At 67.8% G+C, this 224,234-nt stretch carries 234 protein-coding genes, 1 tRNA gene, 3 rRNA genes, 2 pseudogenes and 1 riboswitch (2 of these 241 running past the window's edge); of the genes and pseudogenes, 113 read left to right on the top strand and 127 right to left on the bottom strand.

The annotated features are described in order from the left end of the window. The 3 genes in view from AC0L5F_RS01080 to pheT are tightly spaced (at most 50 nt apart) and all read left to right on the top strand, a layout consistent with a single transcriptional unit that may run on beyond the window. A protein-coding gene (locus AC0L5F_RS01080; protein WP_473314756.1) for a sensor histidine kinase crosses the window boundary here: on the top strand, positions 1-917 show its 3' portion. Its footprint begins 124 nt before the window's first position; only the last 917 of its 1,041 coding nucleotides appear in the window; its start codon lies off the left edge, out of view; the stop codon is at positions 915-917. Between the two features lie 50 nt (positions 918-967). Further along, entirely contained in the window at positions 968-2,044 is a 1,077-nt protein-coding gene (locus tag AC0L5F_RS01085) for a phenylalanine--tRNA ligase subunit alpha (RefSeq protein WP_473314757.1), read from the top strand. After that, positions 2,041-4,581, top strand: coding sequence for a phenylalanine--tRNA ligase subunit beta (pheT, locus tag AC0L5F_RS01090; RefSeq protein ID WP_473314758.1), 2,541 nt, complete (start codon positions 2,041-2,043; stop codon positions 4,579-4,581). Before AC0L5F_RS01085 ends, pheT begins: the two co-directional genes overlap by 4 nt. Before the next feature lie 19 nt (positions 4,582-4,600). Here the strand turns inward: pheT and AC0L5F_RS01095 are convergent, their stop codons facing one another. Next, positions 4,601-5,158, bottom strand: coding sequence for a LemA family protein (locus tag AC0L5F_RS01095; RefSeq protein WP_473314759.1), 558 nt, complete (start codon positions 5,156-5,158; stop codon positions 4,601-4,603). Between the two features lie 43 nt (positions 5,159-5,201). Then, entirely contained in the window at positions 5,202-7,013 is a 1,812-nt protein-coding gene (locus tag AC0L5F_RS01100; protein ID WP_473314760.1) for a DUF2207 domain-containing protein, read from the bottom strand. A 96-nt stretch (positions 7,014-7,109) separates the two neighbouring features. Between AC0L5F_RS01100 and argG the strand changes: the two genes are divergently transcribed. From argG to AC0L5F_RS01165, 13 genes are all read left to right on the top strand, one after another. After that, positions 7,110-8,558 (top strand): argininosuccinate synthase, encoded by a 1,449-nt coding sequence (gene argG, locus AC0L5F_RS01105; RefSeq protein ID WP_473314761.1) that lies wholly within the window; start codon positions 7,110-7,112, stop codon positions 8,556-8,558. Between the two features lie 20 nt (positions 8,559-8,578). Then, positions 8,579-9,643 carry an N-acetyl-gamma-glutamyl-phosphate reductase gene (gene argC / locus AC0L5F_RS01110; protein WP_473314762.1) on the top strand — a complete coding sequence of 355 codons (1,065 nt, stop codon included), beginning with the start codon at positions 8,579-8,581 and terminating at the stop codon, positions 9,641-9,643. Between the two features lie 199 nt (positions 9,644-9,842). Further along, positions 9,843-10,997, top strand: coding sequence for a bifunctional glutamate N-acetyltransferase/amino-acid acetyltransferase ArgJ (argJ, locus tag AC0L5F_RS01115; RefSeq protein WP_473314763.1), 1,155 nt, complete (start codon positions 9,843-9,845; stop codon positions 10,995-10,997). Positions 10,998-11,010: 13 nt separating this feature from the next. After that, positions 11,011-11,997 carry an acetylglutamate kinase gene (argB, locus tag AC0L5F_RS01120; protein ID WP_473314764.1) on the top strand — a complete coding sequence of 329 codons (987 nt, stop codon included), beginning with the start codon at positions 11,011-11,013 and terminating at the stop codon, positions 11,995-11,997. Continuing rightward, positions 11,994-13,184 carry an acetylornithine transaminase gene (locus AC0L5F_RS01125; RefSeq protein WP_473314765.1) on the top strand — a complete coding sequence of 397 codons (1,191 nt, stop codon included), beginning with the start codon at positions 11,994-11,996 and terminating at the stop codon, positions 13,182-13,184. Before argB ends, AC0L5F_RS01125 begins: the two co-directional genes overlap by 4 nt. Next, entirely contained in the window at positions 13,181-14,101 is a 921-nt protein-coding gene (gene argF / locus AC0L5F_RS01130) for an ornithine carbamoyltransferase (RefSeq protein WP_473314766.1), read from the top strand. Before AC0L5F_RS01125 ends, argF begins: the two co-directional genes overlap by 4 nt. Then, complete coding sequence (locus AC0L5F_RS01135) at positions 14,098-14,634, top strand: arginine repressor (protein ID WP_473314768.1); 537 nt, start codon at positions 14,098-14,100, stop codon at positions 14,632-14,634. The genes argF and AC0L5F_RS01135 overlap by 4 nt, the downstream gene beginning before the upstream one ends. Continuing rightward, complete coding sequence (gene argH, locus AC0L5F_RS01140; protein ID WP_473316122.1) at positions 14,634-16,037, top strand: argininosuccinate lyase; 1,404 nt, start codon at positions 14,634-14,636, stop codon at positions 16,035-16,037. The genes AC0L5F_RS01135 and argH overlap by 1 nt, the downstream gene beginning before the upstream one ends. A gap of 126 nt (positions 16,038-16,163) precedes the next feature. Next, the gene (locus tag AC0L5F_RS01145; RefSeq protein ID WP_473314769.1) at positions 16,164-16,805 is read left to right on the top strand and encodes a peptidylprolyl isomerase; all 642 of its coding nucleotides are present in this window, start codon (positions 16,164-16,166) and stop codon (positions 16,803-16,805) included. 67 nt (positions 16,806-16,872) lie between these two features. Then, complete coding sequence (locus AC0L5F_RS01150; RefSeq protein ID WP_473314770.1) at positions 16,873-17,292, top strand: VOC family protein; 420 nt, start codon at positions 16,873-16,875, stop codon at positions 17,290-17,292. After that, a complete protein-coding gene (locus AC0L5F_RS01155) occupies positions 17,292-17,849 on the top strand; it encodes a DNA-3-methyladenine glycosylase (RefSeq protein WP_473314771.1) in 558 nt (185 codons plus the stop codon). The genes AC0L5F_RS01150 and AC0L5F_RS01155 overlap by 1 nt, the downstream gene beginning before the upstream one ends. A 33-nt stretch (positions 17,850-17,882) precedes the next feature. Then, the gene (locus tag AC0L5F_RS01160) at positions 17,883-18,458 is read left to right on the top strand and encodes a hypothetical protein (RefSeq protein WP_473314772.1); all 576 of its coding nucleotides are present in this window, start codon (positions 17,883-17,885) and stop codon (positions 18,456-18,458) included. 14 nt (positions 18,459-18,472) lie between these two features. Continuing rightward, complete coding sequence (locus AC0L5F_RS01165) at positions 18,473-18,778, top strand: hypothetical protein (protein WP_473314773.1); 306 nt, start codon at positions 18,473-18,475, stop codon at positions 18,776-18,778. Between the two features lie 15 nt (positions 18,779-18,793). Here the strand turns inward: AC0L5F_RS01165 and AC0L5F_RS01170 are convergent, their stop codons facing one another. Genes AC0L5F_RS01170 through AC0L5F_RS01185 form a run of 4 tightly spaced genes read right to left on the bottom strand, consistent with a single transcriptional unit; the run spans position 18,794 to position 22,639 of the window. Further along, on the bottom strand, positions 18,794-19,744 hold the full coding sequence (locus AC0L5F_RS01170; RefSeq protein ID WP_473314774.1) for an SDR family oxidoreductase: 951 nt from the start codon (positions 19,742-19,744) through the stop codon (positions 18,794-18,796). Next, positions 19,741-20,655 carry a bile acid:sodium symporter family protein gene (locus tag AC0L5F_RS01175; RefSeq protein WP_473314775.1) on the bottom strand — a complete coding sequence of 305 codons (915 nt, stop codon included), beginning with the start codon at positions 20,653-20,655 and terminating at the stop codon, positions 19,741-19,743. Before AC0L5F_RS01175 ends, AC0L5F_RS01170 begins: the two co-directional genes overlap by 4 nt. Then, positions 20,652-21,950 (bottom strand): flavin-containing monooxygenase, encoded by a 1,299-nt coding sequence (locus tag AC0L5F_RS01180; RefSeq protein WP_473314776.1) that lies wholly within the window; start codon positions 21,948-21,950, stop codon positions 20,652-20,654. The genes AC0L5F_RS01175 and AC0L5F_RS01180 overlap by 4 nt, the downstream gene beginning before the upstream one ends. Positions 21,951-21,988: 38 nt before the next feature. After that, on the bottom strand, positions 21,989-22,639 hold the full coding sequence (locus tag AC0L5F_RS01185) for a DsbA family oxidoreductase (RefSeq protein WP_473314777.1): 651 nt from the start codon (positions 22,637-22,639) through the stop codon (positions 21,989-21,991). Between the two features lie 64 nt (positions 22,640-22,703). Here AC0L5F_RS01185 and AC0L5F_RS01190 point away from each other — a divergent pair, with 64 nt between their 5' ends. From AC0L5F_RS01190 to der, 26 genes and pseudogenes are all read left to right on the top strand, one after another. After that, positions 22,704-23,090, top strand: a complete 387-nt coding sequence (locus AC0L5F_RS01190) for a universal stress protein (protein WP_473314778.1) — start codon at positions 22,704-22,706, stop codon at positions 23,088-23,090. A gap of 35 nt (positions 23,091-23,125) precedes the next feature. Beyond that, positions 23,126-24,383: pseudogene (gene tyrS, locus AC0L5F_RS01195) on the top strand (tyrosine--tRNA ligase). A 527-nt stretch (positions 24,384-24,910) separates the two neighbouring features. Next, positions 24,911-26,428 (top strand): 16S ribosomal RNA (locus tag AC0L5F_RS01200). A gap of 313 nt (positions 26,429-26,741) precedes the next feature. Beyond that, positions 26,742-29,851 (top strand): 23S ribosomal RNA (locus AC0L5F_RS01205). 89 nt (positions 29,852-29,940) lie between these two features. Further along, positions 29,941-30,057: ribosomal RNA gene (rrf, locus tag AC0L5F_RS01210) — 5S ribosomal RNA — on the top strand. The 16S, 23S and 5S rRNA genes sit together here, the layout of an rRNA operon. A gap of 85 nt (positions 30,058-30,142) precedes the next feature. Next, the gene (locus tag AC0L5F_RS01215; RefSeq protein ID WP_473314779.1) at positions 30,143-31,099 is read left to right on the top strand and encodes a tetratricopeptide repeat protein; all 957 of its coding nucleotides are present in this window, start codon (positions 30,143-30,145) and stop codon (positions 31,097-31,099) included. Positions 31,100-31,188: 89 nt separating this feature from the next. After that, positions 31,189-31,548: a single-stranded DNA-binding protein gene (locus tag AC0L5F_RS01220; RefSeq protein ID WP_473314780.1), complete on the top strand. Its 360-nt coding sequence runs from the start codon at positions 31,189-31,191 to the stop codon at positions 31,546-31,548. Positions 31,549-31,557: 9 nt separating this feature from the next. Continuing rightward, positions 31,558-32,571 carry an HAD-IIA family hydrolase gene (locus AC0L5F_RS01225; RefSeq protein ID WP_473314781.1) on the top strand — a complete coding sequence of 338 codons (1,014 nt, stop codon included), beginning with the start codon at positions 31,558-31,560 and terminating at the stop codon, positions 32,569-32,571. Continuing rightward, on the top strand, positions 32,568-32,819 hold the full coding sequence (locus AC0L5F_RS01230) for a hypothetical protein (RefSeq protein ID WP_473314782.1): 252 nt from the start codon (positions 32,568-32,570) through the stop codon (positions 32,817-32,819). Before AC0L5F_RS01225 ends, AC0L5F_RS01230 begins: the two co-directional genes overlap by 4 nt. Before the next feature lie 10 nt (positions 32,820-32,829). After that, positions 32,830-33,678: a TlyA family RNA methyltransferase gene (locus AC0L5F_RS01235; RefSeq protein ID WP_473314783.1), complete on the top strand. Its 849-nt coding sequence runs from the start codon at positions 32,830-32,832 to the stop codon at positions 33,676-33,678. Next, positions 33,675-34,577, top strand: coding sequence for an NAD kinase (locus AC0L5F_RS01240; protein WP_473314784.1), 903 nt, complete (start codon positions 33,675-33,677; stop codon positions 34,575-34,577). The genes AC0L5F_RS01235 and AC0L5F_RS01240 overlap by 4 nt, the downstream gene beginning before the upstream one ends. After that, positions 34,577-36,286 carry a DNA repair protein RecN gene (gene recN / locus AC0L5F_RS01245; protein WP_473314785.1) on the top strand — a complete coding sequence of 570 codons (1,710 nt, stop codon included), beginning with the start codon at positions 34,577-34,579 and terminating at the stop codon, positions 36,284-36,286. The genes AC0L5F_RS01240 and recN overlap by 1 nt, the downstream gene beginning before the upstream one ends. Positions 36,287-36,398: 112 nt before the next feature. Beyond that, the gene (gene steA / locus AC0L5F_RS01250) at positions 36,399-37,577 is read left to right on the top strand and encodes a putative cytokinetic ring protein SteA (protein ID WP_473314786.1); all 1,179 of its coding nucleotides are present in this window, start codon (positions 36,399-36,401) and stop codon (positions 37,575-37,577) included. Beyond that, the gene (locus AC0L5F_RS01255) at positions 37,574-38,455 is read left to right on the top strand and encodes a copper transporter (protein WP_473314787.1); all 882 of its coding nucleotides are present in this window, start codon (positions 37,574-37,576) and stop codon (positions 38,453-38,455) included. Before steA ends, AC0L5F_RS01255 begins: the two co-directional genes overlap by 4 nt. Positions 38,456-38,608: 153 nt before the next feature. Next, the gene (locus AC0L5F_RS01260; RefSeq protein WP_473316123.1) at positions 38,609-40,246 is read left to right on the top strand and encodes a CTP synthase; all 1,638 of its coding nucleotides are present in this window, start codon (positions 38,609-38,611) and stop codon (positions 40,244-40,246) included. After that, positions 40,243-40,869 carry an NUDIX domain-containing protein gene (locus AC0L5F_RS01265; RefSeq protein ID WP_473314788.1) on the top strand — a complete coding sequence of 209 codons (627 nt, stop codon included), beginning with the start codon at positions 40,243-40,245 and terminating at the stop codon, positions 40,867-40,869. Before AC0L5F_RS01260 ends, AC0L5F_RS01265 begins: the two co-directional genes overlap by 4 nt. Further along, on the top strand, positions 40,866-41,789 hold the full coding sequence (gene xerD, locus AC0L5F_RS01270) for a site-specific tyrosine recombinase XerD (protein WP_473314790.1): 924 nt from the start codon (positions 40,866-40,868) through the stop codon (positions 41,787-41,789). The genes AC0L5F_RS01265 and xerD overlap by 4 nt, the downstream gene beginning before the upstream one ends. Positions 41,790-41,846: 57 nt before the next feature. Beyond that, the gene (locus AC0L5F_RS01275) at positions 41,847-42,695 is read left to right on the top strand and encodes a ParA family protein (protein WP_473314791.1); all 849 of its coding nucleotides are present in this window, start codon (positions 41,847-41,849) and stop codon (positions 42,693-42,695) included. Further along, the gene (locus AC0L5F_RS01280; RefSeq protein WP_473314792.1) at positions 42,680-43,075 is read left to right on the top strand and encodes a hypothetical protein; all 396 of its coding nucleotides are present in this window, start codon (positions 42,680-42,682) and stop codon (positions 43,073-43,075) included. Before AC0L5F_RS01275 ends, AC0L5F_RS01280 begins: the two co-directional genes overlap by 16 nt. Further along, positions 43,072-43,935: a segregation and condensation protein A gene (locus AC0L5F_RS01285; protein ID WP_473314793.1), complete on the top strand. Its 864-nt coding sequence runs from the start codon at positions 43,072-43,074 to the stop codon at positions 43,933-43,935. The genes AC0L5F_RS01280 and AC0L5F_RS01285 overlap by 4 nt, the downstream gene beginning before the upstream one ends. After that, on the top strand, positions 43,928-44,542 hold the full coding sequence (gene scpB, locus AC0L5F_RS01290; protein WP_473314794.1) for an SMC-Scp complex subunit ScpB: 615 nt from the start codon (positions 43,928-43,930) through the stop codon (positions 44,540-44,542). Before AC0L5F_RS01285 ends, scpB begins: the two co-directional genes overlap by 8 nt. Next, on the top strand, positions 44,535-45,275 hold the full coding sequence (locus AC0L5F_RS01295) for a pseudouridine synthase (RefSeq protein ID WP_473314795.1): 741 nt from the start codon (positions 44,535-44,537) through the stop codon (positions 45,273-45,275). The genes scpB and AC0L5F_RS01295 overlap by 8 nt, the downstream gene beginning before the upstream one ends. Continuing rightward, entirely contained in the window at positions 45,272-46,348 is a 1,077-nt protein-coding gene (locus tag AC0L5F_RS01300) for a prephenate dehydrogenase (RefSeq protein ID WP_473314796.1), read from the top strand. The genes AC0L5F_RS01295 and AC0L5F_RS01300 overlap by 4 nt, the downstream gene beginning before the upstream one ends. 16 nt (positions 46,349-46,364) lie before the next feature. Further along, positions 46,365-47,024 carry a (d)CMP kinase gene (cmk, locus tag AC0L5F_RS01305; protein WP_473314797.1) on the top strand — a complete coding sequence of 220 codons (660 nt, stop codon included), beginning with the start codon at positions 46,365-46,367 and terminating at the stop codon, positions 47,022-47,024. Further along, complete coding sequence (locus AC0L5F_RS01310) at positions 47,021-47,734, top strand: lysophospholipid acyltransferase family protein (protein ID WP_473314798.1); 714 nt, start codon at positions 47,021-47,023, stop codon at positions 47,732-47,734. Before cmk ends, AC0L5F_RS01310 begins: the two co-directional genes overlap by 4 nt. Next, complete coding sequence (der, locus tag AC0L5F_RS01315; RefSeq protein ID WP_473314799.1) at positions 47,727-49,067, top strand: ribosome biogenesis GTPase Der; 1,341 nt, start codon at positions 47,727-47,729, stop codon at positions 49,065-49,067. Before AC0L5F_RS01310 ends, der begins: the two co-directional genes overlap by 8 nt. Before the next feature lie 19 nt (positions 49,068-49,086). Here the strand turns inward: der and AC0L5F_RS01320 are convergent, their stop codons facing one another. Further along, the gene (locus AC0L5F_RS01320; protein ID WP_473314800.1) at positions 49,087-49,629 is read right to left on the bottom strand and encodes a DUF6434 domain-containing protein; all 543 of its coding nucleotides are present in this window, start codon (positions 49,627-49,629) and stop codon (positions 49,087-49,089) included. Positions 49,630-49,802: 173 nt separating this feature from the next. On the opposite strand from AC0L5F_RS01320, the gene AC0L5F_RS01325 reads away from it, so the two are divergent. From AC0L5F_RS01325 to AC0L5F_RS01345, 5 genes are all read left to right on the top strand, one after another. Further along, positions 49,803-49,876, top strand: a tRNA-Pro gene (locus AC0L5F_RS01325). Positions 49,877-50,015: 139 nt separating this feature from the next. Then, the gene (locus tag AC0L5F_RS01330) at positions 50,016-50,288 is read left to right on the top strand and encodes a helix-turn-helix domain-containing protein (protein ID WP_473314801.1); all 273 of its coding nucleotides are present in this window, start codon (positions 50,016-50,018) and stop codon (positions 50,286-50,288) included. Positions 50,289-50,375: 87 nt separating this feature from the next. Then, positions 50,376-51,488 (top strand): tyrosine-type recombinase/integrase, encoded by a 1,113-nt coding sequence (locus AC0L5F_RS01335; protein ID WP_473314802.1) that lies wholly within the window; start codon positions 50,376-50,378, stop codon positions 51,486-51,488. Then, positions 51,485-51,907: a type II toxin-antitoxin system RelE/ParE family toxin gene (locus AC0L5F_RS01340; protein WP_473314803.1), complete on the top strand. Its 423-nt coding sequence runs from the start codon at positions 51,485-51,487 to the stop codon at positions 51,905-51,907. The genes AC0L5F_RS01335 and AC0L5F_RS01340 overlap by 4 nt, the downstream gene beginning before the upstream one ends. A 1-nt stretch (position 51,908) precedes the next feature. Then, complete coding sequence (locus AC0L5F_RS01345; RefSeq protein ID WP_473314804.1) at positions 51,909-52,214, top strand: helix-turn-helix domain-containing protein; 306 nt, start codon at positions 51,909-51,911, stop codon at positions 52,212-52,214. Between the two features lie 1,341 nt (positions 52,215-53,555). Here the strand turns inward: AC0L5F_RS01345 and AC0L5F_RS01350 are convergent. The 6 genes from AC0L5F_RS01350 to AC0L5F_RS01375 all read right to left on the bottom strand — a co-directional run bounded on the left by AC0L5F_RS01350 (position 53,556) and on the right by AC0L5F_RS01375 (position 57,639). Then, a complete protein-coding gene (locus AC0L5F_RS01350; RefSeq protein WP_473314805.1) occupies positions 53,556-53,855 on the bottom strand; it encodes a hypothetical protein in 300 nt (99 codons plus the stop codon). Positions 53,856-53,985: 130 nt separating this feature from the next. Then, entirely contained in the window at positions 53,986-54,576 is a 591-nt protein-coding gene (locus AC0L5F_RS01355; RefSeq protein WP_473314806.1) for a hypothetical protein, read from the bottom strand. A gap of 15 nt (positions 54,577-54,591) precedes the next feature. Then, positions 54,592-55,002, bottom strand: a complete 411-nt coding sequence (locus tag AC0L5F_RS01360; protein ID WP_473314807.1) for a single-stranded DNA-binding protein — start codon at positions 55,000-55,002, stop codon at positions 54,592-54,594. A gap of 418 nt (positions 55,003-55,420) precedes the next feature. After that, positions 55,421-55,942, bottom strand: coding sequence for a GNAT family N-acetyltransferase (locus tag AC0L5F_RS01365; protein ID WP_473314808.1), 522 nt, complete (start codon positions 55,940-55,942; stop codon positions 55,421-55,423). A gap of 4 nt (positions 55,943-55,946) precedes the next feature. Then, the gene (locus tag AC0L5F_RS01370; RefSeq protein WP_473314809.1) at positions 55,947-56,255 is read right to left on the bottom strand and encodes a hypothetical protein; all 309 of its coding nucleotides are present in this window, start codon (positions 56,253-56,255) and stop codon (positions 55,947-55,949) included. A 4-nt stretch (positions 56,256-56,259) separates the two neighbouring features. Then, the gene (locus tag AC0L5F_RS01375; protein ID WP_473314810.1) at positions 56,260-57,639 is read right to left on the bottom strand and encodes an FAD-dependent oxidoreductase; all 1,380 of its coding nucleotides are present in this window, start codon (positions 57,637-57,639) and stop codon (positions 56,260-56,262) included. Positions 57,640-57,702: 63 nt separating this feature from the next. On the opposite strand from AC0L5F_RS01375, the gene AC0L5F_RS01380 reads away from it, so the two are divergent. Next, entirely contained in the window at positions 57,703-58,041 is a 339-nt protein-coding gene (locus AC0L5F_RS01380) for an ArsR/SmtB family transcription factor (protein WP_473314811.1), read from the top strand. On the opposite strand, the gene AC0L5F_RS01385 is transcribed toward AC0L5F_RS01380, so the two are convergent. Together AC0L5F_RS01385 and AC0L5F_RS01390 are read right to left on the bottom strand one after the other, a co-directional pair. Then, positions 58,038-58,784: a hypothetical protein gene (locus tag AC0L5F_RS01385; RefSeq protein ID WP_473314812.1), complete on the bottom strand. Its 747-nt coding sequence runs from the start codon at positions 58,782-58,784 to the stop codon at positions 58,038-58,040. The genes AC0L5F_RS01380 and AC0L5F_RS01385 overlap by 4 nt on opposite strands. A 20-nt stretch (positions 58,785-58,804) precedes the next feature. Beyond that, on the bottom strand, positions 58,805-59,071 hold the full coding sequence (locus AC0L5F_RS01390; protein ID WP_473314813.1) for a hypothetical protein: 267 nt from the start codon (positions 59,069-59,071) through the stop codon (positions 58,805-58,807). A 99-nt stretch (positions 59,072-59,170) separates the two neighbouring features. Here AC0L5F_RS01390 and AC0L5F_RS01395 point away from each other — a divergent pair, with 99 nt between their 5' ends. Next, complete coding sequence (locus tag AC0L5F_RS01395) at positions 59,171-59,611, top strand: MerR family DNA-binding transcriptional regulator (protein WP_473314814.1); 441 nt, start codon at positions 59,171-59,173, stop codon at positions 59,609-59,611. Here the strand turns inward: AC0L5F_RS01395 and AC0L5F_RS01400 are convergent. From AC0L5F_RS01400 to arsB, 3 genes are read right to left on the bottom strand one after another with little or no spacing between them, the layout of a single operon-like run. Beyond that, positions 59,608-60,048, bottom strand: coding sequence for an arsenate reductase ArsC (locus tag AC0L5F_RS01400; RefSeq protein WP_473314815.1), 441 nt, complete (start codon positions 60,046-60,048; stop codon positions 59,608-59,610). The two genes, AC0L5F_RS01395 and AC0L5F_RS01400, sit on opposite strands and share 4 nt — an antisense overlap. A 15-nt stretch (positions 60,049-60,063) precedes the next feature. After that, the gene (locus AC0L5F_RS01405) at positions 60,064-60,684 is read right to left on the bottom strand and encodes an arsenate-mycothiol transferase ArsC (protein ID WP_473314816.1); all 621 of its coding nucleotides are present in this window, start codon (positions 60,682-60,684) and stop codon (positions 60,064-60,066) included. Continuing rightward, entirely contained in the window at positions 60,681-61,775 is a 1,095-nt protein-coding gene (gene arsB, locus AC0L5F_RS01410; protein WP_473314817.1) for an ACR3 family arsenite efflux transporter, read from the bottom strand. Before arsB ends, AC0L5F_RS01405 begins: the two co-directional genes overlap by 4 nt. A 79-nt stretch (positions 61,776-61,854) precedes the next feature. Between arsB and AC0L5F_RS01415 the strand changes: the two genes are divergently transcribed. Continuing rightward, positions 61,855-62,523 carry an arsenate reductase/protein-tyrosine-phosphatase family protein gene (locus AC0L5F_RS01415; RefSeq protein WP_473314818.1) on the top strand — a complete coding sequence of 223 codons (669 nt, stop codon included), beginning with the start codon at positions 61,855-61,857 and terminating at the stop codon, positions 62,521-62,523. Between the two features lie 446 nt (positions 62,524-62,969). On the opposite strand, the gene AC0L5F_RS01420 is transcribed toward AC0L5F_RS01415, so the two are convergent. From AC0L5F_RS01420 to AC0L5F_RS01510, 19 genes are all read right to left on the bottom strand, one after another. After that, complete coding sequence (locus AC0L5F_RS01420; RefSeq protein WP_473314819.1) at positions 62,970-63,734, bottom strand: class I SAM-dependent methyltransferase; 765 nt, start codon at positions 63,732-63,734, stop codon at positions 62,970-62,972. Between the two features lie 83 nt (positions 63,735-63,817). Further along, entirely contained in the window at positions 63,818-64,468 is a 651-nt protein-coding gene (locus AC0L5F_RS01425) for a DsbA family protein (RefSeq protein ID WP_473314820.1), read from the bottom strand. Further along, complete coding sequence (locus tag AC0L5F_RS01430) at positions 64,465-65,379, bottom strand: cation diffusion facilitator family transporter (protein WP_473314821.1); 915 nt, start codon at positions 65,377-65,379, stop codon at positions 64,465-64,467. Before AC0L5F_RS01430 ends, AC0L5F_RS01425 begins: the two co-directional genes overlap by 4 nt. Beyond that, on the bottom strand, positions 65,379-66,101 hold the full coding sequence (locus AC0L5F_RS01435) for a cation diffusion facilitator family transporter (RefSeq protein ID WP_473314822.1): 723 nt from the start codon (positions 66,099-66,101) through the stop codon (positions 65,379-65,381). The genes AC0L5F_RS01430 and AC0L5F_RS01435 overlap by 1 nt, the downstream gene beginning before the upstream one ends. Beyond that, positions 66,094-66,459 carry an ArsR/SmtB family transcription factor gene (locus AC0L5F_RS01440; RefSeq protein ID WP_473314823.1) on the bottom strand — a complete coding sequence of 122 codons (366 nt, stop codon included), beginning with the start codon at positions 66,457-66,459 and terminating at the stop codon, positions 66,094-66,096. Before AC0L5F_RS01440 ends, AC0L5F_RS01435 begins: the two co-directional genes overlap by 8 nt. Before the next feature lie 341 nt (positions 66,460-66,800). Continuing rightward, complete coding sequence (locus tag AC0L5F_RS01445) at positions 66,801-68,480, bottom strand: type IV secretory system conjugative DNA transfer family protein (protein ID WP_473314824.1); 1,680 nt, start codon at positions 68,478-68,480, stop codon at positions 66,801-66,803. Beyond that, on the bottom strand, positions 68,477-68,998 hold the full coding sequence (locus AC0L5F_RS01450; RefSeq protein ID WP_473314825.1) for a hypothetical protein: 522 nt from the start codon (positions 68,996-68,998) through the stop codon (positions 68,477-68,479). The genes AC0L5F_RS01445 and AC0L5F_RS01450 overlap by 4 nt, the downstream gene beginning before the upstream one ends. Continuing rightward, entirely contained in the window at positions 68,995-70,050 is a 1,056-nt protein-coding gene (locus AC0L5F_RS01455; RefSeq protein WP_473314826.1) for a serine/arginine repetitive matrix protein 2, read from the bottom strand. Before AC0L5F_RS01455 ends, AC0L5F_RS01450 begins: the two co-directional genes overlap by 4 nt. After that, positions 70,047-71,588, bottom strand: coding sequence for an ATP-binding protein (locus AC0L5F_RS01460; RefSeq protein ID WP_473314827.1), 1,542 nt, complete (start codon positions 71,586-71,588; stop codon positions 70,047-70,049). The genes AC0L5F_RS01455 and AC0L5F_RS01460 overlap by 4 nt, the downstream gene beginning before the upstream one ends. Next, the gene (locus tag AC0L5F_RS01465) at positions 71,585-71,992 is read right to left on the bottom strand and encodes a hypothetical protein (RefSeq protein ID WP_473314828.1); all 408 of its coding nucleotides are present in this window, start codon (positions 71,990-71,992) and stop codon (positions 71,585-71,587) included. Before AC0L5F_RS01465 ends, AC0L5F_RS01460 begins: the two co-directional genes overlap by 4 nt. Before the next feature lie 499 nt (positions 71,993-72,491). Continuing rightward, entirely contained in the window at positions 72,492-73,958 is a 1,467-nt protein-coding gene (locus tag AC0L5F_RS01470) for an SCO6880 family protein (protein WP_473314829.1), read from the bottom strand. A gap of 6 nt (positions 73,959-73,964) precedes the next feature. Beyond that, positions 73,965-75,227, bottom strand: coding sequence for a TrbL/VirB6 family protein (locus tag AC0L5F_RS01475; protein WP_473314830.1), 1,263 nt, complete (start codon positions 75,225-75,227; stop codon positions 73,965-73,967). A gap of 27 nt (positions 75,228-75,254) precedes the next feature. Continuing rightward, complete coding sequence (locus AC0L5F_RS01480) at positions 75,255-75,566, bottom strand: DUF6112 family protein (protein WP_473314831.1); 312 nt, start codon at positions 75,564-75,566, stop codon at positions 75,255-75,257. Between the two features lie 94 nt (positions 75,567-75,660). Further along, positions 75,661-75,924 carry a DUF6112 family protein gene (locus AC0L5F_RS01485; RefSeq protein WP_473314832.1) on the bottom strand — a complete coding sequence of 88 codons (264 nt, stop codon included), beginning with the start codon at positions 75,922-75,924 and terminating at the stop codon, positions 75,661-75,663. Between the two features lie 43 nt (positions 75,925-75,967). After that, positions 75,968-76,816, bottom strand: a complete 849-nt coding sequence (locus AC0L5F_RS01490) for a M23 family metallopeptidase (RefSeq protein ID WP_473314833.1) — start codon at positions 76,814-76,816, stop codon at positions 75,968-75,970. A 255-nt stretch (positions 76,817-77,071) separates the two neighbouring features. Next, on the bottom strand, positions 77,072-77,752 hold the full coding sequence (locus tag AC0L5F_RS01495) for a hypothetical protein (protein WP_473314834.1): 681 nt from the start codon (positions 77,750-77,752) through the stop codon (positions 77,072-77,074). Between the two features lie 57 nt (positions 77,753-77,809). Then, positions 77,810-78,799 (bottom strand): ParB N-terminal domain-containing protein, encoded by a 990-nt coding sequence (locus AC0L5F_RS01500; RefSeq protein ID WP_473314835.1) that lies wholly within the window; start codon positions 78,797-78,799, stop codon positions 77,810-77,812. Further along, positions 78,792-79,628: a serine/arginine repetitive matrix protein 2 gene (locus AC0L5F_RS01505; RefSeq protein ID WP_473314836.1), complete on the bottom strand. Its 837-nt coding sequence runs from the start codon at positions 79,626-79,628 to the stop codon at positions 78,792-78,794. The genes AC0L5F_RS01500 and AC0L5F_RS01505 overlap by 8 nt, the downstream gene beginning before the upstream one ends. Before the next feature lie 358 nt (positions 79,629-79,986). Continuing rightward, complete coding sequence (locus tag AC0L5F_RS01510; RefSeq protein ID WP_473316124.1) at positions 79,987-80,904, bottom strand: bifunctional DNA primase/polymerase; 918 nt, start codon at positions 80,902-80,904, stop codon at positions 79,987-79,989. 552 nt (positions 80,905-81,456) lie between these two features. On the opposite strand from AC0L5F_RS01510, the gene AC0L5F_RS01515 reads away from it, so the two are divergent. From AC0L5F_RS01515 to AC0L5F_RS01525, 3 genes are all read left to right on the top strand, one after another. Then, entirely contained in the window at positions 81,457-82,719 is a 1,263-nt protein-coding gene (locus AC0L5F_RS01515; protein ID WP_473314837.1) for an ApeA N-terminal domain 1-containing protein, read from the top strand. A gap of 103 nt (positions 82,720-82,822) precedes the next feature. Continuing rightward, positions 82,823-83,287: a hypothetical protein gene (locus AC0L5F_RS01520; RefSeq protein WP_473314838.1), complete on the top strand. Its 465-nt coding sequence runs from the start codon at positions 82,823-82,825 to the stop codon at positions 83,285-83,287. A 251-nt stretch (positions 83,288-83,538) separates the two neighbouring features. Then, on the top strand, positions 83,539-84,432 hold the full coding sequence (locus AC0L5F_RS01525; RefSeq protein WP_473314839.1) for a hypothetical protein: 894 nt from the start codon (positions 83,539-83,541) through the stop codon (positions 84,430-84,432). A gap of 94 nt (positions 84,433-84,526) precedes the next feature. On the opposite strand, the gene AC0L5F_RS01530 is transcribed toward AC0L5F_RS01525, so the two are convergent. From AC0L5F_RS01530 to AC0L5F_RS01590, 13 genes are all read right to left on the bottom strand, one after another. Further along, complete coding sequence (locus AC0L5F_RS01530; RefSeq protein ID WP_473314840.1) at positions 84,527-84,739, bottom strand: hypothetical protein; 213 nt, start codon at positions 84,737-84,739, stop codon at positions 84,527-84,529. A 117-nt stretch (positions 84,740-84,856) separates the two neighbouring features. Continuing rightward, positions 84,857-87,889 (bottom strand): LysM peptidoglycan-binding domain-containing protein, encoded by a 3,033-nt coding sequence (locus AC0L5F_RS01535; RefSeq protein ID WP_473314841.1) that lies wholly within the window; start codon positions 87,887-87,889, stop codon positions 84,857-84,859. Between the two features lie 83 nt (positions 87,890-87,972). Continuing rightward, the gene (locus tag AC0L5F_RS01540; RefSeq protein ID WP_473314842.1) at positions 87,973-88,398 is read right to left on the bottom strand and encodes a TadE/TadG family type IV pilus assembly protein; all 426 of its coding nucleotides are present in this window, start codon (positions 88,396-88,398) and stop codon (positions 87,973-87,975) included. Continuing rightward, positions 88,395-88,835, bottom strand: coding sequence for a TadE family protein (locus AC0L5F_RS01545; RefSeq protein WP_473314843.1), 441 nt, complete (start codon positions 88,833-88,835; stop codon positions 88,395-88,397). Before AC0L5F_RS01545 ends, AC0L5F_RS01540 begins: the two co-directional genes overlap by 4 nt. Beyond that, complete coding sequence (locus AC0L5F_RS01550) at positions 88,832-89,173, bottom strand: TadE family protein (protein ID WP_473314844.1); 342 nt, start codon at positions 89,171-89,173, stop codon at positions 88,832-88,834. The genes AC0L5F_RS01545 and AC0L5F_RS01550 overlap by 4 nt, the downstream gene beginning before the upstream one ends. A 49-nt stretch (positions 89,174-89,222) precedes the next feature. Continuing rightward, complete coding sequence (locus tag AC0L5F_RS01555; RefSeq protein WP_473314845.1) at positions 89,223-89,408, bottom strand: hypothetical protein; 186 nt, start codon at positions 89,406-89,408, stop codon at positions 89,223-89,225. 44 nt (positions 89,409-89,452) lie between these two features. Then, positions 89,453-90,358 carry a type II secretion system F family protein gene (locus tag AC0L5F_RS01560; protein ID WP_473314846.1) on the bottom strand — a complete coding sequence of 302 codons (906 nt, stop codon included), beginning with the start codon at positions 90,356-90,358 and terminating at the stop codon, positions 89,453-89,455. Beyond that, the gene (locus tag AC0L5F_RS01565) at positions 90,355-91,209 is read right to left on the bottom strand and encodes a type II secretion system F family protein (RefSeq protein ID WP_473314848.1); all 855 of its coding nucleotides are present in this window, start codon (positions 91,207-91,209) and stop codon (positions 90,355-90,357) included. The genes AC0L5F_RS01560 and AC0L5F_RS01565 overlap by 4 nt, the downstream gene beginning before the upstream one ends. Continuing rightward, on the bottom strand, positions 91,206-92,696 hold the full coding sequence (locus AC0L5F_RS01570; protein ID WP_473314849.1) for a CpaF family protein: 1,491 nt from the start codon (positions 92,694-92,696) through the stop codon (positions 91,206-91,208). The genes AC0L5F_RS01565 and AC0L5F_RS01570 overlap by 4 nt, the downstream gene beginning before the upstream one ends. Further along, complete coding sequence (locus AC0L5F_RS01575) at positions 92,693-93,460, bottom strand: CpaE/TadZ family protein (RefSeq protein ID WP_473314850.1); 768 nt, start codon at positions 93,458-93,460, stop codon at positions 92,693-92,695. Before AC0L5F_RS01575 ends, AC0L5F_RS01570 begins: the two co-directional genes overlap by 4 nt. A gap of 3 nt (positions 93,461-93,463) precedes the next feature. Further along, positions 93,464-94,018, bottom strand: coding sequence for an SAF domain-containing protein (locus tag AC0L5F_RS01580; protein WP_473314851.1), 555 nt, complete (start codon positions 94,016-94,018; stop codon positions 93,464-93,466). Between the two features lie 143 nt (positions 94,019-94,161). After that, positions 94,162-94,638, bottom strand: a complete 477-nt coding sequence (locus AC0L5F_RS01585) for a hypothetical protein (protein WP_473314852.1) — start codon at positions 94,636-94,638, stop codon at positions 94,162-94,164. A 457-nt stretch (positions 94,639-95,095) separates the two neighbouring features. Further along, positions 95,096-95,719: a hypothetical protein gene (locus AC0L5F_RS01590; RefSeq protein WP_473314853.1), complete on the bottom strand. Its 624-nt coding sequence runs from the start codon at positions 95,717-95,719 to the stop codon at positions 95,096-95,098. A 344-nt stretch (positions 95,720-96,063) separates the two neighbouring features. Here AC0L5F_RS01590 and mobF point away from each other — a divergent pair, with 344 nt between their 5' ends. Both mobF and AC0L5F_RS01600 read left to right on the top strand, forming a co-directional pair. Further along, positions 96,064-99,603, top strand: coding sequence for a MobF family relaxase (gene mobF / locus AC0L5F_RS01595; protein WP_473314854.1), 3,540 nt, complete (start codon positions 96,064-96,066; stop codon positions 99,601-99,603). A 109-nt stretch (positions 99,604-99,712) separates the two neighbouring features. Further along, the gene (locus AC0L5F_RS01600; protein ID WP_473314855.1) at positions 99,713-100,042 is read left to right on the top strand and encodes a hypothetical protein; all 330 of its coding nucleotides are present in this window, start codon (positions 99,713-99,715) and stop codon (positions 100,040-100,042) included. Between the two features lie 374 nt (positions 100,043-100,416). Here AC0L5F_RS01600 and AC0L5F_RS01605 read toward each other — a convergent pair whose 3' ends face one another. From AC0L5F_RS01605 to AC0L5F_RS01675, 15 genes are all read right to left on the bottom strand, one after another. Then, positions 100,417-100,923 carry a DUF3152 domain-containing protein gene (locus AC0L5F_RS01605; RefSeq protein WP_473314856.1) on the bottom strand — a complete coding sequence of 169 codons (507 nt, stop codon included), beginning with the start codon at positions 100,921-100,923 and terminating at the stop codon, positions 100,417-100,419. Between the two features lie 525 nt (positions 100,924-101,448). Continuing rightward, positions 101,449-101,967, bottom strand: a complete 519-nt coding sequence (locus AC0L5F_RS01610; protein WP_473314857.1) for a DUF305 domain-containing protein — start codon at positions 101,965-101,967, stop codon at positions 101,449-101,451. A 110-nt stretch (positions 101,968-102,077) separates the two neighbouring features. After that, entirely contained in the window at positions 102,078-102,530 is a 453-nt protein-coding gene (locus AC0L5F_RS01615) for a hypothetical protein (protein WP_473314858.1), read from the bottom strand. Between the two features lie 408 nt (positions 102,531-102,938). Continuing rightward, positions 102,939-103,808: a ZIP family metal transporter gene (locus AC0L5F_RS01620; protein ID WP_473314859.1), complete on the bottom strand. Its 870-nt coding sequence runs from the start codon at positions 103,806-103,808 to the stop codon at positions 102,939-102,941. A 68-nt stretch (positions 103,809-103,876) separates the two neighbouring features. Continuing rightward, positions 103,877-104,722 carry a F510_1955 family glycosylhydrolase gene (locus AC0L5F_RS01625; RefSeq protein ID WP_473314860.1) on the bottom strand — a complete coding sequence of 282 codons (846 nt, stop codon included), beginning with the start codon at positions 104,720-104,722 and terminating at the stop codon, positions 103,877-103,879. Positions 104,723-104,760: 38 nt separating this feature from the next. Beyond that, the gene (locus AC0L5F_RS01630; protein ID WP_473314861.1) at positions 104,761-106,146 is read right to left on the bottom strand and encodes an NADH-quinone oxidoreductase subunit N; all 1,386 of its coding nucleotides are present in this window, start codon (positions 106,144-106,146) and stop codon (positions 104,761-104,763) included. 10 nt (positions 106,147-106,156) lie between these two features. Continuing rightward, the gene (locus AC0L5F_RS01635; protein ID WP_473314862.1) at positions 106,157-107,644 is read right to left on the bottom strand and encodes a complex I subunit 4 family protein; all 1,488 of its coding nucleotides are present in this window, start codon (positions 107,642-107,644) and stop codon (positions 106,157-106,159) included. A 2-nt stretch (positions 107,645-107,646) separates the two neighbouring features. Further along, on the bottom strand, positions 107,647-109,524 hold the full coding sequence (locus AC0L5F_RS01640; protein WP_473314863.1) for a proton-conducting transporter transmembrane domain-containing protein: 1,878 nt from the start codon (positions 109,522-109,524) through the stop codon (positions 107,647-107,649). After that, positions 109,524-109,826 carry an NADH-quinone oxidoreductase subunit NuoK gene (locus tag AC0L5F_RS01645; RefSeq protein ID WP_473314864.1) on the bottom strand — a complete coding sequence of 101 codons (303 nt, stop codon included), beginning with the start codon at positions 109,824-109,826 and terminating at the stop codon, positions 109,524-109,526. The genes AC0L5F_RS01640 and AC0L5F_RS01645 overlap by 1 nt, the downstream gene beginning before the upstream one ends. After that, entirely contained in the window at positions 109,823-110,395 is a 573-nt protein-coding gene (locus tag AC0L5F_RS01650; RefSeq protein ID WP_473314865.1) for a hypothetical protein, read from the bottom strand. The genes AC0L5F_RS01645 and AC0L5F_RS01650 overlap by 4 nt, the downstream gene beginning before the upstream one ends. A 28-nt stretch (positions 110,396-110,423) precedes the next feature. Continuing rightward, on the bottom strand, positions 110,424-111,353 hold the full coding sequence (locus AC0L5F_RS01655; protein ID WP_473314866.1) for a complex I subunit 1 family protein: 930 nt from the start codon (positions 111,351-111,353) through the stop codon (positions 110,424-110,426). Beyond that, on the bottom strand, positions 111,350-112,327 hold the full coding sequence (locus AC0L5F_RS01660; protein WP_473314867.1) for a hypothetical protein: 978 nt from the start codon (positions 112,325-112,327) through the stop codon (positions 111,350-111,352). The genes AC0L5F_RS01655 and AC0L5F_RS01660 overlap by 4 nt, the downstream gene beginning before the upstream one ends. Before the next feature lie 44 nt (positions 112,328-112,371). Then, positions 112,372-112,713, bottom strand: coding sequence for an NADH-quinone oxidoreductase subunit A (locus tag AC0L5F_RS01665; RefSeq protein WP_473314868.1), 342 nt, complete (start codon positions 112,711-112,713; stop codon positions 112,372-112,374). A gap of 16 nt (positions 112,714-112,729) precedes the next feature. Continuing rightward, a complete protein-coding gene (locus AC0L5F_RS01670; RefSeq protein ID WP_473314869.1) occupies positions 112,730-114,067 on the bottom strand; it encodes a multicopper oxidase family protein in 1,338 nt (445 codons plus the stop codon). Positions 114,068-114,435: 368 nt separating this feature from the next. Further along, a complete protein-coding gene (locus AC0L5F_RS01675) occupies positions 114,436-114,891 on the bottom strand; it encodes a hypothetical protein (RefSeq protein WP_473314870.1) in 456 nt (151 codons plus the stop codon). A 108-nt stretch (positions 114,892-114,999) separates the two neighbouring features. Here AC0L5F_RS01675 and AC0L5F_RS01680 point away from each other — a divergent pair, with 108 nt between their 5' ends. The 4 genes from AC0L5F_RS01680 (at position 115,000) to AC0L5F_RS01695 (ending at position 118,874) form a co-directional block, all read left to right on the top strand. Then, positions 115,000-115,323, top strand: a complete 324-nt coding sequence (locus AC0L5F_RS01680; protein ID WP_473314871.1) for a metal-sensitive transcriptional regulator — start codon at positions 115,000-115,002, stop codon at positions 115,321-115,323. A 32-nt stretch (positions 115,324-115,355) separates the two neighbouring features. Further along, entirely contained in the window at positions 115,356-115,562 is a 207-nt protein-coding gene (locus AC0L5F_RS01685) for a heavy-metal-associated domain-containing protein (RefSeq protein ID WP_473314872.1), read from the top strand. Positions 115,563-115,629: 67 nt separating this feature from the next. Then, on the top strand, positions 115,630-117,993 hold the full coding sequence (locus AC0L5F_RS01690; protein WP_473314873.1) for a heavy metal translocating P-type ATPase: 2,364 nt from the start codon (positions 115,630-115,632) through the stop codon (positions 117,991-117,993). Continuing rightward, positions 117,990-118,874 (top strand): ion channel, encoded by an 885-nt coding sequence (locus tag AC0L5F_RS01695; RefSeq protein ID WP_473314874.1) that lies wholly within the window; start codon positions 117,990-117,992, stop codon positions 118,872-118,874. Before AC0L5F_RS01690 ends, AC0L5F_RS01695 begins: the two co-directional genes overlap by 4 nt. 31 nt (positions 118,875-118,905) lie before the next feature. On the opposite strand, the gene AC0L5F_RS01700 is transcribed toward AC0L5F_RS01695, so the two are convergent. Both AC0L5F_RS01700 and AC0L5F_RS01705 read right to left on the bottom strand, forming a co-directional pair. Further along, positions 118,906-119,607, bottom strand: coding sequence for a ZIP family metal transporter (locus AC0L5F_RS01700; protein WP_473314875.1), 702 nt, complete (start codon positions 119,605-119,607; stop codon positions 118,906-118,908). A 138-nt stretch (positions 119,608-119,745) separates the two neighbouring features. Further along, the gene (locus AC0L5F_RS01705) at positions 119,746-121,050 is read right to left on the bottom strand and encodes an APC family permease (RefSeq protein WP_473314876.1); all 1,305 of its coding nucleotides are present in this window, start codon (positions 121,048-121,050) and stop codon (positions 119,746-119,748) included. Between the two features lie 56 nt (positions 121,051-121,106). Between AC0L5F_RS01705 and AC0L5F_RS01710 the strand changes: the two genes are divergently transcribed. The 4 genes from AC0L5F_RS01710 to AC0L5F_RS01725 all read left to right on the top strand — a co-directional run bounded on the left by AC0L5F_RS01710 (position 121,107) and on the right by AC0L5F_RS01725 (position 123,686). After that, positions 121,107-121,487, top strand: a complete 381-nt coding sequence (locus AC0L5F_RS01710; protein WP_473314877.1) for an ArsR/SmtB family transcription factor — start codon at positions 121,107-121,109, stop codon at positions 121,485-121,487. Between the two features lie 81 nt (positions 121,488-121,568). Continuing rightward, complete coding sequence (locus AC0L5F_RS01715) at positions 121,569-122,525, top strand: cation diffusion facilitator family transporter (protein WP_473314878.1); 957 nt, start codon at positions 121,569-121,571, stop codon at positions 122,523-122,525. Positions 122,526-122,677: 152 nt separating this feature from the next. Further along, the gene (locus AC0L5F_RS01720; RefSeq protein ID WP_473314879.1) at positions 122,678-123,412 is read left to right on the top strand and encodes an ABC transporter ATP-binding protein; all 735 of its coding nucleotides are present in this window, start codon (positions 122,678-122,680) and stop codon (positions 123,410-123,412) included. A gap of 25 nt (positions 123,413-123,437) precedes the next feature. Continuing rightward, entirely contained in the window at positions 123,438-123,686 is a 249-nt protein-coding gene (locus AC0L5F_RS01725; RefSeq protein ID WP_473316125.1) for a DUF6998 domain-containing protein, read from the top strand. 354 nt (positions 123,687-124,040) lie between these two features. On the opposite strand, the gene AC0L5F_RS01730 is transcribed toward AC0L5F_RS01725, so the two are convergent. The 18 genes and pseudogenes from AC0L5F_RS01730 to AC0L5F_RS01815 form a co-directional block, all read right to left on the bottom strand. Beyond that, positions 124,041-124,829 (bottom strand): class I SAM-dependent methyltransferase, encoded by a 789-nt coding sequence (locus AC0L5F_RS01730; protein WP_473314881.1) that lies wholly within the window; start codon positions 124,827-124,829, stop codon positions 124,041-124,043. Next, positions 124,826-125,674 (bottom strand): cation diffusion facilitator family transporter, encoded by an 849-nt coding sequence (locus AC0L5F_RS01735; RefSeq protein WP_473314882.1) that lies wholly within the window; start codon positions 125,672-125,674, stop codon positions 124,826-124,828. The genes AC0L5F_RS01730 and AC0L5F_RS01735 overlap by 4 nt, the downstream gene beginning before the upstream one ends. Positions 125,675-125,739: 65 nt before the next feature. Continuing rightward, positions 125,740-126,465: a cation efflux transmembrane domain-containing protein gene (locus AC0L5F_RS01740; RefSeq protein ID WP_473314883.1), complete on the bottom strand. Its 726-nt coding sequence runs from the start codon at positions 126,463-126,465 to the stop codon at positions 125,740-125,742. After that, entirely contained in the window at positions 126,458-126,826 is a 369-nt protein-coding gene (locus AC0L5F_RS01745) for an ArsR/SmtB family transcription factor (protein WP_473314884.1), read from the bottom strand. The genes AC0L5F_RS01740 and AC0L5F_RS01745 overlap by 8 nt, the downstream gene beginning before the upstream one ends. Positions 126,827-127,130: 304 nt before the next feature. Then, entirely contained in the window at positions 127,131-128,003 is an 873-nt protein-coding gene (locus AC0L5F_RS01750; protein WP_473314885.1) for an IS3 family transposase, read from the bottom strand. 118 nt (positions 128,004-128,121) lie between these two features. Further along, positions 128,122-128,286, bottom strand: a complete 165-nt coding sequence (locus AC0L5F_RS01755) for a transposase (protein ID WP_473314886.1) — start codon at positions 128,284-128,286, stop codon at positions 128,122-128,124. 219 nt (positions 128,287-128,505) lie between these two features. Next, complete coding sequence (locus AC0L5F_RS01760) at positions 128,506-129,501, bottom strand: cytochrome c oxidase assembly protein (protein WP_473314887.1); 996 nt, start codon at positions 129,499-129,501, stop codon at positions 128,506-128,508. Further along, positions 129,498-129,692 (bottom strand): hypothetical protein, encoded by a 195-nt coding sequence (locus AC0L5F_RS01765; protein ID WP_473314888.1) that lies wholly within the window; start codon positions 129,690-129,692, stop codon positions 129,498-129,500. The genes AC0L5F_RS01760 and AC0L5F_RS01765 overlap by 4 nt, the downstream gene beginning before the upstream one ends. A 153-nt stretch (positions 129,693-129,845) precedes the next feature. After that, positions 129,846-130,277, bottom strand: coding sequence for a hypothetical protein (locus tag AC0L5F_RS01770; protein ID WP_473314889.1), 432 nt, complete (start codon positions 130,275-130,277; stop codon positions 129,846-129,848). 743 nt (positions 130,278-131,020) lie between these two features. Continuing rightward, a complete protein-coding gene (locus tag AC0L5F_RS01775; RefSeq protein WP_473314890.1) occupies positions 131,021-131,428 on the bottom strand; it encodes a cytochrome c biogenesis ResB family protein in 408 nt (135 codons plus the stop codon). A gap of 214 nt (positions 131,429-131,642) precedes the next feature. Continuing rightward, positions 131,643-132,003: pseudogene (cmtR, locus tag AC0L5F_RS01780) on the bottom strand (Cd(II)/Pb(II)-sensing metalloregulatory transcriptional regulator CmtR). Positions 132,004-132,044: 41 nt separating this feature from the next. Beyond that, positions 132,045-132,704 carry a DsbA family protein gene (locus tag AC0L5F_RS01785; RefSeq protein ID WP_473314891.1) on the bottom strand — a complete coding sequence of 220 codons (660 nt, stop codon included), beginning with the start codon at positions 132,702-132,704 and terminating at the stop codon, positions 132,045-132,047. 23 nt (positions 132,705-132,727) lie between these two features. Next, positions 132,728-133,570 carry a cation diffusion facilitator family transporter gene (locus AC0L5F_RS01790; RefSeq protein ID WP_473314892.1) on the bottom strand — a complete coding sequence of 281 codons (843 nt, stop codon included), beginning with the start codon at positions 133,568-133,570 and terminating at the stop codon, positions 132,728-132,730. Between the two features lie 129 nt (positions 133,571-133,699). After that, positions 133,700-134,275, bottom strand: a complete 576-nt coding sequence (locus AC0L5F_RS01795; RefSeq protein ID WP_473314893.1) for a copper resistance CopC family protein — start codon at positions 134,273-134,275, stop codon at positions 133,700-133,702. Further along, entirely contained in the window at positions 134,272-135,765 is a 1,494-nt protein-coding gene (gene resB / locus AC0L5F_RS01800; protein WP_473314895.1) for a cytochrome c biogenesis protein ResB, read from the bottom strand. Before resB ends, AC0L5F_RS01795 begins: the two co-directional genes overlap by 4 nt. A gap of 91 nt (positions 135,766-135,856) precedes the next feature. Then, positions 135,857-136,603: a cytochrome c biogenesis CcdA family protein gene (locus AC0L5F_RS01805; protein ID WP_473314897.1), complete on the bottom strand. Its 747-nt coding sequence runs from the start codon at positions 136,601-136,603 to the stop codon at positions 135,857-135,859. Beyond that, entirely contained in the window at positions 136,603-137,124 is a 522-nt protein-coding gene (locus tag AC0L5F_RS01810; protein ID WP_473314898.1) for a TlpA family protein disulfide reductase, read from the bottom strand. Before AC0L5F_RS01810 ends, AC0L5F_RS01805 begins: the two co-directional genes overlap by 1 nt. Before the next feature lie 147 nt (positions 137,125-137,271). Further along, positions 137,272-137,694 (bottom strand): hypothetical protein, encoded by a 423-nt coding sequence (locus AC0L5F_RS01815; RefSeq protein ID WP_473314899.1) that lies wholly within the window; start codon positions 137,692-137,694, stop codon positions 137,272-137,274. Positions 137,695-138,360: 666 nt separating this feature from the next. On the opposite strand from AC0L5F_RS01815, the gene AC0L5F_RS01820 reads away from it, so the two are divergent. Together AC0L5F_RS01820 and AC0L5F_RS01825 are read left to right on the top strand one after the other, a co-directional pair. Further along, positions 138,361-139,056 (top strand): helix-turn-helix transcriptional regulator, encoded by a 696-nt coding sequence (locus tag AC0L5F_RS01820; protein WP_473314900.1) that lies wholly within the window; start codon positions 138,361-138,363, stop codon positions 139,054-139,056. A gap of 92 nt (positions 139,057-139,148) precedes the next feature. Beyond that, positions 139,149-139,556, top strand: coding sequence for a VOC family protein (locus AC0L5F_RS01825; protein ID WP_473314901.1), 408 nt, complete (start codon positions 139,149-139,151; stop codon positions 139,554-139,556). A 15-nt stretch (positions 139,557-139,571) separates the two neighbouring features. Here the strand turns inward: AC0L5F_RS01825 and AC0L5F_RS01830 are convergent, their stop codons facing one another. After that, entirely contained in the window at positions 139,572-140,561 is a 990-nt protein-coding gene (locus tag AC0L5F_RS01830) for a helix-turn-helix transcriptional regulator (RefSeq protein ID WP_473314902.1), read from the bottom strand. Positions 140,562-140,665: 104 nt separating this feature from the next. Here AC0L5F_RS01830 and AC0L5F_RS01835 point away from each other — a divergent pair, with 104 nt between their 5' ends. From AC0L5F_RS01835 to AC0L5F_RS01860, 6 genes are all read left to right on the top strand, one after another. Beyond that, entirely contained in the window at positions 140,666-141,133 is a 468-nt protein-coding gene (locus AC0L5F_RS01835; protein WP_473314903.1) for a VOC family protein, read from the top strand. Between the two features lie 151 nt (positions 141,134-141,284). After that, positions 141,285-142,709, top strand: a complete 1,425-nt coding sequence (gad, locus tag AC0L5F_RS01840) for a glutamate decarboxylase (RefSeq protein WP_473314904.1) — start codon at positions 141,285-141,287, stop codon at positions 142,707-142,709. Between the two features lie 2 nt (positions 142,710-142,711). Continuing rightward, entirely contained in the window at positions 142,712-143,386 is a 675-nt protein-coding gene (locus tag AC0L5F_RS01845; protein ID WP_473314905.1) for a hypothetical protein, read from the top strand. Positions 143,387-143,395: 9 nt separating this feature from the next. After that, the gene (locus tag AC0L5F_RS01850; protein WP_473314906.1) at positions 143,396-145,204 is read left to right on the top strand and encodes a 1-acyl-sn-glycerol-3-phosphate acyltransferase; all 1,809 of its coding nucleotides are present in this window, start codon (positions 143,396-143,398) and stop codon (positions 145,202-145,204) included. Between the two features lie 3 nt (positions 145,205-145,207). Further along, positions 145,208-146,647, top strand: coding sequence for an HAD-IB family hydrolase (locus tag AC0L5F_RS01855; protein ID WP_473314907.1), 1,440 nt, complete (start codon positions 145,208-145,210; stop codon positions 146,645-146,647). 22 nt (positions 146,648-146,669) lie between these two features. Then, positions 146,670-148,004, top strand: a complete 1,335-nt coding sequence (locus AC0L5F_RS01860; RefSeq protein ID WP_473314908.1) for an MATE family efflux transporter — start codon at positions 146,670-146,672, stop codon at positions 148,002-148,004. A 34-nt stretch (positions 148,005-148,038) separates the two neighbouring features. Here the strand turns inward: AC0L5F_RS01860 and AC0L5F_RS01865 are convergent, their stop codons facing one another. Beyond that, a complete protein-coding gene (locus tag AC0L5F_RS01865; protein WP_473314909.1) occupies positions 148,039-149,457 on the bottom strand; it encodes a dihydrolipoyl dehydrogenase family protein in 1,419 nt (472 codons plus the stop codon). A 19-nt stretch (positions 149,458-149,476) separates the two neighbouring features. On the opposite strand from AC0L5F_RS01865, the gene AC0L5F_RS01870 reads away from it, so the two are divergent. The 3 genes from AC0L5F_RS01870 to AC0L5F_RS01880 are packed head-to-tail and all read left to right on the top strand — an operon-like array spanning position 149,477 to position 152,068. Continuing rightward, the gene (locus AC0L5F_RS01870; RefSeq protein WP_473314910.1) at positions 149,477-151,075 is read left to right on the top strand and encodes an FAD-dependent oxidoreductase; all 1,599 of its coding nucleotides are present in this window, start codon (positions 149,477-149,479) and stop codon (positions 151,073-151,075) included. Between the two features lie 4 nt (positions 151,076-151,079). After that, positions 151,080-151,682 carry an LOG family protein gene (locus AC0L5F_RS01875; protein WP_473314911.1) on the top strand — a complete coding sequence of 201 codons (603 nt, stop codon included), beginning with the start codon at positions 151,080-151,082 and terminating at the stop codon, positions 151,680-151,682. Beyond that, a complete protein-coding gene (locus AC0L5F_RS01880) occupies positions 151,679-152,068 on the top strand; it encodes an NUDIX hydrolase (protein ID WP_473314912.1) in 390 nt (129 codons plus the stop codon). Before AC0L5F_RS01875 ends, AC0L5F_RS01880 begins: the two co-directional genes overlap by 4 nt. A 31-nt stretch (positions 152,069-152,099) precedes the next feature. On the opposite strand, the gene AC0L5F_RS01885 is transcribed toward AC0L5F_RS01880, so the two are convergent. Continuing rightward, positions 152,100-152,483 (bottom strand): RNA-binding S4 domain-containing protein, encoded by a 384-nt coding sequence (locus tag AC0L5F_RS01885; protein ID WP_473314913.1) that lies wholly within the window; start codon positions 152,481-152,483, stop codon positions 152,100-152,102. Between the two features lie 55 nt (positions 152,484-152,538). Here AC0L5F_RS01885 and AC0L5F_RS01890 point away from each other — a divergent pair, with 55 nt between their 5' ends. Further along, positions 152,539-152,730, top strand: a complete 192-nt coding sequence (locus tag AC0L5F_RS01890; protein WP_473316126.1) for an RNA-binding S4 domain-containing protein — start codon at positions 152,539-152,541, stop codon at positions 152,728-152,730. Here the strand turns inward: AC0L5F_RS01890 and AC0L5F_RS01895 are convergent. Then, positions 152,727-153,263, bottom strand: coding sequence for a GNAT family N-acetyltransferase (locus AC0L5F_RS01895; RefSeq protein WP_473314914.1), 537 nt, complete (start codon positions 153,261-153,263; stop codon positions 152,727-152,729). The two genes, AC0L5F_RS01890 and AC0L5F_RS01895, sit on opposite strands and share 4 nt — an antisense overlap. A gap of 38 nt (positions 153,264-153,301) precedes the next feature. Between AC0L5F_RS01895 and AC0L5F_RS01900 the strand changes: the two genes are divergently transcribed. Continuing rightward, on the top strand, positions 153,302-154,327 hold the full coding sequence (locus AC0L5F_RS01900; protein ID WP_473314915.1) for a Gfo/Idh/MocA family protein: 1,026 nt from the start codon (positions 153,302-153,304) through the stop codon (positions 154,325-154,327). Positions 154,328-154,330: 3 nt separating this feature from the next. Here the strand turns inward: AC0L5F_RS01900 and AC0L5F_RS01905 are convergent, their stop codons facing one another. Together AC0L5F_RS01905 and rocD are read right to left on the bottom strand one after the other, a co-directional pair. Continuing rightward, positions 154,331-155,293, bottom strand: a complete 963-nt coding sequence (locus AC0L5F_RS01905) for an alpha/beta hydrolase (RefSeq protein WP_473314916.1) — start codon at positions 155,291-155,293, stop codon at positions 154,331-154,333. A gap of 10 nt (positions 155,294-155,303) precedes the next feature. Continuing rightward, on the bottom strand, positions 155,304-156,515 hold the full coding sequence (gene rocD / locus AC0L5F_RS01910) for an ornithine--oxo-acid transaminase (RefSeq protein WP_473314917.1): 1,212 nt from the start codon (positions 156,513-156,515) through the stop codon (positions 155,304-155,306). A 45-nt stretch (positions 156,516-156,560) separates the two neighbouring features. On the opposite strand from rocD, the gene AC0L5F_RS01915 reads away from it, so the two are divergent. The 4 genes from AC0L5F_RS01915 to AC0L5F_RS01930 are packed head-to-tail and all read left to right on the top strand — an operon-like array spanning position 156,561 to position 160,296. Continuing rightward, positions 156,561-157,127, top strand: a complete 567-nt coding sequence (locus AC0L5F_RS01915) for a hypothetical protein (protein ID WP_473314918.1) — start codon at positions 156,561-156,563, stop codon at positions 157,125-157,127. Positions 157,128-157,150: 23 nt separating this feature from the next. Then, positions 157,151-157,852, top strand: a complete 702-nt coding sequence (locus AC0L5F_RS01920) for a YcnI family copper-binding membrane protein (RefSeq protein ID WP_473314919.1) — start codon at positions 157,151-157,153, stop codon at positions 157,850-157,852. Next, complete coding sequence (locus tag AC0L5F_RS01925) at positions 157,845-158,354, top strand: copper resistance CopC family protein (protein WP_473314920.1); 510 nt, start codon at positions 157,845-157,847, stop codon at positions 158,352-158,354. Before AC0L5F_RS01920 ends, AC0L5F_RS01925 begins: the two co-directional genes overlap by 8 nt. Next, positions 158,335-160,296, top strand: coding sequence for a bifunctional copper resistance protein CopD/cytochrome c oxidase assembly protein (locus tag AC0L5F_RS01930; protein WP_473314921.1), 1,962 nt, complete (start codon positions 158,335-158,337; stop codon positions 160,294-160,296). Before AC0L5F_RS01925 ends, AC0L5F_RS01930 begins: the two co-directional genes overlap by 20 nt. A 96-nt stretch (positions 160,297-160,392) precedes the next feature. Here the strand turns inward: AC0L5F_RS01930 and AC0L5F_RS01935 are convergent, their stop codons facing one another. After that, complete coding sequence (locus AC0L5F_RS01935; RefSeq protein WP_473314922.1) at positions 160,393-161,010, bottom strand: superoxide dismutase; 618 nt, start codon at positions 161,008-161,010, stop codon at positions 160,393-160,395. 161 nt (positions 161,011-161,171) lie between these two features. On the opposite strand from AC0L5F_RS01935, the gene AC0L5F_RS01940 reads away from it, so the two are divergent. The 10 genes from AC0L5F_RS01940 to gcvP all read left to right on the top strand — a co-directional run bounded on the left by AC0L5F_RS01940 (position 161,172) and on the right by gcvP (position 169,435). Next, positions 161,172-161,747: a CDP-alcohol phosphatidyltransferase family protein gene (locus tag AC0L5F_RS01940; RefSeq protein ID WP_473314923.1), complete on the top strand. Its 576-nt coding sequence runs from the start codon at positions 161,172-161,174 to the stop codon at positions 161,745-161,747. After that, entirely contained in the window at positions 161,744-162,517 is a 774-nt protein-coding gene (locus AC0L5F_RS01945) for a DUF881 domain-containing protein (RefSeq protein WP_473314924.1), read from the top strand. Before AC0L5F_RS01940 ends, AC0L5F_RS01945 begins: the two co-directional genes overlap by 4 nt. Continuing rightward, positions 162,514-162,846, top strand: coding sequence for a small basic family protein (locus AC0L5F_RS01950; protein ID WP_473314925.1), 333 nt, complete (start codon positions 162,514-162,516; stop codon positions 162,844-162,846). Before AC0L5F_RS01945 ends, AC0L5F_RS01950 begins: the two co-directional genes overlap by 4 nt. Continuing rightward, positions 162,839-163,522 carry a DUF881 domain-containing protein gene (locus AC0L5F_RS01955; protein WP_473314926.1) on the top strand — a complete coding sequence of 228 codons (684 nt, stop codon included), beginning with the start codon at positions 162,839-162,841 and terminating at the stop codon, positions 163,520-163,522. Before AC0L5F_RS01950 ends, AC0L5F_RS01955 begins: the two co-directional genes overlap by 8 nt. 23 nt (positions 163,523-163,545) lie before the next feature. After that, positions 163,546-163,929 carry a glycine cleavage system protein GcvH gene (gene gcvH, locus AC0L5F_RS01960; protein ID WP_473314927.1) on the top strand — a complete coding sequence of 128 codons (384 nt, stop codon included), beginning with the start codon at positions 163,546-163,548 and terminating at the stop codon, positions 163,927-163,929. Positions 163,930-164,023: 94 nt separating this feature from the next. Beyond that, the gene (locus tag AC0L5F_RS01965; RefSeq protein WP_473314928.1) at positions 164,024-164,473 is read left to right on the top strand and encodes an FHA domain-containing protein; all 450 of its coding nucleotides are present in this window, start codon (positions 164,024-164,026) and stop codon (positions 164,471-164,473) included. After that, on the top strand, positions 164,470-165,186 hold the full coding sequence (gene ftsR, locus AC0L5F_RS01970; protein ID WP_473314929.1) for a transcriptional regulator FtsR: 717 nt from the start codon (positions 164,470-164,472) through the stop codon (positions 165,184-165,186). The genes AC0L5F_RS01965 and ftsR overlap by 4 nt, the downstream gene beginning before the upstream one ends. A 1-nt stretch (position 165,187) precedes the next feature. Then, positions 165,188-165,655, top strand: a complete 468-nt coding sequence (locus AC0L5F_RS01975) for a bifunctional nuclease family protein (RefSeq protein WP_473314930.1) — start codon at positions 165,188-165,190, stop codon at positions 165,653-165,655. 141 nt (positions 165,656-165,796) lie between these two features. Continuing rightward, complete coding sequence (locus tag AC0L5F_RS01980) at positions 165,797-166,387, top strand: MerR family transcriptional regulator (RefSeq protein ID WP_473314931.1); 591 nt, start codon at positions 165,797-165,799, stop codon at positions 166,385-166,387. A 32-nt stretch (positions 166,388-166,419) separates the two neighbouring features. Further along, positions 166,420-166,509: riboswitch (glycine riboswitch) on the top strand. Positions 166,510-166,585: 76 nt separating this feature from the next. Then, entirely contained in the window at positions 166,586-169,435 is a 2,850-nt protein-coding gene (gene gcvP / locus AC0L5F_RS01985) for an aminomethyl-transferring glycine dehydrogenase (protein ID WP_473314932.1), read from the top strand. 33 nt (positions 169,436-169,468) lie between these two features. Here the strand turns inward: gcvP and AC0L5F_RS01990 are convergent, their stop codons facing one another. Further along, on the bottom strand, positions 169,469-170,236 hold the full coding sequence (locus tag AC0L5F_RS01990; RefSeq protein ID WP_473314933.1) for an alpha/beta fold hydrolase: 768 nt from the start codon (positions 170,234-170,236) through the stop codon (positions 169,469-169,471). Between the two features lie 34 nt (positions 170,237-170,270). Between AC0L5F_RS01990 and AC0L5F_RS01995 the strand changes: the two genes are divergently transcribed. From AC0L5F_RS01995 to AC0L5F_RS02005, 3 genes are read left to right on the top strand one after another with little or no spacing between them, the layout of a single operon-like run. Then, the gene (locus tag AC0L5F_RS01995) at positions 170,271-170,915 is read left to right on the top strand and encodes a hypothetical protein (protein WP_473314934.1); all 645 of its coding nucleotides are present in this window, start codon (positions 170,271-170,273) and stop codon (positions 170,913-170,915) included. After that, complete coding sequence (locus AC0L5F_RS02000; protein WP_473314935.1) at positions 170,912-171,487, top strand: hypothetical protein; 576 nt, start codon at positions 170,912-170,914, stop codon at positions 171,485-171,487. The genes AC0L5F_RS01995 and AC0L5F_RS02000 overlap by 4 nt, the downstream gene beginning before the upstream one ends. After that, positions 171,484-172,116, top strand: coding sequence for a hypothetical protein (locus AC0L5F_RS02005; protein WP_473314936.1), 633 nt, complete (start codon positions 171,484-171,486; stop codon positions 172,114-172,116). The genes AC0L5F_RS02000 and AC0L5F_RS02005 overlap by 4 nt, the downstream gene beginning before the upstream one ends. Here the strand turns inward: AC0L5F_RS02005 and AC0L5F_RS02010 are convergent. From AC0L5F_RS02010 to sigK, 3 genes are read right to left on the bottom strand one after another with little or no spacing between them, the layout of a single operon-like run. Then, complete coding sequence (locus tag AC0L5F_RS02010; protein WP_473314937.1) at positions 172,092-173,357, bottom strand: hypothetical protein; 1,266 nt, start codon at positions 173,355-173,357, stop codon at positions 172,092-172,094. The genes AC0L5F_RS02005 and AC0L5F_RS02010 overlap by 25 nt on opposite strands. Before the next feature lie 32 nt (positions 173,358-173,389). After that, a complete protein-coding gene (locus tag AC0L5F_RS02015; RefSeq protein ID WP_473314938.1) occupies positions 173,390-174,085 on the bottom strand; it encodes an anti-sigma factor in 696 nt (231 codons plus the stop codon). Next, positions 174,082-174,672, bottom strand: a complete 591-nt coding sequence (gene sigK, locus AC0L5F_RS02020; protein WP_473314939.1) for an ECF RNA polymerase sigma factor SigK — start codon at positions 174,670-174,672, stop codon at positions 174,082-174,084. Before sigK ends, AC0L5F_RS02015 begins: the two co-directional genes overlap by 4 nt. Before the next feature lie 165 nt (positions 174,673-174,837). On the opposite strand from sigK, the gene AC0L5F_RS02025 reads away from it, so the two are divergent. From AC0L5F_RS02025 to AC0L5F_RS02055, 7 genes are all read left to right on the top strand, one after another. After that, positions 174,838-176,016: an acyl-CoA dehydrogenase family protein gene (locus AC0L5F_RS02025; RefSeq protein WP_473314940.1), complete on the top strand. Its 1,179-nt coding sequence runs from the start codon at positions 174,838-174,840 to the stop codon at positions 176,014-176,016. 17 nt (positions 176,017-176,033) lie between these two features. Then, positions 176,034-176,675: an alpha/beta hydrolase gene (locus tag AC0L5F_RS02030; protein WP_473314941.1), complete on the top strand. Its 642-nt coding sequence runs from the start codon at positions 176,034-176,036 to the stop codon at positions 176,673-176,675. Further along, the gene (locus tag AC0L5F_RS02035; protein WP_473314942.1) at positions 176,672-177,037 is read left to right on the top strand and encodes a hypothetical protein; all 366 of its coding nucleotides are present in this window, start codon (positions 176,672-176,674) and stop codon (positions 177,035-177,037) included. Before AC0L5F_RS02030 ends, AC0L5F_RS02035 begins: the two co-directional genes overlap by 4 nt. Continuing rightward, on the top strand, positions 177,030-177,425 hold the full coding sequence (locus AC0L5F_RS02040) for a hypothetical protein (protein ID WP_473314943.1): 396 nt from the start codon (positions 177,030-177,032) through the stop codon (positions 177,423-177,425). Before AC0L5F_RS02035 ends, AC0L5F_RS02040 begins: the two co-directional genes overlap by 8 nt. 330 nt (positions 177,426-177,755) lie before the next feature. Beyond that, the gene (locus AC0L5F_RS02045) at positions 177,756-178,928 is read left to right on the top strand and encodes an RtcB family protein (RefSeq protein WP_473314944.1); all 1,173 of its coding nucleotides are present in this window, start codon (positions 177,756-177,758) and stop codon (positions 178,926-178,928) included. 99 nt (positions 178,929-179,027) lie between these two features. Next, the gene (locus AC0L5F_RS02050) at positions 179,028-179,171 is read left to right on the top strand and encodes a GPGG-motif small membrane protein (protein ID WP_473314945.1); all 144 of its coding nucleotides are present in this window, start codon (positions 179,028-179,030) and stop codon (positions 179,169-179,171) included. 35 nt (positions 179,172-179,206) lie between these two features. Then, the gene (locus AC0L5F_RS02055) at positions 179,207-179,830 is read left to right on the top strand and encodes an L-threonylcarbamoyladenylate synthase (RefSeq protein ID WP_473314946.1); all 624 of its coding nucleotides are present in this window, start codon (positions 179,207-179,209) and stop codon (positions 179,828-179,830) included. 31 nt (positions 179,831-179,861) lie between these two features. On the opposite strand, the gene AC0L5F_RS02060 is transcribed toward AC0L5F_RS02055, so the two are convergent. Together AC0L5F_RS02060 and AC0L5F_RS02065 are read right to left on the bottom strand one after the other, a co-directional pair. After that, positions 179,862-180,773, bottom strand: a complete 912-nt coding sequence (locus AC0L5F_RS02060; RefSeq protein WP_473314947.1) for a DNA-3-methyladenine glycosylase family protein — start codon at positions 180,771-180,773, stop codon at positions 179,862-179,864. Further along, positions 180,770-181,330 (bottom strand): DnaJ family domain-containing protein, encoded by a 561-nt coding sequence (locus AC0L5F_RS02065; protein ID WP_473314948.1) that lies wholly within the window; start codon positions 181,328-181,330, stop codon positions 180,770-180,772. The genes AC0L5F_RS02060 and AC0L5F_RS02065 overlap by 4 nt, the downstream gene beginning before the upstream one ends. A gap of 68 nt (positions 181,331-181,398) precedes the next feature. On the opposite strand from AC0L5F_RS02065, the gene AC0L5F_RS02070 reads away from it, so the two are divergent. After that, entirely contained in the window at positions 181,399-182,091 is a 693-nt protein-coding gene (locus tag AC0L5F_RS02070; protein ID WP_473314949.1) for an aquaporin, read from the top strand. 10 nt (positions 182,092-182,101) lie between these two features. Here the strand turns inward: AC0L5F_RS02070 and AC0L5F_RS02075 are convergent, their stop codons facing one another. Further along, on the bottom strand, positions 182,102-183,277 hold the full coding sequence (locus tag AC0L5F_RS02075; RefSeq protein WP_473314950.1) for an MFS transporter: 1,176 nt from the start codon (positions 183,275-183,277) through the stop codon (positions 182,102-182,104). Next, on the bottom strand, positions 183,274-184,062 hold the full coding sequence (locus AC0L5F_RS02080) for an alpha/beta fold hydrolase (RefSeq protein WP_473314951.1): 789 nt from the start codon (positions 184,060-184,062) through the stop codon (positions 183,274-183,276). The genes AC0L5F_RS02075 and AC0L5F_RS02080 overlap by 4 nt, the downstream gene beginning before the upstream one ends. Before the next feature lie 19 nt (positions 184,063-184,081). Between AC0L5F_RS02080 and AC0L5F_RS02085 the strand changes: the two genes are divergently transcribed. Beyond that, positions 184,082-185,362, top strand: coding sequence for a condensation domain-containing protein (locus AC0L5F_RS02085; protein WP_473314952.1), 1,281 nt, complete (start codon positions 184,082-184,084; stop codon positions 185,360-185,362). Positions 185,363-185,408: 46 nt separating this feature from the next. Here the strand turns inward: AC0L5F_RS02085 and AC0L5F_RS02090 are convergent, their stop codons facing one another. The 3 genes from AC0L5F_RS02090 to AC0L5F_RS02100 are packed head-to-tail and all read right to left on the bottom strand — an operon-like array spanning position 185,409 to position 187,166. Further along, positions 185,409-185,966 (bottom strand): GrpB family protein, encoded by a 558-nt coding sequence (locus AC0L5F_RS02090; protein ID WP_473314953.1) that lies wholly within the window; start codon positions 185,964-185,966, stop codon positions 185,409-185,411. Between the two features lie 22 nt (positions 185,967-185,988). Beyond that, entirely contained in the window at positions 185,989-186,615 is a 627-nt protein-coding gene (locus AC0L5F_RS02095; protein WP_473314954.1) for an RES family NAD+ phosphorylase, read from the bottom strand. Beyond that, on the bottom strand, positions 186,612-187,166 hold the full coding sequence (locus AC0L5F_RS02100; RefSeq protein WP_473314955.1) for a hypothetical protein: 555 nt from the start codon (positions 187,164-187,166) through the stop codon (positions 186,612-186,614). Before AC0L5F_RS02100 ends, AC0L5F_RS02095 begins: the two co-directional genes overlap by 4 nt. Positions 187,167-187,265: 99 nt before the next feature. Here AC0L5F_RS02100 and AC0L5F_RS02105 point away from each other — a divergent pair, with 99 nt between their 5' ends. After that, positions 187,266-188,558: an MFS transporter gene (locus AC0L5F_RS02105; protein ID WP_473314956.1), complete on the top strand. Its 1,293-nt coding sequence runs from the start codon at positions 187,266-187,268 to the stop codon at positions 188,556-188,558. On the opposite strand, the gene AC0L5F_RS02110 is transcribed toward AC0L5F_RS02105, so the two are convergent. From AC0L5F_RS02110 to AC0L5F_RS02120, 3 genes are all read right to left on the bottom strand, one after another. Further along, on the bottom strand, positions 188,555-188,848 hold the full coding sequence (locus AC0L5F_RS02110) for a Fe-S cluster assembly protein HesB (RefSeq protein ID WP_473314957.1): 294 nt from the start codon (positions 188,846-188,848) through the stop codon (positions 188,555-188,557). The genes AC0L5F_RS02105 and AC0L5F_RS02110 overlap by 4 nt on opposite strands. 86 nt (positions 188,849-188,934) lie before the next feature. Further along, on the bottom strand, positions 188,935-189,726 hold the full coding sequence (locus AC0L5F_RS02115; protein WP_473314958.1) for an alpha/beta fold hydrolase: 792 nt from the start codon (positions 189,724-189,726) through the stop codon (positions 188,935-188,937). Between the two features lie 23 nt (positions 189,727-189,749). Further along, entirely contained in the window at positions 189,750-190,640 is an 891-nt protein-coding gene (locus tag AC0L5F_RS02120) for an alpha/beta hydrolase (protein ID WP_473314959.1), read from the bottom strand. 35 nt (positions 190,641-190,675) lie between these two features. Between AC0L5F_RS02120 and AC0L5F_RS02125 the strand changes: the two genes are divergently transcribed. From AC0L5F_RS02125 to AC0L5F_RS02145, 5 genes are all read left to right on the top strand, one after another. Continuing rightward, positions 190,676-191,329 carry an MBL fold metallo-hydrolase gene (locus AC0L5F_RS02125; protein ID WP_473314960.1) on the top strand — a complete coding sequence of 218 codons (654 nt, stop codon included), beginning with the start codon at positions 190,676-190,678 and terminating at the stop codon, positions 191,327-191,329. Between the two features lie 15 nt (positions 191,330-191,344). Then, positions 191,345-192,895 (top strand): UDP-N-acetylglucosamine 1-carboxyvinyltransferase, encoded by a 1,551-nt coding sequence (locus AC0L5F_RS02130; protein ID WP_473314961.1) that lies wholly within the window; start codon positions 191,345-191,347, stop codon positions 192,893-192,895. Positions 192,896-192,931: 36 nt separating this feature from the next. Further along, positions 192,932-193,723: a glycerophosphodiester phosphodiesterase family protein gene (locus AC0L5F_RS02135; protein ID WP_473314962.1), complete on the top strand. Its 792-nt coding sequence runs from the start codon at positions 192,932-192,934 to the stop codon at positions 193,721-193,723. After that, positions 193,720-195,081 (top strand): MFS transporter, encoded by a 1,362-nt coding sequence (locus AC0L5F_RS02140; protein WP_473314963.1) that lies wholly within the window; start codon positions 193,720-193,722, stop codon positions 195,079-195,081. Before AC0L5F_RS02135 ends, AC0L5F_RS02140 begins: the two co-directional genes overlap by 4 nt. 92 nt (positions 195,082-195,173) lie before the next feature. After that, entirely contained in the window at positions 195,174-195,560 is a 387-nt protein-coding gene (locus AC0L5F_RS02145; RefSeq protein WP_473314965.1) for an RNA polymerase-binding protein RbpA, read from the top strand. Here AC0L5F_RS02145 and AC0L5F_RS02150 read toward each other — a convergent pair. Genes AC0L5F_RS02150 through AC0L5F_RS02160 form a run of 3 tightly spaced genes read right to left on the bottom strand, consistent with a single transcriptional unit; the run spans position 195,557 to position 198,842 of the window. Next, the gene (locus AC0L5F_RS02150) at positions 195,557-196,291 is read right to left on the bottom strand and encodes a polyprenol monophosphomannose synthase (RefSeq protein WP_473314966.1); all 735 of its coding nucleotides are present in this window, start codon (positions 196,289-196,291) and stop codon (positions 195,557-195,559) included. The genes AC0L5F_RS02145 and AC0L5F_RS02150 overlap by 4 nt on opposite strands. Further along, a complete protein-coding gene (gene lnt, locus AC0L5F_RS02155; RefSeq protein ID WP_473314967.1) occupies positions 196,291-197,769 on the bottom strand; it encodes an apolipoprotein N-acyltransferase in 1,479 nt (492 codons plus the stop codon). The genes AC0L5F_RS02150 and lnt overlap by 1 nt, the downstream gene beginning before the upstream one ends. After that, entirely contained in the window at positions 197,766-198,842 is a 1,077-nt protein-coding gene (locus AC0L5F_RS02160) for a M24 family metallopeptidase (RefSeq protein WP_473314968.1), read from the bottom strand. Before AC0L5F_RS02160 ends, lnt begins: the two co-directional genes overlap by 4 nt. A 40-nt stretch (positions 198,843-198,882) precedes the next feature. Between AC0L5F_RS02160 and AC0L5F_RS02165 the strand changes: the two genes are divergently transcribed. Next, positions 198,883-199,794 (top strand): 5'-3' exonuclease, encoded by a 912-nt coding sequence (locus tag AC0L5F_RS02165; protein WP_473314969.1) that lies wholly within the window; start codon positions 198,883-198,885, stop codon positions 199,792-199,794. A 192-nt stretch (positions 199,795-199,986) separates the two neighbouring features. Here the strand turns inward: AC0L5F_RS02165 and AC0L5F_RS02170 are convergent, their stop codons facing one another. From AC0L5F_RS02170 to dop, 12 genes are all read right to left on the bottom strand, one after another. Next, positions 199,987-202,704, bottom strand: coding sequence for a DEAD/DEAH box helicase (locus tag AC0L5F_RS02170; protein WP_473314970.1), 2,718 nt, complete (start codon positions 202,702-202,704; stop codon positions 199,987-199,989). 18 nt (positions 202,705-202,722) lie between these two features. Continuing rightward, entirely contained in the window at positions 202,723-203,562 is an 840-nt protein-coding gene (locus AC0L5F_RS02175) for a diacylglycerol/lipid kinase family protein (protein ID WP_473314971.1), read from the bottom strand. A gap of 18 nt (positions 203,563-203,580) precedes the next feature. Next, entirely contained in the window at positions 203,581-204,345 is a 765-nt protein-coding gene (gene tatC, locus AC0L5F_RS02180; protein WP_473314972.1) for a twin-arginine translocase subunit TatC, read from the bottom strand. Between the two features lie 44 nt (positions 204,346-204,389). Next, the gene (gene tatA / locus AC0L5F_RS02185) at positions 204,390-204,623 is read right to left on the bottom strand and encodes a Sec-independent protein translocase subunit TatA (RefSeq protein ID WP_473314973.1); all 234 of its coding nucleotides are present in this window, start codon (positions 204,621-204,623) and stop codon (positions 204,390-204,392) included. 40 nt (positions 204,624-204,663) lie between these two features. Further along, positions 204,664-205,617, bottom strand: a complete 954-nt coding sequence (locus AC0L5F_RS02190; RefSeq protein WP_473314974.1) for a helix-turn-helix transcriptional regulator — start codon at positions 205,615-205,617, stop codon at positions 204,664-204,666. After that, complete coding sequence (locus tag AC0L5F_RS02195) at positions 205,614-206,588, bottom strand: helix-turn-helix transcriptional regulator (RefSeq protein ID WP_473314975.1); 975 nt, start codon at positions 206,586-206,588, stop codon at positions 205,614-205,616. Before AC0L5F_RS02195 ends, AC0L5F_RS02190 begins: the two co-directional genes overlap by 4 nt. A 12-nt stretch (positions 206,589-206,600) precedes the next feature. Next, positions 206,601-207,518 (bottom strand): FKBP-type peptidyl-prolyl cis-trans isomerase, encoded by a 918-nt coding sequence (locus AC0L5F_RS02200; RefSeq protein WP_473314976.1) that lies wholly within the window; start codon positions 207,516-207,518, stop codon positions 206,601-206,603. Positions 207,519-207,579: 61 nt separating this feature from the next. Further along, entirely contained in the window at positions 207,580-208,941 is a 1,362-nt protein-coding gene (gene pafA, locus AC0L5F_RS02205) for a Pup--protein ligase (protein ID WP_473314977.1), read from the bottom strand. A gap of 20 nt (positions 208,942-208,961) precedes the next feature. Beyond that, a complete protein-coding gene (gene prcA, locus AC0L5F_RS02210) occupies positions 208,962-209,657 on the bottom strand; it encodes a proteasome subunit alpha (protein ID WP_473314978.1) in 696 nt (231 codons plus the stop codon). 18 nt (positions 209,658-209,675) lie between these two features. Continuing rightward, positions 209,676-210,497 (bottom strand): proteasome subunit beta, encoded by an 822-nt coding sequence (gene prcB, locus AC0L5F_RS02215; protein ID WP_473314979.1) that lies wholly within the window; start codon positions 210,495-210,497, stop codon positions 209,676-209,678. Then, entirely contained in the window at positions 210,494-210,688 is a 195-nt protein-coding gene (locus AC0L5F_RS02220) for a ubiquitin-like protein Pup (protein ID WP_473314980.1), read from the bottom strand. The genes prcB and AC0L5F_RS02220 overlap by 4 nt, the downstream gene beginning before the upstream one ends. A 47-nt stretch (positions 210,689-210,735) precedes the next feature. Continuing rightward, positions 210,736-212,235: a depupylase/deamidase Dop gene (dop, locus tag AC0L5F_RS02225; RefSeq protein WP_473314981.1), complete on the bottom strand. Its 1,500-nt coding sequence runs from the start codon at positions 212,233-212,235 to the stop codon at positions 210,736-210,738. Positions 212,236-212,345: 110 nt separating this feature from the next. Between dop and AC0L5F_RS02230 the strand changes: the two genes are divergently transcribed. Then, positions 212,346-213,518, top strand: coding sequence for a glycosyltransferase family 4 protein (locus AC0L5F_RS02230; protein ID WP_473314982.1), 1,173 nt, complete (start codon positions 212,346-212,348; stop codon positions 213,516-213,518). Here AC0L5F_RS02230 and AC0L5F_RS02235 read toward each other — a convergent pair. From AC0L5F_RS02235 to AC0L5F_RS02255, 5 genes are read right to left on the bottom strand one after another with little or no spacing between them, the layout of a single operon-like run. Next, positions 213,515-213,997 carry a GNAT family N-acetyltransferase gene (locus tag AC0L5F_RS02235; RefSeq protein WP_473314983.1) on the bottom strand — a complete coding sequence of 161 codons (483 nt, stop codon included), beginning with the start codon at positions 213,995-213,997 and terminating at the stop codon, positions 213,515-213,517. The genes AC0L5F_RS02230 and AC0L5F_RS02235 overlap by 4 nt on opposite strands. Continuing rightward, on the bottom strand, positions 213,998-215,716 hold the full coding sequence (gene arc / locus AC0L5F_RS02240) for a proteasome ATPase (protein ID WP_473314985.1): 1,719 nt from the start codon (positions 215,714-215,716) through the stop codon (positions 213,998-214,000). 27 nt (positions 215,717-215,743) lie between these two features. After that, complete coding sequence (locus tag AC0L5F_RS02245; RefSeq protein WP_473314986.1) at positions 215,744-216,616, bottom strand: tRNA (adenine-N1)-methyltransferase; 873 nt, start codon at positions 216,614-216,616, stop codon at positions 215,744-215,746. Continuing rightward, positions 216,613-217,524: a site-2 protease family protein gene (locus tag AC0L5F_RS02250; RefSeq protein WP_473314987.1), complete on the bottom strand. Its 912-nt coding sequence runs from the start codon at positions 217,522-217,524 to the stop codon at positions 216,613-216,615. Before AC0L5F_RS02250 ends, AC0L5F_RS02245 begins: the two co-directional genes overlap by 4 nt. 48 nt (positions 217,525-217,572) lie before the next feature. Beyond that, positions 217,573-218,214 carry an HAD family hydrolase gene (locus tag AC0L5F_RS02255; protein ID WP_473314988.1) on the bottom strand — a complete coding sequence of 214 codons (642 nt, stop codon included), beginning with the start codon at positions 218,212-218,214 and terminating at the stop codon, positions 217,573-217,575. Positions 218,215-218,413: 199 nt separating this feature from the next. On the opposite strand from AC0L5F_RS02255, the gene metH reads away from it, so the two are divergent. From metH to AC0L5F_RS02270, 3 genes are read left to right on the top strand one after another with little or no spacing between them, the layout of a single operon-like run. Then, positions 218,414-222,094 (top strand): methionine synthase, encoded by a 3,681-nt coding sequence (metH, locus tag AC0L5F_RS02260; protein ID WP_473316127.1) that lies wholly within the window; start codon positions 218,414-218,416, stop codon positions 222,092-222,094. 20 nt (positions 222,095-222,114) lie between these two features. Continuing rightward, on the top strand, positions 222,115-222,993 hold the full coding sequence (locus AC0L5F_RS02265) for a PAC2 family protein (protein ID WP_473314989.1): 879 nt from the start codon (positions 222,115-222,117) through the stop codon (positions 222,991-222,993). 3 nt (positions 222,994-222,996) lie between these two features. Next, positions 222,997-223,713 (top strand): DUF4184 family protein, encoded by a 717-nt coding sequence (locus AC0L5F_RS02270; protein WP_473314990.1) that lies wholly within the window; start codon positions 222,997-222,999, stop codon positions 223,711-223,713. Here AC0L5F_RS02270 and mshC read toward each other — a convergent pair. Further along, positions 223,703-224,234 carry the end of a cysteine--1-D-myo-inosityl 2-amino-2-deoxy-alpha-D-glucopyranoside ligase gene (mshC, locus tag AC0L5F_RS02275; protein ID WP_473314991.1) on the bottom strand. It continues 692 nt past the right edge of the window, so the window shows 532 of its 1,224 coding nt (coding positions 693-1,224); the start codon falls outside the window, past its right edge; the stop codon is at positions 223,703-223,705. The two genes, AC0L5F_RS02270 and mshC, sit on opposite strands and share 11 nt — an antisense overlap.

Genomic DNA, 224,234 nt, shown 5'->3' on the forward strand with positions numbered 1-224,234 from the left:
TGTCCGAGGCGGTTCCCTTCGACGACCTCAACGGCAAGTCCTGGTACGACTGCGTGCAGCCCTACGACGGGTTCGCGCTGCGCAAGCGGCTGTCGGAGTCAGCCTGGTGGTCGCCGCGCGGCAGCGAGTACCTCATCACGGCTTCGCTGGTGCGTGACGAGCCCCACGGCCCGGTGGTGCGGGTGGTGGTCAACATCCGCAACGCCCGCATCCGCAACCAGCGCGACCGCGAACGCTCCGACCTCGTCGCCACCGCGGCTCATGAGCTGCGTTCGCCCCTGACCGGCATCAAGGGCTTCACCTCGACGCTGCTCAGCAAGTGGGACAAGTTCAGCGAGGAGCAGCGCCGGTTGATGCTGGAGACGGTCGACTCCGACGCCGACCGGCTCACCCGGCTGATCACCGAGCTGCTCGACGCCGCCCGCATCGACGCGGGCCGTCTCACCCTGCGACGCGGACCGGTGCGACTCGGTGAGCTGGTCACGCGGGTGCTCACCAACGTCTCCGCGGGGTCGGGCACACCGTTCGTGGCCGACATCGATCCCGAGCTCGAGGTGATCTGGGGCGACAGCGATCGGATCATCCAGGTGGTGACCAACCTGGTAGAGAACGCCATGCGGCACGGCCACGGCCTCAAGCGCGTGCTCGTGCAGAACACGGTGCACCCCGACTTGCAGGGCGGGGTCTCGCTGCAGATCCATGACCGCGGGCCCGGCATTCCGCCGGAGGCGCGCCAGCGCGTGTTCAGCAGGTTCTGGCGAGCGGGTCCGGGACAGGGCAGCGGCCTCGGCATGTACATCGTCCGCGGCATCGTCGAGGAGCACGGGGGAGCCATCGACATCCAGGACTCCGAGGGCGGCGGTGCCAACATCCGGGTGTGGTTCCCCATCAACGAGCCCGACGCCCTCACCGACTGACCGCCGTCGATACACTCGCTCGGCACCCGCCACCGTCCCGAAAGGCCAGCATGTCCGCGCCCGCGACCCCCCATGCAGACGAGATCGACCGCTTGCGGGACGAGGCGTTGGCGGCCTTCGCGGCGGCGACCACGTCGGCCGACCTCAAGCAGGCGCGGCTCGACCACGCCGGCGACCGCTCGCCACTGGCACTGGCCAATCGCGCGATCGGGTCGCTGCCGGTCGAGGACCGCAAGGACGCCGGTCGGCTGATCGGCCAGGCGCGCGGGGCGGTCGCGCAGGCGCTGGCAGCGCGCACGGCCGAGCTCGAGGCCGCCGACGAGGAGCGCGCGCTCGTCGACGAACGGGTCGACATGACCCTGCCGTGGGACGTCGAGCCCGTCGGTTCCCGGCACCCGCTGACCACCATCCAGGAGCACGTGGCCGACATCTTCGTGGCGATGGGCTGGGAGGTCGCCGAGGGCCCCGAGGTCGAGGCCGAGTGGCTCAACTTCGACGCACTGAACCTCGGGCCCGACCACCCCGCGCGCACCATGCAGGACACCTTCTGGGTGAGCCCCGAGGACGCGGGGATGGTCCTTCGCACCCACACGTCGCCGGTGCAGGCGCGCACGATGCTCGACCGTGAGCCGCCCATCTACGTGATCTGTCCCGGCCGGGTGTTCCGCACCGACGAGCTCGATGCCACCCACTCGCCGGTGTTCCACCAGGTCGAGGGCCTCGCCATCGACGAAGGACTGTCGATGGCCCACCTCAAGGGCACCCTCGACCACTTCGCCCAGGCCATCTACGGCCCGGACATGGTCACGCGCTTTCGGCCTTCGTACTTCCCCTTCACCGAGCCGAGCGCCGAGATGGACCTGCTCTGCTACGTCTGCAAGGGCGAGCCCGGCGAGGTCGCGGCCTGCCGCACGTGCCGCGGCGAGGGTTGGGTCGAGTGGGGCGGCTGCGGCGTGGTCAATCCGCGCGTGCTGATCGCCTGCGGCGTCGATCCGGAGAGGTACTCCGGCTTCGCCTTCGGCATCGGGCTGGATCGCACCATCACCGGTCGTTACGACATCGCCGACCTGCGCGACCTGTTCGACGGCGACATCCGCTTCACCGAGCCGTTCGGAGTCGGACTGTGAGGGCCCCCGTCGGCTGGCTGCGCGACTACGTCGACCTGCCGGCCGACCTGACACCGGAGGACCTCGCCGAGCGCCTGACCGCGTTCGACCTCAAGCTCGAGGAGATCGTGTCGTCCGGCATCACCGGCCCGCTCGTCGTGGGCAAGGTGTTGGCGCTGGTCAAGGAGCCGCAGAAGAACGGCAAGACGATCAACTGGTGCCGCGTCGACGTCGGCGAGCACAACGACCCGAGCACGCCCGACGCTCCCGGCGAGGACGTGCCGTCGCGCGGCATCATCTGCGGCGCGCACAACTTCGACGAGGGTGACCTCGTGGTCGTGTCGTTGCCCGGCACGACGCTGCCTGCACTCGGGTTCGAGATCGGGGCGCGCAAGACCTACGGGCACGTGTCCGACGGCATGATCTGCTCGCTGGCCGAGATCGGGAAGACCGCCGACGCTCCGCACATGGTGCCCGGGTCCGGCGCGGACGGCATCATCGTGCTGGAGCCCGGCTCGGCGCAGCCGGGGGACGACGCGATCGGTCTGCTCGGCCTCGACGAGGTCGTGCTCGACCTCGAGGTGAACCCTGACCGTGCCTACGCCTTGTCGATGCGTGGCATCGCTCGTGACGCGGCCATCGCGTTCGGCGTCGCCTTCCACGACCCGGCCGACGTCGACGTCACGACCGACGGCGAGGCCTACCCGGTCCGTGTCGACGCCACGGACGCCTGCGCGGTGTTCGTGACCCGCGAGGTCACCGGTGTCGATCCCACCAGACCCAGCCCGGCCTGGATGGTCGATCGGCTGACCGCGGCGGGCATGCGCTCCATCTCGCTGGCCGTCGACATCAGCAACTACGTGATGCTCGAGCTCGGACAGCCCAACCACGCCTACGACCGCGCCAAGCTCACCGGCGACATCGTGGTGCGTCGACCGACGGTGGGGGAGAAGCTCACCACCCTCGACGACGTCGAGCGCGCCCTGGATCCGGCTGACCTCCTGATCGCCGACGACGCCGGTCCCATCGGTCTCGCCGGAGTCATGGGTGCCGCCCACGTGGAGATCGACGAGCACACCACCGACATCGTCATCGAGTGCGCCTGCTTCGATGCGCCCACGGTGTTCCGCACGGCCCGCCGACACAAGCTCAGCTCGGAGGCGTCCAAGCGCAACGAACGCGGAATCGACGTCACGCTGCAGCAGCGCGCGGCCACCAGGGTCGGCGAGCTGCTGGTCGAGCTCGGCGGCGGAACACTGTCACCCGGCATGACCGTGGTCGGTCAGTCGCCGACGATGCCGCAGATCACGCTGCCGGCCGACCTGCCCGCTCGCATCACCGGGGTCGCGATCGACGCGGCCACGTGTGTCGAGGCGTTGCGGGCCAACGGGTGCGAGGTCGACCTCGTCGGGAGCGGGTCGGAGGTCACGCTGACCGTGGTGCCGCCGCCGTGGCGCCCGGACCTGTCGGCCCCCTACGACGTCGTCGAAGAGGTCCTGCGCGTCGTCGGCTACGACCAGGTGCCGTCCATCCTCCCCGCGGCCCCCGCGGGACGCGGGCTGACCCAGGCGCAGGTGCTGCGCCGTCGCGTCGGCATGGTGCTGGCCGGTGCGGGGCTCGTGGAGGTCAAGACGTTCCCCTTCACCGGCCCTGCGGCCCTGGACCGACTCGGCCTGCCCGCCGACGACGCACGTCGTCGTCAGGTGCTGCTGGAGAATCCGCTGTCGGCCGAGGAACCCGGCATGACCACCACCTTGCTGCCCGGCCTGCTGAAGGCGCTCGCGCTCAACGTGGGTCGCGGTCACGCCGACGTGCAGATCGTCGAGATCGGGCGGGTGTTCCGTCCTCGGGCCGACGGTGCGCGAGCGCCGATCTACCCGGTCGACGACCGGCCCAGCCCCAGCGAGGTCGCGGCCTTCGCCGAGGCGCTGCCCGAGCAGCCGCAGCACGTCGCGTTCCTGCTCGACGGCGAGCGGGAGCGCGCTGGATGGGGAACGGCCGGTCGTCGAGCCTCCTGGGCCGACGCCGTCGCGATCGTGCGTCAGGTCGCCGAGACCCTCCACGTCGAGGTGGCCGTGCGCCAGGCCACCCACGCTCCGTGGCACCCGGGCCGGTGCGCCGAGATCCTCGTGGGCGAGGAGACGATCGGACACGTCGGCGAGCTGCACCCGCGCGTCGTGCGAGATCACGGTCTGGCCGGCGTGGTCGCCGCGGCTGAGCTCGACCTCGATGCCCTCATCGCCGCGGCGCCCGCGCTGGGCCCTCGGCCCGACTTCTCGGCCTACCCCGTGGCCAAGGAGGATCTCGCGCTGGTCGTCGCCGACGACGTGCCCGCCGAGACCGTGGCCGCCACCCTGCGTGGCGCTCACGCGTTGATCGAGTCGGTGCGACTGTTCGACGTCTACACCGGTGACCAGGTGCCCGACGGACATCGGTCGCTGGCCTTCGCCCTGCGCCTCCGCGCAGCGGACCGCACCCTGACCGACGAGGACATCACGGCGGCCCGCACGGCAGCCGTCGACGCCGCAGCAACCCTCGGCGCCACCCTCCGCACCTGATCGAGGGCTCAGCGAGAACCTAGCCGAAGGAGACGGTGGGGGGAGCGGCCTGGCCGTCGGGGGCGTCGTAGAACTCGCGCGGGCTGACGCCTGCCACTCCGGAGAAGAACATCCAGGGGATGGTCTTCACGAGGGTGTTGAGCGTGGCGACGGCGTCGTTGTAGTACTGGCGGGCGAACGAGATCTTGTTCTCGGTCTCGGACAGCTCGGTCTGCAGCGACTGGAAGTTCGCCGACGCCTTGAGGTCGGGGTACGCCTCGGCCACGGCGAGGACGTTGACGATGGCCTGGTCGAGCCGGGCGTTGGCGGCTGCCTTCTCCTCGACGGTGCCGTCCTTCGCGGCAGCCGCGACCCCGGCGCGCGCGTTGGTGACCTCCTCGAACACGCCCTTCTCGTGCGAGGCGTACCCCTGCACGGTGGTGACGAGATTGGGGATCAGGTCGGCGCGGCGCGTCAGCTGCACGTCGATGCCGCCGAGCGCCTCCTGGGCCTTGATGTCGGCCTTGCGCAGCAGGTTGAAGCCGTAGACGCCGAACAGCACGAGGGCCACGACGACCAGCAGGATGATCCAGATCATGCGATGTCTCTCTTCTGTGGGGGATTGATGTGTGCGCTGTCGGTCACCAGGAACCGCCGCCTCCGCCTCCGCCGCCACCTCCGCCACCGCCACCACCGCCGCCCCCACCGGACGACGACGTCTGGGTGGCGGCGTAGGCGCTGATCGACGAGGACAGCGAGGACTCGAAGCTGGAGAACGCGTCGCCGCCGCCGAACAGGCTGAAGCCCTCGTTCGAGGCGGTGCCGCCGGAGTACCAGACCGGAAGAGGCGCCGGGGATCCGGTGGTCATCTCGTACTTGTGCGCCCAGCGGTCGGCACAGTCGAACGCGACGGCGTACGGGATGAACGCGGTGTACAGGTCGGTGCGACCGCTGAAGTCGAAGCGGTCCTGCGCCGAGTCGGTCGAGAGCAGGCGACGGAACCCGCCGGCGTGCGACCAGAGCTCGCGGCCGAGGGGGGTGCGACGCCGGCCCACGCCGGGCAGGAACAGCCCGATCCCGCCGACCACGAAGGCGGCGAACGGGAGCATGTACATCCCCACCGGAGCGAAGATCGCGACGAGGGCGGAGACCACGATCGCCAGTCCGACCAGGGCCGTGCCGATCCACTCGGTGGGGGCCGACTGCTCGGCCTGGATGCCCTTGGCCCATGTGCGGGTGGCCGAGCCGATGCCGGACTGGGTCGACTGCAGGATCTCGCCGGCCTTCACGGCGTTCTTCTGCGCGATGAACGTTCCGCCCACGTGGGTGACGCCGAGTCGCTCGCCGACGTAGCGGGTGACGTCGTCGGTGGCCTGCCACGCCGCGGCGTCTGCAGCGCCGGTGACGGTCCACCGACCCTTGTCGCCCTGGGTCAACGTCGTCAGTCCCTGCTCGGCCTGGTACAGCAGGGTCGCGACGAGCGACCGCTTCGGGGTGCGCTCGTTCATCACGTAGGAGGTCTGCACCGGCCCCATCCCCGGCGGAGGCTCGTAGGCGACCCCGAATCCGGGTTCTTCCTCGCGCGAACGACGCTCCAGGACGTGGCCGACCGCACCGGCGGCCAGCGTCAGCACCATGACGACCCAGAACGCAGGGACGCTGCGGCCGAAGGCTCGATCGAATTCGATCGACCAAGGCACCGTCTGGCGGCCCGGCGTCGTGATCGGCAGTCCGATGCGCACCGTGACGGGAGTCCGGGCGGCGAGCGCTCCGGTCTCGACCGTGACGGCACGGCTTCCTCCACCGTCGATCGAGCATGCGCCGCTGGGGGAGACGGCTGTGCCGAATCCGGTGGTGCACTGCACCTTGCCCGACTCCGTCGGCAGCTCGACGGTGACCCGGGACCGGTCCATCGTCATGCCCCAGCCCGGTGCGACCACGTTCCAGTAGAAGACCGACTGGGCAGGCTGCTCGTCGGTCCAGCTCGACGAGGCGAACGACCCCTGGCCGGCCGTGGTGGGCGAGAGCGCACCGTCGATCCGGTACGAGATCGTGTAGACGTGCGACCCCTCCGACACGTAGCGATTGGCGTCGCCCACCTTGGCGACGCGGAATCGGCGACCGTTCTGCCACAGCAGCTCGAACGGTTCCGGACGGCCGTCGAGGGTCACCGAGATGTCTTGGGGCACCAGGCGCACGTGGGAGTCCGAGGGATCCCGCAGGTCCCAGTAGCGGAAGATGCCGTGCCGGCCGTACGGGAACTCCGCCGTGATGCGCTCGGTGGCCTGCACAGCGCCGTCGTCGCCGACCGAGAAGGTCGCGTCGTAGTCCGAGATGCGCACCGGGTCCGGGCCGGTGGATCCGCCAGCTGGTACCAGGCCGGCCAGGACCGGGATGAACAGCAGGAGGACCGTGATCACCACTGCGGTGATGCGCAACGCGATCCGGAGCATGGCCAGATCCTAGGGGCACCCGGTGCCGCGGTGACGAGATCGACGTGACTCCGACCCCGTCTGCAAGTTCTTGCAGCCGTATGCAAGAATGTGAACATGTCCAAGGTTCTCACCAGTCTTCCCGTCGGCCAGCGCGTCGGCATCGCCTTCTCCGGAGGTCTCGACACGTCGGTGGCCGTGGCGTGGATGCGTGACAAGGGCGCCGTTCCCTGCACCTACACCGCCGACATCGGCCAGTACGACGAGCCGGACATCTCCGGCGTGCCCGGACGCGCCATGGAGTACGGCGCCGAGCTGGCGCGTGCCATCGACATCAAGAAGCCGCTGGTCGACGAGGGCCTCGCGGCGCTCGCCTGCGGCGCCTTCCACATCCGCTCCGGTGGTCGCACGTACTTCAACACCACGCCGCTGGGCCGCGCCGTCACCGGCACGCTGCTGGTGCGCGCGATGCACGAGGACGACGTCAACATCTGGGGTGACGGTTCGACCTTCAAGGGCAACGACATCGAGCGGTTCTACCGCTACGGGCTGCTGGCCAACCCCGAGCTGTTGATCTACAAGCCGTGGCTGGACGCGGAGTTCGTCGCCGAGCTGGGCGGGCGCACGGAGATGAGCCAGTGGCTCACCGAGCGCAACCTGCCGTACCGCGACAGTCAGGAGAAGGCCTACTCGACCGACGCCAACATCTGGGGCGCCACGCACGAGGCGAAGACGCTGGAGCACCTCGACGTCTCGCTCGAGACCGTCGAGCCGATCATGGGCGTGAAGTTCTGGGACCCGGCCGTCGACATCGACACCGAGGACGTGACGATCTCGTTCGAGGCCGGGCGTCCCGTCGCGATCAACGGCGAGACCTTCGGCGGCGACGCCGTGGCGCTCGTGCACGAGGCCAACACCATCGGCGGCCGGCACGGACTCGGCATGTCGGACCAGATCGAGAACCGCATCATCGAGGCCAAGAGCCGCGGCATCTACGAGGCGCCGGCCATGGCGCTGCTGCACGTCGCGTACGAGCGGCTGGTCAACGCGATCCACAACGAGGACACCATCGCGAACTTCCACGCCCACGGGCGTCGCCTGGGTCGCCTCATGTACGAGGGGCGCTGGCTGGATCCGCAGGCGATGATGCTGCGCGAGTCGGTCGAGCGCTGGATCTCATCCCTGGTCACCGGCAGCGTCACGCTGCGACTGCGGCGCGGCGAGGACTACTCGATCCTCGACACCCAGGGCGAGAACTTCTCGTACCACCCCGACAAGCTGTCGATGGAGCGCACCGACAACGCGGTGTTCGGCCCGGCCGACCGCATCGGCCAGCTGACCATGCGCAACCTCGACATCGCCGACTCGCGGGCCAAGCTGGAGATGTACGCCGAGCAGCCGCTCGACCAGGGCCAGATCCTGGTCGAGAACGGCACCCTGTTCGGCGATCTGCCCGCCGGCGGCGCCATGCGGATCGAGGCCAATCCCGCGGTCGAGGGCGACGGGGATGAGAGTCTGGGTGAGCAGGCGCTGGACGCGGCGGCCATGGAGTTCGGCACCGACTGAACATGTCAGGACTGGGAACGATGATGACCGACACAACCTTTTCGGTGGCGGTGGCAGGTGCCAGCGGGTACGCCGGCGGCGAGGTGCTGCGGCTGCTGCTGCAGCACCCGAACGTCGAGATCGGGGCGCTGACCGCTGCCTCGAGCGCGGGCGACGCGCTGGTGGCGCACCAGCCGCACCTGACCGCGCTGCACGATCGCGTGCTGCTCGAGACCACCGCAGACACCCTCGGCGGGCACGACGTCGTGTTCCTCGGACTGCCGCACGGGCACTCCGGTGCCGTCGCGGCCGAGCTCGGTGACAGCTCGTTGGTCATCGACCTCGGCGCCGACCACCGCCTCGAGTCGGCCGACGACTGGTCCGAGTACTACGGGGGCGAGCACGCCGGCACCTGGACGTACGGACTGCCCGAGCTGTTCGTCACGTCGGCGCCGAACGGCCGCCAGCGCGACCTCCTCGCCGACGTCGACCGCATCGCGGTACCGGGGTGCAACGTCACCGCCGTGACGCTCGGGCTGCAGCCGGCGATCCATGCCGGCCTGGTGGACCCCACCGACCTCGTCGCGGTGCTGGCCAACGGCTACTCCGGTGCCGGCAAGGCCGCGAAGCCGCACCTGCTGGCGTCCGAGGGGCTCGGCGCTGCCGTGCCGTACGCCGTGGGCGGCACCCACCGTCACATCCCCGAGATCGCGCAGAACCTGCGAGCGGCTGGCGCCGGCGAGGTGTCGATCTCCTTCACGCCCACGCTGGTGCCGATGGCCCGCGGCATCCTGGCCACGTCCACTGCCCGGATCACGCCCGGAACCACGCTGGCGCAGGTGCGCGACACCTACGAACAGGCGTACGGGGACGAGCCGTTCATCCACCTGCTGCCCGAGGGGCAGTGGCCGTCCACGGCGTCGACCCTCGGGTCCAACGTGGCGCTGCTGCAGGTCGCGATCGACGAGAAGGTCGGTCGACTCGTCGTCACCAGCGTCATCGACAACCTGGTCAAGGGCACCGCCGGTGGCGCCATCCAGTCCATGAACCTGGCCCTCGGTCTCCCCGAGACCACGGGCCTGCCCACGACGGGAGTCGCCCCATGAGCACGCTCACACGTTTGCCCGGAGGAGTGATGGTTTACCAGCAGGCCACGGCAAACCTCACGATCGGCGACACTTCACCTGGCATCTCGTCACTCCTCCGGGCAAATTTCCCCAAGGACGTAAGCACTTTCCGTGGCCTGCTGGTAAACCGCAGGCCGGTCGACCGCACGCCGGTCACCCCCACGACGGGAGCCGCGTCATGAGCGTCACCGCAGCGCAGGGATTCAGGGCTGCCGGAGTGGCGGCTGGGCTCAAGAGCACCGGAGCGCCGGACGTGGCCGTGGTCGTGAACGACGGTCCCCGCCAGTCGGCCGCTGCGGTCTTCACCAGCAACCGGTGCAAGGCCAACCCGGTCCTGTGGAGCGAGGAGGCGATCAAGGGCGGCAGCGCCAAGGCCGTCGTGATCAATTCCGGCGGCGCCAACTGCTACACCGGTGCCGACGGCTTCGCGATCACGCACCGCACCGCCGAGCTGGCCGCGGAGAAGCTCCAGGTCGGAGCGATCGACGTGCAGGTGTGCTCGACCGGACTGATCGGCCTGCTCAACGACCGTGATGCTCTGCTCGGAGGGGTCGGATCGGCCATCGACGCCCTCAGCGCCGACGCCGGACACGCTGCGGCGACCGCGATCATGACGACCGACAGCGTCTCCAAGGAGGCCGTGGCTCGCAGCGACGCGGGCTGGACCGTCGGTGGCATGGCCAAGGGTGCGGGGATGCTCGCCCCGGCGCTCGCCACGATGCTGGTCGTCATTACCACCGACGCCGACGTCGACTCGGCCACCGCGGACGCGGCACTGCGTGCGGCCACCGCTGCGACCTTCGACCGCCTCGACTCCGACGGCTGCCAGAGCACCAACGACACGGTGCTGCTGATGGCCAGCGGCGCGTCCGACGTCACGCCCGAGGCCGACGTCTTCACCGACGCCGTCACCGAGGTCTGCCGTGACCTCGCGCTGCAGCTGCTCGCCGATGCCGAGGGTGCCGACCACGAGATCGCGATCAAGACGGTCAACGCGGCCTCGGTCGACGACGCGCTCGAGGTGGGTCGCTCCGTGGCCCGCAGCAACCTGTTCAAGTGCGCGATCTTCGGCAAGGACCCCAACTGGGGCCGCATCCTCGCCTCGGTCGGCACCACCACGGCCGCGTTTGACCCGGCCGACCTCGACGTCGCCCTCAACGGCGTGTGGGTCTGCCGCAACAGCGGGCCGGGGGAGTCGCCCGACTCCATCGACCTGACCGACCGCGCCGTCTCGGTGACGATCGACCTCAAGTCCGGCGACCAGTCGGGCACCATCTGGACCAACGACCTCACCCAGGCCTACGTCCACGAGAATTCCGCCTACTCCAGCTGACATGAGTGAAGACATGAGCAACGACGCCAGCCCCGACTTCCCCGATCCCGATCACGAATGGCATCCAGAGGACTGGAAGAAGGCGACGGACAAGGCCGTCACCCTGGCCCAGGCCCTGCCGTGGCTGAAGCGCTACCACGGCAAGGTCATCGTGGTGAAGTACGGCGGCAACGCCATGACCGACGAGACCCTCAAGCAGGCGTTCGCCGAGGACATCGTCTTCCTGCGGCTGGCCGGCTTCAAGCCGGTGGTGGTGCACGGCGGTGGCCCACAGATCAGCACGATGCTGGACCGCCTCGGGATCGAGTCCGAGTTCAAGGGCGGTCTGCGGGTCACGACGCCGGAGGCGATGGAGGTCGTCCGGATGGTGCTCACCGGCCAGGTCGGTCGCGAGCTCGTGGGCCTGCTGAACCAGCACGGTGATCTCGCGGTCGGACTGTCGGGTGAGGACGGCGGCCTGTTCCGCGCCGAGAAGGCCCTGCCGGTCATCGACGGCGAGCCCACCGACATCGGTCTGGTCGGCGAGGTCGTGGGAGTGCGCCCCGAGGCGGTGCTCGACCTGATCGAGGCCGGCCGCATCCCGGTCGTCTCCACGATCGCGCCCGACGCCCACGGTCAGGTCCACAACGTCAACGCCGACACGGCAGCTGCTGCCCTGGCCGTCGCGCTGGGAGCGGACAAGATGCTGGTGCTCACCGACGTCGAGGGGCTGTACGCCGACTGGCCGAACAGCACGGACGTGATCGGCGAGATCAGCCCCGAGTCGCTCGAGGAGATCATCCCCGGCCTGGCGACCGGCATGATCCCCAAGATGACGGCGTGCCTGAAGGCCGTGCAGGGCGGAGTGAACCGAGCCACCGTCATCGACGGGCGCACGCCGCACGCCGTGCTCCTGGAGATCTTCACCGACGAGGGTGTCGGCACGCAGGTCGTCCCCGGCGTCGAGACCCGCATCCGCACGGCTCTGTACACGACGAGCGCCACGGCGGACGACTCATGAGTCAGGCGCCCCTGGGCTCGACCCAGCAGTGGACCGACCGCTACACGCACGCGGTCATGAACACCTTCGGACCGCCGCAGACGGTGCTCGTCCGGGGTGAGGGCTGCTACGTGTGGGACGCCGACGGCAAGCGTTACCTCGACCTGCTCGCCGGCATCGCGGTCAACGCGCTCGGACATGCCCATCCGGCGCTGGTCGGAGCCGTCAGCACCCAGATGTCGACGCTCGGGCACGTCTCCAACTTCTTCGCGACCGAGCCGCAGGTCAGCCTGGCCGAGAAGTTGTTGTCGTTGGTCGGGCACGAGGGTCGCGTGTTCTTCGCCAACTCCGGTGCCGAGGCGAACGAGGCCGCCATCAAGGTCACTCGCCGCACCGGCCGCACGAAGATCGTCGCGACCCACGGGTCCTTCCACGGCCGCACCATGGGCTCGCTCGCGCTGACGTCCAAGGAGGCGTACCGCTCGCCGTTCGAACCGCTGCCGGGCGACGTGCTGTGGGCGCCGTACGGCGATGCCGAGGCGCTCGCAATGGTCGTCGACGACACGGTGGCAGCCGTGGTCGTGGAGCCGATCCAGGGGGAGGCCGGCGTCATCGTTCCGCCGGACGACTACCTGCAGAAGGTGCGGGAGATCACCCAGCGGCACGGCGCACTGATGTGGGTCGACGAGGTGCAGAGCGGGATGGGCCGCACCGGCGAGTGGTTCGCCCACGCTCCGTCGGGCGTGGTGCCCGACCTCATCACGCTGGCCAAGGGCCTCGGCGGCGGTATTCCGATCGGTGCCTGCGTGGCGCTCGACGACGCCGCCACCTTGCTGCAGCCGGGCAACCACGGCACGACCTTCGGCGGCAATCCCGTCGCCACCGCTGCTGCGCTCGCGGTGATCGACACCATCGAGTCCGAAGGGTTGCTCGCCCACGTGGTCGAGGTGGGGGAGCGCATCCGATCCGGTCTGGTCGACCATCCGGCCGTGTCGGCGGTCGAGGGTCGCGGTCTGTTCCTCGGCGTCGTGCTCACCGAGCCGAGGGCCGCCGACGTCTTCAAGGTCGCCCTCGGCCGCGGCCTGATCGTGAACGCGCCGACACCGGACCGGCTGCGGCTGGTGCCGCCCCTGGTGCTGACCGGCGACCAGGCTGACGACGCCGTGGCGATCCTGCGCGACCTGCTCACCGAGATGACCGGCTCATGAGGCACTTCCTGCGCGACGACGACCTCAGCCCGGCGGAGCAGGCCGAGGTGCTGGCCCTGGCCGCCGAGCTCAAGGCCGATCCGTACGGCCGTCGCCCTCTCGAGGGCCCCCAGAGCGTCATCGTGATGTTCGACAAGAGCAGCACCCGCACGCGGGTGTCGTTCGCCGTCGGTGTCGCCGATCTCGGCGGCAACGCCGTGGTCCTGGACACCCAGTTCACCCAGGGCGGGCGCGGCGAGAGCGTCGCGGACACCGCCCGTGTGCTCGGCAGCATGTCGAGCGCCATCGTGTGGCGCACCTATGCGCACTCGGGGCTGCAGGAGATGGCGGCCAACGCCGGTGTGCCGGTGATCAACGCGCTGACCGACGAGTTCCACCCGTGCCAGATCCTGGCCGACTGGCAGACCGTCATCGAGCGCAAGGGCGCCCTCGCCGGACTCACCGTCGCCTACCTCGGCGACGGGGCCAACAACATGGCGCACTCGTACCTGCTCGGCGGGGCGACGGCCGGGATGCACGTGCGCATCGGTGCTCCCGCCAGCCACCAGCCCGACGCAGGTGTGTTCGCCGACGCCGAGAAGATCGCTGCGGGGACCGGCGGGTCGGTCTCGGCCACCACGGACCCGGCAGCGGCCATCACCGGCGCCGACGTGGTCGTCACCGACACCTGGGTGTCGATGGGGCACGAGGCCGAGAAGGAGGCGCGGCTCGCGCTGTTCGGCCCCTACTCGGTGACCTCGGAGGCGATGGCCCTGGCCGACCCCGAGGCCGTCGTGCTGCACTGCCTGCCCGCCTACCGCGGTCTGGAGATCGCGGCCGACGTCATCGACGGTCCGCAGAGCGTGGTCTGGGACGAGGCCGAGAACCGCCTGCACGCCCAGAAGGCGCTGCTGGTGTGGCTGCTGGAGCAGGCATGAGCATCCCCGCGACGAAGGCCGCTCGGCAGCAGCTCATCATCGACCTGCTGGGACGGCACACGGTGCGGTCGCAGGGTGACCTGACGGTCCTGCTGGACACGCACGGCGTCACGGCGACGGCGTCGACCGTCTCGCGTGACCTGGTCGAGCTCGACGCGGTCCGCGTGCGACACAGCGACGGGTCCCTGGTCTACGCGGTTCCGGCTGAAGGCGGCGATCGCACACCGCGTTCGGCCGAGTCCACCGAGGCGGCCCAGCACCGACTCCAACGGCTGGCCCGCGACGTCCTGGTGTCGGCCGAGGCCTCGGCGAACCTGGTGGTGCTCCGCACGCCACCCGGTGCGGCGCAGTACCTCGCCTCCACGATCGATCACACGGCGCAGCCCGATCTGCTCGGCACGATCGCCGGCGACGACACGGTCATGCTCATCTCCCGTGAGCCGGACGGTGGCGCCGCGATCGCCCGCCGCTTCCTCGCGCTCGCTGATCTGCCGGTCGATGCCCAGCCGGCCTCTGACAGGCTGGGATCGTGATGTCCGACGCAGGTGACGAGCAGAAGACCAGCCTCTGGGGCGGGCGGTTCGCGTCCGGACCGTCGCCGGAGCTGGTCGAGCTGTCGCGCTCCACCCACTTCGACTGGCGGCTGGCGCCCTACGACCTGGCGGGGTCCCGCGCCCATGCGCACGTGCTCGCTGCGGCCGGTCTGCTGGGTCCCGACGACCTCAACGCGCTGATCGCCGGCATCGACGCCCTCGCAGGTGACGTGGAGTCGGGCGAGTTCGGCCCGCAGCCGGGCGACGAGGACGTGCACACGGCTCTCGAGCGTGGGCTGATCGAGCGCCTCGGACCCGAGCTGGGAGGCCGACTACGGGCGGGCCGTTCGCGCAACGACCAGGTGGCGACGCTGTTCAAGGTGTACCTGCGCGACCACGCCCGCGTGATCGGCCGGTTGGTGCGCGACCTGGTGGCCGCGATCGCCGACCAGGCCGAGGCGCACCTGGGTGACCCGATGCCCGGGCGCACCCACCTGCAGCACGCTCAACCCGTCCTGCTGTCACATCATCTGATGGCGCACGCGTGGCCGCTGGTGCGCGACCTCGATCGCCTCACCGACTGGGACGACCGGGTCGCTGCTGACTCGCCCTACGGCTCGGGCGCGCTGGCGGGGTCGTCGCTGGGTCTGGATCCTCGCAAGGTCGCCGCCGACCTCGGGTTCACCGACTCCACCCCCAACTCGATCGACGGCACGGCTGCGCGCGACTTCGTGGCCGAGTTCGCCTTCGTCATGGCCCAGATCGGTGTCGACGTCTCCCGGCTCGCCGAGGAGATCATCATCTGGAACACCAAGGAGTTCGACTTCGTCACGCTGCACGACGGGTATTCCACCGGGTCGAGCATCATGCCGCAGAAGAAGAATCCCGACATCGCGGAGCTGGCTCGCGGCAAGGCGGGTCGTCTGATCGGCAACCTGTCGGGCCTGCTGGCGACGCTCAAGGCGCTGCCGCTCGCGTACAACCGCGACCTGCAGGAGGACAAGGAGCCGGTGTTCGACTCGATCGACACCCTCGAGGTGCTGCTGCCCGCCTTCACCGGCATGGTCGCCACGTTGACCTTCCACACCGAACGCATGGCCGAGCTGGCGCCGCAGGGCTTCGCGCTCGCCACCGACGTCGCCGAGTGGCTGGTGCGCCAAGGCGTGCCGTTCCGCATCGCGCACGAGCTGTCGGGTGCCTGCGTGCAGGCGTGCGAGCAGCGCGGCATCGAGCTGTGGGACCTGTCCGACGACGACTTCGCCGCGATCAGCCCACTCCTGACGCCGCACGTGCGTGAGGTGCTGACGGTCGAGGGATCACTGTCCTCGCGTGACGCGCGCGGCGGCACCGCCCCGGCGCGGGTGACCGAACAGGTGGCCGAGCTCCGCTCGCGATTGGGTTGAGTGCTCCGCTCGCGATTGGGTTGAGTGCTCCGCTCGCGATTGGGTTGAGTGCTCCGCTTGCGATGGGGTTGAGCGCTCCTCCCGTCCACCACGGCGTCGTGCGGGCCGCTCGGTAGGCTCGTTCGCATGCGATCTCGCCTGCTCTTCGTGCCCCTCACGCTCCTGCTCGTCTCGGCCCTCACGTCGTGCGGTTCCGACGACCAGCCGGCGTCCGACTCGTCGGGCTCGGACACGGCTGCCTCGGGGACCTGCACGTACGTCAAGACCGGCAACGCCTCGAAGGAGGCCACCCTGCCCCCGGCCGAGCCGGAGAGCGTCGACAGCCTGACCATCGCGACCAACCGCGGCGACATCAAGGCGACCCTGCTGCCCGACAAGGCGCCGTGCACCGTCAGCTCGTTCGCGTCGCTGGCCAAGCAGGGGTACTTCGACGGCACCAAGTGCCACCGGCTGGTCCCCGGCTTCGTGCTGCAGTGCGGCGATCCGTCGGCCACCGGCTCGGGCGGGCCCGGCTACTCCTTCCCCGACGAGCTGGACGGCTCGGAGACCTACCCGGCGGGAACGCTCGCCATGGCCAACTCCGGGCCCGACACCAACGGCTCGCAGTTCTTCATCGTGCTGGCCGACGCCGACCTGCCGCCGGACTACACCGTGTTCGGATCGGTCGACGCCGCCGGGCTGAAGGTCGCCCAGGAGATCGAGAAGGCCGGCAACGGCCCGGACGGGGTCTCGCCCGCCGAGGACGTCATCATCACGTCGGTCAGCTGACTATCGCTGGAATCACCCCGCGAGTGGCGCACCATGGTCGCCTGACGGACCGGAGCGAGGAGGACCAGTGACCGACCACCCCGTGCTGATGCACACGGCGCTCGACGCCACCGACGCCCGGGCGCTCGCCGAGTTCTACCGCGAGCTGCTGCACCTGCGATACCGACCGGGCGACGAGACTGCGGCTCACGGCCCCGACGACGCGGACTGGCTGGTGCTCGTCGACGCCGACGGCCGTCGCGTGCTCGCGGTGCAGCAGGTGGCGGTCCTCACCCGGTGCACCTGGCCCTCCGAGGACGTGCCGAAGCAGCTGCACCAGGACTTCGCCGTCGACGACGTCGAGGCGCTGGAGCGGCACCGCCGTCGCGCCGAGGCGCTCGGTGCGGTCGTGCTGCTGGATCGGACCGACGACGACGACGAACCGCTGTACGTGCTCGCCGACCCGGCGGGCCACCCGTTCTGCCTGCTCGTCAGTCCGGGCGAGTAGTGACAGACGACGTCACGTCGCGGGCGAGGTCCCTGCTCGGCCGGACGCTGCACGGTCACGGCGTCGCGGTGCGGATCACCGAGGTGGAGGCGTACGGCGGCATCCACGATCCGGCCTCGCACGCGTTCACGCGCACGCCGCGATCCGAACCCATGTACGGCCCGCCGTGGCACCTGTACGTGTACCGCTCCTACGGCATGCACTGGTGCGCCAACGTCGTCACGGGCCCGACCGAGACCGCCTCGGCGGTGCTGATCCGCGCTGGCGAGGTGATCGGGGGGCTCAAGCTCGCTCGCGAGCGCCGGGGCGGGGTCGCCGACGTCGGACTGGCCCGCGGACCGGGCAACCTCGCGAGGGCGCTGGGCATCACCGGTGCGGATCTCGGCACGCCGCTGCTGGAGCCCGGCGGGGTCAGCCTCGGTCCCCAGACGGCGTCGGTCGAGGTCGCTGCGGGCCCGCGGGTCGGCGTGTCGAAGGCCGCTGACGTCCCATGGCGATTCTGGATCGCCGGCGATCCCACCGTTTCTGCCTACCGTCGCAGTCCTCGCGCCTCTTGACACGCGTCGATTGACGTACGTCATGCTCTCGCCATGAACGTGCGTGCGCGAGCCGCTGCGGCGGCCGCGATCTTCTGGCTTGCGGCAGGCTGCTCGGGCGGGTCCGACGGCGAGTCGGAAACTGAACCCGCAGCCTCGGCCAGCCCGACGTCGACCCAGACGGCCGAGGCCACCGGCGGTGACACCGCCTGCCTGCTCGGCCGCTGGTACCTCGACACCGGCGACTACGCCGCCCAGGCGCTGACCTACCTCACCGGACTGGGCATCCCGATCACCGACCTGCAGATCAGCGGCACCCAGATCCTGGACTTCAACGAGAGCCCGTTCATGAACGTCGCCACGGATCTGCAGCTGGACGCCGTCGTGGCCGGGCGATCCCTGTCCACCACGTCGCAGAGCGCCGGCGGTGGAGAGTGGGGCTGGAACGGCGACAGCGACTCCGACATCGGCGTCGACGACTGGGCCTGGACGGTCGAGCCGTCGGCAGCGCCGGACGGGTCGCCGCCGCTGCTCGATCCCTCGCAGGGGGTCAGCGTCACCTGCGACACGGACACGCTGACCGTCCAGGGTGACGGCGCCCCGCTCACCGGGGTGTTCGTGCGCCGCTGACCTACGCTGGAGACATGACCGCCACCTACGAGCCCGTCGCGGCCGACGAGATCTACACGTCGGCGCTCGAGCCGCCGCCCCGTAGGCGGGGCACGCGCCTGCTCTGCTCGGCGCTCGACCTGTGGTGCGCCATGACCGGCGGGATGCTCGAGCTGACGTCGTCGGGCGACGTCGTGGTGCGGCGGCGCAGCGATGCCGGCGAGGAGCTGCGGGTCGCCGGCGGGGCCCCGGGTGTCTCGTTGTCGCTGCTCGAACAGGTCCGCAGCGACCTCGTCGCGATGAGTCCTGACGAGTTCCGCGCCGAGTGGGGCATCGGCTGACGCGTCCCGCGACGCTCAGGCAGTCGCGTCCGGGTGGCTGGCCACCCAGGCGTCGAACGCCTCGGCCGAGGTCTTCGACGGCACGTGGCCGAACCGGGACTTCAGTCGCGAGTTGTCCAGAACGGGCCGGAACTGCAGAAACTTCGTCTGCTCCGGACCGTACTGGCTGAGCCGCAGCGGATGCAGCACGGCCAGCGCCGAGCGCAGGACGATCTCGGGGATCGGCAGGGTGCGCTTGCCCAGACGTGCTGCGATCTCGTCGATCGTCAGTGCTCCGTCGCCGGCCACGTTGAAGATGCCGGTCACGTCGCCGGTCACCGCCGTGACGACGATCGCCGACAGGTCGGCGTCCCAGATGAACACGAACGGCGAGTCCGCGCCGGCGATCTTCAGCAATCGCCGCCGACGGAACAGGTCGGTGATCTGGTTGTCCACGCGCTCGCCGAGGATCGTGCCGATGCGCAGGACCGTCTGCTCCAGCTCCGGATGATCCGCCCGTACCGCGGCGAGGTGCTCCTCGACCTGCCGCTTGTGCCTGCTGTAGGCGAAGGCGTCGTTGCCGCGCATCGGCTCGTCCTCGGTGATCCAGGCGGGGGAGTCGGCGTGGTAGCCGTAGGCGGCGCCGCTGGACGACACCACGAGGCGTCGGACTCCGTGCGCCAGGGCCGCGTCGACGACGTGGCGCGTTCCCTCGACGTCCACGCGGCGGGCGATCTCGTCGGTCATCCCGGGCGGTGGGTTCACGATGGAGGCGAGGTGCACGATCGTGTCGATCCGGTGCTCGGCGACCACCGCGCCGACCTGGGCGGCGTCCGTGACGTCGAGCGTCACCTCCTCGACGCCGGCGCGCGGCGACTGCGGCGGTCGGACGTCGCCGGAGACCACGGCGTCGACCTGCTCGACGAGCGCGGGGACGACCGACGATCCGAGGAATCCGGAGCCCCCGGTCACCAGCACGCGGGTCACGCGGCCACCGCCTCCCGGACGGGCCGGCGAGCCCACATCGTGGCAACCACCAGCCCGGCGATGATGTCCCAGATGCCCCACCAGGCAGCCACCAGGGCCATGCCACCGAGTCCGTCGAAGAACGTGAACACCAGCAGCAGTCCGAAGCCGGCGTTGCGGATGCCCACCTCGAACGTCATGGCGCGGGTGGCGCGGTCGGGCAGGCGGCTGACCCTGGCGATCGACCAGCCGAGCGCCAGAGCGAGCGCGTCGTGCAGGAAGACCGCGAGCAGCACGATGCCGATGTAGTCGACGAAGATGTCCCAGTTCTTCGCGACACCGATGACGATGATCGCCGCGAGCGCGAGGAAGGCGACCTTGCCGACCACCGGGTGCGCGCGCTCGGCGAACCGCGGCCACACGCGGGCGATGCCCAGCCCGAGGACGAACGGGATGCCGATGACCAGCAGGATCTCGCTGAGCATGTCCCACGGTGTCACCTCGATCGACTCGAGGAACGTCTTGCCGGTCGGGTGCAGCCCGCCCCAGAACGCGAAGTTGATCGGCAGCAGGAAGATGGCCAGCAGGTTGCCGACCGCGGTCATCGACACCGAGAGAGCCACGTCGCCCTTCGCGCGGTGGGTCAGGATGTTCGACACGTTGCCTGGCGGGCAGCAGGCGACCAGGATCATCCCGAGTGCCACCGACCCCCGAACGTCCAGGATCAGGGTCAGCACGAAGGTGATCGCCGGCAGCAGCAGGAACTGCCCGCCCACGCCCACCGCCATGGCCAGCGGACGCCGCAGCGCCGCACGGAAGTCCTCGATGCGGGTGTCGAGGGCGATGCCGAACAGGATGGCCGCGATGACGATCTTCAAGGTCGTGAGCGACTTCTCGTCGAAGGCGATGCGGATGGCGTCGACGTCGGTCATGCGGTCAGCTCCTCGATCGTGCGGCGCACCAGCGTGCGGTAGGCGTCCTTGTTGACGTAGTACGACATCCGGTCGATGCCGAGGTAGTGGTAGCCGCCGCTCAGGTCCGGACGGGGGCCCTGCACGGCCGCGTCGATGCGTGCGGCCCGTGCCGGGTCGTCGCGGCGGGCGGCGAGGTAGGCCGAGACCAGGTCGGCCTGCTCGTAGCGTCCCTGCCAGCCGATGCCGGAGGCTTCGAGCATGCCGAGCACGAACAGGTTGCGGTGCTGCGACGGGAAGATGTTGAGGTACAGGTCAGGCGCGCCTGCGCCGGGTGCCCAGTCCAGCAGCTCGCGATCGATGAACGGGTAGTGGAGCCGGTAGCCGGTGGCCAGCAGCACGAGGTCGTACTCGCCGGAGGTGCCGTCGCGGAACTGCACGCGCGGCCCGTCGAACCGTTCGACGTCGGCCCTGATCTGCAGGTCGCCGTGGCCGAGGTGGTGCAGGATCAGCGAGTTCACGATCGGGTGCGACTCGTAGATCTTGTGGTCGGGCTCGGGGAACCCCAGGCGCACCGGGTCGCCGGTGAACAGCTTGAGGATGCGCCGGTCGACCGCCTGCTTGATGCGGGCGGGCAGCGGACGGCCTTGGTTGAGGGTGTCGGCCGGCTTGCCGAAGACGTACTTGGGCACGAAGTGGTAGCCGCGGCGCACGCTCATGTCGACGTGTGCCGCGTGGTGCACGGCGTCGACGGCGATGTCGCAGCCGGAGTTGCCAGCGCCGACGATCAGGACGCGGCGGTCCGTCAGCTGCTTGGCGGAGCGGTAGGCGCTGGTGTGGATCACCTCGCCGTCGAGCTTGCCGTCGAACGTCGGTACGTGCGGTTCGGACAGCGTGCCGTTGGCGATCAGCACGCCGGCGAACCGCTCGGTCGTCTCGCTTCCCTCGCACCTGCTGGTGACCTGCCACCCGTCGCCGTCGGGCTCGACCCGGGTCACCTCGGTGCCGAATCGGATCCGGTCGCGCAGGCCGAAGGCGTCGGCGAAGTCGGCGAAGTACTCCTTCAGCTCGCGGTGGCTGGGGTAGTCGGCCACGTCGTCGGCCATCGGGAACTCGGTGAACTGCGTCGTGGTCCGGCTCGAGATCAGGTGGGCCGACTCGTACATCGTGCTGCGGGGACCGTCGATGTTCCACAGGCCGCCCACGTCGTCCGACAGCTCGAACCCCACCCACGGGAGGCCGCGGCGGTCGAGGTTGCGAGCGGCAGCCAGACCGCTCGGGCCTGCTCCGATGATGGCGAAGGTGTCGTCGGTCACACCGGCAGTGTGCCGGGTCCTCGGTGTCAGATGCAGTGTCAGGTGTCGGAGGCGGCCCTGCGGAGCGCGTCCTCGAACACCGCTGACTCCTGGGCCCCGGACACCGCGTAGCGCCCGTCGAGCACGAAGAACGGCACGCCGCCGATGCCGTACTCCACGGCCTGGTCACGGTCCGCCTCGACCGCCGGCTCGTAGGTTCCGGCGCTCAGGGCCGCCACCACCTCGTCGCGGTCCAGGCCGATCTCGGCAGCCAGATCGGCGAGCTCCTCGACCCGGCCCACGTGCCGGCCCTGCTCGAAGTACGCCGACAGCAGCCGCTCCTTCATGTCCAGCTGGCGTCCGTGCTCCTTGGCGAGGTGCAACAGCTGGTGCGCCAGCCGGGTGTTGGTGTGCTGCAGGGCGCCGAAGTCGTAGGCGAGCCCGTCCCGGGCGGCGAGATCGGCCATCTGGGCGTTCATCTGCCGCGCCTGGTCCACGGGCACGCGCAGGTGCTGGGCGAGGAACTCCTCGGACGTGCCGTCGAACTCCGCAGGGGCACCGGGGGAGAGCTCGTAGGAGTGGAACTCCACCTCGACCTCGCCACCGTCCTCGGCGAAGGCGGCCACGGCCTTCTCGAAGCGCCGCTTGCCCAGGAAGCACCAGGGGCAGGCGATGTCGGACCAGATGTCGACCTTCACGGGAGTGCTCACGCTGACCACAACGTGACGGGCGGTCATGGGTATTCCGCGGCACCGCCGGGGGTATGCTCATGTCATGACAATTGCCGTCGCCTACCGTCCCGACACGTATGGACGTGCCGCCCTCGACTGGGCCGCCGCCCAGGCGCGCACCACCCACGACTCGCTGCTGATCATCAACGTGACCCGTGCAGAGCCCCGGCTCGAGCCCGGCCACGCCCGCGGCCATCACATCCAGGACTTCACCGCGGCGCTGAAGGCCGACGGCATCGACTTCGAGGTGCGGCAGGTCGAGGGAGAGGACATCGCCGACTCGGTGCTGTTCGAGGTCGAGCAGGCCTCCGCGTCGCTGGTCGTGATCGGCGTCCGCCCGCGCAGCCCGGTCGGCAAGATGCTGATGGGCAGCGTCGCGCAGTCGATCCTGCTCGACGCGCACGTCCCGGTCGTCGCGGTCAAGCCCTGACCGGCTGAACACGCTCGAGCGATAGGCTCGCGGGCGTGACTCACGTCCTCGACGACCTGCAGGCTCGCGGCCTGATCGCCCACTCGACGGACCCCGAAGCATTGCGAGCGGCCCTGTCCGACGGGTCGATCACCTACTACGTGGGGTTCGACCCCACCGCACCGAGCCTGCACATCGGCAACCTGCTGCAGATCCTGACCGCTCGGCGGCTCCAGCTGGCCGGCCACCGCCCCCTGATGCTGGTCGGCGGTTCCACGGGCCTGATCGGCGACCCCAAGGAGGCGGGGGAGCGCAGCATGAACACGCGCGAGACCGTGGCCGACTGGGTGGCCGGCATCCAGCGTCAGGTCGCGGCGTTCGTCGACTTCAGCGGCGACAACGCGGCCGTGATGGTCAACAACCTGGACTGGACCGAGAACCTCGGCACGATCGACTTCCTGCGCGACATCGGCAAGCACTTCCCGGTCAACCGCATGCTGGCGCGTGACGTCGTCAGCAGCCGCCTGGAGTCCGGCATCAGCTACACCGAGTTCAGCTACGTGCTGCTGCAGTCGATGGACTACCTCGAGCTGCACCGCCGGCACGGGTGCGTGCTGCAGACCGGCGGCAGCGACCAGTGGGGCAACATCACCGCCGGCGTCGAGCTGATCCGGCGTGCCGACGGCGCCAAGGTGCACGCGCTGGCCACGCCCCTGGTCACGAAGGCCGACGGCACCAAGTTCGGCAAGACCGAGAGCGGCACCGTCTGGCTGGACCCCCAGCTCACCAGCCCCTACGCGTTCCACCAGTCGTGGATCCAGGCGGAGGACGCCAAGGTGGGCGAGTACCTCAAGCAGTTCACGTTCGTGCCGATCGACGAGATCGAGGCGCTGATGCGCGAGCACGACCAGAAGCCGGGCCTGCGGCTCGCGCAACGGCGCCTGGCCGCGGAGGTCACGACGCTGGTCCACGGAGCCGCCGAGACGACGGCGGCCGAGCTCGCCGGCCAGGCGCTGTTCGGCCGCGGAGAAGCTCGGCGAGCTGCCCGCGGACACCCTGGAGGCAGCCTTGCGTGGTGCCGGTGCGGTGGAGGTCGACGATCCGCCGACGGTGGTCGACGCGTTCGTCGCGGCGGGACTGGTCGACAGCAGGTCGGCCGCGCGGCGCGCCGTGTCCGAGGGTGGTGCGTACGTCAACAACGAGCGGATCGGCGATCCCGAGACCGTCATCGCAGGCCCGATGCTCCTCCACGGGCGCTGGGCGGTCCTCCGCAAGGGCAAGCGCTCCATCGCGGGCGTTCGCGTCGGCCGATGACCGACGAAATGTGTTCTGACCTGCGATTTCAGGACATTTCGCGCTTGGCAAGCGAATGTGACCGGCGACACACGTCGGGGATTTGACGCGCACGAATTGCGTCCGTAATGTTCTTCTTGTTGCACAGCACGACGGAGCGAAAGGCCGCAAGGCAGGTCGCTGGGGCTGGCAGCCATCTCTACCGAAACGATCAACGCCAGGCGGCTGAGCTGCCGGAGACGGATCGCTGACAACGGGGGATGAGCACGGTGACCGACCCGGGTTTGACCGGTGAAAACGAGCCGTGTAAGTTGGACGAGTTGCCCCGGAAGTGGCAGGCCGAAAGGCCGACACTGCGGTGTGCGTCTGATCCTTGAGAACTCAACAGTGTGCCAAAAGTCGACGAGATTAATTAGTAGTACCCCGTCGAGACCCGTCGGTGAGCTTCGGCTCGCCGATCTCGATGGATAATCAATTCCGACAATTTATTTGTCAGCAAATAGTTTGTCGGGATCAACTGAAGTTGAGCAGGCCTTGAGCCTGCACTTTCAACGGAGAGTTTGATCCTGGCTCAGGACGAACGCTGGCGGCGTGCTTAACACATGCAAGTCGAGCGGTAAGGCTCCTTCGGGAGTACACGAGCGGCGAACGGGTGAGTAACACGTGAGCAATCTGCCCTTCTCTTTGGAATAAGCGCGGGAAACTGCGTCTAATGCCGAATACGACCTCCATTCGCATGTTTGGAGGTGGAAAGCTCCGGCGGAGAAGGATGAGCTCGCGGCCTATCAGCTTGTTGGTGAGGTAATGGCTCACCAAGGCATTGACGGGTAGCCGGCCTGAGAGGGTGACCGGCCACACTGGGACTGAGACACGGCCCAGACTCCTACGGGAGGCAGCAGTGGGGAATATTGGACAATGGGCGAAAGCCTGATCCAGCAACGCCGCGTGAGGGATGACGGCCTTCGGGTTGTAAACCTCTTTCAGTAGGGACGAAGCGAAAGTGACGGTACCTACAGAAGAAGGACCGGCCAACTACGTGCCAGCAGCCGCGGTAATACGTAGGGTCCGAGCGTTGTCCGGAATTATTGGGCGTAAAGGGCTCGTAGGCGGTTTGTCGCGTCGGGAGTGAAAACTCAGGGCTCAACCCTGAGCGTGCTTCCGATACGGGCAGACTAGAGGTATGCAGGGGAGAACGGAATTCCTGGTGTAGCGGTGGAATGCGCAGATATCAGGAGGAACACCGGTGGCGAAGGCGGTTCTCTGGGCATTACCTGACGCTGAGGAGCGAAAGCATGGGGAGCGAACAGGATTAGATACCCTGGTAGTCCATGCCGTAAACGTTGGGCGCTAGGTGTGGGGACCTTCCACGGTCTCCGTGCCGCAGCTAACGCATTAAGCGCCCCGCCTGGGGAGTACGGCCGCAAGGCTAAAACTCAAAGGAATTGACGGGGGCCCGCACAAGCGGCGGAGCATGCTGATTAATTCGATGCAACGCGAAGAACCTTACCTGGGTTTGACATATACCGGAAAGCTGCAGAGATGTAGCCCCCCTTGTGGTCGGTATACAGGTGGTGCATGGCTGTCGTCAGCTCGTGTCGTGAGATGTTGGGTTAAGTCCCGCAACGAGCGCAACCCTCGTTCTATGTTGCCAGCACGTAATGGTGGGGACTCATAGGAGACTGCCGGGGTCAACTCGGAGGAAGGTGGGGATGACGTCAAGTCTTCATGCCCCTTATGTCCAGGGCTTCAAGCATGCTACAATGGCCGGTACAAAGGGCTGCGATACCGCAAGGTGGAGCGAATCCCAAAAAGCCGGTCTCAGTTCGGATTGGGGTCTGCAACTCGACCCCATGAAGTCGGAGTCGCTAGTAATCGCAGATCAGCAACGCTGCGGTGAATACGTTCCCGGGCCTTGTACACACCGCCCGTCACGTCATGAAAGTCGGCAACACCCGAAGCCGGTGGCCCAACCCTTGTGGAGGGAGCCGTCGAAGGTGGGGCTGGCGATTGGGACGAAGTCGTAACAAGGTAGCCGTACCGGAAGGTGCGGCTGGATCACCTCCTTTCTAAGGAGCACTTGGTGGCCGGCGAGAGCCAGGTCATCCATTGAGTCTGTTTGGACGGCGAATGTCTGTCCGCAGCTCAGCTCACTAGTGGATCGTCAATTATTTGGTGAGATGGCCAACCACGAACGTCAGTACGTCTCCTCGGAGTCTGGAACCTCGTTTGGAAGTAGTCATCAAATCAGGCACACTGTTGGGTCCTGAGGGATCAGCGATGATCTCTCGGACCACGCACCACCCCCGTCGCCGGGGGCATGAGTGTGGGACCGCCCGTATTTTGAGAACTTCACAGTGGACGCGAGCATCTTTGTAGTAACAACAAGCTACTAAGTGCACATGGTGGATGCCTTGGCATCGAGAGCCGATGAAGGACGTTGGAGTCTGCGAAAAGCCCCGGGAAGGTGACAACCGACCTGTGATCCGGGGATGTCCGAATGGGGAAACCCACCTGGAGTAAAGTCCAGGTACCTCTGTCTGAACACATAGGGCAGCAGGAGGGAACGTGGGGAAGTGAAACATCTCAGTACCCACAGGAAGAGAAAACAACCGTGATTCCGGTAGTAGTGGCGAGCGAAACCGGACCTAGGCTAAACCTCAGGTATGTGATAGCCGGCAGGCGTTGTACCTGGGGGGTTGTGGGGCCAGATCGTTGATTCTGCCGAGTCAACAAAGAGTCATAAACCATGAGTGAAGTGGAAGCCGACTGGAAAGTCGCGACATAGAGGGTGAGATCCCCGTACACGTAAGCTCATGGCTCTTTTCTGTCACCCCGAGTAACACCGAACCCCTGAAATTCGGTGTGAATCTGGCGGGACCACCCGTTAAGCCTAAATACTCCTCGATGACCGATAGCGGACAAGTACCGTGAGGGAAAGGTGAAAAGTACCCCGGGAGGGGAGTGAAATAGTACCTGAAACCATGTGCATACAATCCGTCGGAGCGGTTCCTCGTGAACTGTGACGGCGTGCCTTTTGAAGAATGAGCCTGCGAGTTAGCGTGGTGTAGCGAGGTTAAGGCGAGAGCCGTAGCCGTAGCGAAAGCGAGTCCGAATAGGGCGACTGAGTTGCACCATCTAGACCCGAAGCGGAGTGATCTATCCATGGGCAGGTTGAAGCGCGGGTAAGACCGCGTGGAGGACCGAACCCACCTAGGTTAAAAACTGGGGGGATGACCTGTGGATAGGGGTGAAAGGCCAATCAAACTCCGTGATAGCTGGTTCTCCCCGAAATGCATTTAGGTGCAGCGTTGCGTGTTTCTTGCCGGAGGTAGAGCACTGGATGGACTAGGGGGCCTACAAGCTTACTGAATTCAGCCAAACTCCGAATGCCGGTAAGTGAGAGCGCAGCAGTGAGACTGTGGGGGATAAGCTTCATAGTCGAGAGGGAAACAGCCCAGACCATCAGCTAAGGTCCCAAAGAGATCACTAAGTGGAAAAGGATGTGGAGTCGCACAGACAACCAGGAGGTTGGCTTAGAAGCAGCCACCCTTTAAAGAGTGCGTAATAGCTCACTGGTCAAGTAATTCCGCGCCGACAATTTAGCGGGGCTCAAGTGATCCACCGAAGCTATGGGATTCATGCAATAGCCAGGCCTTCGTGGTCCAGGCGTATGGATCGGTAGGGGAGCGTCGTGTGGCGAGCGAAGCGGCGGGGTGACCCAGCCGTGGATGCCACACGAGTGAGAATGCAGGCATGAGTAGCGAATGAGGAGTGAGAAACTCCTCCACCGAATGACCAAGGGTTCCAGGGTCAAGCTAATCTTCCCTGGGTAAGTCGGGACCTAAGGCGAGGCCGACAGGCGTAGTCGATGGACAACGGGTTGATATTCCCGTACCGGCACTGAACCGCCCATGCTGAGCCCGGTGATGCTAAGTGCCCGAAACCGGCCTTCAGTCCTCTTCGGAGGACACTGGCCGGCGGAGCGCACGACCCAAACCGGTAGTAGGCAAGCAATGGTGTGACGCAGGAAGGTAGCTCAACCGTGGCGATGGTAGTCCACGGGTAAGGTCGTAGGGCGAGTGATAGGCAAATCCGTCACTCATCAAGCCTGAGAGCCGATGCCACCCGCATCTAGCGGAGTGTGAGTGATCCTATGCTGCCGAGAAAAGCATCTAGCGAGGTTCTGAGCCGCCCGTACCCCAAACCGACTCAGGTGGTCAAGTAGAGAATACTCAGGTGATCGAGTGAACCATGGTTAAGGAACTCGGCAAAATGCCCCCGTAACTTCGGGAGAAGGGGGGCCGGATTCGTCAGTGAGCTTGCCTCACGAAGCGTTGAAGGCCGCAGAGACCAGGCCCAAGCGACTGTTTACTAAAAACACAGGTCCGTGCTAAGTCGAAAGACGCCGTATACGGACTGACTCCTGCCCGGTGCTGGAAGGTTAAGGGGACGTGTCAGCGCAAGCGAAGCACAGAACTTAAGCCCCAGTAAACGGCGGTGGTAACTATAACCATCCTAAGGTAGCGAAATTCCTTGTCGGGTAAGTTCCGACCTGCACGAATGGAGTAACGACTTGGGCGCTGTCTCAACCATGGACTCGGCGAAATTGCACTACGAGTAAAGATGCTCGTTACGCGCGGCAGGACGGAAAGACCCCGGGACCTTTACTATAGTTTGGTATTGGTGTTTGGTTCAGTTTGTGTAGGATAGGTGGGAGACTGTGAAGCTTGGACGCCAGTTCAGGTGGAGTCATCGTTGAAATACCACTCTGGCTGTACTAGATATCTAACCTAGGTCCGTTATCCGGATCAGGGACAGTGCCTGATGGGTAGTTTAACTGGGGCGGTTGCCTCCTAAAATGTAACGGAGGCGCCCAAAGGTTCCCTCAGCCTGGTTGGCAATCAGGTTTCGAGTGTAAGTGCACAAGGGAGCTTGACTGTGAGAGTGACAACTCGAGCAGGGACGAAAGTCGGGACTAGTGACCCGGCGCTGGCTTGTGGAAGCGGCGTCGCTCAACGGATAAAAGGTACCCCGGGGATAACAGGCTGATCTTCCCCAAGAGTCCATATCGACGGGATGGTTTGGCACCTCGATGTCGGCTCGTCGCATCCTGGGGCCGTAGCAGGTCCCAAGGGTTGGGCTGTTCGCCCATTAAAGCGGCACGCGAGCTGGGTTTAGAACGTCGTGAGACAGTTCGGTCCCTATCCGCCGCGCGCGTAGGAAACTTGAGAAAGGCTGTCCCTAGTACGAGAGGACCGGGATGGACGAACCTCTGGTGTGTCAGTTGTTCTGCCAAGAGCACCGCTGATTAGCTACGTTCGGAAGTGATAACCGCTGAAAGCATCTAAGCGGGAAGCACGTTTCAAGATGAGGTTTCCCACTGGTTTACCAGGTAAGGCCCCCAGCAGACCACTGGGTTGATAGGCCGGAAGTAGAAGTGCAGCAATGCATGGAGCTGACCGGTACTAATAGGCCGAGGGCTTGTTTCTTACAAAGATCACGCGCGTCCACTGTGAGGTTCCCGAGATACGGTCGGGAACCAGGTCGAAAGACCATGGTTTTGATATCTCCATAGAGTTTCGGCGACCATGGCGAGAGGGAAATACCCGGCTACATTCCGAACCCGGAAGTCAAGCCTCTCAGCGCCGATGGTACTGCACTGGAGACGGTGTGGGAGAGTAGGACGTCGCCGGACAATCATTTGCGCGAGGCCGCTCCTTCGGGAGCGGCCTCGCTGCATTTTGCTTGCAATGCAGGCTCAGACAGGAAGGACCAGCGCAATGGCTGAGTCGAGAGGAGCCCGCGGCAGCGGCCGCGGACCACAGCGCGGCGGAGCCGGTCAGGGCCGTGGAGGCCAGGGTGGCGCCGGTGGCCGTGGACCTCGCCGAGACGGCGATGGTCCGCGCGGCCGGGACGGACGTGGCCGGGACGGCGACAAACCCCGTGGCGGCAAGCCGTCGGGTCGTCGCGATGATCGCGACTCGGGCAATCGCCCGGGAAGCAGCTCGCGCGGGCGTCCGGCCTATCGAGGCCGGCCCGAGCCCGAGGAGCGCACGCCTGACCAGAAGATCTACGACGGCCCGCCGATCCCCGACGACGTCAGCGCCAAGGATCTCGACAAGTTCGCACGGCAGCAGCTGCAGAGCCTGCCGGAGAAGCTCGCGGACAAGGTCGCGCGTCACCTGGTGATGGCCGGATTGTTGCTGCACGAGGACCCCGAGCAGGCGTACCTGCATGCTCTGGCCGCGCGCGCCCGGGCGACCCGCTCGGCGCTGGTGCGCGAGGCGTGCGGCGAGACTGCGTATGCCGCCGGCAAGTGGGCGGAGGCATTGTCAGAATTCCGCGCGTCGCGCCGGATGTCCGGCAACCAGATGTACGCCCCGATGATGGCCGACTGCGAGCGTGCACTCGGCCGGCCCGAGAAGGCGATCGGCTACGACACGCCGGAGATTCGGTCGAAGCTCGATGATGCCGGGGGAGTGGAGCTGTCGATCGTCGTCGCCGGCGCTCGCCGGGACCAGGGTCAGGCCGAGGCTGCCGTGCGTCTGCTGGAGACCGAGCCGCTGCACTCCAAGGGCCGGTCGCCGTGGGTGGCCCGGCTGCGCTACGCGTACGCCGACGCTCTGCTCGACTCCGGCCGTACCGACGATGCGATCGAGTGGTTCCACCGCGCGGTCGCCGTCGATGGGGACAACCTCACCGACGCCGTCGACCGCCTCAAGGAGCTCGGCGCCTAGCGCGTGCACAGCCCCGCTGCCGTCTGGGCCTGTCCACAGGCTGCGGTGACCACCTCGACCTGCGCGTGCGCGGGCTCGAGGCTGGCGTTATGCCCAAAACCCCTGCGCCCCACACCCCTGCGCCCGAAACCCCTGCGCCCGTCAACCATGTCCAGCTGAGCGGTCGTGTCTCGGCGGCCCCCGAGACCAGGACGCTGCCCAGCGGTGACCAGGTCGTGTCCTTTCGCGTCATCGTCCAGCGCGACGCGGCCGCGCGTCGCCGGTCCAGGCAGACCGTCGACACCATCGAGTGCACGGCGTGGACCGCGGCACTGCGGCGCAAGGTGACCCGGCTCGTCCCCGGCAGCACGGTGGACGTGAGCGGACAGCTGCGTCGGCGCTTCTCTCGAGGCGCCGGTGGCGTGACCAGCCGCGTGACGGTGGATCTGGACTCCTGCACCTCTCGGTAGGCTCGCCCCATGACCTCAGGCACGTCGCTCGTTTCGTCGGTGGTGCCGCTGCACGAGGCGCATGATCTCGCGATGCTGGACCTCGACGGAGTGGTGTACCTCGGTCCGACCGCCATCCCGGGAGCCGCTGAGGCCCTGGCGGCAGCGCGATCGGCCGGGATGCATCTGGCCTACCTGACCAACAACGCGTCTCGTCCGGCCGTCGACGTGGCCGCTCATCTCCGGTCGCTCGGCATGCCACCGCTGGAGGACGCCGACGTCGTCACGTCGGCGCAGGCGGTGGCCGAGCTGATGGCGCGGGATCTGCCTGCCGGCGCGCGAGTCCTGCTGATCGGAGGAGACGGCCTGCGGGTCCCGCTGGAGGATCGCGGCCTCGTCTGCGTCCGCTCGCTGGACGATGACCCGGTGGCCGTCGTGCAGGGCTACCACGCCGACCTCGGGTGGCGAGATCTCGCCGAGGCCGCCTACGCGGTCCACTCCGGGTTGCCCTGGTACGCCAGCAACACCGATCTGACCATCCCCACTCCGCGCGGCATCGCGCCCGGCAACGGGTCCCTCGTGCAGGCGGTCGCCACGGCCACCGGCCGGGTGCCCGTCGTCGCGGGCAAGCCCGAACGCCCGCTGTTCGACGTCACGCTCGAACGTCTCGGGGGCGAGCGTCCGTTGATGATCGGCGACCGCCTCGACACCGACATCGACGGCGCCATCGGAGCCGGCGTGCCGAGCCTGGCCGTCCTCACGGGGGTCAGCTCGCTCGCGGAGATCTTCGCCGCCCCGCCCGGCCACCGGCCCGACTACGTCGCGGCGGACCTGATGGCGCTGGGGGAGAGCCATCGGCCGGTCGAGGTCGACGACAGCAGCGCCAGCTGTGACGGGGTCCGGGCGCAGGTCGATGCCGACGGCACCATCGAGGTCAACGGCCCGCGGAGCACCTCCCGGCTGCGTGCAGCGGTGGCCCTCGCGTGGGCGTGGCACGACACGTCCGGCCGATCGGCGATCCCGGGTGGGACACTGGACGCATGAGCGAGACTCCGTATGACGACCACGGCGTCGACCACGCTGTCGACCACGGTGTCGAGGGGCATGTCGACGACGACCTGCGTGACGAGCCCCCCGGTGACCCGGTGCTCACCGGGGACGTGGTCATCGACGAGGCACTGGTCCGTCTCGATGCGCTCGAGTCGCGCGACGTCAGCGAGCACCCGGCTGAGTTCGAGCAGATCCACCGGGTGCTGCGCGACTCCCTGACCGGTCACCACCGCCAACCATGAGCCGCCCTGCATGAGCCGCCGACTGCGTCTCGACGCCGAGCTGGTCCGTCGCGACCTGGCTCGGTCGCGTGATCATGCCGCCACGTTGATCACCGACGGCCGAGTCTTCGTGGCGGGCGCGCGGGCCAGCAAGCCGGCCACCGGTGTCACCACCGACCAGGCGATCGTCGTCAAGGGATCGAGCGAGCCCACCTGGGCCTCGCGAGGTGCGTACAAGCTGCTCGGCGCCCTCGACGTGTTCACGCCGATGGGACTGCAGATCGAGGGTCGCCGCTGCCTCGACGCAGGAGCGTCCACCGGTGGGTTCACCGACGTGCTGCTGCGCAGGGGAGCCAGCGAGGTGGTCGCGGTCGACGTGGGGTACGGCCAGCTGGTCTGGAGCCTGCAGAGCGACGAACGGGTCCACGTCATGGACCGCACCAACGTGCGCCATCTTGAGGTCGATGACATCGGCGGACCGGTCTCGATGGTGGTCAGCGACCTGTCCTTCATCTCCTTGACGGTCGTGATGCCCGCCCTGACGAGGATCACCTCGCCGAGCACGAGTCGCGACGGCGACATCGTGCTGATGGTGAAGCCGCAGTTCGAGGTCGGTCGCGAGAGGCTCGGCAAGAACGGGGTCGTGCGCGACCCCGAGCTGCATGCCGAGGCGGTGCACCGAGTCTGCGAGAGCGCGCAGTCCGCCGGCTGGGGCACGCGTGCCCTGGCGCCGAGTCCGTTGCCGGGGCCGGCCGGCAACGTGGAGTACTTCTGCTGGCTGCGCACCGACGCGCCGCCGCCTGTGCTGTCGGCCGCCCACGACGTCGTGGCGGCCGGGCCCCTGGTGATCGACCCCGACAGAGAGCGAGAGCGCGCATGAGATCGGTCCTGATCCTGGTCCACGCTGCGCGGACCGAGGCGGCTCGCGTCGCGGTCGACTTCGCACGCTCGGTATCGGCCGAAGGTGTGCAGATCTGCGTCCTGGACGCCGACGCCACGGTGCTCAAGGAGGCCGGTCTCGCCGACATGCGCACCGTCGCAGCGGCGCCGCCGGAGTGCGAGCTCGCGGTGGTGTTCGGCGGCGACGGCACCATCTTGCGAGCAGCGGAGGCGTGTCGCGGCAGCGAGATCCCGGTGCTCGGGGTCAACCTCGGCCACGTCGGGTTCCTCGCCGAGGCCGAGGTCGAGGACGTCAGCCAGGTGGTTCGCGGTGTCATCGACCGCACCTACACGGTCGAGGAGCGGCTCACCGTCGACGTGGTGGTCACGGTGCGCGGCGAGGTCGTCGCGACCAACTGGGCGCTCAACGAGGCCTCCGTCGAGAAGGCGGCCCGAGAGCGCATGCTCGAGCTCGTCGTCGAGATCGACGATCGTCCCGTGTCGCGCTGGGGATGCGACGGCGTCGTGTGTGCGACGCCCACCGGATCGACGGCCTACAACTTCAGTGCCGGCGGACCGATCGTCTGGCCCGAGGTCGCCGCGCTGCTGATGGTCCCGATCAGCGCTCACGCCCTGTTCGCTCGGCCCATGGTGGTGTCGCCCAACGCCACGTTGGCCATCGAGGTCGTGGGCGAGCAGTCCACCGGAGTGCTGTGGTGCGACGGCCGCCGAGCCGCCGAGCTGCCGGTGGGCGCGCGGGTCGAGGTCACCAAGGGGGCCTCGCCGGTGCGGCTGGCCCGCCTCGGCAGCAGCCCGTTCGCGGATCGACTCGTGCGCAAGTTCGATCTCCCGGTCGCCGGATGGCGCGGGGCGTCGCGAGGAACGGGGAGGCGGGACTGATGTGGCTGCACCTGAACCTGACCTCGCTGGGTGTGATCGACTCCGCCGAGCTCGAGCTGAGCGAGGGATTCAGCGTCATCACCGGTGAGACCGGAGCCGGCAAGACGATGGTCGTCACGGCGCTCGGGTTGTTGCGCGGCGATCGCGCCGATCTCGGACTGGTGCGCCACGGGGCCGACCAGGCGCGGGTCGAGGCCAGCATCTCGCTCCCGTCCGGATCCGCTGCAGCGCAGTCGATCGACGAGGCCGGAGGACGCGTCGACGACAGCGGCGGTGACCAGGTGGTCGTGATCGGACGCGTCTTGTCGGCGCAGGGGCGTTCGCGCGCGATCGCCGGGGGAGCGACCGTCCCGGCCGCGCTGCTGGCGGAGGTCACCGACGAGCTGGTGGCGGTGCACGGGCAGTCCGACCAGCACCGGTTGCTCCGCCCCGCCGAGCAGCGCGCTGCCCTCGACCGATTCGCCGGCGCGGAGCTCGCCGATGCTCTGGCGACGTACGCGCCGGTGCACTCGCGCTGGCGCGAGGCCCAGCGCCGCCTGAACGATCTGCGCACCCACGTCCAGGAGCGAGCGCGTCAGCTCGACGTGCTGCGGCACGGGGTCGACGAGATCGACGCCGTCGAGCCGGTGGCCGGCGAGGACGCCGACCTGCTGGCCGACGAGGGCCGACTGGCCCATGCCGAGGCGCTGGCGAGCGCTGCCGAAGCGGCCCACTCCGCACTGGCTCCCGACGTCGACGACGAGACCGGAGGGGCCCGCGACCGCGTCGCAGCGGCCGTCTCGGCCCTGCGCGACGTCGCCGGCCACGATCCGGCGCTCGACGCGCTGGCGGCGCGCACCAACGAGGTCGTCATCCTGCTCGACGAGGTCGCCACCGACCTGTCGACCTACGCCACCTCGGTCGACCTCGACCCGCAGCGACTCGCGTCGGTCCAGGGCCGTCGGGCCGAGCTGTCCGCGCTGCAGCGCAAGTACGGTCCGTCGCTCGACGAGGTCATCGCCTGGGCCGACAAGAGCCGCGCTCGTCTCGCCGAGCTGGGCGACGACGACTCGAGCATCGCCGAGCTCGAGACCGAGCTCGAGGAGCTGGAACCGCGCGTGCTCGAGCTCGCGGCGCAGCTCACCGCACTGCGCCGGGACGCCGCCGGCCGTCTGTCCGCCCTGGTCGATGCCGAGCTCGCCCAGCTGTCCATGCCGTCAGCCCATCTCGAGGCACGAGTCACCACGGCCGACGGTGCGGTGCCCGGCCCGCACGGGCTCGACGACGTGGAGCTGGTCTTCGCCGCGAACAGCGGGTCGGGGCTACGACCGTTGCACAAGGGCGCCAGCGGCGGCGAGCTCTCACGCCTGATGCTGGCCCTCGAGGTCGTGCTGGCCGACCGGTCCACCGTCCCCACGCTGGTCTTCGACGAGGTCGACGCCGGCATCGGTGGGCGTGCTGCCGTCGAGGTGGGTCGCCGCCTGGCCCGGCTGGCCGAGCACGCACAGGTCATCGCCGTCACCCACCTGCCGCAGGTCGCTGCGTTCGCCGACCACCACTTCGTGGTCGACAAGGACGACGACGGCGCCGTCACGCGCAGCTCGGTCGTGCGCCTCGGCGACGAGCAGCGGGTCGACGAGCTGGCTCGCATGCTGGCCGGGCAGGACGACTCGGCCAGTGCGCAGGCCCACGCCCGCGAGCTGCTGGCGCTGGCCGGACAGGGCTCGTGAGCACGGAGCCATGGGCGTGGAACACCTGAACTCTCGCTGAGACTCTCCTTTCACTCGCGACACGCCGTGTCGCCTGGCCGGTTCGGACCAGTCAGCAGGGACCATGGGGACGATGGTCAAATTTCGCAGGTCCGCAGCCGATCCCGCGGCGCGTCCCGGGGTGCACGTCGGCCCTGTCCGCTTCGTGCGGCAGGACGCCGACCTCGCGTCGTTGCGCTCCGGCGACATCGCGCTGGTCGAGATGCCCGACATCGACGCCCGCTACGCACAAGGGCTGATCGACAGCGGCGTGCGGCTCGTCCTCAACTCCGAGCCGTCCGCCTCCGGACGCATTCCCAACCAGGGACCCAGCCTGCTCTCCAGCGCCGGTGTGACGCTGATCGACATTCCCGACGACGCCATCTGGACGCTGGTCCGCAACGGTGACGTCCTCGAGGTCGAGGACGGCCAGATCCGTCGGGACGGGTCCGTGGTGACGGCCGGCGTCGTCATCGACTCCGACCAGAGCCGCGACCTGCTGGACGAGGCCAAGTCCGGGCTGGCGAACCGTCTGGACAGCCTCGCGGCCAACGCCACCGACCACATCCAGCGCGAGCAGGCCATGCTGCTGGACGGTGCGCGCGTGCCGCACCTGCGCACCTCGCTTCGCCGCAGGCCCGTCATCGTGGTGTCGGAAGGCTACGACGCCGCCGAGGACCTGGCCGACCTCAAACGTTTCATCGCCGGACACGACCCGGTTCTCATCGGGGCTGCCGGCGGTGCCGACGTGCTCCTGCGCGGAGGGCACACGCCGCACGTCGTCGTCGGTGCGATCGAGAACCTGTCGGACCAGACGATCAAGTCCGCCGGAGAGGTCGTGGTCACCACCGCGTCGGGTCGGGTCGACGGGCCCGAGCGCCTCGAGCGGCACGGCAAGGAGATCGTCACGTTCGTCTCCACCGGGTCCGAGGACGATCTCGCGATCCTGCTGGCCGACACCAACGAAGCATCGGTGATCGTGCACGTGGGCGCCCCGCCGACGCTGGCGGAGTTCCTCGAACGCCCACCCAGCGACGTGGCCCGCATGTTCGTGGCACGTCTGCGCGCCGGCAGCAAGCTCGTGGACGCCAAGTCGGTCAATCATCTGACCGGGCGCCCCATGGCCTGGTGGCCGTTGGCACTGCTCGTGCTGGCCGGCGTCATCGCCGTCGCGGTCGCCATCACCGTCACCCCCGCCGGACAGGACTGGGTCGACCGCCTCGGCGTGTCGATCGGCAGCGCCGGCACCTGGATCAAAGGACTGTTCTCGTGATCAACTTCCGCTACCACGTCGTCTCGCTGGCAGCCGTTCTGCTGTCCCTGGCCGTCGGCGTCGTCCTCGGAGCGGGGTTCCTGGACTCGACGGACTCCGGCACCGACAGCAACGGCGACCAGGTGGCGGCGGCCGACCCGGCCATCGCCTCGTTCGACTCCGGATACGTCGGTCGCACCAGCCCCACCCTGCTCAAGGACAAGCTCGCCGACTCCTCAGTGCTGGTCATCACCACACCGGGCGCCAAGGCTGCCGACATCAAGGGCGTCACGACGTCCCTCGGCCAGGCCGGCGCCGAGGTCGTCGGTCAGGTGGCCATGACCGGCAAGCTGCTCGATCCGGCCGGCCGCCAGTTCGCCGAGGGCGTCGCGCAGCAGGTCGGCGAGGACGTTCCCGGGATCACCGCCGAGGGCGACAGCTACGCCCGCATCGGCGCCGCGCTGGCACGTGGTCTGGTCTCGGACAAGACTGCCGACGTCGACGACGCCGCCACCACGCTCCGCTCCGCGTTCGTCGAGGGCAAGCTGATCACGCTCACCACGACACCGACGCAGCTGGCCTCGTTGGTCGTCGTCGTCACCGGGCCGCGGACGTCCAGCTCGCAGGACCAGGGCGTCAGCGTCGCCGGGATCGCCGCGGCGATGGACAGCGCCAGCCGTGGCGTCGTGGTCGCCGGCCCGGCCTCCTCGTCGTCGTCCGGCGGCATCGTGGCGTCGCTGCGTGACAGCGACCAGGCCGGCACCGTGTCGACGGTCGACGTGGTCGACTCACCGGCCGGTCGCGTCGTGGTGGCCCTGGCCCTGGCCAGCGAGGCCGCCGGCCGGTCCGGCCAGTGGGGAACGTCCCGCAGCGCCGACGGCGCCGTTCCGGCAGCGTGACCCGTTCACGGTCGGGTGTGTCGTGGCCGGGCGGGCGTGAAGCACGGTAGGCTGGAATCCCGTGGGGGACCGAACCTCATCTGAGTCGCTCGAAGACATCTTCGGCAATCGACCACGGGAGTCACCTTGGCAGGCAGCGCGGTTACCAAGCATGTGTTCGTGACCGGCGGGGTCGCCTCCTCGCTCGGCAAGGGTCTGACCGCATCCAGCCTGGGTCGCCTCCTGAAGTCGCGCGGACTGCGCGTGACCATGCAGAAGCTCGACCCGTACCTCAACGTCGATCCCGGGACGATGAATCCGTTCCAGCACGGCGAGGTGTTCGTCACGAACGACGGCGCCGAGACCGACCTCGACATCGGTCACTACGAGCGGTTCCTGGACGAGGACCTCGTGGGTCGGGCCAACGTGACCACCGGGCAGGTGTACTCCGACGTCATCGCCCGCGAGCGACGCGGCGACTACCTGGGCGACACCGTGCAGGTCATCCCGCACATCACCAACGAGATCAAGGACCGCATGCTCTCGATGGGCGGCCCTGACGTCGACGTCGTGATCCATGAGATCGGCGGCACGGTCGGCGACATCGAGAGCCAGCCCTTCCTCGAGTCGGCCCGCCAGGTGCGCCACGAGATCGGCCGCGGTCACGTGTTCTTCCTGCACGTCTCCCTGGTGCCGTTCATCGGCCCGTCCGGCGAGCTCAAGACCAAGCCCACGCAGCACTCGGTCGCCGCGCTGCGCTCCATCGGCATCCAGCCCGACGCCATCGTGTGCCGCTCGGACCGTGAGATCCCCGAGAGCGTCAAGCGCAAGATCTCGCTGATGTGCGACGTCGAGACCGAGGCCGTGGTCACGGCCAGCGACGCACCGTCCATCTACGACATCCCCAAGGTGCTGCACCGCGAGGGACTCGACGCCTACGTCGTGCGGCGACTGGACCTGCCGTTCCGCGACGTCGACTGGACCCAGTGGGACGCGCTCCTGCGCCGGGTGCACGAGCCCAAGGACGAGATCACCATCGCGCTGGTCGGCAAGTACGTCGACCTGCCCGACGCCTACCTGTCGGTGGCCGAGGCGCTGCGTGCCGGCGGGTTCGCCAACGACGCCCGCATCAACCTCACCTGGGTCGGGTCCGACGACTGCGCCACGCCGGCCGGCGCCGCCCAGCACCTCGCCGACGTCGACGGCATCTGCGTGCCCGGTGGCTTCGGCATCCGCGGCATCGAGGGCAAGGTGGGGGCTCTGACCTTCGCCCGGGAGCAGGGGATCCCCGTGCTCGGTCTGTGCCTCGGCCTGCAGTGCATGGTCATCGAGTTCGCCCGCGAGGTGGCCGGAATCGAGGGCGCCAGCTCGTCGGAGTTCGACCCCGAGGCCACCCATCCGGTCATCGCGACGATGGCCGAGCAGCTCGACATCGTCGAGGGGGCGGGCGACCTCGGCGGGACCATGCGGCTCGGTCTGTACCCGGCCGCGCTCCAGCCGGGCAGCATCGTCGCCGGGCTGTACGGCAGCGACAAGGTCGAGGAGCGCCACCGCCACCGGTACGAGGTCAACAACACCTACCGCGACCAGATCGAGGCCGCCGGCCTGGTCTTCAGCGGCACCTCGCCCGACGCGCAGCTCGTGGAGTTCGTCGAGCTGCCCCGTGACGTGCACCCGTTCTACGTGGCCACCCAGGCCCATCCCGAGCTCCGGTCGCGTCCGACGAAGCCGCACCCGCTGTTCAGCGGCCTCGCGGCTGCGGCTCTTGCGCGTCAGAAGGAGACCCGGCTCCCGGTCGACGGGCCCGCATGACCTCCGCACAGGCTGCTGGACATCCGCGGTTGCCGGGACTGCTGGCCGACGGCTCGACGATCACCGACGAGGCCGCCGCCTGGCCGGTCACGACCACCGAGGTCGCCTACGACAGCCCGTACGTCAGCCTGACGATCGACACGATCGCCGACCCTCGCGGGGAGCAGCACGGCCGCGCGGTGGTCCGACCGCACGGTGCCGTCGGGGTGGTCGCACTCGACGAGGACGACCGGATCCTGCTGGTGCAGCAGTACCGGCACCCGGTGGCGCAGCGGGTGCTGGAGATCCCGGCGGGCACCCTCGACGTCGTCGGCGAGCCGGCGCTCGACGCGGCGGCCCGCGAGCTGGCCGAGGAGGCTGACGTGCTCGCAGGCCAGTGGGAGCCGTTCCTGGTCATGCACGCCACGCCCGGCTACTCCTCGGAGCGCTGGGAGGTCTTCGTGGCCACCGATCTCTCGCCGGTCCCGGTGGAGGACCGGACGGACCGGGCGGCAGAAGAGGCCGACATGCAGCAGTGGTGGCTGCCGTTCGACGAGGCAGTCGCCGCCGTGTTCGACGGCCGCATCACCGACTCGATGACGGTCGCGGCGATCCTCGGGGTCCAGGCGCAGCGGTCGCGATGAGCCCCGTCGAGCGGGCCGTCGACGACTACCTGAGCCATCTCGGGGTCGAGCGGGGCCTGGCCGACAACACGTTGCGGTCGTACCGCCGGGACCTGCGTCGCTACCTGCACTTCCTGCTGGGGCGTCAGTGCACCGAGCCGTCGGCGATCGGCGAGGCCGACGTCACCGCGTTCGTGGCGCACCTGCGCACCGGCGACGAGGACCATTCGCCGCTCGGCACGGCCAGCGTGGCGCGCACGGTCGTCGCCGTCCGTGGACTGCACCGATTCCTGGTGCGTGAACAGGTCGTCACCGCCGACGTCACCGCCGCGGTGAAGCCACCGCGGCCGCCCTCGCGTCTGCCCAAGGCGCTCACGGTCGAGCAGGTCGAGGCGCTGCTCGACGCGGTCGGAGCACCCGGCACGGTGCTCTCGGCCCGCGACCGCACCCTGCTCGAGGTGCTGTACGGCACCGGCGCCCGCATCTCGGAGGCCGTCGGACTCGACATCGACGACCTCGATCTCGAGGAGTCGACCGTCCTGCTGCGGGGCAAGGGCGGCAAGCAGCGCATCGTCCCGCTCGGATCGTTCGCCGTCGCGGCCCTGCGCGACTACCTGACCGCGTCGCGACCCGCGCTGGTGTCGGCACGGGCGACGACGCCGGCGGTGTTCCTGAACGCCAGGGGAGGTCGGCTGTCGCGCCAGAGCGCCTGGACGGTGCTGACGAACGCCGCGCAGCGCGCCGGTGTCACCGCGGAGGTGTCGCCGCACACGCTGCGGCACTCCTTCGCCACCCACCTGCTCGACGGGGGAGCGGACGTACGGGTGGTGCAGGAGCTGCTGGGGCATGCGTCCGTGACGACGACCCAGATCTACACGCTGGTCACGGTGGAGAAGCTGCGGGAGATTTACGCGACGTCCCACCCGCGCGCGTCGCGGTGACAGCCGTCGCGATGGGTAGAGTGAATATCGACAATTCATCCTCGGGAAGGAGAGATCATGGCAACCACCACGGGGCCCACGGGTCGGCCGTTGCCGGTCTTTCCCGATCCTGAGCCGCGAGCGCCGGGCGCTCCCGCGACCATCATCGCGATGTGCAACCAGAAGGGTGGCGTCGGCAAGACCACCACCACGATCAGCCTGGGTGCCGCCCTGGTCGAGACCGGTCGCCGCGTCCTGCTGGTCGACTTCGATCCCCAGGGGTCGCTCACGGTCGGTCTGGGCTTCAACGCCCACGAGATCGACCAGAGCATCTATCACGCCCTGATGGACCGTGAGGTCGGCGTCAAGGACATCATCATGACCACGTCGGTCAGGAACCTCGACCTGGTTCCGGCCAACATCGATCTGTCCGCCGCAGAGATGCGTCTGGTCACCGAGGTCGGCCGCGAGCAGGTGCTGTCGCACGTGCTCAAGCCGGTGCGCAACGACTACGACATCATCTTGATCGACTGCCAGCCCTCGCTCGGTCTGCTGGCGGTCAATGCGCTCACCGCCGCGTCCGGCGTCATCATCCCGCTGGAGTGCGAGTACTTCGCCCTGCGCGGCGTCGCCCTGCTCAAGGACACCATCGAGCGGGTGCGTGAGCGCACCAACGACGACCTCACCATCATCGGTCTGCTCGGCACCATGTACGACAGCCGGACGTTGCACGGCAAGGAGGTGCTGCAGACCCTCGTGGAGGGCTGGGGAGACCTCGTCTTCCACACCGTCATCCGTCGCACCGTCAAGTTCTCCGACGCCACGGTGGCCGGTGAGCCGATCACCGAGTACGCGCCCACCTCGCCGGGCGCCGACGCCTACCGCGAGCTGGCCAGGGAGGTGCTCTCACGATGCCCCGGCGCGTGAACCTGCCCGGTGCCGATGAGCTGTTCCGCCCCACCGCCAAGGAGGGCACCGCGGGTACCGCGCCCGCCCGCCCCCCGCGTGAGCCGTTGCCCAAGTCGCCGAGCGACGCCCCGGCCCGCACGAGTCCGGCCCGCCTGCAGGCTGTCGAGGACCTCTCCCCGCCCGAGAGCGGTCGGGTCAAGCACGACGAGAAGATGACCGTCTACGTCACCTCCGACGAGCTGCTCGCCGTCGAGCAGGCTCGCCTCCAGCTGCGCGCCGCGCTGGGGCGAACCGTCGACCGCGGGCGCTTCGTCCGAGCCGCCGTGGCGCTGGCCCTGGCCGATCTGGACGAGCACGGCATCGACAGCGCCGTGGCCCGCCGGTTGAGCGACACGTGACGGTCTCCGATGCTCCGCCTGCGGCCTTCTCGGTCAACCTGGTCAACTTCGAGGGCCCGTTCGACCTGCTGCTGCAGCTGATCTCCAAGCACGAGCTGGACATCACCGAGGTCGCCCTGTCATCGGTCACCACCGAGTTCATCGCCTTCGTGCGCGGTCTCGACGACGACCTGGAGCAGACCACGAACTTCCTGCTGGTCGCGTCGACGCTGCTCGACCTCAAGGCGGCCCGGCTGCTGCCCCAGGGCGACGTCGAGGACGAGGAGGACCTCGCACTTCTCGAGGCCCGCGACCTGCTGTTCGCCCGCCTGATGCAGTACAAGGCCTTCAAGCAGGTGGCTGGCGCGTTCGCCGAGCGGCTCGACACCGAGCGCCGTCGCTTCCCGCGCATCGCGCCGCTGGAGCCGCGGTTCGCCGACCTGCTTCCCGAAGTCATCATCTCGGCCGGACCCGACGAGCTGGCCCGGCTCGCCGCGGCCGCGTTCGCGGTCAAGCCGGTGCCGTTCGTGTCGCTGGCGCACCTGCACGCACCGCAGGTCAGCGTGCGTGAGCAGGCCCACCTCGTGGTCGACCAGCTGCGGCGCAAGGGCGAGATGTCCTTCCGCGCGCTGACGGCCGACGCGCCCGACCTGATGACCAAGGTGGCGCGCTTCCTCGCGTTGCTCGAGCTGTTCCGCGAAGGAGCGCTGGCCTTCGAGCAGGCCACACCGCTCGGGGACCTCCTCGTTCGCTGGACCGGGACCGACGAGGGCGACCTGGACGTGGGCGACGAGTTCGACACGCCTGTCGTCGAGGAGACCGGCCTGGAGGCCATCGATCCCGACGACCCCACTGACGAGAACGGACCGGACGATGACTGAAGCCGAGCCCCACGACCAGCACGAGGTCGAGGACGCCGCGGCACCGCTCGACCTCAAGCCGGCCCTGGAGGCCGTGCTGATGGTGGCCGACCAGCCGCTGGACCACCTCACGCTGGCCCAGGCCGTGGGTCATCCACCCGCGGAGGTGCAGGTGGCGCTGGTGCAGCTGTCCGACGAGTACACCGAGCAGGGCCGCGGCTTCGAGCTGCGCGCCATCGCCGGCGGTTGGCGGTTCTTCTCGCGCGAGGCCTTCGCGCCGGCCGTCGAGAGGTTCGTCCTCGACGGCCAGCAGGCGCGGCTCACGCAGGCAGCTTTGGAGACCGTCGCCGTGGTGGCCTACCGCCAGCCGATCAGTCGATCACGCATCTCGGCCATCCGCGGGGTCAACGTCGACGGCGTCGTGCGCACCCTGGTCACCCGCGGTCTGATCGAGGAGGACAGCACGGACGGCGAGAGCGGTGCGGTGCTCTACCGCACCACGTCGTACTTCCTGGAGCGCATGGGGCTGGACAGCATCGCCGAGCTGCCCGAGCTCGCTCCGATGCTGCCCGAGCTCGACGAGATGGACGACGAGTCGGCCCCGGCGCAGGGCGAGACGCATGCCTGAGCCCGCCGACCAGGGCATCCGCCTGCAGAAGGTGCTGGCCTCGGCCGGCATCGCGAGCCGGCGCAAGTGCGAGGAGCTGATGGCCGGCGGACACGTCGAGGTCGACGGCGAGGTCGTCACCCAGATGGGCGCCCGCGTCGATCCGAAGACCGCGGTCATCCGGGTCGACGGCCGGCGCATCCCGCCGCCGAGCGACCACGCCTACGTCGTGCTCAACAAGCCCACCGGAATCGTGTCGACGATGGCCGACGAGAACGGGCGGCCCGACCTGTCGGGCCTGCTGGCGCACCGCACGGATCGGCTGTTCCACGTCGGACGGCTCGACACCGACACGTCGGGTCTGCTGGTGCTGACCAACGACGGCGAGCTCGCCCACCAGCTGGCGCACCCGTCGTTCGAGATCACCAAGACCTATGTCGCGCTGGTCGAGGGCGCGGTCTCCGACCGGGTGGGCGCGTCGCTGCGCGACGGCATCGACCTGGAGGACGGCCGCGCCCAGGTGGACCGGTTCGTGGTCAAGGACCGCGGCAAGGGGCGCTCCATGGTCGAGCTGGACATCCACATGGGTCGCAACCGCATCGTGCGGCGCATGCTGGCCGAGGTCGGGCACCCGGTCGTCGAGCTGACCCGCACGGCCTTCGGGCCGCTGCGGCTCGGGTCCTTGCCGGTCGGGCGCCTGCGCGACCTGAGCCGCGACGAGCTCGGTGCGCTGTTCGATACCGTGACCACATGACGACACCCGTATCCAGCGCGGGTCTGGACGGTCCCGTCCTGGTCATCGGGTGTGGGCTGATCGGCACGTCGCTGGCGCTCGCGCTCACCGAGCAGGGAGTGACCGTCCACCTGTCCGACGCCGTGCCCGCCAACGTCGAGCTCGCGGCCTCGCGGGGCGCAGGGACGGGCGATCCGGTCACCGACCCGGTGCTGGTGGTCGTCGCCGTGCCGCCGTCGGTCTCGGCCGACGTGATCAGGGAGGCGCTGCGCGACCACCCGAGCGCCGTGGTCACCGACGTCAGCAGCGTCAAGGTCGACCTCATGGGCGCCCTGGCCGGAGCACCGGGTGCCGAACGCTTCGTCGGCGGCCACCCCATGGCCGGCAGGGAGCGGTCCGGTCCCATGGCCGCCACACCGCGGTTGTTCGAGGGTCGGCCCTGGGCGATCGTCGCGCTGCCGGAGACCAGCGACGAGGCCGTACGGCTCGTCAGCACGGTCGCGACGTCGGTCGGAGCGGTCCTTCGGCCGATGGACGCCACGACGCACGACACCTCGGTCGCGTTCGTCTCGCACGTCCCGCACCTGGCGTCGGTGCTGGTCGCCGGTCTGCTGAACGACGCGCCGGACGGAGCGCTGGACCTCGCCGGCCCCGGGCTGCGCGACGTCACCCGCATCGCGGGCAGCGTCACGGGCATGTGGCTGGACATCTTCAGCGGCAACGCGGCCGAGGTCACCAGGCTGCTCACGGCTCTGCGCGGCTCCATCGACGACGCTCTGCTGGCCCTCGACACCGACCCGCGCGGCCTCGACGTGCTGCTCGACGCGGGTCGGGCCGGCACCCGGCTGATCCCGGGTCGCCACGGCGGGGCGAGCGAGGAGCTGGCCACCGTGTACGTCTCGGTGAGCGACCAGCCGGGCGAGTTGTCACGTCTGATGGGTGATGCGGGACAATCAGGAGTCAACATCGAGGACATCCGCATCGATCACGAGCTCGGACGGCTCGTCGGCCAGGTCGAGATCGCCGTGGATGCCTCGAAGGCCGACACGCTGGTCGCCGCGCTGGATGCTCGGGGCTGGGCCGCGCACCTCTGAAGGGGAGAACATCGAGATGGGCACGACCAAGGTCATCGCCATCGACGGACCGTCGGGTTCGGGCAAGTCGAGCACGTCGCGAGGAGTCGCGTCGCGGCTGGGTCTGGCCTACCTCGACACCGGGGCGATGTATCGGGCGATGACGTGGGCGCTGCTGCAGGGCGGCGTCGACCTCGACGACGCCGACGCGATCGCTGCGGCCGCGGAGGACGTGACGCTGCGGTCCGGTACCGATCCGTCGGCGCCGTCCATCCATGTGGGCGATGTCGACGTCTCCGGCCCGATCCGCGGCGACGACGTCACCGGATCGGTCAGCCCGGTCGCGGCCGTGCCGCGCGTGCGTGAGCTGCTGGTCGACCTGCAGCGCGAGATCATCGACGCCTCGGACGGCATCGTCGTCGAAGGTCGCGACATCGGCAGCGTCGTCGCACCCGATGCGCGCGCCAAGATCTATCTCGTGGCCGATCCGGCGGCGCGTGCTGCACGTCGGGCCGCCGAGACCGGGTCGACCGACACCGGCGCCACCGAGGCGTCGCTGGCGCGGCGCGACCAGATCGACTCCACCCGGGCCGCATCGCCCCTGACGCAGGCTGACGGCGCCATCGTCGTTGACAGCACCCACCTGGGACTCGAGGAGGTCATCGACGTCATCGTGGGGATCGTCGAGGGCCGATGAGCACCGACACCCAGCTGCACCAGCGCTCCGGCCGAGGACTGCCCGAGCTCGGCCTCACGGTGGCTCGAGCCACCCTCGGCGGGTTGTTCGTGCGCAAGTGGGACGTCGTCGAGCGCGGCCAGGACCGCGTACCCGCCGAGGGCCCGGTGATCATCGCGTCCAACCACATCGGGTGGGCCGACGGGCCGTTGCTCGTGGCGCGAGCGCCCCGCAAGCTGCACACCCTGGTCAAGGAGGAGGAGTTCGCCGGCAAGCACCGCCACCTGCTCCGGGCCATCGGACAGATCAAGGTCTCGCGCAACCGGGTCGACTCCGCTGCGCTGCGGCGGGCATCTGCGGCGCTCGACGCCGGTCAGGCCGTCGGCATCTTCCCCGAAGGCATCCGTGGTGACGGCGAGCTCCGCGAGATCAAGAGCGGCGTGGCGTGGCTGGCGCTCGTGAGCGGAGCGCCCGTCGTCCCGCTGGCGATCTTCGGCACCCGTGAGCCGGGGGAGGGCCCCGACTACCGGCCGGCCGAGGGCGCTCGCATCGACCTGGTCTACGGTCGACCCATCCAGGTGGACCGTCAGCCGTGGCCCCGCGACCGCTTCATGATCGACGAGGCCACCGAACAGATCCACTCCCACCTCACCAATCACCTGACCCGGGCGAAGTCGCTGGTCGAGCGCGAGCTTCCCGGGCCCATGCCGGCGGGAGCCTGGAATGTCTGAACACCCCACACCGGTTCACCAGCCGGTCCTCGCCGTCATCGGCCGTCCCAACGTGGGCAAGTCCACGCTGGTCAACCGCATCATCGGCCGGCGCGAGGCCGTCGTCGAGGACGTCCCCGGGGTCACCCGGGACCGTGTCTCGTACGAGGCGGTCTGGAACGGGCGCACCTTCACCGTGGTCGACACCGGCGGCTGGGACCCCAACGCGAAGGGCATGGCCGAGCGCATCGCCGCGCAGGCCGAGATCGCCATCCAGGTGGCCGACGCCGTGCTCTTCGTCGTCGACGCCACCGTCGGCATCACCGACGTCGACGAGAAGGTGGTGCGCATCCTGCGCGCCGCCAAGAAGCCGGTGGTCCTGGCGGCCAACAAGGTGGACGACCAGCGCACCGAGGCCGAGGCGGCAGCGCTGTGGAACCTGGGACTGGGCGAGCCCATCCCGGTGTCGGCCCTGCACGGACGGGGCAGCGGCGACATGCTCGACGCGATCCTCGAGGCACTCCCCGAGGCGCCGCCGGAGAACTGGGAGCCCGAGCAGGGCCCGCGTCGCGTGGCGATCGTCGGCAAGCCCAACGTGGGCAAGTCCAGCCTCCTGAACCGGCTGGCCGGTGAGGAACGGGTCGTCGTCGACGACGCCTCCGGCACCACCGTGGACCCGGTCGACGAGATCGTGGAGCTGGGCGGACGGGTGTGGACGTTCATCGACACCGCCGGCATCCGCCGCCGGGTGCGCGACGCGTCGGGGCACGAGTACTACGCCAGCCTGCGCACGTCGTCGGCCATCGAGCGGGCCGAGGTGGCGGTGCTGATCATCGACGCCAGCGTCTCGCTGACCGAGCAGGACCTGCGCATCGTCAGCCAGGTCGCCGAGACCGGTCGTGCGCTGGTGATCGCCTTCAACAAGTGGGACCTCGTCGACGAGGAGCGCCGGTTCTACCTCGATCGCGAGATCGAGCGCGAGCTGGTGCAGGTGCAGTGGGCGCCGCGGATCAACATCACCGCGCTCACCGGCTGGCACGTCGATCGTCTCGTGCGCGCCCTGGACTCCGCGCTGGAGGGATGGGAGACCCGGGTGCCCACGGGTGCGCTGAACTCGTTCCTCGGGCGTCTGGTGGCCGAGCACCCGCACCCGGTGCGCGGTGGCAAGCAGCCCAAGATCCTGTTCGGCACGCAGGCCAGCACCGCACCGCCCACGTTCGTGCTCTTCACGTCGGGCAAGCTCGAGGCGTCGTACCTGCGCTTCATCGAGCGCCGCCTGCGCGAGACCTTCGGCTTCGTCGGCACCCCGATCCACCTCACCCAGCGCCCGCGCGAGAAGCGCGCCCGCGGCTGACGCCGACGCGGTGGTGGGATCAGCAGGTCGGTGGTCGGGCGTCGACGGGCAGGGCGCGGTGACGTGACCACGCGGCGAGCATGTCAGCGTGCCGGCCATGGGGATGCGCGGCGTGCCAGGACCGCGAGAACCTGTTCAGCTCGAACTGCGGTGCGATCTCGTCCGTGCGCCCCGCGCGGGTGGCGTACCAGTGATCGACTGCCTCGCCGAGCGTGTGTCCGCCCTCCGAGAGGTACCTGCGCATCGCGCCGTCGAAGGAGAAGCCGGGGCCGATCCGTTCGACGAACCACGATCGGAGAGTTTGAGATGCGCGCTGGCCGACCGGCAGCACGGTGTCGTCATGGAGCTCCCCGACGACGTGGGTGCTTCGGCGCGTGGGCGGCGGAGCCGGAACCGGGTGTCCGTCGAGGTGCGCGACGAGGCGTTCGGTCAGGTCGGTCTTGGTCCCCGAGCATGACACCCCACACACCCGGGCGAACGAGGCGAGCTCGGACCGCAGCCAGTACCAGCGCGTCAGCTCGGCACCGCTCATCGCCGGCGTGAGGTCGGGGCGGGTCTCCATGGTCGAGAGGCTAGTGGGCGGCACCGACAGGCGCCGATGCAATCAAGCGGACCGACCACAGGCCACGAGCGAGCCGAGCCAGACCTCGCTCAGCCCCGGCACGTCCCTTCGGCTCGCGAACCGATGCGGGAGCGCGGGGGTACCTGAGGTATCGTTCTACGTCGGCACCACCACGGGCTGTGGCGCAGCTTGGTAGCGCACCTGACTGGGGGTCAGGGGGTCGCAGGTTCAAATCCTGTCAGCCCGACCGATCAGGCCTGGGAATCCAAGGATTCCCAGGCCTGAAAGCGTGAGAGATTTGAACCGCTCGCCAGAAACTCGCCATTCACTCGGTCTGAAACCCTTTCTGCCGGCAATTCGCAGAAGAGGGCATGGGACATCCACGGATGGCTCAGATCGCCTCGGATCGGCATGCCCACCTGTTTGGCATGACCACAGAAGCGACCACCACAAGCGGTCTGGAACCGCTGATGAGCATCGACGACCTCGCCAGCTACCTCGGCATTCCGGTCACGACAATCTACGACTGGCGCGTGTCGGGCAAAGGGCCCTGTGCGATTCGAGTGGGACGCCATCTGAAGTTCGCTGTCCACGACGTGCGCGACTGGGTCGAGCATCAGCGCGAACTGTCGCCGGGACATCCGCAGAACGATCGGTAGCGGGTCGTGAGTAGGCCACGCACGCCGATCGGGACCTTCGGTGAGATCGATTTCAGGGCGAACCCCGGAGGCCACGTCCGGGCCCGTGTGCGGTTTCGCGACGACGACGGGCAGTTGCGCTCAGTCGAGGCGACCGGCTCGACGCGCAAGGCTGCGGAGCGCAGTCTGAAGGAGAAGCTTGCTGCCCGTGGCACCTACTCGGCCGGGATGGGCGAGTTGTCTGCCGACACACCGTTCCCGGAGCTAGTGAAGGTCTGGCTGGAGGATCTCGATCTGGAGGACCGGATCGCTGTCAGCACGCGCGACCTGTACGAGCGGGACATGCGCACGCTGGTGTTGCCTGCCTTTGAGCACTTCACGCTGCGCGAGATTTCGATCAGCAAGGTCGACCGGTTCCTCAAGGGGCAGGCGAAGATCAGCTACAGCCGTGCCAAGCATGCGAAGGTTGTCCTCAATCTCGCCTTGGGTCTCGCGTTGCGTTACGAGGCCATCCCGCGTAATCCTGTCCTCGGGACGGCCCGCTTGAGGCGGCCGCCGTCGAGGGTGATGGCGCTGACGATCACCCAAGTCGAGGCCATCCGGTACGCAGTAGGGACATGGCGACGTGGGGAAGGGCTGTCGGGGCCGAGACCAGACGGTCAGCTGGAAGCGATCATCGAAGTCATGCTGGGCACTTCGGCCCGCATCGGTGAGGTGTTAGCGATTCGCAAGTGCGATGTCGACGTCACCTGCTTGCCGCCCACCGTGCGAATCTGCGGCACGGTGGTCTCACCCAAGGGCAAACCGACCTTCCGCCAGGGCCATCCGAAGACGTCCACGTCACGACGCACGATCTCGGTCCCGACGTTCACCGCTGAGGTGCTGAGACAGCGGCTGGTCGCGGTGGCCAGCGAAGAACCGGAGCACCTCGTGTTCTTCAGCCGCAACCACACTCCGCTGACGACCAACAACGTCCGACGACGCCTGCGGGCGATCCTCGACGAGGTAGGCATCGGCGGAGTCACACCGCACTCGTTCCGTCGCACGGTGGCGACTGTCTTGGATCGGGCCGGGGGAGCGGACCTCGCAGCCGAGATGCTCGGGCACACCTCATCGGACATCACGCGGCAGCACTACATCGAACCCGACGAGATCGTGAACCCGGTGACGGCCGAGATCCTGGAGTCGCTCGCACCCCGAACGCCGAAGGAGAGCCAGTGACCGGCGACGAGGATCAGCGTCATACCCTTTCCCATCTACAAGGACAAGGGTATGATCGGAAGGTGTGGGACATCGATCTCGAACAGATTGATGACTGGCTCAAGACGGTCGATGACGATACCTACGACCAGGTCGTCGCGGCGCTCAGGATTCTGACCGAACACGGTCCGGGACTGGGCCGGCCATTGGTCGACTCGATCACCGGGTCACGACACAAGAACATGAAGGAGCTCCGACCGGGATCGTCCGGACGGAGCGAGGTGCGGATCTTGTTCGCCTTCGATCCCAGGCGCAGGGCAGTCCTGCTGCTGGCCGGAGACAAGCAGGGGGCGTGGTCGAAGTGGTATCGCAAGAACATCCCTGTCGCAGACGACCGGTATGACGAGCATTTGGAGACGTTGAAGAAGGGTAGGGAGTGACATGGCGAAGTCGTTGGACGACCTACTGCTTGAGCGTCCGGGCAACCCGGAGGCCCAAGCGGTACACAAGGAACGGATGCTGGCTGAGGTCCGTGCCTACAAACTCCGTGAACTTCGCGAGATGTTGGCTCTGACCCAGACCGACGTCGCATCGGTTCTGGAGATCAGTCAGAAGCGCGTCTCCGAGATCGAGCGTGGTCAGGTGGATCGCACCAAGGTCGACACACTGCGCCGGTACGCCGACGCGCTCGGCGGCACGTTGCGAGTTGAGGTAAAGGTCGGCGAGGAGACCTACCAGATCGCTTGAGCATTGGCCATCGCTGCCAGGTCAGAGACTTGGGCCACCGAGCGGCAACCCTCGCGGAGTCGGGCGATGTGTGATTGCTTCCTGGAACTCGAGCCGGCTTCGTGCCGCATCTTGAGGGGACTGCGGCATTTTGGGCGACGGTCGGAGCCGTGTCCGAACGATCTTGAGCAGACTTGTCTGCACGGTTGAGTCGATGGGGGAGTAGCGCACGGCCGGTGTGTGTACGAGACCGTGGGCACGGTCGGCGAGGTGTGGGAAGCTTCTCACGCAGGAAGTACAGACGGTGGCGGGCTCCGTGCTCGATCACTTCGGTGAGACGAGTATCGATTCGGTCAAGGAGTTGGCCGAGTTGTCGCAGGGACCTCTCGTCGGTTTCCTCGCTCCTTGACAGCCTCTGCGAACGGGCAGCGACGATGGCGGCCTGGATTGCAGCTGGGCCACCGTTGCCGAGCAGCCCGCTGACGTTACGGGTCTCTTGGATGAGGGCTCTGAAGGTCTCGGCACGCGCCTCGCATCGGTCAGCAAACGCTGGGTCGGTAGAGCGGACCTTACTGGCGATCTCGTGGGAGACGATCCGTTGGGAGTCCAGAATCAGTCGTAAGCTGAGCGCCTCAGGAAACCGCTGGAGGTGAACCAGCAGGTTGTACTCACCCTGCAGGATGCCGGCGATTCCTGGCTGCGGCTGGCCTTCGTCGACGAGGGCGTGTGGGCTCCACCCCTGAAGATCGACGCTGTAGTCCTGCCTACCTCGACCGGCGAACGTGGCACAGGCTTCGGCTGCGCGCCCAAGTCGCCCGTGACCCTCGAGTTTCGTCCATCCGGGGATGCCTTCGTAGCGCCGGTCCAGGCTGACCAGTCCGCGGGCGATCTCGGCAGCATCCTTGAGGACGGTCATGCGCTGGCTCGGGCTGAGGTGGCCGGCCCCACCCTCTGGCCTGAAGTCATGCTCGCCGAGTGCAGCAGCTCTGGCCGCCATCCGCCACGACTCCACCATCGAGAACGACTGAGTCGTCGACAGTTCTTCCACTGTGGGCATGTCAACTTTGGACGCATCGATGGCGGCGGTGAGTCGATAGCGCAGGTCTCCGGCCGGACCTTCGGTACGCCCGCTGGAGCCTTCGTAGCTGATGTGTGTGTTCGCGGCCCGAGTCGCTTGGAGACACCAGACCAGGACTCCGTGGCGGTAGCGGGTGATTTGCTGGCCGAGTTGCTCGCGCTGCTCAACTGTCGTAGTCACGGGGACGTTGTGGAGGCCCTTACCGCCGAGCCGTTGCTGGATACGGTGTTGGCGCAGCAGCGTCGTGAGTTCGGCGCGAAGCTGCCTGGTGTTCTCCCCGTACATCAGGGCAGGTCTTTGTCTCGGGCTACTGCGAGCATGTCGAGGACCAACTCGATCTGGAGTCCGTCGACGCCGTGGTCGAGGAGTTCTTCGATGGCCGAGGACGCAACTGCGTAGAGGGTCTCGCGGTCATCGGTGGGCCCAGCGGTGTCGAGTGCGGGGGCGTCGTCGCCGTGGATGAAGTCGAGTTGGAGGAGGGCACGCTCGTACTCCACGGAGGCGTCGAAGGTCTGCGCCACATCGGCGAGCGCTGCGACGTACGAGCGTGCCTCGGCGAGGGTCAAAGCGTGGGCGAGGAGCATGATGATTGCCTTTCTGTTGAGCAGCTGGGCACGAGTCCGCCGCTTCTACCGTCGACCGGGGCGATCGCCATCTCCCTGGCATCTGGGTCGGGCTGTGGACAACTCGGCAGTGCGGCAGTTCGTGAGCAGGTCAAGTGCTCTGGGCGATGCCCCTGGCACGTGCCTCGATGCGGCGTCGCACGGTGACGTCTTCGATCACGAACTGCACGAAGTCGGCGTCACGGTCCTCGATGAGGACCTGGCTCGCAGGTTCGACCGGTTCTTCGCCGGGCCACGTCGTGAGTCGAGTCGGACGGTCGCGGTCGATTCGGGTACCGGACGTCGAGACCCACTCCCGAAGCCGGTTGCGGACTTCAGCAAAGTCCCGATGCCATGCGACAGGCGCGGACGGTGAGCCGTCGGTGTCGTAGGCGTTGAGCCAGTGGATGTGCAGTGCCGACAGCTCCCAGACCAGCTCGTCGTGGCGATGCCAGAACGGCGGCAGCACCGCCGGCGGCAGGCCGTAGGTGGTCCGAAGCCAGTTCACCCATGCGTTGAGATCTAGCCACTCGGCCTCGGCCTCGTCGGCGGTGAGCAGGTTCCAGTTGATAGGCCGAGCAGGAGCGTCGCGCTCGTTGTCGGCAGTCTCGAACGAGAGGCCGATGCTGCCGAAGTCCACGTCGCTGCTGTCGATGTCTGACTCCAGCAGGGAGGGCCGGCCGCGGTCGAGGTCGGTCGTCATGGTCGGGCTCCGTGCTCAGAGACCGACGGCCGGAACCGGCTCGTGGCGAGCCGCGATCGGGCCACCTGGTGGGTCCGGCTGCCGGCTGGGTGAGCGGTCCACGTCGTAGCGGGTGCGGGCAGTGTCGTGCCCGACGCGCCGAGCCACGAACTCTTCGCGGGTCTCGATTTTGCCCTGCTTCTCCAGTTCGTACTCGTGGATGTAGCCCGAGGCGACGAACGAGTCACCGACACGGAATCGGGCGTAGGCCCGTTCAGCAGTGGCGTTGAACATCACCATGTCGTGGAACGTCGATTCGAGCTTGGTGTAGGACGCGTCGGTCTCCTTGCGAAAGTGCTCAACACCGATCCGCGCATAGAACCGAGCCGTGCCGTTACCCGCGAAGGTGAGCTGCGGCGCAGTCGCGATGAAGCCCTGCAGGCTCATCTGGGTGGGAATCGTCATGACTGACTCCGGGTGCCACGCGGAGCCCTGGATGGCATCCGCTCTCAGTAGTCAGGTGCGCTCAGAAGCCCGTGTGAGCTGTCGCATGCTGTGGTGGGATGAGCCGGTGTGCGCGTGGCCCTTAAGGTGAGAAGACACGCCACGCAGAGACTCCCCAACTCGCGCTGGCACCAGACCATGCACGGACTCCTGGCAATTCCGTCGCCTGTCACGAGGTCGCGGCGGTCCTCGTGGTGCTGGCTGGCTCGCTGGTCAGGACAGATGGGCGGTTGCCGTCCTTCTTGAGACCTACCCGCCTGAACTCCGCGTCACCCCGCTGGAGTGGGCGCACGCCGGTGGCGGCCCTGAGGACCTGCGCGGGTTGGCAGAGCGCTCGGCCTGAGAGTGGCGCTAAACAGTGTCAGTCGACTCCGGCAAGAGTGCTTCGCCGCTCGACGAGGACGGTGTCACGCCATGCGCCGGCCTTCGGCCCCACGGTCGCCTGCGCGATGTGTTCGCGGGTGCCGATGGTGCGGAACCCGTGGCGTGCGTGCAGGCGAAGGCTGGCCTCGTTCTCGGGGAAGATGTTGGACTGGATGGTCCAGATGCCGGCCTCCTCAGTGGAGGCGATGAGTTCGGCCAGCAGCAGTCCGCCGACTCCTCGTCCTTGCGCCGCTGGTGCGACGTAGACGGAGTGCTCGACGACTCCGGCGTACACCGGACGCGCTGGGACCGGCGAACAGGCCGCCCACCCGATAAGCGTCCCGCGCGCGTCCACGGCGACGTGCCGGTGGTCGTCCAGACGGGAGGAGTCGAACGCCTTCCACGACGGCACCGCGGACTCGAACGTCGCGTGGTCCGCAGCGATGCCGGCGGCGTAGATGACCTCGACCTGCGACCAGTCATCGGGCGTCATCGCGAGTACGGCGACCTCGTCGTTCATGCCCTCATCTTGAGCCATCAAGGCCCGTGACCTCCACCCCGAGGGCGGTGATGATGACCTGGCCATCTTCGACGCGGACGAGACCGAGGTTCGCCAGCTTCCACAGACTCTGCCGCACCATCGCAGGCACGCGTTGCACGGCTGACGCGGTCAGGGAAGCGTCGTCCCTGAGCCAGCTGTCCGCGATCTGGTCGGGCGTCATCGGCCCGCCCGTCAGCAAGGCGCGCAGGACGGCGCGGCGCGGCGGGGTGGACAGGTGCGCGATCCGACCGAAGTGCTCTAGGTCGACTTCGCCGGACTCGTCGCTGGTCACCAGTTCACAGTGCCGAGGGGCGCCCAAGCGAGATGAGCTCGGGGGCGGCCGGAGCGCCGCAGCATCCGCCGTCGGCCGCAGTCTCGTCGTCGAAGGTTCCGGCTCCACCGCAGACGCCGGTGTCGGGCAGGGTCAGCTCGACCCGGGCTGCGGCCTCGTGGTCGCCAGCGATGGCGGCGGCCACCGAGCGCGTCTGCTCGAACCCGGTGAGGGCCAGGAACGACGTGGCCCGCCCGTAGGACTTCATCCCGACCAGGAAGAAGCCTGCCTCCGGCTGAGCGAGCTCCTTGGCGCCGTGCGGGTAGACGGTGCCGCACGAGTGCTCGTTGGGATCGATCAGCGGCGCGAGCTCGCGCGGCGCCTGCAGCACTGGGTCGAGGTCGAGCCGCACCTCGGACAAGATGTCGAGATCGGGGCGGAAGCCAGTCAGGACGACGACCTCGTCGACGCCATCGACCGTCTGTCCGTCGAACGACTCGATGGTCAGCGTGCCATCGCCATGAGAGGTGACCGACGCCGTTCGGAACCCGTTCAGCGTGGTGACGGGCCCGTCCTGCACCGCGGCTTGTGCCAGCTGTCCCAGGGCTCCGCGCTCTGGCAGCTCGTCCTGCCCACTGCCGGCGAAGGCCTCACCGACGCTTGGGCGTCGAACCAACCAGCTGATCCGAGTACCCGGGGCCCTCTTGGCCAGGGAGGTCAGTGCGATGAGGGCTCCCTTGGCCGACGCGCCGGTGCCGGCGACGACCACATGCTTGCCGGCGTAACGGGCGCGAACATCGTCGCTTCGCAGGTCCGGGATTTGGTAGACGATCTGCGCGGCCGCTTCGGTCTCGCCGATGGCGCGGACGCCATCACCACCCAAGGGGTTCGGGCCAGTCCACGTCCCGGAGGCGTCGACGAGGGCTCGGGCCACGACGTGGATGGCCCCGGAGGGGGTCCGCACATGGACGGTGAAGGGGGCCTCCTCGCGTCCCGAGCTGACCAGGCGGTCGCGGGACTGCTTGGTCACCGATGTTACGGTGTGCTCGTAGAGCATCGCGTCGCCGAGCGAGTCGGCGAGGGGTTGCAGGTAGTCGCGGACCCAGTCGGCGCCGGTCGGGTAGCGGTCCGGCTTCGGAGCCTGCCAGCCGGCCTCCGCGAGCAACTTCTCCGCGACGGGGTCGATGAGCTCGGACCAACGTGAGAACAGACGTACGTGGCCCCACTGTGCGACGGCGGCGCCCGCGGTCGACCCAGCCTCGAGCACGACGACCTCAACTCCGCGGCTCCTCAGGTGGGCTGCGGCGGCGAGCCCCGCGGGACCTGCTCCGATGACGGCAACAGGAAGGGCAGCGGTGGACGGCACGAGCATCTGGTTCTCCTCGATCGACAATGGCATTGACATCTGTCAATGACTCGAGCGTAGCCGAGCATCGACGGATGTCAATGCGTTGGATAGGGTGAGGTCATGCCCACCACCGTCGAACCTGTCGTGTCGGTCTGTTGCTCGCCCATCACCAAGGGTGTGATGACTGCCGGCGACGCCGCTGGTCTGGCTGCCAAGTTCAAGGCGATGGGGGACCCGACGAGGCTCCGCCTCCTGTCGATGGTGGCCGCATCCGATGGCGGCGAAGCCTGCGTGTGCGACCTCAACGAGCCGCTCGCCCTGAGCCAGGGGACGGTCAGTCACCACCTGGGTGTGCTGGTCAAGGCGGGTCTGCTGACGCGGACCAAACGCGGCGTCTGGTCGTACTACGCGCTGGTGCCGGGCGCCCTCCCGGAGCTGGCAGACACGTTGCGCGTCTAGGTTTGCGGCTGCCGGCAGGAGCGAAGAAGGTCTTCGTCTCTGCTCACCACCCGGGGAACAAGTCGGACGTACGCGACCATTGCCACGAGTTCGACCAGCGTCTGGGTCACCACGACCACGGCGGCCAGCGAGAACGTGTCGGACAGCGCCAACGCCAGCGGCAGGACGACCAAGGAATTGCGGGTGGCGCCGGAGAAGATGAGTGCGATGGACCGGGGCCGGTCGAGGCGGACGGTGCGGGCCAGCAGTGCACCGACGGCGGCGAGGATGACGAACCAGGCGACGTATACGGGCACCACGCCGGCGACGTCGCCGAAGCGGTCGGTGATGTCGGTGACCTGGGAGGCGATGACGGCGAACAAGGTGGCCATCATCAGCGGCACCATCAGCGCCGCCATGACCGTCTCCACGGTTCGGGCGGCGGCGAACCTGCGCGAGAGCGCTTGGGTCGCGGCCGCCAGGGCGAGCGGGATGGCGATGAGGACGACGAAGGCATGGATGAACGGGCCGGCCTTGACGATGTAGGCGAGGTCGGAGCCGACGAACAGGTACAGGTAGGCCGGCAGGAGCAGCAGCTGGAGCAGCATCAGCAGGGGCGCGGCGGCGACCAGCCGTTCGGCTGATCCGCCTGCCACTCCGGCGAACACGATGACGTAGTCGATGCGCGGGGTCAGCAGCACCAGCAGCACACCCACGAGCACCGCCTGGTCGTCGGGCAGGAACTGGATGAGCCCCCAGACCACGAGGGGTGTGCCGATGAAGTTCAGCGCGAGAACCGCTCCGAGGAATGGATGTCTCGGAAGCTTGCCGCCATGTCGAGGAACGGGACCTGGAGGAACGTCTCGAACAGCAGAGCGGCCAGCACTGGCTCGATGGCGTGCTCCATCACCTCGCTGGTGCCGGCCGGGGTTGCCAGGCCGAAGGGCACAGCTGCGCCGATGGCGGCCAGGTAGAGGCCGATCTGGTGGTTCTCGGCGGTCTGGACGACACGGAACAGGACAGATGACAGAGGCAGTTGTTGGGGCGTCATAGGCGGGTTCCGTTCAGCGGCCTGGGCGACAAGTGGGTGCGGCCGTGCCGCGGTGTCACCGTAGACTTTCAACCCGGGTCGAATGTCTACTCTGGGCGCATGCGGATCTCTGAGGTCGCGGCTCGGTCGGGCCTGTCCACCAGCACGCTGCGGTACTACGACACCATCGGACTGATCGAGGCGCAACGTGAACCCAACGGCTACCGCACGTACGACGAGACCGTGCTGGATCAGCTGTCGTTCATCGACGGGGCCAAGCAGCTGGACCTGCCCCTTCTCGAGATCGCTGAACTCCTGGGGGTCGTCAGCGGCGACACGTGTACGCGCGTCCGTGACGTCCTCCACCCCAAGCTGGAGCAGCGCCTGCGCGAGGTCGACGAGCGCCTCAAGGTGCTCCAGCAACTCCGACGGCGCCTGGTCGGCGCCAGCGAGCGGGTCGGCGCGTGCCCCGACCGCGCTGGCTCCTGTCGGTCAGAGTGCATGCTTGTCGATCCTGTTGGGAGCAACGCGGTCGCGTCCTCTCAGCCCAAGAAGCCCTAGGTCGTCGAAGGCGCATCCGCGGAAGGCGCGCTGGCGGCTCGGAGCGATTCGACGAGCTCTTCGATGCGTCGGCGGATGTCGTCGCGGATGGGCCGGACTGCCTCGATGCCTTGGCCGGCGGGATCGTCGAGCTCCCAGTCCTCGTAGCGTTTGCCGGGGAGGTAGGGGCACTCGTCGCCGCAGCCCATGGTGATGACGACGTCGGAGGCGATGACGGCGTCGTCGGTGAGCTTCTTGGGCTGTTCGCCGGCGATGTCGATGCCGACCTCGGCCATGGCCTCGACGGCGGTGGGGTTGATCTGGTTGCCGGGCATGGAGCCGGCCGACAGGACGTCGATGCGGTCGCCGGCCAGCGCGGTGAGGAAGCCGGCGGCCATCTGGGAGCGGCCGGCGTTGTGGACGCAGACGAACAGGACGGAGGGCTTGGTGTCGGTCATGGTGGTCTCCTCGGGTCAGAGGTTGAGGTCGCGCAGGAGCGCGGTGATGCGGGCTTGGATGTCGTCGCGGATGTCGCGGACCTGGTCGAGGCTCTTGCCGTCGGGATCGGTGACGTCCCAGTCCTCGTAGCGCTTGCCCGGGAAGACGGGACAGGTGTCGCCGCAGCCCATCGTGATGATGATGTCGGCGGCGTGGAGCACGCTGTCGGACAGCGGCTTGGGGTAGGCGTCGGTCAGGGCGATGCCACGCTCGGCCAGGACGTCGACGGCCATCGGGTTCAGCTCGCCGGTGGGCTGGGATCCGGCGGAGCGCACGTGCACCTTGCCGGGTGCGAGGTGCTCTGCCAGCGCCGCGGCGATCTGGGAGCGGCCGGCGTTCTGGACGCAGACGAACAATAGCTCGGGAACGGTCTTGGCGGTCCTGCCGTCGGCCTGGGCGCCGGCGGCGAGAAGCTCGGCGGCATACCTCTTGACGAGGACGGGCAGGAAGGTGCGCACCATTGCCTGCGGTTCGAGTGCCTGCTGGGCGCTGTGGACGGCCTCGTCGATCTCCGAGTGGCTGAACACTCCGTCGAAGGAGTAGTTCAGCTCCTCGACGATGACGGTCGGGTCGAACGGCTGTTGGGTGTCGGTCATGTCCGGACTCCATCGGTGTGGGGAAAGAACCTGCGGGACCAGAGGGAGACGTAGACGAGCCCGACGAGCACGGGAACCTCGATCAGCGGTCCGACGACTCCGGCAAGGGCCTGACCAGACGTGACGCCGAACGTGCCAATGGCCACAGCGATCGCCAGCTCGAAGTTATTGCCGGCCGCGGTGAAGGCGAGCGTGGCGGTCTTGGCGTAGCCGAGGTCGAGCCAGCGGCCGATGACCATGCCAGCGGCGAAGGTGATGGCGAAGTACACCAGCAGGGGGATGGCGATGCGGACGACGTCGAGGGGTCGGTTGGTGATCGCGTCGCCCTGCAGGGCGAAGAGCACGACGATGGTGAACAGCAGGCCGTACAGCGCCCAGGGGCCGAGCTTCGGCAGGAAGGTGCCTTCGTACCAGTCGCGGCCCTTGGCGCGCTCGCCGATGGTGCGGGTCAGGAAGCCAGCCACGAGGGGGATGCCGAGGAACACGAGCACGCTGGCGGTGATGGCCCAGACCGAGAAGTCGGCCGACGTGGTCTCCAGGCCGAGCCAGCCAGGCAGGGTCTGCAGGTAGAACCAGCCGAGTGCGGCGAACGCGAGGACCTGGAACACCGAGTTGATCGCCACCAGGACAGCGGCTGCCTCACGGTCTCCGCAGGCCAGGTCGTTCCAGATGAGCACCATCGCGATGCAGCGGGCGAGCCCCACGATGATCAGGCCGGTGCGGAACTCCGGCAGGTCGGGCAGAAGCAACCAGGCGAGGGCGAACATCAGCGCGGGGCCGAGGACCCAGTTCATGACCAGGGAGGCGATGAGGAGCTTGCGGTCGCCGGTGACGCGGTTGGTCTCGTTGTAGCGCACCTTCGCGAGCACCGGGTACATCATCACCAGCAGTCCGATGGCGATGGGCAGCGAGACGGACCCGACCTTCACCGAGTCCAGAGCGTCGTCGAGGCCGTCGATGGTCCGTCCGAGGACGAGGCCGATGACCATCGCGATGATGATCCAGACCGGCAGGAACCGGTCGAGGCGCGACAGGCCGGCGATGACGTCGGGCTCGGCGCGGTGGCTGGACTGGGGTGCTGCTGACGTCACACGTGCTCCTCGGTGCTGGATGGCGGTCTGCCTGAGCAACATCTTGACGCCGCGAACTCTCTCAGTCAAACTTGACTCAATGAACATTGAGAAACTTCAGGCGCTGACTCGCCGTGCCGATCGCCACTCCGCGCTGTCCGACGTCATGCGCCTGGCCGTCGTCGACGAGCTCTCGGTCGGGGACAGGTCGCCTGGCGAGCTTCAGGCGGCGCTCGGGCTGTCCTCGAGCCTGCTGGCGCACCACCTGAAGGTGCTCCAGTGCGCAGGCATCGTGGCGAGGCGGCGCTCCGAAGGCGACCGGCGCCGGACCTACTTGACCTTGACGGACCTCACCGTCGCCGAGCGCGGAGAGACTCTGTCAGACGTGACCCGCGTGCTGTTCGTCTGCACCGCCAACTCGGCCCGGTCCCAGCTCGCGGCCGCCCTCTGGGCGAGCGTGAGCGGCACGGCAGGGGCATCGGCTGGGACTCAGCCCGCGGCCGAGATTGCTGAAGGCGCCCGGGCCGTGGCCGAGCGCCATGGACTCGCACTGCAAGGGGTGCCGCCCCGTCGCTTCGACTCGGTGGTCGACGACGGTGACCTGGTCGTCGCGGTGTGCGACAACGCTTACGAGGACCTCGGCGACCTCATCGACATTCACTGGTCGGTACCCGACCCAGTCCGCTTGAGCGACAACCCTGCGTTCGAACTGGCCTACGAGGAACTCAGCAAGCGCGTGAAACACCTGGCGCCGCTGGTTCGCGCCTGACGGTCTCAGCTCCGCGGGTGGCTACGTCTCCGCGGCTTGAGGCCAGGTGCGTCGGACAGAAATTACACCACCATGACCGTGACCCCCAGCAGGTAGGTGCCGAGCAGCCAGGCGCCTTCGGCGCGACTGACGTCGGCCGGCCGCGGAGTCAAGAATGGTAGCGCCGGCACGACTGTCAGCACGACGACAACCAGCAGGTAAGCGAAGCCCCCACCTTGACGCGGTCGTCGCATTGGCGCCTGAACTGAACCAGGCACGAACTAACTGTCTGATTCTGGGCGCCATGCACCTGCGTCATAGCGGGCGCACTGACGGGTGGTTGACGCGGATAAGCTGCTGAACTTGTTCACCTGGACAAGCTCTGTGAGAGAACTACGCGCAGTCCGTCTCCAGCGATGTTCCCGCAGCGGTCAGGTCCGCGAAGATCAGAACGATCGAGAGGTCGCTCATATTCGGAGCGACGTCTCATCAGCAGTCCTGTGCGGGAGCGGCTTGGGCTGAGCGACGACCAGGTAGAGCGCTCCGCCCGCGGCTGAGTCGACGGCGATCTCGTCCATATGGCGACGGACGGAGAGCCAGGGCTGAATGTTCTCGTAGGCGCCGTTGACACCGAACACGGCAAGACTCGCTCGACCCAGGCCGACGGCCCACTCGGGCCAGCCAGGAGGCCGGCGAAAGCCGCCGACGGCAAGTCGCCCGCTAGTGGGCCTGAGTTGAGCGGCGAGATCTCTGATCAGTTCATCCTGTTCCGCAATCATCTCCAGTGAAGCGGTTGCCACGACGGCTCGCGTGCCTGGGGGAAGTCGAACCGATCGAATGTCGTCTTGGATGAAACTCACCTGGAACAGATGGAGACGCTCGGCCCGGCGTCGGGCATGATCAAGCATCTTGGCAGAAAGATCGACCCCGACGACCTGACCATGCTCGCCCACCGCTTGGGCCAAACTCGGCAAGTTGACCCCGGTCCCGCAGCCCAGATCCACGACGGTGTCTCCCAGACGAAGGTCGAGCAGATCGACCGCTCGATCCTGTAATCGACGAGCGCCCAGCGGGCGGAATATCCATGCCGCGACATCGTAGATGGGGGCAAGGCGGTCGTAGAGATGTTGTACCTCGTCAGCATCGAGAATGCCGTCTTCGGATGAGCGACGGACCGCGTAGCCAACGGACGTGACGGCGGCCGCCGTTAGCCAAAGTCTTCGGTGCTTCATGATGGCCCTCCCAATTCGACGCGAGGATAGATCGTTGGTGGAGTTGCACTCGGACCTGATCAGGGTGTGATTCTCAAGCTAGATCACTCTGCGAGGGCTTGGTCGATGGCCTGGATGAACTCCTCGGTCGTGGACGGCAGGAGGGGCTTGCCGTTGAGGTAGAAGGACGGTGTTCCGGTCACGCCGAGCCTCGTGGCGTCGTCCACGTCTCTCTGGACTCGGGCGGCAACGTCGGGGCTGGCGACGTCTGCGTCGTACTGGGTCATGTCGAGCCCGAGGTCCTCGGCGTACGTGCGGAAGAGCGCCGCCTTGGAGTCGCTGGACTCGCCCCACTCCCCCTGGGTCTCGTACATCTGCTTGTACATCTGCTCGAACCTGCCCTGGCGGGCTGCGGACTCGACCGCGTAGGCGGCGTTGTTCGCATTCTTGTGGCTTGGTATCGGGAAGTAGCGGATCACGAAGGTGACCTGGCCGTCGTACCGCTCGCGCAACTGCTCGACAAAGGGGTAGGCCGCGCGGCACGACTCGCACTCGAAGTCGAGGAACTCCACCAGCGTGACCTTGTCGTCGTCCGCCGTGGCGAGGCGGTGGCTGTCGGAACGGACGGTGATGTTCATGCGCTCGGCAGCGTCGGCCGGCTCTGGAGCAGTGATCCCCTGGTAGGTGATGGCCCCGCCGAACAGCACGACGGCCACGAGTCCCACGAGGAGCGCGATCCTGGTCTGTCGGGTCACCAGTCGACCTCGTGGCACTCGCGAGCCGCGCTGCGCTCCACCTGGAGCGTCGCATGCTCGATCTGGTAGTCGCTTCGCAGGATCGTGCGGGCGTCGTCGAGGATGCGGGGCAGGTCGTCGGTGTCGGCGCCCACGAGGTGGGCCGTGGCCACGTTCATGCCCGAGGTGAGCACCCAGACGTGGAGGTCGTGGACGTCGGTGACCCCGGGGATGGCTGCAAGCTTGCCCGCGACCTCATCGATCACCATCCCCTCTGGAACGTGCTGACCGAGCACGGCGAGCACCTGACGACCGAGCATCACGGCCCTGACCGCGACGAAGACCCCGATGGCCAGGGCGACGACGGTGTCCCACCACGGCTGACCCGTCATGAGGATCAGGATGCCCGCGGCGATGACCCCCACCGATCCGGCGGTGTCGGCCACGACCTCGAAGTAGGCGCCTTTCACGTTGAGACTCTCGTCGGCGCCGCCGCGAAGCATCAGCATGACGATGATGTTGACGAGCAGCCCGAGTGCGCCGACGACGATCATCGGTGTCGAGGACACGTCGGGGTCGCTGCCGACGCGGGTGAGTGCTTCGATCACGACGTAGATCGAGACGCCGAGCATGATCAGCACCGTCAGGCCGGATGCGAAGACCTCGGCCCGGTACGACCCGAACGTCCGTCTGCCGGTGGTGTCGTTGCGGGTGGCGATCTTGGTCGCCGCGAGCGCCGCACCGAGCGCGACGACATCGGCAGCCATGTGGCCAGCGTCCGAAATCAGGGCGAGCGACTCCGCGAGCAGGCCGTAGACGAGCTCGACGAAGAAGAACGCGAAGATCAGCGCGAACGCGATCGCGAGCTTGCGGCGGTGCCGACCGCCGGCGTGACCCGCCGGTGCCGGCGAGTGGCTGTGTCCTGCACCCATTACTGTCCTCCGTTCATCTCGATCGGGACGACCGCGGGTTCGGTCGCGGTCGTGCAACAGGCGTCCCGGCAGCCGACACACCCGCACTCAGAGGCCTCTGCGCCGCTGCTGATCGGCGAGCAGCAGCCCTCTCCCCGCCACGCCTCGACGCCCTCGCGCGCGGCGACGGCGGCGATGACCAGTCCGGCGATCGGGTCGGCCCACGACCACCCCAGGGTGGAGTTGAGCAGCAGGCCAACGAGCAGGACGGCCGACAGGTAGGTGCACAACAGAGTCTGTGTTCCGTCTGCGTAGACCGCGTTGGAACCGAGGGCCCGGCCCGTACGACGCTGGGCGTAGGAGATGAAGGGCATGACGAGGAGTGACACGGCCGCCAGGACGATGCCGACGGTTGAGGGCTGAGAGTCATAGCCGGAGATCAGGCCACGCATGGACTCGTACCCGACGTAGGCGGCCAGCGCGAAGAACGAGAACGCCAGCAGTCGCAGCGCCTGGCGCTCGCGCGACAGTGGGATCTGGTGCGAGAACTGCCACAAGATGATCAGCCCGCTGGACACCTCGACCACCGAGTCCAGACCGAACCCGACCAGCGCCACGGATCCGGCGACGAGTCCGGCACTGATGGCGATGGCCGCCTCGACGACGTTGTAGGCGACCGAGATACCGGCGAGCGTCTTGGCCCGTCGACCCAAGCGCGCCATCTTCGGGTCGACGTCAGTCAAGCGCGCTCACCCCGTGGTTGGGGCACAGTGTGACAGCGAAGCCAGTCAGGTCCAACAGCTTCTCTGCAGCCGCCAGCAGCTCTGTGGTCGCTTCAGGATGCGTCACGCTGAACACCGACGCGCGCCCTTGTGGACGAGAGGTGACCAACCCGCAGTCCTTCAAGCAGGCCAGATGCTTCGACACCGTCGACTGCGCGAGACCCAGGTGCTCGGTCAGCTCGACGACCCGGTGCTCACCGAGCAAAAGGTGCTGCAGGATCACCAGCCGCGATCGATCGCTGAACCCGTGGAACAGGCATGCAGCAGCTGTCAGGGCTGACTCAGGCTTCTGATCGAAAGCGGGACTCATCATCGTCATTTGACGATGCTAAGTGAGATGCAAAAAACATTCAAGAGGAATCGGCCTTCGGCGGCCTCGGTGCGGTCGTTTCCACACGCGGAACATCAACGGTGACGACAGCCTCTAGCGCACGACCCAGAAGCGACCCGTCACACAACACCCGTCCGATGTCGTTCCCGGGACGGAGGCCTGATCTGGGTGCGTGTTAGTGGGCGCTATGCACTTGGCCTTCGTGGGCGGAAGGGACGTGCGCTGCAGAGTTTCGCCGCCCCGCCTATCCGCGGCGCAGAGCTTCCTCGATACCGGTCCGCTCGTCCCGGATGCGTTGGGCGTCGTGTCGCGCGGTCCAGGGGAGCATGTCAGTGACTATCGGAGCTGCAGCTCCGTAGAAGTATGAGTGCGGTCCCAAACGGCAGGGTGCGGATCGTCTCGGGCGGCATGACTGGGACTCGACGCGTGGAGCGTTGGAGGGATCTCGAGCCGTGATCGCCAACTGAGGTGGTATCGGTTCTTTCGTCGTGTTCGCCGATCATCGCTGATAGGTCTTGAAGATCGCGGGCTGAGGAAGCTCCGCCGAGGATCATCTTCACGATCGAGGCATCCCAGATGGCGCCAGCAGCGTGGTCACCCCACTTGTTGCGAGCCTGGGACAGCGACTGGAGCACAGGCATGGTGGTGATCCCGGTGCCACCGCCTTCGGCCATGAGTACGGGCATCGAGGGTAGCGGTGAGAGGTTACCGATCTCATCGAGTGCCAGCAGCAGCGGTGGGTCAAGCCTGGCGCCGGGCGACGCGGCGGCCAGATGTCGAGCAGTCTCCACCAGGTCCTCGATGAAGGCGGCGACCAGTGACCATGAGGCGCCGGCTCCGGCGCCGGTCGCGAGCAGGTAGAGCGTGCCGTTGTTGGTAAGGAACTCGACGGGGTCGAAATGTTCACCCGGGCGCGGGGTGACGGCATCGAGCACGCGGGGGTCGGCCAGGCAAGACAGCGCCAACGAGACGCCCATCCAGATCGAGTCCCGGGTACGGGGGTCGGAGTGGATCATGGCCTCCAGCGCGTCTGCCCATCCCGGTGCGGCATTGGCGTGGGTCGACAAGATCGCGACGGCGTCGGATGCGGCTGACGGCGAGAGCGTCCAGGCAAACAGTTCGCTCGGGTTGCGGTCGTCAAGAGCTGCGGCATGGAGCAGCGACTGGAGCGCAGTACGTGTCTTGCCTTCCCAGAACCCTCCAGACTCGACCCCGCCCGCGGACAAGCCGGTGGCCGACGCGAGCCCGGTGGCTCGGATCATCGCGGTCAGTGGGTCTTCGCAGCCACGAACTGGCGACCACCGCAGACCTGCAGGGATTCCCTCGGCGAGACGTTGGGGATCGAACACGGCGATCGGACCACAGCGCTGACGTTCTGTCAGCGTTGCGGCGATGTTGTCGGGCCGGGTTGCAGTCGTGATCACTGCCCCGGGCGCATCGAGGATCGAGTTGATGACCATGTGTAGACCTTTGCCCGACCGGGGCGGGCCGAGCAGCAGGATCGAGTCCTCGACAGAGGCCCAAACGCCGCGCCCGTGCGATGTACCGAGCAGGTACCCAATGTCGCGAGCAGTCGGTCGAGACAGTGACGGTCGCAGAGTGTGACCTCGTGCGAGCAATGCCTTCTCAGACGCGACGCCTTGCACGTCACGAGCCGTCGCGACGCCCGCGATCCGTCGCGGGTCGCGGGAAGCCGTCTGCTTGGTGTTGGCGATGAGCCGCCACGCGGCGTATGCGGCCACGCCGACGAGGCCAGCGAGCACAACCAAGACGAACCAGTAGAGGACGGCGGGAGTGCCCGAGGATTCCAACGCCCCCGCTGGGTCTGTGGGGTTGGTGAGGACACGGAAGCCTGACTCAAGCCCACCCTCTGGCCGGGGAGTGCGGGCGAGCCACGCGGCTATCGTTCCGGCCACGCGCAACATCGCAGCGAGTGAGCCGACTGCTGTGATCAGGATGAGGCCCAGGTTCACCAGTTCGTCATCGACCGAGCGTCCGCCCTGGATCATGGCGCGCCGTCGCCGAGTGCGATCGTGCCGGAGGCCCGACCGAAGAGGACGACGCCGGGTCGATCCGCCAGCAGCGCAGGTGGCAAGCGGAGTTGCGCCGTGCCGTTCTCATTCGCTACCTGCCGCGCGACGATGACCGCGACGGCGACTTCCTCGCCGGGCGCGAAGCCATCGCCGGCGATCCCGAACGCAGAGAAGAGTGCGGTATTCGGTTTGGGGTCAGCCGCTGGTGCTGGTGTCGGCAGTGATGGCGTCACGATGTCGGTGAAGGTCGAACCGTCTGGCTCGCGGATCTCAACCCGCGCAGGCGTCCCAAGATCATTGGCAATCTCGGACAGAACGCGCGAGAGATCCTCGCGTTGCAAAGCACCGTCAACTGAGTACGGCTCCCGGTCAAGGCGGACATCGAGCTTCCCCGCGTCGTTGATGGTGACCTCGACGAGCGGCATCACCACGGGCACTCGAAGAGACGCGCGGTCGTCGCGGCGGTACGGCGCTCCGGCATGCAACACACTCACAATCGAACCCCTGCCGGCTCAGACGCGAGACGCGGCACGACTGTTGGGGCCGTTCGTCTCGCGGCCGGCGTGTCGCGTATGAGTCCTGGTGGGTCTCCGTCGCCAACCTGCTGGGTGTCGAGCTCGTCGAGGATGATGACCGCTGCACCACGGACACGTTCGGCGGTCGATTGCACGACCTCGACTGGGGATTTGTCCGGCACGCTGCTTGCCCACGATGACACGTACGGCACGGTGTATGACGACGTGTCGAGCCCGTGTGCCGCACCGACCATGAGTGCTACGGATTCAGCCTCGACCTCGGCGATCCCGCGGTGCATCGTTGCGTCCGCGTTGTCTGGACCGTGGAGCATGACGTGCGCCAGTTCGTGTGCGAGCGTTTTGGCTTGGGCTGCGTCGTCCATGTCCATTCGCACCGAGACCTCGCGGGTCATGTAGTCAGTGAGTCCGTTGGCGCCTCCGATCGACGTCGCGTTGGACACCAATCGAAGCCCGAATCCGCGTGCCTCGATCTGGTCGGCGAGTCCGTCCCACAACCCCTCGGGTCCTTGTCCCTTGAGCAAGACTGGCTGGGAAGTCTCGGGAATCGGCTCCCCGTCGGTTTGCGAGACGTCCCAGACGTACGCCGGCTTCAGGCCAACGAGACGGGAGCGGACGGCCTCGCCCCACTGCGGCTTCTCACCACGACCCAAGCGCCGCCACGACTCAGCGTTCTGCGGAGTGGACGACGCAAAGCGAGCAGTGACCGGCGCAAGGATCGCGTACCCGGACTGCGCCTTCATCACGTGCCGGTTGAGGTTGATCCACTGCTTGAAACCGGCCACGTAGGTCGGCATCGGCGTGGGCACACGGCCTTCCTCAAAGGCGGCGTGGTGCTGGACGTAGATCAGCATGGTGTTGTTGAAGGAGCGAGAGCGGAACTTCGCTGCAAACTCCAGCGCGCGCTTCCAGTCCTCGCCGGTCACGAGCGAACCCACCGACTGAGTCAGTTGCTGCTGGAGCGCTTCGAGCTTCGCCTCGCGTGCAGCGAGATCCCGCGTCTGTGCTTTCATCGATCGCCACCTCCTGCGGTCGTCTCCTCAGACGCCAGGTGCGCGGACAGACCCGGGTCGTTCATTCGACCGGTCGTGTCGAAGAGCTCGAGCTCTGCGGGGTGGAGTTGGTGTTGCACAACGAATGACCTGTGCTTGATCCGCCATAGCCCCTGCCCGGTACCGAGCGTTGGCAGCAGCGATTGCTCGGTGCCGGTGAGCCCGAGGGCGGCGGCAGTCGATCCGAGTTGGTCGGATTCCTGTCGATAGACCACGCGTGTCTCGGCATTCGCGAGCAGCGATGAGGCAAGCGCCCGCATTGCGGAACCTTGGTCGCCGACGTTGTCGAGGTCGGAGAGCTTGTGGAAGATCAGCATGTTTGCGATCCCGTAGTGACGCGCCAGCCGCCAGTGTGCGTCCATGCGTCGCAGCAACGCCGGATGCGACATCAGCCGCCATGCCTCGTCGTACACGACCCATCGCTGCCCGCCGTTCGGGTCGAGCAGGGCCGACTCCATCCAGGCGGAAGCGCAGGTCATCAGCACCGAGATCAACATCGCGTTCTCGGTGACTCGTGACAGGTCGAGCGACACCATCGGCAGTGTCGGGTCGAAGCGAACCGTGCTCGGCCCATCGAAAAGCCCGGCGAGGTCACCCGCGACAAGGCGACGCAGCGCGTGACCAGCCAGACGGCTGTCCTCAGCCAGTCGACCATCAGTGTCGTTCGCCTTGTTGGGGGCCAGCAACCGCTCGACGACCATCGGCAGCACGGGCACTTCGCAGGACTTAACAGTGTCTGTCAGTGCGATGTCGATAGCGGTGTGCTCCAGTGGCGTGAGCCGCCGGTCGAGCACAGTCTCTGCCAGTGCACCAACCAGTTCGCGGCGACGTGCGGTGACCTGTGCCAACCACTGCGCGTCGTCGATGCCGCCCGGGCGGTGCCCCTCGTCGAGCGGGTTGAGGCGGTTCGGCATCCCGTGTCCCAGTGCGATGGCCTTTCCGCCGACGGCCTCGGCGACTGCGGTGTGCTCGCCCTTGGGATCACCAGGGACGTAGACACGGCGACCAAAGGGAATCGAGCGGGTGTAGAGGCTCTTCGCAAGCGCGGATTTGCCCGCACCAACAATCCCCGCGAGTACGAGGTTCGGGGCGGTGATGAGGCCGCGGGAGTAGAGCACCCAGGGGTCGTAGACAAAGGAGCTTCCGCTGTAGAGGTCCTGTCCGACAAAGACGCCATCGCTGCCGAGGCCGCCCTCGGCGAGGAACGGGTACGCGCCAGCGAGAGTGGCCGACGTGTCCTGATGTCGCGGAAGCCGGAGCCGCCCCGGTGTCCGAAGTGCAGCAGGGCCTGACTCGCCAGCGTGAGGCAGCAGCACAGTTGCGCGTCGCTCATCAGCCAGCTCGTCCGCCTTTGTACGCGCCTTGGCCTTCCGTGTCTCGTGGTCATCAGCGAGAAGCGACTTCGCTGCGGCCTTGCGCGTACGCCGGTCCCGGCGCTTCTCGCGTCGAGGTGAGACCAGGACCGCGCTGTGAAGACGACCCTCGTTCCAGCCGGTCATAGTCCCAGCCCGTGGTCGATGGATTGGTGAGGAATGTCGGCCCAGGTGGGAGAGTCGCGGTGGGCGTAACTGATCGTCGCTTCGGAGCTGTGGGCGTGCCCGAGTGACTCGGCGACCTGGTTCAGGATCTCGGCGGAGCGGTGGAGTTCCCACGACACTTCCTGAGCTGCGACTTTTGCCGTCCGCGAGTCGCTGATCACCCAAGTCGACACCTTCGACGGGGTGTCGTGGAACGCGGCGAGTTGGTGGAGCGACTGGCTCAGGGAGGCAATGGACGAGGTGAGCGACCCGAGCATTGAGTAGATCTGGCGAGGGTCATCGATTGATCGCGTTGCGTGTGCCAACGCACGCAACGCGGTCTGCACTTCGTCGGCGTCAGCCGCCGGGTCCTCGAACGTGGGCATCGGAGCCTCCTCTTGTTCTGGTCGATCAAGAGGTGCGCACTGCTCTACGCTTGTTCGTACAGGGGCACTTTGAGGCCGTTCGTGGGCAAGTCCGTTTCAACGGTGACCCGCAACCCGGGCGGGATATCAGCCAGCCGAGCGCGGTGATCTGATTCTGGATTCACCGCAGATGTCCACTTGTAGTAAGAAGCAGTACAAGACCTAATGGGTAGCCGAATTGACCCTCACGAGGGTCAGGCAGGTCAGCGCCACCCGTGGGAAGAAGTGCCCGACGGGGACCCACTTCTGTGCGTCATGTCGGGCGTTTCACCTGACATCGAAGTCGGTGTCGCAGAAGCCGCCGTGGAACAGGTAGTGGGCACAGCGTGCGCTCCATCTACCAGCCGCGCATTGCTTCTGCCCAAGGTCGCGGGATTACAGACGACCGGTCCGGACGCCCACCACATCCAATGCGCCAGTTCGAAGCGCTCGCCTGCGACCGCATACGTCCAGCGCATTGTCAGACGGCGCGACAGAGCGGCAGCGCCGCAGCGGAAAATGCCTGTGCCTGCTGGCCCCAGAGTCGTCGTGTTTCGCAGGAGGCTTGGATGGCGGCTTGCTCGATGTCAGCGACGGCGCGCTCCAGCTCGTCCGGATCTTCGGCACTGACGGCGATGAGTCCGGTCGTGCGGAGGATGCCGTGGCCGGCGGTGAGGTCAGCTTCTTGCTGGAGGACGTCGCTGTACTCCGCGCTCTGCTGAGCGTCCTCGATCTGGCCGATGCGTTGGCGCTGGGCGGCGTCCGAGATGTACTCGGTCTTCTTCTTGCGGATGTCGCGTGCTGCCTGGTCGTTTCGCATCGGCGTGTAGAGCAGGGAGACGGTCCGACGCACACCCGACGACAACAGCAGTGGGGCAAGGAACCCTGGGAACACCAGAGACCGTGGCCACTCACTGATCCAGAGCACGCAGTGAACAGCGGAGTCGCTCCGCACCGTGCTCCAGCTCTCGCTCATCGCAACTGGGCCAGCAGTCGCGAGGTCGCGGCCGAGATCGCCGTGACGCTCCAGTGCGCGGGCGACGACAGGGTCGTAGGCAGAGCGAAGGATCAGCGCGAGGTCGCCCGGCTCCAACCAGCCGGTTGGTGCGAGGTCGGCGGCTCGAAGCGCGGCGGTGATGGTGGACATTTCCTGGCGGAGCACGGACGCTGCGCCGCGATTACCGCCGCCAGCCGCGCGGATCGCACGGGCGGCCGCCTTCATGTCAATCGACACCGACATGGTGCTGGAGTGACGCTCGCCGGCCGGGCCGGCTCGGTCGATGAGTTCGCCGTACGTCGTGGAGGGCCAAGACTCGTTCTGTTGGCCGTGCTGCGTCCACCACTCGGCCAGGCCCTTGCCGGAGTCAGGCAAGGTCCGTTCCATCACCTGCAGCGACGCGATGCGGCCCGAGCGGCACGCGGTAGCGAGGACGCGCCCCCAGCTCGTGACCCGCCGTTGTTGCTCGATGGGATCGAGCAGGATGAACGCAGGGTGGGTGACGCCAACGATCGCTGTCAGCGTTGCTTGGTGTGGGTCGTGCACCATGGCGGCGCCACTCTCAGGGTCGTGCCATTGCCGCAAACGGGCGGAATCACCGGGCAACGCAAGCGTCCCAGCAGGGCGTGGCTTCACGATACGACGACGGAAGAGGAGCTGGCCCCCGGTCGAACGCCAGGACCAGCGCCCGACGATGGGCAACCACTCGACCAGCTTTCGCCCACCGACGCTGGCGAACGCGAGGGCCGCACAGATCAGGAGGACGGGCGCGACATAGGCGAGCAGGATGCCGCCGCCGAGATAGAGCGCGGCGATGAGGGTGACGGCAGCAATGCTGACCACGACCAGTTGTGCACCCGACAGCCCCAGGAGGACTCCCCGACGCGCGAGCCGCGAGAACTTCACCGGCGACAACTCGTAGTCGCGTGTGCTTGGTGCATGGTTGCTCATGATGGCTCAGCCCTTTCGGCCGTTCGGTGAAGTGCTCGGCACCGCGTCGGCGGCATGGGGCGAGGTGGGGGTCGACGGTGACTGGTTGGCGGCATCGGTTTGCTGCGAGGCCGCCGAGCCCACGGACTGCCCCGTCTTGACGCCCGCGCTGGCAGCCTCCTTGGCGATCACAGCGCCCGCAGCCACCGCGCCACCGGCCGCTGCACCAGAACTCGACGCACCACCTGATGCCGCGCCTCCTCCCGATCCGCCCGCCGGTGACGGGCCGCCGCCTGATCCGGATGCGCCGTTCCCCCCATCGAGAACCTTGCTCGGATCGGAGCCGGAACGCATGCTCGTCGGGATTGGCAGCGGCCGATTGAGCGCGGACTTGGCTTCCTGCTCGGCTGACATCGCGTGATACATGTCGAAGCCCATGAAGCTGATTGCCTTGTAGGTCAGGTACGGTGCGAAACCAGCCATGAGCATCAGGACTACCCCGGCGATCGGTTCGCTGACGGACTGGAGATCGGAGTCGATCGGTGCGGAGACTTGGGCTGTGGCGAGAAGGAAGATCACCACGAGGACGGCTTTGGAGATGATCAGGGCGATCACGAACTGCGCCCACTTGCCAACCCAACTTCGGGTCTGATCCCAGCTTGAACCGGCCATGGCGATGGGTGCGAAGACGATTGCGATGAGGAGCAGCGCCTTGCGGATGAGGAGGCTGATCCAGACGATGACGGCCGCGCCGATCGCGAGTCCGGCGATGAAGATCGTGATGATTGCACCAGCGCCAGGGGCCGCGATGTTGAGTCCGACGAGCCCAGTTGCGAGTAGCGCGATCCGGTCGCCCATCTCTTCCATGTTGGTGCCTGCCGCGCGGACTATGCCGATGCAGAGTTGGTCGGCGATCTCCAGCGCCGAGGCGAGGAGGGTGAGTGCGACGAATGACCCGAGGATGGACTTTGCGAGCCCGGTCGCGGCACGGGAGAGCGCCGCAGGTTCTCGTCGGATCATGCCTCCGATGACCTGGAGCATGAAGAAACCCAACATGACGAACACGGCGACGCCGAACAGGATGTTGTAGACCTTCGTGTACTCGCTGCTCGTGACGTCGACCATCGTGGTGGAGTCGAAGATCTTCCAGACCGACTCGAACATCCAACCAGCGGCACCGCCCATCGCTTGAGCGAGCCAGTCGAATGGGGCGGTGACGAGACTGGCAGCGGCGTCTCCAGCCTTGTCGCAGACAGTCGAGATGATGGGTACGTCGCAGACGTCAACCATGGGGTCGTCCTCTCGGGGGTATGTCGATCAGACCGATTGACCGACGTTCCAGAAGAAGTTGATGAGAGCCACCGAGGCTCCGGTGACAATGGCGGCGCCAAGCGCGACGAGGACGCCGAGCTTGCCGCGGCCGGCCAGATGAGGGTTGGACGAGTTCGAGCCAAGTGCCCACACGACCGCGGAGATGATGAGAGCGAGCACAGCGAGGATGAGGCCGACTGTCATCGAGGCACCGACGATAGACTTGAGCTGACCGATGCCGGGGAGCCCATCGGAATTTGGGCTGATGTTGACGTCGCGCGGCAGCATGTGGACGAGTGATAGGCCGAGACGGATCACGATTCCTCCTGAGAAGTGGTGTGGAAGGTCTGCTGAGCAAGTGCGCGCAGCACACCGATGGGGGAGCGGCGAGTGGACGCCGAACGCGCGGTCATCACAGTGACGCGCCCACACCAAGGAGCCAGTTCGTCCACGCCAGAGCGCTGCCGGTGAGCAGGGCTCCACCCAGCGCGACGAACAGCCCGGTCTTCGCCTTGCTTGCGGCCTGCCAGCTTCCGTTCGCGGAAGCAACCGCCCACGTCGCGGCACAGACGACCAGCATCAGCACGGAGATGATGAGGGCGAATGTCATCAGCGCCCCCACGATCTGGCGAAGCTGACCGGAGCCTCCGACGGCACCGAAGTCGGGGCCGACCATCGGGATGAGATCGGGGAGCGTATTCATGACGAGGAGGTGCGGATCACGGCCCGGTTCGAGTGGTCAGATGAACGTGATCGAAGTGTCCGCCGGTCACGCTTGTGGGGTCGAACATGCCTCCACCGTCGTACCGGCGCCACCCTTCGGCGGCTCGCGCGACCGACCAGATGCGTCCCTGCCAGATGAGGTATTCCACGCCGAGAGTCTTCGCGTTGTCCTTCAGCCAGTTGGTCACTCGCCACCCATCGGTAAGTGCGTTTCCGGTTGCGGCGTGCCCGATGGAGTTGCCGAACGTGCCGTCGCACGATTGCCCCAGTTCGTGCTCGTTGTCAGTCCCTGGTCGATCTGACCAGCACGCCCAAGAACTGTCCGGGAAGTTGGTACGCAACTGAGCCAGGACGTGTGCCGTGCGCCGAGTGATCTTGCCTGCGGTCGTCGGATCGTCGACCAGCTCGTCGGGGCCAGTGCCGGTGTAGGGCGCGGCATCGGCGCCCGGCCTTGCAGCGCAGCCATCTGTGCCGGCTTCTGCTCCGCCTTCGAGATCGATTGCGCCGTGGGCTGCAAGCCACGGTTCGGGATTGACGGGGGCTGACTGCGCTCCGCCTGGACGGATCTCGAAGTGGAGGTGGGCGCCGGTGGAGTAGCCGGCGGAACCGACGTCCCCAATGTCTTGTCCGGCTGTCACGGTGTCACCGGCACGTACGTGAACCCCGCTGGAATACATGTGTCCGTAGCCAGAGGCCAAACGCTGGCCGTTGACGGTGTGTTCGATGAGGATCAGGTTGCCGTAGCCGGCAGACGGCCCCGCGAAGGCCACTCGACCATCGGCTGCGGCGAGGATGGGGGTTCCGGCTGGCGCTGCGAAGTCGGCGCCGGTGTGCAATTTGCGCACTCCAGTGATCGGGTGCACTCGGATCCCGAAGCCGCTCGTGCGTACCCAGGTCCCCGACGGGAGCGGGAAGGCCACCCGAGCGGACTCACCGACTGGGCCGTTGAGAGGGCCCGGACCCGTCGTGGTCGACGCCGAAAGACACGATGCCTGCGCGGCCGGGTTGAGCAAGACTGCGACGCCGAGCAGGCACACAGCGGGACCAAGCAGGAGTGTCAGGAATCCCGCGACTACCGCCTTGCCCATCATCAAGCTCGATCAGTCGAGGGGTTCGTCGAGTAGTGAGAGCCGGAGCAGGTAGCACTGGGGATAGGTCGGGCCGCACACCACGAACATCGTGAAGGCGACATGATGGGCTGAACTAGCCGACGCTCCTTCCCAGACTCCGGCTCGGTGGCGAACCCCCGAAATGTTGTACGCAGTGGTGCCCGGCAGCAATCCGTCGGGCCCGGCTTGAGATTCGGCCTTGGGCCACGACGATGGCGTGCGCGTCGATTTGACCTCGATCCACTGGCGCGTTTCGTATTGCTGGAGCTGCGCCCACGCCTCGGGGGTCGGCAGGTAGTTCTCGATGTCGGAGACAAGGCCGGCGCTCGACTCACCGGTGGGGTCTGCGACTTTTGCGAGTCGCTCGATGTGTTCGGCGCGCGTGATGACGGTGGCGGTGTCCCACTCGAAGAGGGCCTCAGCGGCGAGGCGGGCGAATGCTTCAGGATCGGCCGTGGAAGGCAGTGGCGACAGTTGGTTCGGTGACGCCTCCGCGATCGGTGGCGCCGCCTCCGAACTCGGCTGCATGGCCCTCGGAACTATTGCCGACGTGGTGGCTGAGCGATGCGCGAGGACCGTGTAGGTCAGGAACGACGCCAGCAGGAGGACGATCGCGATCCCTCCGACAACCAGTCGACGGCGTCGAGTGCCTTCGGCGGTGGAGTAGAGCATGAGCGCCTCCGGGACTGCGGATGGGACAGCAGACAGGTGCTTCGGTGCTACCGATCGTCAGGTGGGAATCAGTTCACGGGCAGCGCTGCGCGCGCGCCGCACGATGTCCGCGAATGCCTGCGTCTCGGCGAGGACTCGCTCAAACATTTCCCAATCCTTGTCTGACAGTTCTTCGGCGATCTCGCTTGCGTCGTAGTGCGCGCTCCAGTCGTCGAGGTCTCCCCATGTGAGGAGAAACGCGCGGGTCGTTCGGCGGCTCTTATCCGGCCGGGCTTGCCGTCGAGCCTGCGCGCGCTGGTCCGTCTGTTCGGCTTTCGCCCGGGCCAAGGCATCTGCAGACAAACGGTGGACGCCATCGTCCACATTGGTGCGTGAGTTGGGGGTTGCGAGTGCCAGCGCGTCCTTCACCCTGGTGTAGGCGCCGTGGACCTTCGCTCCAGCCCGGATGGCGTCGAGTTCTCGACTGGCCAGTTCCCGCACGGCATCCGGCGCATGGGGATCTTCGGCCACTTTCCTGATGGCGTCGACCTGCTCGTGCCGATGATAGGAAGCACTGCCAGTGATGAGGTGTGACGCTTGGTCACGTGCCTTTCCGGTGCCGTAAAGCGGTGGTGGCGAATCGCCACCACCTGCTTCTTCACCTGAATCGGCAGCAGCGCTGAACCGCGTGGCCTCCTGGCGACGAGCGGCGTCCTCGGTCAGAAGCACCTTGATCTCGGCATACAGCCGCGCCTGCTCGACTTCGTCGAGATCCTTGCGCTGCTCGTTCTCGTCCCGCTCAGCGAGAAGCCGGGACAAGTCGTCGGAGATGCCAGATCGGACCCACACCCGTAGGGTTCGCCACCCAAGTCGCTTGACGGCTTCGAGGCGCCGTCGTCCGCAGACGAGGACACCGTCGGGGGTGACGGTGACGGGTTGAAGGAGGCCGAGTCGTTGGACGGACTGCATCAGTGCCTCGATGTCGCCGAGGTCGTCCCGGTGTCGAGCGCCCACCAGTATGGAGTCGATGGTGCGCTCCAGCTCGATGTGACCGGTGAGGTCAGACATGACGCCCGCCTTCGGCAAGCGCACGAGCTCCGCGCGAGATCGAAGCCTTGATGTCGGGCATGGCGACGACGTCGTTGACCTCGTGTCCGATCAGCAGCAGCATGAGGACGCCACGTCCGGCATTTGTCTGCTCGCGGTCGGGATGTTGGATACCGAGGACCGCGCGGAGTAGGGCGAGCCAGCAGCGCTGGTCGAGGTCGAGCAGCGCTTGCGCGTGGCGATCGCGGCGTAGGTACTCGAACGCGGTGAGCCGCGAGCCGGTTCGCATCAGCCGATTGCAGATGTATTCGATGCCGGCCCGCGCTGTCTCCCGGGGCCAACCGAGGTTCGTGAACACTTCGATAGCGCGGTCGACGGCGACGAACGCATTGGTCGACTGATCAGCCTGATCGGAGGCTGGCTCAGCTTCGATCTCCGAGAGCTGTTCGACTTGAAAGGCGGGGTGGTACTCGTAGATCGCCGTTTCGCGATCACTGAACCGTTCGGCATCGTGAAACGCTGAGTTCTCGCTGCGTCGTGCCCGGGCCGTCGAGCAGAGCAGCCCGTTGGCGCGCGCCTCGTAGGTCAGGGTGAGTTGGACGGCCCGAGTCACGACGGCCCAGGGGTCGAACGCTTCACGGGCCGCCCGGGTTCGCAGCACCTCAAAAGCAGCCACCGCGGCGTCACTCGGCTCTTGGCCGTGCTTACGGGCCAGAGCGCCGTACTTAGTCATCGTGAACGCCATCAACTCCTCGGCTTCGCGATCGCTCCAGCGCACTTCCCCGCTGTGGAGCATGACGAGGAGTGCGCGGAGTCCTTCGGACGTGTCATAGGCGGGTGCGGAGTTCATAGGTGGAGCCCTTCGGTGGGAGCGATCGGTCCCGGCCGGGCGATCGCGGTTCGGTAGATGCGGCGGTTCGCTTGCGTGGCGGCCTTTGCCGGAGCGCGCCGGGACCGGCGTACCAATTCGGATTGGAGGTCGATGCCGCGGCTCAGCCACGACGTGCCGATCACAGTGGGCAGCTCACTTGGCCGCACCCACGAGACGGTGCGTCGCGCCCGAGCCGATTGGCCGGTCGACCCTGACGCCTGGAGCGAGGGATCGCGGTGTCGCGCGAGAGTCGAGACCTCGACCTGAGGTTCTGGCAACGTGGGCGACTGTTCGGGGAGAGTGCGGTCCTCGCGACGCTCGTAGAAGTCCGGGGTGTTCACAGTCCCACCGCCTCGGCCGCTGTGGCCGGGGGAGTGGCGGGTGCAGCCCTTCCCGGCTGACTCGTGATCCGGAACGCAGATCGGATCGTGGTCAGTGCCTCTCGGTCGTCCAGCCCTGTTGACCGTGCGGCGTCGCCGAGGAGCGCTGCCGTGGAGTTGAAGCCGTGGCCTGCCTCGACCATCCGGCAGGCCGCCCAGAACAGTCCGTGGTTGCGTGCACCCTCGGGTCGGGAGGCAACCCAGGCGGCGAGTTTGTCTGGTCGGGAGCCGATGGGTCGCAGGTCAGCGGGCGGCCGAGTAGGTCGCGGCGGGTCGAGAAGGCGTCTAAGACTGGCAGCGTCGACCGACCCCGGTTGGTGTTGTCCTATGGCGATTGTCTTGTAGCTGCGGGACTTGCCCGCCGCAGTCGCTATTCGCGACGGCGGCACGATGATGTAGCCGCCATCGCCCCGGAAGTCGACGTGCGAGCTCGGCACCTGCCACGACCGCTGCTCGTGCGGGTCAGGATGAAGGAAGTAGGCATGAAGGCCACCCGACGGGGTGCGCACCAGCCATGCCCAGTCGTTGGTCAGGCCAGCAGACCGTGCCAGCTCGAAGGCCGAGAATCCGTTCCCGGCGGAGTGGACGTCGACGTCGACGACATCAACCCCAGAGGGGAGCCCAGTCGGCATCCCGACGTTCGCATCGGGCTGAAGTCCCCACCAGGCCTTGACCTGAGCGGGGTCGGTAGAGGCGTCGTGGAACCCACGTTTGGTCAGCGGATGCTTCCCGCCCGGAGCGCAAGGGAAGATCGGAATGCCGGTACGAGCCAGCATCATGGCGGCGGTGGCGAGGTCCGGTGACTCGGACAGGACGAGCGGCAGTTGCTGAGTCCACCGCGAGGTCCCGTACTGCCGAGGCGTTGTGTGGTTCATGCCCACGACGTTCCTCGGCGAACGCACCAAATTGCGCCCGGGGAATGCTCGCCCGGGTTCCCCGGGCGCCGGCTCGAACTACCCAGGGCACGACTATTTCCGCAGGTCAGCGCCCGCCCGGGAAGGCGACGTCATCTGGTGGCTAAAGGCGGCAGGCAAATGTGTGGCAGTCCGCCCAGATTGACTCGGTGGTCCAATCCGGGCGCTTCCCGCCGACCCGATGAACCCCTGCATTGTTGAGCCGGGCGCCCGCCGTGCCGCACACATCGAGCATCCCGCGCGGGTGCCATTGAGTCCCGCCACCGAGGGCTGGGGAAGGTGGTGCGGTGCTGTCGCGGTCGACGAGGGCAACCAGACCCAATGACGTCAATCGTCCATTGTCTCGTGTGCCGAATCTTAAGCGGGGCCGTTGGATACTGACCCACAGTGACCCGGCGCTGTATTCGGGGTCGTCCGTCTTGGCCGCGCTACGGCAGTTGCTGCCAAGGTAATTCGAAAGGGAGAAAAGTGGATTCGGATCTTCGTCGTGTTGGCTCATCGCGGCTTGGCTACATGACCGACGGTGACCATCGCACTCCACATGTCACAGTGCGGCTTGAGAACGACGGCGAGCGTCTCCTACTGACAGTGCCATGGGATCGGAGGCTAAGCGACACGTACCTGCGCTGGTTCGTGAACGCATCCTGGGGCGACGACCCCGAGAAGAGTCGGTTCCGCTATCAAGTCCCCGAGCACCTTGAGTTTGCGGACTCCTTTGGCGCGGTGACTCTGGTCAATTGCCGAAGTCTGGGAATGAATCAGAAAATCATCTCGCAACTCGGCGAGGGCTACGTCGAGCCGGAGTACGCCATCTTAGGAGGCAGGGGCGGCGCGGACTACACACGAATCAATGGGCTGCGTTCCGAACTTCATGGCCTCGGCGACTGGATGGGTCTGCGAAGTCTGTCACGCGAGGACCACGTTGTTGAGGGCAAGTTCTTTGGCGCCGAGCTGCAGGTGAGGTCACCGCCCCCGATCCCGATAGGACGATCACTGAACCTAAATGTCGCGCCGACCTTCAGCATCGATGATCGGTCGGAGCCGGACACCACAAAGATCCGGGAACGAATGCTGATCGAGACCCTTGTATCGCGGCCACGGATGTGGGCCGACCACTGGAAACTTCACAATGCCGTGCGTGATCTCATCAGCGTCGCCGCATGGCGAGAAGCTGCCTATATTTCTCATGAGGTGACCAGAGACGCCGACCCGATGAGATCGGTGGACGGGACACCCCGATTTCGCAAGTGGTCCCCTGTTGCCACCTTTGCGACCCGGATACCTGATGAAGCGCCTGTTGGGCGACCCTCATATCTATTCACCTTCCAAGAACTTCAACCGCGCGGCGTAGCCCGCTGGCTCAGCCTTCGTCATGACTTCGCACGTGGAATCGATCCGATCTTGACCAGCCTTTTCCTACCGGGTTTGTCGTTCGAGGCGAGGGTCGCGGAACTTGGAATCGGCTTCGAGGCGGTGGGACATCGTCTCGCTCTGGAAGACGGCGCCGCGCGAGGCGCGGCAGCCGCTCAGTCTCATCATGCTCGTTTGCAGCGCGTTGCCCGAGACTTGAAGTTCGAGACGCCATTCTGTTTGGACGAGTGGGCATCGGAAGCAACGGCCGCGTACAACGCCGTGAAGCACGCCAACCGAGAGCCCTTTGACCTGTCCAGGCTCAAAAACTCGTATCGCGACAGCGTCTTGGTATTTCGACTTTGGGTGTCAAGCAAGATCGGCGCGAAGTCAGTCAATGGATTTGAGCGCATACCTGGCCATTGAACCCGTCTGGCGAGCTGCGCCAGCGTCCTTCGAGCGCTCAGTTCAGCACCACGTAGCGGCTCGTTCACTGAACTGGGCACCCGTCATCGGCGATACTCAGCCCATGTCTGTGATCGCTACCGTTGGCGCCACACTTGCGTCCGGCATCGTTGCCGCGGGTATAGCGATCACGAGTGACAATTGGCGCGGCGACCGAACCCGGCGTCGCGAAGGCGAGATTGCACTCCGAGAGTTCCAACGCGTCTTGGGCGACATGTCCGGATACCTCCTCATGGCGGACTCAATTATCGACGAGACGCCGCTCGAGAAGCTGGACTGGACGGATCTTGCTCAGGCCCGGCGAGCGGCTTACCCGTACAGGAATCTTCTCCACCGGGACGATCGGAGTTTGGTCACGCGCAGCAGCGTGCCCTACGACGCCCATGACCGCATGCCATATGACTCCCGACAGCCGGAGGTAGACCAATGGGCGATGGAACTCGACGCAGCGATCGATCGAGCCTTTGCAAGGCGGCTCCACCGGCTCTGGGTTCGGATCACCCGGCGATCGAAGGGCCAGGCCAGCTGATAGAGGACGTTCTGTCGCCGCGTACCGCCCATCGCATCATTCCACCGCCTTCACCGCCCGAGCGCCGCACCTTCACCTCCAGCGTTGAGCTTTGGCTAAGTTGTCTCGACGTCGACGAGCTTCGCCTCAAATGCGACAGAACGTCGCATCTCCGGTTCGGCCCTGAAGGTAGGCAGCTCGGGCAACTTGCCGCAGCCGATAGCGACTCGGAGTCGGCACCACTTGTCGAAGTCAGGAGGCATGATTCCCGTATGGATGGCGAGAGTGCGGACAAGGGAGTGGGCGACATCGGCGGCAAGGCAATCGCTGCGGTCGCGGGAGCAACAGTCGGCGGGGTGCCTGGGGCGCTCATCGCGGTAGGTCTCGAGCCGGTCTTTATGCGCTTGGCAGCGAAGTCGTGGGAGGAGCTGAGCGATCTTCGTCGGCGCTCGGCCGGCTACATGCTCCAAACCGCCAGTGAGCGACTTGGGGGTGCACCCGAGGACGTGGTGACGCAATCATTGAGTGCCACAGGCACAGCACAGTTGCTCGGAGACGCACTCCAGGCAGCCGCAACCACGTCCAACAGTCAGAAGATCCGTGCGCTCGGACGGGCGTTGGCGAACGGGCTCGCTAGAGACGATGCTCAGGTGGACGAGGAGCGGCTGGTAATAGCTGGCTTGTCGGTCCTGGAGGAGCCCCATATTCGGGTTCTGGCCAACTTGCCACGCCAGCGCTCACGCCCCATCAGCACCCCCGGATCATCGGCAACAGGTACAGCCGGCCGTCGCGGGGCTCCATTGGGGACTATCGCCGAGGCGAGTGGCCTTAGCGTCGAGGGGGCGACCAACGTGCTGTCCGAGATTGTAAGAACCGGGATGGCCAGCCGAGACACTTATGCCGCCGAGCGTCGTCATGACCGATACATCCTCGACCTACAGGCTGAGCTAGCGAAGTTGCAATGGATCCTGGAGAACCCGAGCAAGAAGGCTCAAGGCAATCGCCGTCCCAAGAAGTTGAAGAAACTTGGTTCGGTCGTAGAACCTGGCTACGAGCGGACGCCTTTCGGCGATAGATGTCTCGAGTATCTGGAGTCGATGCCGCCGGAGGACCTTATTGACGTTCCGCAGGACGACCAGGTCGATCTCGATGACGAAAGCGTCTGACACTCAGCCACGCTTGCGTCTTTCCGCCGCGACTTAGTCACTTGGAAACCACAACTAGCACCTGAAAGACACTAAGAGGCTGCGGCTGCCTAGGTCATCCGCGGATGCGGTGAGTGGTTTCGCCGGTCAGCTCGTCGGCTAGGCGATCGCCACGGATCCGGTGGGTAGTCTCGCCCGTTGCCTCATCGGTCACCCTGTCACCTCGGATGCGGTGGGTCGTTTCGCCCGTCAGTTCGTCGGTAAGACGAGTGTCACGGATCCGATGGGTGGTCTCGCCAGTCCGTTCGGACGTCAGTCGTTTGGTCATGGGTCCCATCGTCCGCCGACGTACCGACATTTAGAAGAGCCGAGCGGCTTTGCCGCCCGCGTCAATCCGTCGCATTTGACCGTATGCCTAGGAATATTTGGGTTCATAACCTAGAGGTCAGTGGTTCTCCGAGGGGCGTCGTGGGCGCCCCCAGTCGTGGTTCTTGACGATGTGCTCGGTGCGCTCGGGCAGGTCGATCGGCGGGAGGTCGTCGTCTCTCCGGTTGAAGACGTCGTCTCGGAGGATCTGTTCTGCGAGCACATTGTGGCCTGCAGCTTCTGTGGCCTTGGCGAGGTCGAGCCGTGCGATTTCGTCATACGGTGCGGCATGACAAGAGGTCTTTGCGGCCGAATGTGCGGTTGCCAAGTCGCCATTTTCGAGTGAATTGGTGACCACGATGTGGGCGGTGTCGACGACTGCGCAGGCAGCGGTCTCGTGGAGGCGTTCTCCGTCGAGAAGCCAGCTCCAGCCTCGCTCGCGCAGACGGTCGAAGGGTTCGCCATTGACCAGTTCAAGTGCCGTCTGAAGGTCAGCGATTCCATCAGCGCCACGAGCCTGACCGCGTGCCCGTAGCCGGCGGAAGAGGTCGAAGTCGACGAGGAGGTCTTCAACTTGGTAGCCGGCGACTCCGGTCTGCTCGTAGACGGGGGAGGCGTTGGCTGCGGGCAAGTGAGGGCGACCAGTCCGTGGGTTCGCGGCGAGCCATGCGCGAACGAAGCTGAGGTCAGTCCGAGCGCGAGATGTACCGATCGAGAAGGCTTCGGCGACCGACGCAGAGGAGACGCCTTGGGGGTGCAGCGCAAGATAGGCGAGCATCTCGACGAAGTACGGCTTGCGCTCGGCGATCTCTGTGTAGGCGCCGCGGGCGGACGCGTCGACGGGACCAAGGAGTGTCAGCTTCGGATAGACGCTGTCTGGGTTCAACCACTCGGCGAGGTCCAGGTCGAGGGTGGGGTCGGTCTCCTCTACGACTTGGCGGGTCGGCGTGGGGGTTACGGGCGCAAGCACGGCGACGTCCTCGGTGGTGGTCGCCGCCATCGCCTCGTATGCGTCTGCTGAGTTCGGCAGAAGGGAGCCGTCTCCCGCCGGTCCGATGGGGCGGGCTTCGGTGAGTTCGCCCCGGAGCGCACCGGCATCGTCAGCGAGGGCACGCCAACCTGCGGCGGCCTCTGTGTCGGGTGTCGGGATCGCCGTTGCCTCCCGTGTCAGGTCGACGATGGCTGCACATGCCTGTGCCTCCTGGGGCGTTAGGCCCGCCGTGCGCAGATCAAGGCCGAGGTGCTGAATGCGGAGGCGTCCGTCAACCGTGACGTCAAAAACTGAATCGTGCTGCTCCAGTTCCACATGGATTTTGACGATCGCGGTGCCTGCGCGAGAAGTCTGGTTTCTCACGATTTCGGCCACGGCGCGCAGTTCGTCCGTGCGGCATGCATCAGGCGTGATTACCACTGCGTGGAACGGGTCAGGGTCCCCGAACCCGGCCTGCTGAGCCGCATCAAGCTCCTTACGCAGATGGCCGAGGAAGGTGATGTCGTTTGGAACATGGTGGTGGAGGCGTACGGGGTCGAGCAGAGCGAGCTCGGAGGCAATGCCGACGACGTCGGTTGCGACGAGGACTGACCACGGATTCAGGGCCAGCTCGGCCGCGATGTGGGTGCCGAGAGCTTCAGTTCGTGCTGTGTCGCCGGTGACGGCAACGGAGCCCAGCCGCTCGAGGTCAACGAGCCACAAGTGTCCGGCGTCATCCTGGCCGACGCTCACGAGCAGCGGGTATGGCGGCAGGACGTCAGCCTCCGGCACAGTTGCGTCAAGCTCGGCTTGCCACGTGTCGTCCGCACCTATCCACGGCTCCGGCAAGGTCGTCGCGGCGGCGAGATGAAGCGTCACTGACCGGGCGTCGAGTTCAACGGCGTCGACCTCGGGCACGACGCTGGGGGTTGAGGCGAGGTGGCGGAGGAGCCGGTCAAGCTGTTCGACGGCGTCAGCCGTTGGCGCACCGGTGAGCCACGCAGTCTTCTCGACGGCTCGCAATTCAGGTGGTGGCGGCACGATGACATGTCCCGGCCGTCGGGAGCGCTGCTGAGTACGGCGGTGTGCCCGTACGGCGATGAGCAGTGAGCCCGCCAAGATGGCGCCTGCCCCAGTGAGCCCGGGCAGGAGCCAACCGGAGCCGCCTTGTTCATCGACCTTGCCGCGGGCATCGACAGTCGTAGTCGCGTCAGTTCGGGGTTCGAGCGTTGGTGAAGTATTGGGAGCTGTCGTCGGCGCAGGCGTCGGCGCTGCCTCGTCGACCGGCGGATCGATTGCCGTGGGCGGTGTGACGACCCCGGCGTCGGGAGGAGGCATCTCTGGGATGGTGAGCTTCCATCCGGGTCGAATCAGATTTGGATCAGCAATTCTCGCTCCATCTGCCTGGACAGTGTCGCGCGAGGCTTCAAAAATCTCTGGGTAGCGTCGCGGATCATCGAGAGTGTCCTCAGCGATCGCCGAAAGCGTGTCGCCGGGCTCGACGACAATCTGTTCAGCGGCGCGGTCGGTGTCCGGTTCGTTCGCATCGACGGGCACCTTGAGCACCGTGCCCGAGACGATGAAATTCGGTCGCCCGTGGAGGAGGTCGCGGTTGTGCTCGACGATCTCGATGTAGCGTGCTCCGTCGCCGAGCAGGCGATCGGCGATCCTCCACAGGCTGTCGCCACGTTTGACCGTGTAGTCGATGGTCGACGGCTGCTTCGCCTGCGGCGTCCCCGTGGTTGCTGCGTCCGGTGTCTCGCGGTGTACGCCAGCGGGCTCAGCTTCTAACCCGAGTCTGGGTGACTCGACGACTGGTGGGGTGGTGCTGGCGTGTGCAGGCGCAGCTGGAAATGCGGCGGCCGCGGTTGGGACGGCCACGAACAGTAGTGCGGCGGTCGCGACGAGTTGTCTGGCGGCCCGTTGCGGAACCCCCAAGCCCAAAAGGGACGGCGTGGGCATGCCGCGGACCTGGGCTACGGTCTCGACCAACACCGAGAACGCCATCACAGCCCATGCCATCCATGCGACAACGGAGATCACTACAAGAGCGAGCGTGCCGTCGTCGGAAGTGGTGAGCAGGTTGCCCATCTTGTCGAGGTCGGCGTCCCACGGCGCGGATCCAATCGCGATGAGCAGCACGGGGACGGCTGCGACCAAAAGGATGATGAGGGCCGTGGCACCCAAGCCCTGGAGTTGGTGCCTGAGCTGTAGCGAGGATCGTGTCATCGTTCGGTCCCTCCGAGGCTGCGGATCAGCCGGGCCGAGGCTTCGCCGGTCACGGTGAGATCCCCGAGGCCGATGAAGCTCAGAAAGGTGGGTCTGTAGGCGTCTGTGACGTTGACCGTGATGGTGTCGCCGCCGGTGATGGTCACGGTGCCGGAGACATTCGCTCCGGCGAGGTAGTCCTCGGCGGCGTTCCGCGCGGCGGCAGTGTCGACGGCCAGGTAATGGCCCTCGATGGCCGGCGCTGCCTGCACCTGCTGGCCGGCGGTTCGAGCGGCCTGGGCGGCGACGTCATGCGCTCGTTGCTGGGCGTGGACCTGTCCGCCGAGGTCGACGGCGAGGCCGACCAACATCATCATCACGAAACTTGAGGTCACCAGCCACAGGCTGATCGACCCACGTTCGTCAGGCGTCCACTGGCTCATGTTCGTTCCCTCCATGTGTCGAGAGGGCTGGAGATCGTCGCCTTGATGACGCGGCTTCCCGGTACGCCCGGAACGGAGAGATCTGAGAGGTCGAGACGGCATTCGACGATCACCACGACCGAGCCGGGCTCCCCGACAGACTTGCTGAAATCTGCGGTGTCGATCGACACGTTGATGTTGAGGCAGTGAACCTGCTGGTTGGCCAGACTGGCCCGGGCAGCCCTCTTGGCGTCCTTCGCCGCGTCGGAGCTCGTACGGGCGATCGAGGCGGAACGGGCAGCATCGGCCGCGGCTGACTCAACCGCCTGGTGCGACATTGCGGTTCGTCCGCCGAAAATGATGAGGCCGACAAAGAGCACGAAAGCCGGCAGTCCGACAGCGGCCTCGATCGAGGCGGAGCCGTGCTCGTCCCTGTTCGGGGCTCGTGTGGGCTTCATGGCGCAGTCAGCCTCTCCACGGGAAGTGAGGCGCTCTGCTTGACGACAGGGTTCCATCCGGGGATGACGCTCAGGCTGTGCCCCGTGACCGTGACGGTGACGGTGGTTGCAGTGCGGATTGCTGTGGCGCTTGCCCCCGGCAGGACCTCATTGCCGCCAGCCTCGGCAACGAAGTCGGAAGCAGCGGTGGCTCCGCTGGACTCAGTGCCGTGTTCGCCGCCAGCGGCGCGAGAGCCTTCTTGCGCAGCTGCGATCGCCACTGTGCGGGCGTGATAGAACAACGCGGCCTGCATCCCGAGGAACATCACCGCAAACAGAACAGGCAGCAAGATGACCAACTCGATCGAAACCGATCCGCAGTCGTCCTGGCGACGCCGGTCGCTCCTACTACCTGATGTTGCCGGCCTGGCTCTCGACATATGCCTTCACCGCCGCAACCACGATGCCGACGATGGCGATGACGGCGACCGCCCAGAGGACGTGCTCGGTGGTGACTGAGCCGCGCTCGTCTCGTCGCAGCCGTGCATTGAGCCCGAGGTTTAGCACCAGTAGCGCTTCCACGAATCGATTCATGTCGTTCCTTCCTGGATAGGTTCACTTTCATGGGGCCATTGGGGTCAGGTGTTGCTGAACATCCGCAGCAGTGACGGGGCTACCAGCAGCGCCATGAAGATGACGCCGAGCAGGGACCCGGGGATCGTCATGCGCTCGCCAACCGCATTGGCCTCAGCAATCTCGTCGTTGAGCATCGCGGTGCGCATCGCGGCGGAGCGGGCACGCAGATTCGTGTAGACCGACGCGCCCTCCTCGCCGGAGAGTCGCATGATGTCGGCGAAGTCATTCAGCTCAGGCAATCCGAGCTCGTCGGCGAGCGCATGCAGGGCACCCCACGGCGGTTGGCCGGACCAGCGGGAACGGGTGAGCTCCTCGCTCAGCCGCGTGAATACCCACGAGTCTCCGACCTCCGCGGCCGACTCCATGGCCTGCCGCACGCCCGAGCCGTTGTTGCGTTCCAGGGCAACGAGGTCGATGTATGCGCCGAGCGCTCGACTGAATTCGAGCCGGGCCTCTTTTGCATCGTCGATCGCGTTGTAGTTGGGCAGGAAGAACATCGCCACGGCGAGGCCGAGCGACGCTATCGCCGGTACCGCGAACGGGAAGCCAAGGCCGATGAGGCCGAAGAGGAAGGCCAGGAGCGGCGGGATCAGTAGGCCCAGGAACGCGAAGACGAGCTTGTCGCCGTAGAACTGCGCCATCGGGATACGCAGCAGTGCGAGCTCTCGGGTCGGCGTCCGCACCCACACGCCGGGTGGCAGCGACTTGATTGCCCAGACCCCGATTCGTTCTTTGCCCTGTGGGGAGGTGGCCGGGCCGAGGGCAGTGACCCGCCCACGCGCGGGAGTCAGTCGGCTGAGTGCCTCAGCGAGATCTGGTTCAGCAGGCAGCAGCCGGGCGATGACCAGCACCAAGCCCAGCCCAAGCAGGGCGCCACCGGCCAGCGCCAGTTGCAGTCCGGTCGTCATGTGGCACCGCCGATCTCGGAGGCGGGGGAAAGGAATCTAGGCAGTGGGCGGCCTATCGCCATCCGCTTCATCCAGATGAGGGTCGCGACATACGCGGAGAGCAATGCGATCAAGATGACTTGCCCGAGCGGGCTCCGGTATGGCTCGACATACGTTCCGGAGACGGCGAGGACGACCAGGACACCCACACTGATCAGAGTGACCGAACGGGCCGTCGCACGCGGCTTGGCTCGGTCGGCTTCGACCTGGCGTCGCGCCCGAACGTCGGAGGCAACAGATTCGGCAAGTCCTTCGAGTACGCTCGCCAATCCGGCGCCTCGGCGTCGTGCGCCGAGGATCAAGTTGGCGGCCACCAGGTCGCCGGTGGCATCGTCGAGCTCGTCGGCGAAGGCCCGTAACGCGTCCTCGGTGACCCACCGCGCCCGAAGCCTCGCGACCAACCTCGTGACTTCCGGCGCGATCGCTGCAGGCGTCGATCGAAGGGTGGCCACCAACGCTTGCTCAAGGCCGACACCGACGGTGAGGACACCGGACAACGATCGAGTCCATTCCTCCATCCCTTCGAGTCGGTTGATCTGCGCCGAGGCCGACGATGAGGACAACAGGGTGGGTAGGCCGACGAATGCAACGGGCACCACGATGAGCGACAACACCCACCCGGTGACGAGCAGTGCGACGACTCCTGCACCGAGGCCGGACAGCAGTAGGAGACGGAACCGTTTTGTCACTGGCCAAAGTCGACGACGTCGAGGTGTACGTGATGCAAGCTCGGTGGGCCGGAGGCCGATGAGGAGTGTCAGGAACCCACCGACAAGCAAGGCTCCAGCAACAGCTGGAATGAGAACGATCATGACCGCACCTCCTGCTGCGCCAGGTAGCCAGCCAAGTCGAAGCCGTGGGCTGCGAGTGCGCGGTAGGAGTCCGGCAGGACGGCCGGCGAGGCTGTGCCGTCTGGGTCGGGAGCGAAGATGTGGGTGGTCGCGTAGCCAGTCTCGCGTTCACCGGGCTCGAGCGCGATGATCTCGGCAAGCCGACGATGCCGGTGCGATCTGTCGCCGTCCCTTTCGGTGCGCAGATCGAGATGGACGATCAGGTCGATGGTAGCGGCGAGTTTGCTGGTCGCCAGATCATGGGTGACGTGAGATCCAGCCTCCATCGCGCAGGTCACGAGCTTGCGGATGGCCGCGATCGCGTCGGCTGCATGGGTAGTCGAGATGGACCCGGTGCCGGACTCCATCGCCTTGATCATCGCCCAGATCTCCTTGCCCCGAACCTCCCCGACGATCTGGCGCGAGAGGTTGAAGCGGAAGGAATCGACCAAGGCCTCGTCGAGGGTGAATTCGCCCGCTTGTCGTCCGTCGGGCCCGCGTTCGCCTGACCCTGGGCGGGCCTCCCACGGATGGACGATCCGATGTCGGTCGCGCAACTCGTGCAGATGCAACTCGTACTCGGTCTCGAAAGTGCCGATGGCCTCCAGTGGATCGATCTCAGCGCAGAGGGCACGGACCAGAGTTGTCTTGCCGGCTCCTTGGCTGCCGGAGACGATGATGCTCTTGCGCGCTCGCACGGCGGCGCGAAGGAACGATGCGGTGACAGGTGTGAGCATCCGCCGCGAGACGAGGTCGTCGAGAGTGACTTCCATCAGTCGGTGACGCCGAATGACAACGGACGGGCGAGGAGTGACCCAGGCCGCCGCCGCGAGGCGGGATCCGCCGTCGAGGCGTAGGTGGAGGCGGGGTTGTGCCTCGGAGAAGCCGCGGGCGTTGACCTCGCTCCGCGAGGCCAGGAAGACCAGGAAGTCGATCAGTTCCTGGTCCGATCCAGCGACACTCGGGCCGTCGACCAAGGAACCATCGGTGAGTTCGAGCAGGACGTTGTCGTGGCCAGCGATGATGATGTTCTCGACCCGGTCGTCATCCACGAGTGGTTGGAGGCGTCCCAGCTTGAAGAGCGAGTCGAAGACGGCGCGCGCAAGTGCGTCCTGTTGGACCATCGGTATTGCCGCCTCGCCCGCGTTCGCCCGATCTGCCACGGTGGACACGATCAGGTCGAGAACGATCGACCTCCCGAGCTCTTGCTGTCCCGCCTTGTTGAGTCGACCCCGGTCGGCAGCAACAGCTTGACTGAGCTGCTCGGAGGCCTGAGCCCGCAGCGCGGCGACAAGGGCCCAGTCCATGTTCCGGACCGGTGACGGAGCAACGCTGGCCAGCCGGGGGAGTGCCCCGAGGTGGGAAGGTCCGGCGCTGTGTCCGTTGTTCGGTGGCGATGAGCTGAAAAGCGGCAGTTCAGCGATTTTCGTCTTGATCCCCGCACGCTCCTCGGTGCCTTCTGTCGTCATGGCTGAGCACCTTCGAGCAGTTCGCTGCGGCGATGAGTGATCGTCGAGTGGATCGCGGCGATCGCAGCGTGGAGACTCCGCGCGAGTGCGCCGGTCTCGAAGCGGCGCGGGGGAGCGGCTCCGCGGGCGAACACTGCGGCTGATTCCGGTTCGTCCGGGAGACTTGCCACCACGGGCAGGTCCACGACGGTCGACACTTCGCGGGCGTCATACGGCTGGCTGTCGCCGACGAGCAGCAACCCCGATTGGTGCCAGTCCAACGGGGGACGCTGAAACGAGTCGGCCCATGAGCGAAGCGCGGACAGTGCGGGCAGCGTGGTCCGGCTGACAAGCAGGGCGAGGTCGGCGGCCTCGAGCAGCACTTCTGGTGAGCCGAAGAGGCCGAGCCGGCCGACGTCGATGATGACGTCCTGTCCGGCAGACTCCAGCTCCGCAAGAGACTCCGCCAACGGTGCCCACAGGTCGCGAACCGCGCCCGCCTGAGAGTGGGACCGAGTGCCGGCCACGAACGAGACGTGGGTTCCCTCGATTGGTTGGGCGACATCGGAGAGCGCTTCGCCGACGGTGCTGGAGCTCAGGGCCAGCTCGATGATGCCGGCGGTGTACTGCTCAGCTCCTCGGAAGTATCCGGCCAGGATCCCGGAACCGCCCGTCGGATCGGCCTCAACGAGAAGTACCGGACGGGGCCACAGCAGTGCCATGCCGAGCGCGGTGGTGGTGACACCCGGGGAACCCGATGCCGAAGCGAGCGCGATGACGGCCATGTGTCAGCGATCTCTCGAGTCGAGCACGATCGCGATGTCGCCCGTTGCGACCCGAGTCGCAAGGACTGTGGCATCAGCGTGGGGGACCAGCAGATCGACAACGATCTGCCCGGTCTCGTCGGAGGCGGTGACGCCGACGACCTCCGCATCATTGAATAGCGGAACCCCAGCTGGAAGGTCGTCGCCTTGTGCCGGTGTGACAACCACACGTACCCGGTCGCCGTACTGGAGGTTCAGACCGGGAGCCTGCGCGGGCGTCAATGCGACACCGACCACGGAGTTTCCCGCGGCGGGAGTCACCGCCGATGAGAACGAGCTGGGAGTCAGCATCCCGCCCTCTGCAACGTCGAGCGCTGCTCGTTGACCGACCACCTGATCGAACTTTGAGGCCGGGACCGGCCTGAGTGCCGGGTCCGAGCTGAGTCGCACCCGGGCGAGATCTGCGGCCTCGATCACCGAGCCACGCTCGATGCCGTGACGAGCGACCAGGACTTCCTGGGTGGTGGTGGTGGCCGTCCACGCCCAACCAGCGAGCAGTGCTCCCAGGCAGATGGCCACGATCGCGGCCGCGATCAGGGCAGGACGTCGTCGGAGTTTGGGAGGCGGCGAGAGCGGAGTGGCGGCGGGAGCAGGCTCACGTTCGAGCGTCCTGTCGTCTCGGGTTGCTGTACTGGTCATACGTCGTGCCTCTCCTCAGCCCGCTACCTCACGAGCACCTGTGCCTCTCCGATCGCGATAGCGACCGACCGTTGCAAGCCGTTCAGCCGGATGGTCCCGGTCTGTCCTGCCCCTGCCCAGGTGATGACCCAGTCGGAGGTTGCGGTGACAATGAACTTCCCGCCCGACTTCGACGAGCTGGACTTGTCGTAGACGTGCCCGCAGTCGGGTGACTCTCTCTTGCCGTAGGAGGGCTTGTACGGCGTGCCGGTCCCTCTGCAGGTGACCTTCGTGCCATCGCCCATGTCCCAGGTGAGCTTCCGCAGCCGAGCAGTCGCGTTGATGGTGATCCCGCCGGCTGATGCTGACGCGGTGATCGGTCCGACCGTGTGGTCATTCGGGTTTGTCGCCCACAGCCAGACCGGCATCCCGACGATGCCGACGTTGCCGGCGCCCGGCCGGGGAGTGATCCCAATGTCGATGGCCCGCAGTTCCATCTCGTCGATGGCGAGCTGAGCCACTTGTCTCGGAGTCGGCCCGGCGCCGGAGTTGGGCGGGGGATCCTGCGACCAGAGGTAGATCAGGAGGGCGGTTTGCGGCTGGTAGCAGTCGTAGACGGCGCCGTCCCCGGGCCCATGGCCACGCCAACTCGGATCGCCCGCCGGTGGCTGGGGCGCGGATGCCTTGATGTAGCAGCGGTAGTTGTTCGACCAGTAGCCGTACTCGGCTGAGCACGGGACCGGCCCCGGCGGCGGCTTCGGGATGCCTTGCTTCCTGCCGTCCCAGTAACAGCTTCCCCTGATCCGGTGTCCTTCGGGCCGTCACCGGCGGGACCTTGAGGCTTGTCGGGGACATCGATCCAGATGAGACAGTGTCCCGTCGCTGGGTCGGTCTGTTGGCAAACCGTTTCGGCCATGGCCGGGGCAGAACCGAACACGAGGAGGCCGGCCAACAACGTGGCCGAGGGCGTCAGCGCGACTAGGAAGCGTCGCATGGCGCCTTCTTCAGGTCCTCGCCGCCGGCCACGCGCCAACCGTCAGTCGGATTCGATGGCCAGTCGTAGTTGGCCACGCTGAATCGTGTCCAACCGATCGCCGCTCGGTCGGGCGTCACGACGGATTCGCCGCTGTCGTCGACGACGTCGACAGAGCTGACATCCCAGCAGACATCGACGATCGCGGTCGGAACCTTGCCCGCTGCCGGATCCGAGTTGTCGAGACTGATCGATCGGGTCTCCAGCTTGATGATCTTCGTGTTGCCGACTTGATGGAGCCGTTGCTTACGCTGGCTCTCGAGCAACTTCTTCTGTGCCGCAAGCTGGGTTGACGCGGTGACTGATTCCAGTTCCTGCGCGGCCCGCTCGGGATCCTGCCGCAGCGCGTCAACGGTGGGGTAGTACGTGCGCACGATCGCGGCCGCTGCGTCCGAGGCGACCACTGTCTCGGACGGGGATGCTGTGTCGCTGGACGAGGCGGTGGGCCTCGGACCCGGTTCGGTGCCGTCGCTGGAGGTGGTGCAAGCGGTCACAGCCACGAACAGCACGACGACAGGCGCGAGGTTTCGCGCCTCCCGCAAAACGGTCGTCAATCGTGTGTTCGTCATGCCCCCGAATCCTGACTTCTCCACGAGATCTCGCTCGCGGAAAACGTAGGACGATGTCCTGCCGACGTACCAACTTGGGCACCGTCAACCCCTATTGAGTCACCACATTCGCTCGGAAGGCAAGGGCTGCTCACGATTTAGTCCTGCTCTTGTGTCGCCGGATATCGTCTCCGACCCGAGGTGAAACGCCGCAACGTGCCCCGCCCAGGCCGCCCCGGGCACCCCCGTATTCCTGCTGTCCACACGTCTGGCACCGCGAGGTTGGGTCAGTGGTTTGGCTCCGCAAGTTCGGGGTCCTGGCTCGGCGGTGCGTGCATACCTTCACGGCGAGGAGGTGCGACGCGATGACCGTTTCCATGCACAAGATGTCTGCGGGGGACGGCTACCAGTACCTGCTCCGGAGCGTGGTTGCTGGCGATGGCGACCGGAGTCTCTCCACACCGTTGACGCGCTATTACGCCGAGACCGGAACACCGCCTGGACGTTGGATGGGATCAGGAGTCGGTGAGTTCGGCCAAGGCGAGTTGACACCCGGGACCGTCGTCTCTGAAGCCCAACTCGAGCTCCTCCTCGGCATGGGTCGTGACCCAGTGACGGGCGAGCGGCTTGGTTCGGGTCACCAGACTTTCGCCACGGTCAGGAAGCGGGTCGAGGACCGGATCGAGGCGCTGACCCCGCACCTCAACGAGGAGGAACGCGCGGCCCTAGTCGATGAGATTGAATCAGACGAAGCACGCAAGGGCGCGAGGACCGCCACCGCGGGGTTTGACTACACATTCAGTGTGCCGAAGTCAGTCTCGGTCCTATGGGCTGTGGCTGATGCAGGAACGCAGTCGCTGATCGTCGAGGCGCATCACGAGGCGGTCGCCGAGGTGCTCGCGTTCTTGGAGCGGGAAGTTGCGGTGACCCGGGCGGGCGCCAATGCCCGCGATGGGGCCTCAGCCCAGCACGCGGTCAGAGGAGTGGCGGCGACCGCATACGACCACTGGGACTCCCGGGCGGGCGATCCGCAGCTTCATACCCATGTTGTCGTAGCCAACAAGGTTCGCACTGAGTTCGACGGCAAGTGGCGCACTCTCGACAGTCGCGCGCTCTTTGCTTCGGTCGTTGCGGTGTCCGAGCACTACAACGCCGTACTCGCCGACGTGCTGACTCGCTCGTTCGGTGTGGAGTGGGAGCGGCGCGCCCGGGGTGCCAATCGCAACCTCGCATTCGAGATCAAAGGTGTCAGCGAAGAGCTGATTTCGGAGTTCTCCAACCGTTCACGGGCGATCGAGATCGAGAAGGACCGGTTGATCGAGGAGTACGTCGCGAAGCACCCCGGGCGCCGCCCGGGCTTGGCCACGATCATCAAGCTTCGCGCTGAAGCCACGCTCAGGACTCGCCCCGAGAAGCACGTCCGATCGCTCGCCGAGTTGACCGCCGACTGGCGTCCCCGGGCGACCCGGTTGCTTGGTGCAGACGCCACTACGTGGGCGCGAGCACTCACCACGGGCGGCACTCGTGGATTGCTCCGTGCCGACGACATCACGCCTGACGCTGTGCTTGAGGTTGCCCGGGCAACGGTTGGCCAAGTCAGCGAGAAGCGGGCGACCTGGAAGCACTGGAACCTGTGGGCCGAGGCCTCCCGGCAAACCGTCGAATGGCGCTTCGCCAGCGTCGCCGATCGCGAAGCGGTGGTCGGCCAGATCGTTGAGGAGGCCAAGCGGGTTTCGGTCGCACTGACGCCGCCCGAGCTGGCGTTCAGCCCAGGAGTCTTCCAGCGAAGCGACGGCACGAGCCTATTCCGTCCTCAACACTCCATCGCGTACTCGTCCGAGGAGATAATCGCCGCCGAAGGCCGGCTCATTACTCGCGCAGATGAAATGTCCGCCCCGACCGTCGGAGTGTCCGTGGTCGAGGCAATCGGGAAGAAGGAGGTGCTTGGGCACCTGCTCAGCGACGATCAGGTTCGAACTCTTTCGACCATTGCAGTGTCCGGTCGGCAGGTCGATCTCCTGATCGGTCCGGCAGGGGCCGGCAAGACAACCGCCATGCGCGCGCTCCACAATGCGTGGACCGAGGCACATGGCTCAGGCAGCGTCATCGGCCTCGCTCCCTCGGCAGCCGCCGCGCAGGTGCTCGCTGAAGACCTCGGAATCGATTGCGACAACACGGCCAAGCGGCTGCACGAGCACGATCACGGACGTGCCGGGTTCAAGCGCGGCCAGTTCGTGATCATCGATGAGGCAACGCTGGCAGGCACGCTCACCCTTGACCGGCTCACTGGACTTGCCGCAGGCGCTGGAGCCAAGGTGCTTCTTGTGGGGGACTGGGCTCAACTGCAGTCGGTCGATGCTGGCGGCGCGTTCCCACTCCTCGCATCCGCGCGGACCGATGCCCCCGAGCTGACCGAGGTACGTCGCTTTACCCACGGATGGGAGAAGGCGAGCTCGCTGGATCTGAGGCACGGGCGCATCGAGGCAATTGGCGCCTACGTACATCACGGTCGGGTGCGCGAAGGTGCGGTTGCCGACATGATTGACGCTGCCTACCTCGCGTGGCGTGCGGACCTTCGCGCCGGACGGAGCAGCGTCCTCGTGACCGAGGCGAGCAGGGACGTCATCGACCTGAACGAACGCGCGCGCGCCGAGCGCATCCGCGATGGCGAGACGTCAGCGAGTCAGGAGGTCGAACTTGCCGACGGTACCCGGGCATCAGCCGGAGACCTCGTCATCACGCGTCACAACGAACGCCGCATCAAGCCCATGCGCGGCGGATGGGTCCGCAATGGTGATCGCTGGCGCGTCTGCGACGTTCGAGGCGATGGATCGATCGTGGTTAAACGGCTCGGCATGCGGGTCAGCGCGTCGGTAGTCCTCCCAGCTGGTTATGTCGCTGAGCATGTCGATCTGGGCTACGCCATCACCGCTCATCGAGCGCAGGGCATCACCGTCGACACCTCGCACGTCGTGGTGTCCGGTGCGACGACCAGAGAGAACCTCTACGTCTCGATGACCCGAGGTCGAGACTCCAACATCGCGTACGTCGCGCTCGACCGACCCGACGACAGCCACGCGGTGCCGAGCGCCGACGACGTCACCGCGCGCACCATCTTGTTCGGCGTGCTTCAGCACTCCGGCGTGGAACTCTCAGCCCACCAGATGATCGAGGATGAGCAGGAGCACTGGTCTTCGGTCGCACAGCTCGCTGCCGAGTACAACACCATCGCGGCCGAGGCCCAGCGAGATCGCTGGATCGCGGAGCTCGAGCGGGCCGGGCTGACCGACCAACAGGTCGATGACGTGGCCGCATCGGATTCCTTCGGGGCGCTGACCGCCGAGCTTCGCCGAGCGGAGGCCGACCACTACAAGATCGCAAAGTTGCTGCCCGACCTCGTCACTCGCCGAGGCGTCGAGGACGCAAAGGACATCGGTGCTGTGCTTGTGTCCCGCATCGAGCATGCGACGTCCCGGCCCAAGCGGGGCCAGCGCGGGCGTCCGCCTCGGCTGATCGCGGGCCTGATCCCGGTTGCTGACGGACCGATGGACGAGGAGATGGCGCGTGCCCTCACAGAGCGCCAGGAATTGATGGAGTCCAGGGTCGCTACGCTCGTCGAGGCAGCAATCAGCACGCGTGAACCGTGGCTGACACGGCTTGGTGAGGCGCCCGAAGATCCACAGGAACGTGAACGCTGGGCGTCGTCGATCAGGACTGTCGTGGCGTACCGCGACCGCTACGGCGTCACGTCGCAGGCAGTCCTCGGCGCGGAGGCCGAGACGGATGCTCAGAAGCTCGATCGTTCTCGGGCACGAGATGCCATCCGGCGGATTAAGGAGATCAACAGCGCCCGGTCAGACGACCGGGGGCGCGCCCGTGTCGTCGACGTGCCGACGCTCGGATAATCCACGGACCGGTTTTCCACGGAGTTGTCCACAGCTCGTGCAGCGTTCCGGGTACGGCTGCGGAGGCGAGCGTAGAGGTGGAGTGAGCCGTCACCCGAAGGAGAACCTCATGCTCACCTTGCTTTGGAACCTCAGCACAGCGATCCGTGGATACCTGCGCTTCTATATGCCGACCAATCGGGCCGTCGACTGGCTCCGCACGCCGCAAGGCCTCAAATGGGCCGGTCCCGCGGCCCTCGTGTCGGTGCCCGCCTATCTGTTCGGAATGAGCTTCTGTGCGGTAATCGTCGCTGACGGGGGCCCGGGTTATCTCAACTTGCTGGTGATCCTGTTCTTCTGGAATGCCATGAAATTCGCCTGCTTGGCAGTTCTCGCGCCGATTCTGCAGCTTGCGAGGGACATTGACGCGGTTCGGTCTGCGCGGGCCACGCCTCGCTAACATCGGTCGCAGAACCGAGATCTGGCACGGTCACCTTGCCACCGCCGCGCACTCCACGGCGTCGCACGTCCCACAGGGCCGCTCGTCCGCTGCCACGGGGGCGACGCCGTCTCCCGACGCCGTGGTCGTCATGGTCTGCACGACGGCCCCATTGCCAGGCATGGGCATGCTCATCGTCGTGGCGACGACGGTGCACATCGACCCCAATCCCAGAGCCAGCAGCAGTGCGACGACCGGTCTGGTCCAGCCGATCCGACGACCGGCAGGCGTGGCGATCACCTGGTGAGCGTAGACGTCGACCGACCGAGCCGCCGGTCCACAGCGGTCCTGGTGGTGCGCACGTGGAGCACAGCGCGATGGTCCGCCTGATGAGCTCATGGCCACGGGTTCGCCTTGCAACCGTCGAGTCCGAGCGTCTGCTGGAGCATCACCGGAGCGAGCGCGCCCGGGGACGGGCACGGCGCGTGTCCCAGACCCAAGGCGTGTCCGACCTCGTGGTTGACGACGTACTGGCGGTACATGCTCAGGCTGTCGTAGTACTCGACACCCTGGACCCACCTCTTGGCGTTGATGACCACGTCGTTGCCGTTGCGGCACGACACCTCGCCTCTGGTCTGGAGAGGGGCGCACAGGGCGTCGGTGGTGGCGGGGCTGGCCAACACGACTCGGAGGTCAGCGCCGGCCGATCGTTGGAACGAGAACTGGCCGTCGGCCGTCCAGCCGCGCCGGTCGCCGAGCGTGGTGTCGACCGCAGAGGCGAACCGGTCTGCGGTGATGTCCAGACCGCGCTCCACCTCGACCCGATACCTGACCAGTCGTCCTTCGTTGCCGGCCCGCTCTCCTCGACCCGTCGCGGCGTCGAAGGTTCCGGCACCCTGCACGGGCACAGTCGTCGGGTCAACGACCGGGGTGGGTACCGGTGTCGAGGCGTCAGGCTTCGGCTCTAGCACCTCCGCCGTGGCCACGGACGGCGCGGGCGAGAGGGCGACGGCAGGCTGTGTCGACGGCGCTGGGCCGGACGAACTGGCCCAGGCGAGACCCGTTGCGGACACCGTGACTGCCACAGCAACACCGGCCACGACCTTGCGCAGCCTGTTCGACGATGACGCCCGGTGCCGGCCATCAAGGTTCACAGGACAGGCTCCCAAGTCAGTTCAGCAACGGTGCCGTGATCGATACCGGTGGTCGTGGCAGCGAACAGGACGTGATCTTCGATGGCGAAGACCTGAGGTTGTCCGGGCAGGCGGCCGCACATGTCGTCGGGCTGGGCGAAGAAGTCTGGGAGCAGAGCTGCCGCCTGGGAGCGCGCACCAACGGCGGCACTGGATGTGAGAAGAGTTCGAGTCATGGTGAACGACGGAAGGTCGCCCGAGCCGCCAGGGAGGCGGCTCGGGCAACAGCTTCTGTCAGGCCGTGAGGAGTTTCTGCATCTCGGCGACCTCGGCCGTCTGGGCCTGCTCAATCTTCTGGGCCAGGGACACCGCGTCACCGTCCTTGCCATCGGTCTGTTCGACCTTGGCCATCTCGATCGCGCCGTTGTGATGCTCGACCATCATGGTCAGGAACAACTTGTCGAATGCCTCGCCCGAGGAGTCTCGAAGCTGCGACATCTGGTCATCGCTCATCATGCCGGGCATGGAGCTCATGCTTCCCATGCCGGACATCTCCTCAGGAACCTTCTCGCCCCAGGTCTTCAGCCACGACGACATGGTGTTGATCTCCGGGTCCTGAGCCCCTTCGATGCGGTCCGCGAGGTCGAGAACTTCTGCGTTCTCGGTTCGTGATGCCGCCAGCGCCGCCATCTCGGTGGCCTGACGGTGGTGCGGGATCATGTCGGTCGCGAACGAGATATCCGCGGAGTTGAAGCCGGCATTGGCCGACGAGTCGTCGTTGCTAGAGCAGGCAGTCAGCAATGCTGCTGCCACGGCGATCAGTGTCGCCACAGTCATTCGAGTACGCACGCTTGTTCTCCTTGTTGGTCTGCTTGACGGGTTGGGTGAGCGGATCGCGCCCCGAGGGGTCGCGAGATCACCTGTCAGCAGCGGATGACAGCAGTGCGTTGCAAGGGTGTGAGCTGCTCGAAAGCAGCCCGGACAGTGCCCAGTCGAATGAGTGCCGGTGGCGGACGTTGCCAGAGGACACGATGAAGGGGCTGGCGCCGGAACGCGACGTACGCGCCGACCGCGACCAGCAAGGCCAAACACATCGCCATCAGGCCACCGCAGTCGGGGATCTGCCCTTCGTGCCCGTGACCTCCGCCGTCGGGATTGGCCGCGGCGCCTGCGGTGGAGGACGCCGGATCTGCCGGTTCATGGTGCAGAGCCGTCGCGACGGTGGCGACGGTGGCCATCTCGGCGCGCTCGGCCGTCGGCGCCTGCGCCAACAGGCTGTGCATGGCGACGATGCCGAGGATGAGGGCAGGCGCCAGCAGCGCCAGCAGCCACGGTGAGCTGTCCGGCGCCACAAAGCGCTGAACCCAAGTCTTCATTGCGTCCGACTGTACCGGAGGTTCCCAGTGCGGCAGCGGTGAGCGGCACATCCAGTAAATACCCCATGGGGGTACTTTCTGACAAGTTGGCCTACTCCGCAGGGGTATCTTCAACGACGAAGATCGACATGCCCACCACCCAGTTCCAGGTCACCGGGATGTACGACGGAGGCTCCGGCGCGCGCCAGCGGTCCCGAAGGCCGAGACGAGCCACGTCACCAGGTCGCCCGTTGGGCGACACAGATCGACCGGCCTGAAGGTTCGTGCTCTCCGATGACGCGACCCGGGACCTGCTCGATCAGGTGGGATAGTTCTCGGTCGCTTCGCCGCGGATCGGGCGAAGTGCGGCCCGAGACAGCGCCGCGGCCGCGGGGCTGGCCCAGTTGTGGTCGGCCATCCTGCTAGGAGTCAGACGCCGCCGGCGATGACGATGCCATCGGTGATGAAGCCGGCAAGGACTCCGATCAGCAGGCCGATCGCGACAAGATCGGTCCGTCGGGCCTTCGCGACCACTCCGAGGAGTTGCGCGATGACGTAGACGATCGAGCCTGCTGCCAGAGTCAGGAAGGCGACGCTGACCGGTTCGGAGGTGAAGCTGTGGCCGATCGCAGCGCCGACGAACGTGGGGCCGCCGCCGATCGCGGCCAGGGTCAGGAGGAATGACCATGTCGGGAGCCGTGTGGTTCCGGCGTCGTCGAGGTCACCGGCGAGCGGTGCCACGATGCCGAAGCCCTCGGTGGCGTTGTGGAGAGCGAATCCGATCACCAGGACAGTGGCGAGAGCGATCTCGTCACTGGCTGCTGCCTGCCCGATGGCGAGGCCCTCAGCGAAGTTGTGGAGTCCGATTCCGACGGCAATCATCAATGACAGCTGCTTGGCCGGAGACCACGTGATGGTGGGCTTCGTCTGTGTAGTTCCCTGCGACGACAGGACGGCTTCGTGAGTCGGTGCGTCCTTGAGCGTTGTTCGGGCCATGTGCCGGTCGAAGACGACCAGCCCGAGAAGTCCGAGGGACAGCCCGCCGACGAACAGAGCGCCGTACCCGAGGATCTGTCCTGCGCTGCCATTGCCGGCATGAACGGCGCCGAGAGCGGCGTCGATGGGCTCCCACGCAGCCGACATCACATCCCAGAAAAGAAAGAGGAGCACGCCCACAGCGGTCGAGCTCAGCACCAGCCGCAACTGTGGTGCGGGCTGCTTCAACCGGCCGACAGGGAGCCCGATGACGATGGCGCCGCCAGCTATCAGGCCGAGCAGCAGGGTGGTTGACAGGCTCATGGGTGGATTCGTCTTCCGTTCATTAGGCAAGGCCACCTATGTAGGCGCGCGGCGCAACTTTGGCGCGATCAAGTCGTCGTGATCAGAAGTCTTTCCCACGTGCTGCCGTCGTCGATCGACTGGAACAAACCGTCGCCGGTGGCCGCGAGCCACGTGTCGGATCGAACGCTCAGGGCCTCAGGAGGAGACTCGAGTGAGGTCTTCGCCTTCCACGAGCGTCCATCGTTGGTCCCGAGGTAGACCGAGCCTGTGGGTCCGACTCCGACGATCTCGCCGTCTAGGGTGCGGTCGACGAAGACCATCTGCGGAGCTCCTTCGACTGCGGCGGGTTGAGCTCCATCGGTGATCTCGGTCAGGGTGCCGGTTTCTGTGGTAGCCAGCAGCTGGTCGGGTGCTGTGGGGTTCGCGGCGATGTCGATGAACTGGCCACGAACGATGGTGCGCCAGGTTGTCCCACCGTCGTCGCTTGCGAGGATCTCGCCGGCCGAGCCGTAGGCATAGGTGGCGTTGCCTGCTGTGTCGATGGCGTGGAAGTCCGCCGTGCCGCCGAGCGACAACGACGACCAGCTCGACGCGCCATCGGTGGACCTGATCAGCCCGAGCGGGTTGGGGTCCGTGGAGCCGGGTGCGGGGTGGCCGCTGGCCAGGAACTGGTCTGGGCCGGCGATGGTGAAGCCCATCGTGTCCTGGGCTCGGTCGGCCACCAGGGTGGGTGATCCGTCGTCGAGGTGGAAGACCCCGTTGTGGCTGGCGACGTAGACCAGCCCATCGGCTGGGTTCAACCCGATCCCGTGGACGTGTCCGAAGACCGACTCGGCAGCGGGCAGGGCTGTCTCCTGCTCGGATGCGGCACACCCGGCGGCTGCCATGAAAGTGATCGCGGCGATGGCGAGGCGGGTGGGGCGAAGGTGCATGGGGATGATCCAGTTCTGTTGAGACGAGAGGGGACGAGTCATGTCAAGGTCAGCAGGACGGGTCCAGCAACCAGTCCGAGAATCAGGGTCGATGCGCTGACCGAGTAGGCCAGCCACGGGACGCGGACCGCCGTGGGTGCTGATGCTGCGTCGCTGGGGCGCAGCGTGGCCCGGATCCAGCGCAGGTAGTAGAACAGGCTGGCGACGGTGTTGAGTGCCAGTGCGACAGCCAGCCAGGCCAGGCCGGCATCCCACGTCGATGACAAGGTGGTGAGCTTGCCGACGAACACCGCCGTGGGTGGCGTGCCGACGAGGCCGAGCAGCGCGACCACCAGGGCGGCGACCAGACCCGGTCGGGAGGAGGCCAGGCCGGCCCAGTCATCGAGGGAGCGGCGGTCCAGTTCGGCGGCCACGACGGCGAAGACGGCGAGGTTCGTGAGCGCGTATCCGGCGAGGAAGAACAGCAGGGCGGGGGTGCCGAGATCCGTGCGACCGACCACGGCTGCGGCTGCCAGTAGATAGCCGACCTGGCTGACGGTGGACCAGCCCAGCAGTCGGCGGACGTCGGTTTGCGCCAGCGCGGCGAGGTTGCCGATGGTCATGCTCGCCACCGCGAACACTCCGAGCACCGTGGCCCATCTCAGGTCTCCGGGCAGGATCGACATCAGTCGGGTGATGGCAACGACGGCGCCGATCTTGGGGATGGTGGTCAGGAAGGCGGCTGCCGTGACCGAGGCGCCCTCGGTGGCATCGGGAACCCAGAAGTGTCCGGGAACTCCGCCGGCCTTGAACAGCAGGCCTGACAGGACCATCACCCCGCTAGCCGCGACCACCGCCGGCGACGCGTCCTGCAGCTGGATCTGCACGACCGGATAGCCGGTGCCGCCGGCGACGGCGTAGAGCAGGACGGCGCCGAGCATCAGCACGATGCCGAACATCGCGCCGAACAGGTAGGTCTTGAGCGCAGCCTCCGCTGACCTGGGTTGAGCGACGATGCCCACGAGTCCGTACAAGGGGATGCTGGACAGCAGGAACGCAACGATCAGCAGCGCGAGATCGGTGGTCCCGGCCAGGAGCAGGGTGCCGGCGCCGCCGAACAGGATGAGGCTGCACGTCTCGCTCTCGCGAGGGTGGTCGCGCACGTCGCTGCCGGCCATCGCCAGCACGACGAGAATCGCTGAGGCCACGATGACTCGAGCCGCCGCTGTGGAGGTGTCAGCCTCGAAGGTGCCGGAGAAAGCGGTGGCCGGCTCGCCGGTCCACGCCACGATCGCTGAAATCAGTGCGCCGGACGTCGCGACGGCGGCGAGGCATCGCATGCGCCACTGCTGGGTGCGGGGGGTGAAGGAACCGCCGACCAGACACGTCATGCCGCCCAGGAACAGCAGTGCTTCGGGCAGCAGGGTCAGCAGATCGGTTCGCATGTCCATCGGTTCAGCGCCCCACGAGCTGGGTGACAGTTCCGGCAACGGGCTCGATCAGGTCGAGCAGGGGTCCGGGCAGCAACCCGATGAGGACCGAGAGGGCAAGCAGGAGAGCGACGGGAATGGTCTCGCGCGGCGTCACGTCGGCGAATCGCTTCGACAGATTCTTCGTCGGGCCGGTGAAGACCTGCTGGATGGTCCGAAGGAACAGCGCAGCGGTGATCAGGATGCCGACGGCGGCGATGGCCGTGGCCGGAACGGTGGCGATGCTGCCGGCGAAGATCTGGAACTCGGCGATGAAGCCGGACAGCGCTGGCAGGCCCAGCGACCCGAAGGCGGCGATCGTGAACAACGTGGCGTACCGGGGGGCTGGGCCGGCGAGGCCGCCATAGGCGTCGAGGTCGTAGCTCTTCGTGCGCTCGAACATGCTTCCCGCCAGAAGAAACAGCGCTGCGGTCAGCAACCCGTGGCTGACCATCTGGGTCACGGCGCCCGTGACCGCCACACGGCGGGCCTCGTCGGCGCCGTCGTACAGGACTCCGGCCGCGCCGACGGCGATCACGACGTAACCCATGTGATTCACCGAGGTGTACGCGATCATCCGTTTGAGATCGGTCTGGGCCAACGCGACGAGCGCGCCCCAGAGCACCGAGACGACTCCGATGACGATGATGACCGGAGCCCACGCCCGCCAGGCGTCGGGAAGCATCGGCATGGCGATCCGCACGAAGCCGTAGGTCCCCATCTTCAGCAGCACGCCGGCCAGGACGGCCGATCCGATCGCCGGTGCGTCGCTGTGCGCGGGCGGCAACCAGGTGTGGAACGGGAACGTCGGCGTCTTCACCGCCAGTCCGAGAAGCACCGCCGCCAGCACCAGTCCGCCAGCGAGCCCCTGTCCTTGTAGTGGGGGGTTGGCCGCCAGCTCGACCATGTCGAAGGTGTGAGGAGCCGAGGCGACGTAGAGACCGACGAAGCCCAGCAGAAGCGCCAGCGAACCCAGGAAGGTGTAGAGGAAGAACTTGAGCGCTGATCGTGCTGCGTCGCCGTGTCCCCAACCGCTGATGACGAAGTACATCGCCACGATCGACAGGTCGAAGAAGACGAAGAACACGATGAGGTCAGCCGAGACGAACAGTCCGATGCAGACGCCTTCGAGGAAGAGGAACAGTGCTGCCTGCAACCGAGGGCGATCGGTGTCGGTCACGGCGAACACGGCGCACGCCAGGAAGATGACGGTGGTCATGACCACCAGCGGCAGCGACAACCCGTCGACGCCGAGGTGATAGCTGGAACCGACGCCGGGGATCCACTGGACACGTTCCTCGAACGCGAGCTCGCCCGAGCGGGGAGTCTCGTAGAGCGCCCACGTGGCCACGGCAAGGACAACCTCGAGCCCGGTGACAGCAATGAACACGGCGCAAGCCATCCGTCGGTCGATCTGGGGCAGCAGCAGAACTGCCGCGGCGACGACGGGCAGGAACACGAGGAAGGAGAGCACATTCACCTCACGGCGACGAGGACGACAACGGCGATGCCCAGAACGAGCAGCGCCTGCAGGTAGTACTGGTGAAGCTGACCGGTCTGGGGTCGACGCGCGACGGCACCCGCACGCCGAACCGCGGACGTGACCTGCCCGACCGCACGGTCGACGACCACGTCGTCGAGGCGAGCCGCGGTGCGTGCGACGCTCATCGACGCCCGAGCGACACCCATCACCGCGCGGTCGAGGATCAGATCGTCAGCGCGAGCCATCAGCCCAGCAAGACGCACAGTCGGGCGGACGACGACCCGGTGCGTCATCGATTCCAGGTGCAACCAGTCGACCAACACCGACGGCCAGGAAATCGCTGCGCCTGGCGCCCGGCGGCGCATCGTGACACCGGTCGCGACCAGGACGCCGATCGCCACCAGCGCGGAGACCACCAGCTCACCGACACCGGGCTCTGGTGTGCCTGCTCCCACGAGGCTCCGGAACGGGGCGGACAGAGGCGGCAGCACCAACGCTCCGAGCACGATCCCTCCGACCGCCAGGGGGATGAGGGTCAAGGCGGCACGCCGCGGCACCCGACGGGTTCCACGGCGTTCCTCGTCCCACGCGGACTCGACCCCCTCCGGCGCCTTCCGCGTCAGGATGAACAGGGCCTTGCCGGCGTACCCGGCTGCGAGGGCTGCGCCGAGCAGGCCGGTGACGTACAGAAGCGGGGAGTGTTCGAGCGCCCCGGCAAGCACGGCATCCTTGGTGGCCCACAGAGCCAGAGGGGGGATGCCGGCCAAGGACAGCAGGCCAGCGGCTGCGCATGCGCCGACGGCCGGCCAGATGCGCGCCGCCCCGGTGAGTGCGGACAGCCGCTTGGTTCCCAGAGCCTCCAGCCACAGGCCCGCTGCGAGGAACAGTCCGGCCTTGACCGCTGCATGGGCGATCAGGTGAGTGGCGCCGGCGGCCGTCGCCCCGACTCCGGCCGCGAGCACCACGAAACCCATCTGGGCAGCGGTCGATGCGGCCAGCAGCTGTTTGAGATCGCTCTGGGCGATCGCGACAGCACCGAGTGCCACAGCGGTGCCGGCTCCCACCCATGCGGTGGCGTCGTCGGCCCATCCCGTCGCCGCGAGAGTGGGCGACACGCGCAGCAGGAGATAGCCACCCATGGCGACCATCGCTGCTGAGTGCAGCAGAGCGCTGACCGGGCTGGGCCCGTGCATGGCGCGGGACAGCCAGAAGGTGAAGGGCAGCTGTGCGGCCTTGCCCAGACCGGCGACCAGCAGGCCGGCGGCGATCACGTCCCGCCACCCCGACGACGCCTGGGACAGCGACGACAGACCCAGGCCGGCGCCGCCGGCCAGCGCGGCACCGGACGCGATGTAGAGGCCGAGGTCTGCGGTGCGAGTCGTGAGGAACGCCGTCGTGCCGGACGCCACGGAGACGGTGTCTCGCCAGTGGTAGCCGATCAGCGCGAACGATGTCGCACCCATGACCTCCCACGACAGCAACAGGGTCGGCAACGTCGTGGCCAGCACGGTCATCATTGCGGCTGCGACGAAGACCAGCATGAGTCCGTGGAATCTTGCTGTGCGCAGCTCATTTGTGCTGGTGGATGCTGACAGCACCAGCCACGCCACGATGGCCACCATCGGCAGGACCGACGCGGCCAGCCCGTCGACACCGAGGCTGAGGTCCGAACCGGCGATGAAGGGAGTGGACACGACGGGTCTGTCCCCGCCGATCGGGACAGCGACGGCCACGGCCCCGGCGGCGAGCGCTGCCGCGGTGGCGACCCCGACGGCCGGAGCCCACCGGTCCGCTGGTGCGCCGAGGATCGCCAGAGCAGAGCCCACGAGGGCCGGGAGCACCACCACGAGGATGAGGACGACGTCGAGCATCAGCCGTTCAGCTCCGCAGCCATGTCCGTCATGTCGTGCCCGGCCTGGCGGTGCAGCACGGTGGCGACCGCGAACCCCATCGCCATCTCGACGGTCATCGCCGCGATGATCACCAAGAGCAGCACCTGACCAGACGGGTCCGGGGCAAGGAACCACCACGAACCGGCGGCAGCGAGGATGACGCCGTTGATCATGAGCTCGAGGCCCATCATCACCATGACGACCACCTGCTGCGACAGCGCGCCATACACGCCGACCGCGATGAGGGCGGCCGCCACCAGGAGAACGGCTTGCAGGGTCATCGACCAACACCCCCGTGATGCGGCTCGTCGGCCGACTCGCGATCAAGATCGTCGCCCAGCCGGTCGTAGCGACTGCGATGAGAGGACAGGACGACACCAGCGACGATGGTGGCGACCATGACCGGGCTCATCGCGATCATGACCAGCATGTGCGAATCCATCAACGCCTCACCGAGCGACGCGGTGACGTCAAGACTGGGTGCCCCCCGGCGGGTGGGCCACGGCACCAGGACAGCACCGGACCCGAGCAGCAGGAACGTCGCCACTCCAGCGGCGATCGACGAGCGGTGCGAGTGCACCATGCTCATCGGCATCAGTGCGGGGTTCATGCCCATGAACATGACCATGTACACGGCCATGACAGCCATCTCCATGACCATCATCAAGATCACGATCACGCCCATGTATGCCTGACCGAGCAACAGCAGCGAGATGCCCACGGCGACGAAGGACACTGCCAGCGCATAGGTCGCACGTGCCATCGAGTCCACATAGAACACGGCCGCACCAGCGGCGACGGCGACGACCGCGCACACCCAGAACGCCACGTCGGCGACTGCGAAGCTCATCAGGAGACCTTTCTCGTGGGACGGGCCATCAGTGGGTCGCGACCGCGATGATGGAGACGACGAGGTCCTGGGCCACGACCAAGGGCAGGACGATCACCCAGCCGATCTCGAGCAGCTTGTCGGGCCGCAGAGTGGGAACCACCCGGCTGAGGCTGACCAGCCCGATGCACACGATGAGGGTCTTGATCAGGACCCACGCTGCCCCGGGAAGCAGCGGACCGGCGCCACCGCCGAGGAACAGGGGCACCGCGGCAGCTGATCCTGCGACCAGCAGGGCGTGTCGCCCGCCCAGCACGAGAAGCCGGTCGATTCCGGCCAGCTCGGTCAGGATCCCGCCCTGGATGTCGGTGCCTGCGCCGGGATCCATGGGTGGTCGAACCGAGAACCCCACGACGCCCCAGCAGTAGGCAGCGAACGCCACCGGCGCCCACACGACGAACCACAGGCCGTCCTGTGCTGCGCTGATAGTCGAGAGGTCGAGACTGCCTGCGGCGATGGCGGGGGCTGTCAGGGCGAACATCAGCGGCAGCTCGTACCCGAGGGCCAGGGCCAGGAAGCGGTACCCGCCCACGAGGCTGGTCAGGGAGTTCGCGCCCCATCCCAGCAGCCACATCACCGCCCAGGCGACGACGTCGAGGGCATTGATCCACACCACGCCCAGCGGGTGGTCCACCAGCGCATGCGCACCGAGCGGAACGAAGGCCACGATCATGATCGCCAGCGGAATCACGGCCGAGGATGCAGAGCGCCACAGCAACCTGTCTGCCGACACCGTCCGTCGAGGACGCTGGCGCATCAGCCGAGCCGTCTCGCGCATCGGATCGGCGAACCCGGAGAGCGCGGATCTCCCGCGGCCGTGGGCATCGAGGGCGTGGGAGTATCCGGCGACGCCCAGCGCGGCCGCAGCCAGCGCCGCCATGACCGGGATGACGTAGAACCACGGCAACGAGGTGGTCACGAGGTCGCCCCCTCAGCACTCACCTGCATGTCAGCGCTCAGCGCCGCCACCCAGAGCCGCACCGCGGCAAGTTCCTGGCCGCGAACGAGCTCCGCAAGTGCCTCTGGCGATGGCCAGGCTTCCGGCTCGGGCGCGTCATCGTCACGGAGCAGGCCTGAAGCCCGCTCGACGAGACCAACGAGCTGGTCGTGCAGGCCGCGGACATCCCCGTGAGGATCGGTGACGGTCATCTTGCGCCACAGCCAGCGGAGCAGTCGCTGGCGTCTGACTCGCGCCACGAGGTCGTCCACGTCGCGGGGATCCACCGAGGAGTCGGTCAAGCAGCGATCTCGCAGCCGTCGCGCGCCCGCTGACTCGGCGGGAAGTCCGGCGAGCGAGAGCAGCGAGGCCGCTGCATCGAGCAGGCGTGCCGCACGCTCGGGCGGCGTGTCTGGAGCCTGGACGGTGCCGGGGGAGTCGAGCTGTTCGGCTGTCGCGTGGGTGACGACGTCACCGTTCAGGGTGAGATGAAGCACCAGACCCGCTGGCCAGTGCGTCAGCACTGGACCGAGCGGCAGGTGCAGCTCATCCATCTCCAGGCCGTCACGGTCATCTGCGCCCTCGGCCAGGCTGATGCCATCGGGGCTCATCGCACCGTGATCGTGGCCCTCCGACGTTTCACTCTCGCGAGAATCACTCATGTTGTGCGGTGAGGGAGTGTCGTGATGGTGGTGCTCGGTGCGGCTCGTCAGGCTGGCGTGAGCGTGGGTGAACGCAGTCTCGATTCCGTCCTTCTCGTCGATCTCGACCTTGGCCCGCGGCTCGGACATCTGCGTCCAGACGTGATCGATGACGGCCCTGAGATCGGGCCCGGGGGTGCCGACAACCACCAGGAGGTCAGCGTCGGCGACGGTTTCGGCCTGGCACCACCGGGCAGCCTCGGCTGCCTGCTCGACCGCGACCCGAAGGTGAAATGCTCCGGGCGCCTCGACCATCAAGACATGGGCGCGAGCAGTCGCCGACCAGGACGCCCATGAGCTCAGACCCATCGGAAGGCCCCCTCGCGTCGAGCCCACATGACCGCGAGCAGCAGCATCAGCAGGAAGCCGAACATCTCGACGATCGCGCCCGGTCCGAGACCGCTCACCACCACCGCCCAGGGGTACATGAACAACATCTCGACGTCGAAGGCGAGGAACACGATGCTCGCGGTGTACCAGCGAACGTGATAGCGCGACAGCGCGTGCTCACTCGGACGATGTCCGGACAGCCACGGCTCGGTGATGAACGGGTCTGCTGCGACGGCCGTCAGGCGCACGAGCAGCCGCAGGCCGACGACTCCCACCAGCGAGACGGCGAGCACCAGCACCAGCGGCATCATCTACACATACCTCCGCTCATGACACGTATGAAACGACGGTCATCATGCCGAGCTCGCCGTGGTAGACGTTGTGGCAGTGCATCAGCCACTGCCCTGGGTTCACCGCGTCGAAGTCGATCGACTGAGTGCTCATGGGCAGCACGTTGACGGTGTCCATGCGCGTTCCGTTGCCAGCCAGCGCGAAGGTGTGTCCGTGCAGGTGCATCGGGTGGAACATGGTCGTGGTGTTCTTCATCCGGATGCGGACGCGGTGGTCCTGGCGGATCTCGAGCGGTTCGTGGTCGGCGTAGGTCTTGCCGTTGAGCAGCCACTCGCGGCCGCCTCGCCCCATGCCCAAGGTCAGGTCGAGCGTCTGGTCGACGGTCTTCATCGGCAGTCGGACGGCGTCGGTGGGGGAGAGGTCGGCGTAGGTCAGCAGCCGCTTGGTGAGCTCCGGCACACCGCGTGGATCGCTCGGCGCGGTGCTGCTTCGCGAGGTGCGCAGCACTGCCGACGCGGCAGGGTCGTCCTTGCCCTCAGGGACAGCGGCAATGACGAAGGTGCCGTCGCCCGCCGTGATCACGACGTCGTAGCGCTCACCCATGCCGACGATGAACGCATCGGTCGTGACGGGTTTCGTGGGGTAGCCGTCGGCGTGCGTGACCGTGAGCTCGTGGTCCTGGATCGCGAACCGGTACGCGGTGTCCCCGCCCGCGTTGATCACGCGGAGCTTGATCCGCTGCCCGGGCTTTGCCTCGACGGTGATCGGGTCGGTGGGGAGGCGGCCGTTGATGAGGTGGCCGGGATAGGTGACGTCGCCGGTGTCCTCACCCAGCGGCTGAGCCTTGGTGGCCTTCATGTCCATGCCGGCCATGTCCATCCCGCCCATACCCGACTTCTGCATGTCCTTGAAGATCGCCGCGGGCCGCGGGCCCCAGCCGTCGGTCCAGTCGTCCAGCATCAAGATCGCCTCGACGTCGAAGTCCCCGGGCTCGGCCGGATCGTCGATGATCAGCGGGCCGTACAGACCGGTGTCGAGCTGGGTCCCGACATGGGGGTGGTACCAGTACGTGCCCGGATCAGGTGCCTTGAAGGTGTAGTCGAACTCGGCGCCGGGCTTCACCGCTCGCATGGTCAGTCCGGGCACGCCGTCCATGTCGTTGCGCAGGGCCAGTCCGTGCCAGTGGACGGTGGTGGTCGTGTCGAGATTGTTCTGCAGGCTGATGCGCAGGTCGTCGCCGCTCGTGGCACGGATGAGGGGACCGTGGACCGAGCCGCCGAATGCCCGGGTGTCGACGACGCGCCCACCGAGATCGATCTGGGTCCGTTCTGCAACCAGCGACGCCGAGACGGAGTTGCCGGTCGAGGATCGCATGGCCTCAGTCCTGCTGATCAGTGGGCTGCCGGGGCCGACGGCATTCGGTCTGTTGCGGACGACGTAGGTCGTGCCGGCGGCGCCGAGTCCGACGATCGCCGTCGTCGCGATTCCTGCGCTGAGGAAGGTGCGGCGGTTCAGGCCGTGTGGTGAATCGTTGGTAGACGGTGTTTCGGAGGTGCTGTTCATCATGGCTCCTGGATGGCGCAGACGTCTGTGCGGAGGGCACGCAACAACCGCATGCTATACCCCCGAGAGGTATGCGCGACTATCGGTGTAAGGGCGTGAAACGAGCAGTCGGATCAGCGCGGCCAGCCAAGAACCGCGATGCGGTCAAGGCGACATCCGGCGCTGATAAGTCTTCTGGCTCAGAGTCGGAGCACAGCAGTGCGTTGCAGCGGCGACAAAGAGAAAGACGGGGCAAGCGCGCGCCCCAGGCTGAAGGTATGGGGCGGTGGCAGCTGCCACAGGACGCGCCCCAGACTGGTTCTGCGCGACCGGGCCAGCGCCAGGGCCCCGATACCCAGGATCATCGCGATGCACAGCGTCAGCAGCCCGCAGCAGTCGGCCATTGACCATCCGCTGCTGACCTGGGGCATCGCCGCGGGGGAGGCCTGAGTCACGGTCACGTCTGATGTGGCGGTGGCCGGCTCATGGGCCGACAGTGGCGTCAGTGTCATGGTGTGCGATGCGGTACCTGCTGATTGCGAGTCCGCGACCATCGAGTTGAACATCGCGACGATTCCGACGATGAGCAGCGCACTGAACCACCGGCGTGCCCACACAGGCGCTTGCCGCCGCATGGTCGCGAGGGTCGGGTGCACGACTCCACCGTATCGGGTGCAGTAGTGGTAGGGCGTCATAGTTTGAAAAACATACCATAGGGGGGTATGGTTAGCTAGTCATCACCATTGAACGTCCGGGAGCACACCATGTCCGAGATCCAACCGCCCACTGAGCCACAGTCTCAGCACAGCTACATCGCCAACCACACGAAAGGCGACTACCTCAAGCGACTGCGTCGCATCGAGGGACAGGCGCGTGGGCTGCAGCGCATGGTGGAGGAGGAGCAGTACTGCATCGACATCCTGACCCAGGTCTCGGCGATGACGAAGGCGCTTCAGTCGGTCGCGCTCGGTCTGCTCGACGAGCACATGGCGCACTGCGTGGTCAATGCCGTCCGGGAGGACGGTCATGAGGCCGAGATCAAGCTCAAGGAAGCCTCCGACGCGATCGCCCGACTCGTCCGCTCCTGAATCAATCGTTCCACCCCGAAAGAAGGACCACCATGAGCCACACCACCACCTACACCGTCACCGGCATGACTTGCGGCCACTGCGTCTCCTCGGTCACCGAGGAGGTCCAGGAGATCGCCGGAGTCACCGACGTCGACGTCGTCCTCGAGACCGGTGAAGTGACCGTCACCAGTGCTGAGCCCATCGACGACGCCAACGTTCGCTCCGCCGTGGAAGAGGCCGGCTACCAGCTCGCCTGAGCGCAGGCATCAGGCACCAAGGTTCTTGATCGGCCGACCACATCCCCCCACCTCGAAGGAGGAGCAGATGAGCACCACGTCCAACACGTCCGCCACGCCCAACGCGCTGGCCACGTCGACCACGTCCACCCGGGCCATCGAGCTGCAGATCAGCGGAATGACCTGCGCCTCGTGCGCCAACCGCATCGAACGCAAGCTCAACAAGCTCGACGGCGTCACCGCTACCGTCAACTACTCGACGGAGAAAGCCAAGGTCACATTCCCTGACGGCGTGACCCCCGAGGAGCTGGTCTCGACAGTCGAGTCGGCCGGCTACGCCGCCGCGCTTCCACAGCCCAAGAAATCCGACACACAGTCCGCCTCCGACCCCGCTGATGACTCGACTCGCGAGCTGCGACAGCGGCTGATGATCTCAGCTGCCCTGTCGATCCCAGTGATCGCGATGGCCATGGTGCCAGCACTGCAATTCGAGTTCTGGCAGTGGCTCTCGCTCACACTCGCAGCACCCGTCGTGGTCTGGGGCGCCTGGCCGTTCCACCGCGCCGCTTGGGTCAACCTGCGTCACGGAACCTCCACGATGGACACGCTGATCTCGCTGGGCACCATCGCCGCGCTCAGCTGGTCGGTGTACGCCCTGTTCTGGGGCACCGCAGGCACACCCGGCATGACTCACCCCTTCGAGTTCACCGTCGAACGCACCGACGGCGCCGGAAACATCTACCTGGAGGCTGCAGCGGGTGTCACGACCTTCATCCTGGCAGGCCGCTATTTCGAGGCCCGCTCCAAGCGACGCGCCGGATCGGCACTGCGCGCCTTGTTGGAGCTTGGTGCCAAGGATGTCGCGGTCCTTCGCGACGGACACGACGGACCGGTTGAAGAACGCATCCCCACTGATCAGCTTGCCGCCGACATGCGGTTCGTGGTTCGCCCCGGAGAAAAGATCGCCACCGACGGTGTCATCGAGGAGGGCTCCTCGGCGGTCGACGCCGCGATGCTCACCGGTGAATCCGTGCCGGTCGAAGTGGGTGTCGGCGATGCTGTTGTCGGCGCCACCGTCAACGTCGGCGGCCGCCTGGTCGTCCGTGCCACGCGGGTCGGCGGCGACACCCAGCTCGCCCAGATGGCACACCTCGTCGAGGACGCCCAGAACGGCAAGGCGCACGTTCAGCGACTGGCGGACCGGATCTCCGGCATCTTCGTCCCGATCGTGATTGCGATCTCGCTCGGCACCCTTGGCTTCTGGCTCGTCACCGGCGACGGCATGTCGATGGCGTTCACCGCCGCAGTCGCCGTGCTGATCATCGCCTGTCCATGCGCCCTCGGCCTCGCCACTCCGACCGCCCTGATGGTCGGCACCGGACGCGGTGCCCAGCTCGGAATCCTGATCAAGGGACCGGAGGTGCTCGAGTCCACCCGCACCGTCGACACCATCGTCCTGGACAAGACCGGCACCATCACCACCGGTCAGATGGCACTGGTTGACGTGATCGCGGCCCATGGCGAGGACGCAGACGAGGTCCTGCGACTCGCTGGGGCGCTGGAGGACGCGTCCGAGCACCCGATCGCCCAAGCGATCGCCACGGCTGCTCGCGAACGGCTCGGCGCACTGCCGGCCGTCGAGGACTTCGCCAACCTGGAAGGTCTCGGCGTCCAGGGCATCGTCGCCGAGGGCGACCACAGTCACGCCGTCCTCGTCGGTCGGCCGCAACTCCTGGCCGAGTGGTCCCAGCGCCTGCCTGCGGACCTGGAGACTGCATTGGGCAACGCGCAGGCAACCGGCGGCACGGCCGTCGCGGTCGGCTGGGACGGTGCTGCGCGCGGAGTGGTCGTGGTGGCCGACGCCGTCAAGCCCACGTCCGCCGAGGCAATCGCACGGTTTCGCGACCTCGGCCTTCGACCGATACTGCTCACCGGGGACAACCGGGCCGTCGCACTGTCCGTGGCGTCCCAGGTGGGGATCGACTCGAATGACGTGATTGCCGATGTTCTCCCTTCGGACAAGGTCGACGTGGTCAAGCGGCTTCAGTCAGAGGCCAAGGTGGTCGCCATGGTCGGCGACGGCGTCAACGACGCAGCCGCCTTGGCGCAGGCCGATCTCGGACTGGCCATGGGCACAGGAACCGACGTCGCGATCGAGGCCAGCGACCTCACCCTGGTCCGCGGCGACCTTCGGGTTGCGGCCGACGCGATCCGGCTCTCGCGCCGCACGCTCGGCACGATCAAGGGGAACCTGTTCTGGGCGTTCGCCTACAACATCGCCGCGCTGCCCTTGGCTGCAGCCGGCTTGTTGAACCCGATGCTCGCCGGCGCAGCGATGGCCCTGTCGAGCGTGTTCGTCGTGAGCAACAGTTTGCGACTGCGCGGCTTCAAGTCACTGATCGACGGTCGCGGCTCGACGCGAGCCACGAGAACAGAAGCATCGACTCCGTGACGTGGGTGCTGACTGCAGCAGGAACCATCCTGATCCTGTACGTTCTGCGCGACATCTTTCACACCCTGTGGCATCCGTCCGGGTTCGGCGCGCTCTCGCGCAGCGTCTTCAGGATCATGTGGCGACTGACCAAGCTCAGAAACCAGCGATCATCACATTCGACCGAGCTGGCAGGCCCCCTCGCGCTCCTGGCCACGCTTGGCGCATGGGCGATGTTGTCGATCATCGGGTTCACGATGATTTACCTTCCGCGGATGCCCGATGACTTCTTCTTCGGATCGTCGCTGGAGTCGAGGGCAGCCTCGGATGTCCTCTCATCCCTGTACCTGTCCCTCGTCGCAATGGGCACACTCGGGCTCGGTGACGTTCTGCCGGCAACGCCATTACTGCGGGTCGTTGTACCGGTGGAAGCACTGGTCGGTTTCGTGCTGCTGACGGCCGGGATCTCCTGGGTCCTGCAGCTGTATCCGGCGCTCATCCGGCGTCGGACCTTGGCCCGCCGTTTGACGACCATGTGCAGGACCGAGGCCCGGGAGGTGGTCGAGACCGGACACGCGAGCGTCGCCGTCCAGTACCTGGAGAGCGTCCGCAGTGAACTGGCCACGATCGAGATGGACCTCGTGCTCTACTCGGAGTCGTACTACTTCCGTGAATCCCAGTCGGACATCTCCTTGGCCGCGGTCCTCCCGTTCGTGGTGGATCTCGTCGTTGCAGGGCAGCGCTCATCGGCGCCGGAAGTTCGCCAGGCGGCAAAGATGCTGGATTCAGCTTTGGGCGAGCTGCTCGCGTTGTTGCGTCGAGATCACCTCGGTGAGGTGGGTGGCGATTCAGAGACACTGGCCGCATTCGCCGACGACCATCAGCAGCCCATCCTGCACTGAACCAGGGCCGTCGCCACGGGCGAAGGCTGAGTCATCCCAGTCGGTCGAGAAACAGCGCGACGACCAGGCCGATCGCGACGGCGGCGCCGGTCCAGTAGCCGCTGTCCTTGAAGGCCTTGGGGAAGACCTCGATCGCCAGCGAGCCAACGACTGCGCCTCCGGCAAAGCTGCGGATGAGACCGAGCGTCGAATCGGACGCACCTCCCAGCAGGAGGTTGCCGGCCAGCGCCGCGGCCGTGAGCAGCACCGCAGTCGCGGCCCACAACCCGAGGACCGCGGGCTTTGAACGACCTCCGGCGCTCATCTCCCGCGCACCTCCAGCGGCCTCGGGGAGATTGGAGAGAAGAATCGACCCCGACAATGCGGCCGCGCCAAGCGGGCCAGTGCTGATGAGCGCGACACCGAGTGCGAGATTCTCCGGGATTCCGTCCAGGGTGATCGCGGCCAAGAGTCCACCGCCGCTGTCTCCGCCCCATCGCTGCTTGATCAGGTGGTCGAGTGCCGCGAAGCCGACAGCACCTCCGAGAACCAGCGCGGCCACGGCCCAGAACGGGGCGACGTGCGTTGCCGGTTCGATCAGCTCGAGGACGGCCGAGATCATGAGCGCTCCGCCGGCCAGCGCGACGATGAGCCCTTCGAGCTCATCGGGCAGGGAGCCGTAGATGCCCCATACGGCGCCGAGGACCAGTGAGCTGGACACGACGATAATCACGATGAGTGTCAGCACGAGCAAGACCCCCAACTGTCTGGCCGCGACAGAGCCGGACGGTATTGACGACTTCTTGCGGACGTCGGCAGTAGATCACCCAATCGGACTCTCTGCCACCCTGGCTCCCGTGGGTGCAGTCGACCGATGCAGCGTGATCCGTACTCAGGTCGTGCGGGTCTCGTCGTGGTGAAGGCGTGCAACCACGATCTGGCTGACGGTGATGAGTGCGGCAACGCCACCTGCTACGCCGAGGGTGAGAAGGTCATCGCGGAGCTTGACAGTGATGAATGCCTCTAGCACGGCGAGGTCGAGGACGATCGCTATGGCCGGGATGAACGGGTTCGCCCCGATGGCGTCCCGGAGATGTCGAATGACGCCCCAGTGGATGGCGATGTCCATCGCGAGATAGAGGATCGCACCCATCGACGCGATCTGGCCGAGATCCAGAAACGCCGCGAGCACGATCGCCAATCCTGCGGTAATGATGAGGGACTGGTGTCGGGGGTTGTTCGGCAAACTGGGAGCCTGGCCCAGGTCTCGCAGCATGTCGTAGAGCCGCGAGACCGAATAGATGCTGGCCAACAATCCGGACAGGGTTGCCACGACGGCCAACGCGATGGTCAGGCCCACGCCCCAGGAACCAAAGAGGGGATCGGCGGCAGCAGCCAATGCGTAGTCACGCGCGTCCACGATCTCCTGGACGCTGAGACTTCCCGCGACCGAGACCGTGAGCAGCAGATAGAGAACCGCGCACACCACGATCGAGATCGTGATCGAACGGCTGAGATTCTTCTTCGCATCGGCAACGTCATCGCCCTGGTTGGTGATCGTCGTGAAGCCCTTGTAGGCCAAGATGCACAACGTTGTGCCGGCCAGGAACCCGAGCACACCCTGGCTGGTCTGGCCGGCGTTGTCGCCGCTGGTGAAGTCCAGCAGCGCGGACGGGCCGGCAGCAACGAGACCGCCGATCGCCAGAGCCGCGATCCCGACGATCTTCAGCACCGCGGTGAAGGTCGCCGATCGCTCGACCCATTGCGTGCCGACGAGATTGACGATCGCAGCGAACACGATCGCAGCTATGCCCAGGACGGGAACCAGGACAGCTGACCCCTCGAGCCCGAAGGGCCGCAGTGCGTAGGTTCCGAAGGTCCGAGCAAGCAGACTCTGTGCCACGACCATGGAGACGTACATGAACAACGAGAAGGAGCCTGCGATAACTCCCGGGCCGTACGCAGCCTTGAGCAGCATGGCGACGCCGCCCGACGAGGGGTTGGTGTCGGAGTACCTGATGTAGGAGTACGCGCTGAAGGCAACCACGATGGCGCCAGCGAGGAATGCCAAAGGCATGAGCGAACCCGCGAGCTCACTGACCTGTCCGACGAGGGCGAAGATTCCCGCCCCGATCATCACCCCGGTCCCGAGCGAGACCGAACCGGCCAGAGAGAGCTTCTGCTGATCGGGGTCCATGAGGTCAACCTACGGGGAAGAGTCCGACCTTCTCAGAACTGACATAGTATGTGCGCATGAATGCAGATGGTGACACAGTCCGGCCGTCGGCCGAGGAGGTCGGTCTCGCTGTCGAGATGTTTCGGATGCTGTCGGACGGCACGCGACTAAGAATCCTTTGGTGCCTTGCGAATACAGAGCAGTCGGTCGGGGACCTGGCCGTAGCGGTCGAGAAGGCGCCGGCAGCGGTGTCGCAGCACCTGGCCAAGCTCCGCCTCGCCCGCCTGGTGCGGACGAGGCGCGACGGGAACACCATCTTCTACCGGCTCGACAGCGACCACGTCCGCCAGCTCGTCGTTGATGCGATCCATCACGCCGAGCACCAGGGGCCAGAAGTTCCGCTGCACCACCGTGCCTCGGCGGACGTGCGTCCGCTGCGGTCCACGGACGGGCAGTGACGCGCGATGGGATCAAGTGACCACGACTCGCACGATCACGCCCATGAGCACGGAGGACACACCCACGAACACCCCCACGGATTGAAGGGACTCGCGCTGTCGATCTTCAAGCCGCACAGCCACGACGCGGCAGACTCGATCGACTCAGCGCTGGAGTCCAGCGCTGAAGGCATCCGGGCTTTGAAGACCAGCCTGGTGGTCCTGTTGGCGACGGCAATCGCTCAACTGGTCGTAGTGGTCCTCACCGGTTCGATCGCCTTGCTTGCAGACACGATTCACAACTTCTCTGACGCCCTTACGGCGATTCCGTTGTGGATCGCGTTCGTGCTGGTCAGGCGACCACCCACCAAGCGGTACACCTACGGACTGGGCCGGGTCGAAGACGTCGCGGGCCTGTTCATCGTCATGATGATCGCGCTGTCCGCCATCATCGCCGGGTACGAGTCGATCACCCGTCTGGTCAATCCTCGCGACATCACCCACGTCTGGGTGGTCTTCGCCGCCGGTGTCATCGGCTTCGCCGGAAACGAGTTGGTCGCGGTCTACCGCATCCGGGTGGGACGGAAAATCGGATCAGCCGCCCTCATCGCCGACGGCCTTCATGCCCGCACGGACGGCTTCACCTCGTTGGCCGTCGCAGCGGGCGCACTCGGTGTCGTGGCCGGCTTCCCGCTGGCCGACCCGATCGTCGGGCTGATCATCACGGCGGCCATCCTGGTCGTTCTCAAGGGTGCCGCGACCGAGGTGTTCAGGCGGCTGCTCGACGGCGTCGAACCTGCGCTTGTCGACCAGGCCAACGGCGTCGTGAGGGCGACGCCAGGAGTGGTCGACGTGGCGTCCCTGCAGCTGCGCTGGATCGGGCATCGTCTCCACGCCGAGATCAGCGTCGAAGTCGACGGGCAGCTTGACCTTCACGCCGCGCACGACATCGCGCACGAGGCTGAAGCGAACCTTCGTCGAGACGTGCCGAAGCTGAGCGAGGCAACGGTACATGTGAGCCCACCATCGGAGGTGGCAGTAAATCACGGTGCGCTCTGAGTGATGAGGTGGCGGTCGCTTGAGCACGTGAGGCGGTTGGCCGTCCACCGTTCGTCAGACTCACCCGCCTCCGCTGGTCTGCCGGGCCGGACGATCAGGCGGTGGTCAGGTACGCGGTCCTAACGTCGGGTCATGACCCGTGTGAACAGCCGATGATCGAAGCCCAGCATCTGACGAAGTCCTACGGTGAGAAGACGGCTGTTCATGACCTGAGCTTCACCGTGAAGCCAGGCGTCGTGACGGGCTTCCTCGGACCCAACGGTGCCGGCAAGTCCACGACGATGCGCATGATTCTGGGACTTGACGCGTCGACGTCCGGATCGGTGACCGTGAACGGCAGACCGTACGTCGATCATCCCGAGCCCCTCGCTGAAGTGGGCGCGCTGCTCGAAGCCCGCGAGGTCCACACTGGACGCTCGGCCCGCAACCACCTGCGCGCGATGGCGGCCACAACGGGGTTGGGTCGTCGTCGCGTAGAGGCAGTCCTCAATCTGGTCGGGCTGCATGACGTCGCGTCTCAGCGGGTCGGCAACTTCTCGCTCGGCATGGGTCAACGGCTGGGCATTGCTTCGGCCCTCCTGGGTGATCCCAGGACGTTGATCCTTGACGAGCCCGTCAACGGACTGGACCCGGACGGCATCCTCTGGATACGCAACCTGCTGCGCGGGCTGGCGGACGAGGGTCGCACGATCTTCTTGTCCTCGCACCTGATGAGCGAGATGGCGCTCACGGCCGATCACGTGATCGTCGTCGGCAGGGGGAAGCTCCTGCGGGACCAGTCCATGATCGACTTCATCGCTTCCGAGTCGTCCGACCTCGTTCACGGGGCGTCATGTCCCCGTGTCGGATCCGGACGCTGGGCGGCGTCAACCAACTGCTCACGCTGAGAGGACTGCTCGAACCGCAGTGCTGGTGGAGCAGTTGCATGCGGTCGTTGACGAGCTTGAGGCAATTCACCCTGGACGTAAGTTCCCGCTCGACGGCCACCTCGGCGGCTCCATCGGCGAGGCCGCTGCGAGGTCATGTTCGACACAGTCTTGGCTCCGGCACCCTCGGCCGGACACGACGCGATCGCCGGTGATGGCCGGTAGATCGAAGTCAAAGCCACCCACGGCTCCAGTGGAGTCGCGCTACGCCAAACCTCCCATGGCACCGCCGTAGCGCTCATCGTGTTGAAGTTTTCGAGGAAGCCAGGCATCTCGCCCGAGGTGGTCTTGAACGGGCCACTGGCAGCGGCACTTCAAGTCGCCGGGAAGCTTTGGGAGCAATGGGCAGGCCCGTATGGGTCTGAGTCGACTACGAAGTTTCAATCTGACTATTCGTCCCGACGATCGCGTTCCCTCAGCGTCACCCCTGACGCGGTGGTTAGATACGGGTCGACCTGCTCAGCTGCTCACCCGCACTGCAACTGCGGAATGAACGTCTCGCAAGCCGATCGCCAACCGTCCACCGTTGGTCGACCGGAACAGGCCGGCCAACGCGACTACGGCTGGCGGGTGCGAGCCTGACTTCGGTTCATTCGGCGACGTCGCCGGGCGTGTTTCGCGTCCGGGCCACCACGAAGTACAGCGCCCCACCGGCGGCGGTTTCGAAGGCGATCACGTCCATGTGCTCGCCCACCGACCGCCACGGTTCGATGTCCTCATACGCTCTGGTCACGCCGAACAGCGCCGTGGCGGAGCGCCCGATCGCGACCGCCCACGCGGGCCACGCCGGTGGTCGTCGGACACCACCCACCGCGAGCCTTCCGCGGGTCGGGACCAGTTGGTCGGCTAGATCACGGATCACTTCGTCATATTCAGGAACCATTTCCATCGAGGCTGTTGCCAAGACCGCGGTGGTTCCATCTGGCAGCCGCACGTCTCGGATGTCGGCTTGGACGAGGGTGACTTGGGATAGGTGGTGGCGCTCGACACGGCCCCGTGCCCGGGCAAGCATGCCGGGGGAGAGATCGACACCGACCACCCGGCCACTCACGCCGACGCGGTGCGCGAGTGCCGGCAGGTTGACCCCGGTCCCGCAGCCCAGATCCACCACGGTGTCTCCTGCCTGCAGTTCGAGCAGATCGACCGCTCGCTGCTGCAACCGACGCGCACCCAGAGGTCGGAAGACCCACGCGGTGACGTCGTAGGCGGGTGCCACGCGGTCGTAGAGACGCGCGACGGCCCCGGGGCCGCGAATGCCCCCCTGTGACGCCCGGTGAGCGGCGTATCCCACGGAGGCTGCGGCACCCAGCGCGAGCAGGAACCTGCGATGCGTCGGGTCCATGCCTCGACCGCCGAGGGTCCGGTTCGGCCTGCTCACCAGTCGATCTCCTGACATTCGCGGGCAGCGGTGCGTTCGACCTGGAGGGTGGCGTGCTCGATCTGGTAGTCCACCTTGAGCATTGTGCGGGCCTCGTCGAGGATGCGTGGGAATGCGTCGGTGTCGTCGCCGACCAGATGCGCGGTGGCGACATTCATGCCGGACGTGAGAACCCAGATGTGCAGGTCGTGGACATCTGTGACACCCGGGATCGAGGAAAGCTTGACAGCGACGTCATCGATGGGCATGCCAGCGGGGACGTGCTGGCCGAGGACCGCGAGGACCTGGCGGCCCAGGATGATGGCGCGGAAGGCGACGAATGCTCCGATCGCCAGGGCCACGATGGTGTCCCACCACTGCTGACCTGTGGTGGCGATCAGGATGCCAGCGACGACGACTCCGACGGAGCCGGCGGTGTCTGCGACGACCTCGAAGTAGGCGCCTTTCACGTTCAGGCTTTCCTTCGAACCGGCACGCAGCACCAGCATCACGATGATGTTGACCAAGAGCCCGAGGGCTCCGACGATAATCATCGGTGTCGAGGAGACGTCGGGGTCGCTGCCGATGCGGATGACGGCCTCGATGACGACGTAGGCCGAGACGCCCAGCATGATCAGCACGGTCAGACCCGACGCGAAGACTTCGACACGGTATGACCCGAAGCTACGTCGTCCGGTGGTGTCCTTGCGGGTGGCGATCTTGGTGGCTGCGAGCGCGGCGCCGAGGGCCACGACATCGGCGGCCATGTGACCGGCGTCAGAGATCAACGCGAGGGAGTCGGCGATCAGACCGTAGACGAGCTCGACGAAGAAGAAGGTGAAGATCAGGGCGAATGCAATTGCCAACCGTCGACGGTATCGACCGCCCGCGTGCCCGGCTGGGGTGGGTGTGTGGTCGTGTCCGGTGCCCATCAGGCGTTGTCCTTTCGACTGGGGGAGCAGCAATCGGTTTGCCGGTCGTCGCAACTACATGAGTTGTCGGCCGAGTCGCCGTTGGCAATCGGCCCGCAGCAGCCCTCGCCCTTCCATGCCTGGAGGCCTTCTCGTGCGGCGACTGCCGCGATGAACAGGCCGGCGATCGGGTCGGCCCAGGACCAGCCGAGCGTGGAGTTGAGGACCAGGCCCACCAGCAGGACCGCTGACAGATAGGTGCAGAGCAGGGTCTGTGTGCCGTCGGCAACTACGGCGTTGGAACCGAGCGCGCGGCCGGTGCGGCGTTGCGCGACAGAGATGGCCGGCATGATGATCAGCGACGCGACGGCCAGGCCGATACCCACGTTCGACGGGTCTGCATCGGATCCGAAGATCAGAGCGCGAGCCGACTCGAAGCCGACGTAGGCGGCAAGGACGAAGAACGAGTACGCCAGAAGTCTCAAGGCTTGGCGTTCGCGGGTCTCGGGAAGTCGGTGAGAGAACTGCCACACGATGATCAGGCCGCTCGAAACCTCCACGAACGAGTCGAGACCAAAACCGATGAGCGCGATCGACCCGGCTGCCGCACCAGCGGCGATCGCGATTATGCCTTCGATGACGTTGTACGTGACCGAGATACTCGCCAGCATCTTCGCCCGGCGTCCGAGACGAGCGCGCATCTCCGCGTCTCGCTGAGAACTGGGCGTGGCGAGGTGTTCAGTCATGGGCACTGACTCCGTGGTTTGGGCAGAGAACGACGGCGAAACCGGTGAGGTTCAGCAACTTCTCCGCGGCGGCTAGGAGCTCGGTGGTGGCTTCGGGGTGGGTCACGCTGAAGATCGACGCGCGGCCTTGTGGGCGTGATGTCACCAGCCCGCAATCCTTCAGGCAAGCCAAGTGCTTGGACACCGTGGACTGAGCCAGTCTGAGATGCTCGGTGAGCTCAACGACGCGGTGCTCACCCAGCAGGAGATGTTGCAGGATGATCAGACGCGATCGATCGCTGAACCCATGAAACAAGCAGGCTGCAGCCTCCGTCGAGTGGGACATCTCCTGTTCAACAGGTTCCTGCCCTAGAATCGTCATACGACGATGATAACTAGCATTTACGATACAGACAACCCGGTACGGTCTCAGAATCCCGCTGTGGGTCGAGCATCCCATCTCGTTCCCTGGGTGGATCCAGCGCCGGCACTCGACTTCCGCCAGTTGTCGCCTGACCGTCCTACGGCTTCGCCGCCTCGGGCATGCACTCTTCTCTTGACTTCACAGACGGAGCCCCCCTACCTCGGCGTCCAAGGCCGCGGAACCATCGCGTTGCCAGCCGACGTCGGACGCTCAAGGTGATCCTGACCTGTCCCGAGTTTTCCGGACTCTTGACGTGTGTTGATCATGCCGCTTCTTCGGCGGCGGTGTGAAGGTTTTCGAACTCGATGGGGCTGACGTAGCCGATCGATGAGTGACGCCTGGTCGGGTTGTAGAACGCTTCGATGTATTCGAAGATCCCGTTGGCCAGTTCGGCCCTGGTCGACCAGTCGCGCCGGTCCAGCAGTTCGATCTGCATCGAGCCGAAGAATGACTCCATGAGCGAGTTGTCATAGGCGCAGGCGACCTTGCCCATCGATCCCATCAGCCCAGCCTCGCGCAGCCGGTTGCCGAACAACCACGACGTGAACTGGGCTCCGCGGTCCGAATGCACGACCGTTCCAGGCGGTGGTTTGCGACGCCACCTGGCCATGTCGATCGCATCGATGACCAGCTCGGTGCGCAGATCGTCAGCGATCGACCACCCGACGCAACGCCGCGAGTAGACGTCGATCGCCGCAGCGCAGTAGATCCATCCTTCGCCGGTTCTGTGCTGGGTGATGTCGGTGACCCACAACTTGTCGGGCTTGTCTGCGACGAACTCGCGCTTGACGTGGTCCTCGAACACCGCCGGCGACCGACCACCGCCATGTCGCCATTTGCGACGGTGAACACCCTGCAGACCGCCCAAGGCCATCAGCCGCTCGACCCGGCCGCGGCTGCAGCCGATCTTGCGACCCAGGGTCAGCTCGGCATGGACCCTGCGAACTCCGTATGTCTGCCGCGACGCAGCATGGACGTCTCGGATCGTGTTCAACAGGTAGGCGTCATCGACATCACGAGTCGACGGTGGACGACGAAGCCACTCGTAGTAGCCAGACGTCGAGACCTCCAAAACCCGGCACATCACCGCGACAGCGAAGTCGTCGGCGAGTTCATGGACCAGCCGGAATCCCATTTTGGGAGGACGTTCTCCCTCGCGAAATACGCCGACGCGCGTTTCAGGATCTCGATCTCCATCGCCTGGACACGGTACTCGCGACGCAGACGCACCAACTCTGTGCGTTCGTCCGTCGTCAGACCCGACGGTCGCCGTCCTCGACACTGGCCTGGGCCATCCATCGGCGCAGGCCAGACTCACTGATTCCTAGATCCTTCGCGATCTCAACGATCGGCTTGTCACCAGATCGCGCAAGCTCGACCGCTCGACGACGAAACTCCTCAGGCTTTACTGCAGGCATTCCAGACTCCTCACTCGAAGCGAGTATCGCTCCAACATTGGTGTCCGGAAAAGCCGGGACAGGTCAGAATTGAATCAACGCATGAGAGGCAACCGCGAAATCGATGCTGCGAGCGAACCGCCGCACCTCGGTGGCTGACAACCCGTCTTGTGAAACTTTTCACACGGTAGTACGTCTGCCTACGTCCATTCTCCCCGCCGTGGCGGGTCAGCCACCGGGTCAATCACGCGATTCACGTGGTTCGACCTCACGGGTTGCCGCGGCACGCGGGCCAGCATTATCGCTGACTTCCCACCATGGTCGCGTGGCAGTCGCGCCAAGTCTGTCCAGGTGTCGGTCTACTCGACGCGACTCGCGTTGGTCCGAACGTACCCATTGCCAGATGAATGCGGGCATCAGAGCGAGGACGGTGATGTCGCCGAAGACCCAGAGCAGAGCGCCACCGAGCTGCTGATCACTCAGTGGTCCAGCTCCCCACGTCAGCTGCAACTGCTCGTAGTAGTCGTTGCTCAGCAGAATGGTTCCCATCATGATCGGAACCCCAAGCAGGATGTGCATGGGTGCCAGTCCCATGACCATGCCCATCCGTGCGAGGTGGTTCGGTCGGTGGGGCATGGGGTCCACGCCAACAATGATCCAGAAGAGTAGGCAGCCGACCACCACGAAGTGCACGTGGCTGAGGTTGTGCACCCATTCGTGTCGCAGCGTTTGTTCGAAGAGTGGGCTGTAGTACAAGGCGAATGGGCTGACGGCGAACAGCGTGTAGGCGAACAGCGGATGGGCCAGCACACCCATGGATCTGCTGTGCAGCACGGCCATGACACCCTTGCGCCCGCCGAGTGGCAACGCGCGCAGGGCCAGTGTGATCGGAGCGCCCAGCGCGAGGGGAACCGGGGCGATCATCTGCAGCAGCAGGTGTTGGACCGTGTGGACACTGAACATGGTGGTGTCGTAGACGCCAACGGCAGACGATGTTGCGATCCACAAAATCAGGAGGCCGGTGAGAAACCAGCCGGTGCGCCATGCGCTCCAGGCCACGCCATTCTTGCTAAGCCGCCACACTCCCCACAGGTAGATGATTCCCGGGAGAACGATCAGTGCGATGGCGATCGGTTCGATCTCGAACTGCGTCCACAGGCTGCTGACCCCAAAGGGTGGCAGTTCTGAACCCCCGTGCGAGATCAGTGTGCTGACCGACAACTGGGTGATGGTCACACGCGCACCTCGGCGTTGTTGTCCAGGTTTGCACCGAGCCGGGTAGCGGCGGCGCTGCGAGTACCGAACGACCTGCGCTGCTCGACGTCGCATCCAGCCGTATGGGCCAGCGGTCCGATCATGACGTTAAGCACCGTTGGCTCCGCAGTCGCCGACGGTGGCGTTCGGGAGTTCATGACGAATTCCTCCATCTGGCCAACACGTCGGATTCGTGACGTCTACAACCGAGCCGACTCAATCGAGGGTCGCACCGCAGGTTGGCCCACATCGTTCTGTCGTCGGTACCGAATCTACAACAAGCATTGCACACATTGCTCCGCGGTCGATCGGGACATCGCACCCGGTCACATCCCGTACCTGGCTCCCATGCCGTACTGCATCGCAAGGAACATATAGGCCATCGCGACACTCATGACGGTCAATGCGACGCGCAGGTCGCGGGCATGCTCCTCGTGGTGGCCGTCGGACTGCCTCGATGGTGCAACGCCGGCCTGATTCGACGACTGCGGCGTCGCGATGGTCAACGCAACCAAGTCCCCTCGACGGGCAGGTGCGAAGTCAGGCAGCAGGCGCAGTAGTGGACCGCCTGCCCACGCAAGCGCTTCTACGGCAAACCAAGTCGTCAACACCAAGGTCAGCCACTTGTTGCGATCGGTCGTCATCTGGAACATGTAGACCATGCTCGCCAGGTCGACCACGGTGATCGCCCACAACCACGGCGGCACAGCCTTGGAGATCCCGTCGGTGGCTGCCCCCGCCAGCACGATGATGGTCACTGCGCCGCGTGCCTTGGCCCCTCCGCTCGGGTGGCTCGTCGTGGGTGCAACCTTGGCCTTGGTGGGGGTTGTGGGCGCTGGCGATCCCGGGGTGAGTCAGCTGGTCGGAGCCCCTGGACGCCTCGTCCGCTGGTCTGTGCCCGTGCTGCGGTTCGGCGCGTCGGCGGCGTCGGCGTGGTGCCTGCGCGTTCTGGGACTCGTGGTGACGCGACCGCAGCAGAACACCGTGGTGTCGGGCGAGTTGGAGGCGGTCGGCTACCGCATGCTCCGCACTGCGGTGCGGGCCGCAGGAGTATGGGCCGCCCTCGCGTTTGCCCTGGTGTCGTTGAGTGCCGCGCAAAGCGCAGGACTCTCGGCGGGCCGGATCGCGGGGCCCAGCCGCTGGTGGACGACGGTGTCAGCCCAGCCCGAACCACGTGCCTGGCTCTTCGCGGCCGCGTGTGCGGTCGTGATCGCCGCTTCGGGTCGACTCGCGTTGCGCTGGGCGAGCTTGGTGGCGCTGACCTTGCTGGCTCTGATCGCCCTGTGCCCCCTTGGTCTAGGGACACGCCTCTTCCGGCGCCAACCACGATCTCGCAACGGCGACGATCTTCGTCCATGTCCCGGCCGCTGCGATCTGTCTCGGCGCTGCGATCACGATGGTCGCCTCCTCGACGCGACAGGTCCGCCACCCTCTCGTCGTCCGACGCTAGGCGGCACTCAGCGGTGTCTGCGCGATCCTGGTGGTTCATCTGGGTTGGCGCTCACCTCGCCGACGTCCTCGCGCATGACCACGTCGATGCGGGCGCGACCAATTGCTTGTAGCGCTGCCTCGAACGTGTTGTGGGACGGAAGCCGCGCCAGCCGGGCACCTTGGGTAGGCGTGCTCGGATGGGTTTCGCAAACGTGAGAGATCGCGGAATGATGCACCCGGTCAGGGGGATCATGAGGAGCAGGTAAATCGAGCTGAACCACGGCGAGCTGTCGACGTCGAAGAAGCCGAGCGCGTCGAGGACGCGTGCACTCTTGGGGTTTCGCTTCTGGAAGGTTGCCACTGCACGAGCATCGACACCGCGCTGCGGCAGGAGCGACCCAAGCAGGACGGCGATTGCGAGCATGAGGAGCAGGAACAGGGGGCAGTCCGCATCGAGACCAGCCGGCGCCACAACCATCGAGCCAGTTCGCGGCGACCAAGTTCAGGGACCGCGCTCGAAGCGGAGTGCCCCGAGCGCTCTCGGCTAGATCACGCCCGACAGGGAGGGAGTCCAAGTTGCGGTCCACCACCAAGCCGGGAGAGCACTGTTCGCGACAACCGGCGCTCCCGTCGGTGCCTGGACCTCGCCGGGGGGGGGGGGGGGGGGGGGGGGGGGGGGCAGCACTCGCGACTCATCGGCTGGAGTCGCCGGCGGGACCGCAGCACAACAGCACGTCGCATTCGTCGTCGCTGCACGGCGCGCCATCGTCGACGGCAAGCACGATGGCAACCATCTGTTCGAGAGCCCGTGCCAGGTGGGGGTCAGCGATCCCGTACCGGGTACGGCGCCCTTCCCCGGCGCCGCCACAACGATGCCGCATCCACGCAAGCACGCGAGGTGGTTCGACGGCGCGTCAGATCAAGTTTTTCGGCCAGCCGTGCGGGGTAGCCGGCACCCTCAAGCAGGCTGACGAGGATCCGGGCACGGGTGGGTTCCGCCATGGCCCGCCCGAGTCGGGTAATGGCATCGAGTCGCTCGGCAATAGTCAGCATCTGCTGGCCATACAGCGCCGCCTGACCGGTTGCGGAAACTGCTACTTCGCAAGCTCGGCGTCGATGGCGTCGGTGAAGTCCTCCGTGGTCTGGGGCTGGAGCATCTTCCCGTTGAGGAAGAACGTCGGCGTCCCGGAGACGCCGAGGGTGAGGCCGTCATCGACGTCCTTCTGCACTCGTTCGGCCACCTCGGGACTCATGACGTCGGCATCGAACTTCGTCATGTCGAGATCGAGCTCCTCGGCGAAGGAGCGGAACAGCGCGGCCTGCGAGTCCTGGCTCTCGCCCCAGTCGGCTTGGGTCTCGTACATGCGCTTGTACATGTCCTCGAACTTGTCCTGCTGTGCGGCGGCCTCGACCGCGTGCGCGGCGTTGCGTGCGTTGACGTGGCTGTCGATGGGGAAGTAGCGGGCCACGAAGGTCACCTGTCCGTCGTAGGTCTCACGCAGGGACTCCACGAACGGGAACGCTGCCCGGCAGGCCTCGCACTCGAAGTCGAGGAACTCCACGAGCGTCACCTTCTCGTCCTCGGCGCTGCTGAGCCGGTGACTGTCGTCACGGACGACGACGCCCGTGGCCTGCGAGGCGTCGATCGGGTCGGGATCATCGAGCACCTGGTAGGTGATGATGCCGCCGAGGAGGACGGCGGCCACTATGCAGAAGATGACGGCGATGCGGGTCTCACGGGTCATGCGCTTCATGGGACTTCCTCGTTTCGGCGTGGTCACCAGTCGATCTCGTGACATTCGGTGGACGTGCTGGGTTCGACCTGGATGGTCGCGTGCTCGATGGTGAAGTCGTCCCTCAGCAGTCGTCGGGCGTCATCGAGGATGCGCTGGAGGTCGTCGGTGTTCTCTCCGACGAGGTGGGCGGTGGCTACGTTCATTCCGGAGGTCAGGACCCACACATGCAGGTCGTGGACATCGCTGACGCCGGGGATCTTCGACAGGGCACCGGAGACCTCGTCGACGTCGAGGCCCTCGGGCACGTGCTGTCCGAGAACGGCAAGCACCTGACGGCCAAGCATGACTGCGCGCACGGCGACGAAGACCCCGATGGCGAGTGCGACGATGGTGTCCCACCAGGGGTCGCCCGTGACCGCGATGAGGACGCCGGCGGCGATGACGCCGACTGAGCCGGCGGTGTCCGCCACGACCTCGTAGTAGGCGCCCTTGACATTCAGGCTCTCCTCGGCACCGGCGCGCAGGATGACCATCACGACGACATTGACAACGAGACCGAGGGCGCCGACGACGATCATCGGACCCGACGACACGGAGGTGTCCTCGCCGATGCGGGCCACCGCCTCGATGACGACGTAGACCGAGACGCCGAGCATGATCAGGACCGTCAGTCCTGAGGCGAAGACCTCGGCGCGGTAGGAACCGAAGGTTCTCCGGCCCGTCTTGTCCTCACGCGTGGCGATCTTGGTCGCCGCCAAGGCAGCGCCGAGGGCCACGACGTCGGCGGCCATGTGCCCGGCGTCGGACAGCAGGGCGAGCGAGTCAGCCAGCAGGCCGTAGATCAGCTCGACGAAGAAGAACGTGAAGATCAGGCCGAACGCCAAGGCGAGCCGTCGTCGGTATCTGCCTCCTGCGTGTCCAGTTGGTGCTGGACCGTGGCTGTGTCCGGTTCCCATGTGAGTTTCTCTCGTGAGTAGTGGGTGGTGAGGTCGGAGATGGCGGGATCGCTGACGTCATGGGATGTCCTCGTCGTGGGCTGAGGATCGCAGGCCTGCGCGGACGAACAGGGTCAGGCCAGTCATGGCGGCTATGAAGAACGCCAGCACGGTCAGTATCGTCGTCCAGGCGCCTCCGTCGTCGGTTTCCGTGGGCGGCACCGACAGGTCAGTTGCCGTGCTGGGGCTCGACGATGGCGATGGCTCGGCGGGCGATCGACTACCTGACTGCTCGACAGTGAACCTAATGGTCCCGGTCACGGGGTGGTCGTCCTCTGACACCACGCGGTACGACAGCGAGTAGTTCCCTGAGTCCGCACCATTCGCGACCTCGCTGATGGCGGTCTTGCCGTCGGGGCTGATGCGCACCTCTTCGTTGTTGACTCGGGCGTCGCGTTCATCGGTCAGCACGAGGTACGCGGGCCTGCGCACCCGCTCGTTGAGGGTGACCGAGACGGCGCTCGGCATCCGGTCGAGCTTCGCCCCGTCGACCGGGTTCGATGTCTTCAGCGCCGCGTGCGCCGCCGCTGGTAACGGGATGGCGATGAGCATCGCAGCGACGACCGCCGTCACGAGGGTGGCCAACATCTTCATAGAATCTCCTTGGGGTGTTCAGGTTTCTGGTCGAGTTGCTCGCGCAGACGATTTGTGAGGGGGGCCGTGTCGGCGGGGACATCGCCCCGGTTGACTCGGTCGAGGATCGCGATCTCGACGGTGGTCCCGTCCGGTCCGCGGCGAGCGCGGACCCAGGTGCGGCGCGGCTTGACGTACAGAGAGAGCACCAGTCCGACGAGTCCGGCGCTGATGCCGAGGAGAGGCATCTGCACCAAGGGTGCCGAGCCGATCTGGAAGCGTGCGTACTGCTTCAGCGCGACGAACTGGATCGTGCCGCCGTCCGGGAGCGGTGCCTCGGTCCCCGGCACGAGACTGATGCGCAGCGGCTTGCCGTCAGACGTGTAGGGCTTCATGTTGGTCTTGTCGAGGGTGTAGACCGACTGCGGTGTGCCGTTGTCGAGGCCGAGGTCGCCGTGCCACACGCGCAGCCCGATCAATGGGTTGGCAGCGGCGGGGAACGCCGAGACAGGTGTCTTCACTGCGCCTCCGGAGACGGCCGTGGGCAGGAAGAATCCTTGAAGACCCAGCTGTTCGGGCTTGGCTGCCGAGATCTTGATGACACCGTTCGAGGTGTAGGTCGGGTCGACCGGCAGGAACGGAACCGCCTCGTCGAAGAGAACCTTCCCGTCAGCATCCTTGACCCTGATCACCGGCGCGTACCCGTTGCCGACGAGGAAGACCGACGTGCCGTCGATCGTCAGCGGGTTGTTGACCGTGATGTCGAACGGTTCGGGCAGGCCACCCGGTCCATCGACCGAAGTCCCGGTGGCGCGGAACAACCGAGGCGCTCCGCGTTGGGGGCCGTCCAGCTGGAACCTCGCCTCGAAGTCCTCGAGGGTCAAAGAGAACGGGACGAGGTCTCCGGTGGAGAACAGCGTGCCGGAAGTGAAGTCGTCGTACTGCGTCAGTGTGTTGGAGAACGTGTCGCCCTCGACGACGATGGCTGCCCCCCGCGACCCCAGCAGCGTGCCGGCCGCAACACCCACGAGCACCACGATGATGCTCGTGTGGAAGACGAGGTTCCCCGCCTCGCGCAGGTAGCCGCGTTCGGCGCTCAGCTCGCCCACCTCATCGCGCATCACCACATCAGTTCGGGCTCGGCCGATGGCACGCCGGGCTGCCGCCATGACGTCAGCGACCGACGACGTGGTCTCGAAGGTGTCGTGCGCGGGGAGTCGACCCAACCGGGTCGGCACTCTGGGAGGCCGTGCCCGCAGCGCTCTGGCGTAGACCAGCGACCGCGGGATGATGCACCCGATGAGCGAGATCATCAGCAGCAGGTAGATCCCGCTGAACCACGGTGAGCTGTAGACGTCGAAGAACCCCAGCGCGTCCAGGACGGGAGCGCTCGTGGGGTTGCGCATCTGGAAAGCGGCCACCGCTCTGGCGTCGACGCCGCGCTGCGGCAACAGCGAGCCGGGCACGGCAGCGATGGCCAGCAGCAGGAGCAGGACGAGGGCGGTACGCATCGACACCAGTTGACGCCACAGCCATCGTGCGAACTCTCGCCGATTCAACTCTGCGACGGTGTTCGGAGCAGACCGCTCAGAACGCGCCCGGCTAGATCGGAGCCACATAGCCCAACGCCATTCGCTGCAACTCTGTCACCATCTGCTGCCACAGGCCCGTCAGCAGAAGCACACCGATGGCGATCATCATGGCTCCGCCGAATCGGGACACCGCCTGATGGTGCTCGCGCACCCACGTGAGGGTGCCCAGCATCCGGCGGTAGCCGACGGCGGCAGCGACGAACGGAAGCCCGAGGCCAAGGCAGTAGAACACGGTGAGCGTCGAGCCCCGGGCGGCGTCAGCGGTGGTGGTCGCCAGGGTCAGCACGGCTGCCAAGGTGGGTCCGAGGCACGGCGTCCAGCCCACACCGAACATCACACCAAGCAGCGGGGCGGCGGCCACGCCGACCTTCGGAACGGCGTGGATGCGCACGTCGCGCTGGGCGAAGGGGATGAACCCCATGAAGACGAACCCCATGGCGATCGTGACCACACCGAGCACAATGTTGATCTGTGTCTGGTACTCGATGAGGCGGAACCCGATGGTGCCGAAGATGGCTCCGTAGGAGATGAAGACGGCGCTGAAGCCAAGGACGAACAGGGATGCACCGGCGAGGACCCGTCCGCGCCTCTCGGCTTGCAGGTCGGCCCCGGACAGCCCGCTCACGTACGACAGGTATCCGGGGAGCAGCGGGACCAGGCACGGTGAGAAGAACGAGACCAGCCCGGCGATCGCGGCGATCGGGATGGCGATGAGCAGCGAACCGTCGGCTGCACCGGCAGCGAACCAGTCGCCCATCAGGGTTCCTCGACGACGTCGGTGACCAGTGCACGAAGCGTGGCCTCGGTGGCGACGTCCAGCAGCCTCACGGCGACCCGCCCCTCGCGGTCGATCACATAGGTCGTCGGCACGGCGACCGCGGGCAGCGACGAGGTGAAACCGACCAGCAGTCTGCCGCCGGAATCGCTGATGCTCGGGTAGGGGACGTCGTTGTCCTCGGTGTAGGCCCTCGAGGTGGCGGCGCCCTCACGCACGGCGATGCCGATGAACTCGACTCCTTGGGGCTTCAGCTCGGTGGCCAGCTTGCTGAGCACCGGCTGCTCCTTGCGGCACGGCGGGCACCACGAACCCCAGATGTTGACCACGACGACCTTGCCCTTGAACGACGCGAGCGAGAGGGGTGCGCCGTCGAGGTCGTCGCCACTGATGTCCGGAGCCGGTTCTCGGTCGGCCGGCACCACCCGGGTGATGCCCGCTCGAGCGCCCGTGGCATCGGCCTCGCCGGGTTCAGAGGATCCGCAACCTGTCAGGAATGACACGAAAATGACGAGTGTCGCAACGACGGAGGCTAGTGTCCGACGTGAAGCAGACGACCGGGTACCGCGGCGCGCGCGGTGGTGGTGGGGCATGGCTGTCCTTCAGGGGTGTGCGGGATCGACTCGGACCGATGGCTCGGCTGGAGTCGCTCAGCACACCAGGGCCGCAGGCTCCCGGATGAAGACAGAGATGACCGCATGACGTGAAGGAACGCCATCGATGCGACGGATAGGTGCGAGAAGTTGCCACAGCACCTGGTCGGCGCGAGAGGCTCGGAGCAGTAGTACTGCGCCGAGCCCGACGAGCGCGACGATGCAGGTGATGAGCAGGGCACAGTCCCCGGCGAGCCCGCCGCCGACCAAGCCTTCGTCGTTCGACGTTGCAGTCAACGCGGCCGCTCCACCGTCGCCGACCGGCGACGCGCTCGTCGAGGTTGTCGCCGCGTCCGGGTCGACGGAGAACGACGCGTGGCACATGGTCAGCAGACCAACCACCATCGCGAGGCCGAGGACAGCGCGCAGCACAACCGGCAGGTTTTTCGCGTCCATTCGTCCTCGCATGATCCATTTCATCCTATCGGCACGTCCATGACCGTCAGACTCCGCGCTCCACCCCGCCGACACGCGTACGCGGCTTAACCATGGATGCGTCATGCCGCCGCTGGTGAAGATCGAGGCGGGACCTCTGAGTCTGGGCGGGTGCAAGATCGCGGCGCATCACCCGCAGACTTCCCGGGTACTCGACGTCGGCCAGCAAAGTCACTGGCCGACGTCGAGCGCCGGGCGGACGGCCCGACAGGGTCGGGCCGTCAGGCAGGGTGACGGCCGGTTTCGACGTGCGAGCCGTGCGACCGGGTTGCCGGTCGTCAGGCCGAGAATGATGCCGCTCTGCATGACCGAGGGATTCAACAGCTCGCCAATTACTCGCCACAAACAGTCGTGGATCTTCCCAGATCTTCGGATACAGTTGAGCAGCACAAGCAACAAAATTCGAAGTCGTTCCAATACATTCCTTGATTTGTCCAGGTCTGCTGTTCTGCTGGCAGGGCCCTCGATCACTCCAGGGGGTCGCAGGTTCAAATCCTGTCAGCCCGACACAGGAGCCCTGATGAGAAGCCATTTTCATCAGGGCTTTGTCGTGTCGTGTGACGGGTCCTTGCCGGTTCCTCTCCCGTCTCATCGGCCCGATGAGCGAGCGACGGCGCCTCTTCGGCATCTGACACTGGCTATCGTCGAATCGTGAACAGGACCGATCGGCTCTACGCCGTCGTGGAGGAGCTACGGGCCGTGGCGCCGCGCCCGCGGAGCGCGCGATGGCTGGCCGAGCGGTACGAGGTGAGCGTCCGCACGGTCGAGCGCGACATCAATGCGCTCCAGCAGTCCGGCGTGCCGATCTGGGCCGAGCCGGGACGCACGGGCGGCTACTGCATCGCTCGTGAGCACACGTTGCCGCCGGTCAACTTCACACCCCAGGAGGCGATGGCGATGGCCGTCGCACTGCAGTCGATGGGGGCCGCTCCGTTCCGTCCCGCCGCCGAGACGGCCATGCGAAAGCTGGTGTTCGCGATGAGCAGCGACGACGCACAGGCGGCGCGCGACCTGGCGGCCCGGGTGCACTTCCTGCGCGACGAGCTGGTCCCGGACCGGGTGCCGCGCCTCGTCGCTGACGCCGTTGCACACCCGCGGGTGCTGCGAATCGTGTACAGCGACCGCGCGGGGGCGCAGACCCAGCGCGACGTCGAACCTCTCGGCTATGTCGAGTCGAGTGGCGCCTGGTACCTGATCGCGTGGTGCCGGATGCGCGGGGGCATCCGCGCCTTTCGGATCGACCGCATCCTCGACGTCACCGTCACGGCCGAGACGCCCGAACCGCGGACACTGGCAGCCGGCGACATCGACATCGTCCACGGAAGCCTCGAGCCGCTGAGTCTGTGAGATCTGCGGAAACACCGACAGGACGCTGTCGCGCGGCGCGGCCATGGTGGTCAGGTCGAGACGGTCTCGACACCTGATCCGAGGGGTATCCCATGAACTTCGTCTCCGTGCGCGTCATCACCGACGACGTCGCCCGCCTCGCCGACTTCTACGAGCTGATCACGGGCGGAACCACGGTGCGCACCGGCGACGTGTTCGCCGAGCTCACCACGGCGTCCGCGACGCTCGCGATCGGCAGCACCCGCACCGTCCCCGCCTTCGCTCCGGGTGCGGCGGAGCCTGCGCAGAACCGTTCGGCGATCCTTGAGTTCCTCACTCCCGACGTGGACGCCGACTACGCGCGACTGAAGGACGTCGTGGACTCGTGGGTCAACGAGCCCACGCTCATGCCGTGGGGCAACCGGTCGCTGTTGTTGCGCGACCCGGACGGGAACCTCGTGAATCTGTTCACTCCCGCGACCCCGGACGCGATCGCGAAGTTCGCGCGCTTCGTGGAGTAGGCCGATCCCGCCACGTCACCGTCGTCGCTGTGGTGGCGCCTCGTCCGTCAGCCGTGGGCTGCCGGTCGTCGCACCTGCGACCCGTGTGGCAAGTCCGGCGGCGGCTTCGATGAGCTCGTCGGGTCCGAGGATGGTGAACGGGGCGTCGAACCGGAGGATCCAGCCCAGGAGTCCTGCCCACGACCACGATCCGGCCCGAACACGGCACGCGGACGACGACGTCTGCTCCATCTCGCCGTCACCGAGCCAGGGGGCGATGTCGTGGGCCGGAAGGTGCAGGAGGAACTCGCCGTGGCACGGCCAGACGTCATCGGCGGACGACCCCTTGAAGCGCGCCTCGAGGAAGGTGCGCGCATCGCCGGTGGGAATGGGGCGCGGGGTGAAGACGGCGCCGCCGGCGAACTTCGGGATGATCCTGTCGAGCCGATAGACGCGCCAGTCGGACACGTCGAGGTCCCAGGCGACGAGGTACCACCGGCTGCTCCGCGCCACGACGGCGTGAGGTTCCACTCGGCGCGGTGGACGGTCGCCGCGCTCGCCGTGGTCGAAGCTGAACACCCGCTGCTCACGGACGGCGGTGCTGACCGCTTCGAGGACCTTCGGGTCCACCCGCTGCTCGGCCGCCGTGTCCGTGAAATCGATGCCGTCGATCCGGTGTCGCAGCCTCGACGGCATGACCTGGCGCACGGTCTGCAGCGCGCGAGCAGCGGCGTCGTCGAGATCGACTCCCGTGGAGGGGGCTCGGTGCAGGGCCACCGCGATCGCCACCGCTTGGTCGTCGTCGAACAGCAGGGGTGGCAGCTCCGCGCCCGCCGCGAGCCGATAGCCACCGTCGGGCCCCTTGGTCGCAGCGATCGAGTACCCGAGCTCTCGTAGCCGGTCGACGTCACGACGAACGGTGCGTGTGGTGACCTCCAACCGGTCGGCGAGCACCGCCCCCGGCCAGTCGCGACGCGACTGCAGCAACGACAGCAGCGCGAGCATGCGAGACGACGTTCCGGACATGGTCTGAGTATCCGCCACGTAGAGGACATTTCCTGTCCTCTACATCGTCCACCGTGGCATCGCGGCACACCGCCGCCATCACCGCATAGACGAAGGACAGACAGATGAGCATCACCACGACCACCCACCTCAACTTCCCCGGCACCGCACGTCAGGCGTTGGAGTTCTACCAGTCCGTCTTCGGGGGCACCGTCACCGCGGCCACCTACGGTGACCTCGGCATGCCCGCCGATGCACCGGGCGCGGACAAGATCGTCTTCGGCCAGGTCGAGAGCGACCTGGGCTTTCGCGTCATGGGCTACGACATCCCCGGACAGGACACGACCGACACGTCGAGCACGGCCGGAAACACGCGACGCGAGAACGGCGTCACGATCACCGACCGCACCTTCTTCCAGTCCGTGCGCGGCGAGACCCTCGAGGAGGTCACCACGCTCTGGGAGGCGCTCGCCGACGGCGCCGACGTCGTCGAACCACTCGCCGCGTCCCCGTGGAGCCCCGGCTTCGGCATGCTCACCGACCGATTCGGCGTGACCTGGGTGATCGACGTGCAGCCCCCGCAGCACGCCTGACCGGTGTTCGGCGGGCCCTCGCCAGGGGTGAGGGCCCGCGCCGCAACCTCGTCGGGCACCGGTGCGTCAGGTGGTCGTTCGCAGGCGCTCACGGTAGGAAAGAATCCAGAGAAAGGCACTCCCACCCCGGACCTCGAGATACAGGAACCCCATGTCGTCCAAGCACGCGAAGCGCACGAACACCAGCAAGGCCCGCCAGTCGACGAACCTCGACGACACGCTCTCGCTGAACCCGGTCTTCGTCCGTCCGGGCGAGGCGACCGAGCTGCCGAAGTTCCGGCTGCCCGACGGTCCCTCCCTGCCGGAGACGGCCTACCAGATCGTGCACGACGAGGCGATGCTCGACGGCAACTCCCGGCTGAACCTCGCGACCTTCGTCACGACGTGGATGGACGACGAGGCGAAGAAGCTCTACGCCGAGGCCGCCGACAAGAACATGATCGACAAGGACGAGTACCCGGCGACCGCCGAGATCGAGGACCGTTGCTGGCGCATCCTCGCCGACCTGTGGAACGTTCCCGACCCGTCCGACACGATCGGCACCTCGGCGATCGGGTCGTCCGAGGCGTGCATGCTCGGCGGGCTCGCCCTGAAGCGCCTGTGGCAGCAGCGCCGCCGGGCCGAGGGCAAGTCCACCGAGACGCCCAACCTGGTGATGTCGTCGGCGGTGCAGGTCGTGTGGGAGAAGTTCTGCAACTACTGGGACGTCGAGCCGCGGTACGTCCCGGTCAGCGAGGATCACCTGGTCCTCGACGGGCACGACCTGGAGCAGTACGTCGACGAGAACACGATCGGGGTTGTCGCGATCCTCGGACAGACCTTCACCGGCCTGTACGACCCCGTCGACGAGATCGCGCGCAAGCTCGACGAGATCCAGGCGTCGACCGGCCTGGACGTCAAGATCCACGTCGACGGCGCGTCCGGCGCCATGATCGCGCCGTTCTGCCAGCCCGACCTGGTCTGGGACTTCCAGATCGACCGGGTCAACTCCATCAGCACGTCCGGCCACAAGTACGGACTCGTCTACCCCGGCGTCGGCTGGGTCGTGTGGCGCAGCACCGCCGTCCTGCCCGAGAGCCTGATCTTCCACGTCAGTTACCTCGGCGGCGACATGCCAACACTCGCACTGAACTTCTCCCGCCCGGGCGCCCAGGTGCTGCTGCAGTACTACCAGTTCCTGCGGCTGGGGCGTGAGGGATACCGCCAGGTGCAGCAGAACTCGCTGGACGTCGCGCAGTACCTGTCGGCCGGCATCGCGGAGATGGGCCCGTTCGAGCTGGTCAGCCGCGGTGACACGATCCCGGTCTTCGCCTGGGTGCTGAAGGACCCCGAGACGCGGATGTGGAGCCTGTACGACCTCGCCGACCGACTGCGCATGAAGGGTTGGCTCGTGCCGGCGTACCCGATGGCTGACGACATGGCCGACGTCGTGCTGCAGCGGATCGTCGTCAAGGTCGGCCTGAGCCGCGACCTGGCGTCGTCCCTGCTCGCCGACATCCGCGGAGAGGTCCAGTTCCTCGAGGCCCTCACGACACCGCTGCCGCGCGAGGCCGAGGGCTCGCACTTCCACCACTGAGCGTGGCCACGCACACCACGTCGCTGTTCACCCCCACGCTGACGAAGCAGTGCTGGGGGTTCATCGTCGGCGCGAGCTTGTTCGCGCTCGGGTCGGCGCCGGGGATCACCCACGTCGTGGGCTCCACGGGCTCGAACGTCCTGTACTTCACCGGCGCCTGGTTCTTCACGGCGGCGGGCCTGATCCAGCTCGCGCTCAGCGGACCGGTCCTCGCCGAGGGTCGGCCCGGCCGGCGCCGGCTGCCGCGGGCCGAGTGGCTCTCGGCGGCGACGCAGAGCCTCGGAACGATCCTGTTCAACGTCAGCACGACGGCAGCGCTGCACGCGACCACGGTCGCGGCGCAGGACCAAGAGGTCTGGAGTCCCGACGCCGCCGGCTCCGTCGCGTTCCTCCTGAGCGGTGGCCTGGCCCTCGTCGCGTACGCACAGGTGGGACGTCGATGGGACGTCCGCAGACCCGCGTGGTGGTCGGAGGTCGTCAACGCGGCCGGCTGCATCGCGTTCGGTGTCTCCGCCGCCGCCGCATTCGTGCTTCCCAGCGGTCGCGACGTCGACGTCGTGGTGGCGAACGCCGGCACCTTCGTGGGCGCGATCTGCTTCCTGCTGGCCTCGCTGATCGTGCTTCCGTGGCTGACCGCAAGGACCGTCGTCAGCCCGCGGTGTGACGCACGCCACTAGAGTGGCCCCATGGACACCAGCGAGCAGGAACGGCGAGCCGTCGAGCTGGTGATGGGATCGGGGGCGTTCCGCGACACCATCGCCGCGCTGGTGGACCGCACGGGGCGCGCCGAGGGCGACGTGCGCCACGACGCCGAGGCGGCGCTCGAGGAGATGTCGGCGTGCATCGACGAGTCGGCGTCGCGGGTGTGGGACCGGCTCGGTCGGTGGATGACGCGGTCGTACGAGGTCGACGTCGACACCATGCGGCTGGCCGAGCTCGCCGAGCTGGGACGCCAGCACTCGTTGGTCTTCCTGCCCAACCACCGCTCCTACCTGGACCCGCTGGTCCTGCGCGCGGCCACGCGCGGGCACCGTTTCCCCGCCAACTACACCCTCGGCGGCAACAACCTCGCGATCTGGCCGCTGTCCAACCTCGGGAAGCGCAGCGGGCTGATCTTCATCCGCCGCTCGAGCCGCGACGACCCGATCTACCCGGCGATGCTGCGGCTGTACCTCGGGTTCCTGCTGCGCCAGCACGCCAACCTGGAGTGGTACTTCGAGGGCGGGCGCACCCGCACCGGCAAGCTGCGACCACCGCGCATGGGCGTGCTGCGCTACCTCGTCGACGCGTTCGAGGCAGGCGGCGACGACTCCGACGACGCCTACCTGGTGCCGGTCTCGATCGTCTACGACCAGCAGCACGAGGTGTCGGCGCTCTCCCGCGAGGAGATGGGCGGCACCAAGGTCCCCGAGAGCCTCACCTGGGCGTACCGGTTCGCCCGGGCCCAGGGGCGACGTCGCGGCCGGGTCCACGTGCGGTTCGGCCCCCCGCTGTCGCTGCGCGAGGCCCTCGCCGACGCGGGGTCACGTGCCGACAGCGCCGACCTCACCGAGGTCGTGCCCCGCGTGGCGTTCGAGGTGGCGCACCGGATCAACGCGGCCACGCCCATCACTCCGGCCGCGCTGGTCACGTTCGGCCTGCTCGACAACGACGGTCGGGCCATGACGCTGGCCGAGACGTTGCGGGTGCTTGAGCCACTGGTCGCCTACGTGCGCCACCGTCAGCTGCCGCTCACCGCCGACGTCGACCTCGGCCGCCCCGAGGGCCTGCGACGCGCACTGGCCACGCTCGTGCGCGAGAACGTGGTCGTCGAGTACGCCGGCGGTCTCGAGCCGGTCTACGCGATCGCCCCCGACCGGCACCACGAGGCCGGTTTCTACCGCAACACCGTGACCCACTACTTCATCAACCGCGCCATCCTCGAGGTCGCGCTGGTGCAGGTGTCCGAGGAGGCGTCGGAGGGCGACGTCGACGTCGTCACCGCCACGTGGCGTCGCGCCCTGGCGCTGCGCGACCTGCTCAAGTACGAGTTCTTCTTCGCGACCAAGGAGGAGTTCGACTCCCAGCTGCGCCGCGAGACCGACATCGTGCGGGCCGGGTGGGCCGGCGAGGACACCGGAGCGAGCGACGTGCTCGAGCGGCTCGCGAAGTCCGACCTCCTCCTCGCGCACCGCGTCATCGGTCCCTTCCTCGAGGCGTACTCGGTGGTGGCCGATCGTCTGGTGACCCGTGAGCCGGCCGCGCCTCTCGACGGCGACGACCTGATCACCGAGAGCCTCGGGTACGCCCACCAACGGTGGCTGCAGCAGGACCTGCACTCGCCGGAGTCGATCTCCAAGGACCTCATGGGCGGCGCGCTCAAGCTGGCGGGCAACCGCGATCTGCTCGGTCCGGGGGGCGACGAGCTGATCGAGGCCCGCCGGCGGTTCGCCGACGAGCTGGCCGCCGCGGTGCGCGCCACGGCCGTCGTCCGGTCCCACGCCCTGGGCAGCTGACGCGTGCACGACATCGACCGGCTGCTGGCGGCCGTCGCCGACGGTCCGCAGGGACCCGAGGTCGGCGCCTTCTTCGACTTCGACGGCACGCTGATCCACGGCTACTCGGCGGTGCTGTACTTCCAGCAGCGTCTGGCCGATCGCTCGGTGAGCCCGCAGGAGCTGCTCGGCACCCTGGTCGAGGTCTTCAACATGCAGCAGCGCGGCCACGACGTGACCAGGCTGGTCGGCGTGGGTCTCGGCGCGCTGCGCGGGATGGCCGTCACCGATCTGGAGGAGATGGGCCAGCAGCTGTTCCGCACCCGGATCTCCGGGCAGCTGTACCCCGACGCCCGCCGGCTCGTGCAGGCCCACCTGCGCGCCGGCCACACGGTGGCGCTGGCGTCGTCGGCCACGCGATTCCAGGCCCAGCCCGCCGCGGAGGACCTGGGCATCGAGCACCTGCTGGTCACCGAGGTCGAGACCGTCGACGGCAAGGTCACCGGGCGCGTCGACGGTCCCATCCTGTGGGGCCCCGGCAAGGCGGCCGCCGTCGAGGCGTTCGCCGAGGAGCGCGGCCTCGATCTGGATCAGTCCTACGCCTACGGCAACGGGGGAGAGGACGTCCTGTACCTGGAAAAGGTCGGTCGTCCCCGTCCGCTCAACGCCGACAGCACCCTGACCCAGGCCGCCGCCGAGCGCGGGTGGCCGGTGCATCGCCTGCACCGCAAGCGCCGGTTGACGCCGATGAACGTCGTCCGCACCGCGGCTTCCTACGCCGGCCTGTTCACCGGGATCGGCACCGGGCTGGGCATGGGGCTGGTCAACCGCGACCGCCGCACGGCGCTGACGGTCGCGGCCGCCGTGAGCTCCGAGCTGGCCCTCGCCGCAGCGGGGGTCTCGCTGGAGGTCGAGGGCCAGGAGAACCTGTGGCGCTCGCGTCCTGCGGTGTTCGTGTTCAATCATCAGAGCCAGTTCGACGTGGTGGTGCTGGCGGCACTGCTGCGGCGCGACTTCACCGGCGTGGCCAAGAAGGAGCTGGCCAAGGACCCCACCTTCGCCGCGATGGGCTGGCTGGCCGACATCGCCTACGTCGATCGCAGTGACAGCGCTGCGGCCCGGGAGGCGCTCGCCCCGGCCCTGGACAGCCTGCGGTCGGGAACGTCGCTGGTGATCGCGCCGGAGGGCACGCGTTCGCCGACCGCACGCCCTCTGCCGTTCAAGAAGGGCGCTTTCCACCTGGCGATGCAGGCAGGCGTGCCGATGGTCCCCGTCGTGATCCGCAACGCCGGAGAGATCATGCCGGCCCGGTCGGTGATCCTGCGTCCCGGAACGGTGCAGGTCCGTGTTCTCCCCCCGATCCCGACCGACGGCTGGACGACCGACGACCTCGACGAGCAGGTGGCCGGTGTGGAGTCGATGTTCACCGACACCCTCGACGACTGGGACCACGCGGCCGGCTGAACGACGGTGACAGGATGGGCGCGTGAGATCGCCCCTCGACCGAGAGATCCTGCGTCTCGCCTGGCCGGCCTTCCTCGCGTTGATCGCGGAGCCGCTGTTCCTGCTCAGTGACGCGGCGATCGTCGGGCGCCTCGGAACCGCACAGCTGGCCGGCCTGGGCATCGCGGCGGTGATCCTGCAGACCGTGGTGGGCCTGTGCGTGTTCCTCGCCTACGGCACCACGGCCGGCGTGGCGCGCCAGCTCGGCGCCGGGAACACCGCGAAGGCGTTGGCGCAGGGGATCGACGGCGTCTGGTTGGCGCTCGGCATCGGGGTGCTCGCGACCGGGGCGGGTCTGCTGGCGCTGGACCCGATGATCGCCGCCTTCGGTGCCTCCGAGGTCGTCAACGGCTACGCGGCCGACTACCTGCGCCTCGCCCTGCTCGGCGTCACGCCCTTGCTGGTCATGCTGGCGGCCACCGGCATCCTGCGTGGGCTGCAGGACACCAAGACACCGCTCGTCGTCGCGATCGGCGGCAACGCCCTGAACGTCGTCCTCAACGTCGTGCTGGTCTTCGGGATCGGAGCCTTCGACGGGATGGGGATCGCCGGTTCGGCGCTCGGCTCGGTGATCGCCCAGGTGCTCAGCGCGGCTGCGCTCCTGTGGGTGGTGGTGCGGGCCGCCCGCGCCGAGGGCGCCTCGCTCGCGCCGGATCTGCCCGGGATCCGAGCCGCTGGACGCGCGGGCATGCCTCTGGTCGTACGCACTCTGACGCTGCGTGCGGCGCTGCTCGTGACGACCTATGCCGTCGTCGCGGGCGCGGCGGATGCGACGAGCCAGACCGTCGATGTCGCCACCCACCAGCTGGCGATGACGATCTGGGGCTTCCTCGCCTTCGTGCTGGACGCCATCGCGATCGCTGCCCAGGCGATCACCGGCCGGTACCTCGGTGCGGGTGACGTCACGGGAACCCGCGAGGTGACGCGACGCATGATCCAGTGGGGCGTGGTGAGTGGTGCCGTGACCGGGGTGCTGCTCGCGGCCACCAGCCCGGTGCTCGGCGCCCTGTTCACCGACGACCCCCGCGTGCAGGATCGCCTCGTACCTGTCCTGATCATCGCCGCGATCGGCCAGCCGCTCGCCGGCGTGGTGTTCGTGCTCGACGGGGTGCTGATCGGCGCCGGAGACGGTCGCTACCTGGCCTGGGCCGGACTGCTGACGCTGGCCGTCTACGCGCCTGCCGCCCTGCTGGCCGCCTCCGTGGCGGGCCTGGTGCTGGTGTGGGTCGCGTTCGCGGGGCTGTTCATGCTGGCGCGCGGCGTGGTGCTGGTGTCCCGTGCCCGCGGTGACGGCTGGATGGTGACCGGCGCGACCTGATTCCCCTCAGGTCTGAACCCTCAGGTCTGGGCCCTCAGGTCTGGGGACGACCCCATGCCTCGAGCCAGCGCAGCCAGACCTCGCTGACCGTCGGATAGGACGGCACGGCATGCCACAGGCGGCTGACCGGTACCTCGCCGACGATCGCGATCGTGGCCGAGTGCAGCAGCTCGGCGACGTCCGGACCCACGAAGGTCGCCCCGAGCAGCACCTCGCGCTCGGCGTCGAACACGGCGCGGGCACGGCCGACGTAGTGGTCCGACGCGGTGGCTGAACCGGCGATGGCGGCGAGATCGTGGTCGAGCACCCTCACCTTGTGGCCGGCCGCGAGTGCGCCCTTCTCGGTGAGCCCGACGGACGCGACCTCCGGGTCGGTGAACGTCACCTGGGGGACGAGGGCGTGGTCGGCGGTCGCCACGTGGGCACCGAACTTCGAGGTGTCGACCTCGCGCCCGTGCGCGCGTGCGGCGATCACGTCGCCGGCCGCGCGAGCCTGGTACTTGCCCTGGTGGGTGAGCAGTGCGCGGTGGTTGACGTCTCCCACGGCGTAGAGCCACTCGACGCCGTCGACCTGCATCGTGTCGTCCACGTCGAGCCAGGCGCCGGCCTCGAGGCCGACTCGCTCCAACCCCAGCTCCTCGGTACGGGGACGGCGGCCGGTCGCCACGAGGACCTGCTCGGCGATCACCTTCGTTCCGCCCTCGATCTCGACGACGACGTTCTTGTCGGTGCGGTGGGCCGAGGCGACGTTCGCCTTGAGCTTCACGGTGACGCCCATGTCCTCGAGGGCCTCGCGGACGAGGTCGCCGGCGAACGGCTCCATCTGCTCCAGCAGCGGTCCACGGCTCAGCAGCGTGACCTTGGTGCCGAACCCGGCGTAGGCGGTGGCCATCTCGCAGCCGACGACGCCGCCGCCCACGATGACCAGACTGGCGGGGACCGCCTGCGCGCTGGTGGCCTCGCGGCTGGTCCAGGGATTCACCTCCGCCAACGGATCGGGCACGGCGGCCGACGAACCGGTGCAGACGACCACGGCGTGACGCGCGCGCAGCACGGTCTCGGCGCCGTCCTCGGCCGTGACGGTGACCTCCTTCTGGCCCGTGAGCCGTCCGTGGCCGCGCACCAGGTCGATGCCGGCACCCTCGAGCCAGCTGACCTGACCGGCGTCGTCCCACCCACTGGTCATGGCATCTCGACGGCGGAGCACGCCGGCCACGTCCAGGTCACCGGTGACCGCCTGCCTGGCGCCGTCCAGGTTCTGGGCGGCGCGGATCGCGGCGCCGCTCCTGAGCAGTCCCTTGCTCGGCATGCAGGCCCAGTACGAGCACTCGCCGCCGACCAGCTCGCTCTCGACGATGACGGTCTCCAGGCCGCCCTGCACGGTGCGGTCGGCGACGTTCTCGCCCACGGCGCCGGCTCCGATGACGATGACGTCGGTCTCGCGGAGGTCCATGTTGCTAACCTAACGGTCGATGCTCATCGATGCCCGGACACTGGAATCAGAGACCGCGCACACGGTTTCCACCCAGGTCTGCGTCATCGGCGGAGGGGTCGCCGGCATCACCATCGCCCTCGAGCTCGCGCGCTCGGGAGTCGACGTCGTGCTGGTCGAGAGCGGCGGGTTCGCCAGTGACGCCCAGACCGACGACCTCTACGAGGGCGACTGCGCCGGGACGGACTACTACCACGGGTTCCACGACCGCAGCCGGTTCCTGGGTGGCGGGAGCAACTGCTGGGGCGGATGGTGCCGGCCGTTGGAGCCCGAGGACTTCGCGACCCGCTCGTGGGTTCCGGACAGTGGTTGGCCGCTGAGCAGCGAGGACCTGCAGCCCTACTACGACCGCGCGCACGTCGTGCTCGGACTGGGCCCGACGACGTACGACACGGACTACTGGCGGTCCCGGATCGACCACCCGCGCGTCCGGCACGCCGACCTCGACGAATCCGTCGTGGGCAGCTCGTACAGCCAGTTCGCGAACATCTTGCGCCTCGGCGAGGAGTACCGGGCCGAGCTCGACCGGCACCCGCGCATCACGGTGCTGCTGCACGCCAACCTGACTCGGATCCACACCGACCAGGCCGGCGGGCACGTCACGGCGGTCGAGACGCGCACGCTCACCGGCAGGCGCGTGGAGGTGAGCGCGCACCAGGTCGTGCTCGCCACGGGCGGCATCGAGAACGCCCGACTGCTGCTGACCGCGGGCGAAAGCCTCGACACCGACCACGACCTGGTCGGCCGCTACTTCATGGACCACCCGCACCGGCTCACGGGCGAGGTCACGCTGCGCCCATCGTTTCGCCGCAACCGCCTCTACGAGATCCGGAGCCAGTTCCGGTCGGACGCGGTGGCGGCGGACGGGGTGTCGGTGGCGGCGGCCCTGGTGGTGGCCGCGAAGGTGCAGGAGCGCGAGGGACTGCTGAACGCCCGTGCCTGGTTCCGGGCGATGTACATCGGCGAGGGGTCACCGACGGTGGAGTCGATGCGAAGGCTGCGCCGGCTGGTCCGACATCGTGACGGCTGGAGCAGGGACCACACCGCAGAGCTGCGCGACGTGCTGCACCACCCCGCTCGGGCCGCGGGATTCGCCGCTGCGAGCGTGCTGCCGCGTCCACCATTGGTGCGTGGCATGCAGCTCGAGGTCATCGTGGAGCCGAACCCGGATCGCACGAGCAGGGTGATGCTGACCGGGGAGCGCGATGCGCTCGGGATGCAGCGGGTCCGCGTCGACTGGAGGCTCGGCGACCAGGTGCGCCACACCTTCGATCGGACGGCCGAGATCCTGGCCACCGAGCTCGGCCGGGCGGGCGTCGCCGACGTCACGACGAATCCGACCTCCACCGGCAGCTGGCGCGACGATGTCGACGGCACCTGGCACCACATGGGCACCACGCGCATGCACACCTCGCCTCGCCTCGGTGTCGTCGACGTCGACAGCCGCGTGCACGGAGTGAGCAACCTGTTCGTGGCCGGAAGCTCGGTCTTCCCGACGGCCGGGGCCAACTTCCCGACGCTCACGCTCACGGCGCTGGCACTGCGCCTCGCCGACCACCTGAAGTCGATGGCACGCTGAGCGCATGCCCGTGACAGCTGTTGCCGTGTTCTGCGGATCCCGGTTCGGCACCGACCCGGCGTACGCCGACCTGGCGCGCCGCACCGGGCGTACCCTCGCCGATCGCGGCATCACGGTCGTCTACGGCGGCGGCCACGTCGGCCTGATGGGTGCGGTGGCCGACGCGGCCATGGCGGCCGGTGGCCGGGTGATCGGGGTGATCCCGCGGCAGCTGCACGAGCGGGAGGTCAGTCACACCGGCATCAGTGAGCTGCACGTCGTGGAGTCGATGCACGAGCGCAAGCTGATGATGGCCGAGCTCAGCGATGCGTTCGTCGCCCTGCCGGGCGGGGTCGGCACGCTGGAGGAGATCACCGAGCAGTGGACCTGGGCGCAGCTGGCGATCCATGCCAAGCCGTGCGCCTTCCTGGACCTGCCCCGGGGCGGCGAGGACGGCGGTGGCTTCTGGGCCCCGATGGCGGCTCTTGTCGACCAGCTGGTCGATCACGGCTTCGTCGCGGCGGACGAGCCGAGCATCCCGGTGTTCGCCGACGATCTCGAGGCCCTGCTGGACACCATGGACGAGCGGGTGTCGACGTCTCCGTTCGATCCGCGTGATCTGGCGTGAACGTCATCCGGGTGGTCGCCGCGCTGATCACCGACCGCGAGGGACGCGTCCTGCTGGTGCGCAAGCGGGGGACGACGATGTTCATGAACCCCGGCGGCAAGCCGGAGGCGGGGGAGTCGCCGGAGCAGGCCCTGTGTCGCGAGCTGGCCGAGGAGGTCGGCCTGCACGTGGACGCGGTCGACCTCGTCCCGCTGGGAACCTACTACGCCGACGCCGCCAACGAGCCCGGCCATCGGGTGGAGGCACAGGTGTTCAGGCTGCGGCTGAGTGCGACCGACCACCGGGTGGGTGCCGAGATCGAGGAGTCGCGCTGGCTCGACCCGCTGGCCACCGGCGACACGCCGCTCGCCCCCTTGGCCGCCGAGCACCTGCTGCCGATGGCATGAGATCGGGCGGGCTCCACCGGGACCGTCCCGACTAGGGCGACCCGCGGTTCTCGCGCAGGAACCTGTCCATGCGGCGGCGGTCGCGCTTGGTGGGTCGACCGGCACCGGGGTCGCGCTGCGCCACCACGGCGGGCCGCTCCTCCTTGGGCAGCGGTGGGGGAGAGTGGTCCTCGAAGCAGGCGGCGGCGACGGTGGCGCCGACGCGCTTGGAGATCAACCGCCTCACCACGTAGACCTTGGGCCCACCGGGTGTCAGCGCCTCGACCGTGTCGCCGATCTTGACGGCGTGCGACGGCTTGACCTTGGTGCCGTTGACCGCGACGTGCCCGGCCTTGCAGGCCGCCGCCGCCATGGATCGGGTCCGATACACGCGCACGGCCCAGGTCCACGCGTCTGCTCGTGCCGACTCGGCCATGGGACGACTCTAGGCTGTCCCCATGACGCCCGAGACCATCGAGATCCGCGGAGACATGATCAGGCTCGGCCAGTTCCTCAAGTTCGCCGGGATCGCCGAGAGCGGTTCCCATGCCGGTTCGATGATCGCCGACGGCGACGTCCTGGTCGACGGCGACGTCGAGACGCGTCGCGGGCGCCAGCTGCACCGGGGTGCCGTGGTCGAGGTCCGGCTCCCCGACAGCGTGATGACGGCGCGCGTGGGCTAGGCGCGGAGGCGCAGCCGTCGATGGAGCACGTAGTCGTGCTCGAGTCGGGCTCCCACCTGGAACCGCTTGGTTCCGACGTTCTCGAACCCGTGCTTGGCGTAGAACCGCTGGGCCCGGACGTTCTCCTCGTTGACGCCCAGCCACATGCTCAGGGCTCCACGTGACTCGGCGGCGCCGAAGGCAGCCAGCATCATCTCGGTCGCGACACCGTGGCCGTGAGCCTCGGGATCGACGTAGAACTTGCTGAGCATCACGGTCGGTCTCAGCGTGACCACGCGCAGCACGTCGGCGTCCTCGGGCTCGCCGGCCACGAGCAGCACGTAGCCGTCGATGGTGCCGTCGGTCTCGTGCACCAGCACGTCGCAGGCCGGATCGGCCAGGTAGGCGTCGAACCGGGCCGCGGAGAGGTTCTGCTCGATGAACTCGGCGAGCGACTCCGGCGCGGCGTCGTCGGGTGCGGCCAGCGGGAACGTCGCGGCGGCCAGGGCGGCGAGTGCTTCGACGTCGGCGTCTGAGGCGGTGCGGATCGACACGATGACACGGTACCGAGCAGCGGTCCATACTGTTTGTCATGACATTTCCTCGGTCCATGCCGGCGCCTCGCACCCTCGATCCGATGGATGCGCCGCCGCTCCGGTGGGGCGTGCTGGGCCCGGGCTGGATCGCCGAACGGTTCGTCTCGGCCCTGCAGAGGCACACCCGACAGTCGGTGACGGTCGTCGGATCACGCGACGAAGGCCGTTCGAGGCAGTTCGCGGACCGGTTCGGCATCGACTCGGCTACCGGGTCCTACGAGGCCACGATCTGCTCCGACGACGTCGACATCATCTACGTCGCCACGCCCCACCCGTGGCACGCCGAGCTCGCGATCGCCGCGATGCAGGCCGGCAAGCACGTGCTGATCGAGAAGCCGATCGCCACCAATGCCGCTGACGCCCGGCGGGTCATGGAGGTCGCACAGGCCACCGGCCGCTACTGCTGCGAGGCGCTCTGGACGATGTTCCAGCCCAAGTGGGATGTCCTGCGCCAGCTGCTCGACGACGGATCCCTCGGCCGCATCCGATCCGTCACGGGCGAGTACGGGGAGCACTTCACCGAGCCGCACCGCAACTTCGAGCCCGGGCTCGCCGGTGGCCCGCTGCTGGACATCGGCATCTACCCGTTGTCGATGATCACCTCGATCGTCGGCGCACCCGAGGAGGTCGCGGCGCTCGGTGTGGCGCACCCGACCGGGGTCAACGGTCAGATGGCAGCGGTGATGCGGCACGCCGACGACGTGATGAGCCAGTTCACCACGTCCCTGCACGGCGAGCTGCGCAACGAGCTGAGGATCGTGGGCACCGAGGGCGTGCTGGTCGTCGAGCCGCTGCACAACAGCCCGGGACCGCTGTCGCTGCGGTCGGCCGACGGATCGATCGAGCTGCGCCACGACGAGCCGGCGAGTGACCACCTCGACGGCTTGCACTACCAGGGCGTCGAGGCCGCGCGGCGCATCAGCGCCGGTGAGACGCAGTCGCCGTGGCGGACGCTGTCCGACTCGGTCGTCACCATGGAGGCCGTCGACACGATCCAGCGGGCGATCGGTGCGGGCGCGTGACGGTCAGCCGTGGAGCACGGTCCTGAACAACCCGCAGGTCTCCTCGACGGCAGCCTGCGCCGCCGCGGAGAAACGACCCATGTCGGCGAACCCGTGGATGAGGCCCGGATAGGTGCGGTGCTGCACCGCGACCCCGGCGTCGGACATCGCCGTGGCGTAGGCGTTGCCCTGATCTCGCAGCGGATCGAACTGCGCGGTCACGACCACGGCCGGTGCCACGCCGGTGACGTCACCGTGCAGGGGCGCGAGCCGTGGGTCGTCCAGTCCCACGCCGCCCAGGTGACCGACGTACTGCTCCATGAAGAACCCGATGGTCGCCAGGTCGAGGAAGTAGTGCTCGGCGTTCTCCGAGATCGACGGGTAGTCGCCGGTGAGGTCGGTGCCGGGGTAGAACAGCAGCTGACCGGCGAGCGGTCGCCCCTCGTCGCGGAACACCTGCGCGACGACCGCGGACAGGTTGCCACCGGCCGAGTCGCCGGCCACACCGAGCGCGTGGGAGCCGCCGAGGTCGGCCAGGTGGTCGGCGACCCACACGGCGGAGGCGATCGCGTCGTCGGCCGCCGCCGGCGCCGGGTGCTCGGGGGCGAGGCGGTAGTCGACAGCCACCACGACCGCGTCGCACAGGTTCGCGATCGTGCGGCACAGCAGGTCGTGGGTGTCGAGGTCGCCGATGACCCAGCCGCCGCCGTGGAAGAACACGATGGTGGGGCGGGTGCCGTCCAGAGCCGGTCGGTACACGCGAGCGTCGAGCGGTCCGGCTGCCCCGTCGACGGTGGTCTCCTCGACGGCCGCCACCTCGGGCACCGCGGACGGGTCGAGCAGGTGGACGGTGAGCGTGCGGAAGGCCTCGCGAGCCTCCGCGGGCGTGCTCTCGGCCATCGGCGTGGCGTCGGCGGCGTCCATGAACGCCAACAGCTCGGCGAGCTGGGGGTCCAGGGCGGCGTCTCGGACGACGGGTTCGGTCATGATGTGCTCCTCAGCCGTTGACGGCCTCGGCGAGGGCGTCGACCGCGTGATCGATCTCGGCACGGGTGATGACCAGCGGGGGAGCGATGCGCAGGGTGCGCTCGTGCGTCTCCTTGCAGAGCACGCCCTGGTCGCGCAGCGACATCGACACCTCTCGGCCCGTGCGCGCGGCGGGGTCGATGTCGACGCCGGCCCAGAGCCCGCGACCGCGCACCGCGGACACGCCCTTGCCGATCAGGCCGTTCAACCGGTCGTGGAGGTGGGCGCCCAGCTCGGTGGAACGCTGCTGGAACTCCCCGGTGCCGAGCAGCTCGACGACCGCCCGTCCGACGGCGCACGCCACCGGATAGCCGCCGAAGGTCGAGCCGTGCTGGCCGGGCTTGAGCACGCCCAGCACGTCGGAGCGGCCGACCACAGCGGAGACGGGGATGATGCCGCCGCCGAGCGCCTTGCCGAGCGTGTACAGATCGGCGCGCACCTCGTCGTGATCGAGCGCGAACAGCGTGCCCGTGCGGGCCAGGCCGGCCTGGATCTCGTCGCTGATCAGCAGCACGTTCTGCTCGTCGCACAGGTCACGGACGCCGGCGAAGAAGCCCTCCGGTGGGACGATGACCCCCGCCTCGCCCTGGATGGGCTCCATGAGGATTGCGGCGGTGTTCGGGCCGACGGCGGCGCGCACGGCGTCGAGGTCGCCGTACGGCACGGTCACGAAGCCGGGCGTGAACGGTCCGTAGTTGTCGTGTGCAGCCGGGTCGTCGGAGAACGACACGATCGTCGTGGTCCGTCCGTGGAAGTTGTTGCTCGCCACGATGATCTCGGCCGAGTCGAACGCCACGCCCTTGACCTCGTAGGCCCACTTGCGGGCGACCTTGATGGCCGACTCGACGGCCTCGGCGCCGGTGTTCATCGTCAGCACCATCTCGGTGCCGGTCAGCGTCGCGAGCTCCTCGCAGAAGGCGCCGAACTGGTCGTTGTGGAACGCGCGCGACGTCAGGGTCAGTCGGTCCAGCTGGTCGTGCGCCGCCTGGATGAGGGCCGGGTGGCGGTGCCCGAAGTTCAGCGCGGAGTAGCCCGAGAGGAAGTCCAGGTAGGTGTTTCCGTCGACGTCGGTGACCGACGCTCCCTCCGCCTCGGCGATCACCACGGGAAGCGGGTGATAGTTGTGCGCGCCCCACTGCTCGTCGCGGGTGATGAAGGAGGTGGTGAGGGCCTGTGCGGTCATGAGCCCACCGTAACTGGATCACCTGATCCCGGATACGATGCCGGGGTGAACCTGCCCGGCGACACCGCACCGGTGGCCGCGCTGAGGCCGAACCGTGGCGCCGTGCGTCACCTGCGGGCCATGGCTGCGGCGTTCGGTTGCGTCGCGAGCGCCTTCGGAGCGCACGTCGTCTCCGGGGGGAGCGCCACACCGCTCGGCGTCTGCGTGGCACTGGTCGTCTCCGGCGCCGTCGCCTGGGCGATCGCCGGTGTTCGCCTGGTGCGGCGCCAGCTGCTCGGGCTGCTCGTGCTCTGCCAGGTCGGTGTGCACGCTGCAGCCATGGCCGGTGAGGGCATGCCGGCGTCGATGGGTCCGACCATGGCGACCACGCACGCGCTCGCCACCGCGCTGACCCTGGTCGTGCTCGTCCGCGGAGAGTCCTTCGTCTGGGCCGTCGCCGACCACCTCGCGCTGCGGCCGCTGCGGCTGCTCCTGCGTCATCTCGCGGTGCCGTCGCTCGGCGCACCGATCGTCTCGATTCCGATGTCTGGGCCGCGGTGGCTGATCGCCGCGCGCGGCACCCCGGTCAGGGGACCACCGACGGAGCCTGCCTCCGTCATCATGTCTCACTGACCACCAGAACAGGAACCACTCACATGTCTCGCACCATCCGGCGGCTCTCTGCTGCCCTCCTCGCGACGGGGCTCGTCGCCATCGCCGCACCCGCCTCGGCGCACGTCCACGTCGACAGCTCGGACGCCACCCAGGGCGGATTCGGCGTCGCCACGTTCCGCGTGCCGAACGAGTCCGACACCGCCGCCACCACCAAGCTGACCGTCGACCTGCCCTCGGACGCTCCCTTCGCGTTCGTCTCGGCCGAGGCGAAGCCCGGGTGGACGGTGTCCACCACCACCAAGAAGCTCGACCAGCCGGTCAAGAACGGCGACTTCGAGGTCTCCGAGGTGACCACGGCCATCACCTGGACCGCCACGGGCGACGGCATCGCCCCGGGCGAGTACGACACGTTCGGGATCTCGGCCGGACCGTTCCCGGCCACGGACACCCTCGTGCTCCCCGCCACGCAGACCTACGACGACGGCGAGGTCGTCGCCTGGGACGAGGAGCAGAAGGGGGACACGGAGCCGGAGCACCCGGCACCGACCCTCGCGCTGGCCGCCGCGGACGCCTCGGCAGGACACCACGGGGACGACGCCGCGACCAGCGACGACATCGAGGCTGCCTCCGCGTCGACGGACGGGTCGTCGAACGACGTCGCCCTGATCGTCGCGATCGCCGCCGCCGTGGTCGCCGCTGCAGCACTGGTCGTGTCGGTGCGTCAGAATCGTGCGCGTGCGTAGATTCCTTGCTGCCGCCGTCCTCGGACTGGTGGCCGTCATCCTCGGGGCCGGACCGGCCAGTGCCCACGCGGGCCTGGTCGGTACCGACCCCGAGGACGGGGCGCGCCTGCAGACGCTGCCGTCCCAGGTGACGTTCACCTTCAACGAGAACGTCGGCAACGCCTTCATCGCGGTCACGGCGCCGGACGGAACGAAGGTCGAGACCTCGTCGGTGCAGGCGGTGGACCGCACCGCGTCGACCACCCTGACCGATCCCGGCCAGCGCGGCACCTACACCGCGGCCTACCGGGTGGTCTCGGCCGACGGCCACCCAGTCTCGGGCTCCATCAGCTTCGAGGTCCTGACCGGCCAGCCGGTCACCCAGGTCGCGGTGAAGCCGATGAAGCAGAGCTTCTTCGACCGACACCTGGGCCACCTGGTGTGGGGCGGGGCGGCCGGGCTCGCCGCGGTCGCACTGATCGTGCTGCCGTTGAGGAGACGCGATGACGCGCACGACGCGTGACGCGATCACCGCGTTCGCGGTGGCCGTCCTGTCAGTGGTCGCGTTCCTGCAGATCGGTGGCGGAGCCCCCCAGGCCGCGCCGCCCGGCATCCCGGACCCCGGCCGGTTCGTCGGGTGGGCGCTGCCGGTGGTCAAGGTGGTCAGCGACGGGTCGGCCGTGCTCACCATCGGGCTGCTGCTGCTGGCGGTCTTCCTGCTGGTCTCCCAGGGCCCCGAGGTGGAGGGACTGTCGGTGCAGGCGGTCCACCTCGCGTCCCGGTGGGCGTGGACGTGGGCCGGCGCGAGCGTGCTGCTCTACGTCTTCACGGTGTGCGACATCTTCGCCGCCCGGCTGTCGCAGCTGACGCCGAATCTGGTGTGGTCGTTGTTCATCGACTCCTCGACCGGGCAGGCGATCGTCCTGCAGGCGTTCGGCGCGGCGGTCGTCGCCGTCGCGTCTCGCTGGACGGTGTCGGTCCGCGCCCTCGCCATCGTGCTCGGGCTCGCCGTGGCCACGACCACACCCATCACCCTGACCGGCCACGCCGCCTCGGCGGGCTCGCACACCCTCGCGACCACCAGCCTGATGCTGCACGTCGTCGGCGTGACCCTGTGGGTCGGCGGACTCGCTGCGCTGGGCTGGGTGGCCCTGCGAGGTTCCAAGCGCCTCGGTGCCGGCATCGAGCGCTTCTCGCAGGTGGCGCTGTGGGCGTACGCCATCGTGGGCGTGTCCGGAGTCGTCAACGCCTCGGTGCGGGTCACCAGCCTGAGGGACCTGTTCGGCTCGCACTACGGGGCCCTGATCCTGGCGAAGACCGCGGCACTGCTCGTGCTCGGCGCGTTCGGGTGGTCGCAGCGCCGTCGCATCGTGGCAGCCGGCGGCGGATTCATCCGGCTGGCCACCACCGAGTTGTTCGTCATGGCCGGCACGATCGGGCTCGGCGTGGCCCTGTCACGCACCCCCACCCCGCTCGGCGAGGACGTGCTGACCACGCCGGCCGAGGAGCTGCTGGGCGGGCCGATGCCTGCGTCGCCGTCGGTCACGCACCTGCTGTTCGGCTGGAGCGCCAGCGGCACCGGACTGGCGATCGTCGCCCTGGGTCTGGCGTTCTACCTGCAGGGAGTGTGGGTGATGCACCGCCGCGGTGACGCGTGGCCGGTCGGTCGCACCGTCTCGTGGGTCACCGGCATGGTCGTCATCGCCTGGTCGACGTTCGGTGGGCTGGGCGAGTACTCGCACGCGTTGTTCAGCGCGCACATGGGCTCGCACATGCTGCTGTCGATGGTCGCGCCGATCCTGCTGGTGCTGGCGGCGCCGGTGACGCTGGCCCTGCGCACCCTGCCCGGTCCGCGCCAGCCGGGGGAGGTGTCGCCGCGCGGGCTGCTGCTGTCGTTCCTGCACTCGCGCTTCTCGCGGTTCGTCACGCATCCGCTGGTCGGTCCGGTGCTGTTCACCGGCAGCCTCTACGCGCTGTACTTCACGCCCGCGTTCAACGCCCTGATGGCCAACCACTCCGGGCACGCGCTGATGAACATCCACTTCATCACCGTCGGCCTGCTGTACTACTACGTGCTCGTGGGCATCGACCCCGCTCCGCGGGCGTTCCAGCCGATCGTGCGGTTCGGTCTGCTGCTGGTGACCATCCCGTTCCACGCGTTCTTCGCCATCGCCGTCATGTCGTCCAAGACGGTCATCGCCGGCAGCTACTACCGCGACATCGACCGGCCGTTCCGCACCGACCTGCTGGCCGACCAGTACCTCGGCGGCGGCATCGCCTGGGCGATGGGCGAGGTTCCCCTGGTCCTGGTGATGATCGCGATCTTCGTGCAGTGGTTCCGCTCCGACGCCCGTGAGGCGAAGCGCTACGACCGCAGTGCCGAGCGCGACGACGACGCTGCCCTCGAGGCCTACAACGCCCGGCTGCAGGACCTCGCCGCACACGGTAAGAGACGCGACCCCTAGGACCCCAGAACCAAATTTTGCGGGCCCAAGCACCGTTTCGATGGACGAAAACCGTGCCTGAGCCCGCAAAATTCGGGACGTGCGAAGGGGGTCAGGTCAGAAGATGACCTGGCCGCCGCTGGTGGCGGCGGTGAAGCGCTCCTGGGCGTCGGCCCAGTTGGCGATGTTCCAGAACGCCTTGACGTAGTCGCCCTTGACGTTGAGGTAGTCGAGGTAGAAGGCGTGCTCCCACATGTCCAGCTGCGAGATCGGGATCAGCGTGGCCGGGATGTTGCTCTGCTGGTCGTACAGCTGCACGATGACCAGCTTCTGGCCGAGCGTGTCCCACGCGGTGATGGCCCAGCCGGAGCCCTGGATGCCGAGCGCCGTGGCCTCGAACTGTGCGCGGTAGGCGTCGAACGAGCCGAAGTTGTCGTCGATAGCGGCCTGGAGCTCGCCGGTGGGCTTGTCGCCGCCCTCGGGGGAGAGGTTCTTCCAGAAGATCGAGTGGTTGATGTGTCCGCCGAGGTTGAACGCGAGGTTCTTCTCCAGCAGGTTGATCGTGTCGTACGAACCACCGGCGCGGGCCTCGTCGAGCTTCTCCAGCGCGGTGTTGAGTCCGTTGACGTAGTTCTGGTGGTGCTTGGTGTGGTGCAGCTCCATGATCTTTCCGGAGATGTGCGGATCGAGCGCACCGTAGTCGTAGGAAAGTTCGGGCAGGGTGTAGTCAGCCACGCGTCCTCCTCGGGACTCGGGGCACCGCGTGCCCCGGAAGATGTTCTGTTGTCGTCTGGTTCAACGCCCATCCTGCCAGCCTTGTTCCGTGGTGCAAGAGACGGACGGCGGCATGTCCTAGGCTGTCGTTGATCTGACCGCGGCGAGTCTGGAGGTGAACCGTGGCGTCTGAGCGTGTGCTCACGGTTCCGAACGCGCTGAGCTTCGTGCGACTTCTGCTCGTACCGGTGTTCCTGTGGCTGGTGCTCGGCCCGGAGTGGGACGAGCTGGCACTGGTGGTGCTGATGGTGTCGGGGATCACCGACTACCTCGACGGCAAGCTGGCCCGCAGCCTGAACCAGACCTCCAAGCTCGGTGCCATCCTCGACCCGGTCGCCGACCGGTTCTACATCCTGGCCGTCGTCGTCGGCCTCGGCGTCCGCGACATCATCCCGTGGTGGCTGGCCATCATCCTGCCGCTGCGCGACGTCTTCTTGTTCTCGCTCGTGCCGTTCCTGCGCACGCGCGGCTACTCGTCGCTCCCGGTGCACTTCCTCGGCAAGGCCGCCACCGCCAGCTTGTTGTACGCGTTCCCGCTGCTCCTGCTCGGCGATGCACCCGGAACCGTGGCTGACCTCGCGAACGTCTTCGGCTGGGCGTTCACGGCGTGGGGCGTGAGCCTGTACTGGTGGGGCGGTGTCCTCTACGCGTTCCAGGTCAGACGACTCATGACCACCACCGAACGAGTACGCGCATGAGCGAGGGACTGCTCGAGCAGATCGCCGACACGGCGCTCGACGACGACTACTACGTGGTGCGGGCGGGGGAGCAGGAGCCGTCGCGCTCCTTCAACACCACGCTGACGGCCGCTGCGCTCGGCGTGTTCGCGCTGCTCGTCACCATCACGGCGGTCCAGACCGCCACCAACCGCCCCGCCACCGAGCGCGAGCAGCGAGCGCTGGCCCAGGACGTGTCGGTCCGCCGCGCCGTCGGGGTGGAGCGACGCGACACGTTGGCGAGCCTGCGCGACCAGGTCCGTGATCTGTCTGCCGCTTCCGGGACGTCCGACCCGGCTGCGGACGCTCTGCGCACCAGCACGGCGTCGGTGGCCGTCCGCGGCCCCGGCATCCGCGTGACCATCGATCCGGCGGCCGACGACGGCGGTCGCGGCGACGTGTCGGACTCGGACCTGCAGGTGCTCGTGAACGCCCTGTGGTACTTCGGTGCCGAGGCGATCTCGGTCAACGGGCAGCGGATCGGCACCCTCACCTCCATCCGCACCGCCGGGCAGGCGGTCACCGTCAACCTGGTCTCGATCGCCCCGCCGTACGTGATCCGCGCGATCGGTGACATCGCGACCCTGCGTGACCGCCTCGACGAGAGCCGGCTCGGCCGTGACTGGCGAGCGCGTGCCGCCGACACGGGCCTCGACTACGCCGTCGCCACCACGTCGAACCAGCGGCTCGGCGCGGTGGCCGACAACCGGCAGCAGATCGTCCACGCCACCCCGATCGAGGCTGCGTCATGATCCCGGTCATCGGAGTCGTCGTCGGCGTGACCATCGGCCTGCTGCTGCAGCCGACCGTCCCCGTCGCCCTGCAGCCGTACCTCCCGATCGCGGTCATCGCAGCCCTCGACGCGGTGGTGGGAGCACTCCGGGCGCTCGGGGAGCGGCGGTTCAACGATCGCGTGTTCGTGGTCTCCTTCATCTCCAACGTGCTGATCGCCGCCTTCATGGTGTTCCTCGGCGATCAGCTCGGTGTGGGGTCGCAGCTGTCGACCGGCGTGGTCGTGGTGCTGGGCATCCGGATCTTCGCGAACGCAGCTGCGATCCGCCGCAGGATCTTCCGTGCGTGATCACCGGCGCTGGTCGCAGGCGCTCGTCGCGGTCCTGATCGGTGTCCTGGCGCTGGCCATCACCGTGCAGGTGCGCGACAGGCCGGCGGACGACTACCAGAACGCACGCAGCGAGGACCTCGTGGAGCTGCTGAAGTCGCTCGACGCGTCCAACCAGCGGCTCGACGGTCAGATCGACGACCTCACCGCCACGCGCAACGACCTGCTGAACTCGTCGAAGCGGTCCGAGGCGGCGCAGCAGCAGGCGCGCGACCGCGCCGACGCCCTGGCCATCCTGGCCGGAACCGTCCCGGCCACCGGTCCGGGAGTGGTCGTGACCGTGTCGGATCCCGACGGCGGGGTCGATGCCGGGGCGCTCCTCGACGCGGTCGAGGAGCTGCGCAACTCCGGTGCGGAGGCGATCGCGATCAACGGCACGGTCCGTGTCGTGGGCCAGACCTACTTCATCGACACCGACGGGTCCATCCGCATCGGCGGACGCGACGTGAAGCCCCCGTACGTCATCGAGGCGATCGGCGACACCAGCACGATGGCCACCGCCACCCAGATCCTCGGCGGACTCGTCGACACGATCGAGCGGCGCGGGGGAGAGGTGGCGGTGACGCGCAAGAGCCTCATCACGATCACCGCCCTCGCCGACGTGCGGTCGCCGGAGTACGCTCGTCCCGATTCCTGAGCCCGACCAGTCGAGGAGACCCGGTGATCCCTGAGGATCTGCACTACAGCGAAGAGCACGAGTGGGTGCGCGTGGACGACGAGGTCGTCGTGGTCGGCATCACCGACTATGCGCAGGAGGCCCTCGGCGACATCGTCTACGTGGAGCTGCCGGGCGTGGGCGACTCGGTCGAGGCGGGTGCGGTCATCGGTGAGCTCGAGTCGACCAAGTCCGTCAGCGACGTGTTCTCGCCCATCAGTGGCGAGGTCATCGCCCGCAACGAGGCACTCGACAACTCGCCGGAGGTCATCAACTCCGACCCGTACGGCGAGGGGTGGCTGATCAAGCTCCGTCCGACCGATGACGATCCGACAGGGCCGTTGATGGCAGCCGAGGCGTACACCGCTCTGACGGCGTCCGGATCCTGACCCGCGCCCTCATCGGAGCGCACCTCTCGATGCTAGGTTTGGGGTCGAACCGGGAGCACCGTTCGAGCCGAGTGACGAGCAGGAGTTGAGAGCCATGTCGGACAGCTGGTCGGCCGGCGGGGTCGAGCACACCGGGCACATCCCGGCACTCGATGCCGACACCGAGGAGATGTCGTCCTCCGACGTCTCCGCGGTCGAGAACCTGCCCGCCGGAAGTGCCATGCTGCTGGTGCAGCGTGGTCCCGACGCCGGGGCCCGCTTCCTGCTCGACATGGACGCCGTCACCGTCGGACGCCATCCGTCCAGTGACATCTTCCTGGACGACATCAGCGTGTCGCGCCGTCACGCCACGTTCAACCGCAGCGAGGCCGGATACGCCGTCACGGACCTGGGGAGCCTCAACGGCACCTACGTGAACCGCGACCGCATCGACGGCGAGGTCACCCTCTCCGGAGGCGACGAGGTCCAGATCGGCAAGTACAGGTTGATCTACTTCGCCGGCGCCACGCAGGACGCCGCCGGCTCGGCCCAGGGACCGGCATGACCCAGCCGGTGCCCGAGCTCTCCAGGCTCGGCATCGGCAAGGTTCTCGAGGAGCTCCGCCCGGAGTTCCCCGACCTGTCGATCACCAAGATCCGCTATCTGGAGCGCGAAGGGTTGCTCGAGCCCGAGCGCACCCCGTCGGGATATCGCAAGTTCTCGTACGCCGACGTCGAGCGCCTCCGGTTCATCCTGCGTCAGCAGCGTGATCGGTTCTGGCCGCTGAACCACATTCGCCAGGTCCTCGACGACATGGACAACGGCCGCGTTCCCGACACCGAGGTGCCCGGCGTCCGCGTGCCGGAGCTGGCGTTGGCCGGAGACGACCTCCCCACGGCGCAGACCTTCATGGCTCCTCGCAGCCAGCTGCGGCTGACGCGCGAGGACCTGCTGAGCACCGCGGAGATCTCCGACGAGACGCTGTCCGCGATCGAGGAGTTCGGACTCATCACGCGGCGCAGCGCCTCGGCCTACTTCGACGGCGACGACCTGCACGTCGCGTCCCTGGTCGGCCGGTTCGCCACCCTCGGCCTCGAACCACGGCACCTGCGCATGTTCGTCGCCGCCGCCGACCGTGAGGCTGCACTGTTCGACCAGGTGGTCACGCCGCGGACGAGGTCGCAGGACCGCGAGGCCAGCGAGCAGGCCGTCGCCTCGCTCGCGTCGCTGTCGGTGGCCCTGCACACCGTGCTGGTCCGGCGCCACCTGCGGAGCTGACGTGCGCGAGGTCGAGGTCGTCGGGGTCCGCGTCGAGCGGCCCTCCAACCAGCCCTTGGTGCTGCTGCGCGAGACCGTGGGGAATCGCTACCTGCCGATCTGGATCGGTGCGGTCGAGGCATCGGCCATCGCCTACGCCCAGCAGGGTTCCGCCACGCCGCGGCCGCTGACGCACGAGCTGATGGAGCGGATCGTCGACGCGTTGGGCGACGCCCTGGACGAGGTGCGGATCACCGAGGTCAACGACGGTGTGTTCCACGCACTGCTGCGATTCGCGTCCGGGGCGGAGGTCGACGCACGTCCCTCGGACTCGATCGCGCTCGCACTGCGGTCGGGGGCCCGCATCGTGTGCACCGAGGACGTGCTGGACGCCGCCGGCATCGAGGCCAGCCGCGACGAGAACGAGGAGATCGAGAAGTTCCGCGAGTTCCTCGACCACGTGGCTCCCGAGGACTTCGAGACCGACTGAGACGCGCAGTCTTTGCCTCGCGACACGCCTGCGGTCGTTGACCCGGGTAACTCTCACCCTTACCGTGAGACTACTGCCCGATGCACACCGATGTAGTTTCGTCGCGGTAGTCTTCCCCCACGACAGTCTGGAAGGCCAGTCATGAACGAGTTGCCTGATTCATCCGTTGACACGACGGATGCCGTCGCCCAAGCAGGCGACCAGGGCCTGTTGTTCAACGACGACGTGTCGCCGCTGTCGGAGAACGCCGGCTACCGCGGACCCACGGCCTGCGCCGCTGCCGGGATCACCTACCGGCAGCTCGACTACTGGGCCCGCACGCAGCTCGTGGAGCCCACCGTGCGCTCGGCCACCGGGTCCGGCACGCAGCGTCTGTACTCCTTCAAGGACATCCTGCTGCTCAAGATCATCAAGCGTCTGCTCGACGCCGGTGTCTCGCTGCAGCAGATCCGCATCGCCATCGACCACCTGCGCGTCCGCGGCACCGACGACCTGACCCAGGTCACGTTGATGAGCGACGGCGCCAGCGTGTACGAGTGCCGCTCCGCCGACGAGGTCATCGACCTCCTCCAGGGTGGCCAAGGCGTCTTCGGCATCGCCGTCGGCGGTGTCTGGAAGGAGATCGAGGGCTCGCTGCACGAGCTCCCGAGCGAGCGCACGGCCTCGGACACCGAGTCCGACGCCACCGACGAGCTCGCGGCTCGTCGTCGCGCGCGCGCCGCTGGCGCGTGACGCTCCCGCGGTTGCTAGGCTGATCGCGCTGTCGACCACGCGTGGGAGAGCTCGCTTCCCAGCGGCGCCGAAGGGGCAATTCCTCCCCGGAACCTCTCAGGCACCAGGACCACGCGACCGAGGCAATTCTGGAGCGGCCCGCACGGCGTGACAGAAGGGGAGGGACACCGCCCGTCGTCGACCCCGGGAGTCCCCTCCATGAGCACCAGCGCCATGAGCAGCAGCGGCACGTCCGATCGTTTCGTCGACCGCCACATCGGCCCGACGCCCTCCGACCAGAGGCAGATGCTGCGCACGGTCGGCTTCGACTCCCTCGACGCGCTGATGCAGGCGGCCGTCCCGTCCGGCATCCGCAGCAGCGAGGCGTTGGGGCTTCCTGAGGCGCGGACCGAGACCGAGGTCCTGTCGACGCTGCGCGAGCTTGCTGCCCGCAACAACCCCGGCATCTCGATGATCGGACTCGGCTACCACCCCACGATCACCCCGGCGGTCATCCGACGCAACGTCCTGGAGGATCCCTCCTGGTACACCGCCTACACGCCGTACCAGCCGGAGATCTCGCAGGGCCGCCTCGAGGCGCTGCTGAACTTCCAGACGGTCATCGCGGACCTGACCGGCCTGCCGACGTCCAACTCCTCGCTGCTCGACGAGGGCACCGCCGTCGCGGAGGCCATGACGCTGATCCGGCGCGCGACCCGCGGCAAGGACGACCTGCCGATCCTCATCGACGCAGGCCTGCATCCGCAGACGCTGGCCGTGACGCACACGCGTGCCGACGCGCTCGGCATCGAGCTGGTCGAGGTCGACTTCACCGCCGGCGTCCCCGACATCCAGCTCGCCGGCGTCATCGTGGCCTACCCACGGTCGGACGGTCAGATCGGCGACCCACGTGCCGCGATCGAGGCGGCACACGCCCAGGACGGACTGGCCGTGGTGGTCTCCGACCCGCTCGCGCTGGTGCTCATGACGTCGCCGGGCTCGATGGGCGCAGACGTCGTCGTCGGCTCGACCCAGCGCTTCGGCGTCCCGATGTTCTACGGCGGCCCGCATGCGGGCTTCATGGCCGTGCGTGCCGGTCTGGAGCGACACCTGCCCGGCCGTCTGGTCGGCGTCTCGGTCGACTCCGCCGGCCGACCCGCGTACCGTCTCGCGCTGCAGACGCGTGAGCAGCACATCCGCCGCGAGAAGGCCACGTCCAACATCTGCACCGCCCAGGTCCTGTTGGCCGTCGCAGCGTCGATGTACGCGGTCTACCACGGCCCTGACGGGCTGCGTGCCATCGCGCAGCGGGTCAACGACCAGGCGTCGATGCTGGCGGCGGGACTGCGCGACGGTGGTGTCGACGTCCCCGAGGCAGGGTTCTTCGACACCTTCGTGGCCACGGTGCCCGGCCGGGCGGCCGAGGTCGTCGCCGCCGCACGTGCTGCGGACGTCCATCTGCTGCTGGTGGACCCCGACCACGTCGGGGTCTCGACCAACGAGGCGACCACGGCCGAGCACCTGCAGGCCGTGTGGAGCGCCTTCGGCGTCCCGCATCCGGAGCATCCCGCGTCGCGGGCCACGATGCCCGAGCTGCGCGACGACGCGATCCTGACCCATCCGGTCTTCCACGAGCATCGCAGCGAGACCCAGATGCTGCGCTACCTCAAGAAGCTCAGCGACCGTGACTACGCCCTCGATCGAGGCATGATCCCGCTGGGGTCGTGCACGATGAAGCTCAACGCCACCGCGGAGATGGAGCCGATCAGCTACCCGGGCTTCGCCGACCTGCACCCGTTCCTCCCCGCCGAGGACGCGACGGGGATGATCGAGCTGGTCGACACCCTCGAGCAGTGGCTGGCCGAGGTGACCGGCTACGCCGCGGTCTCCATCCAGCCGAACGCCGGTTCGCAGGGCGAGCTCGCCGGACTCCTGGCCATCCGGGCGTACCACCGCAGCCGGGCCGACGAGGCCCGCGACGTGTGCCTCATCCCGGCGTCTGCGCACGGCACCAATGCCGCGTCGGCCGTCATGGCCGGCATGCGCGTGGTCATCGTCAAGTCCAGCGAGCGCGGCGAGGTCGACCTCGAGGACCTCCGCGCACAGTGCGAGGCGCACGCCGACGATCTCGCGGCCATCATGGTCACCTACCCGTCCACGCACGGTGTCTACGAGCACGGGATCACCGAGCTGTGCGACATCGTGCACGCCCACGGGGGACAGGTCTACGTCGACGGCGCGAATCTCAACGCGCTGCTCGGTCATGCCGCCCCCGGCGAGTTCGGCGGCGACGTGTCGCACCTGAACCTGCACAAGACCTTCTGCATCCCGCACGGCGGTGGTGGGCCCGGCGTCGGTCCCGTGGCGGTGGCCGAGCACCTCGCGCCGTTCCTGCCCAGCCACCCGATGCACCCCGTCGCGGCCAGGCGTGACGGCATCGGCGCGATCAGTGCCGCCCCGTACGGATCGGCCGGCATCCTGCCGATCCCGTACGCGTACATCGCCATGATGGGCGCCCAGGGCCTCACCGACGCCACCTCCGTGGCGGTGCTGTCGGCCAACTACATCGCCAAGCGGGTCTCAGGCGCCTTCCCGGTGCTCTACACCGGCGACCACGACCTGGTCGCGCACGAGTGCATCCTGGACGTCCGCCCGCTCACCAAGGCGTCGGGAGTCACCATCGACGACGTCGCCAAGCGCCTGATCGACTACGGCTTCCACGCCCCGACGATGAGCTTCCCGGTGGCCGGCACGCTGATGGTCGAGCCGACCGAGTCCGAGGACCTGGCCGAGCTCGACCGGTTCTGCGAGGCCATGCTGGCCATCCGTGCCGAGATCGACCAGGTGGCCGACGGCACGTTCGACGCCGAGGACCACCCGTTGCGGAACGCCCCGCACACGACGCGTGAGCTGCTCGACTGGTCCCACCCGTACGACGTCGCCACGGGCGTGTTCCCTGCCGGGAGCACCGACGACAAGTACTGGCCCCCGGTGGGACGCATCGACCAGGCGTACGGCGATCGCAACCTCGCGTGCTCGTGCCCCCCGATCGAGGCGTTCGCCGAGTAGCCGGGAACCCGGGCACGGGGCAGGGTCGGGCGGTCAGGTGTCGTGCTGCGACGCGCCGGGGAGTGCGTTCCACCACGCGGTGATGCGGTCGACGACGACGTCGGGGTGCTTGACCCACGCGATGTGGTCGGTCGTGCCCCCGTCGGGGACGTCGGTCTTCCGGTAGGTCCAGCGCGTCGTGGTGGCCGGATCGAGGAAGCGACGGACGAACTCGTCGTTGGCGGCGCTCACGGCGAGCGCATCGGCCTGCAGCTTGACGACCAACGAGGGCGTCGAGATCGGGTGCGGCACCTCGAACGGGGGCTGACCGGTGCGCACGAATCGCGCCCACTGTCGCATCAGGGTGCTGGCGCCCGGGGCGCCGAAGAACGGCTTGGGCAGGAAGCCGAACAGGCGGGTCGCGATCGGCACGCTGAGCCCCATGAAGAGCACCGGAAGTCCGCCGTACGGGTACTCCTTGTAGTGCGGCACGCCGCCGCCCACGGCGACGAACCCGTCGCTGGGGGAGCGGTGCAGCTCGTGCATGGCACCGAGCTGGGCACCGAGGCTGTGCCCGAGCAGGACCACGGGCCGATCGGGCCGGGCAGCACGGGCTCGGGAGACGACGTCGGCGATCGCGTCGACCTCGGTGTCGTAGCTCCAGTCGTGGGCCCGCGAAGCGGCCGGTTCGCCGCGCTCGAACCCGCGGGTGGGCATCACGTGCGCCTCCCAGCCGCGCGCGTCGAAGGCCTCGACGAGCGGTCGGTAGTACCCGGACGGCACGGCCATGGCGGCGGAGATGACGACGAGCGGTGCGGTCACGCCGATCATGATGTCAGTCACTACGATGTTCGCCATGACGGGGCAGGCTTCTCGCGGAGCGGTGGTGCGCGACTGGTTGTCTCGTCGCTCGATCCGACAGGTCGTCCTCGGGGCCGGCGTCGTGGTGCTCCTGGTGTCAGGACTGTTCGGAGGACTCGAGCGCGCAGAGCCCGAGCCCCGCACGACCTTGGTGGCGAACGAGGAGCATCTGGCCGAACCGTTCGAGATGACCATCCGACGCGTCGTCTGGGCAGACGATCTGGGGGAGGGGTTCGAGCCCAGCAAGGTCGGACGGTTCCTCGTGGTGTTCGCCGACCTGCGCACCGACCAGGACCTCACGGTCGGCTCGTTCGTGGTGCGCGATGCCCTGCGACTGCGAGGCGTCGACGGTCTGGCGGCCGGTGAGTACGACACGGCGCTGGTGGCGAGCGCCGACGCCGAGCCGCGCGTCGTGGTGGCCACCGACCGTGTCGCGCTCGGCGAGGTCGGCCCGGGGCTCACCTACGAGGTCGCGTTCATCTGGGAGCAGGACGCCGCTCAACCCGTTCCCGACGAGGTCGAGCTGGAGTCGTTCACGCACGGATTCCGGCGCAGCTCGCTGGACGACCAGGAGGACTGGTTTGACCGCAGTCCCGATGCCGTCGGCACCTTCGCCGTCGAACCGTTGAGGGCGTCATGAGGTCACGGTTCGGCGTCGGTGCCCTGGTCGTGGCCGCTCTCGCCGTGGGGCAGTTCCTCAACGACACCCTGCCGGACGGCAAGGACGGCAGTCGCCTCTTCGAGCGCAACGGCGTGGTCGGACAGACCATCGCGATGCGGACCGGCGATCTCACCGTCACGAAGGTCGACGGCGCCACCTCGATCCTGCGTGAGCTGGGCTCCAGCATCCGCAGCCCCGGTGTGGTGCTGGTGGTCCACTTCGACTTCGTCCCGCGCGGCGAGGCATCGGGGATCTCCTACGGCCGGTTGGTCGACCGCTCCGGACGGACCACGATCTTCTCGGGGTTCGGGCAGCGCAACGACGTCGACTGCCCCCGAGCCCCGGTGGGTCTGACATCGTCGTGCACCGCGATCGTGGAGGTGGACCCGAAGACGCTGGCGGGCGCGACGCTCGGACTCTCCCCGGACTCCCTGGACCCTCGACACGACGACATCGCCGTCATCGACCTCGGCATCACGGCCGATGACGTCGCGCAGTGGAAGACCGTCGAGGAGCTGCCGGTTGCGTCCTACTCGCTGGGGGGACGATGAGCGGCCGGGGCACCTGGTGGCGCCGGCAGCGGATCGCCCTGCTCGTCCTGCCGGTCGTGCTCGTCGGGGCCCTGGCGGCCAGTGGCATGTACGTCGACGAGTACTGGTGGAAACGCGGCTTCCACGACGCAGCGCCGGCGGCTGCCGACGGATCCGTCACGATCTCCGACGAGTACGACGACGGCCGGTTGCGCTATCCGATTCGCGCCACCGTGCGGCTCGAGAGTGCTGAGCAGGTCACCGAGCTGCCGGGAGCGTACAAGCCTGCCGAGCTGCCCGACGGAGCTGCGCTGTGGGAGGTCCGTCTGGGCTGGGACGCGGATCCGGACATCTCGTTGTTCGGCTGCCAGGTCGCCCTGTTCGATCGGGACGGATCACGCTACGACGCCGGGACGCTGAGCTTCGACCCGGGAGCGCCGACCCCGACCTACGACTGCGTGCCCGACGAGACCCCCGGACCCCAGCCGAAGCCCGGCAGCGAGGCTGCGCCGCAGGTCAGCCCCGGCGAGGCTCCGCGCCCGCGTCGCTACTCGACCCGCGTCTACGTGCTGACGGCGGCCGACGCCGAACCGACGTCCGTGCGGGTGTGGTGGTTCCTGCCGCGCTACGCCGAGCTGCCGCTGACCTGAGCCGGTGCGCCCGCCCGGTCGCGATGACGGACGACTCGATCGATCGCCGCAGCGAGCAGGCCCACGAGGACCACGGTGTAGACGCCGTCGCGCAGCAGGTCGACGTAGGCGCCGAAGGCGATGGCGGTGTCGCGACCGGTGGGGCCGACCACCAGACGCCACAGCTCGACGGTCAGGGAGCCGGCCTGGCGAGCGACCACGAAGACGATGCAGAACAGCAGCATCGGCAGCAGCCCGCCGACCGCGAGCAGTCGCAGCCCGTTCGCCAGGCCCGAGAAGCGCCCCCGGAGGTCTGCCGTGGCCTCGGACCCCACGCGTCGAACCACCGGGGGGACGCGCTGGACGGTTGCGTGCACCCGTGAGGAGGGACGCTTGGGCTTCGGTGGTGCCTCGATCTTCTGACCGAGGGCGACGGCGCCGACGGTGAGCCAGGCGATCGGGATCAGCACCACGGCGTTGGCGTCGGTGAGCAGCGTCCCGAGCCACGTCGCGACTGCGTCGACCGGTGTGGCCAGCGGTCCGATCACACCGAGCAGCGCGGACCACCGGTCGTCGACCCAGTCCACGAAGCGTCGATCTCGCACCCACTGCCACGCGATGTCCTGGTAGCGGGTCAGCTGGCTCGCCAGCAGGAACAGCCACAGGACCTCCACGTAGGCCGCCACGATCCCGAAACCGACGTTCTTCGATGGCAGGTCGAACCGACTGATGAGGAATCGAAGGGCCAGCGCCACCGCGACGAGGGCGACCATCAACAGGCCGTCGGCGATGATCGTGCGGTCGACGTCGGCGCTGCCGCCGTAGAACAGGTCGGAGTTGCCGAAGATCTCGTCGTACGCGGCCGCGTTGACGAAGGCCCGCAGATCCTCCTTGAGGTACCCCTGAGCGGCGTAGACCGTCAGGAAGGGGATCAGGGTGCTGGCCAGCAGGGCCAGGTAGCGGTTGCGACGTCGTTGGTCGTCGACTGTCTCGCCGAAGGATGCCCACGGCAGGGCGTGCGCCACGTGACGGAGCATCAAGATGATGGCCGTCAGGGTGGCCATCGGAGCAAGCGGCAGCAGCAGGCCGGCGAGCGTGTGGTGAGAGTCGCTCAACGCCACCGACGCCCACAGCACCCCGTTGCGGACGCCCGCGCCGGCCAGGAAGATCACCAGGAGCGTCGGGAGGTGGACCACTGCCAGCCGGAACCCGACCAGCACGACCGACACCGCGTCGGTGACAGCCTCTTTCAGAGCATCCACGTGCAGATCATAGTGATCTCCACGCCGAGGCGTCAGACCGCCAGCGTGGCGATCGGCGGTGTGGTCGGCTGCTTGGAGCCGCCGGCCGGTTCGACCGTGACGGCGATGCGGTCCGCGGTGCCCAGGCCGTGCATGATCATCGTGCCCGACGAGGTGAACGTGCCCTGGGAGTGCGGCCCGGAGTCGTCGATCATCCAGAGCTGGTAGACCTTGTCGGCACCGGGTGCGGACAGGCCGTGGGCGACCACGACGGCCGAGTCGTTGCTGACCGAGGAGACCATGCGCATGTTGCCGCCGCCCTCGAAGACCTTGGTCTGGGTGTCGGCGTCCGGCGCACCGAGCACCGTGCTGATCGCGACGTTGCGCACGCTCAGGTCCTCGGCGCGCTGGTGCTCCAGCACGTAGCCGCCGACGCCGAATCCTCCGACCAGCAGAGCGGCAGCGACGGCGACGCGGGGAATCACGCGACGCAGGCGTCCCGGCCGGTCCACGAGGAGTCGGCGCTGCTGGGGCGTGCTCGCGATCTCGGCCATGAGCCGGTCGCGCAGCATCGGCGGGGGAGTCTGACGCAGGGACTCGCCGATGCGCCCCGCCGTGGCGGCGAATCCGGCCAGCTCTTCGCGGCAGTCGACGCACGACTCGAGGTGCGCCTCGAAGCGCGCCCGCTCGAGGTCGTCGAGGGCGTTCAGCGCATACGGCGCGGTGAACGCGTGCAGATCGATGGTCATGAGCTCACTCCCATGCAGTCGCGCAGACGGATGAGTCCGTCGCGCATGCGGGTCTTGACGGTCGCCTGGTTGGCTCCGAGCATCTCGGCGACCTCGTTGTAGGTGTGCCCCTGGTAGTAGGCGAGGACGATGGCTTCACGCTGGATGTCGGTGAGGCCGTCGAGGCAGCGGCGCACCTGCTCGTGCTCGAGCCCGATGGTCACGGTCTCCTCGACGACGTCGAAGTCAGGACCACCGGACCAGTCGTAGCGCTTCTCACGATCGGTGGCCGCCTGGTCGTGGCGGACCGCGTCGACCGCGCGGCGGTGCGCGAGGGTCAACAACCAAGAACGTGCTGAGCCGCGAGAGGCGTCGAAACGCGTGGCGGACTGCCAGACCTGCACAAACACCTCCTGGGTCACTTCTTCGGCCCGGGACGGATCCCGGATGATGCGACGAGCCAGACCGAACACGGCCGAACCCATCTGGTCGTACAGCTGCCCGAGGGCCGCCTCGTCACCTCGGCCGACCTGGGTCAGCAGAGCGTTCAGATCCACGGGTGCGGCGACGTCTGACTCGACGACGCGCAACTTGGCGGGTTCGTTCACTGGGCCGCCTTCCTGGGCAACTTGTCGTGGGTCATTCGGTGCTGCGGGGCCGGTGGGTGGGTCCGACCATGAAGTTTCGGCGAATTTCTGTGCCGACTCGTGCACCCGGGCACCCTTGATCGTAGTCCCATCGCGGCGTCTGGCCCGTTCAGATAGCGTGCGGCCATGACGTCACCTGCTTTCGACCCCGCTGACCCACTGGGGATCGACGACCTCCTGACGCCGGACGAGATCGCCGTCCGCGACTCGGTGCGCAGCCTGCTGGCACAGCGCGTCCAGCCGCACATCGCGACGTGGTTCGAGGACGGCGGCGTCGACGACCCCCGGGCCTTGATGAAGGAGTTCGGGTCGCTCGGCCTGCTGGGCATGCATCTGGAGGGCTACACGCTGCCCGGCATGTCCTCGGTCGACTACGGACTGGCGTGCGTCGAGCTCGAGGCCTGCGACTCCGGCATTCGCTCGATGGTGTCGGTGCAGGGCTCGCTGGCGATGTACGCGATCTGGCAGTGGGCGTCGGAGGAGGAGAAGCAGCGATGGCTGCCGGGCCTGGGAACCGGCGACCTGGTCGGTTGCTTCGGTCTCACCGAACCCGACCACGGCTCCGATCCCGCCCACATGCGCACCACAGCACGCAAGGACGGGTCCGACTGGGTCATCGACGGCACCAAGCTGTGGATCAGCAACGGAACCTTCGCCGACGTGGCCGTGATCTGGGCGCAGACCGACGAGGGCATCCGCGGCTTCGCGGTGCCGACCGAGACCCCGGGCTTCACCGCCAACCTGATCAAGCACAAGATGTCACTGCGGGCGTCGGCCACCGCCGAGCTGGTGCTCGAGGGGTGCCGCGTCCCGGCGAGCGCGATGTTCCCGGAGGTCCGCGGGCTCAAGGGTCCGCTCTCGTGCTTGACCGAGGCCCGCTACGGCATCGTCTGGGGGTCGATGGGCGCCGCGCGCTCGTCGTTCGAGTCGGCCCTGGAGTACTCGAGGACGCGCGAGCAGTTCGGTCGCCCGATCGGCGGCTTCCAGCTGACCCAGGCCAAGCTCGCCGACATGTGTCTCGAGCTGCACAAGGGCCTGCTGCTGGCGTTGCACCTCGGTCGCCGCAAGGACTCGGTGGGCCTGACACCCGAGCAGGTCAGCTTCGGCAAGCTCAACAACATCCGTGAGGCGCTCGACATCTGCCGCACGTCGCGCACCATCCTGGGCGCGAACGGCATCTCGTTGGAGTACCCCGTGATCCGGCACATGAACAACCTGGAGTCGGTCTTGACCTACGAAGGCACCACGGAGATGCACATGCTCGTCCTCGGCCAGGCGCTGACCGGCCAGAACGCCTTCAGCTAGCCGTGCCGGATCCGTCCATGGTCGATTCGCCCCACGTCGACTCCTACGTCCGGCTGGACCAGCCGCGCGCCAGCGTCCTGGTGCTGCACGGCGGCCAGGAGCGCAACACCGAACCGGTGCGCAACACGCACGCCAGCTGGTGGCGGATGGCGCTCATGGCGCGCTCGATGCGCTCGTTCGCGCGCGACCAGCGGCTGGACCTGGACCTGCTGCAGTTCCGCCTGCGCGGGTGGAACGGACCGTCGGACCCGTCGCCGGTACGTGATGCCCGTGAGGTCCTGGTCCGCCTGCGACAGGAACGTCCCGGCGTGCCGGTCGTCCTGCTGGGGCACTCGATGGGCGGCCGGACCGCGTGCCGCGTCGCCGACGACCCTGCGGTGATCGGAGTCGTGGGGCTGGCGCCATGGCTGCCCGAGGGGGAGCCCCACGCTGCGATCGCCGGCAGGTCGCTGCACGTGCTGCACGGCTCGTCCGACCGGTGGACCTCTCCGCGCTGGAGCAAGGACTTCGTCGAACGGTCACGTCCGACGGCCACCGCCGCGTCGTGGCAGTCGTTGCCCGGAGCCGGACACTTCATGTTCCGACGCGTGGCCACCTGGCGAACGTTCGCCGAGCAGTCCATCGTGCGGATCCTCGACGACGCGGGAGTCGGGCCGTGAGCGAGTCGGTGGCGTGGGCCGTCGCGCTCCTCGCCGTGGTGATCGCCGGGTACGCCGCGTGGCACACCCTGCGTGACCTGCCGTTCTCCAACCCGCTGTTCTACGCCGTGTCGGTGCTCGAGATCGGCCTGGTGGGAGCGCTCGTGGGTGGCTCGATCGCCCTGGCCCGCACCGATCGCGACGTCGACGGCGTGCTGTTCGTGTCCTACCTCGTGACCGTGGTGGTGATCCCACCCGCTGCCGTGCTGTGGGGTATCGCCGAGAAGTCGCGCTGGGGGACCGGCGTGGTGGTGGTCGCCCTGCTGACCGTGGCCGTTCTCGCTGCTCGTCTGCACGGAATCTGGGAGGGGACCATTGTCTGACGACTCCACCCGATCGGGGTTCGGCCGCGTGCTCGTCGCGGTCTACGCGATCTTCGCCCTCGCCGCCTCGGCCCGCTCGATCACCCAGCTGCTGACCAAGGCGGACGAGGCCCCGGTGGCCTATGCACTGTCCGCCGTGGCAGGGGTGGTCTACGTGATCGCCACCTGGGCGCTGGCGACGGGGCGCCGCCGGGTCGCCGTCGCCACGATCGTCTTCGAGCTGACCGGCGTGATCGCCGTCGGCATCCTGACGATCGTCGACGGCTCGTTGTTCCCCGACCAGACCGTGTGGTCGGACTTCGGGCAGGGGTACGTGTTCATCCCGCTCGTGCTGCCGTTCGTGGGGTTGTGGTGGTTGCGCCACACCCGGGAGGACGGGCATGCATAAGGCCCTACGAGCTCATACTTCGTAGGGCCGTCTCCAGCGTCTCCGATGCTCGAGCCGGATCCCGGTAGCGACACGCATCCCGCGCACTCGTGTACAGTCCGATCCCAGCCGTCCAGAGGACGGGCCGACCCGAGGAGACGCCATGACGTGGAACACCGCGCCGCAACGTCGCTCGAGCCTGCCCGAATTCGCCCGCTCCTACGGGCGTACCCGCGGACGACGCCGTTGTCTCGACGATGACTGAACCCTGTTCCGTCACCACGAGCCTGGCCCCGACCGCGTAGCGGTCGGGGTTTTTTCATTGTCACCACTCACGAGAAAGTCAGTCCCATGCAGCAGATCTCGAAGCGGCTCCTGAACTGGGCGTCCATCCTGGAGCCCGCGACCCGGGCGCAGGCGGAGGCGACCAGCACCATGCCCTTCGTCTACCCCCACCTGGCCCTCATGCCGGACGCGCACCTGGGCAAGGGCGCCACCGTCGGCTCGGTCATTCCCACGCTCGGCGCCGTCATGCCCGCCGCCGTGGGTGTCGACATCGGGTGCGGCATGATCGCCGTCCGCACCGACTACACCGGCCAGCAGCTTCCGGCGGATCGTCGGTCACTGCGCGAGGCCATCGAGGATGCCGTCCCGGTCTCGGCTGGTGGCTACAACGTCGAGGTGACGCGCGATCACACGCGTCAGCGGCTCGACGAGCTCAGCGCCGACGCGGTGTCGGCAGGGTTCGACCCGGTGGCGTACTCCGCGAGCTGGGAGCTCCAGCTCGGCACCCTGGGCTCCGGCAACCACTTCATCGAGGTCAGCCTCGACGAGGAGGACCGGGTCTGGCTGTTCCTGCACTCGGGATCTCGAGGCGTCGGGAACAAGATCGCCGTGAAGCACATCAAGGTCGCGCAGCAGATGTGCAAGCGCTGGTGGATCGATCTTCCGGATCCGGACCTGGCCTACCTGGTGCAGGGAACCGACGAGTTCTGGAGCTACATCCGCGAGCTGCGGTGGGCGCAGAAGTTCGCCCTGCTCAACCGTGAGGAGATGATGGACCGGGTGGTCACGTGCTTCGGAGACTGGATCGGCGATGCGTCGGTGGCCCGGGCCGAGCAGATCAACTGCCATCACAACTACACCACTCAGGAGTCGCACTACGGCAAGACGGTGTGGCTGTCACGCAAGGGTGCCATCGATGCGTCCCTCGGGACGCCCGGGCTGATCCCGGGATCCATGGGGACACGGTCCTACGTGGTGGAGGGCAAGGGCTTCGCGCCGTCGCTCAACTCCTCACCGCACGGAGCGGGCCGCGAGCTGAGCCGGACGCGAGCGCGGAAGACCTTCACCCACGACGACCTTCGGCGCGCGATGGGCGACATCGAGTACCGGGACACCGACGCCTTCGTGGACGAGATCCCGGGAGCGTACAAGGACATCGACGTCGTGATGGAGGACGCCCGAGAGCTGGTGCAGATCAGGCACGTGCTGCGGCAGATCATCAACGTGAAGGGCGACTGACGGCCCGCTCGGCGAGAACCCCGGTGGTTGGGTTCTCGCCGAGTGGGTACGTTCACCTCCATGCGGCCAGAGCCGCTGACAACAGAGGGAGACACCACCATGGCATTCATCCTGTGGATCATCGCGGTCGCGATCGCGATCTACGGCATCCTGCGGCTCGTCCGCGGCGACATCCTGATCGGCATCGTCCTGCTGATCGTCGCAGCGCTCGTCGGACCGGGCGGATACAGCATCTTCAGATGACCAGCAGCGCCTGCTGGGGGTTATAGGTTCGGGACATGGCTCGATTCATCGACATCCATCCCGACAACCCCCAGCAGCGCGCCGTCGACCAGGCGGTCGCAGTCATCGCCGACGGCGGTCTGATCGCCTATCCCACTGACTCGGGCTATGCGCTCGGCGCGCAGATCGGCAATGCCGACGCGCTCGACCGGATCCGCTCCATCCGCCAGCTCGACGACAAGCACCACTTCACGTTGGTGTGCAAGGACTTCTCCCAGCTCGGCCAGTTCGTCCACGTGGACAACGCGGTCTTCAGAGCCGTCAAGGCCGCCACGCCCGGCCCGTACACGTTCATCCTCCCCGGCACGCGTGAGGTGCCCAAGCGGCTGCTGCAGGAGAAGAAGAAGACCGTCGGCGTGCGGATCCCGGACCATCGCATCGTCCAGGCGCTGCTCGCCACGCTCGGCGAACCCATCTTGTCGACGACGTTGATCATGCCGGGAGCCGACGAGGCCATGACCCAGGCGTGGGAGATCGCCGACGAGCTCGACGGCCGCATCGACGCGGTCATCGAGTCCGGCGTCGAGGTGATCCCCGAGCCCACCACCGTGGTCGACCTCAGCGACGGCTACGCCGAGGTCGTGCGCGTCGGGGCGGGGGACCCCGAACCGTTCGAGTAGGGCCATTCGAGCAGGGCCGTGCGATTGGCGGTCAGATGCGGCGGTGGTCGACGCGCGAGTTGCGGGGACCGCGACGCTCGACGGTGACCAGCGGGCTGAGCTGCAGCAGACGCACCACGAGGCCGCGGTGCGGGCGATAGCGCTCGAGCAGCGCCGGGACCTCCTCGTGGGTGACCCGTTCGCCGGTGAGACCCACGCCGACCAGGTTGGCCAGGTGGTAGTCACCCCACGGCACCGCGTCCGGGTCGCCCAGCGCGCGTCCGCCCACTTCGGCGGCCGTCCATGCGCCCACCCCGGGCAGGGACCGCAGCCCGCGGTACACCGACGCGACGTCGCCGTGCGCGGCGAGCTCGTCGAGACGGTCGGCGGCACGCGCGGCGATCTGGGCCGTACGGTAGCGCTGGGGGTCCACGCCGGCGAGGTGCCAGTCCCAGGACGCGATGGCGGCCCACTGGGCTGCGCTGGGCACGACGTGCAGGGGGAGGGGAGTGGGGCCGGGTGCCGACTCCCCGAAGCGCACCAGCAGGCGACGCCAGGCTGCGAAGGCGTCGGCGCCGAGCACCTTCTGCTCGATGATGGCCGGGATCAGGGCCTCGCCGACCCGGCCGGTGGCGAGTGTGCGGAGCCCCGGGAACCTGCGGTGGGCATCGGCGACGGCGGCATGGGAGTTCGCCGGGGGAGTGAAGGTGGGGTCGGGAAACCACCCGTGCACGGCGCCGAGGACCTCGTCGGCGCCCGGGCCCCAGCTCTCGGCCTCGACCCGGCACGGTCCCGTCTGGCGCAGCCGGATCGTGGCCGGCCCGGACGGCATGCGGGTGGTGCGCCACACGTCGGTTCCCACGCGTCGTTGGCTCGGGTCGCCCGAACCACGCTGCAGCAACGACATCGAGCGCCACAGGTCGATCGGCGTCGAGAACAGGACGTCCCGGACGGTGCTGGTCACCGTCGCCACCGGCGGAACCACCCTCGTCGTGCGCGCTCCGAGGAGCGGTCCTCGTCGCGTTCCCGATCGACCCGCAGCCGCTCGCGACGACGCGCGGCCCACTTCTCGACCTCGTCGTCGACGTCGCGCAGCGCCGTGACGACAGGCGGCCCACCCTGCAGCTGACGACGGGCCTCGATGATCCGGCGATTGAAGTCCTCGACCTCGCGGCGCACGTCGGACTCTCGCGCCCACTGGTCCAGCGACGCGTCGAGCTCGGCGTCCTCACGACGAAGCGCCAGCGCGGGAGGCAGCACGCTGAGCTGCTCACGCTCGACCAGACGCTTGACCCACCAGTTGGGGTCGTGGGTGCCGTCGATCCCGCGCAGCGGCTTGCCGGCGCCTGGCAGGTCGTCGAACTCCCCGCGCTCCATGGCTGCACGGATCTGCAGCTCGACCCAGAGCGCCTGGTCGTCGAAGCGGCGTGCGGGCGCCTCGTCGCTCGCCTCCTGCTCGCCGGCCTCCTCGGCCTCGAGGCGGCGGCGGTACTCGAACTCGTGCCGGTCTCGCGCGCTCATGGAGCCCAGCCTATGGAAGCATGGTGACGAACGCCGCACGTCGCGGTGCCGCAGGAGAGGACCACGCTGTGAGGCGCGAGGCGTTTGCGGAGCTCCTCGGCACGCTGTTGCTGGTGGCGATCGTCGTCGGGTCAGGAATCGCGGCCCAACGGCTCACACCCGACGACGTCGGGCTGCAGCTGCTCGAGAACAGTGTCGCTACCGCGGCCGGGCTCGCCGTGCTGATCATGGTGCTGGCGCCGGTGTCCGGAGCCCACTTCAATCCAATCGTGTCGCTCGCCGCTGCCTGGTTCGACCGCGCCGACACCTCGAGCGTGGGGGAGCGACGACTCCGCAAGACCGGCTCCTTCATCGGTGCCCAGGTGGTGGGCGGCATCGCAGGCGCGGTCCTCGCCAACGTCATGTTCGGCGTGCCGACGTCGTGGTCGACCCGGGAACGCGTCGAGGTCGGCACGCTGATCGCCGAGGTCGTCGCGACGGCCGGTCTGCTGCTGGTGATCTTCGGTCTCACTCGAGGGGGCCGCGGCCACCTGGTGCCGGCGTCGGTGGGTCTGTACATCGGCGCGGCCTACTGGTTCACCAGCTCGACCTCGTTCGCGAATCCGGCCGTGACGATCGGGCGCATGTTCTCCGACACCTTCGCCGGCATCGCTCCGGTGTCGACCCTGCCGTTCATCGCGGCTCAGCTGGTCGGCGGGGTCGTCGGCGTTGCCGTGTCGATGTACCTGTTCCCGGCCTCGCACGAGGAGTCTCGTGCCTGATCACACGACGTCAGGGGCCGGGTCGAGGCACGCGTCGCGTCGCTGAGCCGATGACCACCAGCGGTGCGGAGGCGGCCAGCACGGCGCCGAGCAGCAGCAGGACCTCGGTGCCGCTCAGCGCGCGAAGCAGCAGGGTGGCCAGGTACGGTGCGGCGAAACCGATGTACGTGAGGCTGTAGAACACGGCGTTGACCGACCCGAGATCCACCGGTGCGGCCACCTCCTCGACCGTCCGCAGCCCACCCACGAGGATGAACCCGTAGGCGACGCCGAACAGCACGCAGGCGGGGAACACCAGCCACCCGTTTTCGGTCGTCACGGCGAGCAACGAGACCAGGAACCCGCCGACGCCGGAGCCGACGCCCACCAGCAGCGTGGACGTGATCGACAGTCGCCGGGCCACCGGTTGCAGCAGGATGCCGGTCCCGAGCGTCAGTGCCACCAGCACGCCCACCATCGCCACCTTCGGACCCGGAACGGCGACCAGGGACGGCACTGCGGCGAAGGCGATGGTGCCGCAGCCGAAGACCCACGGCGCCGTCGGCGCGACCTGCAGCAGGAAACGTGGACGGGTCAGCGAGTGACCCACCCGCGACGCCTCGGCCTCCACGCCCCGCATCCGCGCGATCGGAGGTTCGGTCGTGTTCCAGGCGATGACGCCGACCAGCACGGTGAGGACGAGGTGGGGCACGTAGGGGAGCAGGGTGGGTGCAGGCGCCCACTGGGCGACGATCCCGGCCACCAGGGGGCCGGTGCCGAACCCCGACGACAGCGCGATCGCCGCGCGCCGTGCACCGGTGCCGGACGGACCGGTGGTCAGTTCCTTGACCCAGGCTGTCCCCGGCGCGAACGCGGCTCCCGAGGCGACGCCGGCCAGCAGGCGTCCGACCAGCAGCAGCCACAGGTGAGCACCGCCGACCATGAGGACGACGGTGGCCACGAACGACAGCACCAGCACGGGTCTGAGCACCCGGCGTCGGCCGATCCGGTCCGAGATCGGGGCCACCAGGAGCAGCGCCGGCACCAGGCCGATCGCGTAGGCCCCGAACAGGGCGGTCACCTCGGCGTCACTGGCGCCGTCCTCGACCCGGTACACCGACAGCAGCGCCGCGAACTGGTTGGCGCCCCAGCCCACCGCGAACAGCGCCAGAGCCGCTCTGGTCCACGGAGGGAGGCGGGAGATCACGCCGGTGATGATGCCACGAAGGAGGCGACGATCCGGGGCCAGGTGTCCACCTCGGCGGGGGAGGACGCCGTGTGCAGCCGGCTGCCCTGCAGGAGGCCGTGCAGCATGCGGGCCGTGCTGGTCGGGTGCGACGGATCGTCGGTCCACGCGAGGATCAGGCTGCGCACGTCGAGAGAGCCGAGCGCGCCGGGGGAGGGCAGGTCGGCGAGTGCTGCGCCTCGCATCACCGTGGGCAGCAACGCCTCCTCGACGTCCGGGACGGTCTCGGGCACGCCCACCGTGGCCGGGGGACGAGGGGCGAGCCGGCCTGCGGCGACGAAGGCGTCCACGCCGGCGGAGGCGATGTAGTCGGCCTGGTCCAGGTACAGCTGGGCCTGTGATCGCCGGGACTCCCAGGCGGTCGGCGGAATGGCGAGCGTGAGTCCGGCGAACCGGCTCTCGTCGGCGGCCGCGGCGTGCAGCAGGGTCCCGGTGCCCATCGACGGGCCCATCCCGTGCACGGACTCGCCGGGGAAGACGTGGTCGAGCAGGGCGAGCAGGTCGACCGCGAGGCGGTCCCACCGGTAGTCCTCGGGATGCGGGCGGCCGGTGGACCGGCCGTGGCCGCGAGCGTCGTACCGCAGCACCCGAGCAGCGCCGGTGTCGAGCCCGCGCGCCAGGTCGAGGCGCAGCAGCACGTCACGTGCGCGGCTGGACGTCAGGCCGTGCAGCTGCACCACGGCCGGCCCGTCGGTGCCGGACACGTCGAAGTCGATCGAGGCGCCATCGACGGAAACGGTCGTCACAGGCCACTACGCTACGACCATGCGGCCGACCAACGTCGCCCAGATGCGGTTGGCGCACGGGCGGTTGTTCTCCTTCGGCACCGAGGTGAGCGCGGTGGGAGCGCGGTTGCCGATCTCGTTCGACCAGCGTCGTCACGTGGCGATGGGGGAGCGACCGGGGTCGTGGATGGCCGTGGCCTTCACGTCGCCCGTGAGCGTGTCCCGCGACGAGCTCGCACAGGCGTGGCTGGCCGTCGTGCACCGTCACGGCACGCTGCACAGCAGATTCGCCGGAGTCGACGGGGACCTGGCGCTGCACGCCGCCCAGATCGACGGCACCGGCTGGATCGAGCACGAGGTCGGGCCCGGCCGGCGGACCCGCGACGTCCTGCGGGAGGTGCTCGACGCCACGTGCACACCGCTGTCGGCTCCGTCGCACCGCCTGTGCACGGTCGAGCCCGACGACGGGCCGCCGACGGTGGTGATCGCGGCGGACCACGCGCACGTGGACATGTGGTCGTTCCTGGTGATCGTGCGCGACCTCGTGGCCGTCATCGCAGGGGAGAACCTGGATGACCGGCCGGCCGCATTCGCGGAGCACACCCGTGAGCTCGCCGAACGACCGGCCGCGCCGGACGACGTCCACGCCCGCTGGGACCAGATCCTCGCTGCCAGCGGGGGATTCATGCCCCGTTTTCCCCTGCCGCTCGGGGACGTCACCCGCCCACGTCCCGAAGTCGTCGAGGTCCGGGACCTGCTCGACGCCGACGGTGCAGACAGGATGTCGCGCGAGGCTCATGGTGCAGGCGTACGCATGCTGGCGGTCGTGCTCGCCGCGATGACCGACGTGACACGCGAGCTGTCGGGGGAGCCGCTGCGGGCGGTGTTCCCGGTGCACAGTCGACACGACGTCTCGTGGCACGACTCCGTGGGCTGGTTCATCACGAACGCCGTCATCGAGTGCGAGAGCAGCGATCTGGGCGACGTCTCGCGGTCGATCCGCGAGGCGATGGCGCTCGGATCCTGGCCACTGGGGGAGATCTTCGCCAGGCACGGGGGGGACATGCCGGCGGCTCCCGGCATGTTCGCGATCTCGTGGCTGGACCTGAACAGGCTCCCGGTGGAGATCGACGCGTCGCTCGACGCCCAGCTGGTCAGCGCGGTCATCGACACCGACGGCGTGATGGTCTGGTTCATCCGCGACGTCACGGGCCTGCGCCTGCGGTGTCGCTACCCGGACACCCCGGAGGCTCGAACATCGGTGGGGACGTGGCTCGACGCCCTGGAGTCCGCCCTCACAGATCCCTCTTACTTGACATAATGTGCATTATCGGACAACTAGTGACGCTCGTGAGGAGCCGCGCTGGTCAGGGCTGACGGCCGCGCTGCATGATCTGCTCGATCACGTCGGACTTCGCCTCGGCGTACGCGTTCATGTCCGGCCAGTCGTGCGTGAGCAGATCTCGCTTGGTCGACTCGTAGAGCTCGCGGTCGGCGGCGTCAGCACGTAGACGATCCCGCAGCACCAGGTACGCCTCGGCCTGCTCAGCACCCACCTCGATGATGTGGACGTGCACGTCGCGCTGCTCGGTGCGGACCAACCGGTGACCGGGCTCGCGGACGCGCAGGACGTAGCCAGCGGCGATGACCGGCTCGAGATAGTCCTCCTCGGCGGTGATGTCGGGCACGGTCACCAGGACGTCGATGATCGGCTTCGCGGCGAGGCCTGGCACCGATGTCGATCCGACGTGCTCGACCTGCACCGCCGCCGAGCCCAGCGCACGCCACAGGCGCGTCTCGTGCTCGGCGTACCGGCCTGCCCAGGCGGGATCGTGCTCGGCCAGCGCGAGCGCGCGCTTCTCGATGCCGCCCACGAGCTCCACCTCGGTGACGTCGTGACGTCGCCGGTCTCCGTTCGGGCTCATGTCGGCGGGTCCACGTTCGTGCTCATGTCGCCGGGTCCGCGATCGTGAAGTCCTCCAGGCGGCCCACCTGGTGTGCGTAGAGAATGCGCAGATCCAGGTCCTCGGCGACGTCGAGCGACTCACGCGGCGGACCGTGGACCGGAGCGGCGGCGTCCGGGCCCGAGGCGCCGAACACGGCGAGGCCTTCGGTGTTCGGGCGAAATCGCAGCCCGTAGACGACGCCGTCGTGACCGCTGTCGCGGAAGGCCCTGGCCCACTGCTGGGTGCGCGGGTACTCGATGGCGCCGGAGAGCTCGGTCGTGACACCGAAGCCGGCCACCTGGTCGTCCAGCAGGTCGGCGACGATCGGCCGGACGGCCAGCGACACCGTCGAGACCACGCGCTGACGCAGGAAGCCCTCGGTGACGAAGCCCTGGTCGTACAGATCGGGCCCGACGACCTCGAGCACCGCGCCGCGGTCGTTCTCGGCGAGGTAGCAGGTGCCCTCGGGTTCGGGCAGGTCCCAGCGCCCTCCCGAGGAGGAGAAGAACCACGTGCCGAGGTCGCGCTGATGGCACCGCGACCACCGTCGGCGAGTGGTGAGCCGGCGCGAGGGAAAGCCGGTCAGGTCCCCCGGCGGCTGCTGGCGACCGGCGTCACGGCGCGTCATGCCGCCCAGCGTGCTGCGGTACCGGCCGCGTGGGCCAGCACGGTGTCGAGCTGCCCGGCGTCGAGCAGCTTCAGCGGGCTGACTCCCCCGAGCTCGATCTTGTCGGTCGGGAACCACAGCGCCAGTGTCCACGGGTCGGGCGTCGCGCTGCTGCGCAGCGTGTCGAGCACCTCGCGCACGTCGGCGCGCAACGCTCCGTCGTCGAACTGGTACGTCGGGTACACCCAGCGGCCGTCGGACGTGCGAGCCGCGACGATGGTGCCGCGCTGGCGTCGGTCGGCCAGCTGCTGGCGACTGATGCCCAGCACGGCCTGCGCTCCCCCGGACGTGTAGACCGGGCCCACCAGGTCGGGCAACGGTGACGTCGGTCGGCGCGCGTGGATGCCGTGCTCGACGAACTCCTCGGGGTCGGGCAGTGCATCGGGGGTGAGACGTCCGCTCCGCAGCAGTGCGATCAGGCGTTCGCGGTAGACCTCGGTGGACGCCTCGAGAAACGCAGCCAGATCGGGATCGAGACCCTGGCGTGCGTCACGCGGTGTCATGGTTGTCATAGTGTCACGATATCACCCATGTCATGGCTGTCATAGTCCGAGCGCGTGATGCTGTCCACGAGATGCCGCCGCCGGTGGCCCGGCCTAGGATGCTGGGCGATGAGCGCACTCCACCGGGTCGAGCAATCGGTCTTCCAACGACTCGCCGGCGGTGCGGACGACGACGGTGGTCTCACCAGAGCCGCCGTGGAGGTCGAGCCGTCGAGCTTCACCCGGCACGCTGCCTCCCTGTCCGCGACGAAGCTGGCCGACGGTCTGCTCGACCCGAAGCTGGTCCTGAGCTGGCTGCTGAACAACCTGGGCGCGTCCAGCGTGCTGACGGGGCTGCTGGTACCCATCCGCGAAGCGGGTTCGCTGCTCCCCCAGCTGCTGCTGGCGCCGCGCATCCACGCCATGGCTCGGCGCAAGTGGGCGTGGGCGGCCGGATCGTTCGTGCAGGGCGTCGCGTGTGCCGGCATCGCCCTGACGGGCCTGACGCTGGACGGCAACGCCGCAGGCGTCATCATCTGCGTCCTGCTCGCCGCCTTGGCGGTCGGACGGGCGGCCTGCTCGGTCAGTCACAAGGACGTGCTGCGCAAGACCATCGGCACGGCCCGACGTGGAGCGTCGACCGGGTTCGCGTCGTCCACGGCGGCGGTGGGAGTGATCGGCTTCGCCGCGCTGCTGATCGTGGGCGCACCGAGCCGCTACGTGCTGGTGGTCTCGGCCCTGTTGCTCGCCGCCGCGCTGTGGCTCGTGGCGGCGGCGGTCTTCGCGACGATCGGCGAGGAGTCGACGCCGAGCGAGGTGTCGCAGTCGCCGTGGGGGCAGCTGGCCCTGCTGCGCGAGGACGCCCAGCTGCGCCGGTTCATCGTGGTCCGCGGACTGCTGACCTCCACGGCCCTGGCGCCGCCGTACCTGGTCCTGCTCGCGGCGGGAGCCGGGGAGGATGCCGTCCGACAGCTCGGCTCGCTCGTGCTGGCGTCGGCGCTGGCCTCGTTGGTGAGCAGCTACGTCTGGGGACGGTTGAGCGACCGGTCCAGCCGCTCGGTCCTGCAGCTGTCCGGTGTCACCGGGGCCGTCGCGCTCGGCGCCGCCCTCGGCCTGGACCTGGCAGGAGCCAGCGACACGTGGTGGGCCATTCCGCTGACCCTGTTCGGTCTGATGATCGGCTACCACGGCGTCCGGCAGGGACGGTCCATCTACCTCGTCGACATGGCCCCGAAGGACGACGTCGCGGCGTACACGGCCGTGGCCAACACCGTCATCGGGCTGCTGCTGATCGCCTCGGGCGTCTTCGGTGCGCTCGCCTCGCTGGCGGGTGTCGACGTGACGGTGGGGCTGTTCGCCCTCATGGCGCTGGCCGCCGCCGGTGCGGCGGTCGGCCTGCGCGAGGTCGAGCAGTCCGGCTAGGCCTGCTGGCCGATCGCGAACTGCACCGAGCCGTCGGACCCGATCTGGGCGTCGAGCACCTTGTCGTGGAGCATCACGGCAGCGGACTCGTCGAGGAAGACGCGCGCGCCCGCCTCGTTGACGACCTGGTCGCCGGCCTCGGGCGAGGGTGCGGCGCTGAGCACCAGCTCGGCACCTTCGGCGCCCTCGGTCTGGGTGCTGATGCGCATCCCACCGTCGGCGGGGGTGGCCTCGTCCATGTCGGTGAGCTGCTTCACGACTCCTGCGGCGGTCTCGGTCAGGGTGAGCATGTCGTCTCCTCGAGTTCGTCCGGAATGAACCCTCCACTGTTCCGGACTTGGCGCAGGATGCAAGTTCGGCCTCCTCGCGGCGCGTCTCAGTCGGCGCCGAGGAACACCCGCAGTGCTGACACGAACGCGTCGGGCTGCTCCGAGTGCACCCAGTGCCCGGCGCCCTTGACGGTGAGCAGCCGGGTGCGCGGAAACAGCCGTCGCATCAGTGGTTCGTCGCCCTGGGTGATGTACGCAGACAGCTCTCCGGCCATCCACAGGACGGGCCCGTCGAAGCTGCCGTCGACGGCCGGGAACCCGCCGATCGTGGCCAGGTCGCGTCGGAGCAGGTCGAGATTGGCCTGCCAGTGGAACCCGTCGGGTCCTGACCGCAGGTTCTGCAGCAGGAAGCCGCGCACGCGTGCATCGTCGATCTGGTCCGTGAGCCGCTCGTCGGCCTCTCCCCTGCGGTCCAGAGTCGTCAGGTCGAGCGACGCGAGCGCGCCGAGCAGGTGCTCGAACTCGCCTGCTCCGTCGCTCTCGGACGGCGAGATGTCCACCACCACGAGGCGTCGCACCAGGTCCGGGTGCCGCAGCGCCAGCACCATGGCGGCCTTGCCACCCATCGAGTGTCCGACCACGTCGACCGGACCGTCGGATCCCGCACCTGCCCGGACGAACTCGGCCACGGCGTCGGCCATGCCCACGTAGTCGAATGCTGCGGTCCACGCGGACCGGCCGTGGTCCGGGAGGTCGACCAGGATCGAGCGGAAGTCCGGCACCAGCGCCTTGGCCGCCTGGGTGAAGTTCTTGCCCTGACCGAACAAGCCGTGCAGGAACACCACGGGTCGACCGGTGGATCCGACCTCGAGGGCGTGGATGGCTGGACCGGTCGTCATGGGCCCAGCCTAGGAGGCCAGGCTCAGCCGGCGGCGAGCGAGGAGCGGATGCGGTCGGCCATCAATCCCATCCAGTGACCGGCCTGCGCGTGGTCGTTGCCGTCGAGGAAGTAGTGGTCGCGCCGTGGCACCACGTGATGCTCGGTCGGTACACCTGCGGCGGCGAGCCGGTCGGCGTAGGCGTCACCCTCCGCCCGCAGCGAGTCGTGCTCGGCCGTGAGGACCAGGGCCGGAGGAAGGCCCTCGACGGACTCGGCGAGCAACGGAGAGGCATACGGCTCGGAGCGTCGCGAGGCGTCCTTGAAGTACGTGGCGCGGACCAGGCGCAGCAACGAGGGCCCGATCATCGGGTGGTCGATGGTCGAGGGCTTGCCGTGGATGTCACCGGCGACGTCCAGCGACGGGACGCTCAGCACCTGCAGCCGCGGGTGGGCCGTGCGTCGGTCCCGTGCCTGCAGGCACGCCGAGGCCGCCAGGTTGCCACCGCCGCTGAAGCCGCCGATGGACAGGTGGGCGGAGTCCAGGCCCCACTCCCCTGCGTGCTCGGTGAGCCACGCGAGCACGTCGTGGGCCTGCTCCTGCGCCACGGGGTACCGGACGCGCGGGGCCGCGAGGTAGTCGACGTTCACCACGGCGACGCCGGCCTCGGCGGCCAGGTAGCGGCACCAGAAGTCGTCCATCTGCGGGAAGCGCATGATGAACGCCCCTCCGTGCAGGTGGATGTGGGCGGGGTGGGTGCCGTGCTCGACGGGGCGGTACAGGTCGATCTTGACCGGGCCGTGGCGTGTCGGTACGCGGCGTCGCTCCGGGCCGGGCAGGTCCTGACCGGCGAGCCGGAGCTCGTCGCCGTAGCGCACCGTCCAGCGGGCCAGGAGTCCGGAGAGCGCGGCGTAGCCGTCGGCGAGCACTGCCATGTGGTTCTTTCGAGGCTGGGGCCATGATGGATGGCATGAACATCACGCGATTCGGACACGCCGCCCTCCTCGTGGAGACCGAGACCACCCGGGTGCTCGTGGATCCCGGCGGGTTCTGCGGGCCGGACGTCTTCGAGCTGACCGATCTGGACGCCATCATCGTGACCCACCAGCATCCGGATCATCTGGACCAGGAGCGGGCGCCGGCGCTCGTCGAGGCCAATCCAGGCGCCCAGCTGATCTGTGACCCCGAGACAGCCGCGCTGGTCGACTTCGGCACGTGGACGCCGAACGCCGACGGCCTCGAGCACCTGATCGGCGACGTCGCGGTGGCCGGCGTCGGTGCTCGGCACGCGGTGATCCTGCCCGAGATCGATCGCATCGCGAACGTCGGCGTCCTGCTCACTGCCGACGGCGTGACGATCTTCCACCCGGGCGACACCTACGAGTACGCGCCCACCGGCGTCGACGTGCTGGCACTCCCCCTGGGCGCCCCGTGGGCCAAGCTCAGCGAGACCGTCGACTTCGTGCGGCGCGTGGGCCCGCGTGCCCTGCTGCCGATCCACGACCTGACCATCTCCGAGGGTGCCTACGGCATCTACTGGGGCCAGGTGGTGGCGTACGGCGGAGTGGAGGATGCGCGACGACTCGGGCAGTCGGAGTCGACGGTTGTCGTATCTCATATGTGAGATACAGTGAACTTCATGCCTGACGCACCCGAAGTCCAGCAGGACGACTACCTCGAGCGGATCGGCGCACTGATCCGCGACGCCCGCCAGCACCGTGGACTCACCCAGGTCGAGCTCGCCGGTCAGCTGGCCACCAGCCAGAGCGCGATCAACCGGATCGAGAAGGGTCAGCAGAACCTGACCCTCGACACGCTGGCCAAGATCGGCAACGTGCTGAACTCCGAGCTGGTCAGCGTCGGCACCTCCGGCCCGAGCCACCTGCGGGTCAAGGGCGGCACCCAGCTGTCCGGTGCCATCGACGTGAAGTCCAGCAAGAACGCCGGTGTGGCCCTGCTGTGCGCGTCCCTGCTCAACGCCGGCACGACCGTCCTGCGCAAGGTCGCCCGCATCGAGGAGGTCAACCGCCTGCTCGAGGTGCTGGAGTCCATCGGCGTCAAGGCCACCTGGCTCAACGCCGAGAACGACCTGGAGCTGGTCGTCCCGGCCGATCTCGATCTCGCTGCGATGGACGCCGACGCCGCACGCCGCACCCGCAGCATCATCATGTTCCTCGGCCCGTTGATGCATCGCTACGACGACTTCGAGCTGCCCTACGCCGGCGGGTGCGACCTCGGCACGCGCACCGTCGAGCCGCACATGACGGCGTTGCGGCCGTTCGGGCTCAAGGTCGTCGCCACCGAGGGCAGCTACCACGCCTCCACCGCCGGGGGCGTCTCGCCGGGACGGCCCATCGTGCTCACCGAGCGTGGCGACACCGTCACCGAGAACGCGCTGCTGGCCGCGGCCCGCCACGACGGTGTCACCGTCATCCGCAACGCGAGCCCGAACTACATGGTCCAGGACCTGTGCTTCTTCCTGCTCAAGCTGGGAGTCGGCATCGAGGGAATCGGCACCACGACGCTGCGGGTCACGGGCAAGACCACGATCAACTGCGACGTCGAGTACGCCCCCAGCGAGGACCCGATTGAGGCGATGAGCCTGATCGCGGCGGCGATCGTCACCCGCTCCAGCATCACGGTGCGGCGTGTCCCGATCGAGTTCATGGAGATCGAGCTGGCGCTGCTCGAGGAGATGGGCTTCCACTACGACCGCAGCGAGGAGTACGCCGCCGAGAACGGCCACACCCGGCTGGTCGACATCACCACCCACGAGTCGGACCTGCACGCGCCGATCGACAAGATCCACCCCATGCCGTTCCCCGGCCTCAACATCGACAACCTGCCGTTCTTCGCGGTCATCGCGGCCACGGCAGAGGGCCAGACGATGCTGCACGACTGGGTCTACGAGAATCGCGCCATCTACCTGACCGAGCTGAACAAGCTGGGCGCCCAGGTCAAGCTGCTCGATCCGCACCGCGTGCTGATCGACGGGCCCACGCACTGGAGCGGCACCGAGATCGTCTGCCCGCCGGCGCTGCGCCCCGCCGTCGTGATCCTGCTGGCGATGCTGGCCGCCAAGGGCACCTCGGTGCTGCGCAGCGTCTACGTCATCAACCGCGGCTACGAGGACCTGGCCGAACGGCTGAACGCGCTCGGTGCCCAGATCGAGACGTTCCGCGACATCTGACCCGTCGCACGCAGGCTGACCCTGCCAGGCCCTACCGTGACCACTGTGTCTCCGGCCGCGTACCTCGACGCTGCGACTCCGCTCGCCTTCGCCCACCGCGGCGGCTCGCTGACCGAGGGCAACGTCGGCATCGAGAACTCGCTCGAGGCCTTCCGCGACGCGGTCGACCGCGGGTTCTCCTACATCGAGACCGACGTGCGGTGCTCGGCCGACCGCACCGTGTGGATCATCCATGACGAGACGCTGGCGCGTCTGACCGGCACCGAGGCCGCCACGGCGTCGTTGCACGACGACCAGCTGGGCCGGGAGCGGATGGACGGGCGCGCCCCGTTCGCCCGGCTCGACGAGGCCATGCGCGAGCTCCCGCAGGTGCGCTGGAACATCGACGTCAAGGCCGACGACGCCGTCGAGCCCACCTGCACGCTGCTGCGTGAGCAGGACGCCGTCGATCGGGTGTGCCTGGCGTCGTTCTCGCACCGACGCCTGCGACGCATCCGCCGCCTGCTGCCGAGCGTCACCACCAGCGCCTCGAGCCTCGAGGTCGCGATGGTCAAGCTCCTGCCCGCCGGTCTGCTCGCCGTTCTCGGCATCGTGCGGGCCGACTGCCTGCAGGTACCCGTGGCTGCAGGGCGACTCGCCGTCACCACACCCCGGTTCGTGGCGCGGGCGCATCGCCTCGGCCTGCAGGTGCACGTGTGGACCATCGACCGCGCCGACGAGATGCACCGTCTGCTCGACCTCGGGGTCGACGGGCTGATCACCGACCGCACCGACGTCCTGGCCGAGGTGCTGGCCGCCCGCACCACCGCTGGAGAGGACCCCTCATGACCGAGACCACCGCGACGTACACGCCGGAGCAGAAGTCCTGGTTCTGGTACGACTGGGCGAACTCGGGCTACTTCACGACCGTCGTCACGGTCCTGTTCGCGCCCTACCTGACCAGCGTCGCCGAGCGGGCGGCCTGCGGATTCGTCGGCGACGAGGACCGCAAGTGCACCGAGACGCTCTCGGTGCTGGGACTGGCGATCTCCCCCGGGTCACTGGTGTTCTACGTGTTCACCCTCGCCACGATCCTGTCGGCGTTCGTGCTGCCGATCGTCGGCGCCCTGGCGGACCGCAGCTCCTCGAAGCGCCAGCTGCTGGCGCGACTGGCGTGGGCCGGCTCGATCGCCGCGGCGCTGATGTTCTTCGTGGCCGGCACCGACTGGCTGCTCGGCGCACTCCTGCTGGTCGTGGCGAACCTGTTCTTCGGCGCCTCGATCGTCGTGTACGACGCCATCCTGTGCGAGATCGCCGGGCCCGACGACCGTGACCGGGTCTCGTCCCGCGGCTGGGCGTGGGGCTACCTCGGTGGTGGGCTGCTGCTCGCGATCAACCTCGCCCTCGTCACGATCCTGCCGTTCGGGCTGACGACGGAGTGGGCCGTGCGCATCAGCCTGCTGTCGGCGGCGATCTGGTGGGGAGCCTTCACGTACAAGGCGTACGTGGGCCTGCAGGACCGTCCACCCACCAACGTGGTCCCCAGCGACGGCTCCACCCTGATCCAGCGCAGCTTCGGCCAGCTGTTCAAGACTCTCGGCGAGCTGCGCAACTACCCCCAGACCATGCTGTTCCTGTTCGCGTACCTGCTCTACAACGACGGCATCCAGACCGTCATCTACGCGGCATCGGTGTACGGCAACAAGCAGCTCGGCTTCGGCACCAGCGTGCTGATCGCCACGATCCTGCTGGTGCAGTTCGTGGCGTTCGGCGGCGCGCTGCTGTTCGGTCGCGTGGCCGCCTCGATCGGCAGCCACCGGACCATCCTCTACGGCCTGGTGGCCTGGATCGCGATCGTCGTCGTCGCGTACTTCGTGCCCGAGAAGCAGCTGGTCCCGTTCCTGGTGCTGGGCGCCGCGATCGGCCTGGTCCTCGGTGGCACGCAGGCGCTGTCGAGGTCGTTCTTCTCCCAGCTCATCCCCAAGGGCCGCGAGGCGGAGTACTTCAGCCTCTACCAGGCGTGCGAGCGTGGCACGAGCTGGCTGGGCACGCTGGTGTTCGGCGTGGTCCACCAGGTCACGGGCTCGTACCGACCCGCGATCCTGGCGCTGATCGCGTTCTTCGTCATCGGCGGCGCCCTGCTGTACAAGCTGGATCCGCGCAAGGGCATCGAGGACGCCGGCAACGTCGCGCCCGCTGTCGTGTGAAGTGAATGAAGACGATCAGTCGCGCCTCAGGGGAATCTCATCTGGGTCTCGTACGTTAAAAGAGGTAGATCCACGACGAGAGGGGACGCATCATGGCTGAACGCGCACTGCGAGGAGCCCGACTGGGAGCCCAGTCCTTCGAGGACGAGCGTGGAGTCGAGATGGCCGCTCGTCAGCAGATCGAGTACGTCTGCGCCGATGGACACACCTTCTCGGTGACGATGGCCGACGAGGCCGAGGTCCCCCTGGAGTGGGAAGACCCCAAGACCGGTCAGATGGGACGCCTCGTCAACGGGGCCGAGCCCGAGGCCAAGAACGAGAAGCCAGTTCGCACCCACTGGGACATGCTGCTGGAGCGTCGCTCCGTCGACGAGCTCGAGGAGATCCTCACCGAGCGCCTCGAGCTGTTGCGCGGCGGCGAGATCGGACCGCCTCACCTGCACCGAGCCGCAGCGAAGAAGCGCCGCAAGACCGCCTAGCTGTTCTGAGCGGCCCGGCGCCAGCGCAGGCGTCGCGCGATGCCCCAGGCGGTGACGCGCCACAGCGCCTCGCGCACGATGGCCCCGCTCATCTTGGATGCTCCACGGGCCCGCTCCACGAACGTGATCGGCACCTCGGTGATCGTCATCCCTGCTGCCAGGGTGCGGCGCGCCATGTCGATCTGGAAGCAGTAGCCCTGGGAGGCGACGTCCTCCAGGTGCAGGCGTTCGAGCGTGTGTCGCCGAAACACCCGGAACCCACCCGTGGCGTCCTTGACGTCCATCGCCAGCATCACCTGCGCATACCGGGTTCCGGCACGCGAGATCATGCGGCGGTGCCACGGCCAGTTGACCACGCTCCCACCCGGCACCCATCGAGAACCGAGCACGAGGTCCGCTCCCCCGCGACTCGCCTCCAGCAAGGACTCGAGGTCCTCGGGGCGGTGAGATCCGTCGGCGTCCATCTCGACGAGTCGGTCGTAGCTGCGCTCGAGGCCCCACGCGAAGCCGGCGCGGTAGGCCGCGCCGAGCCCCTGCTTCTCGGTGCGGTGCAGCACGTGCACGCGCGGGTCGTCGGCGGCGAGCGTGTCGGCGATCTGCCCCGTGCCGTCCGGCGACCCGTCGTCGACGACGAGGACGTCGACCTGGGGCTGGGCCCGGTGGACCTCGGTGATGATCCACTCGATGTTCGCGGCCTCGTCGTAGGTGGGGATGATCACCAACGTGCGCATCAACGCTCCTTCGACTGCCCTCGGCGTGCGCCGAGCACCCATCCAACCAGAGCCAGGACCACCAGCGCGTACTCCAGCGGCTCACCGATCCGCGCTGCGGGGGTGCGGCCCGATGCCAGTGGCACCTCGACGTCCAGGACGGCCGGAACCCGCTGCGGAGCACGCTGCACGGCCCTGCCGTCGGCGTTCACGACACCGGTGATGCCGTTGGTCGACGGCACCACCACCCAGCGCCCGGTCTCGATGGCGCGCAGCCGCGAGATGTCCCACTGCTGCTCGGGCTGGGCGGTGCCGGTGAACGCGGCGTTGCTGGTCTGCACCACGAGCAGCTGGGCGCCGCCGTCCATGAGGTCGTCGATCACCCCGTCGTAGGCGATGTCGTAGCAGATGGTGTCGCCGATCGTGGTGCCCGCGATCTGCAGGGTGCCGGCCTGCGTGCCCGCGAGCATGTCGCGCGGGATGTCCCGCTCGAAGATCGGAGCGATGGCGCCGAGCGAGCTGCGGAACGGGACGTACTCGCCGAAGGTGACCGGGCGGCGCTTCACGTAGCGCTGACCGGGACCGTTCGCGTCCCAGACCACGCCAGCGTTGTAGGCGGTGGTGCGGGTCGGCCCGTTGAAGATCCCTCCCACGAGGATGGGGGCGCGCAGCCGAGCGGAGAGCTCGGAGATCCGGTTGCTGGTCGCCCGGTCCGCCGTGGGGTCGGTGTCGGTGGCGTTCTCGGGCCACAGCACCATGTCGGGGCGTGGCAGCTCGCCGGCGTCGACCCGGTCGGCGAGTCGCTCCGTCTCGGCGGCGTGCAGCTGGAAGATCTCACCGGGTGGCCACTGCAGGAAGTCGCCGGGGGTGTTGCCCTGGACCAGGGCCACCTGGCGGGTGCCGTCCTGGCCCGCCAGACCGATCGGGAGCGCGAGACCGACGGCGACCAGTGCGGCGACGCCGACGACACCGCGTAGTCGATGTCCGTCGACGATCGTGAGCACGGCGGCGGCCAGCAGCACCATGACGGCCGACGTGCCGGCCATGCCCAGCAGCCGGGCGTAGGACTCCATCGGTGTGTCGATGGCCGAGTGTCCGATACGCCCCCAGGGGAAGCCGGAGAACGGATGGTCCGAGCGTGCCCACTCCCCTGCCACCCAGACCGCTGCGGCCCACACCGGCCAGGCACGCAGTCGCATCACCGCGCGCAGGGCGAGCATGACCACGGCGAGGAAGAGTGACTCGGCGATGACCAGGCCCACGTAGGCAGCCGGACTGACCGCCGTCATCCAGCGGATCAGCAGACCCATGAACGCCAGCCCGTACAGGAGCCCGCACGCCAGGGTCAGACGTCGTGAGGCGGTGTCGAGGCGTCGGGCCAGCCACAGCAGCCCGGCGACCGACAGGACCATGGCGAAGGGCAGCGACCATGGGTCGAAGGCGAGCGCTGCGACCGCGCCCAGAGCCGCCGCCGTGGGCAGCGCGAGCCGCGCCCTCACACCACGACGAGTTCGCGCGGGGTATTGTTCAGCACCTCCAGGCCGTCCGCGGTGCAGATGGCGATGTCCTCGATGCGGGCCCCGAACCGCCCGTCGACGTAGATGCCGGGCTCGATGGAGAACGCCATGCCCTCCTCGAGCACGAGATCGTTTCCGGAGACGATGTAGGGCTCCTCGTGGGTCTCCTGTCCGATGCCGTGGCCCGTGCGGTGGATGAACAGGTCGCCGTAGCCGGCGTCGACGATGATCTGGCGGCCCACGGCGTCGACGGACTCTGCCGTCACGCCCGGGCGGGCGTGCTCTCGCTGAGCCGTCTGGGCCGACTCGAGGACCGCGTGGAGGTCGGCGTACTCGGTCGGGACGGTGCCGCCGGCCAGGTAGTTGCGGGTGGAGTCCGAGCAGTAGCCGGCAGGTGTGGTGCCGCCGATGTCGACGACCACGGGATCGCCCTCCTCGATGACCCGGTCCGACAGCTCGTGGTGCGGCGAGGCGCCGTTGGGCCCGGAGCCGACGATGACGAAGTCACAGGTCTCGTGCTGCTCGAGGATGGCGGCGGCGATGTCGGCGCCGACCTCGCGCTCGGTGCGCCCCGGGCGCAACCACTCGGGCACGCGGCGGTGCACCGCGTCGATGAACTCGCCGGCCTCGCGCAGTGCGGCCGCTTCGTCGGCGTCCTTGCGGATGCGCAGGTCCGAGACGACCGATCCTCCGAGCACCTGGTCGGCGGTCGGCAGCGCGGCTCCGAGGGCGAAGACACGAGACGCCCACATGTGGTCGTCGAGGGCGACGGTGGCGGCATCTCCCACCAGCTGCGCGACGAGCGCGTAGGGGTCGTCGGTCTCGTTCCAGGCCGCGACCTCCATGTCGATTCCCGAGGCGATCGCCGCAGGCTTCTCCAGTGCTGGCACGACGAGGGTTGGATCGCCCGTCGAGGGCAGGACGAGGCAGGTGAGCCGCTCCAGCGGCAGCGCCACGTACCCGGTGAGATACCGCAGATCGGCTCCCGGAGTCACGAGCATCGCGTCGATGCCTCGTCGTGCTGCCAGCTCTTGTGCCTTGCGCCATCTGCTCACCCGACGACCCTACCGTCGGGCCGGTTATAGGCTCACGGCCATGACCCGCCTGATGCTGCTCGACAGCGCGAGCCTGTACTTCCGCGCGTTCTTCGCCTACCGGGACCACGAGGCGCTCACCGCACCCGACGGCACGGTCGTCAACGCCCTGCGCGGCATGGTCGAGTTCGTGTCGACGCTCGCCGGCAAGCACGAGCCCGACGTGATCGTCGCGTGCTGGGACGATGACTGGCGCCCTCAGTGGCGGGTCGACCTGATCGGCAGCTACAAGACCCAGCGCGCCGAGGACGACGGCGCCGAGGCCGACACCACCGAGGGGTTGCTCGGACCACAGGTGCCGCTGATCTCAGAGGCCCTGACGTTGCTCGGAATCCCGATCGTGGGTGCCGCGGGCTGCGAGGCGGACGACATCATCGGCACGCTGGCCACCCAGGCGACGGGCCCGGTCGACATCGTCACGGGCGACCGTGACCTGTTCCAGCTCGTCGACGACTCCCGCGACGTCCGCATCCTGTATCCGGCGATCGGCGGCATCCGCGACGCCGCCGTGGTCACCGACCAGTGGATCGCGGACAAGTACGGTGTGCGCCCCGATCAGTACGTCGACTTCTCGGTCATGCGCGGCGACGCCTCAGACGGCCTGCCCGGCGTGGCAGGCATCGGCGAGAAGACCGCTGCGACGCTGCTGGCCGAGTTCGGCGATCTCGATGCCATCGAGGCGGCAGCACGGGACGAGAGCTCCTCGATCAAGCCGCGCGTACGGGCCTCGCTGCTGTCGTCAGCCGACTACATCACCGCCGCGCGCCAGGTGGTGGCAGTCAAGACCGAGGGCGTCGAACCGGCTGCATACGCCCTCTCCCCCGTGGACGAACCGTCCTTCCGCGCCTTCGCTGAACGCTGGGGCCTCGGCTCCGCCGCCGATCGGGCGATCGAGGCGCTCGGTCGGCGCTGACGGTTTACCAGCAGGCCACGGCAACTGGTCACTCCTCCGGGCAAGCGCTCCGGGAAGAGCGCCAGGGTGCTCGGTGATCGCGCCCTGCTCGGATTGTTCACACTTCCCCCTGATTCTTGCGACTCCTCCGGGGAAATTCGCCTGGAGGAGTGAAGACTCTCCGGGGCCTGCTGGTAAACCGAGAGCCCCGGGTCAGCCGTGGACGCTGCTGTACGACACGACGCCGTGTCGGAGCTCGTCGAGCGCGCGACGGGCTGTGTCGCGCAGCGAGCCCGGGCCCGCTGCGTCGGCGATCTGGGCGACCACGTCGATCAGCTGCTTCATGGCTCGGACGAAGTCTCCTGCGGCCATGTCGGTGGCACCCAGGACGGTGTCGAGGCTCGCTCCGTTGCACCAGTCCCACACGGCCTGGGCGAAGCCGAAGTCGGGCCGGTGCAGGAACCTGAGCCGGTTCTCGCGCTCGAGTCGCTCCAGGTCGGCGCACAGACGGGTCATCGAGTCGGCCACGTGCCGCACGGCGCCGGTGGGCAGTCGCGGTGATGCGGCATCGTCGTCGCGGCGCGCCTGGTACGTGAGCCCGCTGGCCACGGCGGCCAGCTCGGCGGGGTCGAGGCCGTCCCACATGTCGTCGCGCAGGCACTCGCTGACCAGCAGGTCGAGCTCGCTGTACAGGCGGGTGAGCCGGTGGCCCTCGGGCGTCACGGTGTCGCCGTCGAGGTAGCCCAGGGTGTCGAGCACGTGGCAGACCCGGTCGAACTGGCGCGCCACGGTGTTGGTGCGCTGCTCGATGCGGCCGCGCTGGTTCTGGGTGTCGCGCTCGAGCTTGAGGTACCGCTCGGCCCATCGCGCGTGCGCCTCTCGGTCCGGGCACTGGTGGCACGGGTGCTCGCGCATCTGCCGACGCAGCTCGTCGATGCGCGGGTCGACGCGAGATCCGGCGTCGCGGTGCCGCTTCGTCACGTGCACCTGCCCGTGCGGCACGCGGTTGCGCAGGGTGGACGCGAGGTCACGTCGCTGCTGCGGGTCGCGCGGGCTGAACGACTTGGGGATGCGCATCGTCGTCAACGGCTGCACCGGGGTCGGGAAGTCGACCACGGCGAGACGGCGGGCGTGCCGGTTGGCCGTCAGGACGAGCGGTCGTGGGCCCTCCCGGTCTCCGGACGAGCCGGGATCGATGACGACCGCAAGACCCGCCCACTTGCCGGCCGGCACGTGGATGACGTCACCGCGCTTGAGCCGCAGCAGCGAGCCGAGGGCCTCGTCCCGCTCCTCCGAGCGCCGCGACTTCGCCCCGGAGGCCTCGAGGTCCTTGATCTCGCGCCGGAACGACGCGTACTCCATGAAGTCGCCCAGGTCGCACTGGGCGCTCTGGCGGTAGCCCTCGAGGGCGTCGTCGGCCTTCTTGATCTGCCGGGCCATGTCCACGACGCCACGGTCGGCCTGGAACTGCGCGAACGACTGCTCCAACAGGTCGCGCGCGACCTCGCGGCCCACCTGACCCACCAGGTTGATGGCCATGTTGTACGACGGCTGGAACGAGGAGTTCAACGGATAGGTGCGGGTGGACGCCAGGCCCGCGACCTGCTTGGGGTCCAGGCCCGCCTGCCACAGGACCACGGCGTGCCCCTCGACGTCGATGCCGCGACGTCCGGCCCGGCCGGTCAGCTGGGTGTACTCCCCCGGCGTCACGTTGGCGTGCGTCTCGCCGTTCCACTTGGTGAGCTTCTCGATGACCACCGAGCGGGCCGGCATGTTGATGCCCAGCGCCAAGGTCTCGGTCGCGAAGATCGCCTTGACCAGTCCGCGGCTGAACAGGTCCTCGACGCACTCCTTGAACGTCGGCAGCATGCCGGCGTGGTGCGAGGCGATGCCGCGCACCAGCGCCTCGCGGAAGTCGTGGAATCCCAGCACGTGCAGGTCGTCGTCGGGCAGGTGGGCGCACGCGGCGTCGACCCACTCCTCGATCTCGACGCGCTCCTCGGGAGTCGTGAGGTTCAGTCGTGCGTCCAGGCACTGCTGCACGGCGGCGGCGCAGCCGGCTCGGCTGAAGATGAACACGATGGCCGGCAGCAGGCCCTCGGCATCGAGTCGTTCGACGATGTCGACGCGGCTCGGAGCACGGTGCCGGGTGCGAGGGCGCTTGCCGCCCTTGCCCGGCCGGCCCTTGTGCATGCGGCTGAACTGCCAGTCCTCACGAGCGATGCGCTCCAGCTGGCGGTTGACCTGGCCCGACCCGGCGTCCTCGAACAGCGGGAACATCTTGCGGCCCACCAGCACGTGCTGGTGCAGCGGGATCGGGCGTCGTTCCTCGACGATGGTCACCGTGTCGCCGCGCACCGTGGTGAGCCACTCGCCGAACTCCTCGGCGTTGGACACCGTGGCCGACAGCGAGATCACCGAGACCGACTCGGCGAGGTGGATGATCACCTCTTCCCAGACCGCCCCGCGGAACCGGTCGGCCAGGTAGTGGACCTCGTCCATGACCACGTAGCCGAGACGGTCGAGGGTGCGCGAGTCCGCGTACAGCATGTTGCGCAGGACCTCGGTGGTCATCACCACGATCGGCGCCTCGCCGTTGATGGTGTTGTCGCCGGTCAGCAGGCCGACGTTCTCCGCGCCGTGCATGGCCACCAGGTCGTTGAACTTCTGGTTCGACAACGCCTTGATCGGGGTGGTGTAGAAGCACTTGCGGTCGGTGGCCAGCGCCAGGTGCACCGCGAATTCACCGACGATCGTCTTGCCCGATCCGGTGGGCGCGGCCACCAGCACGCCGTGACCGTCCTCGACCTCGCGGCACGCTCGGACCTGGAAGTCGTCGAGGGCGAATCCGTAGCGGTCGCGGAACTGCGCCAGGTGCGGATGCACCCGATCCGCGCGTGCCTGGGCGTAGGCCTCCGCGGGGGTGCTCATGGACTCCAGCCTATGGGGTCAGGGCGAAAACACCGTGAGAGACGCGGGTCGCACCCGCACCGTCCTGGGCAGCTCGCCCAACCGTTCTCCGTCGCCGTACGCGACGATTCCCGGCGCTTCCAGCGTCACCTCCTGCACGCGGTGCCGCTCGAACTGCGGCAGCGAGGTGTGCGTGCCCTTGTACAGCTGCGGGAAGACCCGCAGCAGCGTCAGCTTGCTGACCGGGTTGATCACCACGACGTCCAGCAGCCCGTCGTCCATCTCGGCGCCTTCACAGATGCGCAGCCCGCCGCCGAACGACGGTCCGTTGCCCACCGCTGCGAGCATCGCTCGGCGGTGCAGGACCTGACCGTCGTCGAGCGTCAGGGTGAACTCCAGCGGTTCGAACGCGCGCAGCTCGGCCACGATCGCGATGTTGTACTTCATGTTGCCGCGGGGCCACCGCATCGCATTGGCACGCTCGTTGACCTTGGAGTCGAACCCGGACGCCACCACCGTGGCCACCAGGGTGCCGTCGGTCTCGGCGAGGTCGATCCGTCGGGTGGCGGCCCGCAGCACCAGGTCGATCGCAGCGTCGGGGTCCTTGGCCGGGATTCCCAGGGCCCGAGCGAGGTCGTTGCCGGTGCCGGCCGGGATCAGGCCGAGAGCGACGTCGGTGTCGACCAGTCGGTCGAGCACGGCGTGCACCGCGCCGTCGCCTCCGACGACGACCACGGCGTCGAGACCGCTGAACGACGCGTCCTGCGGCACGACGTCGACCTCGTGCCCTGCCTCGACGAGCCGTTGGCGCGTCAGCTCGCCGATCTGGTCACCGCGACGCTTGCCGGAGGTGGGGTTGACGACCATGGCGCACCGCATGGGTCCACCCTAGGGGCGTCAGTCGTCCAGCGGGGCCGGCTCGTCGTCGCTCAGCTGCGCGGTCTCGCGGGCCCGCTTGCGGTCGGTGAACCGTGCGAGGATCTCGGCCAGAAGGTACAGGACGGTCATCGGTGCGGCCAGGAACAGCATCGTCAGCGGATCGGTGGTGGGTGTGGCGACGGCCGCGAAGACGAAGATGCCGATGATGATCCAGGGGCGCGCGTTGGCCAGCTGCTTGGCGTTGACGATGTGCAACCGGTTCAGGATCGTCACGACCAACGGGATCTCGGCGGCGACGCCGAACACCAGCATCATGCGCACGACGAAGTTGAGGTAGTCGGCGCCGGTCAGCAGCGAGCCCCATCCGGACGGCACGAAGCCGATCAGCAGCAAGATGGCCTTGGGCAGCACGATGTACCCCGCGTAGGCGCCGCCGACGAACAACGGTGCGCCCGTGGCCGTCAGCAGCAGGGCCCACTTCTTCTCGTTGCGGTGCATCGCGGGCAGCACGAAGGCCCACAGCTGCCACAGCCACAGCGGGCTGGACAGCAGCAGGCCGACGATCAGCGAGATCTTGAGCTGGAACGTGAACGCTCCGCCGACGCCGGTGAGCACCAGGTCGGTCTTGATGCCCTGGGCCTCGAGCTGAGGTCGGATGGTGTCGTACGGAGACGACATCCAGTTCAGGACCGGTTCGTAGAAGAACCACGCGACGATGGTGCCGAGGACGATGAAGGCGACGGCCTTGGTGAGCCGCGACCGCAGCTCACGCAGATGTTCCATGAGCGGCATGGTGCCGCCCTGCGCCGGGAGCGCGACCATCTGGATCAGGCCTGTTCGGGCTTCTCAGCCGAAGGGGCCTCGATCTGCGACGCGCGAGTGGTGGGCGGCTTGGGCTCGTCGTCATCGTCATCGTCGTCGAGGGCCTTGACCTCGGTCTTGAAGATGCGCAGCGCCTTGCCGGAGCCACGGGCCAGCTCAGGCAGCTTCTTGCCACCGAAGAGCAGCACGACGATGCCGAGAATGACCAGGATCTCCGTGGGTCCGAGCTGCCTGAACATGAGTACTCCTGTGAATCGCCGAACAGTGTGGTTGCGTTACTCATTCATCGTACGCGCCCAGGGCTGAACGGGCGGTCTCAACCACCTCGGTGCGCAGCGCGGCCGGTTCCAGCACCGCCATCGAGCCCGCGTTGCGCAGCACGAGTCGGCGCAACCACCCCCAGTCGGCGCCGAAGAGCTTGGCCGTCCACACGCCGCGGTCGTCCTGCTCCACGAGCTCGACCGGGTAGTACTCGGTCATCCAGTGGGCTCCCGGGTGCAGCTGGACCAGGGCGTAGGGCGTCTGCTCGCCGACCGTGAACATGCCGTCGGACACGTCGCGCGACGCGGCGTCGTGATCCTCGACGGCCGTCTCGGTGACCTCGGCGCTGACGATGCGATCGAGACGGAAGAACCTCAGGTCCTCGGCCGTCAGGCACCACGCCTCGAGGTAGAGCTTGCCGCGCTCGGTGAAGATGCGCCGCGGATCGACCATCCGGTCGCTGCGCTCGTCGCGGGTGTCGGTGGCGTAGGTCATCGCGACGCGCCGCCCCTCGGTCATGGCGCGCACCAGGCTCTGGTGGATCGCCGGGTCGACCTCGTCGAGCACGACGTCGACGGGGGCGTGGACGTTCTCGCCCATGGCGGTCTCGAGCTTGGCGAGCGCCGAGTCGATGACGGCGAGCTCGTCACCGGCGGCGGACGCCCGCAGGGTGCGCAGCGCCACGATCAGGGCGGCACCCTCCTGGGCAGAGATCCGCAACGGCCGGGACATGAACTCGGCGTCGCGGATGTGCACGACACCGTCCTGCTCCAGGGCCGTGAGGTCGACGTCGATCAGCTCGCCGGCGAACTCGCCGACGCCGGTGAACATCAACAGCTTGAGGTCGTCGCGGATCTGCTTGGGCGTCACGCCGAACTCGCGGGCGACGTCGTTGACCGGCACCCCGTCGTTGCTCTGCAGGTACGGCACCATCGCCAGCATCCGCAGCACCTGGTTCTGCGAGCGGCTCATCCGATCGCGCCCAGGGAGCCGCCGGCGGCGACGGTCAGCTGGGCCACCACCGCGGCACGCACCGTCGGTGGGGACATCGCCACGACGTCGGGACCGTACGAAGCGACCTCCGCGGCGAGCTGGCGCTCGGAGTGGAACCTGACCTCGACCTCGTCGACCTCGTCGTCGATCGACTCGACCCGGGTGGCGGAGCGTCGCAGGGACTGCCCGCGGCCCGCGCGGATCCTGAGCACGGCCACGCGCTCCGGCTCGGGGTCGAACAACGACTGCGCGACGCGGCGCATGTCGGTGCCCTCCGGCACCTCGTAGGCACCGGGCGGGCCGGTGGGCTCGACCTCCCCGACCACCCGCGAGACGCGGAACAGTCGAGGAGCCTGCCGGTCGACGTCGAAACCACCGACGTACCAGCGGTCGCGCCAGGACACGATGCCCCACGGCTGGAGGTGCCGCTCGGAGGCCTCCTGACCCGGACGTGCGTACACGAACGAGATGGGCACGCGCCGCGTGGCGGCGTCCCACATCGCGTCGAACGCCGGTTCGTCGGTGGACAGTCGCGGCTCGGCCATGCGCAGCATGCTGGTGTCGACGTCGACACCGATGGACTTGAGCTTGACCAGCGCGGTGGTGGACTCCGCGGCCAGCCCGGCGTGCTCCCACACCTGCGTGGCGAGGCCGATCACGGCCGCCTCCTCACGGGTGAGCTCGACGTCGGCGAGCTCGGCGGAGTCACGCGAGATGCGATATCCCTGCTCGTCGCCGAACAACGGGTCGTGGGAGCCGATCTCGACGGTGATCCCGAGCTCGCGCAGATCCTCCTTGTCGCGCTCGAACATGCGGTCGAAGGCGGCCTGCGTGCTCGCGTCGCGATAGTCGGCGATCGACTGGCGGATCTGCGACTTGGCGAGGAACTGTCGACTGACCAGCAGCAGGAAGATGAGGTTCATCAACCTCTCGGTCTTGCGTGCGGCCATGCAGTGAATATGTCAGGAAGCGTCGAGCAAGTCGATCGCGAACACCAGCGTGTCGCCGCCCTTGATGTCGGGCTCTCGGCCTTCGTCGCCGTAGGCGGTGTCGGACGGGCAGACCAGCACCACGCGGCTGCCGACCTTCTGTCCGGCGAGCAGGTCGGTCCAGCAGTCGATCAGCTGTCCCTTGGTCAGCTGGAAGGACGCCGGGGTGCCCCGTGACCACGACGAGTCGAACACCTTGCCCGACGGGTAGACCTGTCCGAGGTACTGCACGCTCAGCGTCTGATCGGCCTTGACCTTGGGTCCGTCGCCCTGGATGACGACGTGGATGCTCTCCTTGGTCTGCTTCTTGGCCGTGGTGTCGGTGGCGACGAACTTCGACGGCTTCTTGTCGCCGTCGAGCTTCAGCTCGGGCAGGTCCGAGGGAAGCGCCTTGGACTTTCCGGTGGCCTCGGACGCCACCTTGGCGACCAGGTCGAAGACGAACACCATGGTGTCGCCGGCCTTGATGTCCAGCTCGGTGCGATCCTGGCCGAAGCCGTCCTTGGGCGAGATCGCCACCAGGACGCGCGAACCGATCTTCTGGTTGTCCAGGGCGGTGATGAAGCCCGGCAGGATGCTGTCCTTGGTGAGCGTGAAGGTGGCCGGCTGCCCGGCGGCGAACGAGCTGTCGAACTGCTTGCCCGTGCGACCGTTGACCGCCAGGTAGTTGACCTTGACGGTGTCGCCGGCCTTGACCGTGTCTCCCCCGCCCTCCTCGACGACCTTGGTCTCGGTGCTGGTCGTGGAGAAGCCCTTGGCCACCGTGACCTTGGGCGTCGCGGCCTTGGAGACCTTGATCGCGTCGAGACCTCCGGACGACGATCCACCGTCGCTGCCACAGGCCGACAGCAGGAGCACAGCAGAAAGGGCCGAGACGAGAATGCGGTTCACAAAGGGGCCTTCGCAGGTGGACGCAAGAACGACGCCATCGTAGCCGGGGGCGAAAACCCGCTCACATGCCGTCGATGAGGCGCTGGACCCTCTCGTCGTGGGACCGGAAGGGGTCCTTGCACAGCACCGTGCGCTGCGCCTGGTCGTTGAGCTTGAGGTGCACCCAGTCGACGGTGAAGTCGCGCCGGCGTTCCTGCGCGCGCTTGATGAAGTCGCCGCGAAGACGCGCGCGCGTCGACTGTGGGGGGACCGACTTGGCCGTGAAGACGTCGAGGTCCCGGGTGACCCGCGCGACCGCTCCCCTGCGCTCCAGCAGGTAGAAGAGTCCGCGGTCGCGACGGATGTCGTGGTACGCCAGGTCCAGCTGGGCGATGCGCGGATCGGCCCAGCTCATGGCGTTGGAGGTGCGGTAGCGATCGAGCAGCTTGTACTTGATGACCCAGTCGATCTCGCGCTCGACGAGGGACAGGTCCTCGGACTCGACCGCCTTCAGCGTGCGTTCCCACAGGTCGAGCGCGCGGCTGATGGTCGGGGTGTGCAGGCCGTGGCGGTCGACGAACTCGGCGGCCTTGCCGAAGTACTCGGCCTGGATCTCCAGCGCCGACAGCTCGCGGCCGTTGGCGAGCTGCACCTTGCGGCGACCGGTCATGTCGTGGGAGATCTCGCGGATGGCGCGGATGGGGTTGTCCAGCGTCATGTCGCGCATGGACACGCCGGCCTCGATCATGCGCAGGACGAGATCGGTGGTGGCCACCTTGAGCATGGTGGTGGTCTCGCTCATGTTGGAGTCGCCCACGATGACGTGGAGGCGACGGAACCGTTCGGCGTCGGCGTGCGGCTCGTCGCGGGTGTTGATGATCGGACGCGATCGGGTGGTGGCGCTGGAGACGCCCTCCCAGATGTGCTCGGCCCGCTGGCTGACGCTGAACACGGTGCCGCGCGGTGTCTGCTGGATCTTGCCGGCGCCGCAGATGATCTGGCGCGACACCAGGAAGGGGATGAGCACGTCGGCCAGCCGGCTGAACTCTCCGCCGCGTCCGACCAGGTAGTTCTCGTGGCAGCCGTAGGAGTTGCCCGCCGAGTCGGTGTTGTTCTTGAACAGGTAGATGTCGCCCTCGACACCGTCGTCGGCGAGCCGCTGCTGGGCGTCGATCATCAACGCCTCGAGGATCCGCTCCCCCGCCCGGTCGTGGGTGACCAGGTCGACGATGTCGTCGCACTCAGGGGTGGCGTACTCGGGGTGACTCCCGACGTCGAGGTACAGGCGTGCACCGTTGCGCAGGAACACGTTGCTGCTGCGGCCCCACGAGACGACACGACGGAACAGGTAGCGGGCGACCTCGTCCGGTGACAGGCGACGCTGGCCCTTGAACGAGCAGGTGACGCCGTACTCGTTCTCGATGCCGAAGATTCGCCGGTCCATGCGGCCAGCCTAGTGCGGGCTCAGGAGCCCAGCGCGCTGGCGACGTCGGTGTCGGTGAGGCGGCGGAACTTGCGCGGTTGTGAACGAGCGCGGGTCAGGACCCCGACCTCCAGTGACTCCGCTGCGAGCGTGCGCGGCTGCTCGGAGTCGTGACCCAGCGCTGCCGCGGCCAGGCCGACGACGGCGTCGAGATCGAGGCCGGCCGCGTAGTGCTCGGTCAGGTACGTCTCGACGGTCTCGCTCTGGCCGCCCATGACGCCGAATCCGTCGACGTCGGCGACCGAGCCGTCGTACATCAAGCGGTAGATCTGGTCGTGGGCCGCGTCGTCGGCGACCTCTCCGACGAACAGCTCGACCTCGTAGGGCTTCTCCGCCGACGAGCTGAAGATGGCACCGAGGGTCTGCGCGTAGGCGTTGGTCAGGGCACGTGCCGTGACGTCACGACGGTCGTAGGAGTAGCCCTTCATGTCGGCGAGCCGCACTCCGGCGATGCGCAGGTTCTCGAACTCGTTGTACCGGCCCACCGCGGCGAAGCCGATGCGGTCGTAGATCTCGCTGACCTTGTGCAGGGCCTGCGACGGGTTCTCGGCGACGAAGGCGATGCCGTCGGCGTACTGCAGGACCACGACACTGCGACCGCGCGAGATGCCCTTGCGGGCGAAGTCGGCGCGATCCTTCATCACCTGCTCGGGTGAGACGTAGAACGGCTGGGTCATGTCGGATTCCTGGTGCTGTCAGTTGAGGGGGGCGGCGGGGCCGTCGGGCCGGTTCATGCGCGACCCGATGACGTCGTCGGCGATGGAGCCGACCTCGGCGTCGTCGAGGCGCCGGTAGCCGTCGGCGGTGACCGAGTAGATCACCGGGAAGATGCGCCGGGTCAGGTCGGGCCCACCCGTGGCCGAGTCGTCGTCGGCGGCGTCGTACAGCGCCTGCACGACCGCCGTGACGCAGTCGCCCTCGGTCAGTCCGCGGCTGTAGAGCTTCTTGAGCGCGCCGCGGGCGAAGACCGAGCCGGAGCCGACGGAGTGGAAGTCGGTCTCCTCGTAGCGCCCGCCGGTGACGTCGTAGGAGAAGATGCGGCCCGCCTGCGTCTCGAGGTCGAACGCCGCGAACATCGGCACGACCGCCAGTCCCTGCATCGCCATGCCGAGGTTGCCGCGGATCAGTGCGGCCAGCCGGTTGGCCTTGCCGTCGGCCGACAGCACGGTGCCCTCGATCTTCTCGTAGTGCTCGAGCTCGACCTGGAACAGACGGACCAGCTCGATCGCCAGACCTGCGCTGCCGGCGATCCCGGTGACCGAGTACTCGTCGGCCGGGAAGACCTTCTGGATGTCGCGCTGGGCGATGACGTTGCCCATGGTGGCGCGCCGGTCGCCCGCCATGACCACACCGCCGTCGAACGTGGCGGCGACGATGGTGGTGCCGTGCGGTGCGAGATCGGTCGTCGCCACGGACGTGGATGCGCGGGGCAGCAGCTCAGGTGACTGGCTGGCCAGGTAGTCGGCGAACGACGACTGCCCCGAGAGTCGCGTGCCCTCGGGCAGGGAGCCGCTCACTGGCCACCCTTCTGCACGAAGCTGCGCACGAACTCCTCGGCGTTCTCCTCGAGGACGTCATCGATCTCGTCGAGGATCGAGTCGACGTCGTCGTCGAGCTTGGCCTTGGACTGGGCGTCGACCGGTGCGGTCTCGACCTGCTCCTCGGGCTCGGTGGCCTTGCGGGTGCTCTTGTGCTGCTGCTCGGACATGTGCCCAGCCTACGCGGTACCGGTGCGCCTACGCGGTACTAGTGCGCCTACGCGGTGATGGTGCGGAACAGCTCGGTCGCCGTGGTGCTGGACTCGAACAGGTGCCCGACCATCTCCTCGGTGCCCCGCAGCGGCTCCATGGTCGGGATGCGCTGCAGCGAGTCGTGTCCGGGCAGGTCGAAGATCACCGAGTCCCACGAGGCGGCTGCGATGTCGGTGGCGAACCGGGCCAGACACATGCCGCGGAAGTACGCGCGCGTGTCCTTGGGCGGCTCGGTGACGGCGGACTGCACGTCCTCGTCGGTGAGCAGACGCTTCATCCGCCCGGTGCGCACGAGCTGGTGGAACAGACCCTTGTGCAGCCGGATGTCGTGGTACTGCAGGTCCACGAGGTGCAGCTTCGCGTGGTCCCAGTCCAGCGAGTCCCGCTCGCGGTACCGCTCCAGCAGGGCCAGCTTGGCCACCCAGTCCAGCTCGTCGACGCACAGCATCGGGTCCTGGGCGAGACGGGTCAGGGTCGACTCCCACAGGGCGAGGACCTGGTCGGTCTCGGGATCGGAGCCCTCCCGTGCGACGAACTCACGCGCCGCGTCCAGGTAGTGGGTTTGCAGCTCCAGAGCGGTCACCGAGGTGCCGTCCTCGAGCTGCACGGTCTGCTGCAGGGTCGGGTCGTAGGAGATGGCGTGCAGCGCCGGAATCGGCTTGGCCAGCGATCGGCCGCGGGTCAGGAACCCGGCCTCGATCATGGCCAGGACCAGCGACGTGGTGCCGTGCTTGAGCAGGATCGCGGTCTCGGAGCAGTTGGCGTCGCCGATGATGACGTGGAGGCGCCGGTACTTCTTGGGGTCGGCGTGCGGTTCGTCGCGGGTGTTGATGATGGGCCGCTTGAGGGTCGTCTCCAGCCCGACTCCCACCTCGAAGTAGTCGGCGCGCTGGCTCATCTGGAAGGCGTGGACGCTGCCGTCCTGCTTCTGGCCCACGCGCCCGGCGCCGGTGAACACCTGGCGGGACACGAAGAACGGCGTGAGGTGCTCCACGATGTGCTCGAAGGGCACCTCGCGATCCATCAGGTAGTTCTCGTGCGAGCCGTAGGAGGCACCCTTGTTGTCGATGTTGTTCTTGTAGAGCACCAGCGGCTGGGCCCCTGGCATCTGACCGGCCAGCTCGGCGCCCGCGCGCATGACCTCCTCGCCAGCCTTCTCCCACCGCACGACGTCCATGGGTGTGGTGACCTCGGGGCTGGAGTACTCCGGATGCGCGTGGTCGACGTACAGGCGTGCGCCGTTGGTCAAGATGATGTTGGCCAGGCCGAGGTCCTCGTCGGTCAGCTGGGTCGGATCGGCGAGCCCACGCTCGACGTCGTAACCCCGCGCGTCGCGCAGCGGGCTCTCCTCCTCGTAGTCCCAGCGCGCGCGTCTGGTGAGCCCGTGTGCGGCGGCGTAGGAGTTCACCACGTGCGTCGAGGCCACCATCGGATTGGCCTGGGGTTGGCCCTGCACGGTGATGCCGTACTCGACCTCGCTGCCCTGCACACGTCGGACGGTCATGCGGTCAGCCTACGGGGCTCGGAATCGGTCACCGACTCGTCGTCCGATCGTTGCCGACACGTCGGGCGCAGGATGCCGGCCCGTGGGTTGGCGTGAGGACCGTGAAGGTCATGAAGGTTGCCATCTGCTCCGAATCCTTCCTCCCCCAGACCAACGGCGTCGTGCACTCGGTGCTGCGCGTGATCGACCACCTCGTCTCGCGCGGCGACCAGGTCGTCGTCCTCGCTCCGGACGCACCCGGGGTGCCGACCGAGGTCGCCGGCGCCTCCGTGGTGACCATGCCCGCGTGGTCCTTCCCCGGCTACCGCGACGTCCGGGTCGCCACCGGACGCGTCTCACCGGTGGCCGAGGCGCTGCGGGCCGCGGATCCGGACGTCGTGCACCTCGCGTCGCCGTTCTCGCTCGGGTGGCGGGCGACCTTGGCGGCCCAGGCGCTCGACCTGCCGACCGTGGCGGTCTTCCAGACCGACGTGCCGGCCTATGCCGCTCGGTACGGCATCCCGGGCGCCGAGAACCTGCTGTGGAAGCGGGTCAAGGACATCCACGGTCGCGCGACGGTGACCCTCGCCCCCTCGGTGGCGTCCATGGACACCCTGGCCGCGCGCGGGGTGGAGCGGGTGAAGCTGTGGCGCCGCGGTGTCGATCTGGAGCGCTTCTCCCCCGATCGGCGCAGTCAGACCTGGCGCGACCAGGTGGCACCAGACGGCGAGCGCCTGGTCGGCTACGTGGGACGGCTGGCGCCGGAGAAGCAGGTCGACGACCTGGTCCGCCTCGTGGGTCTGCCCGGCACTCGGCTGGTGATCGTCGGCGACGGCCCCGAGCGGGCGCGGCTGCAGCGCCTGCTGCCCGGCGCCCACTTCACGGGCATGCTGCACGGCGACGAGCTCGCCACCGTCGTCGCCAGCCTCGACGTGCTCGTGAGCACGAGCGAGACCGAGACGTTCTGCCAGGTGGTGCAGGAAGGTCTGGGGTCCGGGGTCCCGGTGGTGGCGGCCGGTGTCGGTGGACCCGTGGACCTCGTGGCGCACAGTCGCACGGGCTGGCTCTACCCGCCGGGCGACCTGGCGGCCATGACCAACCAGGTGCGCGACCTCGTCGGGGACGAGAGCAAGCGGGCCGCGTTCGGCCGAGCGGCTCGGCGATCGGTGCAGGGCCGCTCGTGGCGGTCGGTGTGCTCACAGCTCGTGGGCCACTACGCCGCAGCGATCGAGGACCACGCCCCCACCGGACCGCACGACCTCGCTCGCCGGCACTGGGGAACTCGACGTCTCGCACGTTCCTAGTCGAGCGACCTGCCCAGGTGGGTGCTGCCTTCGCCCGCGTAGTAGCCGAACGGCTCCACGTCGTCGTACCCGGACGATCGATACAGCGCGATCGCCTCGGGCTGCGCCGGGCCGGTCTCGAGCACCAGTCGAGCAACCCCGGCCCGGGAGGCCGTCTCCTCCAGATGGGCCAGCAGGCCACGGGCGATGCCACGCCGTTGGAACGCCGGACGCACGTACATGCGCTTCAGCTCGGCGTCACCGGGCCGCGGCAGCGCGCCGTGACGACGCCATCCGCCCATCGCCGCCGGCACCCCGCCGACGTCGACGATCACGAAGTAGCCGTGCGGAGGGTCGAACTCGGCTGCCTCGATCGGGGCGACGTCGCCGGGACCGCCGTACCGCGCGCGGTACTCGGCCTGCACCTCGGCGATCAACGTGACCGCGTCGGGGTCGTCGAGCCGGACGACCCGCAGGTCGACGTCGTGCGGGTGCTCCACCTAGAGGTACTGCCCCGTGTTGGCGACGGTGTCGATGGAGCGGCCGGGCTCGTTGCCGCCCTTGCCGGAGATGAGGGTGCGGATGAACACGATGCGCTCACCCTTCTTGCCCGAGATCCGCGCCCAGTCGTCGGGGTTGGTCGTGTTGGGCAGGTCCTCGTTCTCCTTGAACTCGTCGAGGCAGGCCTGCAGCATGTGCTGCACCCGCAGGCCGCGCTGGCCGTGCTCGAGCAGGTCCTTGATGGCCATCTTCTTCGCGCGGTCGACGATGTTCTGGATCATGGCGCCGGAGTTGAAGTCCTTGAAGTACAGGACCTCCTTGTCGCCGTTGGCGTAGGTGACCTCGAGGAACTGGTTGTCCTCGGACTCGGCGTACATGTGCTCGACGGTGCGCTGGATCATGCCGTCGGCGGTCGCCTGGCGGTCGCCGCCCCACTCGGCGAGGTCGTCGGCGTGCAGCGGAAGCGTGGAGGTGAGGTACTTGCTGAAGATGTCCGTGGCCGACTCGGCATCGGGTCGCTCGATCTTGATCTTCACGTCCAGGCGACCCGGGCGAAGGATGGCGGGATCGATCATGTCCTCGCGGTTGGACGCGCCGATGACCAGCACGTTCTCCAGCCCCTCGACACCGTCGATCTCGCTCAGCAGCTGCGGGACGATGGTGTTCTCGACGTCGGAGGAGACGCCCGATCCGCGGGTGCGGAACAGCGAGTCCATCTCGTCGAAGAACACGATGACCGGCGTGCCCTCGCTGGCCTTCTCGCGCGCACGCTGGAAGACCAGCCGGATGTGACGCTCGGTCTCACCGACGTACTTGTTGAGCAGCTCGGGGCCCTTGATGTTCAGGAAGAACGATCGGCCCTCCTGGCCGGTCTTCTCCGAGACCTTCTTGGCCAGTGAGGCGGCGACGGCCTTGGCGATCATGGTCTTGCCGCAGCCCGGCGGGCCGTACAGCAGGACGCCCTTGGGCGGCTTGAGCTCGTGCTCGATGAACACCTCGGGGTGCAGGTAGGGCAGCTCGACCGCGTCACGGATGGACTCGATCTGCCCGCGCAGGCCGCCGATCGACTCGTAGTCGATGTCGGGGACCTCCTCGAGGACCAGGTCCTCGACCTCGCTCTTGGGGATGCGCTCGTAGACATATCCAGAACGCGAGTCGAGCAGCAGCGAGTCGCCGGGACGCAGCTTGGTGTCCATGAGCGACTCGGCGAGACGCACGATGCGCTCCTCGTCCGCGTTGCCCATGACCAGCGCCCGCAGGCCGTCCTCGAGGACCTCCTTGAAGGCCACGACCTCGCCGACCTCCTCGAAGTCGAGGGCCTGCACGACGTTCATGGCCTCGTTGAGGATGACCTCCTGGCCCTTGCGCAGCGCATCGCGATCGACAGCAGGACTGACGTTGACCCGGAGCTTGCGCCCGCCGGTGAACACGTCGACCGACTCGTCGTCGTTGACCTGCAGGAACGTCCCGAATCCGGTGGGCGGCTGGGCCAGGCGATCGACTTCTTCCTTGAGCCCCACGATCTGGTCGCGTGCCTCGCGCAGCGTGCTGGTGAGGCGCTCGTTCTGGGCCGAGGTGGCAGCGAGCCTCGCCTCGAGGTCGCGCAGCTGGCTGTCGGCGCCCCCGGACGAGCCGATGCGGCGCCGCAGGTGCTCCACCTCGGCGCGCAAGTAGGTCAGTTCCTGCTCGGGACCCCCGGCGTGGACGTCGTCGCTCATCGCCACCTCCTGCTCGTGGTGACGACCCTACCCGTCGGACGAACCGAAGGGGCGCGGACCCGCGTAGTCCGGACCGTACGCTCCCGGGGCGGGCCGCCGGGACCGCTCGAGCGAGTGCTGACCCGGTGCCATGCGCCGAGCGGTGGCCAGGAAGGCGGTGTGGCCGTTCATCCGGTGGTCGGGCCGCACCGACAGGCCCTCGAGGTGCCAGTCGCGCTGCAACGTCTCCCACGCGACCGGCTCGGTGAAGCCACCGTCCTCGCGCAGCGTCTCGACGAAGCGCGACAGCTGGGTGGTGGTGGCGACGTAGGCGCAGATGATGCCGCCGGGCACCAGCCGGTCGACCGCCAGGGGGATGCACGACCACGGATCGACCATGTCGAGGATCAGACGGTCGATCTCCGGCTCCGCGACGACCTCGCGGACGTCGCCCACGGTGAGGGTCCACCATGCCGGGGGTCCGCCGAGCGCCTGCTCGACGTTGCGGCGAGCGGTCTCGGCGAAGTCCTCACGGATCTCGTACGACCCGAGGTGCCCGTCGGGCCCGAGGGCACGCAACAGGTACGTGGTGAGGCTGCCCGATCCGGCGCCGGCCTCGACGACTCGCATGCCCGGTCCGATGTCGGCCCACATGAGGATCTGGCCGATGTCCTTGGGGTAGACGATCGCTGCTCCGCGCGGCATGGACACGACGTACTCGGACAGCAGCGGCCGGAACACCTGGTAGAGCCCGCCCATGGACGACTCGATGACGATGCCCTCGGGGCGGCCGAGGATGTCGTCGTGCCGGATCTGACCCTTCTTGGTCGAGAACTCGGCGCCGGGCTTCAGGGGGAAGTTGTGCTTGCGGCCCTTGGCGTCGGAGAGCCGGACCCACTCGCCCTCGGTCAGCTCGTTCATCGGTCCGCCCGGTAGGCCGCGTCGATGGCGTCACGCGTGAGCAGACCCACCAGGAAGCCGTCGGAGTCGATCAGCGCGTAGTTCTGTGCCGGGTGGGCGGCGATCGAGCGCAGGAGGTCCTGCCCGGTCAGGTCGGCGTCGATCTGCACGGCATCGTCCGGCACCACGGCCCGCTCATCGGCGAGCGAGCGCGCCACGAGCCGATTGATCCGGCCACGCCGTGCTGCCTGGTGGAGCGCCTGCCCCGACCCGGCCCACAGGAACCACGCGATCAGCAGCGCCACGACGAGGTCGACGGCGTAGGTGGTGTCGCGGGGCTGCACGAGGGCGAACGCCACCACGCCCACGGCCGTGATCCGACCCACCCACGCGGCCACGCGAGTGCCGACCACCTCGCGTCCCGTCGCAGCCCAGATGACGGCCTTGAGCACTCGACCGCCGTCGAGCGGGAGCCCGGGAATCATGTTGAACGCGGCCACCAGCAGGTTGACCAGGCCGATGGCCGACAGCAGCGTGCCGGCCGTGCCGTCCTGGCTGTCGGCGACCGCCCACGCGACCAGACCGATGGCTGCCGAGGTGAGCGGACCCACGATGGCGATCCACAGCTCCTGGAAGGGACGGCGACTCTCGCCGTCGATGGCGGTCTCTCCGCCCAGCAGGTGCAGGGTGACCGACCTGACGCGCATGCCGTAGCCGCGGGCCGCGGCCACGTGCGCGAGCTCGTGCACGAGCACCGACACGTAGAGCCCGACCACGAACCCGGTGGCCACGAGGTACGGGTTGGAGGTGGTGCGGCCGTCGAACCGTCCGGCGAAGACCACGACCAGCACTGCGCCCATCAGCAGCAGCGACGGCCGGATCAGGACGTCGGCCTCGCCCACGCGCCCGATGCGCCACCCGTTGTCCACGCGCACAACCTATCTCCCCTCACGGCGTCGGTGTCGCAGCCGACCTCGTCAGCCGAACAGCGAGAAGAGCTCGTCGACCGCCACGGCGTCGAGCGTCGGCAGCATGACCCGACGTGCCGCCGGCGGTACGGGGACCATGTGCGGCACGGCCAGCACGTGGCATCCCGCCGCGTTCGCGGACGCCGCTCCGGTCGGCGAGTCCTCGATCGCCAGGCACCTGGCTGGGTCGACCCCGAGTCGCTCGGCGGCCAGCAGGTACGGGTCGGGGTGCGGCTTGGGACGCGGGACGGCGTCGCCGGTCACGACCGCGCCGAACGGCAGACGGTCCGCGATCGGCGCAGCGATCGGGGCGTACGACATGGTGACGAGGGCCTGCGGCACGCCTCGGTCGTGGAGCGCGGTGATCAGGTCGACCGCTCCGGGTCGCCACGGCACGTCGCCCTGCAGCGCCAGCACCAGCGCGCTGACCAGGTGATCGACGATCTGCTCGGGCGTCAGGGCCAGTCCGAGCCGGGTGCGGATGTACCGCCCGGACTCGAGCAGGTCGCTGCCGACCAGCTGCATCGCGTCCTCCTGGGTCCACGTCGCACCGTGGTCGTGGGCGAGCTGGTGCTCCGCCGCGATCCACATCGGTTCGGTGTCGACGATGGTGCCGTCGAGGTCCCACAGGACTGCCGCGTACTCGGTCACAGCGACACGCTAACGAGCCGAGCATGACCGTGGCACAATGGAGGTCCCGTTCGGGATCCCCCGAGGCCCAGGCGAGCCCGCCGCCGGCTGGTGATCCCCAGCGTTCCGCCCGACAGCCGTCAGAAGGAATGCTCCCGTGTCATCTCGTGATTCCCTTGTGAACCACCGCCCCGACGTCACCGACGACCTCGTCGCCGCGATGCGCAGCCGCATCCTGGTGCTCGACGGAGCGATGGGCACCGCGATCCAGCGCGACCGACCTGACGAGGCCGGCTACCGCGGGGAGCGCTTCAAGGACTGGCCCAGCGACGTGCAGGGCAACAACGACCTGCTCTCCCTCACGCAGCCCGAGATCATCACCGGCATCCACCGCGAGTACCTCGAGGCCGGCGCGGACCTGATCGAGACCAACACCTTCAACGCGACCGTGATGTCGCTGAGCGACTACGGCATGGAGGAGCTGGCCTACGAGCTCAACCTCGAGTCGGCGCGGCTGGCCCGAGCGGCCGCCGACGCGATGACCGAGCAGACGCCGGACCAGCCGCGCTACGTCGTCGGAGCCATCGGCCCCACGAGCCGCACGGCCTCGATCTCACCGGACGTGAACGACCCCAGCGCCCGCAACGTGTCGTTCGACGAGCTGGTCGAGGCCTACCTGCAGCAGGCCACCGGCCTGGTCGACGGCGGCTCGGACCTGCTGATGATCGAGACGATCTTCGACACCCTCAACGCCAAGGCGGCGATCTTCGCCCTCGAGACGCTGTTCGAGCAGCACGGGCGTCGTTGGCCGGTCATCATCTCCGGCACGATCACCGACGCCTCAGGTCGCACCCTGTCGGGGCAGACCACCGAGGCGTTCTGGCACTCGGTGCGTCACGTCAAGCCTCTGCTGGTCGGACTGAACTGCGCCCTGGGCGCCAAGGAGATGCGGCCCTACCTCGCCGAGATCTCCCGCATCGCCGACACGTACGTCAGCTGCTATCCCAACGCCGGTCTGCCCAACGCGTTCGGCGAGTACGACGAGGAGCCGGCGGAGACCGCCGCGATCGTCGCCGAGTTCGCCGACGCCGGCTTCGTCAACCTGGTCGGTGGGTGCTGCGGCACCACCCCGGCCCACATCGCCGAGATCGCGAAGGGCGTCGAGGGCAAGGCGCCCCGCGTGCCGGTAGAGTTCACGCCGGCGCTGCGGCTGTCGGGCCTCGAGCCGTTCTCGGTGGTCGAGGACTCGCTGTACGTCAACGTCGGCGAGCGCACCAACATCACCGGCTCGGCCCGCTTCCGCAACCTGATCAAGGACGGCGACTACGGGACCGCACTCAACGTCGCTCGCCAGCAGGTCGAGAACGGCGCACAGGTCATCGACATCAACATGGACGAGGGCATGATCGACGGCGTCGACGCGATGAACCGGTTCACCCGGCTGGTCGCCACCGAGCCGGACATCTGCAAGGTGCCCACGATGATCGACTCCTCGAAGTGGGAGGTCATCGAGACCGGTCTGAAGAACATCCAGGGCAAGTCGATCGTCAACTCGATCTCCATGAAGGAGGGCGAGGAGAAGTTCGTGCGTGAGGCCGAGCTGTGCCGCAAGCACGGTGCGGCGGCCGTGGTCATGGCCTTCGACGAGGAGGGTCAGGCCGACAACCTCGAGCGGCGCAAGACCATCTGCGAGCGGGCGTACCGCATCCTCGTGGACCAGGTCGGCTTCCCGCCCGAGGACATCATCTTCGACCCGAACGTGTTCGCGGTCGCCACGGGCATCGAGGAGCACGCCAACTACGGCGTGGACTTCATCGAGGCCACCCGCTGGATCAAGCAGAACCTGCCCGGGGCGCTGGTGTCGGGCGGCGTGTCCAACGTGTCGTTCTCCTTCCGCGGCAACAACCCCGTGCGGGAGGCCATCCACGCGGTGTTCCTCTACCACGCGATCAACGCCGGCATGGACATGGGAATCGTCAACGCAGGAGCCCTCGTCCCCTACGACGACGTCGATCCCGAGCTGCGGGAGCGCATCGAGGACGTCATCCTCAACCGTCGCCCCGACAGCACCGAGCGGCTGCTGGAGATCGCCGGAGACTTCGCCGGCGACGGCCAGCCCCGCGAGGTCGCCACCGAGGAGTGGCGTTCGTTGCCGGTCTCGGAGCGGATCACCCACGCGCTGGTCAAGGGCATCGACGAGTTCGCCGAGAGCGACACCGAGGAGCTGCGCGCCGAGATCGCCGCCCGCGGCGGTCGTCCCATCGAGGTCATCGAGGGGCCGCTGATGGACGGCATGAACGTCGTCGGCGACCTGTTCGGCGAGGGCAAGATGTTCCTGCCGCAGGTGGTCAAGTCCGCGCGCGTCATGAAGAAGGCGGTGGCCTACCTGATCCCCTTCATCGAGGCGGAGAAGCAGCCGGGAGACGCCGAGCGCAGCAAGGGCAAGGTCATCATGGCCACGGTCAAGGGCGACGTGCACGACATCGGCAAGAACATCGTCGGCGTGGTGCTGCAGTGCAACAACTACGACGTCGTGGACCTCGGGGTCATGGTCCCGCCGCAGAAGATCCTCGACGCCGCCAAGCAGGAGAACGCCGACATCATCGGCCTGTCCGGCCTGATCACCCCCTCGTTGGACGAGATGGTCACGCTCGCCACCGAGATGGAGCGCCAGGGCTTCGACATCCCGCTGCTGATCGGCGGAGCCACCACGTCGCGCGCCCACACCGCGGTCAAGGTCGACCAGAAGTACCACGGCCCGGTCGTGTGGGTGAAGGACGCCTCGCGCTCGGTGCCGATCGTCGCTGCCCTGCTGTCGGACGAGCAGCGCGACCAGCTGATGGCCGACACGGCGGCCGACTACGAGGGCCTGCGCGAGCGCCACGCCTCGCGTCAGGACGCCCGGACGCTCCTGCCGCTGGACGTGGCCCGGTCCCAGGCGACCCCGATCGAGTGGGAGGGCTACACGCCACCGGTCCCGGCCACTCCCGGCGTGACCGTGCTGACCGACTACCCGTTGGCCGAGCTGCGCGAGTACATCGACTGGCAGCCGTTCTTCAACGCCTGGGAGATGAAGGGCAAGTACCCCGACATCCTCAACAACCCGGCCAGCGGCGAGGCGGCCCGCAAGCTGTTCGACGACGCGCAGGACATGCTGGACCGGATCGTCGAGGAGAAGTGGATCCGCGCCAACGGCGTGTTCGGCATCTTCCCCGCCTCGCAGGTCGAGCGTGACGACATCCGCGTGTTCACCGACGAGTCGCGCACCGAGGTCAGGGCCACGCTGCACCAGCTGCGCCAGCAGACCGAGGGGCGCGAGGGCACCGCCCGGCGCTCGTTGGCGGACTACGTGGCGCCGGAGTCGACCGGGCTGGCCGATCACGTCGGCGCGTTCGCCGTCACCGCGGGCATCGGCATCGAGGAGCACACCGACCGGTTCAAGAAGGAGCTCGACGACTACAGCGCGATCTTGCTGGAGTCGCTGGCCGACCGGCTGGCCGAGGCGTTCGCCGAGCGGCTGCACCAGCGGGTCCGCACCGAGTTCTGGGGCTACTCCCCCGACGAGACACTCGCCAACGAGGAGCTGATCAAGGAGAAGTACGACGGCATCCGTCCCGCGCCGGGCTACCCGGCATGTCCGGAGCACACCGAGAAGCAGACGATCTGGGAGCTGCTCGACGTCGAGGCCAACACCGGGATCTCGCTGACCGAGAGCATGGCCATGTGGCCCGGTGCAGCCGTGAGCGGACTGTACTTCTCGCACCCGCAGTCGCAGTACTTCGTGCTCGGGCGGGTGGCGCGCGACCAGGTGCACGACTACGCCGACCGCAAGGGTTGGACGTCGGCCGAGGCCGAGAAGTGGCTGGCGCCGAACCTGTCCTACAGCCCCGAAGGCGAGTAGCGCTCGTCTAGGCTGGGCGGGTGAGTGACGCAGTGGTGAACGGGGGGAACGACGGGGTGGACGTCCCGGCGTTGCGCAACCCCTGGATGGTGGCGGCGTTCGAGGGTTGGAACGACGCCGCCGACGCCGCCTCCGGCGTGGTCGACCACCTGATCGACGACTGGGACGCCGAGCTGTTGATGGAGCTCGAGCCGGAGGACTACTACGCCTTCCAGGAGCACCACCTGCGCCCCCAGGTGCACCAGGGTGAGCACGGCGATCGACAGATCACCTGGCCGACGCCACGGTTGTACGTCGCCCACCCCCGCAAGTCCGATCGCGACGTGCTGCTCCTGCGCGCGCCCGAGCCGAGCTTTCGCTGGAAGGCGTTCTGCTCGACCGTGATCGGCGTGGCCAAGCTGGCCGGCGTCACCGAGCTCTACACGCTGGGCGCCCTGCTGGCCGATGCTCCGCACACGCGGCCGGTTCCCGTGAGCGGTTCCACGAACGACCCGGTGCTCATGGAGCGCATGTCCCTCGAGCCGTCGCGCTACAGCGGCCCGGTGGGCATCACGACGATCCTGAACGACTTCGCCACGGACGAGGGCATCGCCACCGCGTCCCTGTGGGCGGCCGTCCCGCACTACCTGGCCGAACCGCCGTGCCCCAAGGCCACACTGGCCCTGCTCGGCGCGCTCGAGGACGCCGTCGGGCTCGCGCTCCCCCAGGGCATCCTCGTCGAGCTGACCGAGGCCTGGCAGCGCGGAGCCGAGGACCTGACCGACCGCGACACCGACATCGCCGAGTACGTCGAGGCGCTGGAGAACGAACGCGAGACCAGCGATCTGCCCGAGGCCAGCGGTGACGCCATCGCCAAGGAGTTCGAGCGGTACCTGCGCCGCCGCAACGACGAGGACTGATCCGTGCCGGTCACGCTGGCCCACCCGCTGGCGGTGCTGCCGCTGCAGCGACTCGGGTTGCCCTTGTCGGCGCTCGTCCTGGGCTCGATGGTGCCGGACATCCCGTTGTTCGTGGGGATGCGCTCGGAGTACGGGTTGACGCACAGCTGGTGGGGTGTCGTGACCGTCGACCTGCTGGCGGTGGCCGTCGGGCTCGCGCTGTGGTTCGGGCTCGTCCGTGACGCTGTGGTCGACCTGGCGCCCACGCGGGTACGCAATCGGTTCACGGCACGGGCGAGACTGACGCGGAGTCAGACGCGGTGGGTGCCGGTCGCCGCAGTGATCGGGTCGTCCACGCACCTGATCTGGGACGAGTTCACCCACGGCTACGGGTGGGGTGCCGCACACCTCGCCTGGTGGCGCCAGGACCACGGCCCACTCCCGGGGTACCAGTGGGCCCAGTACGTGTCGGGCGTGGTGGGGCTTGCCGCGGTGGTGGGCTACGCCGTGTGGGTGACGTCGAGGTCGCCCCTGCTGCGTGATCAGCCGAGGCCGCGAGCGTTGGCTCCGTGGACCTTGACCGCGGTGGTCGCCACCACGCTGGTCGTGGGCGGGACCGTGGCGCTGACCCGACTCTCCCGCGGCTGGCACCTGGTGGCCTACGACGGTGTCGTCACGTCGATCGCCACGGGATCCGTGCTGGTCGTGCTGACCTCGATGCTGTGGCGCCTCAGACAGTGACGCCGAGCAGCGCATCGAGCGTGGTGCGCACGGTGGTGGAGGCCCGACGGTCGTTGCCGTCGGCGGCCGCCCACTCGTCGACGGCGTCGAGCGCCGCGGGCGCGTCGAGGTCGTGGCTGAGTGCACGGCGGACCGCAGCGACCACGTCGTCGCCCGGTGCTGCCTCCGAGCGGCCCACTGCGTCACGCCAGCGGGCCAGGCGCTGCTCGGCCCTGATGAGGTCGTCCTCGAACCACTCCCAGTCCTCGCGGTAGTGGTGCGCCAGCAGCGCCAGGCGAATGGCCATCGGGTCGCGACCGTCCTCGCGCAGCCTGGAGACCAGCACGAGGTTGCCCTTGGACTTGGACATCTTCTCGCCGTCGTAGCCGACCATGCCGGCGTGCACGTACGCGTGCGCGAAGTCGTCACCGGTCGCGACCACCGATTCCGACCGCGACATCTCGTGATGGGGGAAGACCAGGTCGGATCCGCCACCCTGCACGTCGAAGCCGGTGCCGAGGTGACGCAGGGCGATGGCGGCG

The organism is Aeromicrobium sp. 10G20-16 (assembly GCF_055809665.1).

Excerpts from the sequence above, each read along its gene's own strand:
- AC0L5F_RS01345 (WP_473314804.1), top strand. The coding sequence starts at position 51,909 with ATGGCGAAGTCGTTGGACGACCTACTGCTTGAGCGTCCGGGCAACCCG.
- argG (WP_473314761.1), top strand. The coding sequence starts at position 7,110 with ATGTCCAAGGTTCTCACCAGTCTTCCCGTCGGCCAGCGCGTCGGCATC.
- steA (WP_473314786.1), top strand. The coding sequence starts at position 36,399 with ATGGTCAAATTTCGCAGGTCCGCAGCCGATCCCGCGGCGCGTCCCGGG.
- AC0L5F_RS01235 (WP_473314783.1), top strand. The coding sequence starts at position 32,830 with ATGAGCCGCCGACTGCGTCTCGACGCCGAGCTGGTCCGTCGCGACCTG.
- AC0L5F_RS02050 (WP_473314945.1), top strand. The coding sequence starts at position 179,028 with ATGGCATTCATCCTGTGGATCATCGCGGTCGCGATCGCGATCTACGGC.
- AC0L5F_RS02085 (WP_473314952.1), top strand. The coding sequence starts at position 184,082 with ATGCGGCCGACCAACGTCGCCCAGATGCGGTTGGCGCACGGGCGGTTG.
- AC0L5F_RS01690 (WP_473314873.1), top strand. The coding sequence starts at position 115,630 with ATGAGCACCACGTCCAACACGTCCGCCACGCCCAACGCGCTGGCCACG.
- AC0L5F_RS01900 (WP_473314915.1), top strand. The coding sequence starts at position 153,302 with ATGACATTTCCTCGGTCCATGCCGGCGCCTCGCACCCTCGATCCGATG.
- metH (WP_473316127.1), top strand. The coding sequence starts at position 218,414 with ATGCGCAGCCGCATCCTGGTGCTCGACGGAGCGATGGGCACCGCGATC.
- AC0L5F_RS01095 (WP_473314759.1), bottom strand. The coding sequence starts at position 5,158 with ATGATCTGGATCATCCTGCTGGTCGTCGTGGCCCTCGTGCTGTTCGGC.
- AC0L5F_RS01630 (WP_473314861.1), bottom strand. The coding sequence starts at position 106,146 with ATGCGAACCGATCTGCTGACCCTGCTGCCCGAAGCACTGCTGTTCCTG.
- scpB (WP_473314794.1), top strand. The coding sequence starts at position 43,928 with ATGACTGAAGCCGAGCCCCACGACCAGCACGAGGTCGAGGACGCCGCG.
- AC0L5F_RS02165 (WP_473314969.1), top strand. The coding sequence starts at position 198,883 with ATGACCCGCCTGATGCTGCTCGACAGCGCGAGCCTGTACTTCCGCGCG.
- AC0L5F_RS01350 (WP_473314805.1), bottom strand. The coding sequence starts at position 53,855 with ATGCTCCTCGCCCACGCTTTGACCCTCGCCGAGGCACGCTCGTACGTC.
- rocD (WP_473314917.1), bottom strand. The coding sequence starts at position 156,515 with ATGACCGCACAGGCCCTCACCACCTCCTTCATCACCCGCGACGAGCAG.
- AC0L5F_RS01750 (WP_473314885.1), bottom strand. The coding sequence starts at position 128,003 with ATGGGATTCCGGCTGGTCCATGAACTCGCCGACGACTTCGCTGTCGCG.
- AC0L5F_RS01380 (WP_473314811.1), top strand. The coding sequence starts at position 57,703 with ATGCCCACCACCGTCGAACCTGTCGTGTCGGTCTGTTGCTCGCCCATC.
- AC0L5F_RS01775 (WP_473314890.1), bottom strand. The coding sequence starts at position 131,428 with ATGGTTGTGGCGCCGGCTGGTCTCGATGCGGACTGCCCCCTGTTCCTG.
- AC0L5F_RS01415 (WP_473314818.1), top strand. The coding sequence starts at position 61,855 with ATGAACATTGAGAAACTTCAGGCGCTGACTCGCCGTGCCGATCGCCAC.
- AC0L5F_RS01445 (WP_473314824.1), bottom strand. The coding sequence starts at position 68,480 with ATGATCCAGGGCGGACGCTCGGTCGATGACGAACTGGTGAACCTGGGC.
- tatA (WP_473314973.1), bottom strand. The coding sequence starts at position 204,623 with ATGTTCAGGCAGCTCGGACCCACGGAGATCCTGGTCATTCTCGGCATC.
- AC0L5F_RS02055 (WP_473314946.1), top strand. The coding sequence starts at position 179,207 with ATGGCTCGATTCATCGACATCCATCCCGACAACCCCCAGCAGCGCGCC.
- argH (WP_473316122.1), top strand. The coding sequence starts at position 14,634 with ATGTCCGACGCAGGTGACGAGCAGAAGACCAGCCTCTGGGGCGGGCGG.
- AC0L5F_RS02120 (WP_473314959.1), bottom strand. The coding sequence starts at position 190,640 with ATGGCAGTGCTCGCCGACGGCTACGCCGCGCTCTCCGGACTCCTGGCC.
- AC0L5F_RS01510 (WP_473316124.1), bottom strand. The coding sequence starts at position 80,904 with ATGAACCACACAACGCCTCGGCAGTACGGGACCTCGCGGTGGACTCAG.
- argC (WP_473314762.1), top strand. The coding sequence starts at position 8,579 with ATGATGACCGACACAACCTTTTCGGTGGCGGTGGCAGGTGCCAGCGGG.
- AC0L5F_RS01745 (WP_473314884.1), bottom strand. The coding sequence starts at position 126,826 with ATGACGATTCTAGGGCAGGAACCTGTTGAACAGGAGATGTCCCACTCG.
- AC0L5F_RS01600 (WP_473314855.1), top strand. The coding sequence starts at position 99,713 with ATGCTCACCTTGCTTTGGAACCTCAGCACAGCGATCCGTGGATACCTG.
- AC0L5F_RS01160 (WP_473314772.1), top strand. The coding sequence starts at position 17,883 with ATGAACGTGCGTGCGCGAGCCGCTGCGGCGGCCGCGATCTTCTGGCTT.
- AC0L5F_RS02030 (WP_473314941.1), top strand. The coding sequence starts at position 176,034 with ATGGTCGATTCGCCCCACGTCGACTCCTACGTCCGGCTGGACCAGCCG.
- AC0L5F_RS01520 (WP_473314838.1), top strand. The coding sequence starts at position 82,823 with ATGTCTGTGATCGCTACCGTTGGCGCCACACTTGCGTCCGGCATCGTT.
- AC0L5F_RS01560 (WP_473314846.1), bottom strand. The coding sequence starts at position 90,358 with ATGACGACCGGACTGCAACTGGCGCTGGCCGGTGGCGCCCTGCTTGGG.
- AC0L5F_RS01825 (WP_473314901.1), top strand. The coding sequence starts at position 139,149 with ATGAACTTCGTCTCCGTGCGCGTCATCACCGACGACGTCGCCCGCCTC.
- resB (WP_473314895.1), bottom strand. The coding sequence starts at position 135,765 with ATGCGTACCGCCCTCGTCCTGCTCCTGCTGCTGGCCATCGCTGCCGTG.
- AC0L5F_RS01625 (WP_473314860.1), bottom strand. The coding sequence starts at position 104,722 with ATGCACCTTCGCCCCACCCGCCTCGCCATCGCCGCGATCACTTTCATG.
- AC0L5F_RS01705 (WP_473314876.1), bottom strand. The coding sequence starts at position 121,050 with ATGGACCCCGATCAGCAGAAGCTCTCTCTGGCCGGTTCGGTCTCGCTC.
- AC0L5F_RS01515 (WP_473314837.1), top strand. The coding sequence starts at position 81,457 with ATGACCGACGGTGACCATCGCACTCCACATGTCACAGTGCGGCTTGAG.
- AC0L5F_RS01365 (WP_473314808.1), bottom strand. The coding sequence starts at position 55,942 with ATGAACGACGAGGTCGCCGTACTCGCGATGACGCCCGATGACTGGTCG.
- AC0L5F_RS01785 (WP_473314891.1), bottom strand. The coding sequence starts at position 132,704 with ATGAAGCGCATGACCCGTGAGACCCGCATCGCCGTCATCTTCTGCATA.
- AC0L5F_RS01300 (WP_473314796.1), top strand. The coding sequence starts at position 45,272 with ATGACGACACCCGTATCCAGCGCGGGTCTGGACGGTCCCGTCCTGGTC.
- AC0L5F_RS02245 (WP_473314986.1), bottom strand. The coding sequence starts at position 216,616 with ATGAACGAGCTGACCGAGGGCGAGTGGGTCCGGCTCTCCGACGCCAAG.
- der (WP_473314799.1), top strand. The coding sequence starts at position 47,727 with ATGTCTGAACACCCCACACCGGTTCACCAGCCGGTCCTCGCCGTCATC.
- AC0L5F_RS02025 (WP_473314940.1), top strand. The coding sequence starts at position 174,838 with ATGACGTCACCTGCTTTCGACCCCGCTGACCCACTGGGGATCGACGAC.
- AC0L5F_RS01395 (WP_473314814.1), top strand. The coding sequence starts at position 59,171 with ATGCGGATCTCTGAGGTCGCGGCTCGGTCGGGCCTGTCCACCAGCACG.
- argF (WP_473314766.1), top strand. The coding sequence starts at position 13,181 with ATGAGGCACTTCCTGCGCGACGACGACCTCAGCCCGGCGGAGCAGGCC.
- AC0L5F_RS02125 (WP_473314960.1), top strand. The coding sequence starts at position 190,676 with ATGAACATCACGCGATTCGGACACGCCGCCCTCCTCGTGGAGACCGAG.
- AC0L5F_RS01870 (WP_473314910.1), top strand. The coding sequence starts at position 149,477 with ATGCTCATCGATGCCCGGACACTGGAATCAGAGACCGCGCACACGGTT.
- AC0L5F_RS01620 (WP_473314859.1), bottom strand. The coding sequence starts at position 103,808 with ATGAGCCTGTCAACCACCCTGCTGCTCGGCCTGATAGCTGGCGGCGCC.
- AC0L5F_RS01830 (WP_473314902.1), bottom strand. The coding sequence starts at position 140,561 with ATGTCCGGAACGTCGTCTCGCATGCTCGCGCTGCTGTCGTTGCTGCAG.
- AC0L5F_RS01225 (WP_473314781.1), top strand. The coding sequence starts at position 31,558 with ATGACCTCAGGCACGTCGCTCGTTTCGTCGGTGGTGCCGCTGCACGAG.
- AC0L5F_RS01135 (WP_473314768.1), top strand. The coding sequence starts at position 14,098 with ATGAGCATCCCCGCGACGAAGGCCGCTCGGCAGCAGCTCATCATCGAC.
- AC0L5F_RS01230 (WP_473314782.1), top strand. The coding sequence starts at position 32,568 with ATGAGCGAGACTCCGTATGACGACCACGGCGTCGACCACGCTGTCGAC.
- AC0L5F_RS01275 (WP_473314791.1), top strand. The coding sequence starts at position 41,847 with ATGGCAACCACCACGGGGCCCACGGGTCGGCCGTTGCCGGTCTTTCCC.
- AC0L5F_RS01965 (WP_473314928.1), top strand. The coding sequence starts at position 164,024 with ATGTCGGACAGCTGGTCGGCCGGCGGGGTCGAGCACACCGGGCACATC.
- AC0L5F_RS01565 (WP_473314848.1), bottom strand. The coding sequence starts at position 91,209 with ATGATCGTTCTCATTCCAGCTGTTGCTGGAGCCTTGCTTGTCGGTGGG.
- AC0L5F_RS01720 (WP_473314879.1), top strand. The coding sequence starts at position 122,678 with ATGATCGAAGCCCAGCATCTGACGAAGTCCTACGGTGAGAAGACGGCT.
- AC0L5F_RS01615 (WP_473314858.1), bottom strand. The coding sequence starts at position 102,530 with ATGAAGACTTGGGTTCAGCGCTTTGTGGCGCCGGACAGCTCACCGTGG.
- AC0L5F_RS01465 (WP_473314828.1), bottom strand. The coding sequence starts at position 71,992 with ATGCCCACGTTCGAGGACCCGGCGGCTGACGCCGACGAAGTGCAGACC.
- AC0L5F_RS01265 (WP_473314788.1), top strand. The coding sequence starts at position 40,243 with ATGACCTCCGCACAGGCTGCTGGACATCCGCGGTTGCCGGGACTGCTG.
- AC0L5F_RS01740 (WP_473314883.1), bottom strand. The coding sequence starts at position 126,465 with ATGACTGAACACCTCGCCACGCCCAGTTCTCAGCGAGACGCGGAGATG.
- AC0L5F_RS01645 (WP_473314864.1), bottom strand. The coding sequence starts at position 109,826 with ATGACCCTGCAAGCCGTTCTCCTGGTGGCGGCCGCCCTCATCGCGGTC.
- AC0L5F_RS02065 (WP_473314948.1), bottom strand. The coding sequence starts at position 181,330 with ATGAGCGCGCGAGACCGGCACGAGTTCGAGTACCGCCGCCGCCTCGAG.
- argB (WP_473314764.1), top strand. The coding sequence starts at position 11,011 with ATGAGCAACGACGCCAGCCCCGACTTCCCCGATCCCGATCACGAATGG.
- AC0L5F_RS01470 (WP_473314829.1), bottom strand. The coding sequence starts at position 73,958 with ATGAGCAACCATGCACCAAGCACACGCGACTACGAGTTGTCGCCGGTG.
- AC0L5F_RS01765 (WP_473314888.1), bottom strand. The coding sequence starts at position 129,692 with ATGGAGGAATTCGTCATGAACTCCCGAACGCCACCGTCGGCGACTGCG.
- AC0L5F_RS01530 (WP_473314840.1), bottom strand. The coding sequence starts at position 84,739 with ATGACCAAACGACTGACGTCCGAACGGACTGGCGAGACCACCCATCGG.
- AC0L5F_RS01865 (WP_473314909.1), bottom strand. The coding sequence starts at position 149,457 with ATGGACCTCCGCGAGACCGACGTCATCGTCATCGGAGCCGGCGCCGTG.
- AC0L5F_RS02105 (WP_473314956.1), top strand. The coding sequence starts at position 187,266 with ATGAGCGCACTCCACCGGGTCGAGCAATCGGTCTTCCAACGACTCGCC.
- AC0L5F_RS02175 (WP_473314971.1), bottom strand. The coding sequence starts at position 203,562 with ATGCGGTGCGCCATGGTCGTCAACCCCACCTCCGGCAAGCGTCGCGGT.
- dop (WP_473314981.1), bottom strand. The coding sequence starts at position 212,235 with ATGACCGTCCGACGTGTGCAGGGCAGCGAGGTCGAGTACGGCATCACC.
- AC0L5F_RS01835 (WP_473314903.1), top strand. The coding sequence starts at position 140,666 with ATGAGCATCACCACGACCACCCACCTCAACTTCCCCGGCACCGCACGT.
- AC0L5F_RS02115 (WP_473314958.1), bottom strand. The coding sequence starts at position 189,726 with ATGACGACCGGTCCAGCCATCCACGCCCTCGAGGTCGGATCCACCGGT.
- AC0L5F_RS01125 (WP_473314765.1), top strand. The coding sequence starts at position 11,994 with ATGAGTCAGGCGCCCCTGGGCTCGACCCAGCAGTGGACCGACCGCTAC.
- AC0L5F_RS02195 (WP_473314975.1), bottom strand. The coding sequence starts at position 206,588 with ATGGCCGCACGCAAGACCGAGAGGTTGATGAACCTCATCTTCCTGCTG.
- AC0L5F_RS01145 (WP_473314769.1), top strand. The coding sequence starts at position 16,164 with ATGCGATCTCGCCTGCTCTTCGTGCCCCTCACGCTCCTGCTCGTCTCG.
- AC0L5F_RS02090 (WP_473314953.1), bottom strand. The coding sequence starts at position 185,966 with ATGAGCCCGAACGGAGACCGGCGACGTCACGACGTCACCGAGGTGGAG.
- arc (WP_473314985.1), bottom strand. The coding sequence starts at position 215,716 with ATGAGCGACGACGTCCACGCCGGGGGTCCCGAGCAGGAACTGACCTAC.
- AC0L5F_RS01710 (WP_473314877.1), top strand. The coding sequence starts at position 121,107 with ATGAATGCAGATGGTGACACAGTCCGGCCGTCGGCCGAGGAGGTCGGT.
- recN (WP_473314785.1), top strand. The coding sequence starts at position 34,577 with ATGTGGCTGCACCTGAACCTGACCTCGCTGGGTGTGATCGACTCCGCC.
- AC0L5F_RS01175 (WP_473314775.1), bottom strand. The coding sequence starts at position 20,655 with ATGACCGACGTCGACGCCATCCGCATCGCCTTCGACGAGAAGTCGCTC.
- AC0L5F_RS01555 (WP_473314845.1), bottom strand. The coding sequence starts at position 89,408 with ATGAATCGATTCGTGGAAGCGCTACTGGTGCTAAACCTCGGGCTCAAT.
- AC0L5F_RS01545 (WP_473314843.1), bottom strand. The coding sequence starts at position 88,835 with ATGAAGCCCACACGAGCCCCGAACAGGGACGAGCACGGCTCCGCCTCG.
- AC0L5F_RS01355 (WP_473314806.1), bottom strand. The coding sequence starts at position 54,576 with ATGACGACCGACCTCGACCGCGGCCGGCCCTCCCTGCTGGAGTCAGAC.
- AC0L5F_RS01885 (WP_473314913.1), bottom strand. The coding sequence starts at position 152,483 with ATGGCCGAGTCGGCACGAGCAGACGCGTGGACCTGGGCCGTGCGCGTG.
- AC0L5F_RS02170 (WP_473314970.1), bottom strand. The coding sequence starts at position 202,704 with ATGAGCACCCCCGCGGAGGCCTACGCCCAGGCACGCGCGGATCGGGTG.
- AC0L5F_RS01240 (WP_473314784.1), top strand. The coding sequence starts at position 33,675 with ATGAGATCGGTCCTGATCCTGGTCCACGCTGCGCGGACCGAGGCGGCT.
- xerD (WP_473314790.1), top strand. The coding sequence starts at position 40,866 with ATGAGCCCCGTCGAGCGGGCCGTCGACGACTACCTGAGCCATCTCGGG.
- AC0L5F_RS01220 (WP_473314780.1), top strand. The coding sequence starts at position 31,189 with ATGCCCAAAACCCCTGCGCCCCACACCCCTGCGCCCGAAACCCCTGCG.
- AC0L5F_RS02095 (WP_473314954.1), bottom strand. The coding sequence starts at position 186,615 with ATGACGCGCCGTGACGCCGGTCGCCAGCAGCCGCCGGGGGACCTGACC.
- AC0L5F_RS02000 (WP_473314935.1), top strand. The coding sequence starts at position 170,912 with ATGAGGTCACGGTTCGGCGTCGGTGCCCTGGTCGTGGCCGCTCTCGCC.
- AC0L5F_RS01815 (WP_473314899.1), bottom strand. The coding sequence starts at position 137,694 with ATGAAATGGATCATGCGAGGACGAATGGACGCGAAAAACCTGCCGGTT.
- AC0L5F_RS01575 (WP_473314850.1), bottom strand. The coding sequence starts at position 93,460 with ATGGCCGTCATCGCGCTCGCTTCGGCATCGGGTTCCCCGGGTGTCACC.
- AC0L5F_RS02145 (WP_473314965.1), top strand. The coding sequence starts at position 195,174 with ATGGCTGAACGCGCACTGCGAGGAGCCCGACTGGGAGCCCAGTCCTTC.
- AC0L5F_RS01920 (WP_473314919.1), top strand. The coding sequence starts at position 157,151 with ATGTCTCGCACCATCCGGCGGCTCTCTGCTGCCCTCCTCGCGACGGGG.
- AC0L5F_RS01525 (WP_473314839.1), top strand. The coding sequence starts at position 83,539 with ATGGATGGCGAGAGTGCGGACAAGGGAGTGGGCGACATCGGCGGCAAG.
- gad (WP_473314904.1), top strand. The coding sequence starts at position 141,285 with ATGTCGTCCAAGCACGCGAAGCGCACGAACACCAGCAAGGCCCGCCAG.
- AC0L5F_RS01375 (WP_473314810.1), bottom strand. The coding sequence starts at position 57,639 with ATGTCAATGCCATTGTCGATCGAGGAGAACCAGATGCTCGTGCCGTCC.
- AC0L5F_RS01390 (WP_473314813.1), bottom strand. The coding sequence starts at position 59,071 with ATGACGCCCCAACAACTGCCTCTGTCATCTGTCCTGTTCCGTGTCGTC.
- AC0L5F_RS01280 (WP_473314792.1), top strand. The coding sequence starts at position 42,680 with ATGCCCCGGCGCGTGAACCTGCCCGGTGCCGATGAGCTGTTCCGCCCC.
- AC0L5F_RS02230 (WP_473314982.1), top strand. The coding sequence starts at position 212,346 with ATGAAGGTTGCCATCTGCTCCGAATCCTTCCTCCCCCAGACCAACGGC.
- AC0L5F_RS01890 (WP_473316126.1), top strand. The coding sequence starts at position 152,539 with ATGATCAGGCTCGGCCAGTTCCTCAAGTTCGCCGGGATCGCCGAGAGC.
- argJ (WP_473314763.1), top strand. The coding sequence starts at position 9,843 with ATGAGCGTCACCGCAGCGCAGGGATTCAGGGCTGCCGGAGTGGCGGCT.
- AC0L5F_RS02100 (WP_473314955.1), bottom strand. The coding sequence starts at position 187,166 with ATGACAACCATGACACCGCGTGACGCACGCCAGGGTCTCGATCCCGAT.
- AC0L5F_RS01850 (WP_473314906.1), top strand. The coding sequence starts at position 143,396 with ATGGACACCAGCGAGCAGGAACGGCGAGCCGTCGAGCTGGTGATGGGA.
- AC0L5F_RS01430 (WP_473314821.1), bottom strand. The coding sequence starts at position 65,379 with ATGGGTGCAGGACACAGCCACTCGCCGGCACCGGCGGGTCACGCCGGC.
- AC0L5F_RS01590 (WP_473314853.1), bottom strand. The coding sequence starts at position 95,719 with ATGACGAACACACGATTGACGACCGTTTTGCGGGAGGCGCGAAACCTC.
- AC0L5F_RS02015 (WP_473314938.1), bottom strand. The coding sequence starts at position 174,085 with ATGACCATCGATCTGCACGCGTTCACCGCGCCGTATGCGCTGAACGCC.
- AC0L5F_RS01640 (WP_473314863.1), bottom strand. The coding sequence starts at position 109,524 with ATGCTCGACGTCGTCCTCATCCTCGTGGTGGTGCTCCCGGCCCTCGTG.
- AC0L5F_RS01905 (WP_473314916.1), bottom strand. The coding sequence starts at position 155,293 with ATGACCGAACCCGTCGTCCGAGACGCCGCCCTGGACCCCCAGCTCGCC.
- AC0L5F_RS01685 (WP_473314872.1), top strand. The coding sequence starts at position 115,356 with ATGAGCCACACCACCACCTACACCGTCACCGGCATGACTTGCGGCCAC.
- AC0L5F_RS01360 (WP_473314807.1), bottom strand. The coding sequence starts at position 55,002 with ATGAGCCTGCAGGGCTTCATCGCGACTGCGCCGCAGCTCACCTTCGCG.
- AC0L5F_RS01665 (WP_473314868.1), bottom strand. The coding sequence starts at position 112,713 with ATGATGCCGCTGGTGCTGGTGCTCGCCGTCTCGCTGGTGGGAGTCGTC.
- AC0L5F_RS01505 (WP_473314836.1), bottom strand. The coding sequence starts at position 79,628 with ATGAACTCCGCACCCGCCTATGACACGTCCGAAGGACTCCGCGCACTC.
- AC0L5F_RS01320 (WP_473314800.1), bottom strand. The coding sequence starts at position 49,629 with ATGGAGACCCGCCCCGACCTCACGCCGGCGATGAGCGGTGCCGAGCTG.
- AC0L5F_RS01100 (WP_473314760.1), bottom strand. The coding sequence starts at position 7,013 with ATGCTCCGGATCGCGTTGCGCATCACCGCAGTGGTGATCACGGTCCTC.
- AC0L5F_RS01500 (WP_473314835.1), bottom strand. The coding sequence starts at position 78,799 with ATGTCTGACCTCACCGGTCACATCGAGCTGGAGCGCACCATCGACTCC.
- ftsR (WP_473314929.1), top strand. The coding sequence starts at position 164,470 with ATGACCCAGCCGGTGCCCGAGCTCTCCAGGCTCGGCATCGGCAAGGTT.
- AC0L5F_RS02150 (WP_473314966.1), bottom strand. The coding sequence starts at position 196,291 with ATGCGCACGTTGGTGATCATCCCCACCTACGACGAGGCCGCGAACATC.
- AC0L5F_RS01460 (WP_473314827.1), bottom strand. The coding sequence starts at position 71,588 with ATGACCGGCTGGAACGAGGGTCGTCTTCACAGCGCGGTCCTGGTCTCA.
- cmk (WP_473314797.1), top strand. The coding sequence starts at position 46,365 with ATGGGCACGACCAAGGTCATCGCCATCGACGGACCGTCGGGTTCGGGC.
- AC0L5F_RS02190 (WP_473314974.1), bottom strand. The coding sequence starts at position 205,617 with ATGAGCCGCTCGCAGAACCAGGTGCTGCGGATGCTGGCGATGGTGCCG.
- AC0L5F_RS01405 (WP_473314816.1), bottom strand. The coding sequence starts at position 60,684 with ATGACCGACACCCAACAGCCGTTCGACCCGACCGTCATCGTCGAGGAG.
- AC0L5F_RS01540 (WP_473314842.1), bottom strand. The coding sequence starts at position 88,398 with ATGAGCCAGTGGACGCCTGACGAACGTGGGTCGATCAGCCTGTGGCTG.
- AC0L5F_RS01310 (WP_473314798.1), top strand. The coding sequence starts at position 47,021 with ATGAGCACCGACACCCAGCTGCACCAGCGCTCCGGCCGAGGACTGCCC.
- AC0L5F_RS01295 (WP_473314795.1), top strand. The coding sequence starts at position 44,535 with ATGCCTGAGCCCGCCGACCAGGGCATCCGCCTGCAGAAGGTGCTGGCC.
- AC0L5F_RS01455 (WP_473314826.1), bottom strand. The coding sequence starts at position 70,050 with ATGAAAGCACAGACGCGGGATCTCGCTGCACGCGAGGCGAAGCTCGAA.
- AC0L5F_RS01190 (WP_473314778.1), top strand. The coding sequence starts at position 22,704 with ATGACAATTGCCGTCGCCTACCGTCCCGACACGTATGGACGTGCCGCC.
- AC0L5F_RS02045 (WP_473314944.1), top strand. The coding sequence starts at position 177,756 with ATGCAGCAGATCTCGAAGCGGCTCCTGAACTGGGCGTCCATCCTGGAG.
- AC0L5F_RS01570 (WP_473314849.1), bottom strand. The coding sequence starts at position 92,696 with ATGACGACAGAAGGCACCGAGGAGCGTGCGGGGATCAAGACGAAAATC.
- AC0L5F_RS02140 (WP_473314963.1), top strand. The coding sequence starts at position 193,720 with ATGACCGAGACCACCGCGACGTACACGCCGGAGCAGAAGTCCTGGTTC.
- AC0L5F_RS01670 (WP_473314869.1), bottom strand. The coding sequence starts at position 114,067 with ATGCGATCCTCGACCGGCAACTCCGTCTCGGCGTCGCTGGTTGCAGAA.
- AC0L5F_RS02110 (WP_473314957.1), bottom strand. The coding sequence starts at position 188,848 with ATGCTCACCCTGACCGAGACCGCCGCAGGAGTCGTGAAGCAGCTCACC.
- AC0L5F_RS01805 (WP_473314897.1), bottom strand. The coding sequence starts at position 136,603 with ATGGGCGACTGGTTCGCTGCCGGTGCAGCCGACGGTTCGCTGCTCATC.
- AC0L5F_RS01980 (WP_473314931.1), top strand. The coding sequence starts at position 165,797 with ATGAACGAGTTGCCTGATTCATCCGTTGACACGACGGATGCCGTCGCC.
- AC0L5F_RS01995 (WP_473314934.1), top strand. The coding sequence starts at position 170,271 with ATGACGGGGCAGGCTTCTCGCGGAGCGGTGGTGCGCGACTGGTTGTCT.
- mobF (WP_473314854.1), top strand. The coding sequence starts at position 96,064 with ATGACCGTTTCCATGCACAAGATGTCTGCGGGGGACGGCTACCAGTAC.
- AC0L5F_RS01755 (WP_473314886.1), bottom strand. The coding sequence starts at position 128,286 with ATGCCTGCAGTAAAGCCTGAGGAGTTTCGTCGTCGAGCGGTCGAGCTT.
- AC0L5F_RS01950 (WP_473314925.1), top strand. The coding sequence starts at position 162,514 with ATGATCCCGGTCATCGGAGTCGTCGTCGGCGTGACCATCGGCCTGCTG.
- prcA (WP_473314978.1), bottom strand. The coding sequence starts at position 209,657 with ATGACCCAGCCGTTCTACGTCTCACCCGAGCAGGTGATGAAGGATCGC.
- AC0L5F_RS01330 (WP_473314801.1), top strand. The coding sequence starts at position 50,016 with ATGGCTCAGATCGCCTCGGATCGGCATGCCCACCTGTTTGGCATGACC.
- pafA (WP_473314977.1), bottom strand. The coding sequence starts at position 208,941 with ATGGACCGGCGAATCTTCGGCATCGAGAACGAGTACGGCGTCACCTGC.
- AC0L5F_RS01215 (WP_473314779.1), top strand. The coding sequence starts at position 30,143 with ATGGCTGAGTCGAGAGGAGCCCGCGGCAGCGGCCGCGGACCACAGCGC.
- AC0L5F_RS01420 (WP_473314819.1), bottom strand. The coding sequence starts at position 63,734 with ATGAAGCACCGAAGACTTTGGCTAACGGCGGCCGCCGTCACGTCCGTT.
- AC0L5F_RS01875 (WP_473314911.1), top strand. The coding sequence starts at position 151,080 with ATGCCCGTGACAGCTGTTGCCGTGTTCTGCGGATCCCGGTTCGGCACC.
- AC0L5F_RS01485 (WP_473314832.1), bottom strand. The coding sequence starts at position 75,924 with ATGGTCGGCCCCGACTTCGGTGCCGTCGGAGGCTCCGGTCAGCTTCGC.
- AC0L5F_RS01680 (WP_473314871.1), top strand. The coding sequence starts at position 115,000 with ATGTCCGAGATCCAACCGCCCACTGAGCCACAGTCTCAGCACAGCTAC.
- AC0L5F_RS02220 (WP_473314980.1), bottom strand. The coding sequence starts at position 210,688 with ATGTCCGAGCAGCAGCACAAGAGCACCCGCAAGGCCACCGAGCCCGAG.
- AC0L5F_RS01165 (WP_473314773.1), top strand. The coding sequence starts at position 18,473 with ATGACCGCCACCTACGAGCCCGTCGCGGCCGACGAGATCTACACGTCG.
- AC0L5F_RS01650 (WP_473314865.1), bottom strand. The coding sequence starts at position 110,395 with ATGAGCTTCGCAGTCGCCGACGTGGCGTTCTGGGTGTGCGCGGTCGTC.
- AC0L5F_RS01930 (WP_473314921.1), top strand. The coding sequence starts at position 158,335 with ATGACGCGCACGACGCGTGACGCGATCACCGCGTTCGCGGTGGCCGTC.
- AC0L5F_RS01945 (WP_473314924.1), top strand. The coding sequence starts at position 161,744 with ATGAGCGAGGGACTGCTCGAGCAGATCGCCGACACGGCGCTCGACGAC.
- AC0L5F_RS01400 (WP_473314815.1), bottom strand. The coding sequence starts at position 60,048 with ATGACCGACACCAAGCCCTCCGTCCTGTTCGTCTGCGTCCACAACGCC.
- AC0L5F_RS02130 (WP_473314961.1), top strand. The coding sequence starts at position 191,345 with ATGCCTGACGCACCCGAAGTCCAGCAGGACGACTACCTCGAGCGGATC.
- gcvP (WP_473314932.1), top strand. The coding sequence starts at position 166,586 with ATGAGCACCAGCGCCATGAGCAGCAGCGGCACGTCCGATCGTTTCGTC.
- AC0L5F_RS01495 (WP_473314834.1), bottom strand. The coding sequence starts at position 77,752 with ATGCTCTACTCCACCGCCGAAGGCACTCGACGCCGTCGACTGGTTGTC.
- AC0L5F_RS02005 (WP_473314936.1), top strand. The coding sequence starts at position 171,484 with ATGAGCGGCCGGGGCACCTGGTGGCGCCGGCAGCGGATCGCCCTGCTC.
- AC0L5F_RS01795 (WP_473314893.1), bottom strand. The coding sequence starts at position 134,275 with ATGAAGATGTTGGCCACCCTCGTGACGGCGGTCGTCGCTGCGATGCTC.
- AC0L5F_RS01475 (WP_473314830.1), bottom strand. The coding sequence starts at position 75,227 with ATGGTTGACGTCTGCGACGTACCCATCATCTCGACTGTCTGCGACAAG.
- tatC (WP_473314972.1), bottom strand. The coding sequence starts at position 204,345 with ATGGAACATCTGCGTGAGCTGCGGTCGCGGCTCACCAAGGCCGTCGCC.
- AC0L5F_RS01660 (WP_473314867.1), bottom strand. The coding sequence starts at position 112,327 with ATGGTCGAGGCGCCCGGAGCATTTCACCTTCGGGTCGCGGTCGAGCAG.
- AC0L5F_RS01440 (WP_473314823.1), bottom strand. The coding sequence starts at position 66,459 with ATGACGATGATGAGTCCCGCTTTCGATCAGAAGCCTGAGTCAGCCCTG.
- AC0L5F_RS01085 (WP_473314757.1), top strand. The coding sequence starts at position 968 with ATGTCCGCGCCCGCGACCCCCCATGCAGACGAGATCGACCGCTTGCGG.